The 230686-nt window shown below is 33.3% G+C and carries 193 protein-coding genes, 2 tRNA genes, 1 pseudogene and 1 riboswitch (2 of these 197 cut by a window edge); of the genes and pseudogenes, 125 read left to right on the top strand and 71 right to left on the bottom strand.

Going from position 1 to position 230686, the window contains the following annotated elements:
* The 11 genes from DFQ02_RS01580 to DFQ02_RS01530 all read left to right on the top strand — a co-directional run.
* On the top strand, nucleotides 1–235 hold the 3' portion of the coding sequence (locus tag DFQ02_RS01580; protein ID WP_116039228.1) for a HEPN domain-containing protein. Its footprint begins 1874 nt before the window's first position; only the last 235 of its 2109 coding nucleotides appear in the window; its start codon lies beyond the left edge, outside the window; the stop codon is at nucleotides 233–235.
* A gap of 11 nt (nucleotides 236–246) precedes the next feature.
* A complete protein-coding gene (gene cobA / locus DFQ02_RS01575) occupies nucleotides 247–1011 on the top strand; it encodes a uroporphyrinogen-III C-methyltransferase (RefSeq protein ID WP_116039227.1) in 765 nt (254 codons plus the stop codon).
* An 8-nt stretch (nucleotides 1012–1019) separates the two neighbouring features.
* On the top strand, nucleotides 1020–1607 hold the full coding sequence (locus DFQ02_RS01570; protein WP_116039226.1) for a precorrin-2 dehydrogenase/sirohydrochlorin ferrochelatase family protein: 588 nt from the start codon (nucleotides 1020–1022) through the stop codon (nucleotides 1605–1607).
* On the top strand, nucleotides 1604–2659 hold the full coding sequence (locus DFQ02_RS01565; protein ID WP_116039225.1) for an NAD(P)/FAD-dependent oxidoreductase: 1056 nt from the start codon (nucleotides 1604–1606) through the stop codon (nucleotides 2657–2659). Before DFQ02_RS01570 ends, DFQ02_RS01565 begins: the two co-directional genes overlap by 4 nt.
* A gap of 129 nt (nucleotides 2660–2788) precedes the next feature.
* On the top strand, nucleotides 2789–3529 hold the full coding sequence (gene epsC, locus DFQ02_RS01560) for a serine O-acetyltransferase EpsC (protein ID WP_116039224.1): 741 nt from the start codon (nucleotides 2789–2791) through the stop codon (nucleotides 3527–3529).
* Nucleotides 3516–4406, top strand: a complete 891-nt coding sequence (cysM, locus tag DFQ02_RS01555; RefSeq protein ID WP_116039223.1) for a cysteine synthase CysM — start codon at nucleotides 3516–3518, stop codon at nucleotides 4404–4406. Before epsC ends, cysM begins: the two co-directional genes overlap by 14 nt.
* Before the next feature lie 88 nt (nucleotides 4407–4494).
* A riboswitch (SAM riboswitch) is annotated at nucleotides 4495–4599 on the top strand.
* A gap of 126 nt (nucleotides 4600–4725) precedes the next feature.
* The gene (locus DFQ02_RS01550; protein WP_116039659.1) at nucleotides 4726–5727 is read left to right on the top strand and encodes a homocysteine S-methyltransferase family protein; all 1002 of its coding nucleotides are present in this window, start codon (nucleotides 4726–4728) and stop codon (nucleotides 5725–5727) included.
* A 21-nt stretch (nucleotides 5728–5748) separates the two neighbouring features.
* Nucleotides 5749–8421 (top strand): methionine synthase, encoded by a 2673-nt coding sequence (metH, locus tag DFQ02_RS01545; protein ID WP_116039222.1) that lies wholly within the window; start codon nucleotides 5749–5751, stop codon nucleotides 8419–8421.
* 120 nt (nucleotides 8422–8541) lie between these two features.
* Complete coding sequence (gene metF, locus DFQ02_RS01540; RefSeq protein WP_116039221.1) at nucleotides 8542–9498, top strand: methylenetetrahydrofolate reductase [NAD(P)H]; 957 nt, start codon at nucleotides 8542–8544, stop codon at nucleotides 9496–9498.
* 36 nt (nucleotides 9499–9534) lie between these two features.
* A complete protein-coding gene (locus DFQ02_RS01535; protein ID WP_116039220.1) occupies nucleotides 9535–10632 on the top strand; it encodes an acyloxyacyl hydrolase in 1098 nt (365 codons plus the stop codon).
* Entirely contained in the window at nucleotides 10629–11372 is a 744-nt protein-coding gene (locus DFQ02_RS01530) for a head GIN domain-containing protein (RefSeq protein ID WP_116039219.1), read from the top strand. The genes DFQ02_RS01535 and DFQ02_RS01530 overlap by 4 nt, the downstream gene beginning before the upstream one ends.
* On the opposite strand, the gene DFQ02_RS01525 is transcribed toward DFQ02_RS01530, so the two are convergent.
* The 3 genes from DFQ02_RS01525 to gldA form a co-directional block, all read right to left on the bottom strand.
* Nucleotides 11343–12545, bottom strand: a complete 1203-nt coding sequence (locus DFQ02_RS01525) for an acetate/propionate family kinase (RefSeq protein WP_116039218.1) — start codon at nucleotides 12543–12545, stop codon at nucleotides 11343–11345. The genes DFQ02_RS01530 and DFQ02_RS01525 overlap by 30 nt on opposite strands.
* A 2-nt stretch (nucleotides 12546–12547) precedes the next feature.
* Entirely contained in the window at nucleotides 12548–14638 is a 2091-nt protein-coding gene (gene pta, locus DFQ02_RS01520) for a phosphate acetyltransferase (protein ID WP_116039217.1), read from the bottom strand.
* Between the two features lie 216 nt (nucleotides 14639–14854).
* Nucleotides 14855–15751: a gliding motility-associated ABC transporter ATP-binding subunit GldA gene (gene gldA / locus DFQ02_RS01515; protein ID WP_116039216.1), complete on the bottom strand. Its 897-nt coding sequence runs from the start codon at nucleotides 15749–15751 to the stop codon at nucleotides 14855–14857.
* Between the two features lie 279 nt (nucleotides 15752–16030).
* Here gldA and DFQ02_RS01510 point away from each other — a divergent pair, with 279 nt between their 5' ends.
* The 4 genes from DFQ02_RS01510 to DFQ02_RS01495 all read left to right on the top strand — a co-directional run bounded on the left by DFQ02_RS01510 (nucleotide 16031) and on the right by DFQ02_RS01495 (nucleotide 20029).
* Nucleotides 16031–16858, top strand: a complete 828-nt coding sequence (locus DFQ02_RS01510; RefSeq protein WP_116039215.1) for a prephenate dehydratase — start codon at nucleotides 16031–16033, stop codon at nucleotides 16856–16858.
* Nucleotides 16855–18003 carry a pyridoxal phosphate-dependent aminotransferase gene (locus DFQ02_RS01505; RefSeq protein ID WP_116039214.1) on the top strand — a complete coding sequence of 383 codons (1149 nt, stop codon included), beginning with the start codon at nucleotides 16855–16857 and terminating at the stop codon, nucleotides 18001–18003. Before DFQ02_RS01510 ends, DFQ02_RS01505 begins: the two co-directional genes overlap by 4 nt.
* Nucleotide 18004: 1 nt before the next feature.
* Complete coding sequence (locus tag DFQ02_RS01500) at nucleotides 18005–18856, top strand: prephenate dehydrogenase (RefSeq protein WP_116039213.1); 852 nt, start codon at nucleotides 18005–18007, stop codon at nucleotides 18854–18856.
* 90 nt (nucleotides 18857–18946) lie between these two features.
* Nucleotides 18947–20029, top strand: coding sequence for a bifunctional 3-deoxy-7-phosphoheptulonate synthase/chorismate mutase type II (locus DFQ02_RS01495; protein ID WP_116039212.1), 1083 nt, complete (start codon nucleotides 18947–18949; stop codon nucleotides 20027–20029).
* A 56-nt stretch (nucleotides 20030–20085) separates the two neighbouring features.
* Here the strand turns inward: DFQ02_RS01495 and DFQ02_RS01490 are convergent, their stop codons facing one another.
* Nucleotides 20086–20736 (bottom strand): hypothetical protein, encoded by a 651-nt coding sequence (locus DFQ02_RS01490; RefSeq protein WP_116039658.1) that lies wholly within the window; start codon nucleotides 20734–20736, stop codon nucleotides 20086–20088.
* A gap of 89 nt (nucleotides 20737–20825) precedes the next feature.
* Here DFQ02_RS01490 and rsgA point away from each other — a divergent pair, with 89 nt between their 5' ends.
* The 11 genes from rsgA to DFQ02_RS01435 all read left to right on the top strand — a co-directional run bounded on the left by rsgA (nucleotide 20826) and on the right by DFQ02_RS01435 (nucleotide 34064).
* On the top strand, nucleotides 20826–21776 hold the full coding sequence (rsgA, locus tag DFQ02_RS01485) for a ribosome small subunit-dependent GTPase A (RefSeq protein WP_116039211.1): 951 nt from the start codon (nucleotides 20826–20828) through the stop codon (nucleotides 21774–21776).
* On the top strand, nucleotides 21773–22225 hold the full coding sequence (gene dtd, locus DFQ02_RS01480; protein ID WP_116039210.1) for a D-aminoacyl-tRNA deacylase: 453 nt from the start codon (nucleotides 21773–21775) through the stop codon (nucleotides 22223–22225). The genes rsgA and dtd overlap by 4 nt, the downstream gene beginning before the upstream one ends.
* A 247-nt stretch (nucleotides 22226–22472) precedes the next feature.
* Complete coding sequence (locus DFQ02_RS01475) at nucleotides 22473–24371, top strand: DUF3857 domain-containing protein (RefSeq protein WP_116039209.1); 1899 nt, start codon at nucleotides 22473–22475, stop codon at nucleotides 24369–24371.
* Between the two features lie 6 nt (nucleotides 24372–24377).
* Nucleotides 24378–26402: a DUF3857 domain-containing protein gene (locus tag DFQ02_RS01470; protein WP_116039208.1), complete on the top strand. Its 2025-nt coding sequence runs from the start codon at nucleotides 24378–24380 to the stop codon at nucleotides 26400–26402.
* Complete coding sequence (locus DFQ02_RS01465) at nucleotides 26403–28415, top strand: transglutaminase domain-containing protein (protein ID WP_116039207.1); 2013 nt, start codon at nucleotides 26403–26405, stop codon at nucleotides 28413–28415. It begins immediately after the preceding gene.
* Nucleotides 28415–28741 (top strand): nucleotide pyrophosphohydrolase, encoded by a 327-nt coding sequence (locus tag DFQ02_RS01460; RefSeq protein WP_116039206.1) that lies wholly within the window; start codon nucleotides 28415–28417, stop codon nucleotides 28739–28741. The genes DFQ02_RS01465 and DFQ02_RS01460 overlap by 1 nt, the downstream gene beginning before the upstream one ends.
* Nucleotides 28742–28847: 106 nt before the next feature.
* On the top strand, nucleotides 28848–30071 hold the full coding sequence (locus tag DFQ02_RS01455; protein WP_116039205.1) for a 3-phosphoshikimate 1-carboxyvinyltransferase: 1224 nt from the start codon (nucleotides 28848–28850) through the stop codon (nucleotides 30069–30071).
* A gap of 138 nt (nucleotides 30072–30209) precedes the next feature.
* Nucleotides 30210–31259: a tRNA preQ1(34) S-adenosylmethionine ribosyltransferase-isomerase QueA gene (gene queA / locus DFQ02_RS01450; protein ID WP_116039204.1), complete on the top strand. Its 1050-nt coding sequence runs from the start codon at nucleotides 30210–30212 to the stop codon at nucleotides 31257–31259.
* 303 nt (nucleotides 31260–31562) lie between these two features.
* Nucleotides 31563–32603, top strand: coding sequence for a 23S rRNA (adenine(2503)-C(2))-methyltransferase RlmN (gene rlmN, locus DFQ02_RS01445; protein WP_116039203.1), 1041 nt, complete (start codon nucleotides 31563–31565; stop codon nucleotides 32601–32603).
* A 20-nt stretch (nucleotides 32604–32623) separates the two neighbouring features.
* Nucleotides 32624–32995: a gamma-glutamylcyclotransferase family protein gene (locus DFQ02_RS01440; RefSeq protein ID WP_116039202.1), complete on the top strand. Its 372-nt coding sequence runs from the start codon at nucleotides 32624–32626 to the stop codon at nucleotides 32993–32995.
* 91 nt (nucleotides 32996–33086) lie between these two features.
* Nucleotides 33087–34064 carry a polyprenyl synthetase family protein gene (locus DFQ02_RS01435; protein ID WP_116039201.1) on the top strand — a complete coding sequence of 326 codons (978 nt, stop codon included), beginning with the start codon at nucleotides 33087–33089 and terminating at the stop codon, nucleotides 34062–34064.
* Between the two features lie 7 nt (nucleotides 34065–34071).
* On the opposite strand, the gene DFQ02_RS01430 is transcribed toward DFQ02_RS01435, so the two are convergent.
* The 4 genes from DFQ02_RS01430 to metK form a co-directional block, all read right to left on the bottom strand.
* Complete coding sequence (locus DFQ02_RS01430; protein WP_116039200.1) at nucleotides 34072–35040, bottom strand: transglutaminase family protein; 969 nt, start codon at nucleotides 35038–35040, stop codon at nucleotides 34072–34074.
* Nucleotides 35041–35046: 6 nt separating this feature from the next.
* Nucleotides 35047–35973 carry an alpha-E domain-containing protein gene (locus DFQ02_RS01425; protein ID WP_116039199.1) on the bottom strand — a complete coding sequence of 309 codons (927 nt, stop codon included), beginning with the start codon at nucleotides 35971–35973 and terminating at the stop codon, nucleotides 35047–35049.
* A 5-nt stretch (nucleotides 35974–35978) separates the two neighbouring features.
* Entirely contained in the window at nucleotides 35979–37421 is a 1443-nt protein-coding gene (locus DFQ02_RS01420; RefSeq protein WP_116039198.1) for a circularly permuted type 2 ATP-grasp protein, read from the bottom strand.
* Between the two features lie 497 nt (nucleotides 37422–37918).
* Nucleotides 37919–39172: a methionine adenosyltransferase gene (gene metK / locus DFQ02_RS01415; RefSeq protein ID WP_116039197.1), complete on the bottom strand. Its 1254-nt coding sequence runs from the start codon at nucleotides 39170–39172 to the stop codon at nucleotides 37919–37921.
* A 623-nt stretch (nucleotides 39173–39795) separates the two neighbouring features.
* Here metK and ilvD point away from each other — a divergent pair.
* From ilvD to DFQ02_RS01385, 6 genes are all read left to right on the top strand, one after another.
* Nucleotides 39796–41478: a dihydroxy-acid dehydratase gene (gene ilvD / locus DFQ02_RS01410; RefSeq protein WP_116039196.1), complete on the top strand. Its 1683-nt coding sequence runs from the start codon at nucleotides 39796–39798 to the stop codon at nucleotides 41476–41478.
* Between the two features lie 64 nt (nucleotides 41479–41542).
* Entirely contained in the window at nucleotides 41543–43261 is a 1719-nt protein-coding gene (gene ilvB, locus DFQ02_RS01405) for a biosynthetic-type acetolactate synthase large subunit (protein WP_394342989.1), read from the top strand.
* Nucleotides 43262–43350: 89 nt separating this feature from the next.
* Nucleotides 43351–43881, top strand: coding sequence for an acetolactate synthase small subunit (ilvN, locus tag DFQ02_RS01400; RefSeq protein ID WP_116039195.1), 531 nt, complete (start codon nucleotides 43351–43353; stop codon nucleotides 43879–43881).
* Between the two features lie 61 nt (nucleotides 43882–43942).
* Complete coding sequence (ilvC, locus tag DFQ02_RS01395) at nucleotides 43943–45418, top strand: ketol-acid reductoisomerase (protein WP_116039194.1); 1476 nt, start codon at nucleotides 43943–43945, stop codon at nucleotides 45416–45418.
* Nucleotides 45419–45626: 208 nt separating this feature from the next.
* The gene (gene ilvA / locus DFQ02_RS01390) at nucleotides 45627–46877 is read left to right on the top strand and encodes a threonine ammonia-lyase IlvA (RefSeq protein ID WP_116039193.1); all 1251 of its coding nucleotides are present in this window, start codon (nucleotides 45627–45629) and stop codon (nucleotides 46875–46877) included.
* A gap of 43 nt (nucleotides 46878–46920) precedes the next feature.
* A complete protein-coding gene (locus DFQ02_RS01385; RefSeq protein WP_116039192.1) occupies nucleotides 46921–47436 on the top strand; it encodes a plastocyanin/azurin family copper-binding protein in 516 nt (171 codons plus the stop codon).
* A gap of 57 nt (nucleotides 47437–47493) precedes the next feature.
* Here DFQ02_RS01385 and DFQ02_RS01380 read toward each other — a convergent pair whose 3' ends face one another.
* From DFQ02_RS01380 to DFQ02_RS01365, 4 genes are read right to left on the bottom strand one after another with little or no spacing between them, the layout of a single operon-like run.
* Nucleotides 47494–48291, bottom strand: coding sequence for a 3-keto-disaccharide hydrolase (locus DFQ02_RS01380; protein ID WP_116039191.1), 798 nt, complete (start codon nucleotides 48289–48291; stop codon nucleotides 47494–47496).
* Between the two features lie 29 nt (nucleotides 48292–48320).
* On the bottom strand, nucleotides 48321–48908 hold the full coding sequence (locus tag DFQ02_RS01375; RefSeq protein WP_116039190.1) for a gluconate 2-dehydrogenase subunit 3 family protein: 588 nt from the start codon (nucleotides 48906–48908) through the stop codon (nucleotides 48321–48323).
* On the bottom strand, nucleotides 48905–50590 hold the full coding sequence (locus DFQ02_RS01370; protein ID WP_116039189.1) for a GMC oxidoreductase: 1686 nt from the start codon (nucleotides 50588–50590) through the stop codon (nucleotides 48905–48907). The genes DFQ02_RS01375 and DFQ02_RS01370 overlap by 4 nt, the downstream gene beginning before the upstream one ends.
* 19 nt (nucleotides 50591–50609) lie before the next feature.
* Nucleotides 50610–52319, bottom strand: a complete 1710-nt coding sequence (locus DFQ02_RS01365) for a GMC oxidoreductase (protein WP_116039188.1) — start codon at nucleotides 52317–52319, stop codon at nucleotides 50610–50612.
* A gap of 154 nt (nucleotides 52320–52473) precedes the next feature.
* Here DFQ02_RS01365 and DFQ02_RS01360 point away from each other — a divergent pair, with 154 nt between their 5' ends.
* From DFQ02_RS01360 to DFQ02_RS01260, 21 genes are all read left to right on the top strand, one after another.
* Complete coding sequence (locus DFQ02_RS01360; protein WP_116039187.1) at nucleotides 52474–53517, top strand: helix-turn-helix transcriptional regulator; 1044 nt, start codon at nucleotides 52474–52476, stop codon at nucleotides 53515–53517.
* 100 nt (nucleotides 53518–53617) lie between these two features.
* Nucleotides 53618–54580: a sugar phosphate isomerase/epimerase family protein gene (locus DFQ02_RS01355; RefSeq protein WP_116039186.1), complete on the top strand. Its 963-nt coding sequence runs from the start codon at nucleotides 53618–53620 to the stop codon at nucleotides 54578–54580.
* A 24-nt stretch (nucleotides 54581–54604) separates the two neighbouring features.
* Nucleotides 54605–55777, top strand: a complete 1173-nt coding sequence (locus DFQ02_RS01350; RefSeq protein WP_116039185.1) for an MFS transporter — start codon at nucleotides 54605–54607, stop codon at nucleotides 55775–55777.
* 7 nt (nucleotides 55778–55784) lie between these two features.
* On the top strand, nucleotides 55785–56930 hold the full coding sequence (locus DFQ02_RS01345) for a Gfo/Idh/MocA family protein (protein ID WP_181896328.1): 1146 nt from the start codon (nucleotides 55785–55787) through the stop codon (nucleotides 56928–56930).
* A gap of 51 nt (nucleotides 56931–56981) precedes the next feature.
* Nucleotides 56982–58034 (top strand): sugar phosphate isomerase/epimerase family protein, encoded by a 1053-nt coding sequence (locus DFQ02_RS01340; RefSeq protein WP_116039656.1) that lies wholly within the window; start codon nucleotides 56982–56984, stop codon nucleotides 58032–58034.
* 3 nt (nucleotides 58035–58037) lie between these two features.
* The gene (locus DFQ02_RS01335) at nucleotides 58038–58790 is read left to right on the top strand and encodes a 3-keto-disaccharide hydrolase (RefSeq protein ID WP_116039183.1); all 753 of its coding nucleotides are present in this window, start codon (nucleotides 58038–58040) and stop codon (nucleotides 58788–58790) included.
* Between the two features lie 521 nt (nucleotides 58791–59311).
* Nucleotides 59312–59932 (top strand): GNAT family N-acetyltransferase, encoded by a 621-nt coding sequence (locus DFQ02_RS01330; RefSeq protein ID WP_116039655.1) that lies wholly within the window; start codon nucleotides 59312–59314, stop codon nucleotides 59930–59932.
* 95 nt (nucleotides 59933–60027) lie between these two features.
* Nucleotides 60028–61203: an argininosuccinate synthase gene (locus DFQ02_RS01325; protein ID WP_116039182.1), complete on the top strand. Its 1176-nt coding sequence runs from the start codon at nucleotides 60028–60030 to the stop codon at nucleotides 61201–61203.
* A gap of 74 nt (nucleotides 61204–61277) precedes the next feature.
* A complete protein-coding gene (gene argC, locus DFQ02_RS01320) occupies nucleotides 61278–62261 on the top strand; it encodes an N-acetyl-gamma-glutamyl-phosphate reductase (RefSeq protein WP_116039181.1) in 984 nt (327 codons plus the stop codon).
* A 90-nt stretch (nucleotides 62262–62351) separates the two neighbouring features.
* A complete protein-coding gene (proC, locus tag DFQ02_RS01315) occupies nucleotides 62352–63146 on the top strand; it encodes a pyrroline-5-carboxylate reductase (RefSeq protein ID WP_116039180.1) in 795 nt (264 codons plus the stop codon).
* Nucleotides 63147–63148: 2 nt separating this feature from the next.
* Nucleotides 63149–64297 (top strand): aspartate aminotransferase family protein, encoded by a 1149-nt coding sequence (locus tag DFQ02_RS01310; RefSeq protein ID WP_116039179.1) that lies wholly within the window; start codon nucleotides 63149–63151, stop codon nucleotides 64295–64297.
* A 32-nt stretch (nucleotides 64298–64329) separates the two neighbouring features.
* Nucleotides 64330–65526 (top strand): glutamate-5-semialdehyde dehydrogenase, encoded by a 1197-nt coding sequence (locus DFQ02_RS01305; RefSeq protein ID WP_116039654.1) that lies wholly within the window; start codon nucleotides 64330–64332, stop codon nucleotides 65524–65526.
* A gap of 1 nt (nucleotide 65527) precedes the next feature.
* Complete coding sequence (proB, locus tag DFQ02_RS01300) at nucleotides 65528–66292, top strand: glutamate 5-kinase (protein WP_116039178.1); 765 nt, start codon at nucleotides 65528–65530, stop codon at nucleotides 66290–66292.
* Nucleotides 66293–66341: 49 nt separating this feature from the next.
* Entirely contained in the window at nucleotides 66342–67280 is a 939-nt protein-coding gene (locus DFQ02_RS01295) for an N-acetylornithine carbamoyltransferase (RefSeq protein WP_116039653.1), read from the top strand.
* Nucleotides 67273–68055, top strand: coding sequence for an acetylglutamate kinase (argB, locus tag DFQ02_RS01290; RefSeq protein WP_116039177.1), 783 nt, complete (start codon nucleotides 67273–67275; stop codon nucleotides 68053–68055). The genes DFQ02_RS01295 and argB overlap by 8 nt, the downstream gene beginning before the upstream one ends.
* A 2-nt stretch (nucleotides 68056–68057) precedes the next feature.
* Nucleotides 68058–69122, top strand: a complete 1065-nt coding sequence (locus DFQ02_RS01285) for a M20 family metallo-hydrolase (RefSeq protein ID WP_116039176.1) — start codon at nucleotides 68058–68060, stop codon at nucleotides 69120–69122.
* A gap of 34 nt (nucleotides 69123–69156) precedes the next feature.
* Entirely contained in the window at nucleotides 69157–70431 is a 1275-nt protein-coding gene (argH, locus tag DFQ02_RS01280; RefSeq protein ID WP_116039175.1) for an argininosuccinate lyase, read from the top strand.
* A 17-nt stretch (nucleotides 70432–70448) separates the two neighbouring features.
* The gene (locus DFQ02_RS01275) at nucleotides 70449–71882 is read left to right on the top strand and encodes a sialate O-acetylesterase (protein WP_116039174.1); all 1434 of its coding nucleotides are present in this window, start codon (nucleotides 70449–70451) and stop codon (nucleotides 71880–71882) included.
* Nucleotides 71883–71941: 59 nt separating this feature from the next.
* Complete coding sequence (locus DFQ02_RS01270) at nucleotides 71942–73042, top strand: NAD(P) transhydrogenase subunit alpha (protein WP_116039173.1); 1101 nt, start codon at nucleotides 71942–71944, stop codon at nucleotides 73040–73042.
* A gap of 10 nt (nucleotides 73043–73052) precedes the next feature.
* Nucleotides 73053–73361, top strand: coding sequence for an NAD(P) transhydrogenase subunit alpha (locus tag DFQ02_RS01265; protein WP_116039172.1), 309 nt, complete (start codon nucleotides 73053–73055; stop codon nucleotides 73359–73361).
* Nucleotides 73361–74749, top strand: coding sequence for an NAD(P)(+) transhydrogenase (Re/Si-specific) subunit beta (locus DFQ02_RS01260; protein WP_116039171.1), 1389 nt, complete (start codon nucleotides 73361–73363; stop codon nucleotides 74747–74749). Before DFQ02_RS01265 ends, DFQ02_RS01260 begins: the two co-directional genes overlap by 1 nt.
* Nucleotides 74750–74813: 64 nt before the next feature.
* Here the strand turns inward: DFQ02_RS01260 and DFQ02_RS01255 are convergent, their stop codons facing one another.
* From DFQ02_RS01255 to DFQ02_RS01240, 4 genes are all read right to left on the bottom strand, one after another.
* A complete protein-coding gene (locus DFQ02_RS01255) occupies nucleotides 74814–76301 on the bottom strand; it encodes a cellulose synthase family protein (RefSeq protein ID WP_116039170.1) in 1488 nt (495 codons plus the stop codon).
* Entirely contained in the window at nucleotides 76301–76990 is a 690-nt protein-coding gene (locus DFQ02_RS01250; protein ID WP_116039169.1) for a glycosyltransferase family 2 protein, read from the bottom strand. Before DFQ02_RS01250 ends, DFQ02_RS01255 begins: the two co-directional genes overlap by 1 nt.
* Nucleotides 76991–77070: 80 nt before the next feature.
* Entirely contained in the window at nucleotides 77071–78663 is a 1593-nt protein-coding gene (locus DFQ02_RS01245; protein WP_116039168.1) for a 4Fe-4S binding protein, read from the bottom strand.
* Between the two features lies 1 nt (nucleotide 78664).
* Nucleotides 78665–79963, bottom strand: coding sequence for an NAD(P)/FAD-dependent oxidoreductase (locus DFQ02_RS01240; RefSeq protein WP_116039167.1), 1299 nt, complete (start codon nucleotides 79961–79963; stop codon nucleotides 78665–78667).
* Nucleotides 79964–80167: 204 nt separating this feature from the next.
* On the opposite strand from DFQ02_RS01240, the gene DFQ02_RS01235 reads away from it, so the two are divergent.
* The 6 genes from DFQ02_RS01235 to DFQ02_RS01210 all read left to right on the top strand — a co-directional run bounded on the left by DFQ02_RS01235 (nucleotide 80168) and on the right by DFQ02_RS01210 (nucleotide 85668).
* Nucleotides 80168–80881 carry a DUF547 domain-containing protein gene (locus DFQ02_RS01235; RefSeq protein ID WP_116039166.1) on the top strand — a complete coding sequence of 238 codons (714 nt, stop codon included), beginning with the start codon at nucleotides 80168–80170 and terminating at the stop codon, nucleotides 80879–80881.
* A 44-nt stretch (nucleotides 80882–80925) separates the two neighbouring features.
* Entirely contained in the window at nucleotides 80926–81831 is a 906-nt protein-coding gene (locus DFQ02_RS01230) for a hypothetical protein (RefSeq protein WP_116039165.1), read from the top strand.
* Between the two features lie 40 nt (nucleotides 81832–81871).
* The gene (locus tag DFQ02_RS01225) at nucleotides 81872–82879 is read left to right on the top strand and encodes a glycoside hydrolase family 113 (RefSeq protein WP_116039164.1); all 1008 of its coding nucleotides are present in this window, start codon (nucleotides 81872–81874) and stop codon (nucleotides 82877–82879) included.
* Entirely contained in the window at nucleotides 82876–83610 is a 735-nt protein-coding gene (locus DFQ02_RS01220; RefSeq protein WP_147297717.1) for a hypothetical protein, read from the top strand. The genes DFQ02_RS01225 and DFQ02_RS01220 overlap by 4 nt, the downstream gene beginning before the upstream one ends.
* On the top strand, nucleotides 83607–84866 hold the full coding sequence (locus DFQ02_RS01215) for a POTRA domain-containing protein (protein WP_317124686.1): 1260 nt from the start codon (nucleotides 83607–83609) through the stop codon (nucleotides 84864–84866). Before DFQ02_RS01220 ends, DFQ02_RS01215 begins: the two co-directional genes overlap by 4 nt.
* Before the next feature lie 70 nt (nucleotides 84867–84936).
* A complete protein-coding gene (locus DFQ02_RS01210) occupies nucleotides 84937–85668 on the top strand; it encodes a metallophosphoesterase family protein (RefSeq protein ID WP_116039161.1) in 732 nt (243 codons plus the stop codon).
* Here the strand turns inward: DFQ02_RS01210 and DFQ02_RS01205 are convergent, their stop codons facing one another.
* From DFQ02_RS01205 to DFQ02_RS01150, 12 genes are all read right to left on the bottom strand, one after another.
* Nucleotides 85669–87198 carry a carboxypeptidase-like regulatory domain-containing protein gene (locus DFQ02_RS01205; protein WP_116039160.1) on the bottom strand — a complete coding sequence of 510 codons (1530 nt, stop codon included), beginning with the start codon at nucleotides 87196–87198 and terminating at the stop codon, nucleotides 85669–85671.
* Nucleotides 87199–87272: 74 nt separating this feature from the next.
* On the bottom strand, nucleotides 87273–87992 hold the full coding sequence (locus tag DFQ02_RS01200) for a TIGR04283 family arsenosugar biosynthesis glycosyltransferase (RefSeq protein WP_116039159.1): 720 nt from the start codon (nucleotides 87990–87992) through the stop codon (nucleotides 87273–87275).
* Complete coding sequence (locus DFQ02_RS01195; protein WP_116039158.1) at nucleotides 87985–88830, bottom strand: DUF547 domain-containing protein; 846 nt, start codon at nucleotides 88828–88830, stop codon at nucleotides 87985–87987. The genes DFQ02_RS01200 and DFQ02_RS01195 overlap by 8 nt, the downstream gene beginning before the upstream one ends.
* 13 nt (nucleotides 88831–88843) lie before the next feature.
* Nucleotides 88844–89815, bottom strand: coding sequence for an arsenosugar biosynthesis arsenite methyltransferase ArsM (arsM, locus tag DFQ02_RS01190; RefSeq protein ID WP_116039157.1), 972 nt, complete (start codon nucleotides 89813–89815; stop codon nucleotides 88844–88846).
* Between the two features lie 2 nt (nucleotides 89816–89817).
* Entirely contained in the window at nucleotides 89818–90630 is an 813-nt protein-coding gene (locus DFQ02_RS01185; RefSeq protein ID WP_116039156.1) for a purine-nucleoside phosphorylase, read from the bottom strand.
* Nucleotides 90623–91303, bottom strand: coding sequence for a TIGR04282 family arsenosugar biosynthesis glycosyltransferase (locus DFQ02_RS01180; protein ID WP_116039155.1), 681 nt, complete (start codon nucleotides 91301–91303; stop codon nucleotides 90623–90625). The genes DFQ02_RS01185 and DFQ02_RS01180 overlap by 8 nt, the downstream gene beginning before the upstream one ends.
* Entirely contained in the window at nucleotides 91245–91739 is a 495-nt protein-coding gene (locus DFQ02_RS01175) for a rhodanese-like domain-containing protein (RefSeq protein ID WP_116039154.1), read from the bottom strand. Before DFQ02_RS01175 ends, DFQ02_RS01180 begins: the two co-directional genes overlap by 59 nt.
* A gap of 9 nt (nucleotides 91740–91748) precedes the next feature.
* Complete coding sequence (arsS, locus tag DFQ02_RS01170; RefSeq protein ID WP_116039153.1) at nucleotides 91749–92804, bottom strand: arsenosugar biosynthesis radical SAM (seleno)protein ArsS; 1056 nt, start codon at nucleotides 92802–92804, stop codon at nucleotides 91749–91751.
* Between the two features lie 3 nt (nucleotides 92805–92807).
* The gene (locus tag DFQ02_RS01165; RefSeq protein WP_116039152.1) at nucleotides 92808–93143 is read right to left on the bottom strand and encodes an arsenosugar biosynthesis-associated peroxidase-like protein; all 336 of its coding nucleotides are present in this window, start codon (nucleotides 93141–93143) and stop codon (nucleotides 92808–92810) included.
* Between the two features lie 141 nt (nucleotides 93144–93284).
* Nucleotides 93285–95213 carry an acetate--CoA ligase gene (acs, locus tag DFQ02_RS01160; protein WP_116039151.1) on the bottom strand — a complete coding sequence of 643 codons (1929 nt, stop codon included), beginning with the start codon at nucleotides 95211–95213 and terminating at the stop codon, nucleotides 93285–93287.
* Nucleotides 95214–95223: 10 nt separating this feature from the next.
* Complete coding sequence (locus DFQ02_RS01155; RefSeq protein ID WP_116039150.1) at nucleotides 95224–97035, bottom strand: sodium:solute symporter family protein; 1812 nt, start codon at nucleotides 97033–97035, stop codon at nucleotides 95224–95226.
* Between the two features lie 189 nt (nucleotides 97036–97224).
* Nucleotides 97225–97297: transfer RNA gene (locus tag DFQ02_RS01150), tRNA-Phe, on the bottom strand.
* A 171-nt stretch (nucleotides 97298–97468) separates the two neighbouring features.
* On the opposite strand from DFQ02_RS01150, the gene DFQ02_RS01145 reads away from it, so the two are divergent.
* From DFQ02_RS01145 to DFQ02_RS01115, 7 genes are all read left to right on the top strand, one after another.
* The gene (locus DFQ02_RS01145; protein WP_116039149.1) at nucleotides 97469–98200 is read left to right on the top strand and encodes a type III pantothenate kinase; all 732 of its coding nucleotides are present in this window, start codon (nucleotides 97469–97471) and stop codon (nucleotides 98198–98200) included.
* Nucleotides 98197–99501, top strand: a complete 1305-nt coding sequence (locus DFQ02_RS01140) for a hypothetical protein (RefSeq protein ID WP_116039148.1) — start codon at nucleotides 98197–98199, stop codon at nucleotides 99499–99501. The genes DFQ02_RS01145 and DFQ02_RS01140 overlap by 4 nt, the downstream gene beginning before the upstream one ends.
* Nucleotides 99502–99525: 24 nt before the next feature.
* Nucleotides 99526–100908 (top strand): tetratricopeptide repeat protein, encoded by a 1383-nt coding sequence (locus tag DFQ02_RS01135; protein ID WP_116039147.1) that lies wholly within the window; start codon nucleotides 99526–99528, stop codon nucleotides 100906–100908.
* 39 nt (nucleotides 100909–100947) lie between these two features.
* The gene (gene lptC, locus DFQ02_RS01130; protein ID WP_116039146.1) at nucleotides 100948–101499 is read left to right on the top strand and encodes an LPS export ABC transporter periplasmic protein LptC; all 552 of its coding nucleotides are present in this window, start codon (nucleotides 100948–100950) and stop codon (nucleotides 101497–101499) included.
* 146 nt (nucleotides 101500–101645) lie between these two features.
* On the top strand, nucleotides 101646–101840 hold the full coding sequence (locus DFQ02_RS01125) for an LPXTG cell wall anchor domain-containing protein (protein ID WP_116039652.1): 195 nt from the start codon (nucleotides 101646–101648) through the stop codon (nucleotides 101838–101840).
* A gap of 3 nt (nucleotides 101841–101843) precedes the next feature.
* Entirely contained in the window at nucleotides 101844–103133 is a 1290-nt protein-coding gene (locus tag DFQ02_RS01120; RefSeq protein ID WP_116039145.1) for a hemolysin family protein, read from the top strand.
* Nucleotides 103134–103270: 137 nt separating this feature from the next.
* Nucleotides 103271–105421, top strand: a complete 2151-nt coding sequence (locus DFQ02_RS01115; RefSeq protein ID WP_116039144.1) for a SurA N-terminal domain-containing protein — start codon at nucleotides 103271–103273, stop codon at nucleotides 105419–105421.
* Nucleotides 105422–105489: 68 nt separating this feature from the next.
* Here the strand turns inward: DFQ02_RS01115 and DFQ02_RS01110 are convergent, their stop codons facing one another.
* Nucleotides 105490–106398 (bottom strand): GYDIA family GHMP kinase, encoded by a 909-nt coding sequence (locus DFQ02_RS01110; RefSeq protein ID WP_116039143.1) that lies wholly within the window; start codon nucleotides 106396–106398, stop codon nucleotides 105490–105492.
* Nucleotides 106398–107720 carry a hydroxymethylglutaryl-CoA reductase, degradative gene (locus DFQ02_RS01105; protein ID WP_116039142.1) on the bottom strand — a complete coding sequence of 441 codons (1323 nt, stop codon included), beginning with the start codon at nucleotides 107718–107720 and terminating at the stop codon, nucleotides 106398–106400. The genes DFQ02_RS01110 and DFQ02_RS01105 overlap by 1 nt, the downstream gene beginning before the upstream one ends.
* 238 nt (nucleotides 107721–107958) lie before the next feature.
* On the opposite strand from DFQ02_RS01105, the gene DFQ02_RS01100 reads away from it, so the two are divergent.
* From DFQ02_RS01100 to DFQ02_RS01080, 5 genes are all read left to right on the top strand, one after another.
* Entirely contained in the window at nucleotides 107959–110154 is a 2196-nt protein-coding gene (locus tag DFQ02_RS01100) for a S9 family peptidase (protein WP_116039141.1), read from the top strand.
* A 59-nt stretch (nucleotides 110155–110213) separates the two neighbouring features.
* Nucleotides 110214–111743 carry a peptide MFS transporter gene (locus tag DFQ02_RS01095; RefSeq protein WP_116039140.1) on the top strand — a complete coding sequence of 510 codons (1530 nt, stop codon included), beginning with the start codon at nucleotides 110214–110216 and terminating at the stop codon, nucleotides 111741–111743.
* Nucleotides 111744–111790: 47 nt separating this feature from the next.
* The gene (locus tag DFQ02_RS01090) at nucleotides 111791–113566 is read left to right on the top strand and encodes a peptide MFS transporter (RefSeq protein ID WP_116039139.1); all 1776 of its coding nucleotides are present in this window, start codon (nucleotides 111791–111793) and stop codon (nucleotides 113564–113566) included.
* Between the two features lie 144 nt (nucleotides 113567–113710).
* Nucleotides 113711–114259, top strand: coding sequence for a thioredoxin family protein (locus tag DFQ02_RS01085; RefSeq protein WP_116039138.1), 549 nt, complete (start codon nucleotides 113711–113713; stop codon nucleotides 114257–114259).
* A gap of 36 nt (nucleotides 114260–114295) precedes the next feature.
* Nucleotides 114296–114766 carry a thioredoxin family protein gene (locus DFQ02_RS01080; protein ID WP_116039651.1) on the top strand — a complete coding sequence of 157 codons (471 nt, stop codon included), beginning with the start codon at nucleotides 114296–114298 and terminating at the stop codon, nucleotides 114764–114766.
* A gap of 4 nt (nucleotides 114767–114770) precedes the next feature.
* On the opposite strand, the gene DFQ02_RS01075 is transcribed toward DFQ02_RS01080, so the two are convergent.
* The 5 genes from DFQ02_RS01075 to surE are packed head-to-tail and all read right to left on the bottom strand — an operon-like array spanning nucleotide 114771 to nucleotide 119560.
* Entirely contained in the window at nucleotides 114771–116810 is a 2040-nt protein-coding gene (locus tag DFQ02_RS01075) for a ComEC/Rec2 family competence protein (protein WP_116039137.1), read from the bottom strand.
* Between the two features lie 22 nt (nucleotides 116811–116832).
* The gene (locus DFQ02_RS01070) at nucleotides 116833–117381 is read right to left on the bottom strand and encodes a C40 family peptidase (RefSeq protein ID WP_116039136.1); all 549 of its coding nucleotides are present in this window, start codon (nucleotides 117379–117381) and stop codon (nucleotides 116833–116835) included.
* Entirely contained in the window at nucleotides 117381–118496 is a 1116-nt protein-coding gene (lpxB, locus tag DFQ02_RS01065; protein WP_116039135.1) for a lipid-A-disaccharide synthase, read from the bottom strand. The genes DFQ02_RS01070 and lpxB overlap by 1 nt, the downstream gene beginning before the upstream one ends.
* 9 nt (nucleotides 118497–118505) lie before the next feature.
* Complete coding sequence (locus tag DFQ02_RS01060; RefSeq protein WP_116039134.1) at nucleotides 118506–118787, bottom strand: hypothetical protein; 282 nt, start codon at nucleotides 118785–118787, stop codon at nucleotides 118506–118508.
* Nucleotides 118784–119560, bottom strand: coding sequence for a 5'/3'-nucleotidase SurE (surE, locus tag DFQ02_RS01055; RefSeq protein WP_116039650.1), 777 nt, complete (start codon nucleotides 119558–119560; stop codon nucleotides 118784–118786). The genes DFQ02_RS01060 and surE overlap by 4 nt, the downstream gene beginning before the upstream one ends.
* 178 nt (nucleotides 119561–119738) lie before the next feature.
* Here surE and DFQ02_RS01050 point away from each other — a divergent pair, with 178 nt between their 5' ends.
* Together DFQ02_RS01050 and DFQ02_RS01045 are read left to right on the top strand one after the other, a co-directional pair.
* Nucleotides 119739–121901 (top strand): carboxy terminal-processing peptidase, encoded by a 2163-nt coding sequence (locus tag DFQ02_RS01050; protein WP_116039649.1) that lies wholly within the window; start codon nucleotides 119739–119741, stop codon nucleotides 121899–121901.
* 12 nt (nucleotides 121902–121913) lie between these two features.
* Nucleotides 121914–123008 carry an ABC transporter permease gene (locus DFQ02_RS01045; protein WP_116039133.1) on the top strand — a complete coding sequence of 365 codons (1095 nt, stop codon included), beginning with the start codon at nucleotides 121914–121916 and terminating at the stop codon, nucleotides 123006–123008.
* 69 nt (nucleotides 123009–123077) lie between these two features.
* Here DFQ02_RS01045 and DFQ02_RS01040 read toward each other — a convergent pair whose 3' ends face one another.
* The 3 genes from DFQ02_RS01040 to DFQ02_RS01030 form a co-directional block, all read right to left on the bottom strand.
* On the bottom strand, nucleotides 123078–124070 hold the full coding sequence (locus DFQ02_RS01040; protein ID WP_116039132.1) for a Gfo/Idh/MocA family protein: 993 nt from the start codon (nucleotides 124068–124070) through the stop codon (nucleotides 123078–123080).
* A gap of 5 nt (nucleotides 124071–124075) precedes the next feature.
* Entirely contained in the window at nucleotides 124076–124690 is a 615-nt protein-coding gene (yihA, locus tag DFQ02_RS01035) for a ribosome biogenesis GTP-binding protein YihA/YsxC (protein WP_116039131.1), read from the bottom strand.
* Nucleotides 124691–124751: 61 nt separating this feature from the next.
* Entirely contained in the window at nucleotides 124752–125516 is a 765-nt protein-coding gene (locus DFQ02_RS01030; RefSeq protein ID WP_116039130.1) for an alpha/beta fold hydrolase, read from the bottom strand.
* A 293-nt stretch (nucleotides 125517–125809) separates the two neighbouring features.
* On the opposite strand from DFQ02_RS01030, the gene mraZ reads away from it, so the two are divergent.
* From mraZ to DFQ02_RS00940, 18 genes are all read left to right on the top strand, one after another.
* A complete protein-coding gene (mraZ, locus tag DFQ02_RS01025) occupies nucleotides 125810–126280 on the top strand; it encodes a division/cell wall cluster transcriptional repressor MraZ (RefSeq protein WP_116039129.1) in 471 nt (156 codons plus the stop codon).
* A complete protein-coding gene (gene rsmH, locus DFQ02_RS01020; RefSeq protein ID WP_116039648.1) occupies nucleotides 126267–127163 on the top strand; it encodes a 16S rRNA (cytosine(1402)-N(4))-methyltransferase RsmH in 897 nt (298 codons plus the stop codon). Before mraZ ends, rsmH begins: the two co-directional genes overlap by 14 nt.
* A complete protein-coding gene (locus DFQ02_RS01015) occupies nucleotides 127164–127481 on the top strand; it encodes an FtsL-like putative cell division protein (RefSeq protein ID WP_116039128.1) in 318 nt (105 codons plus the stop codon).
* A 63-nt stretch (nucleotides 127482–127544) separates the two neighbouring features.
* Nucleotides 127545–129515 (top strand): penicillin-binding protein, encoded by a 1971-nt coding sequence (locus DFQ02_RS01010; RefSeq protein WP_116039127.1) that lies wholly within the window; start codon nucleotides 127545–127547, stop codon nucleotides 129513–129515.
* Nucleotides 129512–130975, top strand: coding sequence for a UDP-N-acetylmuramoyl-L-alanyl-D-glutamate--2,6-diaminopimelate ligase (locus DFQ02_RS01005; protein WP_116039126.1), 1464 nt, complete (start codon nucleotides 129512–129514; stop codon nucleotides 130973–130975). Before DFQ02_RS01010 ends, DFQ02_RS01005 begins: the two co-directional genes overlap by 4 nt.
* 42 nt (nucleotides 130976–131017) lie before the next feature.
* Nucleotides 131018–132259: a phospho-N-acetylmuramoyl-pentapeptide-transferase gene (gene mraY / locus DFQ02_RS01000; protein ID WP_116039125.1), complete on the top strand. Its 1242-nt coding sequence runs from the start codon at nucleotides 131018–131020 to the stop codon at nucleotides 132257–132259.
* Nucleotides 132260–133591, top strand: coding sequence for a UDP-N-acetylmuramoyl-L-alanine--D-glutamate ligase (murD, locus tag DFQ02_RS00995; protein WP_116039124.1), 1332 nt, complete (start codon nucleotides 132260–132262; stop codon nucleotides 133589–133591).
* A gap of 4 nt (nucleotides 133592–133595) precedes the next feature.
* A complete protein-coding gene (locus tag DFQ02_RS00990; RefSeq protein ID WP_116039123.1) occupies nucleotides 133596–134789 on the top strand; it encodes an FtsW/RodA/SpoVE family cell cycle protein in 1194 nt (397 codons plus the stop codon).
* Nucleotides 134789–135886: an undecaprenyldiphospho-muramoylpentapeptide beta-N-acetylglucosaminyltransferase gene (gene murG, locus DFQ02_RS00985; RefSeq protein ID WP_116039122.1), complete on the top strand. Its 1098-nt coding sequence runs from the start codon at nucleotides 134789–134791 to the stop codon at nucleotides 135884–135886. The genes DFQ02_RS00990 and murG overlap by 1 nt, the downstream gene beginning before the upstream one ends.
* Nucleotides 135883–137235 carry a UDP-N-acetylmuramate--L-alanine ligase gene (murC, locus tag DFQ02_RS00980; RefSeq protein WP_116039121.1) on the top strand — a complete coding sequence of 451 codons (1353 nt, stop codon included), beginning with the start codon at nucleotides 135883–135885 and terminating at the stop codon, nucleotides 137233–137235. Before murG ends, murC begins: the two co-directional genes overlap by 4 nt.
* Nucleotides 137236–137251: 16 nt before the next feature.
* Nucleotides 137252–137941 carry a cell division protein FtsQ/DivIB gene (locus DFQ02_RS00975; RefSeq protein ID WP_317124685.1) on the top strand — a complete coding sequence of 230 codons (690 nt, stop codon included), beginning with the start codon at nucleotides 137252–137254 and terminating at the stop codon, nucleotides 137939–137941.
* A 95-nt stretch (nucleotides 137942–138036) separates the two neighbouring features.
* On the top strand, nucleotides 138037–139341 hold the full coding sequence (gene ftsA, locus DFQ02_RS00970) for a cell division protein FtsA (RefSeq protein WP_116039120.1): 1305 nt from the start codon (nucleotides 138037–138039) through the stop codon (nucleotides 139339–139341).
* Nucleotides 139342–139391: 50 nt separating this feature from the next.
* Nucleotides 139392–141332 carry a cell division protein FtsZ gene (gene ftsZ / locus DFQ02_RS00965; RefSeq protein ID WP_116039119.1) on the top strand — a complete coding sequence of 647 codons (1941 nt, stop codon included), beginning with the start codon at nucleotides 139392–139394 and terminating at the stop codon, nucleotides 141330–141332.
* A gap of 112 nt (nucleotides 141333–141444) precedes the next feature.
* Nucleotides 141445–141894 (top strand): GatB/YqeY domain-containing protein, encoded by a 450-nt coding sequence (locus DFQ02_RS00960; protein WP_116039118.1) that lies wholly within the window; start codon nucleotides 141445–141447, stop codon nucleotides 141892–141894.
* A gap of 28 nt (nucleotides 141895–141922) precedes the next feature.
* Nucleotides 141923–141996, top strand: a tRNA-Arg gene (locus DFQ02_RS00955).
* A gap of 125 nt (nucleotides 141997–142121) precedes the next feature.
* Nucleotides 142122–142958: a zinc-dependent peptidase gene (locus DFQ02_RS00950; protein WP_245940187.1), complete on the top strand. Its 837-nt coding sequence runs from the start codon at nucleotides 142122–142124 to the stop codon at nucleotides 142956–142958.
* A gap of 80 nt (nucleotides 142959–143038) precedes the next feature.
* A complete protein-coding gene (locus tag DFQ02_RS00945) occupies nucleotides 143039–143458 on the top strand; it encodes a CBS domain-containing protein (protein ID WP_116039116.1) in 420 nt (139 codons plus the stop codon).
* Nucleotides 143459–143503: 45 nt separating this feature from the next.
* Nucleotides 143504–143923: a CBS domain-containing protein gene (locus DFQ02_RS00940; protein WP_116039115.1), complete on the top strand. Its 420-nt coding sequence runs from the start codon at nucleotides 143504–143506 to the stop codon at nucleotides 143921–143923.
* Here the strand turns inward: DFQ02_RS00940 and rpe are convergent.
* From rpe to DFQ02_RS00920, 4 genes are all read right to left on the bottom strand, one after another.
* Nucleotides 143920–144579: a ribulose-phosphate 3-epimerase gene (rpe, locus tag DFQ02_RS00935; RefSeq protein WP_116039114.1), complete on the bottom strand. Its 660-nt coding sequence runs from the start codon at nucleotides 144577–144579 to the stop codon at nucleotides 143920–143922. The two genes, DFQ02_RS00940 and rpe, sit on opposite strands and share 4 nt — an antisense overlap.
* 177 nt (nucleotides 144580–144756) lie before the next feature.
* A complete protein-coding gene (locus DFQ02_RS00930; protein ID WP_027137161.1) occupies nucleotides 144757–145620 on the bottom strand; it encodes a sigma-70 family RNA polymerase sigma factor in 864 nt (287 codons plus the stop codon).
* A 172-nt stretch (nucleotides 145621–145792) separates the two neighbouring features.
* Nucleotides 145793–146167 carry a hypothetical protein gene (locus DFQ02_RS00925; RefSeq protein WP_116039646.1) on the bottom strand — a complete coding sequence of 125 codons (375 nt, stop codon included), beginning with the start codon at nucleotides 146165–146167 and terminating at the stop codon, nucleotides 145793–145795.
* Between the two features lie 65 nt (nucleotides 146168–146232).
* Complete coding sequence (locus DFQ02_RS00920; protein WP_116039113.1) at nucleotides 146233–147231, bottom strand: hypothetical protein; 999 nt, start codon at nucleotides 147229–147231, stop codon at nucleotides 146233–146235.
* A gap of 137 nt (nucleotides 147232–147368) precedes the next feature.
* On the opposite strand from DFQ02_RS00920, the gene DFQ02_RS00915 reads away from it, so the two are divergent.
* The 19 genes from DFQ02_RS00915 to DFQ02_RS00825 all read left to right on the top strand — a co-directional run bounded on the left by DFQ02_RS00915 (nucleotide 147369) and on the right by DFQ02_RS00825 (nucleotide 165847).
* Nucleotides 147369–147647: a hypothetical protein gene (locus DFQ02_RS00915; protein ID WP_116039112.1), complete on the top strand. Its 279-nt coding sequence runs from the start codon at nucleotides 147369–147371 to the stop codon at nucleotides 147645–147647.
* Between the two features lie 333 nt (nucleotides 147648–147980).
* Nucleotides 147981–149126: a helix-turn-helix domain-containing protein gene (locus DFQ02_RS00910; protein WP_116039111.1), complete on the top strand. Its 1146-nt coding sequence runs from the start codon at nucleotides 147981–147983 to the stop codon at nucleotides 149124–149126.
* A 119-nt stretch (nucleotides 149127–149245) separates the two neighbouring features.
* A complete protein-coding gene (locus DFQ02_RS00905) occupies nucleotides 149246–149932 on the top strand; it encodes a DUF6134 family protein (RefSeq protein ID WP_116039110.1) in 687 nt (228 codons plus the stop codon).
* 18 nt (nucleotides 149933–149950) lie between these two features.
* Nucleotides 149951–150865: a sterol desaturase family protein gene (locus tag DFQ02_RS00900; RefSeq protein ID WP_116039109.1), complete on the top strand. Its 915-nt coding sequence runs from the start codon at nucleotides 149951–149953 to the stop codon at nucleotides 150863–150865.
* Between the two features lie 12 nt (nucleotides 150866–150877).
* Nucleotides 150878–151681: an SDR family NAD(P)-dependent oxidoreductase gene (locus DFQ02_RS00895; protein WP_116039108.1), complete on the top strand. Its 804-nt coding sequence runs from the start codon at nucleotides 150878–150880 to the stop codon at nucleotides 151679–151681.
* 540 nt (nucleotides 151682–152221) lie between these two features.
* The gene (locus tag DFQ02_RS00890; protein WP_116039107.1) at nucleotides 152222–152383 is read left to right on the top strand and encodes an AraC family transcriptional regulator; all 162 of its coding nucleotides are present in this window, start codon (nucleotides 152222–152224) and stop codon (nucleotides 152381–152383) included.
* Between the two features lie 112 nt (nucleotides 152384–152495).
* Complete coding sequence (locus tag DFQ02_RS00885; protein ID WP_116039106.1) at nucleotides 152496–153197, top strand: DUF6134 family protein; 702 nt, start codon at nucleotides 152496–152498, stop codon at nucleotides 153195–153197.
* The gene (locus DFQ02_RS00880) at nucleotides 153184–153849 is read left to right on the top strand and encodes a CPBP family intramembrane glutamic endopeptidase (protein ID WP_116039105.1); all 666 of its coding nucleotides are present in this window, start codon (nucleotides 153184–153186) and stop codon (nucleotides 153847–153849) included. The genes DFQ02_RS00885 and DFQ02_RS00880 overlap by 14 nt, the downstream gene beginning before the upstream one ends.
* Complete coding sequence (locus DFQ02_RS00875; RefSeq protein WP_116039104.1) at nucleotides 153846–154832, top strand: NAD-dependent epimerase/dehydratase family protein; 987 nt, start codon at nucleotides 153846–153848, stop codon at nucleotides 154830–154832. The genes DFQ02_RS00880 and DFQ02_RS00875 overlap by 4 nt, the downstream gene beginning before the upstream one ends.
* Nucleotides 154829–155623 (top strand): SDR family NAD(P)-dependent oxidoreductase, encoded by a 795-nt coding sequence (locus tag DFQ02_RS00870; protein WP_116039103.1) that lies wholly within the window; start codon nucleotides 154829–154831, stop codon nucleotides 155621–155623. The genes DFQ02_RS00875 and DFQ02_RS00870 overlap by 4 nt, the downstream gene beginning before the upstream one ends.
* 4 nt (nucleotides 155624–155627) lie before the next feature.
* Nucleotides 155628–156605: an NAD-dependent epimerase/dehydratase family protein gene (locus DFQ02_RS00865; protein WP_181896327.1), complete on the top strand. Its 978-nt coding sequence runs from the start codon at nucleotides 155628–155630 to the stop codon at nucleotides 156603–156605.
* A 103-nt stretch (nucleotides 156606–156708) separates the two neighbouring features.
* Complete coding sequence (locus DFQ02_RS00860; protein WP_116039101.1) at nucleotides 156709–157146, top strand: putative Ig domain-containing protein; 438 nt, start codon at nucleotides 156709–156711, stop codon at nucleotides 157144–157146.
* Between the two features lie 240 nt (nucleotides 157147–157386).
* The gene (locus DFQ02_RS00855) at nucleotides 157387–158406 is read left to right on the top strand and encodes a thiamine-phosphate kinase (RefSeq protein WP_116039100.1); all 1020 of its coding nucleotides are present in this window, start codon (nucleotides 157387–157389) and stop codon (nucleotides 158404–158406) included.
* Nucleotides 158403–159683, top strand: a complete 1281-nt coding sequence (locus DFQ02_RS00850; RefSeq protein ID WP_116039099.1) for an aminotransferase class I/II-fold pyridoxal phosphate-dependent enzyme — start codon at nucleotides 158403–158405, stop codon at nucleotides 159681–159683. Before DFQ02_RS00855 ends, DFQ02_RS00850 begins: the two co-directional genes overlap by 4 nt.
* A 1-nt stretch (nucleotide 159684) precedes the next feature.
* The gene (locus tag DFQ02_RS00845; RefSeq protein WP_181896326.1) at nucleotides 159685–160734 is read left to right on the top strand and encodes a DUF3419 family protein; all 1050 of its coding nucleotides are present in this window, start codon (nucleotides 159685–159687) and stop codon (nucleotides 160732–160734) included.
* A complete protein-coding gene (locus DFQ02_RS00840) occupies nucleotides 160731–161672 on the top strand; it encodes a GNAT family N-acetyltransferase (RefSeq protein ID WP_116039097.1) in 942 nt (313 codons plus the stop codon). The genes DFQ02_RS00845 and DFQ02_RS00840 overlap by 4 nt, the downstream gene beginning before the upstream one ends.
* Nucleotides 161673–161746: 74 nt before the next feature.
* Nucleotides 161747–163915 carry an efflux RND transporter permease subunit gene (locus DFQ02_RS00835; RefSeq protein WP_181896325.1) on the top strand — a complete coding sequence of 723 codons (2169 nt, stop codon included), beginning with the start codon at nucleotides 161747–161749 and terminating at the stop codon, nucleotides 163913–163915.
* Nucleotides 163915–164859, top strand: coding sequence for a diacylglycerol/lipid kinase family protein (locus DFQ02_RS00830; RefSeq protein ID WP_116039095.1), 945 nt, complete (start codon nucleotides 163915–163917; stop codon nucleotides 164857–164859). The genes DFQ02_RS00835 and DFQ02_RS00830 overlap by 1 nt, the downstream gene beginning before the upstream one ends.
* A gap of 10 nt (nucleotides 164860–164869) precedes the next feature.
* Nucleotides 164870–165847: a UbiA family prenyltransferase gene (locus DFQ02_RS00825; RefSeq protein WP_116039094.1), complete on the top strand. Its 978-nt coding sequence runs from the start codon at nucleotides 164870–164872 to the stop codon at nucleotides 165845–165847.
* An 88-nt stretch (nucleotides 165848–165935) separates the two neighbouring features.
* Here the strand turns inward: DFQ02_RS00825 and DFQ02_RS00820 are convergent, their stop codons facing one another.
* Nucleotides 165936–166247 carry a hypothetical protein gene (locus tag DFQ02_RS00820; protein WP_245940186.1) on the bottom strand — a complete coding sequence of 104 codons (312 nt, stop codon included), beginning with the start codon at nucleotides 166245–166247 and terminating at the stop codon, nucleotides 165936–165938.
* Between the two features lie 18 nt (nucleotides 166248–166265).
* Nucleotides 166266–167234, bottom strand: coding sequence for a sodium-dependent bicarbonate transport family permease (locus tag DFQ02_RS00815; RefSeq protein WP_116039093.1), 969 nt, complete (start codon nucleotides 167232–167234; stop codon nucleotides 166266–166268).
* A gap of 300 nt (nucleotides 167235–167534) precedes the next feature.
* Here DFQ02_RS00815 and DFQ02_RS00805 point away from each other — a divergent pair, with 300 nt between their 5' ends.
* Nucleotides 167535–168458, top strand: a complete 924-nt coding sequence (locus tag DFQ02_RS00805) for a LysR family transcriptional regulator (protein ID WP_116039091.1) — start codon at nucleotides 167535–167537, stop codon at nucleotides 168456–168458.
* 57 nt (nucleotides 168459–168515) lie between these two features.
* On the opposite strand, the gene DFQ02_RS00800 is transcribed toward DFQ02_RS00805, so the two are convergent.
* The 5 genes from DFQ02_RS00800 to tamL form a co-directional block, all read right to left on the bottom strand.
* Nucleotides 168516–170765 carry a polyribonucleotide nucleotidyltransferase gene (locus tag DFQ02_RS00800; protein WP_116039644.1) on the bottom strand — a complete coding sequence of 750 codons (2250 nt, stop codon included), beginning with the start codon at nucleotides 170763–170765 and terminating at the stop codon, nucleotides 168516–168518.
* A gap of 278 nt (nucleotides 170766–171043) precedes the next feature.
* Complete coding sequence (gene rpsO, locus DFQ02_RS00795) at nucleotides 171044–171313, bottom strand: 30S ribosomal protein S15 (protein WP_116039090.1); 270 nt, start codon at nucleotides 171311–171313, stop codon at nucleotides 171044–171046.
* A 127-nt stretch (nucleotides 171314–171440) separates the two neighbouring features.
* Nucleotides 171441–172301, bottom strand: coding sequence for an acetyl-CoA carboxylase, carboxyltransferase subunit beta (gene accD, locus DFQ02_RS00790; protein ID WP_116039089.1), 861 nt, complete (start codon nucleotides 172299–172301; stop codon nucleotides 171441–171443).
* Nucleotides 172302–172560: 259 nt separating this feature from the next.
* Nucleotides 172561–173628 carry a class II fructose-bisphosphate aldolase gene (gene fbaA, locus DFQ02_RS00785; protein WP_116039088.1) on the bottom strand — a complete coding sequence of 356 codons (1068 nt, stop codon included), beginning with the start codon at nucleotides 173626–173628 and terminating at the stop codon, nucleotides 172561–172563.
* A 124-nt stretch (nucleotides 173629–173752) separates the two neighbouring features.
* Nucleotides 173753–176281 carry a translocation and assembly module lipoprotein TamL gene (tamL, locus tag DFQ02_RS00780; RefSeq protein WP_116039087.1) on the bottom strand — a complete coding sequence of 843 codons (2529 nt, stop codon included), beginning with the start codon at nucleotides 176279–176281 and terminating at the stop codon, nucleotides 173753–173755.
* 240 nt (nucleotides 176282–176521) lie between these two features.
* Here tamL and DFQ02_RS00775 point away from each other — a divergent pair, with 240 nt between their 5' ends.
* Entirely contained in the window at nucleotides 176522–177241 is a 720-nt protein-coding gene (locus DFQ02_RS00775; protein ID WP_116039086.1) for a TrmH family RNA methyltransferase, read from the top strand.
* 47 nt (nucleotides 177242–177288) lie between these two features.
* Here DFQ02_RS00775 and porT read toward each other — a convergent pair whose 3' ends face one another.
* Complete coding sequence (gene porT / locus DFQ02_RS00770; protein ID WP_116039085.1) at nucleotides 177289–178014, bottom strand: type IX secretion/gliding motility protein PorT/SprT; 726 nt, start codon at nucleotides 178012–178014, stop codon at nucleotides 177289–177291.
* Between the two features lie 4 nt (nucleotides 178015–178018).
* Nucleotides 178019–178744 (bottom strand): bifunctional demethylmenaquinone methyltransferase/2-methoxy-6-polyprenyl-1,4-benzoquinol methylase UbiE, encoded by a 726-nt coding sequence (ubiE, locus tag DFQ02_RS00765; protein WP_181896324.1) that lies wholly within the window; start codon nucleotides 178742–178744, stop codon nucleotides 178019–178021.
* 274 nt (nucleotides 178745–179018) lie between these two features.
* On the opposite strand from ubiE, the gene trkA reads away from it, so the two are divergent.
* Both trkA and DFQ02_RS00755 read left to right on the top strand, forming a co-directional pair.
* Nucleotides 179019–180368, top strand: coding sequence for a Trk system potassium transporter TrkA (trkA, locus tag DFQ02_RS00760; RefSeq protein ID WP_116039084.1), 1350 nt, complete (start codon nucleotides 179019–179021; stop codon nucleotides 180366–180368).
* A gap of 9 nt (nucleotides 180369–180377) precedes the next feature.
* Nucleotides 180378–181871, top strand: coding sequence for a TrkH family potassium uptake protein (locus DFQ02_RS00755; protein WP_116039083.1), 1494 nt, complete (start codon nucleotides 180378–180380; stop codon nucleotides 181869–181871).
* A gap of 725 nt (nucleotides 181872–182596) precedes the next feature.
* Here the strand turns inward: DFQ02_RS00755 and DFQ02_RS00750 are convergent.
* Nucleotides 182597–183781, bottom strand: coding sequence for a pyridoxal phosphate-dependent aminotransferase (locus DFQ02_RS00750; RefSeq protein ID WP_116039082.1), 1185 nt, complete (start codon nucleotides 183779–183781; stop codon nucleotides 182597–182599).
* A 33-nt stretch (nucleotides 183782–183814) separates the two neighbouring features.
* On the bottom strand, nucleotides 183815–184909 hold the full coding sequence (locus DFQ02_RS00745; RefSeq protein WP_116039081.1) for a fatty acid desaturase family protein: 1095 nt from the start codon (nucleotides 184907–184909) through the stop codon (nucleotides 183815–183817).
* Nucleotides 184910–185047: 138 nt separating this feature from the next.
* Here DFQ02_RS00745 and rsmG point away from each other — a divergent pair, with 138 nt between their 5' ends.
* The gene (rsmG, locus tag DFQ02_RS00740; RefSeq protein WP_116039080.1) at nucleotides 185048–185677 is read left to right on the top strand and encodes a 16S rRNA (guanine(527)-N(7))-methyltransferase RsmG; all 630 of its coding nucleotides are present in this window, start codon (nucleotides 185048–185050) and stop codon (nucleotides 185675–185677) included.
* 161 nt (nucleotides 185678–185838) lie between these two features.
* Here the strand turns inward: rsmG and DFQ02_RS00735 are convergent, their stop codons facing one another.
* From DFQ02_RS00735 to DFQ02_RS00720, 4 genes are read right to left on the bottom strand one after another with little or no spacing between them, the layout of a single operon-like run.
* Complete coding sequence (locus DFQ02_RS00735) at nucleotides 185839–186687, bottom strand: fumarylacetoacetate hydrolase family protein (RefSeq protein WP_116039079.1); 849 nt, start codon at nucleotides 186685–186687, stop codon at nucleotides 185839–185841.
* A 53-nt stretch (nucleotides 186688–186740) separates the two neighbouring features.
* Nucleotides 186741–187520, bottom strand: a complete 780-nt coding sequence (locus DFQ02_RS00730; protein ID WP_116039078.1) for an SDR family NAD(P)-dependent oxidoreductase — start codon at nucleotides 187518–187520, stop codon at nucleotides 186741–186743.
* A 54-nt stretch (nucleotides 187521–187574) separates the two neighbouring features.
* Nucleotides 187575–189242 carry a TIM barrel protein gene (locus tag DFQ02_RS00725; protein WP_116039077.1) on the bottom strand — a complete coding sequence of 556 codons (1668 nt, stop codon included), beginning with the start codon at nucleotides 189240–189242 and terminating at the stop codon, nucleotides 187575–187577.
* A 28-nt stretch (nucleotides 189243–189270) separates the two neighbouring features.
* Nucleotides 189271–190701, bottom strand: coding sequence for a sulfatase family protein (locus DFQ02_RS00720; RefSeq protein ID WP_116039076.1), 1431 nt, complete (start codon nucleotides 190699–190701; stop codon nucleotides 189271–189273).
* Nucleotides 190702–190949: 248 nt separating this feature from the next.
* Here DFQ02_RS00720 and DFQ02_RS00715 point away from each other — a divergent pair, with 248 nt between their 5' ends.
* The 3 genes from DFQ02_RS00715 to DFQ02_RS00705 are packed head-to-tail and all read left to right on the top strand — an operon-like array spanning nucleotide 190950 to nucleotide 196516.
* Complete coding sequence (locus DFQ02_RS00715) at nucleotides 190950–193073, top strand: DUF5722 domain-containing protein (RefSeq protein WP_147297716.1); 2124 nt, start codon at nucleotides 190950–190952, stop codon at nucleotides 193071–193073.
* A gap of 25 nt (nucleotides 193074–193098) precedes the next feature.
* Nucleotides 193099–194802 carry a sulfatase gene (locus DFQ02_RS00710; protein WP_116039074.1) on the top strand — a complete coding sequence of 568 codons (1704 nt, stop codon included), beginning with the start codon at nucleotides 193099–193101 and terminating at the stop codon, nucleotides 194800–194802.
* A 28-nt stretch (nucleotides 194803–194830) separates the two neighbouring features.
* The gene (locus tag DFQ02_RS00705; protein WP_116039073.1) at nucleotides 194831–196516 is read left to right on the top strand and encodes an arylsulfatase; all 1686 of its coding nucleotides are present in this window, start codon (nucleotides 194831–194833) and stop codon (nucleotides 196514–196516) included.
* Nucleotides 196517–196770: 254 nt separating this feature from the next.
* On the opposite strand, the gene DFQ02_RS00700 is transcribed toward DFQ02_RS00705, so the two are convergent.
* From DFQ02_RS00700 to DFQ02_RS00655, 10 genes and pseudogenes are all read right to left on the bottom strand, one after another.
* Entirely contained in the window at nucleotides 196771–199530 is a 2760-nt protein-coding gene (locus DFQ02_RS00700) for an alpha-L-rhamnosidase (protein WP_116039072.1), read from the bottom strand.
* A gap of 79 nt (nucleotides 199531–199609) precedes the next feature.
* Entirely contained in the window at nucleotides 199610–201106 is a 1497-nt protein-coding gene (locus DFQ02_RS00695) for a RagB/SusD family nutrient uptake outer membrane protein (protein ID WP_116039071.1), read from the bottom strand.
* Nucleotides 201107–201133: 27 nt separating this feature from the next.
* On the bottom strand, nucleotides 201134–204262 hold the full coding sequence (locus DFQ02_RS00690; protein WP_116039070.1) for a SusC/RagA family TonB-linked outer membrane protein: 3129 nt from the start codon (nucleotides 204260–204262) through the stop codon (nucleotides 201134–201136).
* A 137-nt stretch (nucleotides 204263–204399) separates the two neighbouring features.
* Nucleotides 204400–205278 (bottom strand): annotated as a pseudogene (locus tag DFQ02_RS00685) (IS982 family transposase).
* A gap of 356 nt (nucleotides 205279–205634) precedes the next feature.
* Nucleotides 205635–207032, bottom strand: coding sequence for an FAD-binding oxidoreductase (locus DFQ02_RS00680; protein ID WP_116039069.1), 1398 nt, complete (start codon nucleotides 207030–207032; stop codon nucleotides 205635–205637).
* 21 nt (nucleotides 207033–207053) lie between these two features.
* Nucleotides 207054–207899, bottom strand: a complete 846-nt coding sequence (locus tag DFQ02_RS00675) for an SDR family oxidoreductase (RefSeq protein WP_116039068.1) — start codon at nucleotides 207897–207899, stop codon at nucleotides 207054–207056.
* A gap of 12 nt (nucleotides 207900–207911) precedes the next feature.
* The gene (locus DFQ02_RS00670; protein WP_181896323.1) at nucleotides 207912–208763 is read right to left on the bottom strand and encodes an amidohydrolase family protein; all 852 of its coding nucleotides are present in this window, start codon (nucleotides 208761–208763) and stop codon (nucleotides 207912–207914) included.
* Nucleotides 208764–208786: 23 nt separating this feature from the next.
* On the bottom strand, nucleotides 208787–209824 hold the full coding sequence (locus tag DFQ02_RS00665; RefSeq protein WP_181896322.1) for an L-rhamnose/proton symporter RhaT: 1038 nt from the start codon (nucleotides 209822–209824) through the stop codon (nucleotides 208787–208789).
* Between the two features lie 70 nt (nucleotides 209825–209894).
* Complete coding sequence (locus DFQ02_RS00660; protein WP_220340178.1) at nucleotides 209895–211562, bottom strand: PQQ-dependent sugar dehydrogenase; 1668 nt, start codon at nucleotides 211560–211562, stop codon at nucleotides 209895–209897.
* 62 nt (nucleotides 211563–211624) lie between these two features.
* On the bottom strand, nucleotides 211625–214456 hold the full coding sequence (locus DFQ02_RS00655) for an alpha-L-rhamnosidase (protein ID WP_116039065.1): 2832 nt from the start codon (nucleotides 214454–214456) through the stop codon (nucleotides 211625–211627).
* Between the two features lie 457 nt (nucleotides 214457–214913).
* On the opposite strand from DFQ02_RS00655, the gene DFQ02_RS00650 reads away from it, so the two are divergent.
* The 4 genes from DFQ02_RS00650 to DFQ02_RS00635 all read left to right on the top strand — a co-directional run bounded on the left by DFQ02_RS00650 (nucleotide 214914) and on the right by DFQ02_RS00635 (nucleotide 223399).
* The gene (locus tag DFQ02_RS00650) at nucleotides 214914–216446 is read left to right on the top strand and encodes a sulfatase (RefSeq protein WP_116039641.1); all 1533 of its coding nucleotides are present in this window, start codon (nucleotides 214914–214916) and stop codon (nucleotides 216444–216446) included.
* 91 nt (nucleotides 216447–216537) lie between these two features.
* Nucleotides 216538–217416, top strand: a complete 879-nt coding sequence (locus DFQ02_RS00645) for an IS982 family transposase (RefSeq protein ID WP_116039064.1) — start codon at nucleotides 216538–216540, stop codon at nucleotides 217414–217416.
* A 376-nt stretch (nucleotides 217417–217792) separates the two neighbouring features.
* A complete protein-coding gene (locus DFQ02_RS00640; protein ID WP_181896321.1) occupies nucleotides 217793–218839 on the top strand; it encodes a GntR family transcriptional regulator in 1047 nt (348 codons plus the stop codon).
* Nucleotides 218840–219142: 303 nt separating this feature from the next.
* Nucleotides 219143–223399, top strand: coding sequence for a hybrid sensor histidine kinase/response regulator transcription factor (locus DFQ02_RS00635; protein WP_116039063.1), 4257 nt, complete (start codon nucleotides 219143–219145; stop codon nucleotides 223397–223399).
* A gap of 104 nt (nucleotides 223400–223503) precedes the next feature.
* On the opposite strand, the gene DFQ02_RS00630 is transcribed toward DFQ02_RS00635, so the two are convergent.
* Nucleotides 223504–224469: a tetratricopeptide repeat protein gene (locus DFQ02_RS00630; RefSeq protein ID WP_116039062.1), complete on the bottom strand. Its 966-nt coding sequence runs from the start codon at nucleotides 224467–224469 to the stop codon at nucleotides 223504–223506.
* 129 nt (nucleotides 224470–224598) lie between these two features.
* Entirely contained in the window at nucleotides 224599–226224 is a 1626-nt protein-coding gene (gene pruA, locus DFQ02_RS00625; protein ID WP_116039061.1) for an L-glutamate gamma-semialdehyde dehydrogenase, read from the bottom strand.
* Between the two features lie 140 nt (nucleotides 226225–226364).
* Between pruA and DFQ02_RS00620 the strand changes: the two genes are divergently transcribed.
* Both DFQ02_RS00620 and DFQ02_RS00615 read left to right on the top strand, forming a co-directional pair.
* Nucleotides 226365–227090 carry an NRDE family protein gene (locus DFQ02_RS00620; protein WP_116039060.1) on the top strand — a complete coding sequence of 242 codons (726 nt, stop codon included), beginning with the start codon at nucleotides 226365–226367 and terminating at the stop codon, nucleotides 227088–227090.
* Complete coding sequence (locus tag DFQ02_RS00615; RefSeq protein ID WP_116039059.1) at nucleotides 227083–228075, top strand: DUF6695 family protein; 993 nt, start codon at nucleotides 227083–227085, stop codon at nucleotides 228073–228075. The genes DFQ02_RS00620 and DFQ02_RS00615 overlap by 8 nt, the downstream gene beginning before the upstream one ends.
* Here DFQ02_RS00615 and apaG read toward each other — a convergent pair.
* Nucleotides 228072–228458: a Co2+/Mg2+ efflux protein ApaG gene (gene apaG, locus DFQ02_RS00610; RefSeq protein WP_116039058.1), complete on the bottom strand. Its 387-nt coding sequence runs from the start codon at nucleotides 228456–228458 to the stop codon at nucleotides 228072–228074. The genes DFQ02_RS00615 and apaG overlap by 4 nt on opposite strands.
* 85 nt (nucleotides 228459–228543) lie before the next feature.
* Nucleotides 228544–229794: a type IX secretion system plug protein gene (locus DFQ02_RS00605; RefSeq protein WP_116039057.1), complete on the bottom strand. Its 1251-nt coding sequence runs from the start codon at nucleotides 229792–229794 to the stop codon at nucleotides 228544–228546.
* A 155-nt stretch (nucleotides 229795–229949) separates the two neighbouring features.
* Here DFQ02_RS00605 and DFQ02_RS00600 point away from each other — a divergent pair, with 155 nt between their 5' ends.
* Nucleotides 229950–230686, top strand: partial view of a Na(+)-translocating NADH-quinone reductase subunit A gene (locus DFQ02_RS00600; protein ID WP_116039056.1) — the 5' portion only. 619 nt of this gene lie beyond the right edge of the window; the window shows 737 of its 1356 coding nt (coding positions 1–737); its start codon is at nucleotides 229950–229952; its stop codon lies beyond the right edge, outside the window.

Here is a 230686-nt window from a genome sequence, read left to right as displayed (position 1 = left end):
AAATAAAAAGACCAATACCCACGCTGGTATTATCAAACAGTTTGATGAATTGTTTATTGAAAGCAAAAAAATAAGTTTAGATGGTTCTTTTGCTGAAGTAGTTTATCAAATCAATAAATTTGCACCTTCACAAGAGTTTGCTTCAAAGTACATAGAAAGTGCTGAAGATTTTCTTTCAAAAGTAAGAGCTTATAGAGAAGCGGAATTAGGAGCAGTTCAAAAACAAGCTGTTTAAAGATAAAAACAATGAGCAACACATCCCCAAAATTAACAGTAGTAGGAGCAGGTCCTGGAGACGAAGATTTAATTACTCTCAAAGCTATTAAGGCTATTAAATCTGCTAACGTTATCCTTTATGATGCCCTTATAAATGAAAGTTTACTCAATTATGCGGCAACTGATACAGAATTTATCTTTGTTGGAAAACGCAAAGGGTGTTATGCTTTTCAGCAAGAGCAAATAAATGAATTAATTGTTACTAAAGCTCATGAGAAAGGACATGTTGTTAGATTGAAGGGGGGAGATCCGTTTGTTTTTGGAAGAGGTGCCGAAGAGATAGATTACGTCAAAGGATTTGGATTAGAGGTAGCCGTTGTACCAGGAATTTCATCAGTAATTGGTGTACCTGCCTATCAAGGTATTCCTTTAACAAGGCGAGGGGCATCAGAAAGTTTTTGGGTAATTACAGGAACCACAAAAAATCATCAGTTATCAAACGATGTATTGTTGGCAGCAAAATCGACAGCTACCGTAGTTGTTTTGATGGGAATGCATAAACTTGGTGAGATTGTAGAAGCTTTTTCTAACGAAAACAAACAAGATACACCCGTAGCTATCATTCAAAACGGGACTCGAGATAATGAAAAAATAGGGATTGGAACTATTGCTACTATTGAAAGAGTGGTTTTCAAAAATCAGTTATCTTCTCCTGCTATTATTGTTATTGGCGAGGTTGTAGAAAAGCGTGTGCAACTATCATCTGTTATAAAAAGTATTGAGGAGCAAACATAATTGCTGATATGGAACGTAATAATCTTTACCCCATTTTTCTTAAGGTAAAACAACTGAATATCCTAATAATTGGAGGAGGTTTTGTTGCTGAGGAAAAACTCACGTTTTTACTAAAATCCAGTCCAGATGCTCGGGTAACCATGGTAGCGCCAATGTTTAGAGAGGGTACGATTGCCTTAGCTAAAAAAGGAGATGTAACCCTAGTGAAATCAAAGTATAAAAAACGATTTCTAAGGAGAAGGCACATAGTTATAGCTACAACTGATAGACCTGAGGTGAATGAAAGGATTTATAAGCATTGTAGAAACAGAAGTATCTTAGTAAACGTTGCTGATAATCCACCTTTATGCGATTTTTATATGGGAGGTATCGTTACCAAAGGCAATGTGAAAGTTGCAATCAGTACCAACGGAAAATCACCAACAACAGCCAAACGATTAAGACAGTTTTTTGAGGAAGTCATTCCCGAAAATGTTGATGATTTAGTTAAAAATTTAAACGAATATAGGAAAACTCTAAAGGGTGATTTTGAGGAAAAGGTGGAAACGCTTAACGAAGTCACAAAAAAATTAATAGAAAAAAGAAAAACGAAATGATTAAGACTGATATAATTATTATTGGTGCAGGCCCCACTGGTTTATTTACGGTTTTTGAAGCAGGATTGTTAAAACTAAAGTGTCATTTAATTGATGCTTTACCTCAACCAGGAGGTCAGTGCTCTGAATTGTACCCCAAAAAGCCTATTTACGATATTCCTGGATTTCCTGAAATTTTAGCAGGAGATTTAACTAAAAATTTACTAGAACAAGGGAAGCAGTTTGAACCAGGTTTTACCCTAGGCGAACGTGCAGAAACTATAGAAAAACAAGAGGATGGATCGTTTATTGTAACTACCAATAAAGGAACAAAGCATCAAGCGCCTGTTGTTGCCATAGCAAGTGGTTTAGGAAGTTTTGAACCTAGAAAACCTCAAATAGAAAACCTACTTGATTATGAAGATAAAGGCGTTGAGTATATGATTAAAGAACCAGAAATGTACCGCAATAAAAACGTTGTAATTGCTGGTGGTGGAGACTCGGCCTTAGATTGGTCTATTTATTTATCAGATGTTGCTAAAAGTGTAACACTTGTGCACAGGCGTAATGAGTTTAGGGGACATTTAGATTCTGTTGAAAAAGTTCAAGAATTAAAGAATGAGGGTAAAATTAATCTTATTACTCCAGCAGAAGTAACTAATATCTTTGGTAATGGAAAAGTTGAAGCCATTGAAATTACAAAAAGCGGAGAAGCACCAGCTATTGTTGAGACAGATCATTTTATACCATTATTTGGTTTATCACCCAAATTAGGCCCTATAGCTAATTGGGGTCTAGAAATTGAGAAAAATGCTATTAAAGTAAATAATGCATTAGATTATCAAACCAACATTCCCGGTATATTCGCCATTGGTGATGGTAATTACTATCCAGGTAAATTAAAGCTAATTCTTTGTGGGTTCCATGAAGCAACCATAATGTGTCAAGCGGCATATAAAATCATTAATCCTGGTAAGAAATTTGTTTTGAAATATACAACAGTAAGTGGGATTGATGGATTTGATGGTACAAGAAAAGAAGCTCCAAAAGCGGTTGTACAGGCTATAAATTAATTTATTGCAATTACTATAGAACAATCCCGCGAAGTTTCTTTTAAACACGCGGGATTTAATGTTTAATATAGTTAGATTATTCGGGTTTTAATTTTATTTTTATCGAGTAAAAGACTAAAGAGGCAACTTATGAAAAGCTATAATGTTTGTTTAAAAGATACAGTCAAAATCTTTACCAAAAAATTGTTTTATTCTTTGTTTGATTGCGAGCAAGAAGAAGAGCACAGCATGTTTTTAGAACAGACTTTCATTAAAATTTTGTCGGTTTTAAAAATTGATGATGCTGAAAATATTTGGAAAAGCTTTAAAGCCGAGTTACCAGAAATTAGAGCAAAACTAGATTTGGATGCTGTTGCCTTCGAGAAAAATGACCCTGCATCACATTGTTTAGAAGAAATTTATTTGGCATATCCGGGATTTCATGCTATTTCAATTTATCGATTAAGTAATGCATTGTATAAGAGAGGTGTATATATTTTACCAAGGATGATGAGTGAATATATTCATGGTATTACAGGTATTGACATTCATCCAGGAGCTACAATAGGCGATTCATTTTATATAGACCATGGTACAGGAATTGTAATTGGAGAGACATCTATCATTGGTAAAGAAGTTAAAATATATCAAGGAGTTACTTTAGGAGGTATTTCGGTGTCAAAAAACTTGGCCAAAGTAAAACGTCACCCAACAATTGAAGACGGAGTGTGTATTTATGCCAATGCCACTATTTTAGGAGGTGATATAGTCATCGGTAAAAATAGTATTATTGGTGCTAATGTTTGGATAACCCAGTCAGTACCCGAAAATTCATTAGTGACCTATCAAACCGAAATAAAAATTAGACCCAAAAAAAATGGCATACGATAAAACAGTTTTAGATTACATAGGTAACACACCTTTGGTTGATGCGAGTCATTTAGTGAACAAAAAAGGTGTTAAGCTATTTTTAAAACTTGAAGGTAATAACCCTGGTGGTAGCGTAAAAGATAGACCTGCTTTTAACATGATTAATGAAGCGCTTAAGCGGGGTGATGTTAAAAAAGGAGGCACTTTAGTAGAAGCAACAAGTGGTAATACAGGTATTGCTTTAGCCTTAATAGCGAATCTTTTAGGTGTGAATATGGTGTTAATTATGCCTGAAAACTCAACAGAAGAACGGGTTAAAACGATGCGTGCTTATGGTGCTGAAGTGATTTTAACACCTGCTGATATTGGTATTGAAGGGTCAAGAGATTTAGCTTTTAAATTACGAGATGAAAAGGGATATGTGTTGTTAAATCAATTTGGGAATGATGATAATTGGAAAGCCCATTATAAAACCACTGGGCCTGAAATTTGGAAAGATACCACCGGAAGGATAACCCATTTTGTATCTGCCATGGGAACAACAGGCACCATTATGGGGGTTTCAACTTATTTAAAGGAAAAAAATGGAGATGTTACAATAGTTGGTGCTCAACCCGATGATAACTCAAGGATACCTGGTATTAGAAAATGGCCAGAGGAATATATTCCAAAATTCTTTGATAGAAGTAAAGTAGATCAAGTAATTGAAGTAACCGAAGCAGATGCCAAAGCAACCACCCAACGTTTGGCCAAAGAGGCAGGTGTTTTTGCAGGAATGAGTAGTGGTGGATCGGTATTTTGTGCGCTAAAACTAGCTGAATCTATTGATGCAGGAGTTATCGTCGCTATAATTTGTGATAGAGGTGATCGATACTTATCATCAACATTGTTTGAGTAACCACGGGAATTTTTAAAAATGATAGTGTAAAACAAAAATATAGTCATTATTTTTGTGCGCCAAAAGCTATAAGTTCATAAACGTAATAGTGTTATCAAGAAAGGTAGAGGGATTAGACCCAATGAAACCTTGGCAACCCTTTAACTTGTAAAGAAGGTGCTACGTTCTACCGCCTCTTCTGAATTTATAAAGCTGATTGTTTTCAGAATAATTTAGAAACTAAGCGGACAGATAACGAATAGTATTTTTACTTTTCTTGATGACATTTGTATATCCTGTAAGATTTCTGAGAATCTTGTAGGTGATTAATAAAGAGAAAATGTCAAAGATAAAACAAGCTTTAAAAGACCGTATTTTAGTGTTGGATGGTGCCATGGGTACCATGTTGCAAGCCTATAAATTTACGGAAGAAGATTTTAGAGGTGAACGCTTTAAGGACTATCCAATTCCACTTCAAGGGAATAACGACTTGTTATCTATAACACAGCCTGAAGCTATTAAAACAATTCACTCGAAATATTTTGAAGCTGGAGCAGATATTGTGGAAACCAATACATTTTCTGGTACAACTATAGCCATGGCTGATTACCAAATGGAAGATTTGGTTTATGAACTTAATTATGTGTCTGCTAAAATAGCTAAAGAGGTTGCAGAAGCGTTTACTAAAAAAGAGCCGAATAAACCACGGTTTGTAGCTGGCTCCATGGGACCCACGAACCGTACGGCAAGCATGTCTCCTGATGTGAATGATCCAGGATACAGAGCAGTAACTTTTGATGAATTACGAATAGCCTATAAACTACAAGCCGAGGCGCTAATTGATGGAGGAGCAGATTTATTATTGGTAGAAACAGTGTTTGATACTTTAAATGCCAAGGCAGCATTATTTGCTATTGAAGAGGTTAAAGAGGAAAGACATATTGAAATACCAGTAATGTTAAGTGGTACCATTACTGATGCCAGCGGGCGCACACTTTCAGGTCAAACGGCAGAGGCATTTTTAATTTCAGTATCACATATTCCATTATTATCGGTTGGGTTTAATTGTGCTTTAGGAGCTAATTTATTACAACCACATTTAGAGGCTATTGCTGGAAAAACAGATTTTGCGGTATCGGCACACCCAAATGCAGGTTTGCCAAATGCTTTTGGAGAATACGATGAAACACCAGAAGAAATGGGTGCGCAGATAGAAGAATATTTAAAAAAGAATTTAATCAATATAATTGGCGGTTGTTGTGGTACAACCCCAGCACATATCAAAGTGATTGCTGATATCGCTGCTAAATATAAACCGCGTCGTCATGCTGAACTTATTTGAGCATCACATTAAGATTTATTTATGAAAGTAAACCAAAGCAAATATATGAAGTTGTCTGGTTTAGAACCTTTGGTTTTAAACGAGAATAGCAATTTTATAAACATTGGCGAGCGTACTAATGTAGCTGGTTCTCGTAAATTTCTTCGATTGATTAAAGAAGAAAAATTTGATGAAGCCCTAGATATTGCACGTCACCAAGTAGATGGTGGTGCACAGATTATCGATATTAATATGGACGACGGACTTATTGATGGAAAAGAAGCTATGGTTAAGTTTTTAAACCTCATAGCTGCTGAACCTGACATTTGTAGAGTCCCAATTATGATTGATAGTTCTAAGTGGGAAATTATTGAGGCAGGACTTCAGGTTATTCAAGGCAAAGGGGTTGTGAATTCTATTTCGCTTAAAGAAGGAAAAGATAAATTTATTTGGGAAGCTACCCAAATAAAACGCTATGGAGCAGCAGTCATTGTGATGGCATTTGATGAGGTAGGGCAGGCTGATAACTATGAGCGTAGAATTGAAATTGCAGAACGTTCATATAGCATATTAGTTGATGAAGTTGGCTTTCCTTCAGAAGATATTATTTTCGATTTAAATGTGTTTCCTGTGGCTACAGGAATGGAAGAACATCGAAAAAATGCAATTGATTTTATTGAAGCTACCCGTTGGGTACGTCAAAATTTAGAAAATGCTAGTGTAAGCGGTGGTGTTAGTAATGTGTCCTTTTCTTTTAGAGGAAACAATATTGTAAGAGAAGCTATGCACTCTGTATTTTTATATCATGCTATTCAAGCAGGTATGAATATGGGTATTGTAAATCCGACCATGTTGGAGGTTTATGATGATATTCCCAAGGATTTATTAGAGCATGTTGAGGATGTTATTTTAGACAGACGTGATGATGCTACCGAACGCTTATTAGAATTTGCCGAAACCGTAAAAGGTACTAAAGTAGAAAAGGCAGCAGATTTATCTTGGAGAGAAAATTCATTACAGGATAGAATTACACATGCTTTAGTAAAGGGAATAGATGCATTTATAATTGAAGATGTTGAGGAAGCAAGACAAGCAGCTAATAGACCTTTAAATGTTATTGAAGGGCACTTAATGATAGGGATGAATGTAGTAGGTGATTTGTTTGGTGAAGGAAAAATGTTTTTACCACAAGTAGTAAAATCGGCTCGTGTAATGAAAAAGGCGGTAGCTTATTTAAATCCCTTTATAGAAGCTGGAAAATCTGAAGAGCAAAAGGCTTTAGGTAAAATATTAATGGCAACAGTAAAAGGTGATGTACACGATATTGGTAAAAATATTGTGAGTGTTGTTTTAGGCTGTAACAACTACGAAATTGTTGATTTAGGGGTGATGGTGCCACCGGAAAAAATTATTGAGACTGCCAAAAAAGAGAATGTTGATGCTATTGGTTTATCTGGTTTAATTACACCATCATTAGATGAAATGGTGTATTTGGCTAAGGAAATGGAACGCGAAAACATGCATATTCCATTACTAATTGGTGGGGCTACAACATCAAAAGCCCATACAGCTGTTAAGATTGATACGCAGTATAAAAATGCGGTAGTGCATGTAAATGATGCATCACGTGCTGTAACTGTTGTAGGAGATTTGTTAAATAAGCAAACTGCTAATGAATATGTAGCGAGGCTAAAGAAAGATTATGATGAATTTAGAACCAAGTTTTTGAAAAGGGGCAAAGAGAAATCATATATTTCTATTGAAGAAGCCAGAGAGCGAAAGTTTAAAATTGATTGGGGCAATGCCGACATTGTGAAGCCCAAGGAAATGGGGGTTCAAATGCTCAAGCAATTAAGCTTGAAAGAACTGTTGCCGTACATAGATTGGAGTCCGTTTTTTAGAAGTTGGGATTTACATGGAAGGTATCCTGATATTTTAGATGATGAGGTCGTTGGTGAACAGGCTAAACAATTATTTAATGATGCTCAAACAATGATTCATGATATCATTGCGAAACAATTATTAAAACCAAAAGCTGTTTTTGGATTGTTTGAAGCTAACAGTATAAATGACGACGATATTTCTGTAAAGAAAAAGGGTGAAGAAATAGCCGTATTTAGAACTTTACGTCAACAATTAAAAAAGCGCGAGGGACTACCTAACCTTGCCTTGGCAGATTTTATTGCACCTGAAAGTGAAGGAAAAAAGGATTATATTGGAGTATTTTGTGTAGCCATTTTTGGCGCTCAAGAATTAGCGGAAGACTATAAAAATAAAGATGATGATTACAGTGCTATTATGGCACAAGCTATTGCAGATAGGTTTGCAGAAGCCTTTGCAGAATATTTACATAAACAGGTAAGAACCAAACATTGGGGTTATGCCGAGGGTGAAGATTTAACTAATGATGAATTAATAAAGGAAACTTATAAAGGTATCCGTCCGGCGCCTGGTTATCCAGCATGTCCAGATCATTTAGAGAAAGAAACTATTTGGGAATTGCTTGAAGTTGAAAAAATTATTGGTGTAACGCTAACCGAGAGTTTAGCCATGTGGCCAGCAGCAGCGGTTTCAGGATATTACTTTGCTAATCCAGAAGCTAAATATTTTGGTTTAGGTAAAATTACCGATGACCAAGTAACCGATTATGCCCAAAGAAAAGGCATAACAAAAGATAAAGCAAGAAAGTGGTTACACCCTAATTTGGTAGAATAACCTGCGTTAGCGATTGGAGCAAACTACCGCGTAGTGCGAAAAGCGCGACCCACAGGGGAACGCCCAAATAAAAAATAATAAAAAAGATTCCTGCTTTTGCGGGAATGACAAAAGCCAGTTATGAAAGTAACAGACCATATAAAAGAAGCAAAGGGAAAAACATTGTTTTCGTTTGAGGTAATTCCACCTAAGAAGGGGAAAAATATTCAGGATTTATACAATAATATAGACCCATTAATGGAGTTTAATCCACCGTTTATAGATGTAACCACTTCTAGAGAGGAGTATGTTTATATTGATAAAGGCAACGGACTTTTAGATAAACGTATTACGCGTATGCGTCCTGGTACGGTGGGTATTTGTGCCTCTATTATGCACAAGTATCAAGTAGATGCTATCCCGCATTTGCTTTGCGGTGGTTTTACTAAAGAGGAAACCGAATATGTACTGGTAGATTGTCATTATTTAGGTCTAGACAATGTGATGGCTTTACGAGGAGATTCTATGAAAGATGAACCGTATTTTAAACCTGTAAAGGGAGGTCATGCTTATGCTTGTGACTTGGTGGAGCAAATAGCTAACTTAAATAGAGGTAAGTACCTTCATGATGATGTTGAAGTAGAGCATTATTCTGATTTTTGTATAGGTGTGGCGGGGTATCCGGAAAAACATATGGAAGCACCATCATTACAAACCGACTTGAAACGCTTGAAGCAAAAGGTTGATGCAGGAGCAGATTATGTGGTAACACAGATGTTCTTCGATAATCAGAAATATTTTGAGTTTGTTGAGAAAGCACGGAACATGGGAATAACAATCCCAATTATTCCAGGTATTAAACCAATTGCGGTTAAGCGTCATTTACAATTACTACCACAGGTATTTAAAATAGATTTACCTCAGGACCTAATCGATTCTGTAGAGGCTTGTAAAGATAATCAAGCGGTAAGGCAAGTAGGTATTGAATTTGCTATTCAACAATCTAAAGAGTTAAAAGAGGCTGGCGTACCGGTATTACACTATTACTCCATGGGTAAAAGCGATAATATAAAGGCAATAGCTTCCGCATTGTTTTAAATATTGTGTTACATTTGCGCTATAAGCAACCCATTAATGAGGCTTTTTTTAACCTGCTCTTTTATTGTTTGTTCTTCTGTTTCTTTTGCACAGGAAAATAAATATTCCTCTTATTTTGATGTTAATTACTTTAAGGGTAATATAGCACTTCATAACAACGATATTCTACACTTAATTCAAGGGCATCCCGAAGGTGTTATTTTAAGTTGGAATAAAAAAACCTTTGGTTATCAGGCGTGGGAGCAACGTTATAACTATCCAGATTATGGTCTTTCTTTTGCATACCAAAATTTAAAGAACAGTGTGCTAGGAAATAACTACTCAATTTATGCACATTATAATTTTTATTTTTTTAAAAGAAACTTGATGATGCGTGTTGGTCAGGGGTTAGCCTACACTACAAATCCCTATAATAGAGAAACTAATTTTAGAAATATTGCTTTTGGAACTAGGCTTATGAGTAGCACCTATGTCATGTTGAATTATAAGAAGGAACACCTTTTTGATAGATTTGGTTTGCAGGGAGGATTGTCTCTTATACATTATTCTAATGCTAATGTAAAGGCTCCAAACACGAGTATAAATTCGATGACTTTGAATTTGGGAATAACCTATAGTTTAGATAATGAGGATCCTGAATATCAGAGTTCTTTACAAGAGAATGATAATAAATTTGCAGAACCTCTAAAATACAATTTGGTTTTCCGTAGCGGGGTCAATGAAAGCGATATTGTAGGGAGTGGGCAGTTTCCATTTTATGTTTTTTCTGCTTATGCAGATAAACGAATTAATATTAAAAGTGCTTTGCAATTTGGTGCCGATGTGTTCTTTTCCAATTTCCTAAAGGAATATATTAAGTATAGGAGTGTTGCTTTTCCAAATGATAATTTGTCTGGTGACGAAGATTATAAACGTATTGGTATTTTTGCAGGTCATGAATTATTTGTAAATAAATTAAGTTTAATTACCCAACTGGGATACTATGTGTATTATCCGTTTGATTTTGAAGGGCAGACCTATGTTAGGGTTGGAATAAAGCGATATTTTGGCAGTAAGTGGTTTGGGGCATTGACACTAAAATCTCATGGTTTTAAAGCCGAAGCTGTGGAATTGGGAATAGGAATACGATTGTGAAAAAGTTACCATATATATTATTAATCGTTTTAATTTTTGCTTGTGATAGTGAGAATGCAAGTGATTGTTTTCAAAAAACAGGAAAGATTATTCAAGATGAAGTAGCGCTTGGTATCTTCAATAAAATTTTGGTTAATAGAGATATTGAACTAATTGTTAAAGAAGGCGCTCAAAAGGTTGTTATAGAAACAGGAGAAAATCTTATAAATGATATTACAGCTGTTGTAGTTGATAATCAATTGATATTAACAGACAATAACACTTGTAATTATGTTCGTAATTATGGTGTTACCAAAGTATATGTTACAGTCCCCAATATTAGTGAAATACGAAGTTCTACGCAGTACGATATTAGTTCTGAAGGTGTTTTAACGTATCCAGATTTAACTATCTTGTCTGAAGATTTTGGTGCTCCAGGTACTATTACAAACGGTAATTTTAGGCTGCAAATAGACAATAATAGCTTTAGATTAGTGTTTAATAACTTATCTAACTGTTTCGTTTCTGGTAACACTAATAATCTTCATGTTACCTTTGCATCAGGAAATGGACGTTTTGAAGGTGAAAATCTAAATGCACAAAACATTCAGATTTGGCATAGAGGAACTAATGACATGATTGTTAACCCAATGCAGCGTATTCAAGGAATAATTAGCAGTGTGGGTAATGTAATTTCTAAAAACAGACCTAACACAGTTATTGTGGAGGAACTATATAAGGGCCGATTGATTTTTGAATAAGGCTACAGATTGTTTTGCAATTTCCAACTCTTCATTGGTGGGGATTACCAGTATTTTAGTTAACCCAGTGTCTTTATTGATAGCTCTAATTTCATCAGAACGCACCTGATTTTTTTTGGTGTCTAATTCAATGCCTAAATAATCCAAATCTTTACAAACACGTTCCCGCATATCAGCAGAATTTTCTCCAATGCCAGCGGTAAATATAATGGCATCTAGTCCGTTCATAATGGCGGCATAACTACCAATATATTTTTTAATTCGGTAGGCGTTCATCTCTAAGGCTAGTATGCAATTTTTATTACCTTTTTCTGCCTCCTTTTGAATTTCACGTAAGTCACTATAACCAGTAAGACCAAGCATGCCACTTTGTTTTTGAAGCATGTTATTGATGTCTTTTAACTCAAACCCATGACGTTCGGCTAAATGAAAGATAACAGAGGGATCAATATCTCCAGAGCGAGTTCCCATAATAAGACCATTTACAGGTGAGAATCCTAATGAGTGATCAATACTTTTACCATTTTTAATAGCAGTCATACTACAACCATTACCTAAGTGAATTGAAATGATTTTTGAATCTTTTTTTCCGAGAAACTCAATAGCCTTTTCAGAAACGTACTTATGGCTTGTACCATGAAATCCGTAGAGGCGAATGTGATGTTTTTCTAAATATTCATTTGGAATAGCGTATTTATAAGCTTTTTCTGGAATAGACTGATGAAAAGCTGTATCAAAAACTGCTACCTGCTTAGCGTTTTTAAAGACTTCCTCAGCTACTTCAATACCTTCTAAATTTGCTGGATTGTGTAGGGGAGCTAAAGAGGATAATGCTTTAATTTTTTCTTTAACCTCATTAGTAATTACTGTGGTTTCACTAAAGTGTTTTCCACCATGAACCACTCTATGTCCCACAATAGTAATATCATCGGGAGATTGAATAACGCCAGTTTTATGGTCTAAAAGTTGTTCAGCAACTAGTTTTAATCCTTGTTTATGATTTTTAACCGGAGTTACTTTTTCTATGGTGTTACTATTTGTTTTAAATTTAAAAATGGCATCTTCAAAACCAATGCGTTCTATTTGTCCTGAACAAATAATACGTTCTTCTGGCATTGAGAATAATTGAAATTTCAATGATGAACTCCCGGAGTTTAATACTAATACTTCCATAGTTATAGATCTTGAGCTTGAATGGCTGTTATTATTACGGTGCTATAAATATCATCTGATGTACAGCCTCTACTTAAATCGTTAACAGGTTTGTTTAAACCTTGTAACATAGGACCAATTGCTAACGCACCTGTTTCTCGTTGTACTGCTTTATAAGTATTGTTTCCTGTATTTAAATCTGGGAAAATCAATACACTGGCTTCACCAGCCACTTCAGAATCTGGTAATTTGCTTTTTCCAATGCGCTTATCAACCGCAGCATCATATTGAATAGGACCTTCAATTTTTAATTCAGGGGCAATAGACTTGGCAATTTCTGTTGCTTTTCTAACTTTATCAACATCTTCACCTTTTCCAGAAGCTCCAGAGGAGTAAGACAACATGGCCACCTTAGGTTCAATACCAAAATCTAAAGCAGTTTTTGCAGATGAAATAGCTATTTCTGCTAATTGTTCAGCGTTTGGGTTTGGATTGATAGCACAGTCACCAAATATAGAAACACGATCTTCTAAACACATAAAAAACACCGATGATACAATGTTAACACCTGGTTTTGTTTTAATGAATTGAAGCGCGGGGCGCAATGTGTGTTGTGTGGTATGTGCAGCTCCAGAGACCATACCATCGGCATGACCTTTATGAATCATCATAGTTCCAAAGTATGATACGTCTTCCATCATATCTTGAGCCATTTGTCTATTTACGCCTTTGTGTTTTCTTAGTTCATAAAGGGTGTCTACGTAATCGTCAAAATGTTCTGATTGATTGGGGAATACTACGTTAACATCGTTTAAATCAAGTGGGATGTCATACTCTTCAATAAGCGATTGTATTTTTTCCTGTTCACCAATCAAGGTAATATCAACTACACGGGTATTTACTAATCTAGCCGTGGCCCTAAGTACGCGTTCGTCATAACCTTCTGGAAGTACAATGTGCTTTTTGTCTCTGAGTGCACTTTGTAATAAATTATATTGGAACATTCTTGGAGTGAATATATCCGATTTGAAAGTAATTAAACGTTCTGCCAACTTATCTGTATCAACATGATTTTCAAATGTTGAGATTGAAGTTCTAATTTTTTCAGAATTCTCAGCGTAAATTCTAGACTTCACTTTTCCAATGTCGTTGGCAACAGAGAATGTGCCTCCAGGAACACTAATAACAGGAACAACACTTGAAAGACCTTCAATGAGTTTTAGTATAGATTCTTCAGGAAGTAAACCACCTGTTAATACAATTCCTGAAATTTTTGGGTAATTTTTAGAGGCGTGCGCTTGTAAGGCACCTAGAATAATATCTGCCCTGTCACCTGAAGTTATAACAAGAGAACCATCTTTTAATTTGGTTAGATAATTTCTTAACTGCATGGTGCCAACCCCAAAATTTTCTACTTGGTTGTTAAGCATATCTTTTCCAAATAAAACTTTAGCATCTAATGCTTTAACAATTTCTTTCATGGTTGGGCTAGCTAAACTTCTAATTTTTGGAATAACCCTAATATCAGTTCCATTATGAATGCGTTCAGCTAGTTTAGACTTAAGTTCTTCAATATCTTCTTTGTTAATCTTATTAGCCATAATTGATAGCACATCTACCTCTTCTTTAAAGGTGTCATGAGCTAATTGAGCACTATCAACAATATCTTTCATGCTTTTACCATCACCATGTAAAACAATAATGACAGGTAATCCGAGGTTTTTAGATATTAACATGTTGATATCTAACTCTAAACTAGAGTTTTCATGAGAGAAGTCTGTTCCTTCTACCAGAACCAAATCAAAACGATCTTCCAATCGTTTGTATTTTTTAATAATCTCATCAATAACATCTCCAGATTTACCCTGATTGTAAAGGTCTAAAACTTCACTTCGGGTAAATGCGAATGTTTTTTTGTAGTTGATATCTATATCGAAATGAGAAATCACAGTGTTGATGTGATTGTCCATTTCTCCAACTTCAACATCTTCAATAATTGGCCTGAAGTAACCTACTTTTGCAGTCTTTCCTAAGAGCATACGCATGAGACCTAAGACTACAACCGATTTGCCACTATTAGACTCTATAGTGGCTACATAAATTCCTTTGCTCATTATACCTGTTTGTTGTTTACAAAGATACCTTATTAAATCCTGATTAATGAAGTACCCTTCCCTGTTTTACTTTGTTTTTAATACGGTACAAAATTAAAGCCTCAATATTGTTGTAAAGATGATTTTTGTCATGATTTTTAATAAAAACTAGATTGATTTTTTGGATTTGCTTTAGTATCAATAATCTAACTAATGTGTGAAAGAAGGTTTTTTTGTTTAAGACTGTGTTAGTTCTCTAAACAAACTTTCTAAACTTGCATTTTTTTGATTTAACTGAAGAATTTTTAGCTGGTTATCATGAGCAAAATCAAAAACATGAGAGCGCATGTCTTTTGAGGTAGAAAATGTAATTTCATAGACAAAATCATAAGTATTAATTACTTTTTTAACGTTTGGAAGTTGTTTTAAAAAGGCATCTTCTACTCTATAGTCAAACTCCACAATAACAGTTTGTTCTTTTTGCTTACGTAATTCAGATAATTTTTTGTCGGCAACCATGTTACCTTTATTAATAATGATAACGCGGTCACACATGGCCTCTACTTCTTGCATGATATGTGTAGAAAGAAAGACTGTTTTTTTCTGTCCAATGGTTTTAATAAGGTTTCTAATGTCAACCAGTTGGTTAGGGTCTAAACCCGTGGTAGGCTCATCTAAAATTAAAACATCAGGATTATGTAAAAGTGCTGTTGCTAATCCTATACGCTGGCGATACCCTTTAGAAAGTTGCCCTATTCTTTTATGAACTTCTGGGGTTAACCCTGTGAGTTCTATAACTTCATTGATACGCTCTTTAGGTACTTTGTAAATACCAGCATTGAACGAGAGGTACTCTTTAATATACATTTCTAAGTATAAAGGGTTGTGTTCTGGTAAGTAACCTACACTTAGTTGCACGTTTTCGGTTTCATTATGTATATCGTATTCATTAACTTTTGCGTTTCCAACGTCTGGTTTTACATAAGTGGTTAAAATTTTCATCATGGTAGATTTACCAGCGCCATTGGGGCCTAAAAAACCAACAATTTCGGGGTTGTCAACCTTAAAAGAAATGTTGTTTAAGGCTTTTTGATTACCGTAAAATTTAGAAATATTTTCAACCTTAATAGACATAATAAAAATTTCAGACAAAATTAAATGATTATCTAATGTAACCTAAGTTTTGCTATAAAATCACTAAAACTTCAAAAAAAACGATAAAAAATTAATTCTACAATTTTGATTTCTTAAAATATTAACTACTTTAGCCGCTGTAATTATGAGAACAACAGCAGTTTATACATATTTTGGCTTTTATTACTTCTTTTTTAGTTAAAGGAACGAGGCGTTATATGTATAAATTAAAACAATAAATTTAAATATAAGTCTCGGTGAAAATCGAGACTTTTTTTTATGATTAAAACGGTTGCCATACAAGGAGTAAAGGGGTCATTTCATCATATTGTGTCACAACAATTTTTTGATAAAACAGTTCATAATATTGAATGTTTAACTTTTGATGAGGTGGTTGATTCTTTAATTTCTGAAGAATCTGATGCAGCAATTATGGCCTTAGAAAATTCCATAGCTGGGTCTATTATTCCTAATTATGCATTAATTGATAAATATAATTTGCATATAGTAGGAGAACATTATGTTGATGTGCAGCATAATTTAATGGCCTTGTCTGGGCAAACTATTGAAGATATTAAAGAGGTGTATTCTCATCCTATGGCATTGTTGCAGTGTAAAGAATTCTTTAAACAATACCCACATATTAAGTTAGTAGAAGATAAGGATACTGCTGAGGTAGCTCAAAGAATTCAAGAAGGACAATTAAAAGGTATTGGTGCTATTGCTAGTGTTTTGGCAGCTGAGATTTTTGAACTGGATATTTTAGGAAAGAGCATTCAAACTATTAAACATAATGAAACACGCTTTGTAATTGTAAAGCGCACAAATTCTGAAGTACTTGAAAACGAAATTAATAAGGCATCTATTAAGTTTGAGGCAAATCATAAAAGAGGTAGTTTGGCAACTATTTTAAATGTGATGAGCGATTGTAAATTGAATTTAACTAAAATACAGTCGTTACCAATTATTGAAACACCTTGGAAATATGCCTTTTTTGTTGACGTTACTTTTAATGAATACGGTGATTTTAAAAAGGCAAAATCATTGATAGAAATAATGGCCGAAGGCCTTAAAGTGTTGGGTGAATATAAAAATGCCAAGTTATGATTGAAGTAGCAAACAGGTTGCATACCGTAGAAGAATACTACTTCTCAAGAAAACTTAGGGAGGTAAACCAAATGATAGCCAGTGGTAAGCAGGTCATTAATTTAGGTATAGGAAGCCCTGATATGCAACCGCCACAAAAGGTCATTGAAGCTATATCAAACAGCTTGAAAGATGCTAGTGCTCATAAATACCAGAGTTATCAAGGGTTGCCAGAACTAAGAGAAGCCATGGCAACATTTTATAAAGAACATTTTGCGGTAAGCTTAAATCCTAATTCTGAGATTCTTCCATTAATGGGTAGTAAAGAAGGGATTATGCATATCTCTATGGCTTTCTTAAATGAAGGTGATGAAGTTTTAATTCCAAATCCCGGTTATCCAACATATCAATCAGTTACTAGGTTGGTGGGAGCTAAAACAGTATTTTATAATTTAGATGCTTCTAATAACTGGCTGCCGGATATTGATGCGCTTCAAAGTTTAGATTTGAGCAAAGTAAAGCTAATGTGGATTAATTACCCACATATGCCAACTGGGGCACAGCCTTCAAAAATAGCTTTTAAGAGTTTAGTGGCTTTCGCAAAGCAGCATAATATCTTAATTGTTAACGACAATCCTTACAGTTTTGTGCTTAATGATAACCCCATGAGCATCCTTAATATAGAAGGTGCTAAAGAGGTTTGTTTGGAGTTGAATTCATTGAGTAAAACTTTTAATATGGCAGGATGGCGTGTAGGCATGGTTCTAGGACATAGTGAGCTTATAAGTAATGTGCTTAAGGTTAAAAGTAATATGGATTCTGGTATGTTTTACGGTATTCAAAAAGGTGCTATTCAAGCATTGAAATGCTCTAAAATGTGGTATGTTACTTTGAATAGTGTTTATAAAAAGCGCCGTGATTTAATCTGGAAACTAGCCGATGCACTTCATTGTACATACGATAAAAATGCAACGGGTATGTTTGTTTGGGCTAAATTGTCAGCAAACCAGAAGTCTGAGGAATTTATAGATACGGTGTTGAAAAACAATCATATTTTTATTACACCAGGCACTATTTTTGGTAGTCAAGGTGAAGGTTACATTAGGTTTTCGCTTTGTGCGTCTCTAGAAGATATTGAGGAATGTATAGCAAGAATTACTAAGTAGCATGAAGAATATTTACTTTATAGGCATAGGGTTAATAGGAGGTAGTCTTGCTAAAGATATCAAGCAGCAAAACCCTAATGTGGTTATCCATGGTATTAGTAGAAAGGATTCAACATTAGAGGAGGCATTAGATTTAGGGCTGATTGATAAGAAAGCAACTTTAGATGATATTGTCAAGGCAGATTTGGTTATTGTATCCATTCCTGTTGATGCTACTGTAAAATTATTGCCAGCCATTTTAGATAAGATTTCTGATAACGCATTGGTAATAGATGCTGGTTCCACTAAGCAAGCTATTTGTAAAGTGGTTGAAAACCATCCCAAGCGAAGAAATTTTTTAGCGGCACATCCCATTGCGGGTACTGAGCACTCTGGCCCAAGTGCTGCTATTAGTGGATTATTTGAAGGTAAAACCAACATCATTTGTGAGGTAGAGAAAACGGCGTTCAAACTTCAGGAAAAAGCACTAGAGATTTTTAAATCTCTGGGAATGCGCATTCGATATATGAATCCTGAAGCACATGACAAACATATTGCTTATGTGTCACATTTATCACATATAAGCTCTTTCATGTTAGGGAAGACAGTTATTGAAAAAGAAAAAAATGAGCGTGATATCTTTGATATGGCCGGTAGTGGATTTGCTTCAACAGTAAGGCTTGCTAAAAGTTCGCCAGAAATGTGGACGCCCATTTTTAAACAGAATAAAGACAATGTTATAGAAACATTAAACGAGTATATAAATAACCTTACTCATTTTAAAGAGTTGATGAAAAAAGATGATTTTGAAGCTATTTATAATGAGATGAAGGATACCAATCATATTAAAGACATATTAAACGGAATTAATTAACACAAAAAACAATAATAAAATCCCAAATTCCAAAAAGCATTTTAAGGTATTGGATTTTGGAATTTAAAGCTTGAAATTTTATCAAAAATTATGGAAAACAACAAAGAAATGAGAGCATGGTTAGATGATTTGAAGTTAAACCATCCACTAGTAATTGCAGGCCCTTGTAGTGCCGAGACCGAAGAACAGGTTTTAAAAATAGCTCACGAGCTTAAAGATACTGATGTAAATTATTTTAGAGCAGGTATTTGGAAACCAAGAACAAGACCTGGTATGTTTGAAGGTGTTGGTGCACTAGGTTTAAAGTGGTTACAAAAAGTAAAGGCCGAAACGGGTATGAAGGTATGTACAGAGGTAGCCAATGCAGCACATGTAAAATTAGCTTTAGAGCATGATATTGATATGCTTTGGATTGGGGCGCGTTCTACAGTGTCTCCATTTATAATGCAGGAAATTGCAGATGCACTAGAAGGAACAGAAAAACCAGTTTTAATCAAAAACCCTGTAAACCCAGATTTAGCATTATGGTTAGGAGGTATTGAAAGAATTTATAGTTCTGGTGTTAAAAACATTGGAGCTATCCATAGAGGTTTTTCTACCTATGAGAAAACCAAATTCAGAAACAATCCAGAATGGCAAATGGCTATTGAGTTTCAAAATAAATTTCCAGACATCCCGTTAATTAATGACCCATCGCATATTACAGGAAAAAGAGATATGGTTTTTGATATCTCTCAAATTGCTTTAGATCTTAATTTTGATGGTTTAATGATTGAAACACATCACGATCCTGAAAATGCATGGAGTGACGCCTCTCAACAAGTCACTCCAAATATGTTAATACAAATGATGCGCGATTTAAAAGTGAAAAAGGAAGCAGATCCTGAAGCAGAATACAATAGTAAATTAGATAATCTGAGAGCGCAAATTGATGTTATTGATAATCAAATTATTGATATGCTTGGTAAGCGTATGCAAGCTTCAGATGGCATTGGTAAACTTAAAAAAGAGAAAAATGTTGCGGTATTACAAAGTAAACGTTGGAACGAAATTTTAGGTAGAATGGTACTGGAAGGTCAAGATCATGGTTTAAGTGAAGAGTTTGTTTTGAAAATGTTTAAAGCTATTCACCAAGAATCTATCAATCATCAAGAGAAGATCATAAACGGATAATTATTTTACATATAAACAGAAAGAAAAGCCTCACTTAAGTGAGGCTTTTTGTTATTCTAATCGTTTTTTGTGTAGGATAATCTTCTCGAAGCTTTTCTCATTAAAATATTTATTAAATCTTCTGGACTACTACCAATTGAACCTCTAACTTTTTTATTGTAATTCCACAATAAAACGCCATCCTCAGCATTGTGTACACTCATGTTAATAATGGCACTATTGGTACTTCCCCAAAATCCAACAAGTAAACCAAGTGCAACTGATGCTCCTTCTGACATTGGTTTGTTAGTTTCATATTCTCCCGAGATTACGGCATCAACTTTAAGTATTGTGGCTAATTCTTGAGGAGTGAACTCTGTAATATTAGCATAACTAATATCATTTCTTTTCAGTAAAGCTGTTGTGACTTTTGGATCTTGAACTTCTAAAGTTTGAAGTTTTCCTCTTTTCTTTCTTTTTAAAAACCAAGAATACATTGCTGTTTGGATACTTTCTCCTTCAGATTTTTCAATTCTAAATAGCTTTTCATCCGTAATATCCTTCATTTGCTTCGGTCTTAGTTTTACTTGTGTTTTAAAAGGTATTACAGCAATGATTTTATGTGACTTAGCTATCTTGTCAAATTCGGGGTTTTCATAAAGGTTGGTTTGAGATTTAACATTTAATGAAATGGTAAATAACAGAATTAAGAATAATAATTTTTTCATGTTGGTGTTTTTTTTAAAAAATTCAAACACCAATATAAACTTATTCTTACTAAAAAAAACGGATAATTTAATTTATTTTTGAATTGAATATGACAGGACTTGTTTATAAATCTACAGGAAGTTGGTACACTGTAAGAACACAGTTAGGAGACACTTACCAATGCCGTATTAAAGGTAAATTCAGAATTAAAGGTATTAAAAGTACTAATCCCATTGCTGTTGGAGATATAGTAGATTTTGAATTAGAAAAAGTAAATGATGTTGAGTCTGGAATTATACACAACATTCACGATAGAAAAAATTACATAGTCCGTAAATCTGTAAACCTGTCAAAACAAACGCATATCATTGCGGCAAACTTGGATCAGGTTTTTTTAATGATAACCATTAACAACCCGCCAACCTTAACCAGTTTTATAGATCGGTTTTTGGTAACTGCCGAAGCCTATTCCATAAAAACCGTTTTACTGTTTAATAAAATTGATACTTATGATGAGGAAAGCCTTTTAGAGGTGAAATATTTAGCACATGTTTACCGAAAAATAGGGTATGAATGTATTGGTGTGTCAGCTAAAACAGGAAAAAATATTGATAAGGTAAAAGCCTTAATGAAAGACAAAGTAAGTATGTTTTCTGGTCATTCAGGAGTTGGTAAATCAACTTTGGTAAATGCCATTCAACCAGATTTGAATTTAAAGACAAAAGAGATTTCAACCTTGCATATGCAAGGGCAACATACTACAACATTTGCTGAAATGTATGATCTTGATGCTAATGCAAAAATTATAGACACACCTGGTATTAAAGGTTTTGGAGTGGTAGATATGGATAAAGAAGAAGTAGGAGACTATTTTCCTGAAATATTTGCCCTAAAACAAGATTGTAAATTTAATAATTGTTTACACATACAAGAACCCAAGTGTGCCGTAAAAAAAGCACTTGATAAGGAGGAAATAGCTTTTTCTAGATACCGCAGTTATTTGCAAATTCTACAAGGAGATGATGACAATTATAGAACCGATAATTGGGAGGTAGAATGAAGGTAGTATTACAAAGGGTATCTAAAGCCAGTGTAACCATAGGAAAAGAAATTCCTGCTGTTATTGGGCATGGTCTTTTAATTTTATTGGGGATAGTAGAAGATGATACTCAAGAGGATATAAATTGGCTAACAAACAAAATTGTAAACCTTCGCATTTTTGGTGACAACAATGGACTTATGAATAGGTCTGTTAAAGATGTGAGTGGAGATATTATCGTTGTGAGTCAATTTACCCTACATGCACTTACCAAAAAGGGAAACAGGCCAAGCTATATTAAAGCAGCCAAACCAGATATTGCAGTACCATTGTATGAAAACTTTATCAAGCAATTAGAAACAGATTTGGGAAAAAAAGTACAGACTGGTCAATTTGGAGCTATGATGGAAGTAGGTTTGGTTAATGATGGGCCAGTAACCATTATTATTGATTCTAAAGATAGAGAATAGATGGAGATACTTACCGCATTAATTCCTAGATTTTCAATTTGTTAACTATTTTGAATTATACTTTTCTAATACCATTATTACAATCAATCAAACAGATCTTTTGTTTTCATTTTATTTTCTTATATATTGTGTAGGATTTTTAGTTTAACACTAAAGATCTAATGCTAACTAACAAACCTGATTTTTCTCATGATTTTTTGAGAATTATTATAATACATTTAACCAACAAAAACTATCAACTTACTTTATGAGAGTTAAATTATTTACAAGTGTTTTGCTTGTAACACTAAGCGTTTTTTCACAAAAAAATATCAGCTTAACCATTCCCAATAATCTTAAGGAAAATGCCAATGCTGTAGTCAGAGAACAAAGTGTTGATATAACTTTAAGGTCTTCAAGTGAAATGCATGTCATTCAAAAACGTGTAGTTACAGTGCTTAACAAACAAGGAAATGATAATGTAGATGCTTATTTATATTATGATGATAATAAGAGAATCATTAGTCTAGAAGCTTTAGTTTTTGATGCTTTTGGTAGGCAAACTAAAAAGATAAAGAAGAAAGATTTTAAAGATGTTAGTGCTGTGGATGGTGGAACTTTGTACTCAGATTCAAGATTGAAATATTTAGAATATACACCCATAAGTTATCCTTATACCATAGAGGTTTCATGTGAGTATGTAGATGAAAATACGGCATTTATTGAATCTTTTTACCCACTTAATGATTATTATTTAAGTGTAGAGAAAAGCTCATATAGTATAAGTTATCCTTCAGATATTCAAGTTAGGACTAAAGAATTAAACCTCAATGATATAAACTTAGAAAAAGTTGAACTGGATAATTACTTGTCATTTAAGGTAAAGGATATAGAGGCTATTAAACCCGAAGATTTTAGTCCGTCACTTTCTGCAATATTACCAAGGATTTTAGTGGCGTCCAATGATTTTACTTTAGAGGGTGTAAGTGCCCATGTAGAAAATTGGGAAGATTTTGGAAAGTGGATGTACCATGACTTAATAAAAGATACTCAGGATTTGCCACAAAGTACATTAGAAGAAATACAAAGTCTGGTTGTTGAAGCTAAAAGTGATGTTGAGAAAGCAAAAATAGTATATCAATATGTTCAAGATAAGGTGCGCTACATTAGTGTGCAAGTGGGTATTGGTGGTTGGAAACCTTTTAATGTTTCGAAAGTAGATGAACTTGGTTATGGAGACTGTAAAGCGTTAACCAATTACACCATGGCGCTTTTAAAAGCCGTAGGGGTAGACTCATATTTCACCGTTTTGTATGCTAGAAGTTCGCAAAGAAGTATGGAGAGTGACTTTGCTTCTATGCAAGGAAATCATGCCATACTAAACATACCTCAAGAAAACGGCGAAGATATATGGCTAGAGTGTACCAGCCAGAAATTACCATTTGGTTTTATTGGTGATTTTACTGACGATAGAGATGTACTTGTAATTACCCCCGACGGTGGTAAAATTGAACATACAACAAAATACGAAGTGGATGAAAGTCTTCAAACCATAAAAGGCCTATGTAATATTTCAAATGAAGGTTCAATAGAAGCTAAGGTAACAGTGGTTTCAAGAGGCATTCAATATGATGATAAATATTTATTGGAAACTGAAACGAGTAGAGATTTAGATACGCATTACAAAAAACATTGGGGTTATATTAACGGGCTTAGTATTGACAATATTGAGATTAATAATGACAGAAATAATATTGAGTTTATTGAAGATATAAGCTTTAGTGCATCAAACTATTCCAAAATTGTAGGAGACCGGATGCTTTTAACCCTAAATGCCTTAAACAGAAATAGACATATTCCAGATAGATATAGATCCAGAAAATTGCCACTTCACATAAAAAGGGGTTTTAAAGATGTTGACACAGTAGAGATTAAACTACCAAGTGATTATAAAATTGAATCTCAGCCAGAAAATGTTTTGATAGAAAATAAATATGGTAGTTACAAAATGGAATTAAATGTTAAGGATGAAAACACTTTAATATACAACAGGGAGTTTACCATCGCAGATGGATATTTTCCAAAAGAAGATTATAAAGCCTTTAGAGACTTTTATAAAGAGGTTTCAAAACAAGACAACGCCAAAATAGCATTAATTAAAAAATAATATACCATGAGAGTTTTACTAATTGTATTTGTTCTATGTTTTACAAACTTGATATTTTCACAAGACTATAAATTTGGAAAAGTTTCAAAAGAAGAGCTTAAAGAAACGGTTTGTTCTCTAGACTCAACAGCAAACGCCGCTTATTTATATAAATACAGACGAAGCTATTACGTGTATATCAAGGATGAAGGATTTGTATTAAAAACAGATATACATGAGCGTATAAAAATCTATAATCAGGATGGGTTTGACTATGCAACAAAGCAGATTCGACTTTATCAAGGAGGTAGTGGAGAAGAAAAAATTTCTAATTTAAAAGCTTATACATACAATATAGAAAAAAACAAAGTTTTAGCTGAAAAGTTAAGTAAAGATGGCATTTTTAAATCTGAAGCAAGTAAATACTCTAATAAAGTAAAGTTTACCATGCCTAATATAAAACCAGGATCTGTTATTGAATATAAGTACCAGATAACATCGCCATATTGGTCTAATGTTGATGAGTTTATTTTTCAGTATGATATACCAATTAAAAAATTAGAAGCAGAATTTGATGTTCCTGAATATTATAATTTTAAAGTAAATACAAAAGGGTTTTTATCTGTTGCGCCTACAGTAGAAAGTAAAACAGATGTTATTAGATTTGTAGATAAAGCAAGGTCTCTAGCAGGAGGTGGATATAATGGTGCGGTAACAACATCGTTTAATAGCTCAGAAATAACATATTATACTCAAATCAATAAATACAATCTTACTGACATTCCAGCACTAAAAGAAGAGCCTTTTGTTAATAGTATTAATAACTACAGGGCATCGGCAAAATATGAACTTTCTTATACCAAGTTTCCAAATTCAACGGTAAAGACGTACTCAACTACTTGGGAAGATGTTGTAGATAGGGTTTATAAAAGTTCAAGTTTTGGCGATGAACTTAAAAGAACAGGTTATTTTCAGAATGATATTGATGCACTCGTAGGTTCGGTATCGGGGGCAGAAGAAAAAATGATGATGATTTTTGATTATGTGAAATCTCAGGTTAAATGGAATGGTTATTATGGCTTTTATGCCGATGATGTTAAAAAAGCATACAAGAACCATGCAGGTAGTAGTGGTGATATTAATTTAATGCTCACCGCTATGTTGCGATATGCTGGGTTAAATGCAAATCCTGTTTTAGTAAGTACAAGAACGCATGGAGTGCCTCTATTTCCAACAAGGGAAGGTTATAACTATGTAGTGTCTTGGGTAAAACTACCTGATGGTACTGAGGTCTTATTAGACGGAACTGACAAATATTCGGTTCCAAATATTCTACCATTAAGAGCTTTAAATTGGCAAGGAAGAATTGTAGCTGAAAACGGTGGCTATGGGGTTATTGATTTATATCCTAAAAGTCTATCAGAGAATAACGTTATTATGATGGCTAAAATAGATGAGGAAGGAGCTTTAGAGGGCAGTTACAGAAGTATAAAAACAAACCACAGGGCTTTGTCTTTTAGAAATAGTTATAACGAAGCAGATAAAGATGATTACTTAGAAAAATTGGAAAACAGGTATAATGGCATAGAGATTTCTGATTATAATGTTAAAAATGATACGGATTTATCTAAACCAATACAAGAGTCCTATAAATTCAATAAGGAAAGTCAAGTTGATATCATAGGAGATAAAATGTATTTTTCACCGCTATTTCATTTAAGAACAAAAGAAAACCCTTTTAAGTTAGAAAAAAGAGAATTTCCTGTAGATTTTGGCTATCCATCAGTGACTTCCTATAGAGTAATTTTAAATATTCCAGAAGGATACAAAATAGAAAGTACACCAGAGTCTGTAGCCTTAGCGTTACCAGATAATCTAGGGTCTTTTAGTTACATGGTGAAGGGTAGTGGGCGCAACATTCAAATAATGGTAGAGACACAAATAAATGAGTCTATTATATCACCAATATATTATGAGGTCTTAAAAGAGTACTTTAATTCATTTATTCAAAAGGAAGCAGAACAAGTGGTGCTAAACAAAAAACAAATATAGATGAGGGGATTAAGTTTTATTTGTTTATTTCTTTTCGCGCTTATTTGTGAAGGCCAGAATTATAAATTTGGTAAAGTTTCAAAAGAGGAATTAGAAGAAAAAGTTTGTTCTATTGATTCTTCTGCAAGTGCCGCTTATTTGTTTAAAAAAAGGCATACCTATTTTAGTTATCATAGATCAGATGGTTTTAAACTTCATACGGAAATGCACGCACGTATTAAAATCTATAATCAAGATGGGTTTGATTACGCAACAAAGGAGATGAATTTATACAAAGATGGTGTATTAGAAGATAAAATGACTGAATTTAAAGCGTACACCTTTAATGTTGAAAACGGTAAAGTTATTCAGAATAAATTAGAGAAAAACGAGGTGTATAAATCAGATGTGAGCAAATACTTAAATGAAGTGAAATTTACAATGCCTAATATAAAGTCTGGTAGTGTAGTAGAATATAAATATATTATAGTCTCCCCGTTTTGGTCTAATGTAGATGAGTTTATTTTTCAGCACAGTATTCCAACAAAAAGGGTAGAAGCTATTTTTGAGGTGCCAGAGTACTTCAGTTTTAAGCCAAGAACTAAAGGGTATTTGGTGTTTCAGCCTATCCAGGAAGAAAAGAGAGATAAACTTTTCTATAAAACTGAGGTTCCCATAACTGAAAACACCAAGTTGGATACAAAAAGCCTTTACAGAACAGGAGAGATTGAATATAAAAAAGATATCTATACATATGATCTCGAGAATATTGCGGCTATTAATGATGAGCCTTACGTAAATAATATAAATAATTATAGGGCATCTGTTAAGTATGAGCTGTCCTATACTAAGTTTCCTCACTCAGCAATAGAATATTTTTCTACTACTTGGCAGGATGTTGTAGAAAGAATTTACAAGAGTGCCAGTTTTGGTGACGAACTTAAAAAAACTGCTTATTTTAAGAATGATATAGATGCGTTGTTGGCTTCGGTTTCAGACCCTGTAAAAAAGGCTGCTTTGATTTTTAATTTTGTTAAGTCACAGGTAAAGTGGAATGGTTATTATGGCTTTTATTCAGAGGATATAAAAAAGGCTTACAAAGACCATGTAGGTAATTCTGGTGACATAAACTTAATGTTAACCGCTATGCTTCGGTATGCAGGTTTAAATGCGAATCCTGTTTTAGTGAGTACTAGAAATCATGGAGTACCATTGTTTCCAACCAGAGAAGGCTATAATTATGTGGTAACCTGGGTAAAACTACCTGATGGTTCTGAAGCTTTGTTGGACGCAACTGAAGAATATTCTATTCCAAATATTTTACCATTAAGAGTTTTGAATTGGCAGGGGAGAATAGCGGCAGAAAATGGAGGTTCTGGTTTAATTGATTTGTATCCTAGGACAAAATCAAAGAATTTAATTTCTATGATGTTGAAGATTGATGAAGAAGGAACAATTCATGGAAATTATAGAAGTACTAAAACTAATCATAAGGCACTAGCTTTTAGAAATGAATACATAAGAGCAGATAAAAGTGATTTTTTAGAAAGACTAGAGAATACTTATGATGGTATTAAAATTGAAAATTATGTGGTTAAGAACGATACAGATTTATCAAAACCAGTTACAGAATCTTATAAGTTTTTAAAAGAAAATCAAGCTGACATTATTGGAGATAAAATGTATTTTTCACCGCTATTCCATTTTAGAACAGTTGAGAATCCTTTTAAGTTAGAAAAAAGAGAGTTTCCAGTAGATTTTGGGTATCCATCTGTATCTTCATATAAGATATTGATTAATATTCCTGAGGGATACATAATAGAAAGTATTCCAGAGTCTGTTTCTCTTGCTTTGCCAGATAGCCTAGGGTCTTTTAGCTACAATGTTATGGGTAATGGTAGTACTATTCAAGTAGCTGTTGAGACACAAATTAATCAATCTATTTTGTCTCCAATTTATTATGAGGCATTAAAGGAATATTTTAATACATTTATACAAAAAGAAGCAGAACAAATAGTTTTATCAAAAGTATAATGGATATAAAAAACGCTCAAAAGGTTGTAGATGAATGGATAAATGAACATGGTGTACGCTATTTTAATGAGCTTACTAATATGGCGCAACTCACCGAAGAGGTTGGAGAAGTTGCACGTATTATAGCACGACGCTACGGAGAACAAAGCGAAAAGGAAAGTGATAAGGATAAAGATCTCGGCGAAGAGTTAGCCGATGTACTTTTTGTGTTATTGTGTTTGGCTAATCAAACGGGTACCGATTTACAGCAAGCTTTTGATAAAAGAATGGAAAAAAAAGCCAAACGAGACCATGATAGGCATCATAATAATGAAAAATTGAAATAATATTTTATTCAAGAAAAGAGGTCATAAAAAAAATCAATAAGTTTCATAGTATTAATCTCTATTATCCAGTAAATTTGCAGCTTGTTTATAACAGGTATTCATAGTTATGCAAATTACACTTCATAAATCTGAGATAGCACAAAAGTCTTCAGTTCAAATAACAGGGTCGAAAAGTGAATCTAATAGGCTATTACTATTAAAAGCATTATACCCCGTATTTACACTTAAAAACGTATCTAACTCAGATGATAGTAACTTAATGACAAGCGCATTGAGTTCGAATTCTGAAATAGTTGATATCCATCATGCTGGTACTGCCATGCGATTTCTTACTGCTTTTTTTGCAATTCAAGAAGGAAGAACAGTTACACTTACGGGTTCTAAACGTATGAAAGAACGGCCTATAAAAATTCTAGTAGAGGCCTTAAAAGCGTTAGGAGCTGATATTGAATACGAATTAAACGAGGGGTTTCCACCCATAAAAATAACAGGTAAAAAACTCACCAGACATAAAGTGTCATTGGCAGCTAATGTAAGTAGTCAATATATTTCGGCGTTATTACTCATTGCTTCAAAATTAGAAAACGGACTAGAATTAACGCTTGAAGGAGAAATCACGTCGGTACCATATATAAAAATGACCTTAAGCTTATTAGATGAAATTGGGATAGAAACATCTTTTGAAGATAATGTCATTACTGTTAAGCCCAATACAAAAAACCCAATGCCTAAAACCTTAGTAGTAGAATCAGATTGGTCTTCAGCATCATACTATTTCAGTATAGTAGCCATAAGTAAAGTTGGTACAGAGATTTGCTTATCATCATACAAAAAAAACTCATTACAAGGCGATTCTGTTTTAGTTGATATTTACAAGTATTTTGGAGTTGAAACTATTTTTAAAGACCATACAATCACCTTAAAGAAAATATCTTCTGAAGTACAGCCGTTAGAGCTAGATTTAAAAAATGCTCCGGATATTGCGCAAACCATTGCAGTGACATGTTTTACTTTAGGGATTCCTTGTGATTTATTCGGTCTTCATACACTAAAAATAAAGGAAACCGACAGATTGGTGGCTTTAAAAACCGAAATAGAAAAATTAGGAGGAGATGTTGAGATTACAGATAAATCTTTACACTTAAAGGCCTCAAAGAATATCAAGGAATTTGTATCTATTGCAACCTATAACGACCACAGAATGGCTATGGCATTTGCACCTATTGCTTTAAAGTCACCCATTGTGATAGAGGATGCTATGGTGGTTTCAAAATCATATCCAACCTTCTGGGACGATTTAAAATCTATTGGTTTTAAAATATCTCAATAATAATTAGGTAATTACTTGACAACCCCTATTTACAGATTGTATATTTGCAACTTTGTAAAAATATCTGTAGAAAAAGATATAGATTATTTATTAGGATAGATATCAGCTTTTACATCAAACTATTTTAAAAAAGAGTACATGAAATTATCAAACTTTGGCTTTAATTTACCTCAAGAACTTTTAGCAGAATACCCATCAGAAAACAGAGACGAATCACGCTTAATGGTTTTAAATAGAAAAGAACAAACCATTGAACACAAACTGTTTAAAGATATCATTAATTATTTTGATCAAGATGATGTGTTAATACTAAACAACACAAAAGTATTTCCTGCAAGATTATACGGTAATAAAGAAAAGACTGGTGCTAGGATAGAAGTGTTCTTGTTGAGAGAACTTAATGAAGAACAACGCCTTTGGGATGTTTTGGTAGACCCCGCTAGAAAAATTAGAATTGGTAATAAACTTTACTTTGGTGATGATGAAACTTTAGTAGCAGAGGTTATTGATAATACTACTTCAAGAGGAAGAACACTACGTTTTTTATATGATGGTTCCTATTCTGATTTTCGTAGAAAACTACAAGAATTAGGTGAAACACCATTGCCTAAATACATTAAAAGAGATGTTGAACCAGAGGATGAAGACCGTTACCAAACTATTTATGCAAAAAATGAAGGAGCAGTTGCAGCTCCTACAGCAGGACTTCATTTTTCTAAGCACTTATTAAAGCGCTTAGAGATCAAAGGTGTTAATTTTGCCGAAGTAACCTTACATGTTGGCTTGGGTACTTTCAACCCTGTTGAGGTAGAAGATCTTTCTAAACATAAAATGGATAGTGAAGAAATTTCTATAAATAGTTTAGCAGTAGAAACTGTAAACAAGGCTATTCAAAATAAAAAACGAGTGTGTGCTGTAGGTACTACAGCTATGAGAACTATTGAAAGTTCTGTGTCTTCAAACGGTTTACTTAATGAAATGGAAGGTTGGACTAATAAATTTATATTTCCACCATACGATTTTAGTATTGCCAACTGTATGATAACTAATTTTCATACACCAAAATCAACATTATTAATGATGGTATCAGCATTTGCTGGTCATGATTTTATTATGAAGGCTTACGAAGAAGCAGTTAAGGAAAAGTATAGATTTTACAGTTACGGAGATGCTATGTTAATCATATAATAAAGTATCAAGTGTCATACATTAAGCCCCTTTTATTGGGGCTTTTTTGTTTTACATATAGCTATGTGCTTATTAAACTATATAGTAGTGACATTTAGGACTTGAGCTTTACTCATTGTTTAATGTTTTAGGTTGTTGTATTCGTGAATATAAATATTTAGGCCGATGCTTTTTTGTTTTGCATAAGTAGAACAACTCAAAAAGAGTTCCAATAATACCTCAATTTCTAATGCAAGATTAAAATCGTAATTCCTAAATCAAAAATCGTATATCGCATTTGCTTTCGTTATTTTTGCAAGACTTATGGCAATTACAAAAAAAGACATCAGAGCATTAACCAAAAACCAACTTAGAGAATTCTTTGTACAGGAAGGTGATCAAGCATTTCGTGGTAATCAAGTCTATGAATGGTTGTGGCAGAAATCTGCACATAGTTTTGATGCTATGACCAACCTATCAAAAAGTACGCGCCAAATGCTTGAGGATAATTTTGTAATTAACCACATTAAGGTGGATACCATGCAGCGTAGTAGTGATGGTACGGTTAAAAATGCGGTGAGATTACATGATGGGTTAGTAGTAGAATCGGTTTTAATTCCAACCAAATCTAGAACTACGGCCTGTGTATCAAGTCAGGTGGGTTGCAGTTTAGATTGCAGGTTTTGTGCAACAGCACGCTTAAAGCGTATGCGTAACCTAAACCCTGATGAAATTTATGATCAAGTAGTTACCATAGACCAAGAAAGTAGATTGTATCATAATAGGCCGCTAAGCAATATTGTGTTTATGGGTATGGGAGAACCACTCATGAACTATAATAATGTACTAAAGGCCATTGATAAGATTACTTCACCAGAAGGATTAGGGATGTCTCCAAAACGTATTGTGGTTTCAACCTCCGGAGTTCCAAAAATGATAAAGAAAATGGCTGATGATGGCGTAAAGTTCAAGTTGGCGGTATCTTTACATTCGGCTATAGATGAAGTGCGTGATACCATTATGCCATTTAATAAAACCTTTCCGCTTAAAGATTTAAGGGAAGCATTACAATATTGGTATGCAAAAACCAAGAACAGAATTACTTATGAATACGTAGTTTGGAGAGGTATAAATGATAAGAGAAAAGACGTAGATGCTTTAGTTAGTTTTTGCAAGTTTGCACCAAGCAAAGTAAACCTCATTGAGTATAACCCTATCGATGATGGTGAGTTTCAACAGGCAAATCTAGAAGCCATAGATATGTATCAAAAAGTTCTGGAAGCTAATGATATTATAGTAACTATCCGTAGGAGTAGAGGAAAAGATATTGATGCTGCCTGTGGGCAATTAGCCAATAAAAACTAGTCTATTGTATTATTTAAACTATGAATAAGCAGTATTATTTTGTTTATGGAACACTAAAAAAAGGGTATTGTAACCATAAACTATTGAGAGATTCTAAAAAAATACGAGACTATATAACAAGACCAGAATACAGCATGGTTAATTTACAGTCATTTCCCGGGGTTGTAAAAAATGGTAATACTGCAATTCACGGAGAAATTTATGAAGTTGTTGATGAGATGATAGAGAAAAGTTTAGATAAACTTGAAGGTTATTATAAACCAAATAATAAAGAAAACCTTTTTAACAAAGAGTATTTTGACATTGAGGGAGAAAAAGTGTTTATCTATATTTTAAACACATCTAAAGTAGCTATAGAAAAATACCAAATAATACCTACCGGCAAATGGTAATCAAAGTTGCCTGATAAAAAAACAGTAATTTCATAAAGCTGAATTTCAATAAAACAATTAATATTATATTTGAACTTTCTAAAAATTAAAATTGAAAATAGTTGAACAGATAAAGCAACCTATAGCCTTTGAAATGGAGCTTTTCGAACAAAAGTTTCAATTGTCAATGTCAAGCAAAGTAGCTTTGTTGAATAGAATTACCCACTACATAGTAAATAGTAAAGGAAAGCAAATGCGCCCCATGTTTGTGTTTTTAGTAGCCAAAATGGTGTCTAATGGCGAGGTGAGGGAACGCACTTATAGAGGCGCTTCGGTAATAGAGTTAATACATACTGCAACGTTGGTTCATGACGATGTAGTTGACGATAGTAATAGACGTCGAGGTTTTTTCTCTGTAAATGCCCTATGGAAAAACAAGATAGCTGTTTTGATTGGCGATTTTTTATTATCTAAGGGCTTGTTGTTGTCTATAGATAATAATGATTTTGATTTACTAAAAATTATCTCGGTAGCAGTAAGAGAAATGAGTGAGGGAGAGTTGCTTCAAATTGAAAAGGCTAGAAAATTAGATATCACCGAGGAGGTGTATTATGAAATCATTCGTCAAAAAACAGCAACGTTAATAGCTGCCTGCTGTAGCTTGGGAGCAGCTTCAGTAAAACCGGATTCCGAGCATGTTGAAAAAATGCGAAAATTTGGAGAACTTATTGGTATGGCATTTCAAATAAAAGATGACTTATTTGATTATGGAGACACGGCCATTGGAAAACCAACTGGAATTGATATCAAGGAGCAAAAAATGACCTTACCTTTAATATATGTTCTTAATAATTCAAGTAAAAAAGATAAGAATTGGCTTATTAATTCGGTGAAAAATCATAATAAAGATAAAAGGCGAGTGAAAGAAGTCATTAACTTTGTGAAAGACAATGGTGGACTGGATTATGCTGTAACTAAAATGAAAGCCTTCCAAGAAGAGGCAATAAAAATGCTTAATGATTATCCGGAATCTGAGTTTAAAAGCTCTTTAGAGCTTATGGTTAATTATGTGATTGATAGGAAGAAGTGATTTTTTATTACTGTTGCTGCTGCTGTTGGGTAAATTCTAAATTTTGCCGGTAGCTATTTTTAGGGATACTATTTTTAGAAGTATCAGATCTTTCTGAATCAGATTCATCTATGCTAATATCATTATGGTTTTTTGTTGTGCTAACATGTACTTTTACAAATAAACTATCTTTTACTTGGCCTCTATAAACCCCTTTAACAGGAGTACAATCATTATAATTTCTACCAACAGCAACTTTCACATGATGTTCAGAGGCTACAAGATTGTTAGTAGGATCTAAACCTAACCACCCATAAAAAGGAATATAGACTTCTATCCACGCATGTGTAGCGCCTTCACCTCTAGTTTTGGAGTCTCCAGGACAAATGTAACCACTAACATAACGAGCTGGTATACCCATCATGCGTACCATTTGTAATAAAATGTTAGTAAAGTCTTGACAAACGCCAGCTTTAAGTTCCCAAACTTGGTCTAATTTAGAATCTACATTAGTAATGCCTTGAATATATTTAAAGTTGTTATAAATAAACTCGCAGAACTCTAAAGCTACTTTATAAGGAGTTATGAGAGATTTATTTTTTGAAGCAATCATTTTTCTAATATCAGGAGTGCCATCAAAAGTGATAAATTTTAAATAGTCCATAAACAGGATATCCTCTTTCAAAGATTCTAAGAGCTGCCATTGCTCTTCAGGTTTAGCTTTGTCTTCTGGAAAGACAACAGGTTGGGTATTAACTTCAATATCAGACTCAATTGATAAAAAATTGTGAGGAGTAATTAACATAAACGTACCAACAATATTGTGATAAAAATCTTGGTAAGTGGTAACGCTTGGGTTTCCGTTTATTGTTATCTTTTGCGATACTACTTTTTGAAATTCATTATTGAAGGGGTATAAACGTATTTGATTGGCTCCATCAATCACATTACCGCTATATGTGTATTTTGTCATATGTTTTATGTAGTACAAAGCCATAATAACCTAACTTTGGTTTGAAAAATACACATTATTGATGCTTAAGGAAATATTTGTGATATCGTTTTTTATACTAGCAATAAAATTAGTTAATCCTTGCTCATTAATGCTTTCTATGGTTGTGTATTGAATGGTGCTTTGTAACTTTCCTAAAAGGAATTCTAAATCGTTATTGACCAATTCATTGGTTTGTATAAGCTGATTGATATGTCTGCTTAATTTGTTAACACAATAATATAAGGATTTTGGGAATAATTGTTCTTGAAATATTAACTTTATTATAAAATCCTCTTGAAATGTAGACTTATATTTCTTTAAATAGAGCTGGTAGGCACCAATGGATAGTAAAAAATTTTTCCAAAGAAAACTTCGTTCTAAGGCATCAGATGTTTTTGCTATTTCCTTCAATTTCATGGAAGCAAGATCTGAGATTTGAATAACGCGTTCCAAAAATTTGCCAATATCCATAAAGTAGTAAGCAGAACCTCGTTCTTGAGTAATGTCAATCTTTCCGTAATATAGTAATTGGTGGTTTAATAGTCTGTCTAAAAAAACTACAGGGTCTTCTTGGTATAGTTTGTTTGGTAGTTCTGGCTTTGTCAGATAAAGATAGTAACTATTAATACCAAGCCATAGCTCTCTTGGAATGTGCTCTTGAACACTTCTTGCGTTTTCACGCGATCTTGTAACTAAATTAATTATAGAATTTTGATTATCTAAATTAAAAATCATGTGATTAATACACTCAATTGAATTTTCTGAAGAAAAACCACTGTCAGATCCACAATAGTTGTTAATTATAGGAGTCCATGGGAAAAGATCAGGAGAATCTTGATGGGCAGAGTAATTCACTTTTAATAAATTCAATACGCTATAACCGCGTTCCATATAGCGGTTCATCCAAATTAAGTTATTTGCTACTCTACTAAGCATTTTAATTATTTAATTACCCAAGTATCTTTACTGCCACCACCTTGTGAACTATTCACAACCAGAGAGCCCTTTTTAAGAGCTACACGAGTTAAACCTCCTGGGCAAATATCAATGCCATCAGGGCCATATAATGCAAAAGGCCTTAAATCTACACATCTAGGTGATAGTTTACCATCTATATAACATGGTGCTGTGGATAGTTTTAAAATAGGTTGTGCAATATATGCTGCAGGGTTTTTATTAACAACTTTAAAATAGTCATCGATTTCCTCATTACTTGCTTCATGCCCCATCAACATACCGTAACCACCACTACCATCAGTTTTTTTAATTACCATTTTGTTGATATTTTTTTTCACATAAGCAAAATCCTCAGGTTTACCAAGTTGATAGGTTTCAATATTTTTTAATATAGGTTCTTCGTTTAAGTAGTATCTAATCATATCCGGAACAAAGGTGTAAACAGCTTTGTCATCTGCTATTCCAGTGCCTGGAGCATTAACTATAGTAACGTTGCCTTTACGATATGCAGACATAATACCCGCTACACCTAAAACGCTTTTTGAATTAAATTCCATAGGATCAAGAAAATCATCATCAACTCTACGGTAAATGACATCAACTCGTTTTAGTCCAAAAGTAGTTTTCATATAAACCACATGATCCTTTACTACTAAATCAGAGCCTTCAACGAGCTCAATTCCCATTAAACGCGCTAGAGTGGTATGTTCGTAATATGCAGAATTATATATACCTGGAGTTAGTAAAACTACATTGGGATTGTCTTGAGTACTGCATTGGCGTAGCTTTTTGTAAAGAATATCAGGATAACTAGAAACCGAAAGTACATTGCATTTGGGTAATATACCTGGAAAAATACGCTTAGATATTTCTCTATTCTCGAGCATGTAACTAACACCAGAAGGCGTTCTTAGATTATCTTCTAACACATAAAATTCTCCGTCATTGTTTCTTATTAAATCTACTCCTGTAATATGAACATAAATGTCAAAAGGTGGCGTGACACCTTTCATTTCTCTTAAAAAATAAGGGCAATCATATATTAAATTTGCAGGAACAACTTTGTCTTTAAAAATAAATTGCTCGTTATAAATATCTTTTATGAAGAGGTTTAAAGCTGTGATGCGTTGCTTAATGCCATTTTCAATTTTTTCCCATTCTTTAGAAGTAATTATTCTTGGTAAGATATCAAATGGAAAAATTTTCTCAATACCTTTTTCGTCATTGTAAACGGTAAAGGTAACCCCCTGATGCATAAACAATTGTTTGGAAAGTTCTTCTTTTTTCGAAAGTTCTTCCGGTGAGGTGTACTGTAAATAATTGCTTATAATTTCATACTGCTTTCGCAATGCATCATTATTTGAAAACATCTCGTCCCAAGTGTCTTTTAAAAAATCATAAGAAGAAAAAAGAGTTGAATTTTGCATATTCAGTACTATGAGAGTTGTTTTATCAAATTTAATAAAAATTGAATGATTATCATGTATTTTAATAAATGTCAATAAATAAATTATCAAAACCTTTATTTTGATAAATAATAAATAGATATTTAACAATATAAACATGTTTTGTTATTATTCTTTTAATATCATTTAATAGATGAATTAACCTTTAGGCAACCACTAGTATAAAAATTACGTTTGTATAGACAGAAAGTAAAATGAGCTAGAATTCACAAAAGGGCTAAAAAAACAATAGGAAAGTTTAACACGAGTTGTTTGAATTGCACACGCCTAAAATACTATGTGTATGGAGGTGTTGTGTTATGTGCTAAATACAATTTGCCTCCAATTTTCAAAAATAAGCAAATAGATCAATGCAATTTATCAATAGGCGTATACTTTGATATGTACTAAATTATAATTTTTGAACAAGTTAAAAAGCTTCCAATATTTGGAAGCTTTTTAAGAATTTTTTAAGTTTTTTATAGGCCAAACGCCTGTTTTACTTTATCTACATAATCTAGTTTTTCCCAAGTAAATAATTCAACATCTAATGTAATACTTTCTCCGCTCGGTTGTGAAAATGTTTTTGTAACCGTTCTATTGGTTCGTCCCATGTGTCCGTATGCTGCCGTTTCACTATACATAGGTGAACGTAATTTTAAACGTTCTTCAATGGCATAAGGGCGCATATCAAATATTTTAGATACCTTTTTAGCAATATCTCCATCGCTCAAATTAACCTTTGATGTTCCATAGGTATCAATAAAAATACCCATAGGTTCCACAACACCAATAGCATAACTAACTTGTACCAAAACTTCATCTGAAACCCCAGCGGCTACTAGGTTTTTAGCAATATGTCTAGTAGCATAAGCGGCACTTCTATCAACTTTACTTGGATCCTTTCCTGAAAAAGCACCACCACCATGAGCGCCTTTTCCACCGTAGGTGTCTACAATAATTTTACGTCCTGTTAAGCCTGTATCACCATGTGGTCCACCAATAACAAATTTTCCTGTAGGATTAATGTGATATTTAATATTGTCATTAAATAAATTTTGAGTAGCCTCTGGTAATTTAGCTACAACTCTAGGAATCAGTATCTCAACAATATCTTTTCTAATTTGGGCCAACATGGTCTCGTCATCATCAAAATCATCGTGTTGTGTAGATATTACAATAGCGTCAATACGTTGCGGTACATTGTCATCGCTATATTCAATGGTCACCTGACTTTTAGAATCTGGTCTTAAATAAGTAATATCTTTATTCTCTCTGCGTAGTGCTGCAAGTTCAATTAAGATTCTATGAGATAAATCAAGAGCTATAGGCATGTAGTTTTCGGTTTCATTGGTAGCATAGCCAAACATCATTCCTTGGTCACCTGCACCTTGTTCTTGCTTAGTGCCACGGTCTACTCCTTGATTGATGTCTGGAGATTGAGGGTGGATAGCCGAAAACACACCACAAGAATTTCCATCGAACATGTATTCGCCTTTGGTATAACCTATTTTGTTGATGGTGTCTCTTGCTATTTTTTGAACATCTAAATAAGTGGTAGATTTGACCTCACCAGCTAACACCACTTGTCCGGTAGTTACTAAGGTTTCGCAGGCTACTTTAGAATCTATATCAAAAGCTAGAAAATTATCAATAAGGGCATCACTAATCTGGTCTGCAACTTTATCTGGGTGCCCTTCAGAAACACTTTCCGAAGTGAATAAATAAGACATTTTTTGTAATTTACTGAGTAAGATTTGACGGAAAACGTCAAGGAAGCAAACACTGCCTTTAGCATTTTTTATTTCCAATTTATTTCAGAATCTTTTTATTAAGTGAAATAAACTAGAAGAGGTTGCAATCAGTCAAATCTTTCCTCTATTAATACGAGAGCAAAAATATAAAATTTAATAGAAACACTATTCAATTTTTATTTTTTTAACCAAAATTTTAGTTGGTAGATTTTAATTGTAAACATTTGTTGCGTTCAAGATGAAAAGTTTATATTCTAACATCATTCCTTTCAGTGGCATTCTGGTTATTTCACATGGATAGAAAATGTTATTTGATAAAAGTAAAATACAACTCAAGCCTTCCTATTATTAAGGAAGGTTTTTTTGTGATTTTTTTCAAGTATTGGGCATCATAAAAAAATAAAGTTAAAACATTGTTAATCAGAGATGTATTATGTTTTTCTGTGCTATGAATTTAACCTTGTTTTATATAAATAAAAACCCGAAAATGGTTAAAGGTTTATTTTCGTTGATTATAAATTAACATTTTTTGTTAAAACTCTTAAAATCGTTGAATTATCAACATACATACTGAATAAGATTTAAAATTATTGATAAAGAACATGAGCGAACTTAATAAATATAGTAAAACAGTTACTCAAAATCCATCACAACCAGCATCGCAAGCAATGTTATACGCTGCTGGTTTAACAGAAGAAGATTTAAAGAAGCCTCAAATTGCTATAGGAAGTACGGGATATGACGGAAACCCTTGTAACATGCATTTGAATAATATAGCTGCTGAAATTAAAAAACGTATAAACGAAACGGGTCAAGTAGGATTAGTATTTGGGACCATTGGTGTTTCAGATGGGATTTCTATGGGTACTCCTGGAATGAAATATTCATTAGCTTCTAGAGATATCATAGCAGACTCAATGGAGACTGTAGTAAATGGTATGGCTTACGATGGATTAATTGGTGTAGTTGGTTGTGATAAAAATATGCCAGGTGCTATTATTGCCATGTTAAGGTTGAACAGACCATCTATTATGGTTTATGGAGGAAGTGTTGCTTCAGGTAAATATAAAGGTCGCAAATTAAATATTGTGTCTGCTTTTGAGGCGTTGGGTCAAAAAATTGCTGGTGAAATTGATGATGCAGAATATAAGGAAATAATTAAAAAATCTATTCCAGGAGCTGGTGCGTGTGGAGGGATGTATACTGCTAATACTATGGCGTCTTCTATAGAATGCATGGGAATGGCGTTACCATATAACTCATCTATTCCAGCGGTGAACCCAAGCAAACTTACAGAAGCTGAACGTACAGCAAAGGCTATGAAAAATCTTTTGGAATTAGATTTAAAACCAAAAGATATTGTTACTAAGAAGTCTATTGAGAACGCCATTACTTTAGTAAATGCCTTGGGAGGATCTACCAATGCGGTATTACATTACTTGGCAATTGCATATGCTGCCGATATAGAGTTTAGTTTAGAAGATTTTCAAAAAATTAGCGATAGAACACCACTCATTGGAGATTTAAAACCATCAGGTAAATATTTAATGGAAGATGTTCATGGTATTGGAGGGACACCTAAAATCATGAAATATTTGTTAGAAAAAGGACTTTTACATGGTGAATGTATGACGGTAACAGGTAAAACACTAGCCGAAAATCTTGCTGATGTTGAAGCCATGGAGTTTGAAGAGCAAGATGTTGTTTACAGTACCGATAAGGCTTTAAAATCTTCTGGAAACCTGCAAATATTAAGAGGGAACTTAGCCGAAGAAGGTGCGGTTGCTAAAATATCAGGAAAAGAAGGATTGAAATTTGAAGGAAAAGCAGTGGTTTACAACAGTGAACCTGAAGCGAATGATGGGATTTCTAATGGAGAAGTAGAAAAAGGAAATGTTGTCGTCATTCGTTACGTAGGACCAAAAGGAGGACCTGGAATGCCAGAAATGCTAAAACCTACATCGATGATTATGGGAGCAGGTTTGGGTAAATCGGTGGCCCTAATTACAGATGGTCGTTTCTCTGGAGGAACCCATGGGTTTGTTGTGGGTCATGTAACACCAGAGGCACAAGTTGGCGGTACTATTGCTCTTGTTGAAACAGGAGATACCATTACGATTAATGCCGAGGATAACACAATTACCCTAAATATTTCAGATGAGGAAATGGCAAGTCGAAAAGCTAAATGGCAAGCACCTCCATTAAAGCATACTAAAGGGATATTGTACAAATATGCACGTTCTGTAGCTTCGGCTTCAGAAGGGTGTGTTACTGATAAATATTAAAAAAATAAAATAATACCTAATGCGAATGCAAAAGGTGAAAAGTTATAAAATGAATACTGAAACCATGGAAACCAATAAAACGGCAGCTACCAAAACGGAGCGTATCACCGGATGTGAAGCTATTATAAGATGTTTGATTGAGGAAGGGGTTGATATATTATATGGCTACCCAGGTGGTGCTATTATGCCGGTTTACGATGAATTGTTCAAATATCAAGGAAAAATTCATCATGTATTAACACGTCATGAACAAGGGGCAGCACATGCAGCTCAGGGATACGCTCGTATTTCTGGAAAAGTAGGGGTTGCCATGGCGACGTCTGGTCCAGGAGCAACAAATTTAGTTACTGGTATTGCAGATGCTCAAATAGATTCTACGCCGCTAGTATGTATTACGGGGCAAGTGCCTTCGCATTTGTTAGGTAGCGATGCCTTTCAAGAAACTGATATTGTTGGTATTTCTACACCTGTTACCAAATGGAATCATCAAGTTACGAAGGCCGAGGATATTCCTGTGGTTTTGGCTAAAGCATTTTATATAGCAAGAAGTGGAAGACCAGGGCCTGTTTTAATAGATATTACAAAAGATGCGCAGTTTCAGGAATTTGATTTTTCGTACAAAAAGTGTACTGGAATAAGAAGTTATACACCTGCTCCAAAGGTTAATATTGAGTCTTTGAAGACTGCCGCAGAATTAATCAATAATGCTAAAAAACCACTAATTGTTTGGGGTCAAGGTGTTATTTTAGGTGAAGCAGAAGAAGAGTTAAAAGCGGTAATTGAAAAATCTGGAGTGCCAGCAGCATGGACTATTTTAGGAGCTTCAGCTATTCCAACATCACATCCATTAAACGTTGGTATGGTGGGCATGCACGGTAATTATGCACCTAATAAACTAACCAATGAATGTGATGTTTTAATTGCTATTGGAATGCGTTTTGACGACCGTGTTACAGGAGATTTAAATACTTATGCTAAACAAGCCAAGGTCATTCATTTTGATATAGATCCGGCTGAGATAGATAAGAATGTAAAAACAGATGTTGCTGTTTTAGGAGATTGTAAAGAAAGTTTAGGACTTTTATTAAAGGAACTTAATGCAAATTCACATGAGGATTGGCATCAGGAATTTAAGGACTTATATGAAATTGAATATGAAAAAGTAATCAAGTCTGATTTGCTTCCAGAAAAAGAGGGCTTAACCATGGGAGAAGTTCTTAAGGAAATAAATATACAAACAAAAGGAAATGCAGCTATTGTTTCCGATGTAGGACAGCATCAAATGATTGCTTGCAGATATGCGGAGTTTAATAAAACAAAAAGTAATATTACTTCTGGAGGTTTAGGTACCATGGGGTTTGCCTTACCAGCTGCTATTGGAGCTAAAATGGCAAAACCAGAGCGCGAAGTTGTTGCTATTATTGGAGATGGAGGATACCAGATGAATATTCAAGAATTAGGTACTATTTTCCAACAAGAAGTACCCGTAAAAATTGTAGTTTTGAACAATGAATTTTTAGGAATGGTACGCCAGTGGCAACAATTGTTTTTTGATAAACGCTATGCCTCTACAGAAATGACAAATCCTGATTTTGTAACTATAGCAAAAGGTTATCATATTGATGCAAAAAGAGTTGTAAAACGTGAAGAGTTAGCAGATGCTGTTCAGGAAATGATCGCTTCAAAATCATCTTACTTCCTTGAAGTATGTGTAGAGAAGGAAGATAATGTGTTTCCAATGATTCCTTCAGGTGCTTCGGTATCTGATATTAGATTAAGTTAAAAAGTATAAAGAACCATATAAAAAGAATAAAGAGTTTTAGATAATTACATGTCTTTCTCTTTTTTCTTTTTTCTCATATCTCTTATAAAATGAGTGAAGAAATAAAAACACTTACCATTTCGGTTTATACTGAAAACAATATTGGTCTGTTAAATCGTATATCGGCAATTTTTCAGCGTAGACATATCAATATTGAGAGTTTAACAACATCGCAATCTGAGATTGAAAATGTAAATCGATTCGTTATTGTAGTCAATATAACAGAAATACAAGCTAAAAAAATAGTTGGGCAGATAGAGAAGCAAGTCGAGGTAATCAAGGCTTATTATCATGATGATCATGAAACTATTTATACAGAATCTTGTATGTTCAAGATAAAATCTGACTTGTTGTTTGATGAACCTCAAATTCAAAATATTATAAAGGAAAGTAACACAAGGATTGTAACAGTGAACAGAGAATTTTTTGTTTTAGAAAAATCGGGTAGGCGCCATGAAATTGAAGCCTTGAGAAAAGAATTGAATGTTTTTGGTATCATGCAATTTGTGCGTTCGGGCAGAATAGCAGTTACAAAAGATGAAATGAAAATTACTGAGTTATTAGCACAAATTAAAAATTAACATATAATTAAAGGCCCTTTCTTTTTAGGGTGAAACAAGTATTAAAAACAAGAATATTAAAATGGGAAATTATTTTAACACTTTAACGCTAAGAGACAAATTAGATCAATTATCAAAGTGTAGGTTTATGGATTCTTCAGAGTTTGAAGATGGGGTAAATGCTTTAAAAGGAAAGAAAATTGTAATTGTAGGTTGTGGAGCTCAAGGGCTTAATCAAGGATTGAACATGAGAGATTCTGGTCTTGATATTTCTTATACGTTACGTGAAGCGGCTATCAAGGAAAAAAGAGCTTCTTATGTGAATGCAACAGAGAATGGCTTTAATGTGGGGACTTACGAAGAACTAATTCCAACGGCAGATTTAGTTTTAAATCTTACTCCAGACAAGCAACATACCAGTGTTGTTAACGCGGTAATGCCCTTAATGAAAAAAGGAGCAACATTATCTTATTCTCACGGTTTTAATATTGTTGAAGAAGGCATGCAAATTCGTGAAGATTTAACAGTAATAATGGTAGCACCAAAATGTCCTGGTTCAGAAGTTAGAGAGGAATATAAAAGAGGATTTGGTGTGCCTACACTAATAGCTGTTCATCCTGAAAACGACCCAGAAGGAAAAGGTTGGGCGCAAGCGAAGGCTTACGCTGTAGCAACTGGTGGAGATAGAGCAGGTGTATTGGCATCGTCTTTTGTTGCCGAGGTTAAATCTGATTTGATGGGTGAACAAACCATTTTGTGTGGTTTATTACAAACGGGTTCTATTTTATGTTTCGATAAAATGGTTGAAAAAGGAATTGAACCTGGATATGCTTCTAAGTTAATTCAATATGGATGGGAAACAATCACTGAAGGTCTTAAATATGGTGGAATAACCAATATGATGGATAGATTGTCTAATCCAGCAAAAATTAAAGCTTTTGAATTATCTGAAGAGTTAAAAGATATTATGCGTCCACTATTCCAAAAACACATGGACGATATTATGGAAGGACGTTTCTCTAGTGGAATGATGGCTGATTGGGCTAATGGAGATGCAGACCTTTTAGGTTGGAGAGCAGCTACTGCAGAAACTAATTTTGAAAAAACTCCTGCAGGTGATGTTGAAATTTCAGAACAAGAATATTATGATAATGGGGTTTTAATGGTTGCTTTAGTAAGAGCAGGGGTAGAATTAGCATTCGAGGCAATGACTGAATCAGGAATTATTGATGCATCTGCTTATTATGAGTCTTTACATGAAACTCCTTTAATTGCTAATACTATTGCTAGAAAGAAATTATATGAAATGAACCGTGTGATTTCTGATACGGCTGAGTATGGTTGTTATTTATTCGACCACGCATGTAAGCCTTTATTAGCAGATTTTATGAAAACTATTGATACCAATGTGATTGGTAAAGCATATGCTAAAGATAATGGTGATAGCGTTGATAATGCTAGATTAATTGAGGTTAATGCAGCGTTAAGAGCACATCCAGTAGAAAAAATTGGAACGTTCCTTAGAGCGTCTATGACTGCCATGAAGCCTATTGTTTAAGAATAAATTTAAAAAATCCTCTGCGTTTTAGGTTGAGGGTTTCTTTGAAATTGTCATTCTCAGGAAAATGGGAAGCTAAATATTAAAACCTCATAGTTATAAGACCTATGAGGTTTTTTGTTTTTTATTCCATTTTATGAAAATGCAAATACTTAAATTGCATAATAATTAGTTTTCAATTTCACAGAAGAATAACTTTAGAGGTAACATGACTTACTTTCCAGATATAAATGATGTTAGAGAGGCTGCAGAAACTATCAAAAATGTATCGGCAGTCACACCATTAAGCTATGGATTAAGATATTCCAATAAGTATAATGCTAATATTTATTTTAAAAGGGAAGATCTACAGCAGGTCCGTTCATACAAAATAAGAGGAGCTTATAATAAAATAAGTTCTTTGTCTGAAACCGAAGCTAAAAATGGGGTTGTTTGTGCCAGTGCAGGGAATCATGCACAAGGAGTAGCTTTATCATGTAAGTTGCTAGAAATAAAAGGAACTATTTATATGCCAACACCAACCCCTAACCAAAAGATAGAACAAGTAAAAATGTTTGGTGGGGGGTTTATTGAAATAAAATTAGTGGGAGACACTTTTGATGATGCGTATTATGCAACTGTTTTAGAAGGAAACGAAACGGGCAAAATTTTTATACACCCTTTTGATGATAAAAAGGTTATTGAAGGACAAGCAACTATTGGGTTAGAAATAATTAAACAAGCCAAAGAACCCATTGACTATATTTTTATTCCTGTAGGTGGAGGTGGTTTGGCTGCTGGGTTATCGTCAGTTTTCAAAGTTTTATCTCCAAATACAAAAATTATAGGTGTAGAGCCTGAAGGAGCTCCATCCATGACTGTTTCAATAAAGAATAAAAAAAACACTGAGCTTAAGCACATCGAAAAGTTTGTTGATGGAGCCGCTGTGAAGCGTGTAGGTGATTTAACCTTTCCCATATGCCAACAGAATTTAGATGATATGATTACTGTTCCAGAGGGGAAGATTTGTGAAACTATTTTAGAGCTATATAATAAAGATGCCATTGTAGTTGAGCCAGCAGGTGCTTTAAGTATTGCTGCACTAGATTTTTATGCTGAAAAGATTAAAAATAAAAATATAGTTTGCTTAATAAGTGGAAGTAATAATGATATAACAAGAACCTCAGAAATACAGGAACGTGCTTTACTCTATGCAAATTTGAAGCACTATTTTATTGTTAAATTTCCGCAACGTGCTGGTGCCTTAAAAGAGTTTGTGGTTGATATTTTGGGTAAAGATGACGATATTACTTATTTTGAATATGCAAAAAAAACCAACCGAGAAAATGGTACGGCAGTTGTTGGAATACAATTAAAGTCTTCTGAAGATCTTGAGCCGCTAATTGAAAAAATGAAAAAACATAATTTTTATGGTGATTATCTAAATGATAAGCCAGATTTATTTCAATTTTTAGTTTAATTTAGGCAACCTTTAGAAAAAAGTATTAAACATTTAAAACAAAATGAGAATAGTTAAAGGCGTATTTACATTATTTATCGCAGTTTCACTTTTAGTTAGCTGCGGAGGTGAAAACAAAAAAGATAAAGAAAATTTTTCATATGAAAGTAAATCAACAACCTCAGAGAAAGAGACAGACGACCCTAATGTGGCTAATATCGTTTTAGTGGGAGATGATTTAATGAAATTTGATAAAACTGAAATTAAAGCAAAGTCAGGTCAGAAAGTAAAACTAACCTTGCGACACAAAGGAAAAATGGATGTTCATGTTATGGGGCATAATGTAGTGATACTAAAAAAAGGTGTAGATATTACAACTTTTGCTGGTAAAGCAGCATTAGCAAGAGATAACAATTATATTCCTGTTAATTCACAAGACATTATTGCATTTACTAAAACTATAGGTGGTGGGCAAATCACCTCAATTGAATTTGTTGCTCCTGCTTCTGGGGCTTATGATTTTATTTGTAGTTTCCCAGGGCATTATGCTTTAATGAAAGGGAAGTTTATTGTGGAGTAAAAGTATATAAATATTTAAAAAATTATGCGCTCAGTTTAAAGTTAAACTGAGCGTATTTTATTTTAATTCCATTAATTTAATATTCTTAAATTCTACAGGGTGACTTTCACTTTGCAATGAAATATAGCCGCTTTTTAATGGTTCATTTTCTTTAGGGCTCCATTTATCACCAGTGTTTACCGCTCCGCCTCCAATATGAGGTTTGTTATATGCTAATACTTCTTCTCCATTTATGAAATGCTTTATAATGGAGTCGTTTCTCACTTCAATTTCTACATTTACCCATTGGTCACCATGATAGGTTTTTGAAGAAGATTTTATAATATGCTGTGTCACCAAAGTGTCGTTATAAAATACATTTGTACCAGGGGTACATAAATTTCCTGTAGAGCGTTCATCTATACCATTACCCCCAAGTAATTGTACTTCTATACAAACAGGGAAATTTTGGTTTAGCTCCATGCCTTTTGGGTCTTCACAATGAATCATAATACCACTATTTCTTAGAGCCCAAGCTTTTCCACCTGCAACTTGTTCTCCTAAAAAGCGATAATCCATTTTAAACCTGTAATTACTATATGGTGTTTTGTAAAATAAGTGGCCAAAGGCATTATTAAAGGAATCATAAGCTTTATAAGATACCTTCAACAAGCCATCTTCAACAATAAAGGTGTTTTTGTAATTATTCCCATACTCAAACCCCATTATTTTTGGCGTCCATCCTTCTAAATCCTTACCATTAAAAATTGATTTCCATTCAGTTTTAGTATTCGGGTTTTCTGGTTTTTTTTTACATGAAAGTGTAAATGAAAATATCAATAGAATACATATAATTTTGATTAAATTAGATTTCATATATATGGTTTGTTTAAAGTTCAAATGTTTTATAATGACCAAGCTTTTCCTCCTGTAGCTTCTTCAATTGGAATACACCCTTTTTGAACAGTTGGTATAGGGTCATAAGCTAATACTTCTTCTCCTATTGTTTTACTAGTTTTATAAGCCCAAACAGCTTGATCTCTTAAATTTAAAAGAGATTCGTAGACAAGGTTCTTTTCTTGTTTATATAAGATTTCTTCTTCATTAGTGGGCCTTAAATATTTGTCTAACAAGTTAGTATAGTCTTCGGTTTTTAAATATTGCGCTCCAGATTCAGGAATGGCTAGTGCTTCTATGATGCTCTTTATGCCTTTGCTGTATTTTTCTTTAGCTTCAGTGTCGTAAGCTTTAGAGGCATATAAGTCTAAAAATTCGGGAACATTAACATCTAAGGCTCCAGGCGTAGCTTCAGTTTTTGGTAAAATTAAATCTACCAATTTGGTCATCACTAAACCTTCTTCTTGAGTAAAGAAAAGTGGAACCCATTTTTCTTTTTCAGTAGTACAACTTTGTAATATGCTTAAAGCACTTGGTGCAATAGCAGAATAGCCAATTGTTAATCCAATATTTTTTAATGCTTCTCTACGTTTCATGAATTTTTTGTTTTAAATTGTTTAACGGCATGGTTTGCAGCTCGGGCGGTTAGTGCCATGTAGGTTAAAGATGGATTCTGGCACCCTGCTGAGGTCATACAAGCGCCATCAGTCACATACACATTTGGAACGCTATGAATTTGATTATATTTGTTTAGTACAGATGTTTTAGGGTCTCTTCCCATTCTTGCTGTACCCATTTCATGAATACCTATACCTGGGGCTGCAGGTCTGTCAAACGTGTTTATATTTTTAAATCCAGCTTTATCTAACATCTCAACAGCTTGCTCAATGATGTCTTTTCGCATGTTAAGTTCATTCTCTTTCCATTCTGCATCAAAAGTAATGGTTGGTAATCCCCATTGATCTAATTTTTCATAATCTAAAGTCATTTTATTGTCGTGGTATGGTAAGCATTCTCCAAAGCCACCAAGCCCCATGCGCCATGGTCCAGGTTCTAGTAATTTTTCTTTAAATTCTGCTCCGTAACCTAATTCTGCTACATGCTCAAAAATACCACGTCTTCCAGCGCCCCCTTGGTAACCATAACCTCTTAAAAACGATTTTTGTTCACTGGCCTTGTCTCCTAAGTTTCGAAAACGAGGAATGTAAATACCATTGGGTCTTCTTCCTTTATAATATTTATCATCAAAACCATCAATTGTTCCAGAAGCTCCTGAGCCCAAATGATGATCCATAATATTATGTCCTAATTCTCCAGAATCATTGCCTAAACCGTTTGGAAATCTAGTTGATTTAGATTGCATTAAGATTGATGCGGATGCCATCGCAGAGGCACAACAAAAAATAATATCTGCTTCAAATTCTATTTTTTCCTTGGTTTCAGTATCTATAATTTTTACTCCTATAGCTTTTTTTAAAGTGTCATCATAAACAATTTCATAGGCAATTGAATTTGGCCTTAAAGTCATATTTCCGGTCCGTGCTGCTGCCGGAAGTGTTGAGGCATTACTGCTAAAATAACCGCCATAAGGGCAGCCTCGTCTACACCTAGCCCTGAATTGGCATTTACCACGCCCTTCCCTTGGAGTATTTCCTGTATCATTGGCAACTCTTCCAATGGTTAGAACACGTCCTTGGTTTTTTGCCATTTCTGTTTTAAGATGTTCTTCTACACAGTTGAGTTCCATAGGTGGTTCAAAAACACTGTCTGGCAGATGAGGTAAGCCGAGTGCTTCACCACTTATTCCAACAAAACGTTCCACATAACTATACCAAGGCTCGATGTCTTTGTAACGAATAGGCCAATCTACACCATATCCATCTTTTATATTAGCTTCAAAATCTAAATCACTTAATCTATAAGATTGTCTACCCCACATGATAGAACGACCCCCAACATGATATCCTCTTAGCCAATCGAATCTTTTTTTCTCATTGTAAGGATGTTCAAAATCATTTACAAACCAATGTCTGGAATCTTTTTTTACAATGTAACCAGTTCTAGCTTGCTTGTACTGTTGAGAAAGTTCTTCGGGTGTAGGTTCTCCTCTGAGCTCCATGTCCCATGGGTCTAAATTCATGGTTGGATAGTCCTTTATGTGTTCTACCATTCTGCCACGTTCAAGAACCAAGGTCTTTAATCCACCCTCACATAATTCCTTGGCGGCCCATCCTCCAGTAATTCCTGTTCCAATGACAATAGCATCATATTTTTCCATTATTTCCTAACTCTTTTCATTATAGTTTTGTTTTAAATACTTTGGCTGCATAATTAGCTGCTCTAGCGGTAATAGCCATGTAGGTTAAAGACGGATTTTGACACCCCGCTGAGGTCATACATGCACCGTCTGTAACAAATACATTTTGAACACTATGAATCTGATTATACTCGTTCAAAATTGATGTTTCTGGGTTCCTTCCCATTCTGGCAGTTCCCATCTCATGTATTGCCACTCCAGGTGCGACAGGTCGATCAAAAGGCTCAATATTTTTAAATCCAGCCTTTGTTAACATATCTACTGCCTGTTCAACAATATCTTTACGCATATTAAGTTCATTCTCTTTCCATTCAGCATTAAAGGTAACGGTTGGTAATCCCCATTGATCTAGTTTATTATAATTCAACGTCATTTTATTGTCATGGTAAGGTAAGCATTCTCCAAAACCGCCAAGATGCATCCGCCAAGAACCAGGTTTTAATATTTCTTCTTTAAACTCAGCTCCATATCCTAACTCTTTTATGTGTTCTGTAATGCCGTGTCTGCCGGCGCCTCCTTGATAACCATAGCCTCTTAAAAATGATTTTTGTTTAGTTTCTTTATCTCCAAGATTTCTAAAACGAGGAATGTAAATGCCATTTGGTCGTCTTCCTTTATAATACTTGTTACTATAACCATCAATGGTTCCTGATGCTCCAGAACCTACGTGATGATCCATGAGGTTGTGTCCTAATTCTCCAGAATCATTTCCAAGGCCATTTGGAAATCTTTCTGATTTAGATTGCATTAATATGGAAGTTGATGCAATAGCAGAGGCACAACAAAAAATGATGTCTGCATCAAACTCAAGTTTTTCCTTAGTTTTGGCATCAATAATTCTAACACCTGTAGCTTTTTTTAAATTATCATTATAAACTATTTCATAGGCAATTGAATGTGGTCTAAGGGTCATGTTGCCACTACGTTGGGCAGCAGGTAATGTGGAAGCGTTGCTGCTAAAATAGCTTCCATAGGGACAGCCTCTCCTACATCTATTTCTAAATTGGCATTTGCCTCTACCTTCATGTGGTTGGTCTCCTGTAATGTGTGCAACTCTTCCAATGGTTAAAACACGTCTATGATTTTGTGCCATCTGTTCTTTCAGGTGTTGCTCTACACAATTTAATTCCATAGGTGGTTCAAAAATACTATCTGGTAATTGAGGCAGTCCCAATGCTTCTCCACTAACGCCTATATAACGTTCTACATAACTATACCAAGGTTCTAAATCTTTGTACCTTATAGGCCAATCAACACCATGACCATCTTTTTTGTTAGCTTCAAAATCTAAATCACTAAGTCTGTAGCTTTGTTTTCCCCATGTTATAGATCTTCCACCTACATGATAGCCCCGAATCCAATCAAATCTTTTTTCTTCATTATAAGGATGATCAATATCATCTACAAACCAATGGTACGAACCATTTTTTAAAAAAGAACTCACTCGATGTTGTTTATGTTGTCTTGCTTTTTGTTTAGCAGTTGGTTCACCTCTAAGTTCCATGTCCCAAGGGTCTAAATTCATGGTGGGATAGTCCAAAACATGCTCAACCATTCTACCACGTTCTAAGACTAAAGTTTTAAGTCCGTTTTCGCATAATTCCTTGGCAGCCCACCCTCCTGATATACCAGTTCCAATGACAATGGCATCATATTTACCGGATTTTTTTATGATATCCTTAATGCTCATGAATTCTTTTTTTTCAAAATAAAATGAGTTCGTTTTTTAATATATGCGTGATAAATGTATGTTAAAACCTAAGAATTATTATTAAACTCTTAGGTTCTTTATAATATTTGGAAAAATAGTTAATTTGCATGGGTTAATTGTTTAAAATATTTCAGTGAAAGTAAACGTACATGAAATTGAACCCTATGAAGCTAACGGTGTGGTGTATCATGCTGATACTTGTTTGCCGTTAATTGACGCCTTTAACAGAAAGAAACTGAAATTTAAGGCATTAGCTAGACATACTTATCCAGGGGAGCGATTAGATGAAAATACTTTGGGTTTGAACAGTATTGGTTATTGGGACGCCAATGAACCACAAGATTGGGGTTTAGATTGGCATCGAAATGAGGGTATAGAATTTCATTTTTTAGAATCAGGTACCATGCCATATGCTCAAGAAGGGAAAGAAGTGTTGTTAACTCCTAATCACCTGACCATCACACGTCCGTGGGAGGCTCATAAAGTTGGGAACCCCAATATTGGTATGGGAAAATTTTATTGGGTGATTATTGATTTGGGTGTTCGTAGACCCCACCAAGAATGGGTATGGCCAGATTGGATTACTTTAACAAATGATGATTTATTACAATTAACAACTATTTTAAGGCATAATGAACAATCAATTTTAAAGGCAAATCAAAGGGTTCGAGATTGTTTTAAGCGTATAAATATAGCAGTAAATACAGATGAAAATGGAAGTAATGCCTCTAGAATTAGGTTGTTAATAAATTATTTGTTGATTCTAATTTTAGATCTGTTAAAAACCGAAAATATTGTGCTTAACGAGTCTTTAACTGATAGTTCTAGGAGCGTACAATATTTTTTAAAAGAGCTAGATAAGAATTTATCTGAAAACTGGACCATTGAGGAAATGGCTAAATCTTCAGGAGTTGGATTAACGCGCTTTACGCACCATTGTAAGCAATTAACCAATTTAACACCTATGCGGTATTTGAATATACGTCGTTTAGAAATGGCTAAAAATATTTTAAAAGATAATCCTCATTTAACCGTTGGAGAAGTAGCTAACATGTGTGGTTTTACTACAAGTCAATACTTTTCTACTGTATTTAAAAAACATGAAAAGTGCTCTCCAAAAGCCTTTAGAAGCAGGTATCAATTGAGTGAAAAGTTAAGTGCATACCCTGAGATTTAAAGTTGTTTAAATTTTTTCACTGAATAAAAATAGACAGCTGTTGACATTTATTTCTATAACTTCACACTTCTTCAAATTAATTTATATACTAACAAAATACATGAAACGTCGCGATTTTATTTTGAAAACATCTCAAACAGGTATAGCAATTTCAGCACTTGGACTTTATGCTTGTAAGAATTCAAAAGAAAAGAAAATAATTGATGAAACTAAGGAAATAGACAATTCAGAAGAATTGTTTTTTAAGATGTCTTTAGCACAATGGTCTTACCATAGATCACTCAAAAGTGGTGCAATTGATCATTTAGACTTTGCAGCAAAATCAAGAAGTTTTGGGTTTGAAGGGATAGAATATGTAAATAGTTTCTTTAAGAATAAGGCACAAGATATGAGCTATTTAAAAGAAATGAATTCTAGAGCTGATGCCGAAGGCCAAAAAAGTGTGCTCATCATGGTGGATGGAGAAGGCGCATTGGCAGATGCCGATACTAAAAAACGTTTAAAAGCTATTGAAAATCATTACAAATGGGTTGAAGCAGCACATTTTTTAGGTTGTCATGCAATTAGAGTAAATTTGGCTGGAGGTATTGATGAAGAAGAAGCTGCAAAAGCAGGGATTGATTCTTTAACGCAACTTTCCGATTTTGCCAGAGGGTCAAATATTAATGTTCTAGTAGAAAATCATGGTGGGTTTTCTTCAAATGGTGCGTGGATGTCAAGGGTGTTTTCTCAAATAAAGAATGAAAATTGTGGTACTCTACCAGACTTTGGGAATTTTTGCATTAAAAAGGATGAAGAAAGGAATTGTTTAGAAGCCTATGATAGATACAAAGGAATGAAGGAAGTATTACCATTTGCAAAAGCAGTTAGTGCGAAATCATATGAGTTTGATAATCAAGGTAATGAAACCACAATTGATTACAAGCGCGTTATGAAAATGGTAAAGGATTCAGGTTACACGGGCTTTGTAGGAGTGGAGTTTGAAGGTAAAACTATTTCAGAAGAAGCAGGCATACAGGCCACTCGCGATTTGCTCATTAAAGTTGGTAAACAACTTGCTTAAAAAGCTAATCAAACTAAATAAATTATGGAAAATATTAATAAAAACAGGTTGTTTTTGGGAAGCTGTTTGGCTTTAATTACAACAGCCATGACTTTTGCTATTCGTGCACGTTTAGAAACGGTTTTTGGGCCACATGGCGTGGGTTTAACCATGGAGCAAATAGGATATGCTTTTGCACCCGCATTTTTTGGATTTACAATTGCTATGATTATTGGTGGGCCATTAGTAGACTTACTGGGGATAAAAAAAATAACGTGGATGGCATTTATAACCCATGCTATTGGGATAGTACTAACCCTAATGGCAGACTCCATGACATCACTATTTATTGCAACCCTATTTATTGGTATTGGAAATGGCTTTGTTGAGGCAGCGCTGAACCCCATGGTGGCTTCCATGTATCCTGATGAAAAAACTAAAATGTTAAACAGGTTTCATGTATGGTTTCCTGGAGGTATCGTTATTGGAGCTTTAGTAGGTTGGTTGGTTATGGATGTTTTAGGCTTGAGTTGGCAAGTTATGGTAGCTACGTTGTTTATTCCTTTGGTGATTTATGGATTATTATTTTGGGGGCAAAAAATACCCGTTACAGAGCGTGTTCAAATGGGAGTGAGCAATAAAAAAATGTTTTCTAGTGTTTTAAAACCTCTGTTTTTGTTCATGGTAGCCTGTATGTTTTTAACGGCAGCTTCAGAATTAGGAACCACACAAAGAATTGAATCGTTGTTAAAAGAATCGGTAACTGCACCGTTATTGGTATTAGCATTTATTAATGGTATTATGGCTTTAGGTAGACTGTTTGCAGGACAGGTAGTACATAAATTAAGTCCGTCGGGAATGTTGTTGTATTCTGCAATTTTCACATTTATTGGGTTATGGTTATTAACGGTTTCAAATGGTGGGATGACCTTTGTAGCAGCTGCGGTTTTTGCCATTGGGGTTACATTCTTTTGGCCAACCATGTTAGGTTTTGTGGCAGAATATTTACCAGAAACAGGCGCGTTAGGACTTTCCATCATGGGAGGTGCCGGCATGTTTTCGGTATCTATAGTTTTACCTGTTATGGGAAAACTTATGGATGATGCTAATGCTGCTGAGGCATTACAAACCATGTCTATTTTACCAGCTATCTTAATTGTGGCATTTTTGGGATTGCATATTTATATGAGAAAAAAATATCAAACTTCAGAAGTATAAATTATTTATGAGTAAAAAATTAAGAATGGGAATGGTTGGCGGTGGCATAGGTTCTTTTATAGGAGATGTGCACCGAAAAGCAGCTGGTATTGATGGTATGATAGAACTTGTTTGTGGTGCGTTTAGTAGTACTACAGAAAAATCAATAGCATCAGGGAAGGCACTTGGACTAGCTGAAAGCCGATGTTATGGTACTTTTGAAGAAATGATTCAAAAGGAAAAAACATTACCAGAGGATGTGAGAATGGATTTTGTAGCGATTGTTACACCAAACCATATGCATTTTCCACCTGCTAAGATGGCTTTAGAGTATGGGTTTCATGTGGTTTCTGATAAACCTGTGACGCTGACTTTAGAAGAAGCAGAAGCATTGCAGAGTATGGTAGCTAAAAGCGGAAAACTATTTGCCTTGACTCACAATTACACGGGTAATTCTATGGTAAAGCAAGCTAAAGCTATGGTGGCTAAAGGTGAATTGGGAGCCATAAGAAAAATACAAGCACAGTATTTACAAGGGTGGTTATCTACATCTTTGGAGAAAACCGAACAAAAACAAGCGGCTTGGAGGGTTGATCCAAAACGTTCTGGCATTGGTGGAGCTTTAGGAGATATTGGCACGCACGCTGAAAACTTAATTGAATACATAACAGGGCTGAAAATTAAAGAAATTGCAGCTGATTTGGGAAGGTTTGGAGAAGGGCGCATTTTAGATGATGATGGTAATATGCTGATACGAATGGAGAATGGCGCCAAAGGCACAATTTCTATTTCTCAAATTGCCTTGGGTGAAGAAAACAATTTAGGCATTAAAGTTTACGGTACAAAAGGAAGTTTGGAATGGTATCAAGAAAATCCAAACGAATTGATTACGCGTTGGCTCGATGAACCGAAAAAAATATATACGCCTAATGGTAATGGACTACATGATGAAGCTTTAGAAGTTTGTAGAATCCCGGCAGGACATCCAGAGGGCTATTTGGAGGCGTTTGCAACTATATATAAGAATTTTGCGTTGCATTTGATAGCTATAAACGATGGGAAAGTCATTGAAAAACCAGATTATCCCATCATTGAAGATGGTGTACGCGGTATGAAATTTATTTATGCGGCAGTAGAAAGTGATAAGAACAATGCTGCGTGGACTGAAATTTAATTTGTCATTCTCGTGAAGGCGGGAATCCACATGAAAAATTTAAATATAAAAATGAAAACAATAAAAGGACCAGCCGTTTTTTTGGCACAGTTTGCGGGAAGTGAAGCACCATTTAATAGTTTAGATGGCATGTGCCAGTGGGCGGCTGATTTGGGCTATAAAGGTATACAAATTCCAACTTGGGAGTCGAACCTAATTGATATTGAAAAAGCAGCCGAAAGTCAAACCTATTGCGACGAGCTTAAGGGTAAGGTGCAATCCTATGGGTTGGAAATCACAGAATTATCTACTCATTTGCAGGGACAGTTAGTGGCTGTGAATCCTGCTTATGATACTATGTTTGATGGTTTTGCACCAGAAGCTCTGAGAGGAAACCCCAAAGCAAGAACTGAGTGGGCTATTGATTTTGTTAAAAAATGTGGAACGGTGAGTAAACGTTTGGGGTTAAAATCGCACGCCTCTTTTTCGGGAGCATTAATGTGGCATACGGTCTATCCTTGGCCACAGCGACCTACTGGTTTGGTAGATATGGGATTCAAGGAGTTAGCTAACAGGTGGTTGCCTATTTTAAATCATTTTGATGACTGTGGTGTAGATATATGTTATGAAATTCATCCAGGAGAGGATTTGCACGATGGGATTTCGTATGAGCGTTTTTTGGAGGCTACAGGAAATCACAATCGTGCTAATTTATTGTACGATCCAAGTCATTTTGTATTACAACAATTAGACTATTTAGAGTTTATCGATATATATCATGAACGTATTCGAGCATTTCATGTGAAGGATGCTGAATTTAACCCAACTGGTAGACAAGGTGTATATGGTGGTTACGCTGATTGGAAGGATAGAGCAGGACGTTTCAGAAGTTTAGGTGATGGTCAAGTAGATTTTAGTGCGATATTTTCAAAATTGACCAAATATGGACTGGATTTATGGGCGGTCATGGAATGGGAATGCTGTATTAAATCATCGGAACAAGGTGCCAGAGAAGGGGCGCCGTTTATTAAAAAACACATTATAGAGGCAGCAACCCGTAGTTTTGATGATTTCGCTGGTGGTGATATTGATGAGGATTATTTGAAAAGTATTTTAGGAATTTAAAGAATGGTATTCATAAAAATATTTCCAGTACTATTTGTAGTCCTCGTTTTTTTTGGTTGCAGGGATAACTCACAATCAGATGCCAAAAAAATAAATCAAACTAATAAAAATAATTCTAAAAAGGAAGTCCAAACTTCAGAATGGATAAACCTTTTCGACGGAAGTTCATTAAATCAATGGAGAGGGTATTTAATGGATGATATGCCCAATGAATGGACTATACAAGATAATGTATTAGTTTTTATACCAAGTGAAGAAGGTGGTAAAAGCATTATTACAAAGGATAAGTTCAATAATTTTATATTGTCTATAGAATGGAAAATATCCAAAGGCGGTAATAGCGGTATTTTTTGGGGTGTTTATGAAGATGAAGAATTTAGCGAAGCATACCATACGGGACCTGAAATTCAAATTTTAGATAACGCCTCACATCCAGATGCCAAGATAAATCCAAAATTTCATCAAGCAGGAGCGCTTTACGATCTAGTACAACCAAAGCATGATGTTTGCAAGCCAGCAGGTGAATGGAACCTGTGTGAACTTGAAGTCAATCATGAAACAAACAAAGGCTCAGTGGCTTTAAACGGGGTGCAAATTGTTTCTTTTTCTCTGTCAGGATCAGAATGGGAGGAAATGATTAAAAAATCAAAATTCAAGGATTGGGATGGATTTGGTAAATACCACTCTGGGCATATAGGGTTACAAGATCATGGCGATAAGGTTTGGTTTAAAAACATTAAAATTAAAAGGCTTTAAAATTAGTTTTTACATGCCTACAACGTTTACTCTTGATTGTCTAAAATATAAAAAGTTATATTTTTTAAATACCCAGAGTTTTTTGTTGTTACTTTTTTTTAGAAAAAAATAGTCAAAAAGGCTATATTAAAAAGTGATATCTAATAAAAAGCTAGTTATTTATGAAATTTATTAAAAACGCAGTCATTGTTAGGCGTTTATGAAATAATGTATTAGATTTACACCATGAAAAATTTTAAAAACAAAATACGTTGTACTACTCCCGGTTTACCCATGCGTCGTCGTCGCTGCATATAATATGCTCCAAGAAGTAAACTCAATAACGTAATTTAAATTTTTTCAAAAGTGTCCAATTTTTTTTCAATAGCAATTATAATTAAAGTTAATTTCATGATAATTAACAATAACTTTGTACGTCGCTTTTTCCCGCGTCGCCCGTAAGGGTATGTATTGTAATTTTGAATTAGGTGCGTCCAATTCAGCTTAAAAATAGTTTATTTAGACATTTAATTAAAGGGAAAATGAAGGTTGTAATAGCCGATATAACACATATAAAATACGCCGAAGAAATTTGCGAAACTATAGCAGAATCTGCAGCTGTAAGAGGAACAGGTATTGCAAGGCGAACACCTGAGTATATTGCAAAAAAAATGGAAAACGGTAATGCCGTAATTGCATTAGACGGAGATAAGTTTGCCGGTTTTTGCTACATAGAAAAGTGGGGACATGGAAAATTTGTAGCAAATTCTGGACTCATTGTTCATCCAGATTATAGAGGTGGCGGTCTAGCAAAAAAAATTAAATTGAAGGTATTTGCGCATTCTAGAGAAAAATTTCCAGATGCAAAGGTGTTTAGTATCACCACGGGTCTAGCGGTTATGAAAATGAATAGTGATTTAGGATATAAACCTGTGCCATTTTCAGAATTAACAGATGACCCTACCTTTTGGGATGGTTGCCAAACCTGTAAAAATTATGATGTGTTAACACGTACTAATAGAAAAATGTGTTTGTGTACAGGGATGCTCTATGACCCTGAAAAAGTGAAGAAAGAGAAAAAAACTGTGATTAAAGAGAAAACATTTAATAGACTAAAACGAATTAAAGAAGCGCTGTTTCTTAAAAAAGACAAAAATAAATAGACATGAAATGAGCCATGATGACTATCAAATAATACCTTTCGATATATTTAATGGCGAATTATATCTGACCAAAAAAAACAATAAAATTAGAACAGATGAAAAAATTAGTAATAGCATATAGTGGCGGTTTAGATACATCATATTGTGCGGTAAGTTTGTCAAAAGAATTTGAAGTTCATGCTGTGAGTGTTAATACCGGTGGATTCACAAAAGATGAAATCAACCATATTGAAAGTAATGCCTATAAAATGGGTGTTGCTACCTACAAAAACATTGATGCAGTAGCTACATTTTACCAAAAAGTGGTTAAATATTTAATTTTTGGAAATGTATTAAAGAATAACACTTATCCTTTATCAGTAAGTGCTGAAAGAATTATTCAAGCCATTGAAATTGTTGAGTATGCAAAAAGTATAGGGGCAGGTTACATTGCTCATGGTAGCACAGGTGCTGGTAATGACCAAGTAAGGTTTGATATGATTTTTCAAACCTTAGCGCCAGAGATAGAAATTATCACACCTATTAGAGACGAACAGTTAACCAGACAGCAAGAAATAGATTATTTAAAAGCTAATGGTATTGATATGTCTTGGGAAAAAGCCAAGTATTCTATCAATAAAGGCCTATGGGGAACCAGTGTTGGGGGTGCAGAGACTTTAACCTCAGACCAACCGCTACCAGAGCATGCTTATCCGTCACAAGTAAAGCACTCTGAGCCAGAAAAAGTAAAATTGACTTTTGAAAAAGGGGAGTTGGTTGCTGTAAATGGTGTTGAAAATGCTCCTGAGATTAACATAGAAGTCTTAAACAATTTAGCATCTGCTTACGGAATTGGGAGAGACATACACGTAGGTGATACCATTGTAGGGATTAAAGGTAGGGTTGGTTTTGAAGCTGCTGCAGCTTTAATTACTATCAAGGCACATCATTTATTAGAAAAGCACACCTTAACAAAATGGCAATTACAGCATAAAGAATATTTATCTAGTTTCTATGGTATGCATTTACATGAAGGACAGTATTTAGATCCTGTAATGAGAGATATTGAAGCTTTTTTAACAAGTTCTCAAGATAAAGTTAGTGGTAATGTTGTTGTGACGTTACTACCTTATCATTTTTCGTTAGATGGTATTAGTTCGGAGCATGATTTAATGAGTGCTAAATTTGGTAGCTATGGAGAGGAAAACAAGGGATGGACAGCAGATGATGCTAAAGGGTTCATTAAAATTCTTGGAAACCAAAATAAAATATATCAACACGTAAATTCTTAAATTCTAATGTTATTCTGAGCGTGTCACACTGAGCGGAGTCGAAGTGTCGAGAAGAATCGCAAAAAAGAAATAAAATGAAAAGTATTAAAGTAGGAATCATAGGAGGTGCAGGTTATACGGCAGGTGAGTTAATCCGATTATTAATTGCTCATCCTGAAGCTGATATAGACTTTGTATTTAGTACCAGTAATGCGGGTAACCAAATAAGTAAAGTGCATCAGGATTTGGTGGGCTCTTTAGATAAAACCTTTACTGATACTGTGAATCCTGATGTTGATGTCTTGTTTTTATGCTTAGGTCATGGGAATTCGGTGAAGTTTTTAGAGGCCAATACATTTTCTAAAAGCACTAAAATTATTGATTTAGGAAATGATTTCAGGTTAGAAGCCGATAAAGTATTTGATGGAAAGACTTTTGTTTATGGTTTACCAGAGTTACAAAAAAAAGCTATTGAAAGTGCAAACTATATAGCCAATCCAGGCTGTTTTGCAACAACCATTCAATTAGGTTTGTTGCCGTTGGCAAATGCAGGTTTGCTAAATCAAGATGTGCATATCAATGCGGTAACAGGAGCGACTGGTGCAGGAACTTCACTATCAGCTACAACACACTTTACTTGGCGAGATAATAACTTTTCGTATTACAAACCATTTACCCATCAGCATTTGGGAGAAATAAATCAATCGGTTAAACATTTACAGAATAATTTCGACTCAGATATTCTCTTTATGCCCAATAGAGGAAATTTTTCAAGAGGAATTTTTGCCACTATTTACACCGATTTTGAAGGAACGCTTCAGGAAGCAAAAGATATTTATAAATCATTTTACAAAGAGGCTGCTTTCACTTTTTTGAGTGATGACCAATTACATTTAAAACAAGTAGTGAATACCAATAAATGTTTAATTCATTTACACAAGCATCAAGGTAAATTATTGGTAACCAGCATTATAGATAATTTATTGAAAGGAGCCTCAGGACAGGCTGTTCAAAATATGAATTTAATGTTCGGGTTAGAAGAAACAACCGGGTTGCAATTAAAAGCCACATACTTTTAAAAAATCAGCAGTCATTCCTGCGCAGTCAGGAATACATAAGATATAAAAAAAGATTCTCTAATTCTAGGGAATGACAAAAAATAAAGAATTATGAAAATAGCTATCATAGGAACTGGAAATTTGGGAAGTTCAATAGCCAAAGGCTTAATCAAAAATAAAACGTTTACCTCTTTATATTTGAGTGACAAGAATACATCTGCGGTTTCTGAGTTTGAAGATGAAGAAAATGTCATCATTACCAACGATAATAGAGAGGCGGTTCTGAATTCTGATTTAGTGATTTTCGCTTTGCAACCAAGGCATGTAGAATTTGTTTTAAAAGAAGTAGCCACAGAGATTACTAAGAAACATTTAATTATGTCGGTAGCCGCTGGATTTGCTATTTCAAAAATTGAAAGTGTTATTGGTACAGATAAGCATATTATTCGCGTCATGCCAAATACAGCTATTTCCATAGGGAAATCCATGACCTGTTTATCGGCTAATGAAATTGGTGAAGAAAAAATTGAATTGGCTAAAACCATTTTTAACCAATTAGGAACTACTATGGTAATTCCTGAAGAACAAATTCAAGCAGCCACAGTAATTTGTGCCAGCGGTATTGCTTTTTGGATGCGTTTGGTACGTGCCACTACCCAAGGTGCTATTCAATTAGGGTTTGAAGCCGAAGAAGCACATCAATTAGCGTTGCAAACCTGTTATGGGGCGGCTAGTTTGTTGAAAGAATCTGGTAGACACCCAGAAGCAGAGATTGATAGAGTAACAACTCCTAGTGGTTGCACTATTGAGGGATTAAATGAAATGGAGCATCAAGGATTGAGTTCTTCTTTAATCAAAGGAATCAATGCTTCATTCGAAAAAATTAATCAAATTAAAAATAGTTAAACATGCCATTATTTGACGTTTATCCATTATATGATGTAACACCGGTTTCAGGAAAAGGAATTCATATTTATGATGACAAAGGGGCTGAATATTTGGACCTTTACGGAGGACATGCTGTGATTTCTATTGGGCATGCGCATCCAAATTATATAAAGGCGGTTACAGAACAAGTGAATGCATTGGGATTTTATTCTAATGCCATTCAAAACCCACTACAGCAGGAGTTAGCAAGTAAATTGGAACAACTTTCTGGATGTGATGGTTATCAGTTGTTTTTGGTGAATTCTGGAGCTGAAGCTAATGAGAATGCACTAAAAATGGCATCTTTTAAAACTAGAAAGAAACGTGTAGTAGCTTTTAAAAAAGGCTTTCATGGACGTACATCTGCCGCTGTGGCAGCAACTGATAATCCAAATATCGTAGCACCAATCAATGCACAACAGGATGTAACTATTTTAGAATTGAATGATATTGATGCTGTTAAAACCGAATTAGAGAGAGATGACGTATGTGCGGTAATTGTAGAATTTATTCAAGGTGTTGGAGGTTTAGACCAAGGAACTGCTGAGTTCTTTGAACAAGTGGATGCACTTTGTAAAGCTAATAACACCATGTTTATTGCTGATGAAGTGCAATCTGGTTATGGGCGTTCAGGTAAGTTTTTCGCATTTCAGTACTATAATGTAACACCAGACATTATTTCAATAGCTAAAGGTATGGGGAATGGATTCCCTATTGGAGGAATTTTAATTCACCCTAACATCGAAGCCCAATATGGTATGTTGGGAACCACATTTGGAGGCAATCATTTAGCATGTGCAGCGGGTTTGTCGGTTCTAAATACCATTGAATCTGAAAATTTATTAGAGAATGTAAATGAAGTAGGGACCTATTTTGTTGAAAAGGCTAAAGACATTCCGCAGATAAAAAAAATAAAAGGAAGGGGCTTAATGCTCGGGCTAGAATTTGATTTTGAAGTTGGGGCGCTTAGAAAAGAATTAATTTATAATCATAAGGTATTCACTGGTGGTGCTGCCAACAAAAAATTATTACGCATTTTACCACCTTTGAATATTGAAAAGGTTCATGTAGATGAGTTCTTTGATATTTTGAATGTAGCCCTCAAGAAAATAACAGAAACTGTAAAATAGATAATAGATAAATGAACACTGAAAAAAAGAAAATGAACACATTATTATCCATAGAAACAAGAAATGCGGTATTGCTTAAAATGGCAATGCTTTTAGAGCAAGAACGTCAAGCAATAATTGATATAAATAAAGTAGATTTAGAATCATACAATGGCGAAGACATCTCAATGTATGACCGTTTAAAAGTTGACGATTCTAAAGTTGATGAAATGATTAAAGCCGTAACACATTTAGCTTCTCAGGAAGACCCAGTAGGGGTAGAACGTTTTAGTTTTAAGCACGATAACGGTATGCAGGTTTACAATAAAACCGCATCGTTTGGTACGGTACTTATTATTTATGAATCAAGACCAGACGTAACAGTAGAAGCTGCTGGAATTGCCTTTAAATCTGGAAACAAAATTTTATTAAAAGGAGGTAAAGAATCGTTGCGTTCTAATTTAAAAATTGTGGAATTGTGGCACCAAGTGTTAAAAGAAGAGGGAGCATCTAAAGATTGGGTTGAGTATTTGCAATTTGATAGAACAGAAACACAAGCATTTCTAGAAAAGCCAACACAGCCAGTAGATTTAATAGTGCCTCGTGGTGGTGAGCGTTTAATTGCTTTTGTAAAAGAGCATGCGGCGTGTCCGGTAATCGTAAGTGGTCGTGGAAACAATTTTGTTTATGTGCATAAAGATGCTAATAAATCTATTGCCTTAGATGTAATTATTAATGGAAAGACAGCTAAAATTTCGGCATGTAATGCTGTTGATAAAGTGCTTGTTGATTCTAATTTACCTGATAAAGAACGTTTTATGAAAACCTTAATTTCAAAATTAAAAGAGTTTAATGTTGAGATTTTAGGAGATGCACAAACATCTAAGTTTGAAGAAATTAATAGTTTTGAATCTGATGATATTTGGTATGAAGAATTTTTAGATTATAAAATAGTTATTGGTGAAATAGACTCTAATGCTAATGCCATTGCTAAAATCAACAAATATTCTGGAGGACATTCGTCATCCATCATAACAAACGATGAAGCCGAAGCTAAAACCTTCATGGAAAATGTAGATACTGCGGCAGTCTATCATAATGCCTCAACCAGATTTACTGATGGCGGACAATTAGGTTTAGGTGGCGAGTTGGCTATAAGTACAGATAAATTACACCAAAGAGGACCAATTGGTCTGCAACATTTGGTAACTAATAAATGGTATGTTCATGGTAACGGACAAATAAGATAGAATGCCAAAAAAGAAACGCATATTACTAAAAATAGGCTCCAATACCTTAACCAAGGAAACGAATAATATTTCCAGAGGAAAGATTGAGGACATCGCCAATCAAATTGCTAAACTTCAAGATACCTGTGAGTTTATTATAGTAAGCTCTGGGGCTATAGCTGTTGCAAAGCAATTTGTAAAACTGGAAAGTAAACGTAAGGAGCTTTTTGTTAAACAAGCCTTAGCTTCCATAGGGCAGCCTCATTTAATTAGAATCTATCAGGAAATTTTTAGGGAATATGGGTTGTTGAGTTCTCAGTGTTTATTATCTTATTCAGATTTTGAAAAAGAGGAAAGTAAAGTCAATATTACAAATACTATCAACGTGTTGGTAAATAACAATTATATTCCAATCATTAATGAGAATGATACCGTAGCTACTGATGAAATTAAATTTGGAGATAATGATAAATTAGGCGCTTTGACCGCTTCTTTAGTTAATGCAGATTTGTTTATTATAGCAACAAATACCAACGGAATATATACTAAAAGTTCAATGCAGAATGGCATGCCAGAAACTATAAAGGAAGTAACCGATTTTAAGGAGCTTGCTGATGAAGTAGTAAGTTCAAAATCATCGCACGGTAGTGGTGGTATGCAAAGTAAAATTCAAGCTGCTGAGGTCACAAAAAGAGCAAAAATAGAAACATGGATAGTAAACGGTTTAGAGGATAATTTTATTCTGAATGCTATGGAAAATAACGTGCCGTTTACCAAGATAAAATGACGTTATGCTGAATCTGTTTCAGCATTACATTATAAATAAAAGAGAAATAATGAAACATTACACTTCCATAAATGATATAGACAATATAGATGACTGGATTAAGGAAGCAAAAGAATTAAAAGCGAATCCGCTTAAATATAGAGACTTAGGAAAAGATAAAACATTAGGGTTGCTCTTTTTTAATTCTAGTTTACGCACACGCTTAAGTACTCAAAAGGCTGCTTTGAATTTAGGAATGAATCCTATAGTTATGAATGTATCAGGCGATGCATGGGGATTGGAGTTTGAAGATGGCACTGTAATGAATGGAAATATGGCTGAGCATATCAGAGAAGCTGCAGCGGTAGTATCTCAATATTGTGATATCATAGCAGTACGTGCATTTCCTACATTAACCGATAAAGAAAAAGATGAAAGTGAGCAGGTTATGAATGCTTTTATGAAATATGCTTCAGTACCAATTGTGAATATGGAAAGTGCAACAGGACATCCACTACAAGGATTTACAGATGCTTTAACTATTTCAGAATACAAAAAAGTTTCTAAACCTAAAGTGGTATTGAGTTGGGCGCCACATATAAAGGCGCTACCGCATGCCGTAGCCAATAGTTTTACCCAAGCCATGCAGAAAATGGATGTGGAGTTTGTGATAGCCAATCCTGAGGGGTATGATTTAAATCCTGAAATAACTGGAGACACCCCTGTTTATCACAATCAAAAAGAAGCGTTTGAAGATGCCGATTTTGTATACACGAAAAACTGGAGCTCTTATGAACATTACGGAAAAGTAGTGAATACAGACCCAGATTGGATGATTACAAAAGAAAAAATTGGCAATGCCAAGTTTATGCATTGTTTACCGGTAAGAAGAAATGTGGTGGTTAAAGATGCCGTATTAGATAGTGACAGTTCAATTGTAATTGAACAAGCCAATAACAGAACCTATGCAGCACAATTAGTGCTAAAAAAAATATTGGAAAATGGTTAAAGAAAAATTATCCATTGTAAAAATAGGAGGGAATATTATTGAAGACTCCAAATCCTTGGATGCTTTTTTACAATTATTTTCAAAATTAGAAGGTAAAAAAATACTAGTCCATGGTGGCGGTAAGCGTGCTACTAGTGTGGCTGCAAAATTAGGTATAAAGTCAAAAATGGTTGATGGTAGACGTATTACTGATGCAGAAACATTAGAGGTTATTACGATGGTTTATGGTGGTTTAGTAAACAAGAATATTGTTGCTAAACTACAAGCACTAAGTATTGATGCTATTGGATTAACCGGAGCGGATGTAAATAGTATCACATCATACAAAAGACCCGTAAAAGATATCGACTTTGGCTTTGTGGGTGATATAAAGAAAGTTGCTCACCAATCCATTGATAAACTAATTAAAGCAGATTTTACGCCGGTTTTTTGTGCCATAACACATGATGGTGATGGGCAATTGTTAAATACAAACGCCGATACTATTACATCTCAGGTTGCCGTTGGTATGAGCGAAGTCTATGAAACCTCGGTTTACTATTGTTTTGAATTGAATGGCGTATTAGAAGATATTAATGATAGGAACTCAGTAATTAAACATATCGATTCAAAAATATATAATGAATTGTTGAAAAAAGGTATTATAGCTGATGGCATGCTACCAAAACTAGAGAATTGTTTTGACGCTTTGAATAATGGTGTTAATACTATTAATATGGGAAATACATCTATGTTAACACAAGAAAATGATAATTTTACAATGATAACCTTGTAACGATGATTCAAGAATTAACCCAAGATGCTATCGCATTATTAAAGCAGTTAATTGAGACGCAATCATTTTCTTCAGAAGAAGACCAAACCGCATCTCATATCGAAGCTTGGTTTAAGCGTTATGATATTGAATACAAAAGAACCAAAAATAACGTTTGGGCAGTTAATAAATATTTTGAAGAAGGTAATCCAACGTTACTACTCAATTCCCATCACGATACCGTAAGACCTAATTCAGCATATACTAAAGACCCTTTTAAAGCCATTGTTGAAGATGGAAAATTATATGGTTTAGGAAGTAATGATGCGGGTGGTTGCTTGGTGTCTCTACTGGCAACTTTCACCTATTATTACCATCATAAAAAGCTAAAATATAATTTGGTGATTGTAGCTTCTGCAGAAGAAGAAAGTAGTGGCCCCAATGGTTTAAACAGTATGTTATCTGTGATTCCAAAAATTGATGTAGCCATTGTGGGAGAGCCAACCTTGATGAATTTAGCTATCGCAGAAAAAGGGCTAGTAGTTTTTGATGCAGTTATAACCGGTACACCAAGTCATGCAGCACACCCAAATGATGACAATGTGATTTATAAAGCTATTGATGTATTGCAGTGGTTTAAAGATTTTAAGTTTGAAAAGGGTTCTGAAGCTTTAGGTGATGTAAAATTAACAGTGAGCCAAATCAATGCAGGAAAACAACACAATGCGGTTCCAGCAGATTTGAATTTGGTAATTGATGTTAGGGTAAATGATGCTTATACTAATGCTGAAATAGACAAAATATTACAAGATAATGCGCCAGTAACCAGCATCACACCACGTAGTTTACGATTAAATTCATCGTCAATACCAACAGACCATGCTTTAGTTAAAGCAGGTATTGACATGGGACGAAGCACTTATGGGTCGCCAACCTTATCAGATCAAGCGGTTTTATCTTGTCCTAGTTTAAAACTAGGACCTGGAGATAGTACACGTTCGCATTCGGCAGATGAATTTATTTATTTAAACGAAATCGAAGAAGGTATTAAAATTTATGTTGAATTGTTGAATCGGGTAATCGTTTAAACGAATCAATATCTAAACGAATAAACAAGAAAAAATGAAACTCTGGGACAAAGGGATATCAATAGACAATAAAATAGAACAATTCACGGTAGGTAACGACCGAGAAATTGATATTCATATAGCAAAGTATGATGTTATTGCATCAAAAGCACACGCAAAAATGCTACAAAGTATTGGTGTTTTATCAGCCAAAGAATTAGAACAGCTTTTAGTAGGTCTGGAGGTTTTAGCTAAACAAATTGAGGAAGGAGTTTTTGTTATTGATGAACAATTTGAAGATGTACATTCTAAAATTGAATTTGAGTTAACGAAATCTTTGGGAGATGTTGGTAAAAAAATACACACAGCACGTTCAAGAAATGACCAAGTTTTAGTGGCATGTCATCTTTATTATAAAGAGAATTTAAAATTAATTAAAACCAAAGTAAAAACATTGTTTGATACACTTTTAGATTTGGCAGAAACGCATAAGGATAAACTTTTACCTGGTTATACGCACTTGCAAGTTGCTATGCCATCATCATTTGGGTTATGGTTTTCGGCTTATGCAGAGTTGATGATTGATGATGTGTTTTTATTAAATGCCGCTTTAAAAACGGTAGATCAAAATCCCTTAGGATCTGCCGCGGGCTATGGTAGTTCTTTTCCAATCGACAGAGAATTAACAACCCAAGAAATGGAATTTTCAACCTTAAAATATAATGTAGTTGCAGCACAAATGGGACGAGGAAAAAATGAACGCACTATTTCTGCAGCCTTAGGAAGTTTGGCAAACACCCTTTCAAGATTTGCTATGGATGTATGTTTATATATGAGTCAGAATTTCGGATTTGTAACCTTTCCAGATGAGTTAACCACAGGTAGTAGTATCATGCCTCATAAAAAGAATCCAGATGTATTTGAGTTGATTAGGGGAAAATCTAACAAGATTCAAGCGCTTCAAACAGAAATGGTATTAATCACCAATAACTTACCAAGTGGTTACCATAGAGATTTTCAGTTGTTAAAGGAAAATATGATTGCTGCTTTTGAAGATCTAAAAGATATTCTGGATATTTTCAACTATGCCATTCAGCAAGTAATTGTAAAAGATGTTGATTTGAATGATGATAAATACAAATATCTTTTTACTGTAGACAATATCAATACGCTTGTTGTTGAAGGGCAAAGCTTTAGAGAAGCTTATCAAAAAATTGGAGGAGAAGTACAAGACGGTACTTATATTCCAGATACTTCTAAACAACATACCCATGTAGGAAGTATTCACAATTTATCTCTAGATAAAATAAAGGCAAAATTTCCTCAGTAATTTAAAAATCAATTAAAATGAAAGCAAAGAAACTACATTTACTAGCTATCTTATTTTTTTCCTTAATGGTACAATTGGTTAGAGCTGAAGTTAAACTTCCAGCCATAGTTTCTTCAAATATGGTGTTACAGAGAGATACAACAGTTGAATTATGGGGATGGGCAGATGCTAACGAAAAATTTTCCATTAAATCGAGTTGGCTAACAGAGGAGCTAAAAATAAAAGCAGATGATTATGGAAATTGGCGTATTTCAGTAAATACAAATGATAGTAAAGCGCCTCAAACAATAGAAATAAAAACGCAAACTTCCACCATTATTTTAGATAATATCCTATTTGGTGAAGTATGGCTGTGTTCAGGTCAGTCCAATATGTTTCAACCATTAAGAGGGTATAATGGTCAGCCAACATTTGGAGGGAATAAAGCCATAATGCTTTCAAAAAATGCGAATTTGCGTTTGTTTACAGCAAATAAAAAAACCTCTGAAACACCTTTACAAGACTTGAGAGATTTTAATAGTTGGACGCATGCATCACCTGAAACTGTTTCAGAGTTTAGTGCTGTCGCCTATTTTTTTGGAAAACAATTACAAGAAATTTTAGACGTTCCGGTGGGTCTTATTCATTCGTCATGGGGTGGTAGTAAGATAGAAGCATGGATGAGTGCTGAGGTTTTAGAAAACTTGCAGGAGGAAGGAGTAAGTATGGCACCTGCAAGTAAAAGCCCGCAACGCTCCCCAACCATACTTTTTAACGCTATGATAAATCCATTAATACCCTATAAGATAAAAGGTGTGTTATGGTATCAAGGAGAGGCTAATAGACAAGATCCTAATTCTTATAAAATTTTATTTCCAGCAATGGTAAAAGATTGGCGAGAGCGCTGGGGAGGAGAAGAATTTCCCATCTATTATGCTCAAATAGCTCCATATATATACAGTGGAGATGAGGAATATAAAAAGAAAACGGATAATACAGCATATATACGGGAAGCCCAATTAGAATGTTTGAATTTAATTCCAAATTCTGGAATAGCTATTACTCTAGATATAGGCGAAGAAAAATTTATCCATCCACCCAAAAAGAAAGAAGTTGCAGATAGGTTGTTATTTAATGCTTTAAATCAAACTTATGGCTATACTGCAATAGATTATGCGTCACCAACCTACAAATCCTATATGGTTAAAAATGGAACAATTATTTTAGAGTTTAACAATGTAAATGGTGGTTTGTATAATAAAAAAGGGCTATCTGATTTTGAAATTGCAGGAGACGATAAGGTGTTTTATCCAGCGGAAGCTCAAATTATTGAAGGTAATAAGGTATTGGTGCACAATAATAAAGTAACAGAGCCAAAAGCTGTACGTTATGCCTGGAAAAATTGGGTAAGAGGAACGTTGTTTGATACAAGCTTATTACCGGTTTCATCTTTCAGAACAGACAATTGGTGATATAACTATTAATTCTAATCATAAAATACTAACCAAAAACTAGACTAATTAATAACAAAATGAAAATAGGAGTTTTAAAGGAATCTCAAAATGGTGAAAAGCGCGTTGCTTTATCCCCTTTTATAACTAAGAAATTGGTTGAAAAAGGATTTGAGATTTTTGTTGAAAAAAGTGCTGGAGAAAATTCTTTATATAGAGATTCTGATTATAAAGAAGCAGGAGCGTCTTTATCTACCAAAGAAGACGTTTTTAAGTCAGCACAGGTACTAATTAAAATTAATCCATTTGATGATGAAGATTTAAAGCTAGTACAAAGCCATCATATTTTGATGAGTCAACTTTATCACAAATCAAATCCAGAATTAATCAAAGCTATTTCAGAAAAAGGGGCAACTGCCTTCTCACTTGATGCTATGCCACGTATTTCTAGAGCACAAGATATGGATGTTTTAAGTTCGCAAAATAACTTAGCGGGTTATAAGGCAGTCATTTTAGGAGCTTACGAAATGACAAAAATTTTCCCTTTAATGATGACAGCTGCAGGAACTATTACACCATCAAGAGTCTTGATTTACGGTGTTGGCGTTGCAGGTTTACAAGCAATTGCTACTGCTAAACGTTTAGGGGCAGTTGTTGAAGCAACTGATATTAGATCTGAAACCAAGGAACAAGCAGAGTCCTTAGGTGCAAAATTTATTTCAGTTGATAATACTGGAGAGGCGTCTGAAGGAGGTTATGCCAAAGAAGCTTCAGAAGATTATCAAAAAAGGCAAAAAGAAGCAGTGAATGAATCTTTATTCAAAGCAGATTTGGTAATTACAACGGCTAATGTTCCTGGTAGAAAAGCACCAGTTTTAATTACTGAAGAACAAGTAAAACAAATGAAGAATGGTGCTGTAATAATTGATTTAGCAGCGGCACAAGGTGGAAACTGTGAGGTAAGTAAACTCAATGAAAAGGTAATTGTTAGCGGTGTTAAAGTTATTGGAACTAGTGTTGCGCCAGAGAGTGTTTCTACTAATGCCAGTGAGCTATATGCTAAAAATATATATAACTTTATTGTACACTTAACAGAAAACTTGAAATTTAAATGGGATTTAGAGGAAGAGATTACCAATGAAACCCTTATTGTTCAAGACGGAGTTCAACGTAAAAAATAACTAACCAAAAATGGAAAATTTAATAGAATTTATTAGTAGCAATTTACAGATTGTTTACATCATTATTTTAGCAACCTTTGTTGGAGTAGAGCTAATTAAGAGTATCCCCGCTGTTTTACATACACCATTAATGTCTGGAGCCAATGCCTTGAGTGGTGTGGTCATCGTTGGGGCTATTTTGGTAATGTTGCATTCAGACCCTACAGATTATTTGGCTTTATCGCTTGGGTTTGTAGCGGTTGTATTAGGAATTTTAAATGTTGTTGGTGGTTTTGCCGTTACCAACAGAATGTTAGAAATGTTTAAAAAGAAGAAATAATGAGTGTAACATTAAGTATAATTTATCTAATCGCAACGGTAACATTTGTATTTGGATTAAAGCGATTAGGACACCCAGATACAGCCAAATCAGGAAATTTAATTGCAGCTGCAGGTATGGGTATAGCCATTATTGGAACCATTTTTATTCACGATTTGGAGGTGCCAACTATTATTTATGTTTTAATAGGTATTGCCATTTTAGTAGGAACTATTATTGGATGGCTAATTGCTATTAAGGTTGAAATGACCAAAATGCCAGAGTTAGTATCTTTATTTAACGGTTTTGGTGGTGCCAGTGCTGCTTTAATTGGTATTGTAGAGTTTGGTAATGCTGATATTTCTGCAACAAGTGCCTCTGTGGTGGCTACTATTTTAGCTGCTATTATTATTGGTGCAATTACCTTTTCAGGAAGTTTAATGGCCTTTGGGAAGTTGAATGGTTCTGTAAAGAGTGTCATCAAGATTCCTCAATATAATATAGTAAACAACCTATTCATTGTTGGTGTGGTTGTTTTAGCTGTTTATATGGTTGCGGGTGGTATTGACAGCTCACTATTATTATATGCTTTATTAGCTGGCGGATTGGTTTATGGTATCTTATTTGTTATGCCTATTGGAGGAGCTGATATGCCTGTGGTAATCTCATTATTGAACTCCTTAACTGGTATTGCCGCTGCTATTACTGGAGTCTTGTATGATAATATGGTCATGTTAGTTGGAGGTATTTTGGTAGGTTCTGCAGGAATCATTTTAACGGTGGCTATGTGTGTAGCTATGAATAGAACCTTAGCATCTGTTATATTTGGTTCATTCACTGCCACTGCAGGACCAGAAGGAGTCAATAAAACCATGGGTTCTATTAAGAGCACAACTGCTAGTGATACGGCTATTATGATGAACTATGCAACTAATGTAATTATTGTTCCTGGTTATGGATTAGCTGTAGCTCAAGCGCAGCATGTTATTCATGAGTTAGAAGAACTTCTGACAAAAAAAGGTGTTAATGTTAAGTATGCTATTCACCCTGTAGCGGGACGCATGCCTGGTCATATGAATGTACTTTTGGCAGAATCTAATGTTGAGTATGATATGCTTGTTGAAATGGAAGATATTAATCCCCAGTTCAACAATACTGATGTGGTTTTAGTTGTTGGTGCCAATGATGTTGTTAATCCTGCAGCGCATAATGATCCATCAAGTCCTATTTATGGTATGCCTATTTTGGATGTTGAAAACTCAAAGCATATTGTTGTAAATAAGCGAAGTATGAATGTAGGTTATGCAGGAATTGACAATGAATTATTCTATAACGCTAAAACTGCTATGTTATTTGGTGATGCCAAAAAAGTATTAACAGATTTGGTTTCAGAGTTGAAGAATATGTAAATAAAAGATGGTTTAAAATCAAGGCTTTTTGTTTGATACAAAAGGCCTTTTTTTATTCACTTTCTTAAACTTTAGATGCTAGCGATTTAATAAACACGTACCCAAAACCAATAAAGAGCATCAAGTGAAATGGAAAAAGACCAAAGTCACCACCTTGGTCACCTACTACAAAAGCACTATACATACCAAATCCAAAATAAAGCATCAAAGCACCTTCAAAAATCACATGTACAGAAACTGTTTTTTTGATGTATTTATTATTTTTCCAGTTGTCTTTAAACTTACTAATATTAAATTTAGGCGTACGTACAAATTCACTTTTCTTTCCTAAATGACCTTCTAGAACAGCAATAGAATTATGCAGAGAAAACCCCATAGCTATGGAAAAGAAGACAAAGAACATACCAATGTAGCCCACAAAGTTTTTGAGGCCTTTACCATATATGTTTTTGTACATAATCCAGTAGCATATAAAGAAAATAACTGTACTAAGTACAAAGAAACTCATTACCAAAAAATAGGTTTTTAAATGTGCATATTCGTTCTTTATGTAGAGCATAGGAATACTTAAAACTGCCACTATAAGAATGTTTAAAAACATGGTGCTGTTTAGTAGATGTAATAACCCGTGAACCTTGGTTTTGGCAGAAATATTTTGACTCTTTATAACACGCCACATCATTTTTCTAAAGTTTTCAGCCCCTCCTTTATTCCATCTAAATTGTTGTGAACGCGCAGCACTTATAACCACAGGTAGTTCCGCAGGTGTTTCAACATCTTCAAGGTATTTAAATTTCCAGTTTCTTAATTGTGCACGGTAACTAAGATCAAGGTCTTCGGTTAAGGTATCGCCTTCCCAATTTCCGGCATCAATGATACACTGTTTACGCCAAATACCAGCTGTTCCATTAAAGTTAATAAAATGCCCCTTGCTGTTTCTTCCAACTTGTTCTAAGGTAAAATGAGCATCTAATGCAAAAGCTTGAATTTTGGTTAGTAAAGAATAATTTCGGTTTATGTGTCCCCAACGGGTTTGAACTACACCAATGTCTTCGTTTTTAAAATAAGGTACCGTGCGTTTTAACCAATCTGATTTCGGTAAAAAATCAGAGTCGAAGATGGCAATAAATTCGCCTTTGGCAATTTCTAATCCTTCTTTTAGGGCACCAGCCTTGAACCCAACACGATTAGTTCTCGTAATATGCTTAATATCTAATCCGGTTTGCTGAAGTTTTTCTATCTGTTCCGCTGTACTATTAACGGTTTCATCAGTAGAATCATCTAATACTTGAATTTCCAATTTATCATGTGGATAATCAATTTTAGCAATATTATCCAACAAACGTTCCATGACATACATTTCGTTATATACCGGAAGTTGTATAGTGACATAAGGGACTTCATCAGGATTTGATAAATCAAACTTAGGTGAATCACCTTTTTGCTTTGCAGAAACGTAATTGAATAATAAATTTAATTGAGCCAAAGCATACATGAAAATGAGTAATATAGCAATGGTATATATAAGAATAACGATGGTTTCTATAATCATTATTTAAAACTGTATTTAAATATCCAACCTAATATTTTTATGCCTGCAAATATAGCACCTTTTACAGTACCTGAAACTTTTGATACTCCTATTCTATTTCTATACCTCACTGGGATTTCAATATAACTAAGCTTTTGTTTCAAGACCTTAAGTTGCATTTCTACTGTCCAGCCATAGGTCTTATCTTCCATTTTAAGTGCTAATAATGTATCAAATTTAATAGCTCTAAAGGGACCTAAGTCAGTAAATTTAGATCTAAACATTAGTTTCATTAAAAAAGTAGCCAACCAATTACCAAATATCTGCGGAAAAGTCATAGAACCAGATTCTCTAAGTTCTTTTACTCTTGCCCCAATCACAAAATCTAAATTATCATTAATAATAGGATTAACTATTTTAGTTAGTTCTTCGGGGTAATCGGAGTAATCACCATCTAAGAAAACGATAATATCAGGTTTGTTGGGTTTATTGTTCACATAATCTATTCCCTTTAAGCAGGCATAACCGTAACCTTTTCTGTTTTCTAGTAAAACAGTGGCTCCCGTATTACGTGCATAAATCTCGGTATCATCAGTTGAATTATTACTAACAACAATTATTTCATCAACTATCTCAGGAATATCATTTATTACGTTAGCAATAGAATCAGCTTCATTATGAGCAGGAATGATAACCTTAATTACGGGCATAAATTGTTATTAAGTGGCAAAAATACAATAAGCGATTTAGGTGGTCAAATTATAGGACAACAACTTGATTATAAATAAGTTTAAGATTTATTTACTAAATCCATCAAATCTACATCATTCCCCAACAATACTTCGGTTGGGTTAATACGTCCTTTTTGAGGGCCATTCTCTAGTTTTAAAACACCTCTTGGGCAAACAGCAGAACAAATACCGCAACCTACGCAACTGGCACGTACAATATTTTCACCTTTTTGCGCGTAAGAACGTACATCTATGCCCATTTCGCAATACGTGGAGCAGTTACCGCATGAAATACATTGCCCGCCATTGGTGGTTATTCTAAATTTTGAGAATAAGCGTTGTTGTAATCCTAAAATACCAGCCATAGGGCAACCCATGCGGCACCAAACACGGTTACCTAGCAAAGGATAAAAGCCTGTTCCAATAACTCCAGAGAATATAGAGCCGATTAAAAATCCATAGAAGCTTCTTAAATCTCCTGATTCAAAAATAAATACTTTATTGTTTTGTGTGCCAGAAAAGTAATGTATTCCTATAAGGGCAAGTACAATTACTAAATATCCTATAGCACCATAACGCGCATCCTTTTTTAGCTCTTCTTTTTTAAAGTACCAAATTACTGCGAATAACAGCCCCAAAAATACAGCAACACTAATTAAAAAGATATCTTTTGTTAACCAGTATTTTTCAGAATCGTAACCAAGATAAGTACTGATTACAGCAGTGGTCATAACAACTGAAAACGCTAATACAGAATGAATTACCCAACGTTCTACTTTCCAAGCAAACATGCTCTTGTCACTTAACTGTCTAAAAGAGTCTCCTGCTGTTTCAGCTAAACCACCGCATCCGCACACCCAAGAACAGTACCAACGTTTACCGTACTTGTATGTTAAAAATGGGGAGATAACAAACACAGAGAGTATTCCAAAAATTAAAAAAGCCAAACCTATATTACCTGCATTTATAAACTGATCTACACGCCAACCATCAAAAGCATAATAGTTTAGTGGCCACATATTCTTCAAATCGTTGTAAGGTAAAGAAAAGCTATCGCTATTTAGTCGTGCCATTAATTCTGGAATAATAAAAGCGAAGGCGGTTTGAAAAAACATAACGCTTATAGTTCTTAATTGTTCGTAGCGATTGTGTTTGTATTTCCAGATAAATTTGATACCAAATGCCAGTATAGCAACCGTATAAAGTGTGCCATAAACAAACCATTGGCTCGCAGGGTTACCACTTAAGAATTTACTTAAGGGATCAAAAAGAGCTATTAATCCTGTATTGCCATCAGGGTTTGCTCCCAAGAGACCTTCATAAAAGTAGAGTATTACATAAAAACCTGTTAATGTAATGCCTGCTAACCATCCCCAAAAACCTCTGCTTGAGATGCTTTTAAACCAAACACCGTGGTTTTTTATACCTTTTAGTTTATCGTTATACAAACCTTTTGAAAATAAAAGAATACCCCCAGCAAGAGCAATTAGGGCTATGGTAAGCCAAAGGGCTTTATCTTCTATATCACCAAAAAGTGAATACATTAATATTACTAAACCACCAAAGCCTATTATTGTACCTGTTTTTTGTAAAGGATTTAGGTGGTCTGAGACATCTCCCGTAAGAGACATGTTACGTTGTATAGTTGCCATGTTATGTTGTAATAAGATTGTTTTTAAAAGCGTTAAAAATGTCTGTTTCGTAGTGCTTGAAAAACTCAGGGTCAAAATTAGCCTTTGATAAGTTTTTCATTACAAAATCTACATCGCGTTCTTCATTAAGCCAAGTATTAAAAACTTCATGCCGCATGCGTATGCCAAAAGTGTTAATGCCAAGAAATTTATTAGTGTTGGTATCATAACACACCGTAATACACTTGGTGTCGTCTTTATGTATCCAGTGAAAATGTGCTTCGTTTTCTCTAGGCTTAGAGAACACCCATCCGTAGGTTTGATATTCTATGTCAAAAAATTTGGCCGAATTAAACCAGTGCCCTGGGTTGTATGGAATGCGATTACCGCAAATGGTTCGTGCCACGGTTTCGCCCATCATTCTGCCAGTGTACCAAACGGCTTCGATGGGTCTGCGTTGGTCTATACTTTCATATTGTTCGGCACAATCGCCTATAGCATAAATATCTGTAATGTTGGTTTCTAAATATCTGTTTACCTTTACGCCACGACCAGTTTCAATTTTAGAACCTTTTATAAAATCAATATTAGGAGATACGCCTGCGGTTAATCCTACTACATCACAAGCTATTTCTTCACCTGTTTCTGCAATGACTACAGATTTCGCTTTACCATTTTCATCAGCTTTAATTTCTTTAAGATTTGCACCTAAACGTAAATCAATATGATGATTTTTTATATGTCTGTTTATCATGGCGCTTTCGCCTTCGGGTAAAACACCGTTCCAAAAACTACTTTCACGTACTAAAAAGGTAACAGGTATGTCTCTAGAGCTTAGCATTTCGGCTAATTCAATACCAATTAAGCCGCCACCAACTATAACCCCTCTTTTACAAACCTTATTGTTGGGAGCATACTTTTCGAGATTTTCTAAATCTTGTTTGTGGTACATGCCCATAACACCATCTAAATCTTGCCCAGGCCATCCAAACTTATTGGGTTTACTACCAGTAGCAATAATTAATTTGTCATAGCTCAAAGTTTCACCATTAGAAAAATGAAGAAGCTTATTTTTACTTTCAATAGACTTTACATACCCCTTTTTTAAGTCGATTTTATTTTTCTTCCAGAACCATTTTTCGTAGGGTTGGGTGTGCTCAAATTTCATATGCCCCATGTAAACGTACATTAACGCAGTTCGGGAGAAGAAATAATCAGTTTCAGAAGAAACAATAGTAATTTTTTTATTGGAAAGTTTTCTAATGTGTCTGGCTGCAGTAACGCCAGAAATACCATTTCCTATAATAACGATGTGTTCCATAATTTTTGGATGTTATGTGCTATTAGGTCGCACTTAAATATAAGAACTTAAAAAGCTAATATAATTTAGAACAAGTTTAAATTGTAAGGGAGCTGTAAGGATTATTGACGTTTAAAGACGCGAGAAATTTGCAAATTTTTTTGAAAGTTTCATTAAGTAAGGAAGACTTAAGGTTCAGAAAATTAAAATTTAAATCTCTTATAAATGAAATCAAATATTTTATTCATAACCTTTTTAACCGTTGTGGTATCAGTAAAAGCTCAAGACTTAAATACGTTTTTCAACAAAGCTGATATTTTTTTAAAGGCAAACGTAGCAAATGGCAGAGTAGCATATGGGAACATAGCTAAAGACCCCTCTAAATTAAATGAAATTTTAAAAATTGCAGAAGGTATTTCGGTATCTAAAAGTGATGCTGAAAATTATCAAGCGTTTTGGATTAATGCTTATAATTTATCTGTAATAAAAGGACTAATCGATAACTATCCAATCAACTCACCACTTGATAAAACAGGGTTTTTCGATAAAACCACCTACAGTTTAGCCGGTAAAGATATTACCCTTAATGATATTGAACACAAACTTTTGAGAGCACAGTTTAATGATGCGCGTTTTCATTTTGTTTTAGTATGTGGTGCTATTGGGTGTCCACCATTAATAAGCGAAGCATATTTGCCTAATAACTTGGAACAGCAATTGGATTCTCAAACTAAAAAGGCTATAAATGGGAATTTTATTCAGGTGAATACCAAGAAAAATCGTGTGCAAGTATCGCAAATTATGGAATGGTATAAAGATGATTTTATAGGTAATGGTATGGATGAAATTGATTTTATTAACAAACATAGAAGCGAAAAATTAGAAGGTAAATGGAAGCTTAGTTACTTTCCTTACAATTGGACAATTAATAAACAATAACATCAAATTTTTAAAAACGAAATAATAAACCAAAAATCAAAACAATGAAAAAAATAATAGTAATAGTGTTGGCATTAGTAGCGATATCCTTTAATGGATTTTCGCAAGAAGAAGCACAAGAGGAACGTAGTGTAATTCAAACCTATACCCCATCAATTCTTCTTAAAAAAGGGCAATGGGATATAAAATGGTTTAACAATTTGTATACGGAAACAAAAGATTTGTTTGGGAATTCAGAGGGGACACAAAAACGAGATATTCCTAGAAATACATTTTTCACATCAAGTGTTGATATTTTTACAGGAGTGTCTAGTAACAATAGTTTTAACGTTGGTCTGTTATTTGAAGTGCGTTCAAACGCTATAGGGGGTAGAAATACTCTAGATGTCTTTTCTTTTGATGGAGAAACGGGTACGGCGCGTTCCGGTTTAACATCATTTGCTCCCGCAATTAAGTTTAACCCAATAAAAAGTCTTGGTAATTTTACTATTCAAACCGCCTTTCATATTCCACTAATAGACAATGAATCTGAAGATGGTGTGTTTTTAGATCAAGACGGTTTCATTTTTCAAAATAGATTTTTTTATGATTATAGTTTTTCGGGAGGCGATTGGCAATTATTCACAGAGTTGAACACAGAGTATAACTTTGGGGAGCAATCTAGTTTTGCATACAATAGTTTACGCCTAACTCCTGGTGTGTTTTTAAGCTATTTCCCTAGTTCTAAATTCACAGTATTAGGTTTAGTGCAACATTTGCAATTGATTTCCTTTGGAGGTAACGACCAAGGAGAGAATGATTTTAGTCAAAATGCCTCCATACTTGGTGGAGGTGCTAAATATCAGTTAACAAAAGAACTGAATATTGAGTTTTTATACTCCAATTTCTTTAGAGGTAAGAATTCAGGTTTGGGTCAGACATTTAACATTGGTTTAAGAGCGTTGTTTTAATTCTTAAGTAGTAAATTAGGGATTTGCAAATCATCAAATAATGAAAAGATTAAAATCCCTAATAGTTCTAGTACTAAGCTTGCTTTTAAATTCCTGTGCTGCACAGTTAGAGAAAATAAATGGTGTAAGCTTTGTTGCTTCTAGGGACAGAATTTATGAATATCACGTAAAACCTGTAGTGCAGGTCAACGCAAATTATGCTTCGGTTATGCCATTTGGGTTTCTCAGAACTATTAATAGTCCTAATGTAATTTATAATACCGAGCGCCAATGGTTTGGTGAAACTAAAGAAGGGGCTAAGCAATATATTAATGAACTCAGAAAACAAAATATTAAAATTATGCTCAAACCTCAAATTTGGGTTTGGCGAGGTGAGTTTACGGGTTATATTAAAATGAATAGTGATGATGATTGGAAAATCTTAGAGGATAGCTATTCAAAATTCATTTTGGATTACGCGCAATTAGCTGAAGAATTAAAAGTTGAAATTTTTTGTATGGGTACAGAGCTTGAAGCTTTTATTGATAATAGACCTAACTATTGGTTTGATTTAATAAAAAAAGTAAAAAAAGTTTATAGAGGTAATATCACTTATGCAGCCAATTGGGATGAATTTAAGCGAACACCATTTTGGAGCAAATTAGATTTTATAGGTATTGATGCTTATTTTCCTTTGAGTAAAAATAAAACGCCATCTGTTAAAGATTGTTTAGAAGGATGGCAAAATCACTTACCTGAAATAGAGAAAAAACAAGAAATTTTTAATAAACCTATTTTATTCACTGAGTTTGGTTACAGGAGTGTGGATTTTTCAGTTAAAGAGCCTTGGAAAAGTGATAGAGAAATGAATCAGGTTAATTTAGAGGCTCAGACCAACGCAACCAAAGCACTGTTTCAAACTTTTTGGGATAAAGAATGGTTTTCTGGGGGTTTTCTCTGGAAATGGTATCACAACCATGAAAAGGCAGGAGGCTTGAACAATTCTAGATTTACACCACAAAATAAACCCGCAGAAGCCATAATTAAATTACATTACAGTAAGTTATGAAGCGATTAATTTACTACATACCTTTATTTCTATTAATGACGTGTTTAGAAGACGATAGTGTTCCTTTAGTAAATGATAATGAAACCATTTTATCGAACTTTTTAATAGATAAAACATTTCTAAATGATCAAGTAATAGCTTGTGCAGCAAGTGATAATGGTATTCCAGACATTAACAATATATATTTTTATCCGGAAGATGGTTCATCAGACTTTAGGCTCTACCAATCTTGGGCTGAAGATGGAAAGGACTTTTCAAAATATCAGTTTGTGCCACAAAAATCAGAACCTTTTTTTCAAGGTGCTTTAAGAGTATTTAAACTACGGTCTGATTGTAAATGGACTCTAGTAGTTTTTGAAAAGGAAGGCAAAACTGAAATTTCAACTCCTATTAGAATGAAGTTAAGTTTTCAACCAACAGTTTGGAGTACAGATATAATGGTTGATCAATCTAGTTCTTTAATGCCTCATTTTTCTTGGTCAACACTATCTGAAGAAAACAATGTTATTTTTTTTCAAGTGTTGTCTACAGAAGCATTGGAGTTATTGTCAGGTACTTATACAAAAGAGAATCATTTTCAATATTATAATTTAAAAAATGTTGTTTTAAATGTAACCCGAAATGAACCACCTAATTTAATTTCAGGAGAAACTTATATATTTACAGTTATGGATGTGAGCATAGATAATTGGGTAAACCATGTTATAATGTCACCTTTTACTGTTGAATGATGAATATTAAACTTTTGTTGTGTGTACTCTTATGTGTTTCTTTTTTTGCAAATGCACAGGATAAGTTAATTTCAGATATCAAAATTCAAGGAAATAAAAAGATAAAGTCATCATTTATCAAAAAAATAGCATCTGTAAAACCTGGTGATGTATTAGATTCATTGAAAATTGAGGAAGATATAAAGCTTATTAAGCGATTACCTTCGGTGTCGCATGCCTCATATCAAGTTTTTATCTCTAAGAGTAATGAGTACAACGTTTTTTATAATATTGAGGAAAACTTCACTTTAATTCCTAGTGTGAACTTTTACACTACCGATGATGATGAATTTGCATATAGAATTGGGGTTTATGAATTTAATGTGTTCGGAAGAAATATCATTTTTGGAGGGTTTTATCAGAAGGATGTTTACGATTCTCATGCCATAAATTTTAGAGCGCCTTTTTTGTTTTCTAGCCATTGGGGGTTAGCGGTTAATTATCAAGATTTAACAACTTTAGAACCCGTTTTTTTTGCAGATGAAACAGCTCAATATAGATACAACAATAAAAGCTATGAAATCTTAGGTTTGTATCGTTTTGATTTTAATAATAGGTTGGAATTTGGAATTAACTACTTTAAAGAGGATTATAGGTTTAGGGGTGAGAATGTTAATGATAGACCAGAGTTGAATGTAAAAAAATGGCTAGCTAAGGGAGTTTACGAGTTCAATGACCTTAACTATGATTATCAGTACGTTTCTGGTTTTAGAAATATATTTAATTTTCAGTATGTAACTTCAACTAATGATATGCTTCCTGATTTTTTTATTGGCTGGAACGATTTTTTTTATTTCAAGAAAATAGGAGATAAAGGCAATTGGGCCAGTAGAATGAGGTTGGGGCTATCTTCAAATGATGAAACGCCTTTTGCCCCTTTTTCGGTTGATAATAATTTAAATGTTAGGGGTGTAGGAAATACTATTGATAGAGGAACGGGTGTTATTGTCTTGAACTCAGAATATAGGCACACTGTTTATGAAAAAAACTGGTTTGTTTTACAAAGTAATATTTTTGTAGATGCTGGGACATGGCGTAATCCAGGGGGAGATTTTGGAGACTTTAGCAAATCTGATAATGTAAAAGTATACCCTGGTTTAGGGCTTCGTTTTATTCATAAAAAAATATACAACGCTATTTTTAGAATTGATTATGGTTATGGTATTTCAGAAAATGCTACCAAAGGTTTTGTATTTGGTATTGGGCAATATTTTTAATGCTAACTTAACCTCATTAGTCTTCAGAATTACAATATTAAATTCTAGTTTTACTGAAAATTATTATTAGATGGAGCGCGTAATAGCAATTGGAGACATACATGGAGGCTTAAAGGCTTTAATTCAGGTTTTAAATAAAGTTGAGTTAAAAGACGAAGACCATTTAATTTTTGTTGGTGATTATGTTGATGGATGGAGTGAATCTGCACAAGTTATACAGTTTTTAATAGATCTTTCTAAAACCATTAATTGCATTTTTATAAAAGGAAATCATGATGTATGGGCAGAAGAATGGTTAAGAAGTGGTGAGGTAAACCCTACTTGGTATATGCACGGTGGAAAAGAAACCATGGAAAGTTATGAGGGGTTTTTGGAGGACGAGAAATCTAAACATTTACACTTCTTTGAAAATATGAAAATGTATCATATAGACTCAGAAAACCGTTTGTTTTTGCATGCTGGTTTTACGTCTATGCATGGTGTAGAAAAAGAAGTGTTTCAACAAACACTATATTTTGACAGAACACTTTGGGAAATGGCCTTGACTATGGATAAACGACTTGAAAAGCATTCTGAGTTATATCCAAAACGATTAAAGCTCTATCATGAAATTTACATTGGGCATACTCCTACTATTCATTTTAATTCTGATGTACCCATCCAAGCCATGAATGTTTGGAATATTGATACAGGTGCTGCATTTACGGGAAAAATATCTGCTATGGACATTGATACTAAAGCTTTTTGGCAGAGTGATGATTTACCCATCCTTTACCCAAATGAAAAGGGTAGAAATAAGTAATCAATCAATACTCTTAAAATCCTTAATAGCTTGATTAGGTTCTATTACATTGTAGCCTTCCCAAAAGACTGGGTCGTAAGCCGATAAATAGGTTGGGGTTACATTAGGTTTTTCCTCAAAGACATCATAAACCGTTTTATTGATAGTTTTGCTTTCAAAAACTACTAATTCTTTTTTTGTGCTGTTTGATATAGTAAAGTGAAGGTCTGTTGAGAGTTCATTCTGCTTTCTTCTACCTTTTACATTTTTGTTCTTCTCAATAATTTTCAACGGACGCTTAATGCCGAAGTTATTTCCAGTTTCAGACTCAGCATATTTTAAAGTGTACGTATCCACATCATTTTTAGCATAGATTAATGTGCCTCGATGTAGTTCTTCTTGATACGAAATACCTAAGAGCTTAAAATTTCTCAAGGATTTTACGTTCTCATAGTCTACTCTTATTATGGCAAAATCATCTGTGTTTATATATAACAGACCTTTATAGTCGGCATTACGCTTAGGCTGGAAACTTATTTTATAAACAAATTCTCCATTTAAAAAGATATAGTCCAATAACTCAAACATGTACTTTTTGGGCTTTTCTAGAAAGTTTAAATGAGAGTCTTCAAATACAAAGCTGCTACGTTCTAAATTAGAAATGGTGTTTTTTCTGTGTTTTAAGAAGTTTTTTTTACGTTGTTGTTCCTTCTTTTTCTGCTCTTCAATAAACGCATCGGTTTTTTCTTTTTCCTTTTGTTTTTCCGCATCAGCACTGTCAAAGAAAGAGGAATCTATTGCTTCCTTGGTGCCAAAAATCCCAGACTTAATTTTAAAATATGAATCACGCTTAATATGCTTTTTAAAGATGTCGTTAAACCGTTTTTCAAGTCCGTTAAATGATACTTCCTTCTTTTTGTCGTAGAGATGAGATGCTTTAATAATATCTAATTTTTTAGATTCTTCTGGATAGGTTTTTGTGTATAAATCGGCTAGTATTTCAGTGTAATCATCAGATTCTTTAGGCATAATAGACATAATACTGTCTATAAAATGTTGATTAAATTCGGGAATGGTAGATTCTTTTACTTTAATACTGTTTTTAATAATATGGTTAAAATAAGATTCTCTGTAAAACAACCTACTTCGGTTATATTCAAAGTCATAATTATTACCTAGGTTTTCATAAGTCTTTTTAATAATGTCATCTACAGAATAGTTTTTGTTTGATACCAAAACTTCATCTAACTCAATAGATTTTTGACTTAATAAAATAACTTGATTTGTAAAGTTTAAAGCAGGAAATTTTTTGGTCTTGTACCCTAAACAACTAATAAAAACAGAATCAAATTTTGAAAGCTTTGTTTTAAAGTGAATTTGAAAATTGCCATCACTATTACTAATAACGCCAGACTTTTTTCCGTAGCTAATGGTAGCAAAAGGAATAGGTTTTTGGGTAGTAGAATCAATTAATCTGGCACTTATAGATTCTTGAGAAAATAAAAGCGTAAATGATATAAAACAAAATAAACTTGCTAAACAGTATTTCATTGATCTTGATTTTGCTATGAAATTAAGTTATTACAAAAACACGACCACCTAATTAACTTTTTGTTACATGAGTTTTATGATTTTTTAAGAATAATATGCTTTAAATAATATTTATTTAAAGTTTGAGCATCTGCACCCAACCATTTTTTTATGTGAATAGTGCAATAATGATATTGTAATTTCCACATGCCATTGGTTTTATAACGTCTAGATGATGTTACCAACCATTCTTGAATTACCACAAACTGTTTGTGTTTATAAAGCTTGCTTATTAAATCATTGTCTTCATATATGGTATAACTTTCATCATAACCACCAATCTTATAAAATAAAGATTTGGTAATGAATAGGCTTTGGTCTCCTCCTCTACATGCTCTCCAATTAAATTGAGTGAACCAACCAGCCAATTTAAGCCACCAGTGGCTACTATCAAATTGCATTCTAAAACAACCAGCATTATTGCCTTTTTTTATTTCATTTAAAATATAATTGTCGAAGTTTTTTGGAGGAAAGGAATCGGCATGTAAAAAATATAATATATTGCCAGTAGCATATTTAGCACCATTATTCATTTGTTTGGCTCTTCCTTTTTTAGAAGTTATTAATTGAACATAGGCATCATATTTAGTGGCAAAATAGTCAACCACTTTTTTTGTTCCATCAAAACTCCCTCCATCTACGACAATAATTTCTGAAATATTGGTTTTCGAAGAGTTTTCAATAAGGTATGAAAGTAGCGACTTTATATTAGAAACTTCGTTTAAAACAGGTATGATGATAGAGATTTTATTCATTGAGATTCCAACTGTAATCTTTATAACTAATTTTGGCTTTTTCTGAAATGCTTACGTCAGTATACACGTTCAAATAATCAATTAAAGAACCATTATTAAAATCTTTGGAAAACCACTGAAATATTTTAGATAGTTTCAATTCGTTTTCTGAAATTTCATTACGTTCAGTATCGCTTAAAAACTCTTTGGTTGCATTTCTTAATTGAGTTTCTAAATTGAAAGTGGTAAAAGCCTCATTTTGAAGTTTTGGGCAAGAGTAAGACGCACAAACTATTGCAAAATGAATACGTGGTTCGTTCATTTTTCGTAAAATCTGATGCTCTATTTCATCTAAATTGTACCATTTATCTTCTAATTTCCAGAGTCGTTGCTTCCATGGTTTATTGATTTCTTTAATGCTTTTAATAGGATAATGTCTTAAAATTAAATCAACAGTAAATGCATTATAGGCATTAATCCAGTAAGCTAACTTGTAGTTTTTAGAACTTTCTTTTTTGGGTAGAGAATTTTGGAGAACTGTAATATATTCTTCAAGTTTAATGTAATCTTTTTTAAAACCTTGATAATCTACTAACCCATCATTTGAAACATATTTTTCTAAAAGATTATTCCATAATTGATGCTCAGTGGAAACGTTAGCAGTTACTTTATCTAACCTATCTTCAAATACAATATTGCTAATATCGGGTCTAGTTTCAATAGTGTCAACTGTAGTTGTGATACTTTTATTGACACTCTTTTCTTGTGGTCTTTCAGATATTTCAATTGTCTTTTTTGTTCCTCTACAGGATACCAACAAGAAAACACAAAAAGTAAGGCATAAAAAATTGCGCATCATAAAAAATTAACAACTAGCAACAGCCACCGCCGTCATAATGATAGGTAGATTCACTTATGAAAATATCATCTCTGTTTAATGCTGCTAAATTATCTGCCGTTTTATCACAAACCGCCAAAGGTTGATTTTTTATTAAAATATGTCCCGCATTATCATCAAAAAAATCATCATCTCCAAAATAGATCGCTGCTTTACCAGTAAATATACAAGGGCCATCAGCAGGCATGGGGTCTTTTATGGCTGCTACTTCAATAGATTCTATATATATCAATTCATCGGTTTCGTAGTGTTTCGGACTTAAAATACGGTAGGGTTTTCTGGCTCTAATTTCAATGGTTCCAAAACCGGCATCGGTGAGCATTGTTACATAGTCTTTTATGGGTAAACTTCCACTAAGACATAAAGCACGTAAACGGTCATCATTTCTAAGTGACTCACTCATTGGTTGTTCGCAAGTAGGATCGCTCATTACCAATCGTCCATGAGGTTTTAATACGCGAAACATTTCGGCAATGGCCTTTTTTAAATCCTCTTCTTTAAAAATATTGAATAAACAATTTTGAGCCGCTACATCTATACTGTTATCTTGAACGGGAAGATTAAGCGCATCTCCTTTTCGTAAATCAACAAATTCACTTTTAAACCAAGGGTTTAATGTCTCAGCTTCCTTAAAGTTTTTTCTAGAGGCTTCCAGCATTTCGTCAACTACGTCAATACCTACCACACCATCCTTTTCCCTATTAAAATAGGAGAACTGTAAAAGTTCCATGCCTCCGCCAACTCCAACATACAGCATTTTTGGGTTGTTGCTTAAATCTCTGGCATGAACTGTAGAACCACAACCATAATTCATCTCTTGCATGATTTTCGGTATTTTTAATCCTGGTAGTTCCCATATGGGATTTGTAGTGCAACACAGTCCAACATCGGGAGTTAAAGCAGCTTGTTTATAAACATCGTGTGTGGTATCTAGATAATTGCTCATAATTATAAGGTCTTAATCAATTCTTTAAATAAGGTTATCATATCAGGTTCTGCTTTAGAAGCGTTGGCTATAATATCCTCAATATTTATAGGTTCTAAGTTATCTGGGTCGCACTCATCCGTTAAAACTGACACAGCTGCTACTTTAAGTTTAAGGTGATTGGCAACTATAATTTCTGGAACAGTACTCATCCCCACAGCATCGGCTCCAATAAGTTTTAACATACGATATTCTGCCCGAGTTTCCAGTTGGGGACCAACAACAGATGCGTATACACCTTTGTGTAAAACGATATTATTTTTTTTAGCAATGGATTGGAATGTTCTGTTAGTTTCTTCATCATAGGGCATACTCATATCTGTGAAACGTTCTCCTAGGAGTTCCACACCTCTAAAAGCTAATGGAGAGCTACCTTGAAGATTAATATGATCATCTATAAGCATTAATTCACCCTTTTTAAAGTTTAAATTGATAGCGCCTGCGGCATTAGAAACTAAAAGTGCTTTAATACCCAGTTTCTCCATAATACGCACAGGATATGTTACATCTTGTAATGTATAGCCTTCGTAAACGTGAAAACGACCTTGCATAACAACCACCTTTTTACCTTCAAGAATGCCATAAATAAGTTTGCCTTTATGAAACTCGACGGTGGCCGTTGGAAAGTTGGGAATATGATTGTAGCTTGCTTCCTTGATAATCTCAATTTCGTTAATTAATTGCCCTAAACCAGTACCTAAAATGATGCCTAATTCTGGGTTTTCAAATCCTTTTTCAAGTAAATAATTTACTGTTTCTTCAATATACTTAATCATGTAACTGTTTAATTTTTTCTTGTAACTCTATATTCGATTGATAAAATTTTGATGCAATCAAATCTTCAAAAGTATCAATGTCATTCAAAAGCTCTAAAGTAGTAAATGTTATGTTATGAAATTCTAACTCGTTTATTGTTTCTTTTAATAAATTTGATTGACTCCAAGGTTTATTGTTAAATAACATTTCATGCATTTTACGCATTCCAATAAGATAATAACCACCATCTTCTGCTGGACCAAAAACCACGTCGTTTTTAATTAAAGCAGATAGGCCATTTTCAAGGTGTTTCGCTTTTATGTCTGGTAAATCAGAGCCTATTAAAACAATTCTGTTGTATCCGTCATGAAAACCATCTAAAAAAGCACTTTTCATTCGTTCACCTAAGTCAGCTCCTTTTTGAACGGTTTTATAGAGTCCTTCCCATTTAGAATTCACAACGGTATCTGAGAAATAAATACGTTTATCAATACTTAGATTTTCAAGTGCTCTTTCGGTAATTTTCACCAACTCACTATAAACTTCAAAAGCGCCTTGGTCTCCAATGGTTTTGGCAAGACGTGTTTTTACTTTACCAAGTTTGATGTTTTTAACAAAAACAATAATCAATGCCTTATTCATAAACTTTAATACCTTTTTGTAACCATTTGCTCCAATCTTTACTAAAGGCATGTACGCTATCGGTTTCTTGCTCTTTTAAATTGTAAACTTTTTGTTGATTATTTTTCCATTCAAAAATTCCACCGTATAAATTGAAAACGTTTTTATATCCCGATTTTTTAAGTTTTTCGGCAACATCTTCAGAACGAATACCCAAAGAGCAGTACACCACAATTTTAGAATTTTTGTTTGGTATTTTTTGAGAGGTAGAATCAATATTAAAGAAATCATACCCAACAGCAATAGCATCTTTTAAATGACTAGTTGCATATTCTCTTTGTTCTCTGGCATCCAAAAGAATAATGTTGTCTGGGTATGATTTCAATTCATCTACATGAATATACGGAATATTTCCCGAATTATATCTCTTAAGTAATTGATCTAAGTTCTTTTGAGAATAACCTAAGGTAGAAATTAAAAAAATAAAACAAAAGAAAGTTTTTTGCATAACTAATATTTAAGCTACAGTACCTTGACAGCTACTGCCCGCACCAGCAGTACAACCATAACAGTGTTGTGAGATTACTATAGGTCTGCCTTCTAAAAGATCCTCATTATATTCTGATATATGCTTCACTTTACTATTCACAGGTAATTCCAACATTTGGTTAAAATCGCAATCATATAAGTAGCCATCCCAACTCACGGAGAGCGTATTGGTACACATCACATTAGCTACAGCCATTGGGTTATATGCTTCCACTAAATTGTACATATAGTCTTCGTAATTATCAGAGGCTATTAGGTAATCTAAAAACCTACTAATTGGTAAATTAGTAATAGCGAATAGGTTATGAAAATAAATCCCGAAATCTTCAAGCAAAGCTTTTTTGAAATCTCTTTCCATAGAGGCTTGATTGCTAGGTAGAAATGCCCCTGAAGGGTTATAAACCAAATCTAGTCTTAAATTACTATTGGGCATACCATAGCCTACAGCATTCAATTCTTTTAGAGCATCAATGGATTTGTCAAAAACCCCATAACCACGTTGTTTGTCAGTTTTTCCGCGTGTCCAATGTGGCATAGAGCTAACAACATGTACGTTATGCTTTTTGAAGAATTCTGGTAAATCAGCATATTTTTTGTTAGCCTTAATGATAGTAAGGTTTGAGCGAACTATAAAATCTTTAACACCTGCTTTAGAAGCTTCTTCTACAAACCACCTGAAGTTGGGGTTCATTTCTGGTGCTCCGCCTGTTAAATCTAGGGTATGAGCTCCAGTATTTTTAATAACCTCCAAACATTGCTGCATGGTGTCTTGGCTCATGATTTCCTTGCGGTCTGGACCAGCATCAACATGGCAATGTTCACAAACCTGATTGCACATGTACCCCACATTAATTTGTAGAATTTCTAGTTTTTTTGCTTTAAGTGGGAATTGATTACTCTCGGCTATTTTATCTTTGAAAGTGGGTAATTCACCATTTTGAAAAATACCATTTGATAGAATTTCGAGTTGCCGTTTACTGTTTGCTAATTGACTTTCGCTTTTATGAAGTGACTTTGTAGCCATTAATTACATATCTAATTTATTAACTTTATTCATCATTTGAACGCCATGTACTAAAGTTGCTCCACTTTTTATAGCGGCACCAACATGAACAGCCTCTATCATTTCTTCTTTAGTAATGCCGCGTTGTAAGCCATCTTTGGTGTAGGCGTCAATGCAGTAGGGGCATTGTTCTGTATGCGCTACCGCCAAAGCAATTAATGATTTTTCTCTGGCAGTAAGTGCACCGTCCTCAAAAACTTTTCCGTAATAATCAAAGAATTTGTTACCTAGTTCCTCGCTCCATTCTGTGATTTTTCCAAATTTTCTTAGGTCTGCGGGGTCGTAATATGTTTTACTCATCTTTTATGTTTTGGTCTAAAATATGAAAATATAAAATCTTAAGTCGATAATAATTTCTCTACATAACAGAGTGTTGTAAATATTTTTGAGAACGACAAGGATGTCACTTATATGAGAGTCTTTTTTCTTTTGAAAAGAACTTTACCAGTTGGTGTTTTTAGAGTCCTTAGCTCCATCAATAATACTCTGGACAATCTCAGGATTTAGTAATGTACTGGTATCCCCTAAGTTTGATGTATCATTACAGGCAATTTTTCTAAGAATACGTCTCATAATTTTACCCGAACGTGTCTTTGGCAATCCTTGGGTAAATTGAATTTTATCTAGTTTAGCTATAGGGCCAATGTGTTCTGTTATTATTTGATTAATCTCTTTTCGAAGATTAGTATGATCTCTACTTTCACCTGTATCTTTCAGTATTACAAATCCATAAAGAGCATTTCCTTTTATATCATGTGGAAAACCAACGATAGCCGACTCTGCAACTGCTGGATGTTCATTTACAGCATCTTCAATAGGGGCGGTTCCTAAATTATGTCCTGATACAATAATAACATCATCAACTCTTCCAGTAATTCGATAATATCCAACCTCATCGCGCAAAGCACCGTCACCAGTAAAGTACTTGTTTTCAAAAGCCGAAAAATATGTGTCTTTATATCTTTGATGATTTCCCCAAATGGTGCGAGCCATACTTGGCCAAGGGAATTTTATACATAGGCGCCCATCAACTTGATTACCTTTAATTTCATATCCGTTTTCATCCATCAAGGCTGGCTGAATTCCTATAAAAGGTAGTGTGGCATAGGTTGGTTTTGTAGGTGTTACAAATGGGATGGGGGTAATCATAATACCACCAGTTTCAGTTTGCCACCAGGTATCTACTATAGGACTTTTCTTTTTACCAATATTATCGTTGTACCAATGCCAGGCTTCTTCATTTATGGGTTCTCCAACCGAACCTAGAGTTTTTAATGAGGATAAATCATACTTTTCAACCACTTCTAACCCTTGTTTAGCCAGAGCTCTAATGGCTGTTGGGGCTGTGTAGAACTGATTAATTTTGTGTTTTTCAACAATTTCCCAAAAGCGACCATAATCAGGGTAACTTGGAACACCTTCAAACATAACAGTTGTAGCTCCATTTGCCAGGGGTCCGTATACGATGTAACTATGTCCTGTTATCCAGCCAATATCGGCAGTACACCAATAAATATCATCTTCTCTATATTGGAATACATTTTTAAAAGTATAAGCAGTATATACCATATAGCCTGCCGTTGTGTGTACCATGCCTTTGGGCATACCGGTTGAACCTGATGTATATAAAATAAACAAGGCGTCTTCAGCATTCATTACTTCAGCTGCACAAACGGAAGAAGCCTCATCTAATAAAGGTTGTAGCCATTTGTCTCTTCCAATTTTCATGTTAATGTCTGACAAAATACGTCTAGCTACTAAGACGGTCTCTACGCAAGGGCAATCGTTAAGAGCTTCGTCTACAATGCCCTTGAGGTCTATAGTTTTAGCTCCTCGATAAGAACCATCGCTGGTAATTACCATTTTACATTGAGAATCATTAATTCTAGTGGATAGAGCCGTTGATGAAAAACCTGCAAAAACAACTGAATGAATGGCTCCTATTCTGGCACAAGCTAAAACCGAAACTGCTAATTCAGGGATCATGGGAAGATAGATGCACACTCGGTCTCCTTTTTCTATTCCATGGTCTTTTAAAACGTTTGCAAATTTGTTGACACGTTCTGAAAGTTCTCTATAGCTAATAGAAACAGAAGCTTCTTTAGGGTTGTTCGGTTCAAAAAGAATAGCGGTTTTATCACCTCTTGTTGCTAAATGTCTGTCAATGCAATTTTCGGTGATGTTTAATTGTGCGCCTTCAAACCATTTTACTTCGGGTTTAGAAAAATCCCAGCTTAAAACAGTATCCCATTTTTTTCGCCACATAAAATGCTCTTCAGCAACTTCTTCCCAGAAATTTTCTGGTTCTCTAACCGATTTTCTATATACCTGATAGTATTCTTCTAAATGTTTTATGTGGTAATTGCTCATAATTTTTTTATTACAGAACGTTTTCTTTTATTTTTTTCCACGTATTCTTGAGTAAATAAGCTGAAATTATTGCAATAGCACCAAGCAATACAGAATTAATGTACTTGCCATATATATAATAGCCAGTAGCAAACATGCAAGAATATATTAGAATGCAACCAAGTAGTATAGCTAAAATTCCTGAAGGAACACTCCATTTTTTCGAATCTTCAATATCTATACCCTCTGCTTTAGCCTCAGAAACAATTTTTTTCCACCCAGGGCCTCCTGGTTGGATTTTCTTATAAAAACTTTGCATGGTTTCTTTGTTTTCTGGTTTAGTTGTAAAAGTAGCAGTTATCCATATAACAGTGGTTATAAGTACGCTTATAGGATATTCATAGTAATCATGAAAAATTCCATTGTCATGATTAAAAAGATAATCACCTATATATGTGAATTTGAATAATATGGTAACAATTCCAGAGGCAAACATTGCAGTTATTTCACTCCATGCGTTTATTCGCCACCAAAACCATCTTAAAATAAAAATTAAACCGGTTCCAGCTCCAAACATTAAAAGAGCATCAAATAATTGTAGTGCATTTTGTAATAATAAAGCTAAAAGCGCACTTAGTATCATAAGTGAAATAGTTGATAGTCTTCCTATTGCTACTAATTTTTTTTCTGAAGCATTTGGGTTAACTTGCTGCTTATAGAAGTCATAGACTATATAAGAAGAACCCCAATTTAGTTGTGTTGAAATGGTGCTCATGTAAGCAGCAACTAATGAAGCAAGCACCAAGCCTAATAATCCACTTGGTAACTTTGTTAGCATTGCTGAATAGGCAAGATCATGACCAAGTTTATCTGCAGATATATTAGGAAAAGCTTCTTGGATACTTGATAGATCGGGAAAAACGACTAGTGAAGCTAATGCCACCAAAATCCACGGCCAAGGACGCAAAGCATAATGCATAATATTAAAGAAAAATGTAGCACCTATAGCATGGTTTTCATCTTTTGCTGCAAGCATACGCTGTGCTATATATCCACCACCTCCAGGTTCTGCTCCAGGGTACCATGAACTCCACCATTGTACTGCTAAAGGAATAACTAGTAAGGTTATAATAGCTTTATTATCGTTAAAATCTGGTAGAATATTAAGTTTGCTAGATACATTTTCATTAACCATAAGGGCATCAATACCACCCACTTCTGGAATGTTAATTAAATAATAAGCAGCGCCAATTGCTCCAGCCATTGCTGTAAAAAATAATATGAAATCGGTATATACAACTCCTTTGAAACCACCTAAAGCACTGAATATGACTGTAATTAGTCCAGCACTTATAACCGTCTCCCAAGGTTCAAGTCCTAACATAATGCCTCCAATTTTAATCGCAGCAAGTGTTACCGACGACATCGTGATTACATTAAAAATGACTCCTAGATATAGGGCTCTAAATTTTCTTAAGAAAGAAGCAGCTTTTCCACTGTAACGAAATTCATAAAATTCAATATCAGTATTCACATTAGATTTACGCCAAAGTTTAGCATAAACAAAAACTGTAAGTAACCCAGTTATTAAAAAAGCCCACCAAACCCAATTCCCAGACACGCCATTGGATCTAACTATGTCTGTAACTAAATTAGGAGTGTCAGTAGAAAACGTTGTGGCAACCATAGAAATACCCAATAACCACCATGGCATTGTGCGACCTGATAAGAAATATTCAGATGAGTTTTTTCCAGATTTTTTTGAGACCAATAATCCTATGGAAAGTGTGATTGTAAAAAAAATAATTATTAAAAAATAGTCTAAAGAACTTAATTCTACCATCCAATCAAATTTAGTGTCAAATATTACAAAGTTTTATCACAAGCTAAAAGTATAGATAAAAATAATTTATAACAAAAAGAATTTTTAGACTAAGATTTATATTGTGTGTGTGAAATTTTTAATTGTTAGAAGAATAAATGTTATTATAACAAAAAACCCTGTAAACATTGCTGTTTCAGGGTTTTTAAGTGGTACCTCCAGGAATCGAACCAGGGACACAAGGATTTTCAGTCCTTTGCTCTACCAACTGAGCTAAGGTACCTCGCTAAAGCGGTTGCAAATATAAATTCTATTTTATTATTCGCCAAAATAAAAATACAAAAAAAATCATTAACATATTTTAAGGGTTAGCAGCTTCTTTGAAGTTAATATTATCAAATAATTAAGAATATAATTATTTGCGTTTTGTAATTTTAACCCTTTTACCAGACTTATGAATTTAATTGTTGATGTAGGAAATTCTTTTGTTAAACTTGCTGTTTTCAGTAAAACTATTTTAAAACACAAACAGACTATAGAATGTGATGCACTATTTGAGAATGTTAAGTTGTTAGTTAAAAGATTTAAATCAATAAAGCAAGGGATTATTTCTTCCGTGGGAACATTGAATAATGAAGACATATCAGAAATAAATGAATTTGTCAGACTTTTAATATTAAATTCAGAAACTAGACTTCCTTTTAAAAACGAATACAAGACACCAAGAACCTTGGGGGTAGATAGAATAGCATTAGTAAGTGCAGCGGTGAGACTGTACCCTAATAAAGATGTCTTGGTTATTGATGCGGGCACATGTATTACTTATGATTTTATAAACTCAAGAAATGAATACTTAGGAGGTGCTATTTCGCCTGGGTTGCGTACCCGCTATAAGTCATTAAATAATTTAACTGCTAACTTACCGTTATTAGAGACAGAACAACCTAAAGATATTATTGGAGTATCTACCAAAGAATCCATGCATGCGGGTGTTATATTTGGAGCTTTAAATGAGATTGATGGTATGATTGATAGTTATAAACTTAAATATCCTGATTTAACAGTTATTTTAACAGGAGGAGATGCTAATTTCTTGTCTAAACAATTAAAAAATAGCATATTTGCCAATTCAAATTTTCTTTTAGAAGGTTTAAACTACATTTTACAATATAATTCAAACGAATGATTAAAAAACTTGTATTAGTTTTTACTGTTTTTATAGCCATTTATGGTTATGCTCAAGAAGGTACAGCATCTCCGTACTCTTTTTATGGCATAGGAAGTCTTAAATTTAAGGGTACAGTTGAAAACAGAAGCATGGGGGGTATTGGTGTTTACATAGATAGTATTCATGTTAATTTACGTAATCCTGCATCGTATGCCACTGATAATTTATCATACCTTAACGATGAGAATAGACCGGTAAAGTTTACAGTTGGAGGAAGTCATTCTAGTATTAATTTAGAGGGAGCCTCAGAGAGTGATAAAACAAGTTCAACCACCTTTGATTATGTAGCGCTTACTGTACCTATGGGTGAATTTGGTTTTGGTTTTGGGTTATTACCTTATACATCTGTTGGGTATAAACTAGAGTCTTTAAATGACGATAATAATATAGAAAATAGATTTACAGGAGAAGGGGGCTTAAATAAAGCTTTTTTTGGGTTAGGTTATAGAGTTGCAAAAGGTTTAAGCATAGGTATTGATGCACAATATAACTTTGGTAGTGTAAGAAATAGTACGGTGGAATATTTATATGATGATGGTATACCAACACAATTTCAATCAAGAGAAAATAATCGTTCAGATTTAAGTGGTTTAAATTTTAATATTGGATTATCTTATGGTACTTTAATAACTGAAAGTTTAGAGTTAGCTACCACTTTCACATACACACCAGAGAGTACATTAGTGTCTAAAAACGAACGATCTATTGCTACTATTACTACGAACGCTAATACGGGACGTGAGTTTGTAAATGATTTAATTGATATTGATTTGGAGGCTTTAGGTTTATTAGAGACAGATTTGGTATTGCCATCCAAAATATCGTTTGGGTTAGGAATAGGAAAACCTAGAAATTGGTTTGTTGGAGGTGAATACACATTACAAAAGACCAGTCAATTTTCCAATCCGCTTTACAGTAGTGCTAGTACGAGTTACGAAGATGCTTCTACAATTTCCTTTGGAGGTTTTTATATCCCAGATTACAATTCACTCAATAACTATTTGAAAAGAACTATTTACAGAGCAGGAGTTCGATATGAAAAAACGGGACTTAATCTAAATACAGAATCAATTGATGAGTTTGGCATATCTTTTGGTGTAGGATTACCATTAAGAGGAGGGTTATCTAGTGCCAATGTAGGTTTAGAGCTTGGTAAAAGAGGAACAACTAATAGTAATTTAATACAAGAGAATTTTATTAATCTCCAATTAAGCTTATCTTTGGGCGACATTTGGTTCCAGAAAAGAAAATATAACTAACAAAACACGAGTAAATTAATTACCATGAAGACGAAAATAACTTTTTTACTAACCTTATTAATAGGATTGAGTTTTGGTTTTGCACAACAGGACGAAGAGTGCATGACCAAGCTATCTATATTTCATGAATATGTCAAAGCAAAAAATTTTGATGCTGCTTATGAACCTTGGTCGGCTGTAAGAAATAAATGCCCAAAGTTTAATAATGCCATTTATGTTGATGGAGAAAAAATATTAGAACATAAAATTGAGAATTCATCTGGAGCCGATAAATTTGGGTATATAAATGATTTAATTAAACTTTATGAACAAAGAGCTGAAAATTTCCCTAGTAAGACACCAAGAGGAAAGTATGGAGCCATGGCATGTCAATTGATGTATGATTATAGAAATGAGCTCAATAAGACACCACAAGAACTTTACGAATGTTTTGATGCTGTTTACAATGAAGATAAAGAGAACTTTACCAATCCAAAAAGTCTATATACGTATTTTTCTTTAATGGTAGAATTGTTTGATTCTGGTAAAAAACCGGCTCAGGCTCTGTTTAACAAGTATGATGACGTTGTTGCTAAAATTGAAGACGAGGTTAAAAATTATTCTAATAAGCTTAATAAATTAATAGCCAAAGAAGACACTGGAGTAGCACTAACAAAAAAGGAAGGTAGTTATAAAAGATTTTATGAAAGTTATTTAAAGGCCTATGATCAAATTTCATCAGGTGTTGATAGTCAACTAGGTACAAGGGCTAATTGTGAGAATTTAATACCTTTATACCAAAAGAATTTTGATGAGAATAAGAATGATACGGCTTGGTTACAAAGTGCTATGAACTTAATGTTTCAGAAAGAATGTACAGATGATCCTATGTTCGTGAAAATAGTTGAGCAAAAAAACGCCTTATCGCCAGATGCTAATACAGCATTTTATGTAGGGTTACTTAAAGATAAAGAAGGTAAAACCAGCGAAGCGATTAGTTTTTATGAACAAGCAATTAATTTAGAAACCGACGATTTTAAAAAGTCTAAGTTGTATTACAAGATAGCAACAAAACTCAAAGCTAAAGGTGACTATAGTGCTGCTAGAAATTATTACAGACAAGCATTAAAACTTAATCCATCTAACGGACGCCCATACTTAGCCATTGCGGCCATGTATGCAGCTAGCGCTAATAATTGTGGTGATACTAACTTTAATAAAAGAGCCGTGTATTGGTATGCTGCTGACGAAGCAAAAAAAGCAGCAAGGGTAGACCCAACGCTTAGTAAAGCGGCTAGTCAATCTGTTGCTAATTACAAAGCAAAAGCACCATCAAAAGCTGAGATTTTTAGTTGTGCTTGTTCAGGACAGGTGATAAAGTTCAATTGTTGGATAGGAGGTTCTGTAACAGTACCTGCAATAAAATAATTGATTTTCAGTTTGGGTGATTAATACTCAACACCATACATGAAACAATTAATTACATATTATATACCATGCATAGTCACAGTTTTTACTGTGACTATGTTTTTTTCGTGTAAGGACAACTATAATGAAGTCCAAAAAATTGGTGTTTCTGAAAATGAACCTATAGGAGAAGCAGAGAATTTCAATCTTAAATATACCGATTCTGGAAAGGTTACAAGGCATTTAATAGGAAAAAAAATGTTTGATTATACCAACAGAGATTTTCCTTATTACGAATTTACCGATGGTGTTATACTTAATATTTTTGACAAAGATAAAAAGAGTACTGTAGTATCAGATTATGCCGTTGTGTATGATAAAACAAGTATTATAGATTTACAAGGTAATGTCGTCATAACGACACATGATAATAGAATTTTAAAGTCTGATCAATTGTATTTTGACCGAAAAAAAGAGTGGTTGTTTACCAATCAGCCCGTTACATTTACTTCAGGGCAAGATATTATACATGGTAATGGTTTTGATTCTAATGGAGAATTTTCTAATGCCGAAGTGTTAGAGGTTACAGGTATTTTTACAGTTGAAGAATAATTGGTTTCAGTCTATATCTTTCCTAAATTATTTATCTTTACATTAAATTAAAACAATGAAACATCCATGTCTAATTTTTAGACACACAGTGAAATAGGATTATTTGGATGTTACACGTAACCCTTGAGAAAAAAATAAATAAACACATGAAATATTCAAGTATCTTTCAATACGCCTATTTAGTTTTTGCTGTTCTATTTACCTATGATGGTATTTCAAAATGGGGCGATGGTAGTAATGGCGCATACATATCACTAGGTTTGGCAGCTTTAGCTGTTTTCATGTTTTACTTCAGAAGAAGGTTTAATAAAAAATTCCAGAATAGGAATAACCAGTCTTAGTAAATGACAATTTATGTTGTTATTATAGTAGTTTCCTTAATGCTTTCAGCATTTTTCTCGGGTATGGAGATAGCCTATGTGTCTTCAAATAAAATTCATATTGAAATTGAGAAAAAGCAAGAGGGTATACTTGCCAAAGTTTTAAGTAAGCTTACTGCAAAACCATCAAAGTTTATTACTACCATGCTTATAGGAAACAATATTGCTTTGGTAATCTATGGGTTTTTTATGGGTGATTTATTGGTTGATTGGTTCCAATCTTTATTACATACAGAAAGCAGCTTTTTAAATTATTTACTAACAGATTTAAGCCTGCTGTCACAAACAGTCATTTCAACATTTGTAATTTTAATTACTGCCGAATTTTTACCTAAGGTGTTTTTTCAAATTTATGCCAATACGCTTATAAAAGTACTAGCAATACCAGCATATATTTTTTATGTTTTATTTAGTTTCATATCGGGTTTTGTCATCTGGATATCAGATATGGTATTAAAAACATTTTTTAAAACCGAAGGAGACCAAATTCAATTAGCGTTTACAAAAGTAGAACTGGGGCATTACATAAGTGAGCAAATGGAATCTGTTGAGGAACATGATGAAGTAGATTCTGAAATACAGATATTTCAAAATGCCTTAGAGTTTTCCGAAGTAAAAGCTCGCGAAGTGATGGTGCCTAGAACGGAGATTATTGCGGTTGAAATTGGCGAGTCTATAAAAACACTCAACACACTTTTTACTGAAACTGGGAGAACAAAAATTTTAGTTTATAAAGACACTATAGATGATATTTTAGGATACGTGCATTCTTTTGAACTTTTTAAAAAGCATAAAGACATTAAGTCTATGATGCTTCCGGTTGAGTTTGTACCTGAAACGGTTCTCATAAAAGATGTTTTAAGTGTATTAACAAAAAAAAGGCGTAGTATGGCAGTGGTAATAGATGAGTATGGAGGAACATCTGGGATTATGACCGTTGAGGATATTGTTGAAGAGTTATTTGGTGAGATTGAAGACGAGCATGACACTGTAGATTTAATTGAAGAAAAAATAGATGAAGTCACTTATAGTTTTTCAGCGAGATTAGAAGTAGATTATATAAACGAAACATACAAAATTAATCTTCCTGAAAGCGAAAACTATGAAACTCTTGGTGGTTTAATAGTAAACCATACCGAAGAAATACCTCCTAAGGATGAAGTTGTGAAAATTGAGAATTTTCAGTTTACCATTATAGAAGTCTCTAATACCAAAATTGATTTAGTGAAACTAAAGGTGTTAGAAGATAATTAATGGCTGTTTCTGCTTTTATTATTAAATAGAAAATGTTATTTTCGCGCACGATATTTTCGTCAATCATGTTAATTTGATTGGAAATCCAACTATTAAATAAAAAATCCTAAACGGATTATAAAAATCAAATATAAAAAATGGCAATTTTAAATAAGATTAGGCAAAAAACTTTAGTATTAATTCTCGTTATTGCTATGGCACTTTTTGCTTTTGTATTATCTGGTCTTTTTGATGGAAGCGCTAGCTTCTCAGATAAATCACAAAGTGTTGTTGGATCTGTTAATGGAAAAGACATAACACGCGAGGATTTTCAGCAAAAAACTGAAACGATGCAAAGACAAATGGGACCCAATGCAACCAATACTCAGGTTATGAACCGAGTTTGGGATCAAGAAGTAAGAACAGCAGTTCTTGAAACTCAATTTGAAGCCTTAGGTATTTCTGTTGAAAAAGATCAAATGAGAGATTTAATTAAGAATGCTATGGCTAGCAACCCTCAGTTTTTAAATGAGGCAGGGTTATTTGATGAAGACAAATTAAACGAGTTTATTGCTAACCTCAAAGATATTGCTCCTAATCCTGGTTTTATAGGTGGCCAGCCACTTACATACTCAGATTGGATTAATTTTGAGCAAAATTTGGCATCAAACGGATTACAACAAAACTATTTTAATTTGGTAAGAGCGGGCCTAACAGGAACTTTAGCAGAAGGTGAGTTAGAGCATAAATTAGAAGGGAATAAAATAGATATTAAGTTTGTTCAAGTGCCTTACACTTCAATTCCAGATAGTATTGTAAAAGTGTCAAAATCTGAAATTTCAAAATATATCAACAATCATAAAAAGGATTTTGAAGTTGAGGAATCTAGAGATATTAAATTTGTGCAATTCAATGAAGTTGCTTCTTTAGAAGATGAAAATGCTATCAAGGAAGGGTTAAATACCCTTTTAAATGGAAGATTTGTTGATGAAACTGGTAGAAAAGATACTATTATAGCTTTTTCAAAAGTTAAAAACAACGCAGAATACATCAACTTAAATTCTGATATTAAGTTTAATGACCGCTTTTTATTTAAATCTGGATTAGCTTCTGAAGTAGCAGATAGTTTGTTTAATTTAAAAGTTGGAGAAACTTATGGGCCATACAAAGAAGCCGGTCATTTTAAAATTTCAAAATTAATTGCAGAAAAAAATATTCCAGACTCAGCAAAAGTAAGACACATCTTAATTCCGTTTATAGGTTCACAAAGTGCCGCTCCAGATGTAACTTTAACAGAAGAACAAGCAGAAGAAAGAGCCGATAGTTTATTAAAGGTAATTAGAAGTAATCGCTCTAAGTTTCCAGAGTTGGTAAAGGAGTTTTCATCAGATCAGGGAAGTGTTGAGAACGAAGGACGTTATGATTGGCATCCATACAACACGATGGTTCCAGAGTTTAATGACTTTGAATTTGAAGGTAAAGTTGGGGACTTAGGGGTTGTCAAAACTGTTTTTGGTTTCCACATTATTGAAATTGAAGGGCAGAAGGATAAGAAGAGAGCTGTTCAAATAGGAACTATCGCTAGAAAAATAGAGCCATCTGAAACTACTACTGCTAAAATTTTCAGGGATGCCTCTAAATTTGAAATTGATGCTGCAACAAAAGGATTTGAGGAATTAGCAGAAGAAAATAAATATACGGTTAGACCTTTAGAAGGTATTAAAGCCTTAGACGAAAGTATTCCAGGTGTTGGTAACCAAAGACAAATTGTTCGTTGGACTTTTGAGGATGATGCTAAAGTTGGAGATATTAAACGTTTTAATATTCCAGGTGGTTATATAGTAGCGCAATTAGTGGCTAAAAATGAAGCCGGTTTAATGTCGGTTGATGATGCTACAGCTACGGTTTTGCCAATTATTAGAAAAGAGAAGAAAGCAGAATTAATCAAGGAAAGAATATCTGCTACTACATTAGAAGATTTAGCAACAGCAGAAAATACCACTGCCAGAAGTGCCTCTGCAATCAATATGAAAAACCCAACCATTTCTGGTGCTGGTAGAGAGCCTCTAGTTGTTGGAACTGCTTTTGGTTTAAATGAAGGAGAAACTTCTGGGCTTATCGTAGGAGAAAAAGGCGTATATATGCTACAGGTTACCAAAGTGACCCCAGCGGTAGAGCTGGATAATTATCAAGCTGCAGCTAATAGAGTTGAGCAGCAAAAATCTACTATAGTAAATAGTAAATTATATAATGCATTAAAAGCTGCAGCAGACATCGAAGATAATAGAGCAGCGTCTCAAATACAGTAAAAAAATAAGGGATTTAAAAGAAAGCCTCGTTATTTAACGAGGCTTTCTTTTTATATGTCATTTTATGTTTATAAAATCATATCAGCGTATGAGATAATAGTTTCATAACCTTTGCTCTTAAAATAGATGGTGGGGTTTTGATCAGATGCTGCCAAAACAAAATCACCTCCCCAAGCACCAAGACTTTTTAGGCTTCCATCAAAATCATTAAAGAGTAATTCTTTAACTGTTTTTTGATTAGTAAAATCAGAAATGATATTTTCATGTTGATTCATTAATCTTTTAAACTCCTCAAAAGAATCACAAGTAATCATTTTTAAAGTGATATTATTAACTTCTTTAATGGTTTCATTAATATTTACTTTATCCTGAGCTCTATAATGTGCAATACCTTCTCTACTATTCTGTTTTTTATTAAGGTGAATAAAATAAAGGTGTTCTTCAAACGAAGGTTTAAAACTTACTTGATTAATTATTGGAGTTTTATAATCTAGTTTATAAGTAATAGGTGTATTATTTTGAGAGCAAGCAATATCGTAACCACTACCTTTAAAGGTTTCTTCCAAAAGCTTAAAAGCATCAATGTTTGCCCATTGTGCTATATTGTTGATTAAGGTTGAGGAGGTTCCCAACCCCCAATTTTTAGGAAAATCTAAAACGGTTGATATGTTGTACCCTTCGCCAGCATTTAAAAAACTTGGATTTATTTTTTTAACAGCTTTAAATATTTGAAGTAGTCTTTTAGAAATGTCATCATTCTGAGCTTGTTTTAGTATCTCACCATGCCATTCAAATTGATTTTCAAACCAAATGTTACCATTTTCATCAATACTTTTCCAGTGTAAAATAGACTCTGGAATGCTTTCAATTTTAAGACTTTGTCCAAATTTTGTTGGTACAGCTAAGGAGATGGCACCATCTAGAACCACATACTCACCTGTAATCAAAAGCTTGCCGTTGCTGTAAAAATTTTGCATTAATTATTGGCTCTTAAATATTGAATGGCTTCAACTACGGCACTATGCGTCACGGTGTTCTTTTTGAAATATTCAACAAGTTTTTCTTTTTCTATAGCAGTAGCATCAAACTGATTTAAGATATTCATCAAATGCATTTTCATATGCCCCTGTTGAATGCCCGTAGTTGTGAGCGATCTTAAGGCGGCAAAATTTTGTGCTAAACCTGCTACAGCAACAATTTGCATGAGTTCTTTAGCTGACGGTTTATGTAACATCTCTAAAGCTAATTTAACGAGTGGATGTAAACTAGTAAGTCCGCCAACAGTGCCTAAAGCTAATGGAATTTCAATCCAAAACTTAAAAATATCATTATCTATTTTAGCATGTGTTAGGCTGCCATATTGACCTTTTCTTGCAGCATAGGCATGAACACAGGCTTCAATAGCTCTAAAATCGTTACCAGTCGCTAAAACCACCGCATCAATACCGTTCATGATACCTTTGTTGTGGGTTACAGCGCGGTAAGGTTCTATTTCAGCTATATTCACCGCCTGAACAAATTTTTCAGCAAATGCCCTTCCAGAAACCACTTTGTTGTCTGATAATTCATCAATATGACAACTTACTTCGGCTCTTACTAAACATTCAGGGACATAATTAGACAGTATACTCATAATAATATCAATTTGCTTTTCATCTTCAGAAAACAAATCGAAATTTAAAGCTTCTTCTCTAAACGTTTTTGCAAACTGTTCTAAACAAGAATTGATAAAATTGGCACCCATAGCATCTAGCGTTTCAAAAGAGGTATGAAGTTGATAATAACCTTTTATAGCCTCGGTTTTACTTCGCAATTCAATATCAATAATACCACCACCACGTTTTTCCATATTAGAAGTGATATGTTTTGTGGTACTAATGAGTTTGGGTTTTACAGTATTGAAAAAAGTTTGTAGCTTATCAAAATTACCTTTATAGATAAAGTGTACTTGTCCAATTTTAGTGGTAGAAATCACCTTTGTTTTAAATCCACCTCTCTCTAGCCAAAATTTAGCAGCCTTACTTGCTGCGGCCACAACAGAGCTTTCTTCAATAGCCATGGGTATAGTGTATAGCGTATCATTTATCAAAAAATTTGGAGCAACTCCAAGTGGTAAATAATAGTTAGTTATAGTGTTTTCAATAAATTCATCGTGAAGCTGTTGTAGTTTTTCGTTGGTATTCCAATATTGCTTTATAATATTTTTAGCACTTTCGGCATTTGAAAAATAAGTATCTACAATCCAGTCAATTTTTTTTGACTTAGAAAGCTTTGAAAAACCAGCAATAGACTTACTCATATAAAATTGTTTAGAAAGGCAAAGATACTACTCTTGGTATGAATATTGAATATCTTAATATTTATGGCGTAATAAAGTGTTAATAAGTGTTAGGTTTTGAATAATTTTTAGTAAAATTGACATCATTTTGTTTTAAAATAAGTTCTTTTTAAGAAACATCTATTATTTTTTATTATAAATTGTAAGGTAATTGTATAGGTGAAGCGTCTTATTAAGTACAAGTATATAAATTATTTTAATGAGATATTTTAAATTTTCTATTTGCGTTTATTTTATTTTAACTTCATTATTAAGCGCTCAAAATCAATTAATTAGTTTAGAGGAAATATGGGGTGGTGTTTTTAGAACCGAAAGCATGGATGTATTGCATTCTATGGAAAATGGGAAGCAGTACTCGGTTTTGAATTTTGATAGAAATACAGGTTCCACGTCTATTGATATTTATGATTATCAAACTTTAGAAAAGGTACAAACGTTGGTATCTTCAACTAATATTCCACAGTTAAGATATTTTGTAGATTATACCTTTAGTAATGATGAACAGAAAGTGTTATTGGCAACAGAGGTAGAGCAGATATATAGACACTCTAGTAGAGCTATTTATTTTGTGTATGATATAAATACCGAAGAGGTTGTTAAGTTACATGATGAAAAGGTTCAAGAACCAACGTTTTCTCCTGATGGAAGCAAAGTTGCTTTCGCCTTAGATAACAATTTATATATAAAAGATTTACTATCTGGCAATACTACGCAAATAACCTCAGATGGTAAAAAAAACAGTATAATTAACGGTGTTACAGACTGGGTTTATGAGGAAGAGTTTGCGTTTGTAAAAGCTTTTGATTGGAATACTGATAGTAACAAAATAGCCTTTATAAGATTTGATGAAACTGATGTGCCTGAGTTTTCTATGGATGTTTACGGAACCGCACTTTACCCACAGCAATATGTGTTTAAATATCCGAAGGCAGGAGAAAATAATTCAAAGGTTTCAATTCATATGTATGATTTAGAAACAAATAAATCCCATGAAATTAAAGTTAAAAATACCTTTGATGATTTTTATATACCTAAACTTAAATGGACAAATAGTGCAAATAATTTGTGTGCTATATATTTAAATCGGCATCAAAATGAAGCGCATATTTGGTTAATCAATACAGTTACAAAACAATCCGAAATTATTTTAACCGAAAAAGATGAAGCTTATATAGAAGAAGGCTACCCCATACATTTTTTAAAAGACAATACTTTTCTTTGGATTAGCGAGACAGATGGATATAATCATATTTATCATTATTCAGAAAAAGGTAAATTGATAAATCAAGTAACCATGGGCAGTTGGGAAGTCACAGAATATTACGGTTTTGATGAAAAGACCCAACGAATTTTTTATCAATCGGTTGAAAACGGTTCCATTAATAGGGATGTTTATTCGGTAAAGTTAAATGGAAGAAACAAAAAAAGGCTCACCAAAAATGAAGGTACAAACAGTGCTTCATTTAGTGCAGATTTCTCTTATTTTATAAATGCATTTTCAAATGCAACCACCCCACCTAAGTACACTTTAAACAGTGCTGATTCGGGTAATCTCATCAAAGGTATTAAGGATAACGATAGGTTATTACAAGAACTTTCAAATTATAAAATTTCTAAGAAGGAATTCAGTACCATTAACGTAAATGGTAATGATTTGAATATGTGGATGATAAAACCAGCTAATTTTGATGATTCTAAGCAATATCCTTTGTTGATGTATCAATATTCTGGCCCCGGATCACAGTCAGCTGCGAATAGTTGGCACAGTTATAATGATTATTGGTATCAACATTTAGCGCAACAAGGTTATATCATAGCTTGTGTAGATGGTAGGGGTACTGGGTTTAAAGGAGCCGATTTTAAAAAAGTTACGTATTTGAATTTGGTAAAATATGAGACCGAAGACCAGATAGAAGTGGCTAAGAAATTAGGTGAATTACCTTATGTAGATGCTGATAGAATTGGAATATGGGGGTGGAGTTATGGAGGGCACATGTCTACCAATTGTCTACTAAAAGGGAATGATGTATTTAAAATGGCCATTGCTGTTGCACCCGTTACAAGTTGGCGCTTCTATGACACAATTTATACCGAGCGTTTTATGAGAACCCCTCAAGAAAACCCTGATGGATATGATGATAATTCTCCTTTTAATTATCCAGAAATGTTAAAAGGCGACTATTTGCTAGTGCATGGTTCTGGCGATGATAATGTGCATGTGCAACATACAATGAGAATGGTTGAAGCTTTAATACAAGCTAATAAAGATTTTGATTGGGCCATATACCCTGATAAAAATCATGGTATTTATGGTGGTAACACCAGACTACATTTGTTTAGAAAAATGACCAATTTTATTCACGAAAATTTAGGTGATAAAAGAGAATTTGAATAAAATTCAAAATAGAATGAACTGAAATAAAAGGATAGAATACTAACTAACATTAAAATATTATGGCAAATCCTGTAACATTAAAGCAAAAAGAGTTATTTGGTCACCCAATTGGGCTTTATATACTGTTCTTAACAGAAATGTGGGAGCGTTTTTCATATTATGGAATGCGTGCAATATTAGTGCTTTATTTAGTTGCCGAAACAGCTACCAATAATCCAGGTTTAGGTTGGACAAATGATAATGCTATAGCTCTTTACGGATGGTATACCATGTTTGTTTATGTTATGTCCATACCAGGAGGAATAATAGCAGATAAAATTTTAGGCCAACGAAAATCTGTTTTTGTAGGAGGACTCTTATTAGTGGCTGGTCATAGTGTTTTAGCAATAGAACAAATGTGGGCGTTTTACACTGGTTTGATACTTATAGTATTGGGTGTGGGAATGCTAAAACCAAATATCTCAACAATGGTAGGAGGATTGTACCCTAAAAACGAACAAAATAAAAGGGATGTTGGCTTCTATATCTTTTATATGGGAATAAATTTAGGAGCTGCAGCTGCAGCTCTAATAGTTGGATACGTAGGAGAGAATATTGGTTGGCATTATGGTTTTGGTCTTGCAGGAATTGGTATGGCTTTAGGGCAGGTTATTTATATTATTGGACAAAGGCATTTAAAGCATGTTGGTAACTTAGTTATTGATGATAGAGATGAAGATGAAAAAGGCGATAGTAAGAATCTTTTAACTGCTATTTTCAAACATACCAATTCTATAATTGGATTTGCTATAACGGTCACTCTAGGTCTAATAATTTGGTTTGGAGGTTCTTGGTCTTACGGTTTGTTAGTTATTGGTTTGGCTTTTGCCGTTGGTGTTGGTATAGTTGTATATAATGATGGTAATAAAGTTGAAAAAGATAGAATACTTGTAACTTACCTATCTTTTTTAATAATAATTATTTTTTGGGGTTCTTTTGAACAGGCTGGTGGATTACTAAATGTCTATGCCAAACAAAAAACAGATTTATCATTAGGTTTATTTGATGTCCCTGCAAGTTGGTTTCAATCTGTAAATGCCATTTTTATTTTAGTTTTTGCAACTATAGTTGCTAGCTTTTGGGTTTGGTGGAAGAATAGAAAAAAAGAGTCTTCTTCATTATTTAAGATGGCAATCGGTGTAATTATAATGGGTTGGGGTTTTTTCTTCATGTCAATTGCTAGTCAAGAAGTTGGATATAATGCCGCAGGAGAGGTAACAGCCAAATCTGGAATGCAATGGCTAGTTTTAGCTTATTTATTTCATACTTTAGGGGAACTATGTGCTTCACCAGTAGCGTTATCATTTATTACAAAGTTAGCTCCTGAAAGGTGGATGGCTTTTATGATGGGAGCTTATTTTGCTGCTACAGGTCTGGGTAATAAAGTGGCTGGATTGCTTGGGGAGTCTGCATCAGAGTTTGGTGAATTTACCATATTCACTGGAATTGCCGTTTTTTGTACTATTTTTGGGTTTTTAGTGATTGCAATTCTCAAACCTTTAAAAAGACTTACACATGGAGCTGAAGAGCTAGAAAGTGCTGTAAAATAAATAAACTTAAATTGTACCTCTAGTCTATAATTAAAATAAATTTCTCTATGGAAACTAACTCAACCGATCAATTTTTTAAAAATACTGTTCTAGGACATCCTTCTGGATTGTTTGTACTCTTTTTTACAGAAATGTGGGAGCGTTTTTCGTATTACGGAATGCGTGCTATTTTAGTGATTTTTCTAACTGGAGTTATAACAGGTGACAACCCCGGTTGGGGATGGGATAAACCAGCTGCTTTATCTCTTTTGGGAACTTATGCCATGTTTGTTTATCTAACACCAATTGTTGGTGGTTGGCTTGCTGATAATAAAATAGGCTACAGGCTTGCGGTGGTTATTGGGGCTTTATTAATGACTTTGGGTCATGCTGCCATGGCTGTAGAAACACCAACTTTTTTATATATTGGGATTACCCTTCTTATTCTAGGAAATGGTTTTTTTAAACCAAACATGACGTCTATAATTTCAAAAATGTATGAAGGAAGAAATGAAAAGAAAGATGGGGCATATAATATTTTCTATATGGGTGTTAATGCTGGGGCTTTTTTAGGGATTATGTTATGTGGATGGATTGGTGAAAACATTAGTTGGAGTTACGGTTTTGGTCTTGCTGGAATTTTTATGTTTTTAGGTATGCTTCAGTTTTATTATGCGCAGCCTCTTTTTGGTAATATTGGAGCCAAACCTAAGAATGAGAATAGAGATTTAATAGATGAATTAGTTGATACTTCTGATAAGGACAAAAGTAAAAAAGAGAACTTAAACCCTTTTTTGTCTATTGATTATTTATTGGTTGGTGTTTTTATTATTTCTGCTTTAATATTCATTATTAACGACCCACTTAGTAAAATTGGTAACATTAACGTTCTTAATATTACTATTGCAGGCATGACAGATTCTTTATTCTTTGCATTGCTAGCAGCAATTATATTTATCATAATTTTAGCCGTAAGAATCCCAAGGTATGAGAGCGTGGTTAGAGATAGAATGATTGCCTTTACTATTTTCTGTATTTTCACAATTTTCTTTTGGGCAGCTTTTGAACAAGCTGCTGGTTCGCTGCCACTTTATACAAGAGATTTTACTAATAGAGTACTCGAGGGTAATGCTTCTTTAATTTTTAAGATTATTGATGCCATTGTTACTGTTGTTCCCATTGGAATAATCACCTATGTTCTTATTAGTTTGTTTAGAAAAACGTTCAGTAAAATTAGTTTGTCAAATATTATTTTAGCTATAAGTTTTTTGATAATTTGGGCGTTGGTGATTTATAAGCTTTATATCAATTTTAGTGCAGAAGCAAAAGAGGTAGAAATAACGTGGTTTGCTATTCTTAACTCATTATTTATTATAATATTTGCACCTTTATTTACTAAATGGTGGGATAGTAAATATAATCCTCCAGCATCTGTTAAATATGGTCTGGGCTTAATAATTATGGCTATTGGTTTTGGTTTGTTAGCTTTTGCAGCAAGAAATGTTCCTCTAGGAGCCGAAACTGCTAAATTGAGTATGATATGGTTAGTGTTTGCATATTTGTTCCATACACTTGGAGAATTGTGTTTATCCCCAATGGGATTATCTTATTTAAGTAAATTGGTTCCGCCTAGAATGGTAGCCTTTATGTTTGGTGTTTATTATTTGGCAATAGCTATAGGGAACAAGATGGCTCATTATGTAGGTGGAGATATTGAAAAGATAACAGAGGAGAGTGGCTTATCTCATTTTTTTCTAATATTCACTGTAGTACCTATATTGTTAGGTCTGGTTTCATTCGCTTTACATCCATTAATTAAAAAACTAATGCACGGGGTTCGTTAATCGAAAAAATCGTTAAAAAACATTCAAAATGCTCCTATTTAGGAGCATTTTTTGTAAGTTCGGAATACATTTTGAAACTAATAGTCCATGATTTAAAATGTTGTGACCTTTCGAAATGATTAAAAAATTATTCTTGAATTACATATGAAAAAGATATTGTTTATAATGATGCTCTCCGTGCTTATTAATAAAATCGGAGTAGCGCAGGAGATTAATTGGGTGACTTTTAATGAGGCATTGGAGCTTCAAAAAAAAACACCAAAAAAAATCATGATGGATGTGTATACCAATTGGTGTGGCCCTTGTAAAATGCTTGATAGAAATACATTTCATAATAAAGATGTGGTAGAATATGTGAATGAGCATTATTACGCTGTAAAGTTTAATGCCGAAGGAAATGAAGAGGTATCCTATGATGGTAAAACCTTTTCAAACCCTAATTATAACCCAGACTTAACAAATAGAAGAAACTCACCTCATGAATTGTCCAGATACTTTCAGGTACAGGCTTACCCAACTATAGTTTTTATTGATGAGAAGGGTAAACTTATTTTTCCTTTAAGAGGGTACAAAACACCAACACAGCTGGAGTTGTATTTGAAGATGTTTAAAAATGATGATCATAAAGGTATGGACACTCAGGAAAAATTTAATGAGTATTACAAGGCATTCCAATATGAGTTCGAAGGATAAATTTATAGTTATAGTGTGTCATAAAACAAAATGAAAATGAAAAAAGTGTTTTTTTTAATATTTTTTGTAACTCTAAGTTCTAGTAAAACTTTCTCGCAACAAAGAGTACAATGGCATACTGATTTAAATCTAGCTCTAAATGAAGCTTCTAAAGAAAATAAAAAGATATTGTTGTTCTTCACTGGGTCTGATTGGTGTGGATGGTGTAAAAGACTTCAAAATGAAGTGTTTAAAACTTCCGATTTTGAAGAGTGGTCAAATAGTTTAGTGTTAGTTGAATTAGATTTTCCAAGAAGAACACCTCAAGATCAAAAGATAAAAAACCAGAACCTGCAGTTACAAAGTATGTTTCAAGTGAGAGGTTATCCAACGGTTCATTTTGTGATTCCAGAAAAGATGAATGATGGTAGAACTAATCTTAAAAGTTTAGGAAAAACAGGTTATGTTAGAGGAGGTCCAACGGCTTGGTTAAATGTAGCCAATAATATAATTAACAAGACACTATAATACTTTAATAGTTTATTATAAAAGCTCCTTTTTTACTGGTTTGGTGAAAAGGGAGTTTTCGTTTTACACAAATACGTTCCCAATTTTCTATATAAGATTTATAGTTGCTGCCATCGGCAATGATGTATTTAGGTTTAATGGAGTCAATCAATCTGCTTAGGTTTATTTTTGGTGATTGCCTTAACAAAATATAGTCGGGCTTTATAGACTTTACATTGTATATGCCAAGGCTATCTACCAACAAAACTTTTTTGTTATTCAATAAATAAGCCTCTTTTATTGTAGTGTTTTCTATATGGCTTATATGGTTTCCTACTGTGTAATCTTTTATAATTTTGTTTTGTAATTGTGTTATGCTATCAAAATTATGAGCTACTGTAATTTTGTTTTTGGTAACATTACCAATTAAACTATGTCTGCTTTTGTGAAATATGATGAATTGATTTTTTGGTGTTTGATATTTGGTGTAGATAACCGATACTTGAAAAATCAAGACTGAAATTAAAAAAAATCTAACCGCTTTATAATTCTTTTTAATGAATAACCTAACTACTGAGGTAATAAGAATATATGATGCAATTAGGTATAAAATGCCAAAGGGAATATCCCTAAATAGAAAGGTTTCCTGATTTGATATCCAAGCAACAACGTTATTCATGCAACTAATAACATAACCAAAACCTGAGGCTACAAATTGAGGTAATATATTTAAAACTGCTAGTAGTAAAACTAAAATGCCAAACCCTAAAATAATTCCGAGAAGAGGTACGATAACCAAATTTGAAATAAAGAATAATCCTGGAAATTGATGAAAATAATATAGGCTCACCGGGATAATTCCAATTTGTGCTGCGATAGTGATGGTAAGTGTATGCCAGTATTTATCTAAAAGCCAATTTTTAGGTTTCCAAATATTGTACAACAGTGGATCCATTATAACTATGGCAAAAACGGCTAAGTAGCTTAACTGAAAACCAACATCAAAGACAAATAAAGGTTTTAATAACAAGATAATAAACATTGAAATAGCCAATGTGTTAAAAATGTTAGTAGGTCGTTTCAAATTCATGGCTATAGCTACAATACTGAACATGGTGACTGCTCTTGTTACAGAGGCAGATAAACCTGCAATTATTGCAAAACTCCAAAGAATAGATATTAGTAGGATAGTTTTTAATAGATAGCCTCTTTTTAAACGTTCTATTGGTTTTAAAATAAAATTCAGAATGAGTAAAATAATACCAACATGTAACCCTGAGACTGCCAAAATATGAATGGCACCAGCATTTGTGTAGTTGGAATAAACCTCTTCACTAATATCCTGTCTTTGACCTAAAAAGAGAGCATTAATTATAGCTAATTCATTAGGTTCAAAATAATAGGGTTGTAATTTTATATTGATATACTCTCTTATATTGTTAGCAAGACCTAATAAGGTGTGCACGTTGGAACTTACTTTAAGAAGCGATTGGTTTTTAATAAACAACTGATGGTATATGTATTTTTTTTCTAAGTACTTTTTGTAGTCAAATTGATTGGGATTTAGCGGATGAATTAAATTCTTAAAATCAGTTTTAGTAATATAGATTTCATCTACTTTTAAAGTTGGTTTTAAAGTGTCTTTTTCAATGTTTAAAAGCAATTTCCCTTTTACTTCTGTATCATTAATTTTTAAAATATCAATGACATATTTATTGTAGTAATCACTAGGTTTTAAAACTTCTCTTATTCTAAGTGAAATCAATTTAAGAGAATCCTTGGAGTCTAGAGTATGGTACGAATAATGATTTGAAAAGTTCTTTTCATTATGAATATTTGTGGTTAAAACTCCAATAGAAATCATGGTTAAGAAACTTAAAACTCCAAACCAAATGGTTTTCATTAATTGTTTTTTGGCTACAATAAAAGCAATGATTAGAATGAAGAATAAAGAGCATGTGATATATAAAGAGATTTGCAGTGAAATACTAACAAAGTAGCCGGTGATTATTCCAATTATAAGGCAAATGGTGAGTTTAATGACGGTAAAATTAAGTAGCTGCATATAGCCGAAAGATATAAAAATCTTACAAAATCCTTCGTGCCTCTACAAAAGATTTATACCAATAATCTTCAGAGAGTTGTGAGATAATAACACCTTTTTTAGTAGTGGCATGAATAAACTCCAAAACCTTGTTTGTAGATTTTGTAACTAATCCCACATGGTTAATGGTGTTTCTCCGGTTTTTAGTTTTAAAGAAAAGTAAATCACCTTCTTGAACTTCCTTAAGTTTTATTTTTTTCCCTTTTTTGGCCATGTCTCTGGAAATTCTGGGTAAATAGATATGGTGTGCTCTAAATGACTCATAAACCAATCCAGAGCAATCCATTCCAGTTTTAGTAGTGCCTCCCCATTTATATCTAACGCCTTTAAACTGTATGGCAAATTTAACAATGTCTTCAGCTTTCGTAGTTGATGTTTTTGCTTCAGTATCATAAATGCTATCAGAACTATTAGTCTCTGATTTTTTTGTAGTTACTTCAATATTTGAATCCTTTATGTTTTTTGTTTTTTTTGCAGATTTGCAGCTTCCAAGGGTTACAACTAAAACCAATAAGAAAAAGACCTTTTTCATTATTTAGGTTTTATGTATTGGTAAATCAACTTAGCTGTTTTTTCGCTTGCACCTTTACCTCCTAAAGCTTTTTCTAATTCATAGTAGTCTTCAAAAATTCGTTTTCGGTTTTCGGTATTTAGAATATTAGTCAACTCCTTTTTTAGTCGTTTTTTATTGAAGTCGTGTTGAATTAGCTCAGTGACCACTTCTTTATCCATCACTAAATTTACTAGGGAGATAAATTTCAATGTAATGATTCGTTTTGCAATATGATACGAAATGGCACTACCCTTATAGCAAACCACTTGAGGAACTTTAAATAATGCGGTTTCTAGAGTTGCGGTACCAGAGGTTACCAAAGCAGCATGGGAAACACTCAATAAATCGTAAGTTTTGTTGGTGATAAACTTAACATTACTTGTTTTAATAAACTGCTCATAAAAACTGTATTCTTGACTTGGAGCACCACCAATCACAAACTGATATTCTTTAAAATCGTCTACCAAACTTAGCATGACTGAAAGCATTTTTTTAATTTCCTGTTTTCTGCTTCCAGGGAGTAAGGCAATAATTGGTTTGTTGTTTAGGTTATACTCTTTTTTAAATTTTGTTATGTCTGTTTGTTTTCGTTGAGCAATAGCATCTATTAGTGGGTGTCCCACAAAATGAACCTTATAGTCATGCTTTTCATAGAAAGGTTTTACAAAAGGAAGGATGACATACATAGCATCTATATCACGTTTTATAGAAGCCACCCTGCTGGCTCTTGAAGCCCAAACTTGCGGAGATATGTAATAATTAGTTCTAAAACCTTGGGCTTTGGCCCATTTTGCAATACGCAAATTAAAACCAGAATTATCAATAAAAATAATGACATCTGGATTAAACTTTTTAATATCCTCCTTACAGAAAGCAATGAGTTTGAATATTTTTGAGAGATTCATGATAACTTCAATAAACCCCATAAAAGCACGTTCTTTATAATGCTTCACAAGTGTGCCACCAACAGCTTGCATAAGTTCGCCACCCCAAAAGCGGATATTGGCTTGTGCATCTTTTTTAAGCAATGCCTTCATGAGATTAGATCCATGTAAATCTCCCGATGCTTCTCCTGCAAGGATATAGTATTTCATTTATAGCATTTAGAAAAGTTTAAAAACAAAAGTAAAAACTGCTATAAAAACAGTAATTAAAAGAACGCCTCTAGCTCTGTAATCTTGTCTTTTCTTTAAAAATAGAAAAAAGGCAATTAAGTTTAAAATAGCTCCTAGGCTAATGAGTTTCCCTAAAAAACCTTCATTTGCTGCAGCTTTAATTACATTCGTGAAATCATCGCCATTTCCTAATATAGTAGCGGTAATAATTAAGCCAATACTATTAGCAATTAACCCCACAACCATGCCTATAATGATCTCTTTTTTCATCTATTTAAATTCCAAGTGTTTAATTCTTTTAAAAATGTATGTGCTGTTAAATCAAATTGTGTTGGTACTACAGAAATATAACCGTTTTCCAAAGCATATTCATCCGTATCTGTTCCGCTATCTAAATTAACAAACTCGCCAGAGAGCCAATAATAATCTTTGCCAGACGGATTTTGACGTTTATCAAAAGCTTCTACCCAATTTCCTTTAGCTTGTCTACAAACCTTTATGCCTTTTATGTCTTTCTGAGGAAGGTTTGGGATATTTACGTTTAACACAACACCATCAGGTAATTTGTTTTTTAACACCTCTTTAGTGATGTTTTTTACAAAAATTTTTGAAGCTTCAAAATTAGCATCCCAAGCATAGTTTAGTAATGAAAATCCAATAGCAGGAATCCCTTCAATACCAGCTTCAACAGCAGCACTCATAGTTCCAGAATAGATGACATTAATGGATGCATTTGAACCATGATTTATACCCGAAACGCATAAGTCTGGTTTTCTGTTTAGTAACTCCCTAATGGCTAGTTTAACACAATCGGCTGGTGTGCCAGAGCATCGGTATTCTATCTGGGGACCATTATCAACTTTAATTTTATTTACGTAAAGTGTAGCATCAACAGTAATAGCATGTCCCATGCCGCTTTGTGGGCTATCTGGAGCTACAACCACAACTTCTCCAATAGTATTCATTATGCTAATGAGCGTTCTAATTCCTGGAGCATTAATACCATCGTCGTTAGTAACTAAAATAAGCGGTTTTTCTGTCATCAGATTCTTAATAAAATCATCGCTAAAATACATAATTTCATTAGTAAACACCTATTTTCTTTGGTTTAACAAAAAATTAGAGGTATTTGCCACTATTGGCATAGTTTTTTCTTTATTTTAGTGAAAAATTACTATTGTTTTTAATAGAACTCAAAAAAACATTCGGATGAAAAAAATTATGAAAAGGAATTATAAAGTTCTATCCCTACTGTTGTTACTTGCTTTTGCCTCATGCAGTTTTACAACAAAAACATTTGATAACCCTGATAAAGATAAGTTATTGGTTCAGATAATTACCTTTGTTTTAGAACGAGGTCATTTTGACCCGATAGCTATGGACGATGCATTTTCTGAGGAATTATTCAATGATTACATCGAAACTTTAGATCCATTTAAACGATATTTTTACGAGTCTGATATAAAGGATTTTGAAAAATACAAATTTCAGTTGGATGACCAGATTAAGGCAACAGATGTTACTTTCTTCAATATAACTCATGAAAGATTGTTACAGCGAATTGCAGAAGCAAAAGAAGTATACAAAGATATTTTAGGAAAGCCATTTGATTATACCATTGACGAAACGTTTGATACCGATTACGACACCTATGAATTTGTTAAAAATAAAAAGCAGTTAAAGGAGCGTTGGAGAAAACAACTTAAATTCTCTACGCTTTCTAATTATGATGATATTCAAATTCAAGAAGAACAATCAAAAGAACGTGATGCTGCTTATGAGATGAAAGATAAAGTAGCAATTGAAAAAGAAGCACGTGAGGCAACTTTAAAGTCTATTGATATTTATTTTAATGACAACATTGATGATCTGAAACGGGAAGACTGGTTTGCTATTTATGTAAATACCCTTGTTGAAGAATTTGATCCTCATACGTATTATTTACCACCTAGAAGCAAGGAAGCATTTGATATGGATATGTCTGGTAAGTTGGAGGGCATTGGTGCAAGACTCCAAAAGCGTATGGATTATATTAAGATCGTGGAATTAATCTCTGGTGGACCTGCTTGGAGAAGTCAAGAGCTTGATGTTGAGGATATTATATTAAAGGTAAAGCAAGAAGACGAAGAGTTTCCTATTGATATCGTTGGCATGCGAATTAATGACGCTATAAAATACATCAAAGGACCAAAAGGAACTAAAGTTACCTTGACTATTAAAAAAGTTGATGGTACCATAAAAGATGTTACTATAACAAGAGATGTTGTAGAGTTAGGTGAGACTTATGCCAAATCATCTGTGGTTGAGAAAGATGGAAAAACTTTCGGAATTATCAATTTACCCAAGTTTTACGTAGATTTTAATGATTACAAAAATATCAATGCAGCTCAGGATGTTAAGAAGGAAATTGAGCGATTAAAAGCGGAAGGAATGGAAGGCTTAGTGCTAGATTTGAGAAACAATGGTGGTGGTTCTTTACCAACAGTTGTTGAAATGGCAGGTTTATTTATTAAAGAGGGACCTGTTGTTCAGGTACGTTCTACTGGTTCAAATAAGGAAGTTTTAAAGGATAGAGACAAATCTATAGCTTGGGATGGACCATTGGTTATTTTAGTAAATGAATTGTCGGCTTCAGCTTCTGAAATTATGGCAGCAGCCATGCAAGATTATAAACGCGCTATTGTCATTGGTAGCAAACAAACCTATGGTAAAGGAACGGTTCAAAACGTTTATAATTTAAATGATTTGGTAAGAAGTAATACCAGTGGAGATCTAGGGGCGCTCGCTTTTACAACCCAGAAATATTATAGGATAAACGGTGGCTCGGTACAATTAGAAGGTGTTCAAAGTGATGTGGAAGTGCCTGGACGCTTCAGTTTTATTGAGGTGGGCGAAAAGGAGAAAGACAATCCGTTACCTTATGACGAGATAACCGCGGCTGATTTTACACCATGGGAGTATTATTATGATTATAATACAACTATCAGCAGAAGTAAAAAACGTATGAGTAATAATGAGCAGTTAAATCTTATAGAAGAAAATGCAAGGTGGGTTAAAAGTAAGATTGACGAGACAGTTGTGTCTCTAAATTATGAAAAGTATAGAGCACAGATTGAAAGTGAAAAAGAAGAGGGTAAAAAGTTTGATGCCATATCACAATACCAAACTAATTTAACATTTAAATCACATGCTTTTGAACAATCGCTTTTTGAACAAGATACAACAGATTTAAAAGAAAAGCGTGAGCGTTGGCATAAAAGTTTGTCTAAAGATGTATATGTTGAAGAAGCGCTAAACGTATTAGAAGACTTAAAATTATCATATCCAATAAAAAACGTTATCGCAGCTAAAACGCAAACAGAAACAAAATCTGTAAAACAATAGGAATATTGGTTTATGAGTAAGAAATCAAACTCATTAAAACAATTAGCGCTCCAGAAGTTTAAAAAGAACTTTTGGGGCGTTTTTAGTTTCTACTTTTTAATAGTTGTTGGTTTGATTTCTGTGTTTGCTTATATGATTGCTCCTGATAATTCAAAGTATGCTAATCAAATGCACTTATCTATCCATTCTAAAAAACCTGGATTTAAAGTAACTATGTTAACCATTCCCTCTCAATTCAAAACAGAGCAAAGTATGTTTAATAGGTTCTTTTTCGGAAATAAAAATGCAAATACTGAAGCCCCAATTTTAAGATATACTATAGAAGATGAAACTATAACTTATGTTGAATATGCATCTGACGGTCTTGAAGGTGTTGAAAAACAAATGAGTTTAAAGGCTTTTCCTAAAGGAGATATAAGTGATTATATTAAAGAACAAACGTTTTTTTTCGGAACTGATAAGTATGGAAGGGATTTGTTGAGTAGAGTTTTGGTAGGAGCAAGAATATCTTTCTTTATTGGTTTTGTGGCTGTATTTATTTCGCTAATTATTGGTGTTTTAATGGGTAGTTTAGCTGGTTATTTTGGAGGTAAAGTAGATGCTGTTATCATGTGGCTTATAAACGTTACATGGTCTATTCCTACATTATTATTGGTAATAGCTATAACGTTAGCTTTAGGTAAAGGTTTTTGGCAAGTTTTTATTGCTGTCGGACTTACTATGTGGGTTGAGGTTGCTAGAGTAGTGCGCGGACAAATAATCAGCACTAAAGAAATGCAATATGTTACGGCGGCAAGAGCTCTTGGTTTTAGTGATTTTAGAATTATAACAAAACATATTCTGCCTAATATTATGGCTCCAGTTATTGTGATTTCTGCAGCTAATTTTGCTGCAGCTATTTTAATTGAAAGTGGTCTTAGTTTTTTAGGTATTGGGGCTCAACCACCCATGGCCAGTTGGGGAGCCATGATTAAAGATCATTATAATTATATTATTCTTGGAAAACCATATTTGGCCATTATTCCAGGGTTATGTATTATGAGTTTGGTTATGGCTTTTATGCTTATTGGTAATGCTTTACGCGATGCTTTAGATGTTAAAAGTTAACCACATCATTTTCGTTTTAAGGTTTTGTTTGTGGTTTAAACTTTTAAGAACTGTTGGTTAAAACTTTATTTAAAACTGACTATCATAGATTTCTAATATAATTTCTGAGGCTTTTTTAGCGTCTTCTCCATTTATCAGAGGTTCTTTTCCGGTATTAATTGATTTTATAAAATCATTAATCAAAAACTCATGATTTGTTGTGTCTTCTACTAATGCAGTTGCTGCACCGGTGTGAGTATTACCAGTTTCAGATTGTGTAGTTGGATTTTCAAGATCTTCCATATCCCAATGAGTAATCATATCATTCTCCATAATTAAATAGCCTTTGCTGGTATAAATTTCTAATTTGGCAGGAAATCCTGGTTTACAAACTGTAGAGGCTGTTATGGTGCTAATCATACCTGAATCGTGTGTGCAAATGGCTGCACCATGATCTTCAACTTCAATATTATGCGCAAAGGTGTTTAGCTTACTAACAATTTTAGAAGGCTTGCCAAAATACCAATTGTACAAATCAATATAATGAGAAGCCTGTTGAACAAAAGGACCTCCACCATCAATATCTTTTGTGCCTCTGTATGGTGCTGAATTATAGTAGTTGTCGTCTCTGTAATTTTTCACAGATAAGTCAACTGAAAAGATTTTTCCTAATTTATTTTCATGAAGAAGCTTTTTTATAACAGGGTTGTCAGAGCTGTAACGTCGTTGGTAGGCTACTCCTAAAAGCACGTTATTTTTTTTACATGCAGTTATCATATCGTCCATTGCGCTTAAGGTAACATCCAATGGTTTTTCGCAAAAAACATGTTTGTTTAAACTAGCAGCTTCAATGGCATTAAGATGATGTAACCCAGGAGGAGTGCAAATAATAACAGCATCAAAATCAATATTTACCTCACTTAAAGAGGCGAATGCTGGTAAATCCTTTTGCTTGGTAGGTGCTTTTAATCGTTTTGAAATAGCAGCCACAATTTTGGCATTATCAATATTTTGAATAGCCGAAACGTAAGTGTTTGCAATATTACCACTTCCTACAATTACAAACTTTATTTTTCTATTCATGCTTTTTAAGTAAATGTGTTTGAATTAATATTACTATTTAATTCATCAATAAATCCTAAAACATCATCTTTTCCAATGTTTTTAGAGGAAGATGTTATGAAATAGTTAGGTACTTCTTCCCATGTTTCTAAAAGAATATTTTTATAGGCTTCAACATGGTTTTCAATAGCTTTGGGTTTTAATTTATCGGCCTTTGTGAAGATAATACCAAACGGAATGCCATTTTCTCCAAGCCACTGCATGAATTCTAAGTCGATAGGTTGTGGATTGTGTCTTATGTCTACCAATACAAAACCACATACTAATTGTTCTCTATTTTTAAAGTATTGTGTGATGAATCTTTGAAATACCTTTTTTGACGATTTAGAAACTTGTGCATAACCATAGCCGGGTAAATCTACTAAATGCCAATTTTTATTAATTAAAAAATGATTTATTAATTGGGTTTTTCCTGGTTTTCCAGAGGTTTTTGCTAAACTTTTTCTGCCTGTTAGCATGTTTATAAGCGAAGATTTACCAACGTTACTTCTGCCTATAAAGGCATATTCAGGGAGCATGCTTTTGGGGCATTTAGCAACGTCAGAATTACTCATTACAAATTCTGAAGATTTAATTTCCATGGTATTATATTTTCAATACTTAGACTAAGCGAAGTCTTTATAAAAGCGCGGATATCTTAAGTTAAAAACCTCTTTTAGTTAACCACTTTTCCATGATGATATTAAATTCATCTGGATGTTCCATCATGGCGGCGTGTCCACATTTATCAATCCAAAATAAATCAGAATCAGGGAGTAATTCATGAAATTCTTCAGCAACTTCTGGAGGTGTTACATTATCATTTTTTCCCCAAATGATACAGGTGGGAGTATACATTTTTGGTAAATCTTTAGCCATGTTATGTCTTATGGCACTTTTAGCAATGGCTAGAGTTTTTATAAGTTTATTTCGGTCGTTTACTGTAGCATAAACTTCGTCAACAATTTCTTTAGTAGCTATCTTAGGGTCATAAAAAACTTCTTGAGCTTTTTTCTTTATAACCTCATAATCGCTGCGTTTTGTATAACCACCACCCATGGCACTTTCATAAAGTCCGGAACTACCAGTAATAATTAAAGCTTTTACTTTTTCGGTATATAATTTTGTGTGGTATAAACCAATATGACCTCCAAGTGAATTTCCTAGTAGTATAACGTTATCAAAACCTTTGAATTTAATAAACTCATTCAAATAGGTAGCAAAACTTTTTACATTAGTTTTTAATAAAGACATGGCGTAAATAGGAAGTTCCGGTATGATGACCTGATAACCCTTTTTGCTAAAAAAATTTATGACAGAGTCAAAATTACTTAATCCGCCCATAAGACCATGGAGCACTATAATTGGTGTGCCTTCGCCTGCCTCTATATAGTTGTAGTTACCTTCTTTTTTTAAACGATGCGTCATTAATCAGTTGTCGTTTCATTAAAAACAAATATAGGTATTTCATTCATATTTCAATGATTTTAATTCATTCATAAAAATAAATGAGGAAAGTAAAGATGTTAATAATATTCTTGTGATACTATTCTTTGTTTGTAATTCTTTGACTGCTAGGGTTTATCTGGGGTGTTTGGTTTGTAGTTCTTCTTAAAACGGTGTTTAATCGAAAAATTATTAACAATGTGGTAAAATGTGGTAAAATGTGGTAAATTTTTCAATATATTTGAATTCTATATAGCATAACCAACAATCCATAATTGAGTTTTTTAACCGGAACATACGAATGTAAAGTAGATGCAAAGGGCAGGTTAATGATGCCAGCGCCTTTGAAAAAGCAGATGGCTTCTGTGTTGGCAGACGGTTTTGTGTTACGTCGCTCGGTGTTTCAAAAATGCCTTGAGTTGTATCCTATGGCAGAGTGGCAGGTCCTAATGCAGAAAATGAATAAACTTAATCGGTTTAAAAAGAAGAATAACGATTTTATTAGAAGATTTACTGCAGGTGTTAAAATGGTGGAGGTTGATGTGAATGGACGTTTATTGATTCCTAAGGACCTAACAGTTTTTGCTAGTATTTCAAAAAACATTGTGATTACTGCTGCTGTTAATATTATTGAAATTTGGGATAAAGACTTATATGAACAGGCTATAGACGATGCGGCATTAGATTTTGCAGATTTGGCTGAAGAAGTAATGGGACATGATGATGATGACCATGGAATATCATAACCCGGTTTTGTTAAAGGAAACGGTTGATGGTTTAAATGTTAAACCAGATGGGATTTATGTTGATGTGACATTTGGTGGTGGTGGTCATAGCAGGGAGATATTAAAGCGACTTGGTGATAATGGTAGGTTGTTTGCTTTTGATCACGATGAAGACGCTCTTAAAAACACAATTAATGATTTGCGGTTTACATTAATCAATGAAAACTTTAGATATATAAAGCGGTTTTTAAGACTTTATGGTATAAGGCAAGTTGATGGCGTTTTAGCAGATTTTGGAGTATCGTCTCATCAGTTTGATGTTCCAGGGCGTGGTTTCTCTACCCGTTTTGAAGCTAATTTAGATATGAGGATGAATCAGCGTAGTAAGCTGTCTGCCTTTCATGTGGTAAATGACTATGATGAAGAGCAATTAAGACAGGTTTTTGCTCAATATGGTGAGTTGAGGGCGGCTCCAGCTATGGCAAGATTAATTGTTGATAAAAGGCAGGAGGCGCCAATAGTAACAAGTGAACAATTAAAATTGGTTTTGAAAAAGTTTCTGCCGTCTCGTCATGAAAATAAAGTTTTGGCTCAGATATATCAGGCTATTAGAATAGAGGTGAATCAAGAGATTGAAGTGCTGAAGGAGTTTTTATTACAAACCCCCGAACTTTTAGTTAAAGGGGGTAGGTTGAGTTTTATTTCATATCACTCTTTAGAGGATAGATTAGTGAAGCGATTTATAAGAAATGGCATGTTTGAAGGGGAACCAGAGCGTGATATGTTTGGGAATTTTGAAGTGCCTTTAAAAAAAGTGGGTGGACTCATAACGCCTTCTGAGGAAGAAGTAAAAACAAATAATAGGGCTCGAAGTGCAAAACTGCGAATAGCAGAAAAACTATAAGTGAAGAAGCGTATATATAGCATACTGAAAGGAACCTTTTTGGTGAGCGATGATTCTTTTAAGAATTGGCGATTTATCATTTTTATTTCGTTGCTGGCTATAATAATGATTGCAAGCTCGCATAGTGCAGATAAAAAAGTGTACGAAATAGCAAGATTGAAGAATGAGGTGAAAGAGATTAGATCAACATTTTTAGAAGGTCGTACTAAATTAATGCGGCTTAAGATGGAATCGAATGTAATAAGTGTTATGAAAGAAAAAGGAATTAACCCTTCGGTGATTCCTCCAAAAAAAATAAAAGTAAAAACTAAAAACTAAAAACAAGCATTGGCAGTTAACGAGAAAAGCATATTAAACCGACTCTACTTTATTTCAGGCTGTATGTTTGTCTTCGGTCTTGCGGTAATGTTTAAACTTTTTAGTATTCAATTTGTTGATGGAGAAAAGTATAAAGCGCTTGCAGAAAAGCGTGTTGTAAAAGATGTTATTATTCCAGCAAATAGAGGTAATGTTTATTCAGTAAATGGTAATTTGCTAGCTACCTCAATACCTAAATACGATATAAGAATTGATGCTCTTACTTCGTCTTCTAAGAATTTTAAGGAGTACCTAAAGCCCTTATCAGATTCGCTTGCTAAGTTTACTGGAAAGTCATCAGCTTACTATCAAAAAGAATTGCAAAAAGCAAGAAATAACAAGAATAGGTACTATTTGTTAGCTAGAAATATTGGCTATTCTGACTATGTGAGAATTCGAAATTTTCCATTGTTAAATCTTGGAGCTTTTAAAGGGGGTTTGATAGTTGAACAAACCGAAAAGAGAGAGCGTCCCATGGGTGGGATAGCACAAAGAACTATTGGGTATGAGCGAGAGGATGAACATGGCAACGTTACTCGTCCAGGAATTGATGGTGCCTTTGGGGTAAAGTATTTACAGGGTGTGGATGGTAAAAGAAAAATGCAACGTATTGGAAAGGGGCAGTGGAAGCCATTGAGTGATGCTAATGAAATTGAACCAAAAGATGGTTTTGATATTTATACCACTATTGATGTAAATATTCAGGATATAGCCCATCATGCCCTTTTAAAACAGTTGGAAACTTATAAGGCGGAACATGGCTGTGTGGTTGTAATGGAAGTTGAAACGGGTGAGATACGAGCTATTTCAAATTTAGGTAGAACAAGTAAAGGGACTTATTACGAAAAGTTAAACTATGCGGTAGGAGAAAGTCATGAGCCTGGTTCTACATTTAAACTAATGGCTGTGGCTGCGGCGCTTGAAGACAAAGTAATAGATACCAGTGATGTTGTAGATACTGAAAAAGGTGTATTAACTTTTTATGGAAAGAAGGTTAGAGACTCAAAATGGGGTGGTTATGGTAAAATTTCTGTTTCAGAGGCTTTTGAGGTGTCGTCAAACACTGGTATTGTAAAAGCAATTCATAATGCATACAAAGACAAACCTGAAAAGTTTGTAGATAGGTTGTATGCCATGAATTTAGATGATACACTTCAAATTCCAATCATTGGAGAGGGGAAACCTGTTATTCCAGATCCTAGAATTAAGAATGGTAAATGGAGTGGTATTGCGTTGCAGTGGATGTCTTATGGCTATAATGTTAGGTTAACACCATTGCAATCACTTACTTTTTATAATGCTATTGCTAATGATGGTGAAATGGTAAGGCCACGTTTTTTAAAAGAAGTTAAAGAGTTTGGTAAAACAATAGAAATCTTTGATAAAGAAATTATTAATAAGCAAGTGTGTTCAAAAGAAACCATCAAAAAGTTACAGCAATTGCTTAAAAACGTTGTGGAAAAGAAACATGGTACAGGTCATAGACTATATTCTGAAAACTTTTCTATGGCAGGTAAAACAGGAACGGCTCAAACTGAGTATTGGATGGAGGATTGGAGTGAAAATAAACGTTACATATCCTCTTTTACTGGCTATTTTCCAGCCGATGAACCAAAGTACTCCTGTATAGTGGTTATACATAAGCCAGATATAAGTGTGGGATACTATGGGGCAGATGTGTCCGGTCCGGTATTTAAAAGAATTGCTCAAAAAATATTTACAGACACACCATTAGTTGATGAAGTAAAAGCCTTGGAAATTAAAAAAGCTTCCGTAGAAAAGGAGTATAATGGTTATTATAGTTTAGCTCAAACTTATAAAACTATTATGCCCAATGTAGTTGGGTTGCCAGCAATGGATGCGGTGGCGCTTTTAGAAAATATGGATGTAAAGTTAAAGGTGAAACTGAACGGTAGCGGCACTATAATAAAGCAATCCATTGACAAAAGTGTAAAACTAAAAAATAATCAAACCGTCGTTTTAAACGCTTCATGAAAGTATTAAAAGACATATTATATAAAGTTTCTATCAATGCAGTGGTAGGTAATACAAATATTGGTATAAATGCAATTCATTTTGATTCTAGGAGGGTTGAGGAAAATGATTTGTTTGTAGCTATTAGTGGAACTGTAGTTGATGGACATGATTATATTAAAAATGCTATTGAGCAGAAAGCTATAGCTATTATTTGTGAAGAACTTCCGCAGGTTTTAGCTGAAGGAGTGACTTATGTTGAGGTTGATAACTCAAATAGAGCCTTAGCCTTTTTAGCGTCTAATTTTTATGGGGCGCCATCTGAAAATTTAAGACTTGTTGGTGTTACCGGAACTAATGGAAAGACCACTGTTACAAGTTTGTTGTATCAGTTGTTTAAGAATGCCGGATACAAAGTAGGTTTACTGTCAACAGTGAAAATTTTAGTAAATGACAAAGAGTACAAAGCAACACATACTACTCCAGATTCATTAACAATCAATAAATATTTAAAGGAAATGAATGATGAAGGTGTTGAGTTTTGTTTTATGGAGGCAAGCTCTCACGGAATACATCAATTTAGAACCGAAGGTCTTTATTTCGAAGGCGGAGTTTTTACCAACTTATCACATGATCATTTAGATTATCACAACACATTTGCAGAGTATAGAGATGTAAAGAAGTCATTTTTTGATAATCTTCCAAAAAAGGCTTTTGCGCTTGTAAATATTGATGATAAAAATGGCTTGGTGATGTTGCAAAATACCCAAGCAAGAAAATTTACTTACGCACTAAAAAGTTATGCTGATTATAAAGTTCAAATTCTAGAAAACCAATTTGGAGGTCTATTGCTCAAAGTGGGTGATAACGAAGTCTGGACTAAGTTAATAGGGAATTTTAATGCTTATAATGTATTAGCAATTTATGCCACAGCAGAATTGTTAGGGCTTGAAACGTTTGAAATTTTAAGGTTAATTTCTGGCTTGGAAAGTGTTACTGGTCGATTTCAATATTTAATTTCAGATGAAAAAATTACGGCCATTGTGGATTATGCTCATACGCCAGATGCTCTTAAAAACGTATTGGAAACTATCAATAGTATCCGTACTAAGAATGAGGAACTAATCACCGTGGTGGGTTGTGGTGGCGATAGGGATAAAACAAAACGTCCTAAAATGGGTCATATAGCAACTGAGTTAAGTACGAAGGTAATTTTTACAAGCGATAACCCTAGAAGCGAAGAGCCAGAAGCCATTTTAAAAGATATTGAAGCTGGTGTAGAGCCTCAAAATTTTAAAAAATCATTAACCATTGTAGATAGAGCACAGGCTATTAAAACCGCTTGCCAGTTAGCGCAGCCAAACGATATTATTTTAATAGCAGGCAAGGGTCATGAAACCTATCAAGAAATAAAAGGAGAGCGCTTTGATTTTGATGATTATAAAATCGTTCAAGAGTATTTAAAACAATTACAAAAATAAAAATGTTGTCCTGAGCACTGTCCAAGGACTAAGAATTAAGATATGCTGTATTACCTATTTGAATATTTAGAAAAACAATTTCAATTTCCGGGAGCAACCCTGTTTGGTTATATCACATTTAGGGCTGCCTTTGCAATGATTTTGTCGCTTCTAATTTCTACAATTTATGGTAAAAGAATTATTCGTTTTTTACAAAGAAAACAGTTAGGTGAGACTATTAGAGATTTAGGTTTAGAAGGTCAAGCGGAAAAAGCGGGAACACCAACTATGGGAGGTGTTATTATAATTCTTTCAACGTTAATACCGGTTCTTTTACTTTCAAAATTAGAGAATATATACATCATTCTTTTAATAATTACAACTCTTTGGATGGGTGTTATTGGTTTTGTTGATGATTATATTAAGAAATTTAAGAATAATAAAGAGGGCTTAAAGGGCCGCTTTAAAGTTATTGGTCAGGTAGGTTTAGGATTAATTGTTGGGCTTACATTATATTTTCATCAAGATGTTGTAATAAAGGAAAAATTACCTGCTGCAGAACAACAACAAATTCTAGAAGCTAATCCTGATGCTAAAGAATCGGCATTTTTCAAGCCCGAGGAAAAATCTACTAAAACTACCATTCCTTTTGTAAAAAAGAATGAGTTTGATTATGCCGATTTAATTACTTGGATTCATCCAGAGTTACAAAATTATGCTTGGGTCATTTTCATCCTTATTGCTATAATTATTATAACTGCGGTTTCAAATGGAGCGAATCTCACCGATGGCATTGATGGTTTAGCAGCTGGGACATCGGCAATAATTGTACTCACCTTAGGGATTTTTGCTTGGGTATCTGGTAATATTATTTTTTCAGATTATTTGAATATCATGTATATCCCAAGAGTTGAGGAAATTACTATTTATATAGCTGCTTTTGTTGGGGCACTCATTGGTTTTTTGTGGTACAATGCCTACCCAGCACAAGTATTTATGGGTGATACGGGGAGCTTAACTATTGGAGGAATTATAGCAGTAATTGCTATTGCGGTTCGTAAAGAATGGTTGATTCCGGTATTGTGCGGCATCTTTTTAGCCGAAAATTTATCTGTGATTATGCAGGTAAGTTGGTTTAAATACACCAAGAAAAAATATGGTGAGGGAAGAAGGATTTTTAAAATGTCTCCTTTACATCATCACTATCAAAAATTAGGATATCACGAAAGCAAAATAGTAACCCGTTTTTGGATTATTGGAATACTACTAGCAATTCTATCGATAGTAACATTGAAGATTAGATAGATGAAAAAGTTAGTTGTTCTTGGTGGTGGCGAAAGTGGAGTTGGAACAGCACTTTTAGGCAAAGAAAAAGGGTATAGTGTTTTTGTATCAGATAAAGGAACAATAAAAGAAAAATACAAACAGGTTCTTATACATAATGAGATTGAATGGGAGGATGAAACACATACAGTAGATAAAATTCTTGAAGCAGACTTGGTTATGAAAAGTCCGGGTATCCCTGATAAGGTGGTATTGGTAAACAAAATAAGGAAAAAAGGAATTCAGGTGGTTTCAGAAATTGAATTTGCTTCTATGTATACTAATGCTACCATTGTAGGAATTACTGGGAGTAATGGCAAAACTACCACAGCGAGTTTAACACATCACATATTAGAACAGGAGTTAGAGGTTGGTCTTGCGGGTAATATTGGAGACAGTTTTGCTAAACAGGTTTTAGAAGAAAATCATCCAAATTATGTTTTGGAGATAAGTAGTTTTCAATTGGATGATATTATGAAGTTCAAACCTCATATAGCCGTCATTACTAACATAACACCAGATCATTTAGATAGATATGATTATAAATTTGAGAATTATATCAAATCTAAATTTAGAATTGCAGAAAATCAAACGAAGGAAGATTATTTGATTTACGATGCTGATAACGAAGTGATTGTAAATCATTTAAAACGTAGCCCAGTTCAATCAACATTATTGCCGTTTTCAATAGAAAAAAAGATTGAAAATGGAGCCTATTTAGATAACGATAATATAATACTAACAGTAGATAACAAACAATTTATTATGCCAACAGCAAATTTAGCATTAGAAGGAAAACACAACATTAAAAACGCTATGGCTGCTTCAACAGTAGCACATTTATTAAAAATAAGAAAACAGACCATTAGAGAAAGTCTAGAGAATTTTCAAGGGGTTGAACATCGTTTAGAAAATGTTCTAAAAATTAATAAAGTACAATATATAAATGACTCTAAGGCAACTAATGTAAATGCAACATATTATGCTTTGGAGAGTATGGATGCACCTACAGTTTGGATTGTTGGCGGGGTTGATAAAGGTAATAGCTATGAAGAGTTATTCCCGTTTGTAAATGAAAAGGTAAAAGCTATCATTTGTTTAGGTGTTGATAATGAAAAACTCATAAAAACTTTTGGGAATATGGTAGATATTATTGTTGAAACTCAGTTTATGAGTGAAGCGGTTAAAATAGCATATAAAATAGCAGATTCTGGTGATAATGTGTTGCTGTCTCCAGCGTGTGCAAGTTTTGATTTGTTTGAGAATTATGAAGATAGAGGACGCCAATTTAAAAATGCAGTACGAAACTTATAATTAAGTGCAAACACTATTCAAAAACATAAAGGGTGATCGTTTAATATGGGCTATAGTTGCGTTGTTGGCAATACTATCTTTTTTGCCTGTGTATAGTGCTGCCAGTAATTTAGCTTACAAGGGTGGTGGTAGCAATACCTTTGCGTTTTTTGTCAAGCATTTTATGCACTTGATTTTAGGGTTTGCCATTATGTATGGTGTACATAAAATTCCATACCGGTATTTTAGAGGTTTGTCACTCATTATGATTCCAGTTGTTTTGGTTTTATTGGGTGTAACTATGTTACAAGGTACTGTTGTAGAGGGGGCTAATGCAAGCAGATGGATTCAAATACCCTTTGTAGGCATGTCTTTTCAAACATCAACTTTAGCATCTGTGGTTTTAATGGTATATGTAGCAAGATATTTGTCAAAAATAAAGGATAAAAAAATAACGTTTAAAGAATCTATTTTGCCACTTTGGATTCCTGTTTTTTTAGTGTTAGGAATGATTTTACCTTCAAACTTTTCAACAACTGCCATCATTTTTTTAATGGTAGTTATTTTAGCTTTTTTAGGTGGATATCCAATTCGGTATTTAGTTGCTATAACAGGTTCAGGTCTATTAATGTTAGCTTTGTTTGTATTATTAGCTAAGGCTTTCCCGGAGTTCATGCCAAATAGAGTAGATACTTGGATGAGCAGAATTGAAAGCTTTTCAAATGGTGAAGATACCGAGGCTGATTATCAAATAGAAAAGGCAAAGGTTGCTATAGCATCTGGAGAAATATGGGGTTTAGGCCCTGGAAAGAGTAGGCAAAAAAACTTTTTACCACAATCGTCCTCAGATTTCATTTTTGCAATCATCATTGAAGAATATGGATTGTTAGGCGGAGTTACTATCATGTTTTTGTACATGTGGTTGTTATTTAGAATTGTGATAGCGGCACAAAAATCAGATACCGTTTTTGGAAAGTTGTTGGTTCTAGGGGTTGGTTTGCCAATTGTATTTCAAGCATTAATAAATATGGCTGTAGCAGTTGAGTTGTTTCCTGTTACAGGGCAAACACTACCACTAATTAGTAGTGGTGGTACATCTATATGGATGACCTGTTTGGCTATTGGAATTATTTTAAGTGTTAGTGCTAAAAGAGAAGAAATAAAAGAACAAGAAAATATAGAAGAGAATCCGTTGGAAATTCTATCAGAAACAATTTAATGAGTCATTATAAGATCATATTGTCAGGTGGTGGTACAGGGGGGCATATTTACCCTGCTATTGCCATTGCTAACGAGTTAAAATTGCGTTACCCTGATGCTGAATTTTTATTCGTGGGTGCTAAAGATAGAATGGAAATGGAAAAGGTGCCCCAAGCTGGATATGATATTGAAGGACTCTGGATTTCAGGAATTCAACGTAGTTTAGCATTAAAGAATCTATCATTTCCTTTTAAAGTAATTAGTAGCCTTTGGAAAGCTCGTAAAATCATAAAATCGTTTAATCCTGATATTGCCATAGGAACAGGTGGTTTTGCGAGTGGTCCATTGTTATACGTAGCTGCTTCAAAAAAAATCCCAACCCTAATACAAGAGCAAAATTCTTATCCAGGAATCACTAATAAGTTATTGGCTAGAAAAGCCAAAAAGATATGTGTGGCTTATGATGATTTGGAGCGATTTTTTCCAAAGAAAAAAATTATCAAAACAGGTAACCCAGTGCGTCAAGACTTGTTGAATGTAGAGGCTAAAATAGTTGAGGCAAAGAATTATTTCAATTTAAAACACGGAAAATATACCTTGTTAGTAATAGGGGGGAGTTTAGGGGCTAGAAGGATTAATGAACTTATCGAGAAAGAACTTGATTTCTTTGATACTCAAAATGTTCAAATTATATGGCAATGTGGTAAACTCTACTACCAACAATACAAAATTTACAACCACACAAATAACGTTCAAGTTTATGAGTTTTTAAATGATATGGGGTCTGCCTATGCAGCAGCAGATATAATTATTTCAAGAGCTGGAGCGAGTTCAGTGTCTGAACTATGTATAGTAGGTAAGCCAGTTATTTTTATACCTTCTCCAAATGTTGCAGAAGACCATCAAACCAAAAATGCCATGGCAATTGTTAATGCAAATGCGGCTATGATTATTAAAGAAGAAGATTTAGAAGTAGATTTTGAAAACAAGTTTTCGCAATTAATAGCATCACAGGAAAAGCAAAAAGAATTGGGAAAGAATATAAAAAAATTGGCCTTGGTTAATGCAACAAAAGATATTGCAGACGAAGTAGAAAAGCTATTAAAACGGAAATGAATTTAGAACATATACATAAAATCTATTTTGTTGGTATAGGAGGTATTGGTATGAGTGCTTTGGCTAGGTATTTTAATGCAAACAAGAAACTAGTGGTTGGGTATGATAAAACCTCAACTGAAATTACTGATGCTTTAATTGATTTGGGTATTGATATTAATTTTAATGATTCTATAGAAAATATACCAGTGGCATTTTTAAAACCTGAAAATACTTTGGTAGTTTATACACCCGCTATTCCTCAAAGTCATTCACAATTGACCTATTTTAAAAACAATCAATTCATAGTATTAAAACGATCTCAGGTTTTAGGCTTGATTACAGATAATACGTTTTGTTTAGCAGTAGCAGGAACACATGGTAAAACTACAACATCGAGTATTTTGGGTCATTTGTTATATGAGTGTGGTGTTGAGGTTACTGCATTTTTAGGAGGTGTTACAGAGAATTATAATTCTAATTTGATTTTAAAAGGAGGTGAAGTATCTGTAGTTGAGGCTGATGAATTTGACAGGTCGTTTTTAAAGCTGTCACCAGATATAGCTTGTATTACCTCTATGGATGCTGATCATTTAGATATTTATGGAGAAGCAAGTGCTTTAAGGGATTCTTTTATCGCGTTTACAAAAAGAATTAAACCAAAAGGGAAATTGTTTGTTAAAAACGGATTACCTGTAGAGGGCATTACCTATGGTCTTGAAGATGATTCCAATTATTCTGCTCAAAATATAAAAATAGAAAATGGCACCTATGTTTTTGATATAAAAACACCAAAAACAGTGTTGAAAAATATACACTTTAACCTACCCGGTAGACATAATTTGTCGAATGCATTAATAGCCTTGGCGATGGCTGTGGAGTATGGTTGCCCTCACCAACAGCTCGCTAAGGCTTTAGCATCTTTTAAAGGGGTTAAAAGACGATTTACATATCAAATAAAAACAGAGAATTTAGTTTTTATTGATGATTATGCGCACCATCCAGAAGAAATTAATTCTGTACATCAAGCTGTGCGTGAAATGTATCCAAACAAACAAGTGTTGGCTATTTTTCAGCCACATTTATTTAGTAGAACAAGAGATTTTGTAGATGAATTTGCCCAAAGCCTATCGCAGTTTGATGAGTTGTTGTTATTAGATATATATCCAGCTAGAGAGTTACCGATTGAAGGGGTTAATTCTGCATGGTTATTGGGTAAAGTAAAGAACAAAAACAAAGGTTTAGTTAGTAAAGATTTACTTCTAAAAAAAATACGCCAGAGTAATGCTCAGGTTATACTCACCATAGGGGCAGGCGATATTGGAGAGGAAGTGAAAAAAATAAAAAAAGAATTGAGTGTTGCGAGTTAACTGGAACTACATAAAAATGCTAGTTTTATCCGTTGTGGTAATCTTTTTGTATGCCTTTTCAACTCATAGAAATGATGGTAGAAAAGTTTCAGAACCACAAGTAGAGTTTGTTGGTGAAAATAGCTTGTTTTTAACCCATGAGAATGTTAGTAAATTGTTAATACAAAATCGGAAAAGCCTTAAAAATGTGCCAAAAGAAGCTTTAGATTTGAATGAATTAGAGAAAGCCCTGAAATCTAATCCAATGATTAAATCTGCTGAGGTGTATGTGGCTGTGAATGGCACATTTAATGCCAAAGTTGAACAAAAAACACCCATAGCACGAGTGAATACAAACGCATCATATTATATTGATGATGAGGGTTCTTTTATGCCTTTGTCAAGTAATTATTCTGCTAGAGTGCCACTAGTTACTGGTTATGTTGATAAAAATAATCTAAAAAATGTCTTTACAATCGCCAAGAAAATTCAAAATGATGAGTTTTTAAAAAAGCATGTTATTGAGATTTATCAGAGCTTAGATAAAGATGTTTTTTTGAAGCTCAGACAATGTAGGTTTCTTGTGCAATTAGGAGATGTAAAGTTGTTGGATAAAAAAATTAATAATCTAAAGGCGTTTTATTTAAAGAGTACAAAAGAAGGTACGCTTAATGAGTATAGGAATGTCAATTTACGGTTTGATAACCAAGTAGTTTGTAGTAGATAAAATAAAGATGTTTTAAGAACATGTTAAAGTGTCTAGAGCAAGAATTGAAAGAATATTGAAGTATGAAATCTCAATTATTGAGTAAAAAGTAAACTATGGAACATAATTTATCAGTAGGATTAGACATAGGAACAACGAAGATTGTGGCCATGATTGGTCGTAAAAACGAGTATGGTAAACTTGAGATTTTAGGAATTGGTAAATCTAAGAGTTTAGGTGTACATCGTGGGGTGGTTAATAATATAACACAAACTATTCAGTCTATTCAACAGGCGGTACAAGAAGCTGAAGCTGCTGCCGATATTAAGATTGAAGATGTGACTGTTGGGATAGCAGGTCAACACATTCGTAGTTTACAACATAGTGATTACATAACCAGACCAAATTCAGAAACCGTCATTGATGAAGATGATATTGATAGATTAATTAATCAAGTACACAAGCTTGTTATGTTGCCAGGTGAAGAGATTATTCACGTGTTGCCACAGGAATATAAGGTAGATGGGCAAGCAGAAATAAAAGAGCCTATTGGGATGTATGGTGGAAGATTAGAGGCCAACTTTCATGTAGTGGTTGGTCAAGTGTCTTCAATCCGAAATATTGGTAGATGTGTTCAAAGTGCTGGATTAAATTTAGAAGGTATTACTCTAGAACCATTAGCCTCTGCAAATGCCGTTTTAAGTCAAGAAGAGAAAGAGGCTGGAGTGGCGTTGATTGATATAGGTGGCGGAACTACCGATTTGGCTATTTTTAGAGATGGTATCATTCGTCATACGGCGGTAATTCCATTTGGAGGAAACGTCATTACAGAAGATATAAAAGAAGGTTGTTCTATTATAGAAAAACAGGCTGAACTTCTTAAGATAAAATTTGGATCCGCATGGCCAGGAGAAAATAAGGATAATGAAATTGTATCCATTCCAGGGTTACGTGGTAGAGAGCCAAAAGAGATAACCCTTAAAAATCTTTCAAAAATAATTCATGCCCGTGTTGTGGAAATTATTGAACAGGTTTATGTGGAAATTAAAAACTACGGACACGAAGAACAAAAGAAAAAGCTCATTGCAGGTATTGTTTTAACTGGAGGTGGCAGCCAATTAAAGCATTTAAAGCAGCTGGTAGAATATATCACTGGAATGGATACTAGAATAGGATATCCTAATGAGCATTTAGCAGGTGATAGTGATGATGATATCACAAGCCCATTATTTGCAACAGCTGTTGGTTTGGTTCTAGATGGTTTAAAACGTCAGGAGCGAAAAAAAATTGAGGCTCAAACTGAACAAGTAATTGAAGAAAACCAGCCTGAGGAAATTAATGAAGAACCAAAAAAGGAACGTAGATCGTTTTTAGATAAATTAACCGATAGGGTTAAAGATTTTCTAGATAATGCAGAATAACATATTTCATTGAATAAAATTAGTACAAAAACCCCAGAAAAATAGAATTTATGAGCAGCAACAAAGAATTCGAAAGCATCACATTTGATTTACCCAAAAACCAATCAAATGTTATTAAGGTCATCGGTGTTGGCGGCGGAGGAAGTAATGCAATAAACCATATGTTTCAGCAAGGCATAAAAGGTGTAGATTTTTATGTATGTAATACCGATGCTCAAGCACTTCAAAACAGTGGTGTGCCTAATAAAATACAACTAGGTGTTAATCTTACCGAAGGTTTAGGTGCTGGTGCCAACCCTGATGTAGGAGAGCAGGCAGCAGTTGAAAGTTTTGAGGAGATTTCCAGAATGTTGGATTCTAACACTAAAATGGTATTTATCACAGCTGGAATGGGCGGTGGTACAGGTACAGGGGCTGCACCAATTATTGCTAAAATGGCTAAAGATTTAGATATTTTAACAGTTGGTATTGTTACTATGCCATTTCAGTTTGAAGGTAGAATGCGTTTGGAACAGTCTCAAAAAGGGATTGAAAAAATAAGAAATGTTGTAGATTCTTTGATAGTGATAAATAATAACAAGCTTCGTGAAGTGTATGGAAATCTTGGTTTTAAAGCAGGTTTCTCTAAGGCAGACGAGGTTTTATCTACTGCTGCTCGTGGTATCGCTGAAGTTATTACACATCACTATACACAAAATATAGATTTACGTGATGCTAAAACTGTGTTAAGCAATAGTGGAACCGCTATCATGGGTTCTGCAGTAGCATCAGGGCAAAATAGAGCACACGATGCTATAAGAAAAGCTTTAGATTCGCCATTATTGAACGATAATAAAATCACTGGGGCTAAAAATGTACTATTGTTAATAGTTTCTGGTTCGCATGAAATTACTATTGATGAAATTGGAGAAATTAATGACCATATTCAGGATGAAGCTGGTCATGGAGCAAACATTATCATGGGGGTTGGAGAAGATGGATCTTTAGAAGAGTCTATTGCAGTAACAATAATAGCCACAGGTTTTAATATTGAGCAACAAGATGAGATTTCTAATACAGAAACAAAAAAGGTCATTCACTCATTAACATCAGAAGATCAGGATTTAAGTGCTCAGAAAAAAGAGCCTGTAATAATTACTCCTGTAATTGAATTAGAAAAAAAGCAAGAACCCCCAATTGTTCGTCATACTTTAGAATTGGACAACGAAGAGGAGGAGTCACATGTGGTTAAAAGTTTATCCAAAGATGACGATTTAATTTCTACTACAGAGGTTGTTAAAAATATCAATGTGATATATGATGAGGTTAAGGCAAATACTGAAGAGCAAGAAGATTTTATCATAAAACCAGTGACAAGAATGGTGGCTGATGTTGAAGAACCATCAGATAATGAGGATGAGAAACAAATTACATTAACGTTTGATTTGCCAATTCCAAATGTAGATAAAGAAAACATCAATGAAACGAAAGAAGAGGTTGTTTCATATGATTTAAATGATGATGTAAAAGAAATTCCAGTAAAAGATTATATAGAGTTAATTACAGTTACAGAAGCCAATGAGGAAGGAGAAGTACGCTACGCTTTAGATGATTACATAGAATTAGAGTCTGCAATGAATGCTAAGAAAAACGATTTAGAAGTTTTAGAAGACCTAGATAACGAAGTTGTTTTTGAAAAGAAGGTTGTTCAGGAAGAACAAGTTGAAGATGTAGCTGAAGAAATTGACCCGATGAATAGCCCTATTTCAGAATTATTAAAAGAACGTGCAGAGGAGCGAAGACGTAAAATGAAAGACTTTAACTATAAATTTAATAATGCTAAAATAGATGACATAGAAAAAGTGCCAGCATATAAGCGTCAAGGTGTAGATTTAACAGATGCTAAGCATTCATCTGAAACAGATATATCCAGAACTAGTGTAGGTTTGGATGATAATGACGATATTCAACTTAGAAGTAATAACTCTTTTCTGCACGATAATGTAGATTGATGAGCAGACTAACTCACTTTTTAAACCCGAAAAGACACAAAATCTTTTCGGGTTTTTAATTTCAATTAAGGAGGTTCTTTTTTTATCTTCGCAATCTATAAATTTAGATAAAATGAGCTTACAACAAGATCTAATGGCAGCTTTAAAAGATGCTATGAAAGCAAAAGATCAAACAGCTTTAGCAGCATTACGTGCTGTTAAATCTGCAATTTTACTAGCGAAAACAGAAGCTGGTGCTGGAGATGAATTAACTCAAGAGCAAGAACTGAAGATACTTCAAAAACAGGTTAAACAGCGTAAAGATAGTGCTGCGGTATACTTGGATCAGGGAAGAGGGGATTTGGCAGTTCCAGAACTTGCAGAAGCTGAAATTATTAGTCAGTTTTTACCAGAGGCTTTATCTGAAGCAGAAATTGAGAAAGTAGTAGTGGCTGTTATAGAACAGGTTGGGGCAGAAGGTATGAAAGATATGGGTAAAGTCATGGGGGTTGTTAGTAAGCAATTAGCAGGAAAAGCTGATGGAAAAACCATTTCCAATATCGTTAAAGCTAAACTCTCTTAAAATATAGGATTCCTTTTTAGGAAAAAATGGCTGCGTAGTTCAACTGGATAGAATATCAGATTTCGGCTCTGAGGGTTGGGGGTTCGAATCCCTCCGCGGTCACAGATTTTAAAAAAGCAAGCTACTAAAGCTTGCTTTTTTGTTTCTGATTTTATGAAAGGCCGATTAATTTAAGTATGTGGTAATTTCATGCATACATTTACGTTATAATCTAAAAAATAAATTTGGTGCTAGAAAAGTATTCTATTGGAAGTAAAATCATTTTGCTAACTCTCTTTGCAGTTTTGTTCTTCATGGTGTTGCGTTATGTTACTAAGCTATTTGAAATGGCTTATGTTATAAAGCATAAGAGACCACTCTATACGCATTTTTATATTTTTAAAAGAAAACTTAGTTTATCTCAAAAGTCGATTTTAAAAAAGAAGTTTACATTTTATAATAAATTACCTTTTCAATATCAAGTTTACTTTGAACATAGGTTAGCATCATTCATAAAAGATAAGGATTTTTTAGGAAGGCAGGGTGTGATAGTTACAGAAGAAATGAAAGTACTAATTTCTGCTACCGCAGTTATGTTAACCTTTGGGTTTCGAGACTTTTATATTGGTTTAATTTCTAAAATTGTTATTTATCCTAAGGAGTTCTATTCTAAATCTAATAATGCTTACCATAAAGGAGAGTTTAATCCTAAGTTTAGGGCATTAGTGCTGTCATGGAAGGATTTTGAAAAAGGTTTTGAAGATGGAAAAGACAATCTAAACCTTGGTATTCATGAGTTTACGCATGCCATTCACCTAAATAGCATAAAAGAACGAGATGTTAGTTCCACCATTTTTAGTGATTCATTCAAAGAGCTATCAGAAATACTATCAAGGCATGAGTATTTGCGGGAGGCATTGATTTCTTCAGAATATTTTAGAAGATACGCTTTTACTAATCAGTTTGAATTTTTAGCTGTAGCTATTGAAAGTTTTATAGAAACTCCCCATGAGTTTAAAAGTCAGTTTCCTAGGGTTTATAATAAGGTAAAGCAGATGTTAAACTTCAATTTTGCGGGCTACTAGTAATCTACATGATTTTTGTCATAATTTAGGAAACAGTTCTTTAATAACTTTAGAGATAACTAAACTAAAATATAAATGTCATGATTAGAAAAGCGCCTATTTCAATGATAATGACCGAGCGAGTTATTACATTGAATAAAACAGATTCCTTAGAAAAAGCAGAATACTTATTTAAACATCATAATATTAGGCACATTCCCGTAGTAGATGGTGAGGTGGTGGTTGGTATGTTAAGTTATACAGACTTAATGCGTTTAAGTTTTGCAGATATTACTAACGAAGATGAAGGAGATACTGATGCTTTGGTATACAGTATGTTTACTATTAATCAAGTCATGAAGAAAAAAGTAGTATGTGTGTCACCTTCAAACTCCATAAAAGAAGTAGCTGAAATATTAGCAACTAAGGAGTTTCATGCACTACCTGTGGTAGATAACAATAGGTTAATAGGAATAGTAACTACTACAGATTTGATAAAATACCTTTTAAAGCAATTCTAACTTAAGTCTTTTCATGACATTTATATTTTGCTAAAATCTTAAGTTATGAGACATCATGAACCAGTTTCTAACATCATGACCAAAAAAGTGTTTGCTATTACGCGTTCTGATAATTTGCAGAGTGCTGAGATGCTATTTAAAAGATATAAAATTAAACATATTCCAGTAGTGTCCAAGGAAACTGTAATTGGTATGCTTAGTTATACCGATTTAATGAGGATAAGTTATGCTGAAGCTGCAGAAGACAATAGTTATTCTGTTGATTCTGTAGTTTATAATATGTTTACAATTGAACAGGTAATGGTAAAAGATGTTGTTACAGTTAATAGTCAAACTTCTATAAAGCAAGTAGCTAAAATATTAGCCGATAAAGATTTTCATGCGTTGCCAGTTGTAGACGGTAGTACTCTTGTTGGTATAGTAACAACTACAGATTTGCTTAATTATTTCATAAAGGAACTTTAGGAATTGGCTAGCTCTTTTAAGTCTCTTATAGTTTCAATTTGGTTGCTACTTCTAAAAATATAGCTTCCAGCAACAAAGGTGTCTGCGCCTGCTTCAACAAGGGCTTTAATATTTTTATTAGAAACACCTCCATCTATTTCTATGCGGGTACTTAAGCCTTGATCATTAATCATTTTTCTAAGTTTCTTTACTCTGTTGTAAGTGATATCTTCAAATTTTTGTCCACCAAAACCAGGATTAATAGACATTAATAACACCATGTAGCATTTAGGTAAAATATCTTCTAAAACCGATATGGGTGTGGTTAAATTTAACACTACGCCAGCCTTACAACCAGTGGCTTCAATTTGAGTAAGTGTTCTATGTAAATGAACCGTAGATTCGTAATGAACAGTTATAATATCGGCACCTATTTTTGCAAACTCTTCAATATAGCGTTCTGGTTTTTCAATCATTAAATGAACATCAAGCGGTTTTTTTGCATGTTTTTTTATAGCTTGAATAACTGGCATGCCATATGAAATGTTTGGAACAAAATGACCATCCATAACATCAATATGAAACCAATCTGCATCACTATTATTTACCATTTCTATATCACGCTGAAGATTTCCAAAATCTGCTGCTAAAATTGAAGGTGCAATAAGTTTGTCCATGCAATAAAAGTTTGATACAAATATAGAAACTCTTTTTTGAAGTCACTCTCCTTTGTGAAGGATTTAAAGTAGAACAAAAAACAAACCCCCGGTAATCAGCCGGGGGTTCTTTCATCAATCAAAAAACGAACAGTTATGTGTAACTGTTGTTGCCGAAATTTAGGGGTAATTTGATAATTATCCTAAATAAGTTTTTAATATTTTACTTCTAGAAGTATGTTTTAATCTTCTAATAGCTTTTTCTTTAATTTGTCTTACACGCTCGCGGGTTAAATCAAAGGTTTCTCCTATTTCTTCTAAGGTCATTGGGTGTTGATTACCTAAACCAAAGTACAATCTAATAACATCAGCTTCACGAGGTGTTAAAGTTTCTAATGCTCTTTCTATTTCTGTACGAAGAGATTCATGCAATAACTCTTTATCTGGATTAGGTGATTCACCACTATTTAAAACATCGTATAAATTAGAGTCTTCGCCTTCAACTAAAGGAGCATCCATACTTACATGGCGACCAGAGTTTTTCATAGACTCTTTAACATCGTTAATAGTCATATCTAACTCTTTAGCAATTTCCTCTGCACTTGGTGGACGCTCATGACTTTGCTCTAAAAAAGCAAAAGTCTTATTAATCTTATTAATGGAACCAATCTTGTTTAATGGTAAACGTACAATTCTAGATTGTTCAGCTAAAGCTTGTAAGATAGACTGACGGATCCACCAAACAGCATAAGAGATAAACTTAAAACCACGTGTTTCATCAAATCGTTGTGCCGCTTTTATTAGACCTAAGTTACCTTCATTGATTAGGTCGGGTAGAGTAAGGCCTTGATTTTGATATTGTTTTGCTACCGATACTACAAAACGAAGGTTAGCCTTTGTTAACTTCTCTAAAGCTACTTGATCACCAGCTTTGATACGTTGTGCTAACTCTACTTCTTCATCAGCGGTAATTAAATCTACCTTGCCAATTTCTTGCAAATATTTGTCTAACGATGCAGTTTCTCTATTAGTAACCTGCTTCGTAATTTTAAGTTGTCTCATCTAAAAATTTCCTGTAATTTAATTGTGAATAATCGAGCGTTTAGTAGTTATACGTAAACAAACCAGATAATGTTACAAAAAGTATTAAAATATTTGTTTCTTTTATACTTTTGAATACTTAAAAGCACATAAAGCTGCTATTTTGTCTGAATAATGCAATGAATAATTTAAGTTAAATACGAATAAGTTTTTTATCACCTAAATTAATATCCTGTAACATTTCTTTTGAAAATTGAATATGTCCTCTAGTGGTAATTAATTTAAATCTGCGGGATTTAAGATTACTTAGTGTATTTAAAAATAACCATTTTGATTTCAAGAGTTTTGGTTTTTCAGATTTTAAACTAATGTCAAAATAGTAGGTCCTACCTTCTTTAGTGGCCACCACATCAGGAGTTATTGAGATGTTACTACCTGCTTTAGTAAATGATTTTGGTGTTTCATATCCTTCCAAATCTGCTTTGATGTTTTCAAAGTTATGGTTTTCCAAATACGTTATGGAGTCTTCTAAAATGTCTGTGTACTTTTCTTTGTCTTCTTTAATCATAGTCATTAACATAATGAAAATACATTAAAAAGCAAGTTTTTAACAAGATTTAACAAATGGAGTTTTTACAGAAAAGCCATTTTATAATCTAAGTTTATACGTTCTTTGGCAATGGAAATCTTTTGGTGAATCATTTTAAAAAAAAGAGTCCTGTCACGTTCTCCAGAGGTAGCTAGCAATTTGGAGTTGGACATTTGTTTGTTTAAAAAATCATTCATCATTTCACAGGTATCTTGGTGTTCAATTTTAAAATAGCTTAACACTGTAAATGGTGAATAGAAAACCTTTTGATGAGGTGTCCTAACCATTATGGTGTTGTTTAGCATGTGTAAGTCACATTTATAAAGATGAAAAAACTTTTTGTTATTGGGAGTTCCAATACTTTGTTCAATAGTTTGCTTTTCGGTATCATTAATCACCTCATGTACATCGTCACAAATTTTAAGCGCTACATCTTTAGAAACTAAGCCAGCTTCAAAGTAGTATAGAATTTGTTGTAGCGTACCAGTTACAGTGTTGTCATTCCACAACTCTGTAATACTTATATTTTTGTATATGCTACCTAAGGCGAAAGCACTTTCTAATAGAGAGTTTGGTATGGTTTTCATCCATTCATCGAAAGAAATTTGGCTTTTCGCCATGTCTATATTTAAATCTTTTAACCAAACATACATTTTGTATCGGGTAAGAAGAGAGTCGTTTAAGGTGTGAAATAAAGGGATATCTTTTGCTGAGTAAAATATTTCAGCACCTTTTAATTTAGATAAAACCTGAACATTTTGGAGAGAAACTTTTAACCAGTGTTCTAAAGCCACTTCATTTTTAGGCTCAGGAGGAAGTTCTACAACTATGGTATTTTGATTACCAATTTCAAAAAGTTTATTTAATGATACTTTAAAATGTCGTGCCAAAATGACGCCCTCTTCTAAAGAGAGATTGGTTTTTAAATTTATACGTCTGTAGGCTGCATCGTAACCAATGTCTAGAACCGATGCTATTTCTTCAACAAAAGAAGTACTGTCAGATGTTTTAGATTTTAAAAGTGTAATGAATTGTTCTTGCATTTTTTGAAAATTATAGGTAGGAAGTCAGTAGTTATTGTGAAAATTACAAAAAGTTATTTAATATTTTATGGTTTTGGTCTAATCATTATCAATATTCGCAAACTAAATTTGTACTGTAATCAATTATATGTCAATAAATGAAATCAAAAAATAACATAAAAACATCAGGGATCTTCCTTTTTTGGTCTTTACCAAGTGTTTCTATGGTAAAGGCATATAAGCAAAAATGTAACCAATTAAATCAAGCCATTAAAAAAATGAGTTGTGTTGAAATCATAACCATTGAAAACGAGATTTTAAAGCTAATGGAAATAGGAATTGAATCTGGTAGCTATTTTGGCTTGAAAAACATAAAAGGACAGATAGAGAAAATATTATTAAATGTTAATCATATAAAACATATTGTTTTACTTTAAAATATATTAAAAATGATTGGAGCAATACAAAATGAAATTAAAAAACAGTGTAAATATGTAATAGAGATGATAGATAGCTACCTGTTCTATTTTATCATAAACAAGGAATATAAAGAGAAAATTAAAAATACTAACTTGAGTATTGGCAAATAATATTTTGTTTGCTTTAATATAATTTTTCTTTATTACAAATTTAACACCTACCTATATTTTCTTGCTATAGTACTTATTATTAAGTTTTTATTATCTTAGCGTATGTTGTTTGATGGTTTTTCTGTCAGATAATGGTTAATATCTATACTTTTTTTCCTAATTTACGGTCATTAGGTAGTTATGAGTATTGTTTCAATTGTTAATTTTTTACTAATAGCAGGTGTTGTACAAGGTTTTGGGTTTAATCTTGTAACCGTATTTATTAGAAAAAAGTTTAATAAAACAATTCTTTTTCTCAATCTAATTATTCTTTTTATTTCATTAAATAATCTACAGCGCTGGCTTATTGAGCAAGGTCATATTTCAGATTTATTTGTAATTCAGCAATTGGAAGTGCCTTGGTATATACTTACTATACCTATGTTTTATGCTTTTACAACGCATTTTTTAAAAGTTGAAAATAAGGTTCGTGGTTTTATAAAGTTGTCACTTATTATTTTCACTATAGAATTAATTTTACGTTTATGTTTAATTTCTTATGTATATCATGAAGTTCCAGATAGAGACCCTCACATAATAAAAACCTATACCCTAGCAGAGGATGTTTTCAATTTAGTTTACATGATATATTTATTTGTAAATGCTTGTGTCATAATTTTTAGAAGGCATCACTTAACAGAATATATTTTATCTTTTGATGATTTAAACTGGATGAAATGGTTTATTAGACTGGGAACCATTGTTCTAGGGTTATGGGCTGTAGCCTTAACTATAACCATATTTACAGGCAATGAAGACGCTTATTTATTTCTTAGATTAGGTACTTCAATTCTGCTTTATTGGTTAGGTTATCAAGGATTTTACAGATATAGTGTTGTACAAGATAGAATATTGTTAAGAAACTCTATTGAATCAGATCAAGTATTAATCAGTTCAAGTAAAATTGCTTATGATCCCAAAAAGGAGGATGATTATATAAATGAAAGGCATAAACGGGATTTTGAAAAAATTAGGAGTCATATTGTTGATAACAAACTATATCTAGATCCACTTTTGAGTATGGAATCTATTGCTTCTGAAATGGGAATGAGTAAAAGTTATTTTTCTAGACTAATAAACACCTATAGTGACTTTAATTTTTCAGATTTTATTAATTCTTTAAGGGTTGAACAAGCTAAAAAATTTCTATCTAATGATGAATTTAGTGAATATACCATTGTTGCCATAGGCCTTGAATGTGGTTTTAATTCTAAATCTACATTCTATACGGCTTTTAAAAAGTTCACTTCTGAAACGCCAACTGCTTTTAGAGCAAATTTTGATTGATTTATAGTCCGAGATTATCGTTGGACATCCTAATTCTTACTTCATAGACCTTATAGGATACTTACATGGTGTCATGCTTATAATTTTATGATTGTTATTAATCGTAAAAACAAAGCGTCATGATACCAATGTTAATAATGTATGTTTTAAGAAGATCAAAATATGGAAGTATTATTGTTAAAAAAATTGAGAGTAACAAACGTGTTTTTTTAAGATTTATAATGCTTCTTGCTATTCTATTAGTTACCAAGGTTCAAGCTAATACGGGAGGCCAATCTTTAAGATATAGCGTTGTAAAGAACAACAAAGTAATAGGGTCTATTGCTATAAATAAATCTGAGGGCAATAATACCATTACCTATACTCTAAAAAGTGAGATTAACGCTAAATATATCATAAGATTTAATATAGAGGGAAGTGAAAGGTCAGTTTATAAAAATGGTAAACTCATCTTTTCATCTGTTCTCAGAAAAGTTAATAACAAGGTTAAATCTAATCATTCCATAAGTTTTCATAAAGGTTACTATAATTTAAAGACTTCAGAAAGTGAAGAGCGTTTGAATTTCAGAGCTATAGCTCAAAACTTGATTATTCTTTACTTCAACGAGCCTTTAGGCGTAAGAGAGGTTTATTGTGATAATCAAAGAAAAATGGCAAAAATTAACCGGCTTTCCAATGGAAGCTATAAGGTGAATATTTCAAAAGATAAGTATAATATTTTTCATTATGAAAGAGGAAGATGTGTAAAGGTTGAAGCGTTTAGTTCTATATTCAAAGTTATTTTAATTCCTGATAATAATGCTTAATTCAATAAATAATTAGTTATGGAAACTATTTCATTAAATCCAATTGTTTTTGCTGCCCCACTTTTAATAGCCCTTATTATAGGTGAAATCATCTACAGTAAATTAAAAGGTCATACTAAACTCTATTATTGGAAAGACTTTTTGGCAAGCGCCGGATCTGGTTTAGCAACATTGTTATTAAATCCAGTAGCTAAATTTATATTTTCTGCCATCTTATTTTATGGTGTTTATAATCTTTTTAACCCAATTGTTGAAGGTGTTCGTATAAACCTATTAGGTTATGAAGCTTTTGGTTGGGCTTGGTATACCTGGATTCTAGCTTTATTTCTTAATGATTTTAGTCACTATTGGGTACATAGATGTAATCACACCGTTAGAATTATGTGGGCAGCACATATGGTGCATCATTCTTCAGAGCATTACAATTATGGTACCGCATTACGGTTAAGTTGTATTGCCATTTTCTACAAACCCCTATTTTATTTATGGTTGCCTGCTATTGGATTTCACCCTGAAATGATTATAGTGTGTATGGGGGTTGAGTCTGTTTGGCAATTTTTGTTGCATACCTCCTATTGTCCAAAGCTTGGGTGGCTTGAATTTTTATTGATTACACCTAAGCAACATCAAGTACATCATGCAACCAACCTGCAATATCTTGATAAAAACCATGGTGCTATTTTTAGCATCTTTGATCGTTTATTTGGAACATGGAAAGAGTTTCAGGAAGAAGATGATATTAATTATGGAGTACTGCATGGACCAAACTCATATAATCCAATAAAAATTACAACCTACGAATTTAAAGCCATTTGGTTAGATGTAAAAAATGCAAAAAGTCTTAAAGAAGTATTTATGTATGTGTTTGGTCCGCCAGGATGGAGTCCAGACGGATCATCCCTTACCGTTAAGCAACTTCAACAAAAATTATAAAATAATATTATAATGAAAAGAACTGAGTATAAAACAGCTTTAGTAACTGGAGCAGCTTCTGGATTGGGATGGGAATTCTCAAAAATATTGGCTAAAAACAATTTTAACCTTGTTTTAATTGACATTAATATTCATAAACTACACGAAGCTAAGAAACTTATTGAAAGAAAACATACTGTAAAAGTAATAACCTTGGTTAAAGATCTAAGTCGGCCTAATATATCTGAAGAAATATTTAAAGATATAAATACAATTGATATATTAATTAATAATGCTGGTTTTGGTGTTTTTGGTCATTTTGTAAATACAAGTTGGAAAAGTGAATCTAAAATGTTGGATCTACATATTAAGACTACCACTGAGCTAACGAAGAAGGCTTTAGAGATAATGACAGAACAAGGATATGGAAAGATATTAAATGTAGCCTCAATGGCTGCTTTCCAGCCAGGTCCTTTAATGTCAATTTACTATGCTTCAAAGGCTTATATATTATCATTTTCTTTGGCTATTGCTAATGAACTTAAAGGGACTGGAGTCACAGTTACAGCTTTGTGTCCGGGTCAAACAAAAACTAATTTTCAAAAAGTGGTATCAGCATCATCTTCACCAAATAAAATTAAATTTAATATGTCAGATGCCAAAACAGTTGCTTCATATGGTTATGCTGCTTTGATTAAAGGAAAGGCTATTGCTATACCCGGGTTTCTTAATAGGTTTTTGGCATTATTGACAAGGTTTATTCCCAGAAATACAGTTACGGCCATAGTGAGAAAGATTCAAGAGAAAAATAGGAGTAAAATTATTCTACAAAAGTAATATTAAAACAAATAGAGATTTATTAACATTATCCCATTCGGAATTGTAATATAAGTGAGTATTTGTCAGCTTGAAATTTTATGTTGTCAAAGAAAAATCTATTATCTTATAATTATAAGAGATTTATTTACAGGTATTTCCGGTTATATTTTATATGAATTAGCACTTGCTTTGGCTTCAAAGAATATCATAATCCATATATCGGTAAGAGATTCAAAGTCTGCAAAAGTGCCACAGCAAAAAAAATGTAGTTTTATGCAAAGGAGACATATGAAATTATGAATCTATTGAAAAAGATCAAATACTCATTGGCTCAAGTAAGGAAACGAATGATGTTAAGAAGGAAGATGATTTTATAAACGAAAAACATTTTAAGTATTTTGAAAATATTAAAAGCCATATTTTTAACAATAACTACATTTAGATTCTTTGATTAGTATGGAGTTTCTAGCTTCAGATATGAGAATAAGTAAAAGCTATTTTTTAAACTTATAAACTCCTTATAGTATTTGTAATTTTTCAGATTTTATTAATTCATTATTGGTAGAACAAGCTAAAAAGTTTTTATCTAATGATGAGTTTAGTGAATATGCAAATGTTGCTATAGGTCTGGAATGTGGGTTTAATTTTAAGTCTATATTCTATGCGGCTTTTAAAAAGTTTACTTCAAAAACTCCTATTGTTTTTAGGGAGGAATATTAGTCCGAGATTATCGTTGGACATCCTAATTATTACTTCATAGACCTTATAGGATACTTACATGGTGTCATGCATGTAATTTTATGATTGTTATTAATCGTATAATGAAATTGCCATGACATCAATGTTAATTGTTTACCTCTTCAAAAGATTTAAAAGTAACCCTTACTTTATTAAAGTATCACTCCATTTTAAAAAAGCAGCCTTAAAACTAAAGCTTTTAATGTTCCTTTTAACTGTAACTACTTCATACGCGAATGATGAAGGCTCACCAAATCAACATACAAAATACCATATTATTAAAGATAATGTTGTCATTGGTTATATTAATATAGGTCATAGTACAATCAAAAACTCTCTTACTTATTCTTTAGAAAGTGATATTAAGACTAAATTTCTTTTTAAATTTAAAATCACAGGTAAGGAAATATCAGCGTTTGAAAATAGTGTTTTAACCTATTCTTCTGTTTTTAGAAAAGTAAACTATAAGGTAAAAGTTAATCATAGTGTAGTTTTTAAAGATAACCAATACTGTTTAAATTGCACTGAGAAAATAGAAAGTCTCCATTGTAAAAAGATAGATAGAAATTTAGTGACTTTTTACTTCAAGGAGCCAAAAAATGTGACTAATGTTTTCTGTGACAATTTAAAACGATTAGCCCCAGTTGAGAAAGTTGGAAAGAATAAATATAAGGTTCAGTTTTCAAAAGCAAAATATAGTGTGTTTCACTATGAAAATATTAGATGCGTAAAGACTGAAGCCTATAGTACCTTGTTTGATGTAAACCTAATTCTAGTTAGTCATGATAGCAAATAATTGGGTTTTAATAGGAGTGGTCTTTCTAACTTATTTCATTGTGAGTTGGGTGTATAAAAGGGTAGATGTTACAAATCTTGAAAAAGCATTACCTGTTAGAAATGGTATTAGATTTTTAAATTTAAAGCATGGTTTAGGTATTGTTCTTTTTGGGATTCTTTTTTATGTTATATTTCCAAGTTACAGGTACCTGATTTGTGAATTTGAAATTGCTAAACTTGAAATATTAATTCCATTCTTTATTCTAACTTTTTTAAGTGCTGGCATTTCAAATATGACAGCCAAAGGTAATTTGGGAGATAAAATAGGATTTAGTAACCATAGCTTTTCTGAAGCTATGGTGTACTTCACAATCAGGTTTATTTTTTTATTGTGTTATGAGTTCTTTTTTAGAGGCGTTCTATTTTTTATGTTTTTAGACCATTTCAGTCTATTTATCGCAATTACCTTAAGTACGATACTATATTTTATAAGTCATTTATTTGATTCCAAAAAAGAATTGATTAGAACCATACCATTTGGAGTTTTACTTTGTATTCTTACGTATTACACTTCTAGTATTTGGTATGCTTTTATTGTGCATTTGGCACTTTCTGCAACTTATGAAATTTCAATTTTTTACTATAAAACTATAAAAACCTTTAAATCATGAAAGTATTATTAACAGGAGCAACCGGGTATATTGGCCATGAATTAGCACTTGCTTTGGCTTCAAAGGGCATAATAGTCCATGCATTGGTAAGAGATATTGAATCTGAAAGGGTACCAAAGCATAAAAATATAGTTTTATTCAAAGGAGATATTTGTAACCATGAATCTATTGAAAAAGCTATTGATAATTGTGACTATGTGTTTCATACTGCAGCATATACCAATTTAAAAGACTCTAGAATAGATAGTTTTTATAATACTAATGTTTTAGGTACCGAAAATATTCTAAATGCTTCACTAAAATTTGATGTTAAAAAAGTAATCTATACAAGTACGCTTTCGGTTTTTGGACCTTCATATAAAGATGTATTTATTTCAGAAAATCAGCCTAGAATTGTGTCTTATGCTAATGATTATGAGCTTACAAAAGGCATGTCTGAAGAGCGAGTAAATGAATACAGGAAAAAGGGACTTTCTTCAATCATATTAAATGTTTCTAAAGTTTATGGACCAGGTCCTGGAACCTATTCAAACGGTGTTAATCGTTTAATTTCTATGTTTCTCAAAAAGGATGTTTTAATAGTCCCAAATAAATTAGAGTCAGAATCTAATTATGTATTTATTAAGGATGTAGTGAATGCACACATACTTGCTATGGAGAGTGATATTTCTAATGGTAAATACATTATTGGTGGTGAAAACATTAGTTATAATAGACTTTTTAATACCATAAAAACTTTAACTAAGAGTAAAATTAGAGTGGTGAAAATAAATTATGATTTAGTAAAAGTGTGTGTGTTTATTTTAAACCTATTGAAGGTAGTTAGTAGGAGTAATCCAGTTGTAACTCCAAAAGTTATAGACTCGTTATTTGTAAATCGATTGTCAACCTCAGAAAAGGCAAAAAAAGAGTTGCATTATAAAACCACATCTTTTGGGGTTGGCCTTAAAGAAACTATTCAATATTTAAACAAAGTATCATGAAGCCATACGCAGTAATAACGGGAGCAAGCTCTGGACTTGGTAAGTCGATTGCATTAGAATTGGCACATAGAAATATCAATTTAGTTTTAATAGCGTTACCATATTCTGGGTTGCCAGAACTGTCAGATTTTATTAGAACCAATATTCAGGTTGATGTACACTATTTGGAGCTAGATTTAAGTGATACAAAGAGTACTTATCAAATTTCTGATTATGTAAATAATAAGAAACTTCATATAAAATATTTAGTAAACAATGCGGGTGTTTTAAGCAAAGGCTTTTTTACTGATTTAAGCGATAGGTTTATTTTAAGTCAAATTGCTGTAAACATAACAACACCAACACTTTTAACTAAGTTATTATTAGATAACTTAAAAGCATCTGCCCCAGCATCTATTCTAAATATTAGCAGTATGGCAAGTTTTTTTGCTTTACCCAAAAAGCAAGTATATGGAGCCACAAAAGCATATTTAACATCTCTTTCTCATAGTTTAAATAAAGAATTGAAGCGGGATAATATTTCCGTTACAGCTATATGTCCCGGCGGATTAAATACGACCTCTTGGTTGTGTTATCAAAATCGGTGTATGGGATGGCTAATAAGAAAAACTATCCTTAACCCCGAAGATGCCTCAAGAATAGCTGTTAACGCTATGTTTAAAAAAGAAAAGCTTGTTGTTCCGGGGGTTGTGAATAGGTGTTTGATGTTTGTAGATAAGATTCTACCTGATTTTATAAAAGATTATTTAACTAATAGAGAGCTAAAAAAACTAAATGTTTCAAAAACTTGAATTTATGATTAGTGAAAGAGTTTTAGTTACTGGAGCTAATGGTTTACTTGGAACCAACACGGTTATAGAGTTACTCAATCAAAATTATTTGGTGAGAGGTCTAGTGCGGGATACTAATAAATATAAGGGGCCAAATCATTCTAATTTAGAACTATTTCAAGGAGATATTCTAAATATTTCAGATTTAAAAAAAGCAACTTTAAATTGCCAATATGTAATTAATTGTGCTGCTATAACAGATCAGAGTGAATTTGATTATAGGATGTACCATTCGGTAAATGTTCAAGGAGTAAAAAATATATTGAGTGTAGCAGTTAGAAATAATGTAAAAAAGATTATTCAGGTTGGTACTGCTAACGAGTTTGGTTATGGTGGACTGAATGATTTAGGGGATGAAACTAAGAAAATGAAACCACCATACAAAAAGTCACTTTATGCAAGAAGTAAGAAAAATGCCTACCATTTTTTGAAATCAAAAACCGATGATATCGATATAGTATTTATAAACCCTACATTTATGATAGGTTCTTATGATAGCAAACCAAGTTCGGGAAGAATTATATTAATGGGGCTTAAAAAAAAGCTAGTTTTTTGTCCTCCTGGAGGTAAAAGTTTTGTTTGTGTTAAGGATGTTGCAAGGGGAGTAGTTTCAGCATTAAAGTGTGGAGATAATAAGGCCTCCTATTTAATGGCTCATGAGAATTTGAGTTTCCTAGAATTTTTAAAGATAATGAGAAATCAGACGAAAGGTAGATTTCGAATAATTTTAATACCAAAGTGGGTTTTGATATGTCTAGGTTGTTTTGGCAGTTTGTTACGTTTTTTCAGAATTAAAACGAATCTATCAATGGAAAACATGAAATCACTTTCAATAAATAGCTTTTATTCCAATCGAAAATCCTGTGAGCAACTTTATATAAATTATACACCAATAAAAGAAGGGATTAAAGATTGTGTTAAATGGTTTGAAGTTCAGACTTAAGGAGCTATAAAAATTGTCCAGAATTATCGCTGAACAGAAATCTTGGATATTAAATATTTAAATCCAACATAAATTTGAATATAACGGTCAAAGTATAAGAGTTATGAAAGCTATCATAAATAAAGGAAGGTTAATTAGTTTCTATTGCTTTGTAATAACGATGATTGTAAGTTTAACTCTTTTCTCATGTGAAGAGGTTCTTGATACCGTAAAGGATTGTGTTATACCAAATCCTGAGCTTCCAGATAAACAACTAAAGACAGCCAAATTAGGAGAACCATATTCGGAAGAAATAAAGGCTTATTTAAAAAATGAGCCTAATGTTGATGGTTATATATATAGCTTCAATATTAAAGGACAGTTGCCAGAAGGTATAACAGTTAATCGATTTCATAGAACTCTGTTTTTTGAAGGAATCCCTACGGAAACAGGTGCTTTTAGTATTAATATAACTGTTGAGGTACACGAATCAATTCAAGCTATTGATATATGCGTCAAGAAAGCCACTAGAGAATATACTTTAGTTGTTTCGAATCAATAAACTTAAAAAATGAATTTTAATAATAGAATCATGAGAAATATAATAAAATTTATTACAGTAATATTTTTTTGTTTCGTTACATGTTTAGGATGCTCTAAAGATTCAGATATAACTTGTGGACAATAACAGATATAACATGGTCTGTCTTTTATAAATTTAAGTTGAAATAGAGTAAATTTAATGATAGTGCATTTTTATTAATTACCTTATCATGGTTTAAAAAATTTAACGTTTAGGGTTTTGAGTGATAATAAAATTATAGAAAATGAAAATATAAAATCAATTGCAGGTACTTTTTCTAGAGCACCATTTCAACTAAACGCGCTTTTAGAATCTGATGCTGAATTGATTCAATTTGATTCTGAAAACATTCTGGCAATGACTTATGATGCTATTGTTGAAGAAATAGAGGAAGGGCTTTATACTGATAACTATCAAATAGGATGGATGGCAGTAACAACAAGTGTAAGCGATTTGGCGGCGGTAGGAGCTAAGGTCTTAGGGTTGTTATTGGATTTAAAAATTCCAAAAGAATTTAGAAATACTGATTTAAGTGAATTACAAAGGGGAATAAATGATGCCTGTAAATTTTACGGATGTCATATTTTGGGTGGTGATACAAATGCTAATAAAACCCTACAAATAGGGTCTACAGCAATAGGTTTTTGTAAAAATAAACTTATGAGAACAGGAATGCAGACATCAGATATTTTATATACATCTGGTAAAATGGGCTTAGGTTCATCATATGCATATTCTCGGTTTATGGGAGACGCTAAAATCGAATATTTGCCAAAAGCAAAAATTAAAGAAGGGCAATTACTAAGTAAATTTGCCAGTAGTTGCATTGATACGAGTGATGGATTGTTTCCAGCAATTTGCCAACTTATGGAATTAAATAACCTAGGGATTAATCTTACAACTCCTTTAAATGACATTCTTCATAAAACATGTTTGAAAATTTCTGAAGAGAAACAACTTCCAAATTGGATTTTTATGTGTGGTCCACATGGTGAATATGAATTATTATTCACTATTCCCTCAGACAAGATTAAAAAGTTTGAAACCGAGGCTAAACGAATAAATTGGAATCCAACTAAGATAGGAGATGTAGATAATAAATCAAAACTGTTTACCAATGTTGACGGTTTTTCAATAAATATTTTTGATACAACTAATCTTTACAATAAGAATAATATTAAAAGTCCGCAACAATATATGGTGGAGTTATTGAAATTAGATAAAGACTTGAGATTATGAGAAATTTGTTGAATGAATTAACTGCAGAAAAAAATGATCTATATCATTTTGAAAAAGCAAATAGGAATAAATCATTGAAGGATAAAAGTTCTTGTTTCAATGCTATGCTTAATAGATTAGAGGTAAATAGGGAGTTTACGTATAGAAGAATGATTGTTTCTGCAACAGGAAGAACGGTATCTGTATTTGATAATGCACTTAAAAAAGAACGCGAAATGTTAATGTTTGCTTCTAATAATTATCTCGGTTTTGCCAATCACCCTTACATAAAAGAAAAAATAGACGCTGTAATACAAAAATTTGGGATTGGTATAGGAGGACCACCATTATTGAATGGATATACCTTACTAATGAATGAACTAGAAGATAGACTGTCAAGTTTGAAAAAGAAAGAAGATACTCTCATTTTTCCATCAGGATATATGGCTAATTTAGGATTGGCTTCAGCCATATCTAATACCCAAAATAATTTTGTCTTAGATAAATACAGTCATGCATCTTTATACGATGGCATAAAATTAAATAATGCTAATTTCAAGACTTTTAGACACAATGATATAGGTTCCTTAGAGAAAGTTTTGGTTGAATTAGACCAAAAAAAATATAAAGAAACATTTGTTTGTGTTGAAGGGGTTTATTCAATGGATGGTGATTTAGCAAAATTGCCTAAAATAGCTGAAGTATGTAAAAAACTTGGTGTTCTACTTATTCTGGATGATGCACATGGTACAGGTGTTTTAGGAGATAAAGGAGGTGGAACTGCTGAACATTTTCAATTAGAGAAAGACGTAGATATTTCCATGGGTACATTTAGTAAAGCATTTGCACTTACAGGAGGTTTTTTATCGGCTGATAAAGATATAATAGAGTATTTTAGATATTATTCGAGGCCTTACGTTTTTTCGGCAGCACTTCCGCCAGTTACAATAGTTTCTGTATTAGCAGGACTAGACCTTTTAGAGCATGAGCCGTGGAGGCGTAAAAAGGTTCTGGAAAACACAAAATATGCAGTTAGTAAGCTAAGAGGTTTTGAGTTAACAGCTGAGCCAGAGGCTGCGATTATTTCGGTTAAAGTACCAACATGGATAAATATTCGTAATGCAAACATGCAACTAGATAAGATGGGAATATTTATCAATTCTATCGAGTTTCCGGCGGTGTCTCAAAACGATCAACGATTTAGGATAAGTATTTCCGCAGAACATAATCAACAAGATATTGATAAATTGGTTGATTGTTTAGAAGAAGTTTGGCATGATTCAGCTAAAAATTCTTAATATGATATGGTATTCTCATGTTAATGAAGATTCCTCTCCCGAAATAGCTTTCAGCAAAGGATACTATTCAGTGATTTCTGTTATTGGTAGTGGTGAACGCCTTATAGCCTTACTAAGTAATACTCATCTAAAACAAGTCTTTGCGGTAGATACAAATTCTGATGCTATTGAATTATTGAAATTAAAATTATTAGCATTAACTGAACTTGATGTTGAGGGCTATTTGAGGTTTACGGGTGCTTCTGAAATGTCTGCGAATGAAAGGATGATGTATTTTATGAAACTCCAAAATAAATTAGAAGCCTCTACAAGGAATTATTGGAACAAAAATCATCGTATTATAAAAAAAGGAATACTAAATATTGGTCAATATGAAAAATTTTTATCTAAGGCTAGACCATTATTAAATGTATTTTTAGGAGTTTCATTTTTAAAAATGTTTAATCAAGATTATAATAGTTATTCAAAATTTAGATGGAAAATTGTAAAAAATATATTCTCAAAAAAAACAAGTTATTTGCTACTGGGGAATAAGGATCCTGCATTTATTGGCAAAGGTGTGGATGCTTCAATAATTACTAAAGGCTTTCAAGAATTGATAGATAAAAAAGAAATTCACAAATCTTTTATGGCCTATTTAGTTTTCTTTGGGTCTTTAAAAAAAATGGATGTAGAGTTTTTACCAACATCCCAAAATCCTGAAACTTTAAAAAAAATTCAAGATAGGTTAAGGAAAAAAAAAATTGAAATACAATTTATAAATAATGACGTGTTAAACTTTCTAGAAAGTAATGCTTTTAAATCATATAATTCTAATGTTTTTTTATCGATGTCTGATATTTTAAGTTTTCATAAAACAGACTATGTTATAAAATGCATAAAAGCTTTGAAAGTATCTGACAAATGTGCCTTTGTGTTTAGATCTTACTTAAGAAATCATATTGATACTAATATTATCAAAAAAATTAAAGCATTGGGATATAAGGTTAAAGATGTTTCAAATATGGAGAGCACTAAAATGTACAAAGTTCATTTAGTAGAAAAGTTATGAACAGTTTTCAATATGAAATAATTCCATACTCAGAAAAGTATGAAGCTGCTTTACTTGCTTTGGAAAAGAATGCACTTCAAGGAAAATGGATTCAACTTGAAATGGTTAAAACATCTTTTGTTAGGCGCTCGGAGAATTTTGAAAAGTATCAAATATATCTTGCAGTTGATTTTAATGGTGAATTATTAGGTGTTTTGGCTGCCTCAATTGTGTCAATTGTCATTAATAATACAAAAAGGAATCTTGGTTATTGTTATGATGTAAGGGTAGCAAAGCATGCAAGGGGAGAAGGTTTAACAAAGAAAATGGGGATGTATGCTTATAAGAATTTTTATTTACCTAACAACGTCTCAAATGTCTTTCTAACAATGAAAAAAGGTAACAAAGCAGTACGTAAATCTGCCGGAATTCTAGGTCTAAAACTCTATAAATACCCTTTTTCGTATCTCACAATTCCAACCAACAGAAGATTGAAAAGAAGCTACAACCAATCTATTTCTGAAAAATTAACTGTATATGCTCCAATAAATAAACAAAAAGTAAAGTCTTTTTTTTACTTTATCAACGGAAAACCAAAAGTTTGGAAAACAAACCTTATATATCATTTAAAAATTAGAAAACTTCACTTTTTAATTAAGTTAATCAATTATATTTTAACCTTCTTTCAAGCATATAGTAAACAACTCCCTAAAGAAGGAGATGAACTAAACTTTGGTATCTTAGTTTATGATAATATACCTTCAAAAGACGAAGTAAACTCCATTTTAGATTTTCTCGAAAAGCAAAATATTAAATACCTTTTAGTAGCTTGTACTAAAAGCTCAGGCTTATATTCGGTTTTAAAACCTATTTCAATTAATTCTTATGCTTATCAGATATGTAGCACTTTCCCTGTAGATCAAAATGATTTTATAAGTTTAGATGTTAGGTGTTTATGATAAAGCAATGGATTAAATATCGTTATGTTTTACTAGTAATTGTAATTGTGTTTACTGTTTATTCTATATCAATATTGAATCGAATAAAGTATAACACAGATTTTTATCAGTTTTTCCCTGAAAACGACCCAGAGTATACCTTTTATAAACAAGTGAATTCTCAATTTAAAGATTATAGTAATATTCTTGTAATAGCTTTAGAGAATCCGAAGTATTCTTTTGACCAAAGCTTTTTAGATACCTCTAAAATTTTCATAGATAGTCTAAAGAGGTTTGCTGAAATAAGAAGAGTTAGTTCATTAATTGATCTATCCTACCCGTATAATACGTTTCTTGGTTTAACGCAATTACATTATTTGAATAAAGATGATAGTTCCAACATAGCCATAGATCTTAAAAAAGTTTTTAAAGATTATGAATGGACACAATACTTCATTAATAAAGAAAGTAATGCTTTATTTGTTTGGATTGAGATTGAAGATAATTTAGATAATAGCGATACAGTATTATTATTAAATAAACTAGAAAAATTAAGAAATAGTTTAACAATAAACTCTTATATAATTGGTGATAAGTACCTTGAAACTTCCTTCAAGGATTTGCTCTCTCTTGAAATAAAAGATTTTACACTTTGGTTTTTTGTTTTTTTAATAGTCACACTTGTCTTAATATTTAGAAAATTTATTGCAATTATATTTCCATTGATTGTCGTTTTTGTTTCACTTGTTATTTTTTTAGGAGGTATGGCTTACTTTAATAAGCCATTGGGTATTATGGCTAATTTATTTCCAGTAATAATATTAATAATTGGAATTTCAGATGTCATCCATTTGTCATACAAATACAATTCGTTGAGAGTAAATGAGGTTTGCAAAAAAAAAGCACTTTATGTTACGTTAAAAGAAGTTGGTAAAACAACATTTGTAACCTCTTTTACAACAGCTATTGGTTTTTTTGTTATGTATATTTCTCCAATGCCAGCAATTAGAGAGTTTGGTTTGGAGGCTGGATTGTCAATACTTTTAGTTTATTTAATAACCGTTTCTCTTACTCCTGTATTTTTCTTAATGACTAAAAATAAAATCACTTTTTCATCAAGTAATTTTTTTGAAAACTTGTCAAAAGTGATTATTAAGAAAGCTCAGTGGTTTAATGGTCAACCTAAAAGTGTTTTGGTGACATATATAAGCATATCAATTTTTTCTGTTATTTCGATTTTTTTTATTAATGTGAATAACTATAAATTGTCTAATGTGCCAAGTAATAGTGAACTTTCTAATAATTACTCTTTTTTTGAAAAAAACTTTGGTGGCGCAAGAGATTTTGAATTGCTTTTAATAGCAAAAAAAGGTGTTAAATTAAATGAACCCGATATATTAGAAATGGGTTTGAATATTCAAAATTTCCTCGATAGTTTAGATTACGTAAATTCAATTAAGTCACCAATTTTGTTTTATAAATTATTTCATAGAGCCTACAAGCCCTTTTCGTTCAAAGCGAACCCTATTCCAAGTGATGAAAAAAGTATTTCAAAATATGATAAGCATATAGGTGTATTTAACAATGGAAACTATTTATTTAATAAGGAACATAGTATTTATAAATTTTCGGGAAGAATGAAGGACATAGGAAGGTTGAATATTAATGAAAAAAATAATGAAATATTAGGTTATATAAACACATTAATTGATACCACAAAAGTTCAAGCAAGAATAACTGGAAAAGATTATTTGGTTGATAGAGCACATAAAGTACGTATAGACAATATGATTTATGGGTTAATAATAGCAATTATTTCTGTAGCAATAACCTTAGGTTGTATATATAAAAAAGTAGCATTAGTTTTTTTGACCCTAATTTTAAACCTTGTGCCAATTTTAATTGTTGCAGGTATAATGGGGCTTACAGGTATAGAGTTAAGAGGAGCAACCTCTATTATTTTCACTATAGGATTTGTAATAGCTATTGATGATACCATACATTTCCTGAGTAGTTTTCAATTAGAAAGAAAAAAAGGTAGTAGTTTGAAACATTCAATTTTAAAAGCTTTGGAAGAATGCGGCAAAGCAATACTAGGTACTAGTTTTATTTTATTAGGTGGATTTAGCGTATTAATTTGTTCTGGATTTATGGAAGTATTTACTCTTGGAATTCTCATAGGAATAACGGTATTCATAACACTAACAGTGGATTTAATTTTGGCTCCCGTACTAATGTTAACCTGGTTTAAAAAATATATTTAATGAAACCTAAAAAACTAGTAATATTAGTCAATCTAAATGCAAGACAAGGAAAGTCTGCTAACAAGTGGAAAGAAATATGTTCAAGTATACTTGATATTTTTCCTGAGGAAACAGAAATCGTTACATATATGCCTCCGTGTGATTTTAATGGGATGATAAAGAGTTTGTATCATGAAAAAAAAATTGATGGGTTTGTTAGTGCAGGTGGTGATGGAAGCCTGAATTATATGCTTAATGTTCTATTAAATATCGAAAAAAGTGATTCTAGGCAAGTATATATTGGAGGTATAGGTTTGGGTTCCAGCAACGACTTTCATAAACCTTTTAATAAATATGTGAAGAATGTGCCTGTGAAAATTAATTGGAAGATTTGTCAATTATATGATGTAGGGAAAATTACATACGAAGATATTAATGAGCAATTCCATACAAGATATTTCATAATAAATGCAAGCATGGGTATTACTGCTGAAGCTAATTATAGGTTCAATCATCCAAAGTTTTTTCTTAAATTTCTTAAAAGATATTGGGTGGATGCTGCTATTTTTTTTACTGCTGTAAAAACTATTTTTTTATATAGGAATTATAACGCAGAACTATTAATAGATGATAAGATTAACGAAACTATTACTTTGTCTAATTTATCAGTAATTAAAAACCCAAATATTTCAGGTAGTTTTAGGTATGAACAAAATATATCTTTTAATGATAATGTTTTAGGGTTGAACTACTGTGATAGAATGAATAAGGTTGAGCTTTTGAGAACTTTAATTGCTCTTATTAAGGGTAAATTTAGTACTAATTCTAAAAGAAAAACATATAAACTAAAGAGTTTAAATGTATTCATCGGTAAGCCTATGCCTATTGAGGCAGATGGAGAGGTTTTTATAGGAAAAAATTGTAGGTTTTCAGTTGTTCCTAATGCAATATATATAATGAATTAATGTATTAAAAATGAACAGAAAAAACTCTAAAATGAAAAATACCTATCCCATTTTTAATTTTAAATTCTTCAAAGCTTATTTAATTCAGTGTCGGCCATATTTATTGTTTCTATCAGGAATTGTAGGATTGAGTGGAATAGCTATTGCTGTAACAGAAAATATCAGTACAAACTTATGGTCAATATATTTGGCTTTTGTTCCGCTGTTTTTAGGTTATGGTTTTGGGCAAGCACTTACAGATACATGGCAGATTGATACTGATTCTATATCGGCTCCTTATCGACCATTATCAAAAGGTGTAATTTCAATCAAATCAGTTAGAATAGTTAGTATACTCGGTCTTGTTTTAAGTGTGATCATTTTAGTTTACTTGAATTTTTGGAATATTATCTTAGGGGCTTTAAGTGTTTTTGGATTAATAACATATTCATATTTTAAAAAGAATTTTTGGTTTGTTGGACCATTTTATAATGCTTGGATTGTGGCTCTATTACCGTTAATGGGATACATTTCTATTGTAGATTCTAAGTCATTTTCTAGTAAATTATTGATGCTGGTTTTATTAAGTTTCATGTCTTATACCAATTTCGTGTTAATGGGATATTTAAAAGATATATCGGCAGATAGAGAAACTGGATATAAAACTTTTCCGGTTGTTTTTGGTTGGAACAGAACGGTGTGGATTGGAGATATTATTGTTTTATTAAGTACAGTTCTAGTTTTGTTAACAGTAGAAACAGGGATTGGAATAGGCATAGCATCAATAGCTACAATATTAACTATTTATGGTCAGATATATGCACATTTAGCAAAGGTCAAGGAAGAATCATATGCCTCAATTCCAGTTGAAATGACAGTTAGGAGCTTTATATTATGGCAAATCGCAGTGATTTTAGATATCCATCCTAATTGGTTAGTAGTTATTATAATATTCTATCTTTTTTTTGAGGTATTTTTGTTTTTTAGACCTGAAAAATCGCAAATATGAAAACGATAATAATTTAGGAAAAAATATAACCCCATCAATATTATGAAGGGGTTATAAACTTAAATTATTATATGACAAATAAAATTTACTATGCTTCTTCAATACTTATTATACCGTTAATCTTTAACTTTTTACCAGATTGTCTTAATTCGTTAAAGAAAATCCTAGTATCTTCTTTAGCTTTTATAAGTTCATCAATTCTTGCATTATCATATTCACACAAATCATTAATATTACCTTCTGTTCTAGATAGTCTTTTTAACTTGTGGTAGTTAATTTTCACATCAAGTACACTATTAATAATGTCGGCTGCATCAGATACGTTAAAAACACCATCTATAAGATCAATGCTTTTATTTTTTGCTCTAGTCATGGTTTTTTGTGTTATTGATTTTTTCATAATTTTTGAGTTTTTAAATTAAAATGTATTTTGAATAATATATAAGTATAGTGGCATTCCCAAGGTTATATTAAAAGGGAATGTTATGGCTAAGGCCATTGGTATGTATAAGCTTGGGCTTGCTTTTGGTACCGCAATTTTCATGGCTGCGGGTACTGCTATGTAGGATGCGCTGGCTGCTAAAATGGCAAATAAAAGCCTGTTTCCTGTTCCTGTAATAAAGCTTCCGGTAGAGAAAGCTACAATGCATCCGTTAACAATAGGTACTATGATTGCAAATATTAATGCGAACTTTCCTTTTTTGACAAATTCATTTAGTTTTTTACCACTGGTTATTCCCATATCTAATAAGAATACCGCAAGAAACCCTTTAAAAATATCTGTTGTGAAGGGTTTAATACCTTCTGCTTGAGCATCATTAGCCAAAAATCCTATGACTAAACTCCCCAGAATTAGTAACACACTTCCATTAAAAAGGGCATGCTGTAAAACGTTTTTCATAGGTATGTTGGTTTTTTCCTTTCCACCTTTAAAAAGCATAATTAACAAAAGACCAATCATAATAGAAGGAGCTTCCATTAATGCCATAACGGCAACCATATGGCCACTAAAAGCTATTTGTTCTAGTTCTAAAAATGATATGGCTGTAACGAAAGTAACGGCACTAACTGATCCGTAAGAGGCAGCTATGGCTCCTGCATTTTCAACACTAAATTTTCTCCGTAGTATAAAATATGCATAAACAGGAACTGCTACAGCCAAAAAAATACCAAAAAGAAGAGACCATAAAATTTCTAAACTAAACTCACTGTGTGCCAATTCTTGACCACCTTTAAAACCTATGGCCAATAGAAGGTACAAGGAAATAAATTTTGATGAGTTCTCAGGTATTCTTAAGTCACTTTTAAGTTGTACGGCAATAACACCTAAAAAGAAAAATAAAAGCGCAGGGTTAGATAGGTTGTCTACTAGTAAATGTAAATCCATTTGGTTATTTTAAATTTTTTAACTTTTGTTTTTAGTTCGTGCGCTCATCAATGCAAAAATGATTATGAGCCCACACAAGGCTAGTTCTTTTAAAAAAAGTTTGTTGTTTAATATTGATAATGATAAAAAAGTAAAGTAGGTCGTTACTAAAATTATTTCTTCTAAAGTGCTTGGTTTTTCTTTTAGTTTTTTTAAACCGTTGTTAATTGCTTCTCTCATGTAATTTATTTTTTGCAAAGGTTATTATTTTTGTTTATATATTTTTATTTATATTTATTATGAAATATATAAACTCTATTTATGAATTATACTTTGCATCAGCTTGAGATATTTCTTAAAATAACTCAATTACAGAGTGTTACGAAAGCTTCGGAAGCGCTTTATTTAACCCAGCCAGCTGTTTCAATTCAGTTAAAAAAATTTCAAGAACAGTTTAAAACACCTCTTTTTGAAATTGTTGGCAGGAAAATTTACATAACAGAATTTGGTGAGGAAATTGCTAAGGCTGCCGAAAATATTTTGAATGAAGTGCAGGCTATTAATTATAAAGCGCTTTCATTTCAAGGGGAGCTGGCAGGAAAACTTAAAATAGCCATCGTGTCAACGGCTAAGTATGTGATGCCTTATTTTTTATCTGATTTTATGAATCAGAATAAGGGTGTAGACTTAATTATGGATGTAACCAACAAGGCAGAAGTGGTTAGAGCATTAGAAAATAATGAAGTTGATTTTGCTATGGTATCTACCATTCCAGGTCACTTAAAGATTAATAGAATAGAGTTGATGGAAAACAAATTATTTATGGTTGCCGGTAAAGATTATAAACTTAAGGGCAAATATCTGTCTTATTCAGAATTTCAAAAATTACCCTTAATATATAGAGAGCAGGGATCGGCAACGCGTTTGGCTATGGAAAAATTTATTGATTCTAGAAAAATTTCAACTTATAAAAAGATAGAATTAAAATCAAATGAAGCACTCAAACAGGCTGTAATATCTGGTTTAGGCTGTTCTATCATGCCATTAATTGGGATTAAAAATGCTATTGCAAATGGTGAATTACAGATAATTCCAGTGCAACAATTACCTATTACAACCAATTGGAATTTAATTTGGCTTAGTTCAAAAAATCTAACCAATATTGCCAAAGCTTTAATTGACTATATTGAGGGAAATAAGGCGTCTATAATTAAAAAACATTTTAATTGGTTAGATAAATATTAAAATAAACAAGCCTTTCAAAACAGAAAGGCTTGTTGTTTTATTGTTAAAAGAAAGAAATTAATCTTCTTTGTTGTCGTCTCTAGGTCTTCTATCGTCTCTGCTGCGGTTATCTCTACCTCGATTATCACGTCCACGATTGTCTCTACCTCTGTTATTGTTGTTCTCTCTTGGAGGTCTTGGTTGCCAACCTTCAGGCTTTGGTAAAATAGCTTTTCTGGAAACCTTTTCACGTTTAGTTTTAGGGTCAAAACCCAAGTATTTTACATCAATAGTGTCCCCAACATTAACAACATCGGTAACGTTATTAGTACGTTCCCAGGCTAACTCAGATATATGAATTAATGTATCATTACCTGGCGCTTCAACATATTCTACAACAGCTCCAAAATCTAAAATTTTGGTAACCTTCATTTCGTATACACTTCCAACTTCAGGTTTAAACGTTAAAGAATCTATTTTAGCCAAAACAGCATCTATGCCAGATTGATCTGTACCTAAAATTTCAACAATACCTTCTCCGGTTACAGGGTCTTCGTTTATAACAATGGTTGTTCCAGTTTCTTTTTGTAATTCTTGAATTACTTTTCCACCAGGACCAATGAAGGCTCCAATTAAATCATTTGGTAATTTAGCTGTTACCATTTTTGGTGCATGCGCTTTTACATCCGTGTTTGGTGCAGCAATGGTTTCGGTTAATTTACCAAGGATGTGCATTCTACCTTCTTTAGCTTGCTGTAAAGCATTTACTAAAATCTCATAGCTTAATCCTTTAATCTTAATATCCATTTGACAAGCTGTGATACCATCTTCAGTACCAGTAACTTTAAAGTCCATGTCACCTAAGTGATCCTCATCTCCAAGAATATCAGAAAGCACTGCATAACGCTCACCATCAGAAATTAACCCCATAGCAATACCAGATACTGGTTTTTTCATTTGCACTCCTGCATCCATCATAGCCATAGTACCAGCACAAACGGTTGCCATAGATGATGAGCCGTTAGATTCCAGTACTTCAGAGACAATACGCACCGTGTAAGGACAATCTGCAGGTACCATACGTTTTAACGCACGTTGTGCTAAGTTACCGTGTCCAATTTCTCTTCTTGAAGTTCCTCTTAAAGGTCTTGCTTCACCAGTTGAGAAAGGAGGGAAGTTGTAGTGTAAATAGAAACGTTCTTCGCCTTCTAATGATGGATTATCTATCATATTGGCTTCACGCGACGTTCCCAAAGTCACAGTAGCTAATGCCTGGGTCTCACCACGTGTGAATATAGACGACCCGTGTGTTGATGGTAGATAATCAACCTCACACCATATTGGTCTTACTTCTGTTGTTTTACGACCATCTAGACGAATACCCTCTTCTAATACTAAATTGCGTACCGCTTCTTTTTGAATTTTACTAAAATATTTAGAAACTAATCCGCCTACTTCTTCTAATTCTTCTTCAGTATATTCAGCTTTTAAAGCATCTTTTAATTCAGAAAAAGCTAAACCTCTATCACTTTTAGACGATGCGCTTTTAGCAATTTCGTAACACTTATCGTAAGCAAAGGCTTTTACCTTTTTAAGAACGGATTCGTCTTCAGCTTCAGGTTCATACGCTCTAGTTTCTTTTGCGCCCACTTGAGCCACTAAACGCTTTTGAGCTTCAATTTGAACTTTAATAGCCTCATGAGCTACTTTAATGGCTTCAACCATTTCTTCTTCAGAAATCTCACTCATTTCACCTTCAACCATCATCACAGAGTCTTCTGAGGCTCCAATCACCATATCAATATCAGACTGATCTAACTGAGATAAACTAGGGTTAATAATAAACTCACCGTTGATTCGTCCCACACGAACTTCAGAAATTGGAGTTTCAAAAGGAATGTCTGATAACTGAATAGCGGCAGAAGCGGCTAAACCAGCTAAAGCATCTGGCATAACTTCCTTGTCTAAAGACATTAATTGAATCATTACCTGGGTTTCAGCGTGGTAATCTTTTGGGAATAATGGACGTAATACACGGTCCACAATACGCATTACTAGAATTTCTTCAGTGCTTGGTCTTGCTTCACGTTTGAAAAAGCCACCAGGGTAACGACCCGCAGCAGCAAATTTTTCACGATAATCTACTGTTAATGGTAAAAAATCAACATCAGCAGCATCGTAATTAGATACTACCGTACATAGCAACATCGTTTCGCCAGATTGCACCACAACGCTACCATGAGCTTGTTTAGCTAGTTTTCCGGTTTCAATAGAAATTTCTCTACCGTCACCAAGGTCTATGACCTCTTTAAATACATTTGGAATCATAAAATTTTCTTCTTGTTCAAGCAAACTAAACTTATAGCCTGAACTATGTTAAACAATGGTCGTTGTGTTGTTGTAGTTGTTGTGTGTGGCATGAATGCCCTGACCAATGAAAAACTATAATTAGCTTCTTCTAATTTTTGTCATTGCGAATCACGTTTTTGGCGTGATGTGGCAATCTGTTTTTTTAAAATTTTAAGATTACCACGTCGTTACACTCCTCATAATGACTATGTAACTTTATATTTAAACAAAAAAGAGGCTGTTAAAGCCTCTTTTTATTATTTTCTTAATCCTAATTCTTTAACTATGGCACGATATCTTAAAATATCTTTCTTCGTTAAATAATCTAGTAACGCTCTACGCTTACCAACTAATTTCACTAATGAACGTTCTGTGTTAAAGTCCTTTCTGTTGTTCTTTAAGTGTTCTGTTAAGTGGTTAATTCTGTGAGTGAATAACGCAATTTGAGCTTCCGCAGTTCCAGAATCATTCTTTCCCTTTCCGTGTTTTGCGAAAATTTCTTCTTTAATTTCTTTTGTTAAATACATGCTAATATTATTGTAAATGATTTTTATGTATTCGAAAGTCTTTCTTTCGAGCGGCAAATATACGCTTTTTTATTGATTTGCAAGAGAATATATCAAAAAGTAAGAGCGACCATTTTGGTCGCTCTTTTTAAGCTCTCAAAGGTTGATTCAGTATTAAGTCTAAATACTGATTTACTTTCTTTTTTAATTCTTTTCTAATAGTTATAAAGTCTAAAAAACCGTGTTCTAGTAAGAATTCTGATGTTTGGAAACCTTCAGGTAAATCTTGTCCCGTGGTGTCTTTAACTACACGTGGTCCTGCAAAACCAATTAAGGCTCCCGGTTCACTAATATTGATATCACCTAACATAGCAAAAGAAGCCGTAGTTCCTCCCGTAGTTGGGTCTGTACATAATGATATGTAAGGAAGTTTTGCTTCTGCCAATTGGGCTAGTTTAACAGAAGTTTTTGCCAATTGCATTAGAGATAGCGCAGCTTCCATCATTCTGGCTCCACCTGATTTTGAGATCACCATTAATGGCAGTTTGTTTTGTAATGCATAATCTGCTGCTCTAGCAATTTTTTCTCCAACAACGCTACCCATAGAACCACCAATAAAACTAAAATCCATACACGCAACAACTAAATCCTTTCCTTTAGATTTGCCAACTGCGGTACGAACGGCATCCTTCAGTTTGGTTTTATCTTGTGCTGCTTTTAGCCTATCGGGGTATTTTTTAGTATCTTCAAACTTTAGAGGGTCTTTAGATTCTAAACCAGCATCTAACTCTTTAAACTTATTATTGTCAAAGAGTATTTCAAAATATTCTTTACTTCCTATACGTACATGATACCCATCTTCTGGACTAACATAATAATTTTTTTCTAACTCTTCGGTATCTACTATTTTTCCAGTAGGTGTTTTATACCACAGTCCTTTAGGAGTGTCTTTTTTCTCCTCAGTAGAGGTGGTTATTCCTTTTGTTTTTCTTTTAAACCAAGATGACATACTTGTTGTTTTTTAGTTCTACAATGATAAAAAATAATTAATTTATCATTGATTTCTTTTTAATGAGGCATTTGCTAATCCTTATTGATTTGAATTTTAGGAAACATTAAAAGCCTGAGGACAAAATTAAACCTTTTTTTAGTTTTGGAGTGCAAGGAAGTACTTTATTATAATGCATGCATATTACTTCTGAGGATACACTTCATAAAAAAGACCCCTATAAGAGGAGTCTTTTTTATGAATTTATTTAAAGTTTTTACTACAAGGTATTTACATTGTTTAAGTCTTCAAAAGCTTTCTTTAATCTCTCAACGAATGATTTTTCACCCTCACGCAACCAAACACGTGGGTCATAGTATTTTTTATTGGGGACATCATCACCTTCAGGGTTTCCAATTTGAGACCCTAAATAAGCTTCTTTGTTTTTCATGTAATTGCGAATACCACTCATGAAAGCATATTGTAAATCGGTGTCAATATTCATTTTAATAACGCCGTAACTAATACCTTCTCTAATTTCTTCTACTGTAGAACCAGAACCACCGTGGAAAACAAAGTCTATATGATTGTGCCCAACACCATACTTTTCAGAAATGTATTCTTGAGAATTTTTTAAAATCTTCGGTGTTAATTTAACATTACCTGGTTTGTAAACACCATGAACATTTCCAAAAGCAGCTGCAATTGTAAACTGATCACTTACTTTACTTAATTCTTCGTAAGCATAAGCAACTTCTTCAGGTTGAGTATATAATTTAGAATCATCAACATCAGTATTATCAACACCATCTTCTTCACCTCCGGTAATACCTAACTCGATTTCAAGCGTCATATTCATTTTGCTCATGCGCTCTAAATATTTTTTACAAAGTTCTATGTTTTCTTCAATGGGTTCTTCAGAAAGATCAATCATATGAGAACTGAATAATGATTTTCCAGTTTCAGCAAAATGCTCTTCACTGGCTTCTAATAGACCATCTATCCATGGTAATAGTTTTTTTGCACAGTGGTCTGTATGTAATATTACAGGAACTCCATATTCTAATGCTAATTTTTGAACATGTTTTGCTCCAGCAACAGCACCTGCTATGGCAGCTTTTTGTCCATCATTACTTAGACCTTTACCAGCGTTAAATTGTGCACCACCATTTGAAAATTGAATAATTACAGGGGCATTTAAGTCTCTAGCTGTTTCTAATACACCGTTAATGGTATTAGATCCTATTACATTTACAGCGGGTAGAGCAAATCCTTTTTCTTTTGCTAATTTAAATATTTCCTGTACCTCATATCCTGTAGCTACACCTGGTTTTATGTTGTGTCCCATTTTCTTTAAAATTTGATTACTATAGGCATCAAAAGTAATTAAATTTTAGAGAATTACAGCTTGTTTTTGAGACTGAAAACGATAAATACGCACTAAAACGTTATAGGTAAAAATATTATTAATACTAAAAAGGATAGTTTATACCAATATTATAAACGGCATTTGAGAAGTTATAATCGTTAAACCACCTATTTTCTTCAGGATAGATAGGGTTATAGGTTTTAAAACCAATATCAAAACGGAAGACAAAAAAGCTAAAGTCATAGCGCAAACCAAAACCGGAACCAATAGCGATATTCTTTAAGGAACTTAAATTGGTAAAGGTAGCTCTGGGATTTTCAACATCGTCTAGAGCATTCCAGATATTTCCGGCATCAACAAAAATAGCTCCATTTAAATTTTCAAAAATATTAAAGCGCTGTTCTAAATTAAAGGCTAGTTTTAGATTGGCTTCGTTGAACTCGTTAGCTGATTCCAAACTCCCAGGACCTAAGCGATAAGCAGACCAAGCTCTGTTATCATTTGGTCCACCAGCAAAAAAACTTTTTGAGAAGGGTATGTTGCTGGAGTTTCCGTAGGGAATGGCAAAACCGAAGAAACTTCTCATAGCAAGCACATTTTTCCTTCCCAAATCCCAATGTCTGGTAAATTCTAACTCTGTTTTAGCATATTGAGAGAAGGCTACATTAAATAGTTCATACCTGTCATCAGCGTCTTTTTTAAGACCCAGTAATTTTGAAGTATTGGCAAGTAGATTTCCAGCAAACTCTATTTTAAACCTAAAAATGGAGAAGTTTTCGTCAAATAGATTGGTTCTGCCATCATTAACAAAACTGAAACTAGAGGAAAGAATAAGGTTGTCTTCTGTTAATCGTTGCTTTCTTTCATTAATGTTAATGATATCGCTTAACTGCTGATCTGATATTTCGGTAGGTGTGTTGTCATTCAAAGCATAATCTATGAAAGCATTGGCTTCAGTAGGAATAAGCAAATCGGTTCCTGGTGCTACAAAATTAACGTCTTGTGCTATTTTGTTTAGTAAACTAAATGAATTTTGATAAACATCAAAATAGTTATCAATATTTAAGTTTCTTACATATTGGACATTGAATAAATCTAGTTTGTTTGTTTTTTTACTGTTAGGAAGCCAATTGTAATTTATGGTACCTCGTAAAGAGGTTTTGTCTAAACCAATATTGGTTTGACTAGAAGTTGATAATCCTATTCTTGTGTTGGGCGACATATGCTTTGGTATAATCCGCTCCGTATAAAAAGGGGATAGTATCCTAGGAATTGTGAGTTTTAAGTCCAAGCCGTATTCAATGATGTCAAAAAATGGATCGGCTTCATTTTTATTGGCATCTACCGATGCTCCTATGGCACCAAGAGCAGAAACATCTAAAGTTTCTGCACCCCTAAAAACATTTCTAATTTTAAGACTAGGATTTACTGATAGGCCAACTTTTTGGATATTACTTGTAGAAACATCAGTACCTAAGCTAAGACTAAACTTTTTTAGTGGCGATAATCTAATGGTACTTGATAATGAGTTGTCAAGGTTTTCGGTATATTCAATATTAGGGTATTTAAATGTTCGTAACTGGTTAATATGCCTGTAGGTTAAGGTGCGATCTCTGTCTTTAAAAATATCTCCAGGGGTTATGAAAATAGCATCGGTTAAAGCCCTTGGTTTATAACGCATTTTACCATAGCTATAAAATGTATAGCCACCAAATTTAATAGTGTCTTGTGGGATTTGGTTTCTTTTGTTAAAAGAGTAATCTGTATAAATATTTACTTCTCTAATATCATAGATATTAAATGGTTCTCTAGTAATAGAGTCTGGAGTTACAATAGCTCTGTCTGAGATGTCTATATCAACATCTACATTTTCATTTTCATCGTTGTAAATAACATCAAAACTTATGTTTTCTTGAGTAAAGTGATATACGCCAGAGTTTCTAAAAGCATGGCTTAGTCTGTCTCTTTCGTTTACAAAATTGGCATCTCTGTATTGATCACCTTTTATTAAGAGGCTTTTTTCTTTAGATATTTTGTATAATGAGTCAATTACAGGTGAGCTAATTGATGAATAAATCGAATCTAAGATTTTAGGCTTGCCAGTAGTAATATTGTAGGTCACACTAGCTCTTTTCTTGTCGGTTTTATTTAATTGGTAAGACACTTCATTTTTAAACCACCCATTAGCTTTGTAATATAATTCTAATCTTTTCTTTGTTTTTTCTGTTTTTAAATCATCTAAGATAACTGGAGCTTCTCCAGTAGTTTTAAGCCAATTGTTAAATCCAACTGAAGAGGTTTTCAGTTTATTAAGTTGTTTTTTTGAGAGTTTTTTGGTTAACCGTTCCCTCCGTTTTGGTTTTTTATTTAACCAAACTTCAAATAATGAGTCTTTGTTTTTACGTGCTAAATTGTAGATGTGAAGCCTTAGAGGTATTCCTAAAATTTTTCTGTTAGGACTTTGAACAATTAAATTATTAATGGTTTCAGAGCTTTCTTTTTTGTCGTTTACTAGTACAGTGTTATCAGTAAGTAAAAATTCGTCTTCAGCAACTCTTTTGGTAGCTTCACAACCCGTAAAAAGGGGAGTAATTAATAAGGAAACCAATATTTTTAGGTGAAGCTTTTTCAAATGAAATTACAATTATTCTGGTTGGGATATATAAATTAAAAATTAGACATAAATATAGCTAGTAAGCCGCTCAAAAATACATTATTTCATTTGTTTAATTTTTTTTGATTTCTGAAAATTTTCAAAAAAATGTACACATTCAGAAATTTATACTCATTTTGTCCACTTGAATAAATAATTCAGGTCTATAGTATTCTTAACCAGATATTTTCTTTTTCTTTATAAAATAAAACTGATTATATGTTATCTAAAAATCAGATAAAATTAATAACGAGTTTAAAGCAAAAAAAACATAGACACCAACATGGTTTATTTGTTGTTGAGGGTCTTAAAACAATTAATGAATTGTTGCAATCTAATTTACAACTTCATTCACTATATACGACTGGAACCTTCAATATTGATGCCAAAAGCGAATTTTTAATTTCTGAGATTGAACTCAGAAAAATTAGTTTTTTAAAAACACCAAACATGGCTTTGGCTATTTTTTATATTCCGGAGTCAAAACCAATTGATAATTCGCAATTAGTTGTGGCTTTAGATGATATAAGAGACCCAGGAAATTTAGGAACTATTATTAGACTTTGTGACTGGTTTGGAGTAAAAGATTTGGTATGCAGTAAGGAAACGGTAGATTGTTTTAACCCAAAAGTAGTTCAAGCCACAATGGGTTCTATAACCAGAGTAAATATTAGTTATATTGATTTGATTGAGTTTTTAAGTAATTCTGAACTAACTGCTTTTGGATCCTTTATGGATGGCAATAGTATTTATAAAACCAAAATGCCTAATACTGGGGTTTTAGTTATGGGCAATGAAGCAAATGGGATATCAAAAGGGGTTGAAGGTCTAGTAAAACAAAAAATTTCAATTCCAAGATTTGGTGAGCTTCAAGAAACCGAAAGTTTAAATGTTGCCACGGCCACAGCTATTTTATTAAGTGAGTTTAGAAGAGGTTAGTTCTTAGATTTTAGAATATGACTTAAAGATTTGAGTGATTCCTGACCTTATTGAAACGTAAAATTAATAAAAACCGCTCTGGTTTGCATACTATGTATGTTGCTAGTCCATGGGCTCAAAGGATCTTTGTCTCTAACCAATTCGTCGTTTAAACCAAATACTCCACGTATTGAAGGCGTAAACTTGAAGTTGTATAAGTAAAAGTCAATACCAAAGCCTAATTCATAGAATAGGTTGTTTTTTGTAGTTCTAAATTGTCCGTTGCTATTATCATTAGGGTTTTTTTCGTTACTAGATAAGTTAAGTGCAGTTGAAAATCCACCTACAATAAAAGGTTTAAAGTTATTAATTCGCTTTGTGGAAATCTTCAATAATAAAGGAATGTGAATGTATGTAGACTTTACTTCTCTGGTTAAATCATTATCTGAAACAGTTTCCTTAAAATAACTATCACTGTAATTTAATTCTCTGCTAGTAATCATTAAACCAGGTTCTAAACGTAAATCTAAAAAGGTGTTAATACGAAGATTTCCAATTAAACCAACATTGAAACCTGGACTTTTTTGTGTATAAATATCACGTAAATCTTGATTGTAATCAAAATTAAAATCATAGTTGCTAATACCTAAGAAATAACCCCACCTTAATAAATCATTGTCAGTAGACCGTCTTCCTTGGTTAGCATCGTATTGTACTTTTTTCTTTGTGAAAAGCTGAGCATAAGATGTCTGGGTTATGAATAAGAATGATATTAAAACAAAAAAATATTTCATAGTATCATTTAGACGATTTATAAATTGTAGCCACCCCAAAGGTTTGCGGAAAATGTTCAACATTAATAAACCCAATTTTGCGCAAAATATTGTTTAATACTTCTCCATAAGGAAAAACAGATGCAGATTCACTTAAATATTTATACGCACTCTTATCTCTGGAAAAAACTTTTCCTATTAAGGGTAATATTTTTTTGGTGTAAAATTTATAACCTTGCTTGTAAACTGTTTTTGTTGGAACAGAGGTTTCTAAAATAACAAAGGTGCCATTTGGCTTTAATACACGCAGAATATCTTTAAGTCCATTCTCTAAGTTTTCAAAATTTCTGACGCCAAATGCCACTGTAATAGCATCAAAGGTGTTGTCATCAAAGGGCATTTTTTCACTATCTCCCAATACCATTTCAATTCTATCTGCTAGGCCTTTACTAGTTACTTTTTGTTTGCCAATTTCAAGCATACCACTGCTAATATCTAAGCCTATAATTTTAGAAGCCTTTGTTTGTGCTAGATTTATGGCTAAATCACCAGTGCCAGTGGCAATATCTAGAATAGTTTTAGGATTGGTTTTATTGACAAGTTTTACTACTTTTTTACGCCATTTAACATCAATTCCAAAAGAAATAACACGGTTTAAACCGTCATAATCTCCAGAAATATTATCAAACATTTTGGTAACCTGTTCCTTTTTGCCTAAAGTGCTGTCTTTGTAAGGTTTTATTTTTGACAAATCAATAATTTTTGGCAAACCTACATAATAATTCCTAGTTTAAAAAGGCAATATTCAACACTTTAATAAATTTTACAATGTCTGTTTTATGTTTTTATGTTACTTTAGTTATATGTCTTTTTTTGAAACTAAACTATGTTTACAATAAATCACAAAATTTAGTCTAGCTGTTTGCGGTATTTTACTAATACATCAGTATTCTCATTTGTTATTGGTCAATCTTTAAATGAAAAAATTAATGTACTTTTGTTCTACTTTTTATGATTAAATCAACATGAAAATAATTATTGCTGGAGCTGGTGAAGTTGGATTTCATTTGGCAAAATTGTTGTCTTACGAGTCTCAAGAAATTACCTTAATAGACCCAAATAAAAAGAGTTTAGCATACGCAGATTCTCAGTTAGATATTAGGGTGGTACGTGGAGATGCTACCTCTATAGCTATTTTAAAAGAAGCTCGTATACAAAATGCAGATTTGTTTATAGCGGTTACATCTAGTGAAACAACAAATATTACGGTGTGTGTTTTAGCAAAACAATTGGGAGCCCAAAAAACCATTGCTAGAATTACAAATACAGAGTTTATTCACTACAAGGATGAGGTTGGTTTTACAAAGTTTGGTATTGATGAGCTTATTTCACCAGAGGCTTTGGCTGCTGCCGAAATAGAACTATCATTAAAACAATCGTCCTTCAATGAAAATTATGAGTTTGAGGATGGCGCTCTAACCATGGCGGGTTTAACGCTTTCTAGAAGTGCTTCTTTTGTTGGGAAAACAGTAAAGGAAGCTGCTCAAATATTTCCTGAGATTCATTTTGTTCCCATAGCAATCCAGCGTTTTGGTACTCAGTATACTATTATTCCTAGAGGTGATACTAAATTTAAGAGAGGTGATAATGTTGTCTTTATCACTTCTGAAGGTGGTGCCGATGAACTTTGTAGGCTTACAGGAAAAGTGAACAGGGAAATTAAGAATGTTATGATTCTTGGTGGTACTCAAATAGCTTACAAGACGGCTAGGGATTTGAGCGAAAAAGGTTTAAATGTAAAACTTTTTGAAGGTAATAGAGATATGGCTTTTGAAGTAGCCGAGGAGCTTACTAAAGTGTTGGTCATTAACAGCGATGGGCGTAATGTTGACATGCTTGATGAAGAAAATATTGGAGATATGGATGCCTTTATAGCGGTAGGGCCAAACTCTGAAACTAATATTATGTCCTGTTTGGTTGCAAAGTCTAAAGAGGTTAAAAAAACCATTGCTTTGGTTGAAAACATGGATTATTTTGATTTATCACACTCCATCGGTATTGATACGCTCATAAATAAAAAACTGTTAGCTGCCAATAATATTTTTAGGTATATACGTAGAGGTGAAGTGGTGGCTATGACCAAGTTGAGTAATCTTAATGCTGAATTATTAGAGTTTGTAGTTAAGAAAACATCAGAAGTCTGTAATAAAGCAATTAAATCGATTGATTTTCCTAGAACGGCTATTATTGGTGGTGTCATAAGAGACGGGGTTGGTATGATTGCTCTAGGTAGTTTCGTTATTAGAGAAGGAGACAGGGTTGTAGTGTGTTGTTTACTGAAATCTATAAAACGTGTTGAAAAGTTATTCCTTTAAGAGCGGTTTATGAAGCTTAACTACAAAATCATTTTACACTTCTTAGGACTGCTACTTTTGTTTAATGGTGGTTTTATGTTGCTGTCGGCGTTAGTAAGTCTGCTTTACAAAGATGGGGTTACCTCACAAATATTTTATGCTGGAATCATTACTTTAGTTATGGGGCTTTTGGGAATGTTTTTTACAAGAAAGCATAAAAAGGAAATCAATAAACGTGATGGATATGTAGTGGTGACGTTTGGTTGGATAATCATGTCCTTATCAGGTACACTACCTTATGTGTTTACTCAAAGTATTCCTGAGTTTACAAACGCTTTTTTTGAAACCATGTCTGGCTACACAACCACCGGAGCTTCTATTTTAAATGATATTGAAGCTATGCCCAAAGGTGTCTTGTTTTGGCGTAGTTTAACGCATTGGATAGGAGGTATGGGAATCATTGTATTGGCTATTGCTATTTTACCATTATTGGGCATTGGAGGTATGCAGCTTTTCGCTGCCGAAGCTCCAGGCCCCAGTGGTGATAAATTGCATCCAAGAATAACAGATACAGCCAAACGTTTGTGGCTTATTTATTTTGGGTATACAGCTGCAGAAACTATATTGTTGCAACTGGCTGGTATGTCTTTTTTTGATGCTATCAATCATGCCCTGTGTACCTTATCAACAGGAGGTTTTTCAACAAAAAATGCTAGTGTAGCATATTGGAATGGGCAGCCTCTAATTCAATATATTATTATATTATTCATGTTTCTAGCTGGAACAAACTTTGTATTGAGTTATTTTGCTTTTAAAGGACGCGTTCAAAAAATTATTCAAGACGAAGAGTTCAAACTTTACTTCAAGTTTATTGCAGTTTTCACCATTATTGCAGCTGTAATAATTTATTTTAGGGCAGATGTTAGCGCCTCTTCTGTTAATCACCCCATGGTGTTAGGTGAAGCCGAAAGTGCTTTTAGGCATTCATTGTTTCAGGTTTTAGCCATTATTACAACTACGGGTTTTGTAACTGCAGATTATACCATGTGGACACCTTTCTTGGTGGTTTTCTTTTTTGGACTTATGTTTTTAGGTGGTTCTGCAGGAAGTACTTCAGGAGGCGTAAAAGTTGTACGCCATTTAATCTTGATAAAAAATGGGTTTTTAGAATTTAAACGCACATTACATCCCAACGCTATTGTACCTGTACGTTATAATAAAAAGGCTATTAACAGATTTATTGTTTTTAATGTTCTAGCATTTTTTATTCTTTATATGCTATCATTTATTATTGGTGGCTTAGTGTTCTCAATGTTTGATATTGATTTTAAATCTGCTATTGGTTTATCAGCTTCAACCTTAGGTAATGTAGGGCCTGCATTGGGTGATTTTGGACCAGTAAATAACTATGCCCCATTGCCCCCATTAGCCAAATGGTGGGCATCCTTTTTAATGCTCATTGGGCGACTAGAACTATTTACAGTCCTTATTTTATTTACACCTTTCTTTTGGCGTAATAGGTGATTTTTAATGCTTTATTCTGCACTGCATTGAGCAAGAATTTAGCATGTAACATTTCTTGATTTTTTTAATACTTATAGATTATAGTTTCTTTTATAAGAGTGAATTAAAATTATAAAGTATATAGTTGGAGAAGGTTATACAACTTCTGCTAGCACTTCGTTAAAGAATAACAGAAGTCTATTGAAAAAGAGAAAATGGAAATTGCCTTAGGATGAAGTTATGCCAATGTGGAATTAAAATAATTTACAAAGGTAACCGATTCACAATTGATAGAAATAAAAAAGCAAATTCAAGAACAAAATAAAAAACCACTGTAAGGCATATTATACTTTTCATCATTTTATTTGTAACGTTATTATCTGGATTTCTATATTTATTTGATTAAAACTATTAATAAATGCCTTTGCCTGAATCTATGTTGAGTACTCTAAGAAGTAATAAGAATATGATGCTCGATAAATCCATTCGGTTCAGATAAACCATAGGCCGAAATAAATGGTCCAACGTTAAACTTTCCAAATTTCCAAAGGCAACAGAGAAGGAATTAGAACAAGTTAGGCTTAGTATTCAAAAGGAAATAGGAGGAAGTGTATAAAGCAATGGTGTTTCTTTTCAATTATATTAATAACCTTGACTTTAGTTGTTTTTTACTAACGAAATATAAACTAAAAAGCCACCGTATCATTTAATCAGTGGCTTTTTAAAATATATATCCGTTTAGTTTTTTAGCTTACAGCTTCTTTAATTCTTTTTACTGCTTCAATTATTTGTTCTTGTGAAGCTGCATAAGAAATTCTAATACAATCAGGGTTTCCAAAAGCGTCACCTGTTACGGTAGCTACCAAAGCTTCTTCTAACAAATAAAGTGAAAAATCAGATGCATTGTTAATGGTTTTTCCTCTTAGTGTTTTTCCAAAAAAATGAGAAACATTTGGGAAAACGTAAAATGCGCCTTCTGGAGTATTGGTTTTAAAACCTTCAATATCAGCTAATAAATTTAAAATTAAATCTCTACGTACATTAAATTCATCAATCATATATTGAATACGAGATGGTGGTTCATTTAATGCAGTGATTACAGCACGTTGTGCAATACAGTTAGCCCCACTAGTGGTTTGACCTTGTAATTTATTGCATGCTCGGGCAATTTTTTCAGGAGCACCAATGTATCCAATACGCCACCCAGTCATAGCATAGGCCTTAGAAACACCGTTTACCGTAATGGTACGATCATGTAATTCTTCAAATTCAGCAATACTGGTGTGTCCTTCTCCGTAGTTAATATGTTCATAAATTTCATCAGAAACCACATAAATATCAGGATGTTTTGCTAATACATTAACTAAGGCTTCTAGTTCCTTTTTACTGTAAACAGAACCACTTGGGTTACAAGGAGAACTAAACCACATCATTTTGGTTTTAGGTGTAATGGCTGCCTCTAATTGTTCCGCCGTCATTTTAAAGTCTGTATTAATAGAGGTTTTAACTTCTACAGGAACACCACCAAATAATTTTACAATATCTGCATAACTTACCCAGTAAGGACAAGGTAAAATAACCTCGTCACCATCATTTAACATTACACCTGCAATATTAAATAATGCTTGTTTAGCACCCGTTGAAACTACTATTTGAGATGGAGTATATGTTAGATTATTATCTCTTTTGAATTTTGTAATGATGGCTTCTTTTAGGTCGCCATAACCATCAACAGGCGTATATGAATTATACCCTTCATTGATAGCATCAATGGCCGCTTCTTTTACAAAATCAGGTACTTTAAAATCGGGTTCTCCAAGACTTAATCCAATAATATCTTTACCTTCCCCCCTTAGTTCGCGTGCTTTAGCCGCCATAGCCAAAGTTGCAGATGTTGACATACTTAAAATTCTGTCAGATAATAAGTTCATCCTTTTTATTTATTTATTGGTGATTAATAGGTTTTAAGCAAAACTGGGTTTTTGACCTAGTTCTTTTAATTGGTTATAGTGTTCTGCAACAGCTCCCCAAAACGTTTTATATTCATTGTATGGAAGGCTAAATTCTTTTGCGGTTTCCTTTACTATTTTTGCTATTTTTCTGTAGTGAATATGGCTAATATTAGCAAATAGATGGTGTTCAACTTGCCTGTTTAAACCTCCAGTATAAAACTCAACCAACCAACTTTTTGGTGAAAAGTTGGAGGTGGTGAACAATTGATGGATAGCCCAGGTGTTTTTCATATTACCTTCATTATCAGGCAGCGGCATTTCAGTATTTGGCATTACATGAGCCAATTGAAAAATGACACTTAAAATAATACCTGCCGTATAATGCATTACAAAAAAGCCTATTAAAACCTTCCACCAAACAATTCCTAGAGAAAGAGGTAATACAATCCAAATGGCATAATACACAATTTTTCCTATAATAAGTTTTGTCCATTGAGTGGCAGGGTTAGGAAATTTGCCATAAGATAGTTTTCTCTTGAGGTAATTGTAAGATTGAATAAAATCTGTTACAATAGCCCAATTAGCCGTTAGTAAACCATATAAAAAAAATGCATAAAACTTTTGGTATTTATGAAATTTATACCATTTAGCGTGCTTAGAAAATCTAATAATTCTCCCGGCATCAATATCTTCATCATGGCCTTGAATGTTTGTATATGTATGGTGTAGCACATTGTGCTGAACTTTCCAGTTGTAATCGTTTCCAGCTAAAATGTAAATACTACTACCCATAAGTTTGTTAACCCATTTTTTGCTAGAAAAAGAACCGTGGTTGGCGTCGTGCATCACATTCATACCAACACCAGCCATTCCTATCCCAACAATAACCATGCATAAAATTTGTAGCCAACCTGGTAATTCATAAGATAATACAAAAATCACAGGAACAATTAGTAATGAGAACATTACTATAGCCTTAACATACAGTTTCCAGTTACCTGTTTTTTTTAGGTTATTTTCTTTGAAGTAAGAGTTAACACGTTTGTTTAACGTTTTAAAAAACTTTGCGGAGTCATTTCTTGAAAAAGACAGAGCTTGTTTTGACATACTATTAATTTATTCAGTTTTGTAGTGATGGTATTTTTATTACCGGGTGCAAAGATAGGTATAAACCCATTTATGTAATAACGTTTTTTATTAAAAATATGCACATAAAAAGTATATTTTTGTTGAAAATTTAACAGAATGGACCTCATATTAAAGTATTTTCCTAATCTTTCCGAAGACCAAATTATAAAGTTTAAAAAGTTAGAAATGCTTTATCAAGACTGGAATTTAAAGATAAACGTTGTGTCTAGAAAGGATATAGATGAACTTTACTTGAGACATGTGCTGCACTCCTTGGCAATATCAAAATTGATAAATTTTAAAGCAGGTACAAAAATAATGGATGTTGGCACCGGCGGTGGTTTCCCTGGAATTCCATTAGCTATTATGTTTCCTGAGTGTTCATTCCATTTGGTTGATAGTATCGCCAAAAAGCTAAAGGTAGTAAATGAAGTAGTTGATGGTTTAGAATTAACCAACGTGAAGACCACTCACAGTAGGGTTGAAGATATAAATGATACTTATGATTTTATTGTGAGTAGAGCTGTAGCTGCTATGCCTACTTTTGTAAATTGGGTAAAAGGTAAAATAGCAAAAAAGCAAAACAACAATTTAAAGAATGGCATTCTGTATTTAAAAGGAGGAGACTTAACCGAAGAGCTTAAAGATTATACAACAGCTAAAATTTATAACCTTTCAGATTTTTACACTGAAGATTTTTTTGAAACTAAGAAATTAGTGCATTTACCTCAAAAGTTTAAAGTCTAATTATTTATTTTTTTTGTTTGGGCATTATTTATTCGTCGATTCGAAATAAAGCCGATAGGTCTTTTAGACTTTTACACTATCGGCCTTGTTTACAATATTAAGTTATATTTTGTTGAAAAAGGTGTTTTGCAACACTGCATAAAATTTTCTGAAAGTTTTTTCTAGGCTTTTACACAAACCTGTTTCTGGCTCCCTAGTCCTTCAATTTCAAGTTCTACAATGTCGCCTTCCTTTAGGTATTGTGGTGGATTAAAACCTAGGCCAACCCCTGGAGGTGTGCCGGTGTTTATAATATCTCCTGCTTCTAAAGTCATAAATTGAGATAAATGATGAATGACCTGATATACATCAAAAATCATAAAACTGGTATTGCCTTTTTGTTTTTGAATACCATTAACTGTTAATGTCATTTTCAGGTTTTGAATATCATCTATCTCATCAGGTGTCACTAAATATGGCCCTAAAGGATTGAAATTATCGCAAGATTTACCCTTGGTCCACTGGCCACCTCGTTCTAGTTGAAATGCTCTTTCCGAAACATCATGAGAAGTACAATATCCTGCAATACAGTCTTTGGCGTCTTCAATGGAGTTTAGATATCTGGTATCTTTTTTAATAACCACACCTAATTCTACTTCCCAATCTGTTTTTTCAGAATTTCTAGGAATAATAATATCATCATAAGGACCAACTACGGTATTAGAACCTTTCTGAAATATGATAGGTTCTTCAGGAATAGCCATTCCAGATTCCTCAGCGTGATCAGAATAATTAAGCCCAATGCATATTACCTTACCTGGACGCGCTACACAAGCTCCCCAACGTTCTGAATCATTTACATTGGGATAAATCGATATGTTTTTCAGACATTCATCCAACTTTTTAAGTCCTTCATTATTAAAAAAATCATTATCCCAATCATTGAATACTGAAGATAAATCTTTACGCAGACCATTTATTAACAGACCAGGTTTTTCTTGCCCCAACGCTCCAAAACGAATTAATTTCATTATTTTATTTTTAAAATTTGTAGATTAATTATCTGCCATACAAGGCTAAATTCTCAATTATTTAAACGGCTAAAACCTCCATCAATAGCGTAATCACTGCCTGTAATAAATGAAGCTTCATCAGAACATAAATAGAGCACTAGGTTTGCTACTTCTTTTGGTCGTCCCATTCTACCAATTGGCTGAGATTTTGATAATTTTTCAAACATGTCCATTTCTTGACCAGGGTAGTTTTTCTTTAAAAATCCTTTTACAAATGGTGTATGTACTCTGCCCGGAGAAATACAATTGCATCGAATATTATAGTCTAAGTAGTCTTTTGCAACAGAAAGGGTCATGCCGACTACAGCGCTTTTTGTCATGCTATAGGCAAACCTGTCCTTTATTCCAACGGACGCGGCTATTGAAGCCATATTGATTATGACACCGCCATTAGTTTTTAAAAATGGAATGGCGGATTTCATTACATAAAAAACACCTTTTACATTTACAGAAAATAGCTTATTAAAATCTTCAGCTAATGTTTTTTCTATATTTCCTATATGAGCGATACCCGCATTATTAATAATGATATCTAGCTTTTTTTCAGAACCAGCGGCAGACTTAATTGCATCATCAACCTCTTTCTTAATAGAGATGTCACATTTCTTAAAAACTCCATTTCCGCCATTTTTTTGAATACTTGTGATGGTCTCATTAGCACCTTTTTCGTCCATATCTAAAATATAAACTAGGGCTCCTTGTTTCGCTAAAACGATACTAATAGCTCTTCCAATACCACTACTCCCACCAGTAACAATAGCTTTTTTATTTTTTAAACTAAATATGTTCATTTTACATCAACAAGCTATTATATTTACGGTTTTGCTCTTTTTAAGAACAGTACTTTACAGAGATTTTAGATTGAAAAAAATAAATCGATTTTTACTCATTTCAGGAATCATGATTATTCCTTTTTTCGGATTAATACCTAAATCGGCAAATTGCGAAAAGCCAGAAATCACTTCTTCTACATTTCCGTCTTCACTAATTTTTAACAGCCTTCCTCCAGTCCAATCTGTTCCATAATAGAAATTTCCATACTTTATAACACCATCAAAGTTTGCTATAGGCAAGCCTTTGCCTACCGGCTTTATCTCTTTTGTTTTTAGATTAATTCTCATTAACGTGCCTTTTCTGCTGGTTTCAAAAGTGGCACGGTTGGTCATTGGTCCCCATGTAGCAACTATTAAATGTTGCCCATCTATCCATAAGCCATTTGGACACTCTAACACATCATCCTTAATAAAAACCTCTACATTTTTATTTTTCCGTAGTTTGTAAATGGTATTTGTAAATGTGTCTGACACATAAATGTCTCCGTTAGGTGTGGACGCAACATCATTTGCGAACTCAGAATTTGGTAAATTTATTTTTCTGATAATTTTCCCTTTGGATATGTCTATTTCTACTAAAACACCCCTATCTGCCACATACAATAGGTTTTTATAGGATGCCATTCCTGTTGGGGCATCTAAACCTTCAATCCATCTGTTTGAGATAACATTTCCGTTTTCGTTCAGGCGGGTAAGCCATCCATAACCATCTTTTTCAATCGTTACTTTTTCTCCTCCAAGACTAGAAATGAACCAGGTTTTTGAAACGTCATCCCAATACGCATTTTCTGGATTGTCTAGAATGTTATTTAGATTATTATTTAAAGTTTCGTAGGTAGCATCAACCAGAGTGTTCCATTTCTTAATAGAACGAGACAAGTGCTCTTTAGGAGCTTCTTCAATTCCAAAAGTATGCAACATAGTTTTGCCTTGAAACTTAATTTTTTGCAACACAGATACAAATTTTGACACATCATAATCGCCCTTATCCAAAGGTTTTATGGCGTCGGACCAGTTTCCTTTGTCATTATTAAACATCGTTACATTTGAACCTGAAATAGAAGCAAACTTTAAATAAGGAGCTGATTTTATTGCGACATCCAATAAACGGTTTCCATTACCTGCTCTTAATTCATGGCACAGGTGTAATGTTAGATAGAGGTTTGGCGCTTTCAATTCTTCAATGTAAGGAATGGCTTCTTCAGCTGATTCTATAAAGCAATTATCGTGCGGATAGATAACAATATTCTTGTTTAACTTTTGCGCTTCAGTTGTCATGTTTTCCAAAAGCGCCAAAGTTTTTTCCCTTGTAGCATCTTTTTTCAAGATGATAACCCATAAATCTGTTCCTTCTGGCAATGCTGCCAATGTTTTACGCCATAATTTATTTTCATTTTCAGAATTTTTTGAAAAATCAAAAGAAAAATAAACGACAGGTATAGATAATTTTCCTGCAGTAAACGCTTTAGTTTTTAGATATTCTTGTAGTTTTTCTCTTTGCTTATCTGTTTTTACAATAAATGTAGTGCCACTATAACCCAGTTCAGAAAACAATTCTGAACGCTCGTCAATAGACATATTATCCATTTTAAAATCGAAAGCATATAGTGATTTATCTATGCCTTGAGTATTGGCAACTATTGAAATAGTAAAACAGAATACTTGTAATATTTTTTCCATAATATATATTCTATCGTTTTTACTTGTTTTATAATTTTAAATAATAATTTCTAAAGACTGCATCTTGGGCGTTAAAATCTTTTACTGGTATTCCAGAATTTTTAAGTTCTCTACTCCATTGTTGCAATCTTTTTTTCAACACTTTTGCTTTTTTAGGATACTCATCAATTAGGTTTTTATTTTCATGCTCTAGCGAAGTTACATCAAATAAATACTCGTATTGTCCAGACTGTAAAAACTTATAATCACCCATTCTTATCGCTGATTGCCCCCAGAATCTCCAGAAAAGCGCTTCATGAGGAGCGCCTTTTTTTACATTATTTAGATAAGGAATAAGGTTTGTACCATCTAATTCTTCAGTATCTTGTAATCCAGCCAAAGCATTACAGGTTGCCGCTACATCAAGCGAAATTACAGGCTTATCGTAGACAAGCCCTTTTGGTAAACCTGCGGGCCAATTCATAATAAAAGGAACTCTAATACCTCCTTCAGAAATCATACCTTTTTCACCAACCCATGGTGTGTTTTTCGATCCATCCCAACCAACACCAACGCCTGGTTTATCTTCCATATGAAGCTTTAAAGGCGCGCCGTTATCACTTATAAAAAAGATAACTGTATTATCTTCAATACCCTCTTTTTTAAGTGTTTCTTTAATTTTACCAACACCATCATCAATGGCAGACATCATTGCCAAACAATAGCGTCTCCGTTGCGGCATATCTTCTGGAAAACGATCTAAATATTTTTTCGTAGCACCCAAAGGAACATGTGGTGCAAAATAAGAGGTATAGTAAAAAAATGGCTTATCACTATTGTTTTCTATAAATTTAACTGTAGCATTAGTTTGAATATCTAATCGATAACCATCCTGTATAATCCACTGCGCTTCCATATCCTCTTTTCCATCTAAACTATAATTTGCCCAATAGTTCTGAACATATCCTTGAAACGTTTTGTCGAAGCCTCTATTAGAACTCATATATGGCTCTTTTTTTTCGAAAGGAATATCTGATGGTTTAAATTTTTCACCTTTTAATTCTGGCATGTTTTTATTTATCCATAGTTTCTGTTGGTGATTGGGTTCTAAATGCCATTTTCCAGTCATACCTGTAACATAGCCTGCCTTTTTCATTCGTTGCGATATCAATACTTCATCTAGAGGTAAAGGTATAGTGCCATTATGATCCAAACCAAAACGCTGCTGATACCTACCTGTTAATAAACCCGACCTAGATGGAATGCATTGAGGAGCAGTAACATAGCCTGAAGTCATCCTAACTCCATTTTTTGCTAATAAATCTATATTTGGTGTTTTAATGTCATCTACTTGTCCATTTATTCCGATGTCAGCATAACCTTGGTCATCTGTAAAAATAACAATAATGTTAGGTTTGTTTTGAGTAAATGATTCTACATGTAACATTAAAAAAAGAACTAAAAAAAATATTTTATTCATAGCATTATTTTTTATTATTTATAGTATTGTAAGTTAGATTACTTAACTAAAAGATTGAATTATTAAAGAAAAGTAGAGTTTTTGTTTACCCTTGTCTTCTTGCACACCTTTAAATAGGCAACCAATTTATCGATAAAGATTAAAAAAACAATCATGCCCCTTCTGTGGAGCAACCATATTCGGCAGGATGGTTTTTTGGGATAGGTAACATAATTTTATATGATATAAATTACCTTCAGAATATTATTATGCACAAGTATTTTTTGTTTTTTTTATTATATCCTATTGTATTTTTTGCTCAGGATTCTAAAACTACTTTGAGGGTAAATACTAAAGTGTATAATCAGATAGCATTAAGCGTTTTAGAAGGGGATATATATGATATTAAGACCTTAGGAAAAGACCCTTACCTGTTTTTTAATCCTTTGGAAGAAGATTTAGATAAGAAGAACAACCATTTAGTATTTGAATATTTTTGTCCTACGGGATTAGATTTTTTAGAAATTCATTTTTATCCTCAAAACAATGACTTAAAGCCGAAAATAATTAGAGATATAGGTTCCACGGAAGGATGGGTTACGTTTAGCATCGATTTGTCTGAAGCATTAAAAACTTGGGGTAAAAAAGGAGATTATTTAAGATTAGATTTAGGCCCAGCACCTGCTCTAAGCATACAGTTAAAGCATTTAGCCTTAAGACAGCAAACAAAACGAGAACTAGAAATTGCCAAAAACAAAGCACTCAAAAAGAAACAAGAAGTTATACTTGAGCGTAATTTAGTTACTTATTTAGATAAGGACTTTCCTAATCAAATTTCAAATGTATTGGTAACTGATGAAATCGTAAGATTAGAAGGTAAAGTATCGGATGACAAAAATTTACATTTGGCAGAAGTAGGTGTTTATGAAGATGCAACAGAGCTTAAAGATTTTAGTTTTTTAGAAGTTATTGAGCCTAAGGATAAAACCTTCAATATTACTCTTGATCGTTTTAAAACACAGCACGGTTATAAACAAGATAGGTTACTTTCAAAATGGATAATTGTAGAAAAAAAAGAAGACAAATATAAAGTAGCTTCTCATGCACGCTACGCAGATTCTATAGTCCCAAAATACAATTATCCATTTAAAAAACCATCCACAAAAAAAGGGTTGGGAGGTTACAGTATTAATAGGGAAGCCCCATATACAGATTTGGATAGCTTGGGTATTACCAGCGCAACTGTTAATATTTGGATTTCTAAATTTTTTCGCTCAAACCCCTCTCCTGAAGACATGCCTTTTGAGTATATGGGAGACACCTATTATGTAAACAAAAAACAAATTAAAAATCTTGATAATACGTTTTTAAGTACCTCAGAAAGAAATATTGAGGTATCAGCTATTTTGCTTGTAGATAAAGCTTCAAAAACTCCTGATAAAAAAATAGGGCATATCCTTGAACATCCAGATTGCGACCCTTCAGGTATTTATAGTATGCCTAATTTAACAACTCCAAAAGGAGTTCAATATTATTCTGCCATTCTTGATTTTTTAGCAAATAGGTATAGTAGACCAGACAAAAAATTTGGACGCATTCATCATTGGATTATTCACAATGAAGTAGATGCTGGTTGGGTATGGACTAATGCCGGAGAAAAGACAGCACTTGTATTTATGGATATTTATCATAAATCTATGCGGATGTCTCATAATATAGCTAGAAAATATAACCCTAATTCAAAAGTATTTATTACTCTGACGCATTTTTGGGATTGGACATCGAATCCACACTTTTATCATTCCACAGAATTGTTGGAGTTTTTATTGAAGTTTTCAAAAACAGAAGGCGATTTTGAATGGGCAATAGCCTATCATCCCTATCCAGAGTCTTTACGAGAACCCAAGACATGGTTAGATAAAAAAGTAAGTTTTAGTTTTGACTCACAACTTATTACATTTAAAAATATTGAAGTATTGGACGCTTGGGTAAAGCAACCAAAAGTATTTTTTAAAGGAAAAACCAAGCGACTGGTTTATTTATCTGAAAACGGTACTAACTCCCCAACCTATAGCGAGCAGGATTTGAAAGAACAAGCGGCAGGCATGGCTTATGCCATGAAAAAAATCAAATATTTAGATGGTATTGATGGGTTTCAATATCATAATTGGCAAGACAATAGGAATGAAGGTGGCTTGCGTATAGGTCTAAGACGTTTTCCTGACGACAAAGATAACCCCGGAGGTATTAAGCCTGTTTGGAAGGTATATCAAGCTTTCGGAACAGAAATGGAAGACAAAGTTTACGACCAATACAAAACAATGATAGGCATAAATAGTTGGGATGAAATTCGTTATAAAGGTCCTATTAATGAAACACGAAACCAAAACTAAACATAAACTAATTACACCTTAATCAATGAAATATTTAAAATTAAGCAGTATTTGTCTTTTTGCGTTATTCTTTACAGGATGCGAAACGAAAGCCAATAAGAAAAATACAGAAGATAAAAATACATCCCGCCCTAATATTATTTTTATACTTGCCGACGATTATGGTATTATGGATAGTCAAGCTTATGCTAATAAATTTACGGGCACACATCCAGACGAAATGTTTTATGAAACACCAAATATTGATAAATTGGTAAGTGAAGGAACATCCTTTTCGCAAGCTTATGCAAATCAGTTATGCTCGCCTACAAGAGCAAGTATATTAACAGGTAAATATGCAGGGAGACTGGGTTTTACTACAGCAATGCCACCAAGAGCAACGTATTATAATCAAAATGAAGAAGTCCCTAAAGGCTATTACATACATGATGTTTATGAGCACAAAGACCCTATAAAGATTGAGCAAGCAATCACTAACGGAATTTCTAATTCTGCCATTCCAACAGGCAGTGCACTTGATGGAGGAAGAGACGAACTTTCCATTGCCGAAGCCCTTAAAGACTATCATTCAGGCTTCATTGGAAAATGGCACCTTGGGGGCTTTGGAGCTAAAGGATATCAACCCAAAAACCAAGGTTTTGAGCCTTTAGCTTGGTTTGATGCAGGAGGGTCTACCTATTATAATTGGAGAAAAATATGGAATGATAGAACTAATAAAGCATTTCCAAAAGTTGCTCCAGAAGCTCTAGAAATAGGTGGCTCAGGAAAAGAAACTAATGAAACGTATTTAACCGACGACCTTACTGTGCAAGCGTTGCAGTTTATAGAAGACAGAGCCAAAATCAAGGATAAACCTTTTTTCTTATACTTTTCTCATTTTGCTATACATACACCTTATCAAGGTAAAGCAGACGAAATAGCTCATTTTGAAAATAAAGAAAATAAAGGCTGGAATGGGCACGACGATCCAGTTTACGCTTCAATGATTAAAAGCTTAGACCGCTCCGTTGGAGATATTTTAAATAAACTAAAAGAGCTTAACATTGAAGATAACACACTTGTTGTTTTCATGTCTGATAACGGGGGTATTGATGCCGAAGTTACCCCAAATAATAAAGGCACTAACAACGATCCTTTTTTAGGTGGTAAAGCTTGTGTAACAGAAGGCGGCATTCGAGTACCTTTGGTTTTTAAATGGAAAGGTAAAGTTCAAAAAGGGAAATGGGTAGACGTTCCTGTAGACTGCACAGATATTTATCCCTCTTTATTGGATGCGGCAGGTTATAACGCTAGAGACATTGTATCTAAAAATAATCTTGATGGTGAAAGCTTAATACCAGTGCTTTCTGATATTAAAAATAAGAAAAATAGTTATACTAAAACAACTCATTATTGGCATTACCCTTTTAATGTTATTTATAATAGTCCTTTTGAACCTTTTGCACTTACACCTCATTCTGCAATTCGAGACGGCGATTACAAGCTAATTTTCGATTGGTATGGGAGGTTGTATCTATATAATATAGAGAAAGACCCCTATGAGAAAAACAACTTAATAACGGAAAACCCAGAACTTAAAGATACAATGTTTAACAAATTGATGAGTTGGTTAAAACTGAATGTAGATATACGTTATTGGCCAACGGTTAATGAAAATTATAACCCTAAAAAAGAAGTTAGAGATACACCATTTGTAGATATGTTTTCATCATTAAAAGCAGACATCTAATTCTAATATTTTCACAAATAAACTACCAATGAAAAAAAATTGCCCGTTCTATACCCATTATTCTAAAAATACATCTTTTAATATTAGATATTTTTTACTTTTTATTGCTATTTGTTTTACGGTAAGCTGTAAAACTGAAATAACAAAAGAAACAGAGTCACCAAATATTATTGTAATTATGGCAGACGATTTGGGTTATAGCGATTTAGGGTGCTATGGTGGAGAAATAAGTACGCCATCTCTAGACAACATGGCTAGTGAAGGGATTCGTCTTCCTAATGTTTTCAATGCTGGCATGTGTGTAGCTTCAAGAAGTGCAATGCTAACGGGTAAATGGTGGCCAAGAGCTGGTTTTGGCGCCCAAAACGGACCCAATATTGCCCAAGAACTAAAGAAAGAAGGCTACAGAACAGGTTTAATAGGAAAATGGCATTTAGATGGCACACCAAATGAAAAAGGATTTGATTACTTCTTTGGTTTTTTAGGAGGTTATTCTTCTTATTTTAAAGGAGGTAAAGACTATAGGATTAATGAAGAAAAATATGAAGACTTTGGTAACGCTTTCTATTCTACAGATGCTTTTTCTGAGAGTGCCGTTCAATTTGTGAAATCTCATAATGAACAAAATAAAGAGCCTTTTTTTTTGTATTTAAGTTATCAATCACCTCACAATCCATTGCAAGCCCCTAAAGAAGATATTATGAAATATCGCGGTTCTTATTTAAAAGGTTGGCAATCTATTAGAGAACGGCGTATAGAAAAACAAAAATCTTTAGGACTAATACCTGATGATGTAACTCTTCCTGAGTATCCTCAAAACTTACCAGAATGGAGTACTTTAACAGAAGCGCAAAAGGATTTGGAAGATTTAAGAATGTCTGTTTATGCCGCTATGGTAGAACGTATGGATAAAGGTATTGGGCTATTAATGGATGCTTTAAAAGTAACTAACCAAGATAAAAATACATTAATACTATTTTTAAGTGATAATGGTACAGATTCTTTTTCGGTGCTTGATGAAGTTCTGTTAAAAAAGAATCTTTTGCCTGGAGATATAGGTTCCAACTATCAAATGGGTACAGGTTGGGCATATGCAAGTGTTAGTCCTTTTAGGCTTTATAAAATTAGCCAACACTCTGGAGGTGTAAAAACTGCTGCAATCGTAAGGTGGCCAGAATCTATAGAAAATCCTAATTCTATAAACACTGAAGCTATTAACTTAGTAGACTTTATGCCAACATTTTTAGAGGCTGCAAAATCAGTTTCAGTATCAGAAAATAACACATTTTCAGGACAATCTTTTCTACCAATGTTAAAGGGGGAATCATGGAAACGAGAGACTCCAATGTACTTTCAGTTTATGGATAATCGCGCTATGCGCACTTCGGAATGGAGTTTAATTGAAGTAGATGGTAGTGGTTGGGAGTTATACAATACCATAAAAGACCCGTTAGAGACTAATGATGTATCTAACATTTATAAAGACAAAGTAGTAGAAATGGAAAAAAAGTGGCTTAATTGGTGGACAGCCGAAAGCGGAGCGTCTGATTATCAACCTAAAAGCACAGAGGAAAGCCCTCACTATAAACCACAGGGCGATCGTGGAACTGGTGTTATGTACTCCCCTTCAGCAATGCCTGAAAAATTGAGCAAAAAATATAGTATAAAAGGGTGGCAGGAAATAAAAAAGGGCGAAAAAAAAATTTCGCCCTAAAAAAACTACCAACTAATTAAAAACTAAATATCAGTATTAAAAACACTCAAAAGTAAAATCAAGATATCTTTTCTCTGTTGTTAAGAAAGAATTAAATGGGTTTCTAACATATATACCTGCCTACTATTGTAACATTACTTACTTACCTCATTTTTTGTCCAACGCGGTCTTCATCAAAAATAAAATTGATGGGATTTGGTCCTGATTTGAATGGAGGCAACTTGTCAAATAGATGAACAAAGAAAATAGGATGATTAGGTTTTTATTTTGAATGCATATTTACCAGAACCAACTTTAAGTATTGTAAATTCTTCTTCAGACTGTAAAACCTTAATATCTGGGTTTTTATTTAAAGGCATATTACTTTCTTTGATTTTAGAAACTTCAGATGTTGGAATATATACTTTAGCACTTGTATTTGTTGGTACTTCAATATCCATATTTAAATGATTTTTTCCCCAATTCCAAGCTGATGATATGGTGCCGTTAATACTCTTATAACTCCCTTTTATAAAGTTCATCTCTTTGCTTATGGCAGGCTTTATAATTATGTTTCTGTAACCAGAATCTTCAGTGTCTATACCTACAGCATTAATGAACATCCATTCTGCTACAGACCCAAAGGCATAATGGCTAAATGAGTTCATTTTACTATTAATATCTGAATTTGACAATTCATCTTTGGTATAACTATTCCATCGTTCCCAAATAGAGGTGCTACCATTTACAACAGAATATCCCCAACTTGGGTATTCGGTTTGCTTAAATAGTTTGTAAGCGATATCATAATATCCGTATTTTGATAATGCGAGCATAACATGTTTTGTTCCTAGAAAACCAGAAGAAAACTTAAAGCCATTATTTTCAATTTTTTCTGCTAATCTAGAAGCTCCCTTTTTTGCAAGGTGCTCTGGAAATAAATCAAAATATAAAGCTAAAGCGTAGGTGGTTTGCGTATCTTCAGAAGTGTGTCCGTTTTCTTGTATGTATTTTTTAGCAAAAGCAGTTTTTATGTTTTGGAATAACGTTTTATACTTTTCAGCATCAGCGGTTTTTCCTAACGCTTCTGCCACTTCAGCCATTAGTTTAGCATCATAACCATAATAAGAAGCTCCAATAAAATCATGACTTGTTGTTTCGTTTACCGATAGCCAATCGCCCCAATTATTTCCACCACCTGGTCTCAGAAAATCAGTGCTTGCATCAGCTTGAAATTCCATAAACTTTTCCATACCTACATACATGTATTCTAAAATTCGAGTGTCGTTGTACACTTTGTACATGTTATACGGAATAATAATACCCGCATCCATCCAAGCTGGAGCGTACTGGTTTGGTCTTGAATATGGAAATGGTGCAAAATTAGGATAGGCACCATACCAGCGTTGGGCATCGTCTACATCAATCAAAAATTTTGACATAAAAGAAGCGACATCGGCATTTAAAGATGCAGAACGCATAAAGGTTTGCGCATCTCCAAGCCAGCCTAAACGCTCATCTCTTTGAGGGCAATCGGTTGGAATGTCAAAAAAATTAGCTTCTTGAGTCGTTTTAATATTTTCATAAAGCTTATTATTCATTTCATTAGATGAACTGAAAGTACTTGCATCAGTTTGAATAGAACTTAGCACTAAACCGGTAATAGCATCTAATGTTGGTTTACCGGGAAACCCCGTAAGTTCTATATATTGAAAGCCATGATAAGTGAATTTTGGTTGCCAAACTTCCTCTCCATCTCCTTTTAGAATATATGTATCCGTTGCTCTTGCTAAACGAAGGTTTTCTGTTAAAATGTTTCCATCTCTTTTTAAAATCTCTCCAAACCTAAGTGTGATTTTAGTGCCTTTTAGGCCTTTTACTTTTAACTCTGCTATACCAGCAATGTTTTTGCCCATATCAAAAACATAAGTTCCAGGTTTTGGTTCAGTTATTTTAATAGGACGAATACGTTCTGTGTTTTTTACTAGGTTACCAGGGTGTACTTGTAATTTTCCATTAGGGTAGGTGTATACTTTAGGTGTTTCCCAAGATTTATCATCATAATTTGGACTATCCCAACCTGTGTTTTCCATAGTAGCATCATAAGTTTCTCCCATTAAAATATCAGCCTCACAAATAGCACCTTGGCTAGATTTCCAAGTTGTATCAGTTGGAATAATTTCTATACTACCATCTTCATATTCTAAATGTATTTGTCCCATGAATGATGGATTAACTCCATAATATTCACGCACTTTATCTAAACGAACCAATAAGCCATAGCCAATGTATCCAGCATACCACCCATCAGCAATAATAGCTCCTATAACATTTTCTCCTTCGTTAATATGCTCGGTAATATCATACGTTTGGTAATACAAACGCTTGTTATAGTCTGTCCATCCAGGAGCAAAATAATCATCACCTACTTTATTTCCGTTTAGTCTTAGTTCATATAAACCTAACGCAGTAGTATATGCTATTGCTTTTTTTATCTTTTTTTTAGGGGTAAATGACTTACGAAGGTATCTTGCGGGAGGTAGGTATAAACTATCATATTTATCTGTTTTATCGTATCCAACGTCATGACTAATAAAAAGTCCTTTCCAATTTGAAAATTTTAATAATCCCATAGACCAGTGAGCCGTTTCGCTCCAACTGGATTCAGTATTGGATTCATCCCAAACCTTTACTTTCCAATAGTATGTTGTATGAGACCTTAATGAAACGCCTCCGTATTCAACTTGATTAGTATCACTAGAAGTAATTTTTCCACTATCCCATATGTCTCCTTCATTTTGATTTAATTTTTCTTGAGAGGAGGATACGAGTATTCTATATGCTGTTTGGTACCTGTTTCTTCCCTCTGCTTCTAAAACCCAGCTAAATCTAGGTTTTAAAACATCCATCCCTATAGGGTTTGTAAGGTATTCTATTTTTAATGTATCAATGTTTAGGGGTGTTTTGTTAACTAATACATTATAGATACTAGTAAAATGAGTGATTAGTAAAAAAACGATAACTTTAATTTTCATAGTGCACAATATTTTTTGTTAAACTGAAAAAAAGGCTACCGTAAAGTAGCCTTTAAAAACTAAAACTAACTCAAAAAAATTACCAACCAGGGTTATTTTCAGTGATTTGAGGATTATTATTAACTTCACTTACAGGTATAGGCCACAAATTGAAATTTGGGCTATATGCTGTGTTTGTTGGAGACCATGTTATATTCTCAGGATGTTGTGATAAAGCTTCTTCTACTTTACCTAACCTTCTAATGTCATAGATTTCTTGAAATTCAAAAGAAAGCTCTTTATAACGTTCTTCATATACATATTCAGCAAATTCTTCTTGCGTCATGCCATCTGGAGCATTAGTTGCTAGTGCTCTTGACCTTACTCTGTTTAAATAACCATAGGCTGTAGCTGTTGGACCATTTAAACTATTCTCAATTTCAGCAGCCATGAGTAGTGCATCAGAATATCTATAAACAATCATATCTGGATCACCATTAACTGCTTCTTGATCAATATCTATATACTTGTTTTGGTATATACCGTTACGCTCGGGATAATTATCATCCTTATAGGTTCTAGTGACTCCATCTCTATCAACATAAGAGTATGACATAGTAACGTCTCTTCTGGTGTCGGTAGCATCAAAAGAATTGTAAAAGTCCTCTGTAAATCCACCATGAGTTTGACCAAGACCTGGGTTGTTAAGTCTATTTGCAGAACCCCAAACATGTCCAAAAGCCGTACCTTGACTTGCGGTAGATTGTGTTTGTTGAATAGCAAATATGCGTTCATCGTTATTGTCTATACGAATAGCATCGTCATAGCTTGCTAATAATTTATAACCTTGAGCTGTGTCTTCTAAATCAATAACTTCTTGTAATTTAGCTTTAGCTAATGACATAGCACTTGCATCTTGCAATGGAAGTCCTGCCATAGTTAAGTAAACTTTGGCTAGGAGAAACTTAGCGGTGGCCTGAATAGGTCTTCCTATTTGAGTTGCACTTCTTTTATCGCTTGGCAAGTTGGTTTCGGCTTCTTGTAAATCTAAAATAATTTGCTGGTATACATCTGCTATTGGTGTTCTGGGAAGTTGAGCTTCTTCAGCTGTAATAGCGGGCTTTAAAGGCATTGGAACGTCTCCAAAAAGTTGAACTAGATTGAAGTAAGACCATGATCTTAAAAATTTAGCCTCAGCAATTATTTCTTTTCGTGCTATTTCTTCTTCGCTGTCAAATTCTCTTCCTTCTAATTCTGCAATAAGGACATTAGATCTAAAAATACCTTGATAAAAGGGGTTCCAAACACGAGGTAAAGAAATAGCCTCAGTAGCATCAGCAGTATAGTTAGCCCACATTCTTCTCCACCACACCCTAGATTGTATTTTTGGTGAAGGGACCACAGTTAATGATGACAAACCAAAGTCATAGAGGCTAACAGCTCTGTTAAATGAATTATAAATTGAGGTCACTGCCACTTCCGCCTCAGCTACGTTTTGATAAAAGTTTGATGGGCTGATTTCTGAATACACTTCTTCTTCTAAATCAGAACAAGCTACGAGACCGGCCAGTAGAATTATATATTTTAATTTTTTCATTATTGTTTTATTTAAATTAAACTATTATTAGAAACCAATATTTATACCTAAAGTAAAAGTTTGCGCTCTTGGATAGGTTGCGAAATCTATACCTTGTGCAAGATTATTGCCACCGCGAATATTTACCTCTGGGTCAAAGCCTGAATAGTCTGTAAAGGTTAGTAGGTTGGTTCCTGTTACATAAACTCTTGCAGATGCTATTGCCTTAATTTTTTCAACAGGAACATTATATCCTACACTAAGATTTTTTAACCTAATATATGACGCATCTTCTATAGTAGCAGAGTTTGGTGCAAAAAAACCTCCATTACCTCCAGTATAATTAGGATATCGAGTATTGTTTGTAGGGTTTTCAGGTGTCCATCGGTTTTCGTACCAATCTTTAAAAGCATTATTCACAATTCTACCTGTGCCCATAAAAGAGTTATTGAGATTCATGACATCATTTCCAATAGATCCTTGAAAAAATACACTTAAAGTGAAATTTTTATATGAAAAATCGTTATTCCAACCAAAAATATAATCTGGATTTGGATCACCTATAATACCTCGATCTAAACCACTTATTATGCCATCTGGAACTCCATTAGGACCGCTTATATCTTGGAATTTATAATGGCCGGGAGCTTGATTACCAAGTGTTGGAACTGTAGATGTTCCAGAAGCGTCAAAATCACTTTCTTGGAGTATACCTATTACTTTATACCCATATAAAGCACCAAAAGCTTCACCTACTCGCATAACGTTTGTAGGGTCTGTTACAATATTTGTGGCAGGTCCAGGACCAAAAATATCGGCATCATTGTCTCCAAGGCTAATAACAGTTGCTTTATTATTACTCCAGTTAAAATTGGTGTTCCACTTAAAGTCTTTTTTATCTATTATATATCCTCCCAATACAATTTCAAAACCTTTGTTTTCAATACTACCTGCATTGGCAGTAAGAGAGTTAATTCCAGCAGAATTTGGAAGTGGGAAATTTAATAATAAATCGTCTGTCGTTTTTTTGTAATAATCTATAGAAGCATTAAATCTATTTTTTAGAAACCCTGCATCTAATCCAATGTTAAACTGCTTTGTTTTTTCCCATTCTAAATCTGGGTTTCCAATTCTTACAGGTGCTAAACCAGAATATAGAATATCACCATATACAGCATTCGCAGTACCTAAAAGGGTTAAAGACTGCAAAGGCGCTATGGATTGAGAACCTGTAATACCATAACTAGCTCTAAACTTCAAGTTAGATACCGTTTCTGATTCTTTTAGAAAGTCTTCATTTGATACAGTCCAACCCAGACCTACTGAAGGGAAATATCCCCACTTTTTGTTTTCGGCAAAAACGCTGGAGCCATCTGCACGAGCTGTTAATGATAAGTAATATTTTTTATCGTAGTTATAGTTAAGTCTTGCGTAGTAAGAAGATAAAATTCTTTCAACCCTAGAACTTGTTGGTATTATAGGGTTTAAACCTAGGCCAACATTATCGGTTTCTAAGTTGTCAACTGGAAAATCATCTACGACAGTATTTAAACGACGTATGTTATCAATTTGATAAGAATACCCTCCAGTTACATCTAAATTACTTTTCTCAAAGGCCTTGTTATAGGATAAATAAGATTCAATTAAATAATTACTATTACTACTAACGTTGTAAACAGCTCTAGAATTACGTAATCGTCCTTGTCTAGTTGTTTTAGGGAAATAAACTTCTCTTCTGCTGTTTGAGCTATTCGTACCAGTTGAAAGGTTAAAAGTTAAATTTTCTGTTATTTTATACTTTGTTAAGATGCTAAGGATTAAATTCTCGTTATAGGTTTCATTCCTTGTGTCTCTTAGTTCTACCAAAGGGTCCGTAAAAAAATTGCTCGTACCGTCACCTTCGTCGATAGGGTCATCAGGAGTTGCTGTTGGAGCGTTTTTGTAAGCTGAAAAAACAGACCCTGAATTTATAATGGAACCAGACCCTTCTCCAGATCTATTATTTTGTGAGCGCACATAGTTTACAGATGTGCTAGTTGTTAAACGGTCGGTAAGGTTATTATCTACATTTAACCTGATATTACCTCTAGAAAAATCTGTAAATTTTACAATTCCTTCATTTTTCAAGTAATTAGCCGATAAGAAATATCTTGATTTATTTCCGCCTCCAGATATAGTAAGTTGATATCTGTTGGTCATCGCTGTTCTTAAAATTCTATCCAACCAATCTGTGGTCGTTGCGTTTTCAGGCAAGGGCCTATCAACCCCGTCAAACAGTATAGGTGTATTGTTTATAGTAGCTACTTCATTTCTCCATTCAGCATACGTTGGTCCATCTAAAACTTCTGGAAAATCTTTAATATCGCTAAATCCAGTTTCAGCTGTTAAATTAATTTGAGTAGCCTGCTCGTAATTCCCTTTTTTCGTAGTAACAATTATTACACCATTTGCACCTCTCGACCCATAAATAGCTGTTGACGACGCATCTTTAAGAACCTCAACAGATTCTATTTCTGCAGGGTTCAAAAAACTTAAAAGGTTAGAGGAGGTTTGGTTGCCATCTCCCGCTCCCCTTGCACTAGCTTCGTTTCCTGTAGGCATTGGATAACCATCTATTACAATTAGAGGTGAATTGTCTCCTAATATGGAGTTGTTACCTCTAATTCTAATGGTAACTTCTCCACCAGGTTCACTAGATGTATTAACAATGTTTAATCCAGCTGTACGACCTTGAAGCGCCATATCAAAAGTTGGAACTGGCATTTTAGCAATATCATCTCCTTTAACGGATCCTACGGAACCAACTAAATCAGCCCTAGTTTGGGAACCATATCCTACCACAACAACCTCGTCAAGACTTTCCGAATCTTCTGATAAAATAACACTAATAGTGGATTGACTTGCTACCTCAACCTCTTTAGTGGTAAAACCTAAATAAGAGAACACGAGTGCTTGAGGACCAGGCACTAACTTTATTGTGAAATTACCGTCAAAATCCGTTACCTGGCCGTTTTTCGTCCCTTTTTGGACAATATTTACACCTGTTAATGGCATCCCATCTTCAGAAGTAACGTTACCAGTTACGGTACGCTCCTGCGAATACATTCCAAGAGATACTAAAATAAAGCACAAAAACAGTGCTTTTTTGAGAGTTTTCTTAAGTTGTTTTTTCATCATTTACTTGAGTTTGGTTAATTTAAATTAGTTTATTTGTTTGGAGCTATTATCAATCAGATGCTGTAAAACTATATTATTTCAAAGAAAATTCCATCCTGCCGAATCTGTAGAATTTATAATATTAACCCATTGTGCATTTAAGCAATATTGATTTTTAGGTTATTGATATTTCGGTTGAATTCAAACATGTTTATATATTGAATAACCGTCATAGCTGTAATTTTAGATAAGATCCTGTTTTTGAATCCTTCAAAAGATTTAGCATAATTTCTTCGAATCATAAATTGATCACAAAGTTGAGAAAACAACGTTTCAATACGTTTTCTGGATTTCTTGAAAATAAACGGTTACTCTTTATAATTATGTTGATTTTTTCTCATAGGAGTTTCTAGTCTAATATTATGAGATTCAAATAGATTTAATTGATATTCCGCCGACAAATACCCTCTGTCACCTAGCAATACACAATTACTTAGTTGATGCTTTATATCCTTTAAATAATTGATGTCGTGTACAGAAGCAGGACTAATATCCATGCTCTCTATAACACCTTGTGCAGAACAGACTGCATGCAGTTTATATCCATAATAATGATTTGATTGACTCGCACAATATCCCTTTTCGGGCAGACTGTAGTTTTGTTCTTTACATATTTTGCTTCTAGAGCTTCTTGATAGTTTACAGACCTCTAAAGGCATGCTGTCAACGATATAACAATGCTCAGATTTATTCAGCTTCTTTACTAAGGCTTTGCGAAGTGATTCTCTAAATGAAAACAACTTACGCTTTCTTCTATTGTAAACACTGCACTCTATTTTACAGGATAAATCAATAGGTAAAATCCGAAAAAGTTGACATTCACTATCAATACTCATAAACTCTGATGTTAAATCAATAGCTATGAGTTCTTTATCCCTTAATTTAGGTTTGCGTATTTGATGTAAATAATCCATTTTACAATCTAATTCTTTTAAAACCTTGAGTATTTTGTCGTAATTTGTTTGAAAGTTGTGCATAAAAATTATAGTGTGGTAACTACAATTTACTGCCTTTTAGCAGTTTGCACAACTTTTTCTAAATGCACAACGGGTATATTTTTATATTTGAAGGGGTAACATGTTTTTTTAAAAACATTTTTTGTTTTAAGTTTCTGAAATTTAATGTTTTAATTAATGCTTTAGTGGTTGTTTTTATTTAAAAGAAATATTTTTCTAATTAATGTTGAATTTGAAAGGGTAGAGAACTTTTTAAGGCTAAATTAAAATTTATGTTGTGTGATTTATGACTTATAAAAAGTATTGCCTTAAACTCAAAATAAACTTTATCAAAAAATAATCTGATTGCCTATTAGATATAGCTTTTATGTATTTTATTACTTGAAATGGTCAAGTATTTTATTTCGATTTAGAATGCCTCTTGAATCCATTGTGGTTTTAAGCAATTGCATCAATTGTATTTCTGCAATTGAACGACAAAATTTTAGGTAAGGTTTTTTATGAATCCCTATACCATGCTCTGCAGAGACCGATCCTCCAAGACCAGTTAAGGGAGTATATATAATATTATTAATTTTATCTATGAGTTCAGTCGAATTATTGCTTTTACTTATTAAAAAGTGAATATTTCCATCGGCTACATGGCCATGAGCAAAAAAGTTGTCTATTTCTGGTATTTTATTTAAAATATTAAAAATAGCGTCAACGTAGGTGCCTATTTCTGAAACAGGAAGACTTACATCAAAATTCTGTACATTATTGCATTGGGAAACAAGAATATCTACATCTTCTCTAATTCTCCAAAACAACTCTGTATGTTGCACTGATTGCGGCAAAGCAGCATCCAAAATAAGCTCGTCCATTAAAGCTTCTTCTAGTAATGATTCTAATCTTTGCTGGTCTTGTAAATAATCACTACCCAAACTTTCTATTAGGACGTAGTATTTATATCCATAAGGTAAAGGCTTTGAAATATTTGTAGAAGGATTGGTCATAGCTTTAAAATTACGTTCCCATAATAACTCATAACCACTTAGGGTACCTGCCAAGCCTGAGTCTATAAATTTTAAGAATGCTATTACCTTATTAAAATCGTTTATAGCTACAAATGCACTATTTCTACTTTTGGGTTTTTGTTGTAGCCTTAATACGGCTTTAGTGATTACTCCTAAAGTGCCTTCAGAGCCAATAAAAAATTGTTTTAAATCATAACCTGAATTATCTTTTATAATTTTTTTCATAGAGGAGATAATGGTTCCATCAGCCATAACCACTTCTAGCCCCAAAACCAAATTTCTGGTCATTCCATAGCGAAGAACACGAAGTCCACCAGCATTTGTAGCAATTACACCTCCTATTTGAGCAGACCCTTCAGCACCAAAGTTAATAGGGAAGAGTAAGTCTTCTTTTTCTACCTCTTGATGTATGGATTCTAGGATTACTCCAGATTGTACGGTTATTGTTCGGCTGGAAACATCCAATTCTTCAATGACATTCATTTTTTCCATACAAATGACTAATTCATCAGCATTGGTTTCTGTACTCCCAGTAAGATTTGTTAATCCTCCATGTACTACAATGGGCTGGTGGTATTTATGACAAATAGTTAGGATATCTGAGACATCCTGAGTTGTTGACGGAAATACTACAGCTTTGGCACACAAAGGCTTGTCCATTTCCCATATATGCTCATATCTCTCTTTAACTTTTTCTCCTATAAGAACTTTGTTAACTCCAAGTTTTTGTTCAATTTGTTTAATATGTTCTTCAATCATAATCTTAAACTTAATTCTGAATTATTGAGATCCTGCATTAATAGTGTTTTCTCCTAAGCCTTCGGGACCTATTGAGAGGTAGCCTCCATCAACTGCTAGATTAGTGCCCGTAATAAAAGAGGCGTCATTGCTTAGTAAAAAGAGTACGGGTCTTGCCACTTCTACAGCTTTACCCATACGTCTTAACATATGAAAACGTCCCCAGATAGGATCCCATTTTTCTCGACCGCCTCCATCTAGATTAGCAGCTTTATCTGTTTCATGAGTCCATATCCAACCAGGATCTATACTGTTTACTCGTATGTTATGAGGAGCAAAATCTAGAGCTTGGCATTTAGTTAATTGGTTTACAGCTCCTTTTGATGCATTATAAGTCCACCTATCTTTTTGAGCAATATGAGCAGAAATGCTTGAAATATTTACAATAGCACCTCCACCAGATTTTTTCATATAGGGGTAAACCTCTTGTGCCATTTTTGCATAGGCTAAAGGGCCTACTTTAAAACTTCGCATCCAATCTTTAGTTTCGGCATTGATGCCTGCTGCAGTAAAAGAGAAAGCATTATTTATTAAATAGTCAATTCTTCCATATTTTTTTATGGTTTCATCTATAGTGGATTTGCAAAAATCTTCATCTCCCATATCTCCCATTAAAAATGTGGTGTCGTAGTTGTTTTCAATGTCATTCTCTTGTTTTATTTTACCTAAATCGTTTATGTCAGTAAATAAAACTTTACCACCTTCTTTACATAATTCTTCTGTAATAGCTCTTCCTAAACCAGAAGCGCCACCAGTAACAATAGCAACTTTACCTTCAAACCTTTGTGGAACAAATTCATGGTTGCTTTTATATAATCTATTGCTCATACCAGTATTATTTTATAGGTTATAAAAACGAATTGCATTTGTTTTAAAAACTTTATCACGCTCTTCTTCACTTAAACTTTCTGTTAACGAAACTGCTGTTTTAAACCATTTGGACCAAGAAGAGGCACGAAGTACGTGAGGCCAATCGCTACCCCATATTAATTTTTCCGGACCAAAAACATCAATCACTATATCTGAATACGGTCTCAAATCATCAATATCCCAGAGATCTAAATTGGCATTACAGACTAGGTTTGAAAATTTACAGTAGTGTGGTCCAGAATTAGCAAAGGCTTTTAGGTGTTGTCTCCAAGGATATAATTGCTTGTTAACTATACTTGGATTACCTATGTGGTTTAATATAAATATTGTGTCATGACACTTTTCTACAAGTTTTAAAACAGCAGGAAAGTGTTTTGGATCTGTAGTTAATTCAAAGTGTAGATTGTTTTTTCCTAAGAGTTTAACGGCTTCAATAAAATCGGGACTTATACAAAAATTTAAATCTTCTTCTGGTTGTATTAACTGTCTAACTCCTTTTATTTTTGGGTTTTCTGCAAATTTTTCTAATACTTCCGCTACTGCGTTTCCTATATGTAAAGGTGCCCAAGGTATTATTGCAGACAGTCTCTCGTCCTTTTCTGAAAGTGCTTGAACCCATTCCACTTCTTTTAAAAATTGAGAAGGTTTGCATTCAGCTTGAACAAAAATCATTTTTTCAATAGATTGTTCTGCTGTAGCCTTATTATAATCTGATAAGGAAAAAGTTCTATTGATTTTAGGAAATTGATTTAACCAAGGATAGTCTAAATGCTTTACATCCCATAGATGAATATGTGCATCAATTATTGATGAATTTTTCATAGTCATATTTTCATATTAAACTGTTATCCATTCATCACATAAGTTGAATATCCCAGTAGGGAAAAGGCTAAACACAATACCAAAATTCCTGTTATCATAATTCGGCGAGGTGCTACTCCAGTGTTTTTCCATTCGCCACCTAAAGCACCTGCTAAATTCCCTGCTAGAATAGATGCCAATATCATCATTGGAAAGCCTGCATAAGCGCCATAAGGTCCCATGGCATTTGCGCCAATACCATAAATAATAATACCTCCAGGCCATGCTAAACCCATAAAAACTGCACCTATCCACTCTCTAGAAAAACTGCCTTTAGATAAGTTTTTTAATGTGCCTTTTTTTAGCATCGTATAAAAACCATAAATAACATTGATTGAAAAATTAGCTGTAAAAACGAGGCTCCAAATAGCAAAACTAGTAGCATAATCATGTACCCGCATTTTTGAAGCTTCCTCAGTTATTGGAGCACCAATAATAAATGCAAAATTAACTGCAGAAGAAAGAATGCCAGAAATTAAGCAAAAGATCAAACCCAAACGAAATATTCCTGTTTTTTTATTTTCAACTACTTTACTCTCTCGTATTACTAAAGCCTGCTCTTTCTTTTTACCAGCAATTGATATTATAATTATCCCTACAATCATTATAAGAACAGCTAAAATTAAAATACCACCACCTAGAGTAAATATTTTGTTAGGCTCAAAAACAGACAGAGGTACAATTGAACCGAAAACATTAATGAGTCCCATAAGTATAGAAACACCCAGAGCCATCCCTAATGTTGCAATTGCACGCCCCCAATAAATACCTCCTATTCCCCAAGCAAAACCGCATAACACAATGCTTATTAAAATTGAATTAGGTATGGATGCGTATAATTGAGACAAGTCTTCTACGAAAAAATAAGATAAAGGCCAGGGTAATAACAAAAGTGCAATAAGCGACCCAACCCCCCATATATTCTCAAACTCCCATGTCTTTACTTTAGTAACTGGTATTGAAAAAAGACCTTCTAAAATTCCTCCCAATGCTACGAGTAATACACCTACTAAAAATGCCATATCCATATACTTGATTATTATATTGTATTTATATTACAAAGTGGTTTTGACGGCGCGTATAAATTCATCACTATTCATTAATCATTCTATAAATCTTCCCATCTGCTTTGGTAAACATATACATGTTTCCATCACAATCTTGACCTAACCTAAGGTCTATACGACGTTTATTGGTAAGCTGTCCAAAATCTGTTTGCTTTCCTTTAAAAACTATATTCAACTTTTTAATATTCCTTTTGTCAGTGTTGGCTTCTGAAAGATCTGCTATATAAACAGTACCCTCTGGAATATCTCCAAAAATGTATTTCCCCTTAAATGTAGCTGTATTAGAAAAGAACCCTCCGCTAATAGCTGAACCATCATCATGATCATATTGAATTACAGGATATGTAACACCAAAATCGGCATCGTTATCTGGTAAAGGATACGCTAAACTTTGATTTCCATTAGGGTCTACTAAAAACCTACCTTCTCTAATAGGCCAGCCATAAAACTTACCTGGTTCTATAATGTTTACTTCCTCCGCTATATTATGCCCAATATCGCTGGCATACATTTGTCCTTCTGTATTCCAGCAAATTCTATTAGGGTTTCTTAGTCCATAAACCCAAACTTCCCTTTTTTTATTATTTGCATTTACAAAGGGATTATCTTTTGGAATGCCATATTTACCATTATCACTATTACTACCACTAGGATCTATTCTCAAAATTGTTCCCCAAACTTGAGCCCCACCATGCAACGCTATTTTTGGAAAACCATAAGCAACACTGCCTCCATCTCCAACACCAATGTATAGCATCCCATAATCTGAATCATTTTTAGAACTATGTGGATTAAAGGTAATTTCCTGAATACCATGCATTACAGTAACAAAATCAATACGCAAAAGCTCTCGAGTTGAACCTTCAAAGACTTTGCTTTTGGGGTCTTTACTTTTCCATTCTTTAATAACCCATTGTAGTTTTACGGGAATACTGTCTGGAAGTAAAAAATCAGCCTTCGTTTTATGCAATTTTTCAGAATGCGCAGTATAAAATAATCCGTTTTCTGAAAAGTTTGGATGAAAAGTAAAACTTCCAAACCCAGTGCCTAGTCCTGGTTCAGACATAAAACTATCGTGATATTTAGAGATTGAAGCATATAACTTCGGCTTATTATCTTTCAATTCATAAAGCATTCCTCTTAAATCGTTGATAAAAACCCGCCCAGAATTAGTAGTACATGCCATCTTATTTATTCGAGCTAAAGGACCGTTTTTCGAAGAAGCAGGTACTTGAGCTACAAACTCTATATGTGCGTTATCTTCAGAATACACAAGTGTGTCTTTAATTGGATTATCTATAACGTCTTCTAAATTTTTATTACCAGACGCTTCCTTCTTTAAATAAGAATTCATGTAACTTAGAAGTTCGTTAAATTCCTTTTCGGATAAATATGAAAACTCCGGCATAAATGTTTTATATTTTTGATGTAAGGCTTTTGCTCTGGGATCCTTTTGAGATATCATCTTAAATGGATTCTTAATAAATTCTTTTATCCACGCTTCACTAACCTCTTTTGTAATCCCACTAAGATTAGGCCCTATTGCGTCCTTTTTAAAATTATGGCAGTGACTACATTTTTGCTCAAAAATTAATTTTCCATTTTGTATATCCTCAGTGTTGATACTTATTGTACTACCATATTCATGCTTTGGCTCCGATTTACAGTTGCTAAGCACTACTGCTAATAGCAAAATGTAGAAGAATTTTGTTTTAAACAGTATCTTAATGCTATTCAACCTCTTAGGAATAAAAATTATATTTCAGATTGAAACTTGTAGCTTCCTGACCCAATTTCATAAACCTTATAGTCCCCTTCATGTTTTACAAACTTTATAAGTTTTGAATCGATTTCACTACCAGATTCTAATACAACACCTCCTTCTTTAAAAGGTATATATACAGAAGCTTTAGTATTTACAGGTATTTCTACTTCTAAATTAAAATTGGAATCGTCAATTGACCAAGAAGAAACAATATCCCCATTGATAGAAGCGTATTTTGCATTAACATCAGTCAATGCCTTATTACCTAATTTTGGTTTAATTACTATATTTTTAAAACCCGCATCCTTGGTTTTAATGCCTGCTATATCACTAAATAGGAATTGAGAAAATGCACCAAAGGCATAGTGGTTAAAAGAGTTCATTTTGGCATTCATCTCTCCATTAAAACCATCTTCCGGTGTGTAACTATTCCATCGTTCCCAAATTGTTGTAGCACCGTTTTTTACTTGGAAACCCCAACTAGGATAATCCTTTTTTAATAAAATTTCGTAAGCTAAATCAGAGCGTCCAATAGAAGATAATGCTGGTAGTAACTGCCTGATTCCCAGAATTCCTGAAGATGGTAAATTATTATTTTCAGCTAATAAATCTACAAGATGTTTTCCTGCTTTTTCTTTTAGTTCTGGAGGTAATAAATCAAAATAAATAGCTGTTGCATACGCTGATTGTGTATGACCTGTAAAGCCTCTTTCTCCTTCAAAATAGCCTTTCGCTTTTCCGTAAACAGCTTCATCGATTTGAAACTTTCCATCTTCATCTATATAGTGCTTTATAAATGCGCTAACCGATTCGTTATATAAGGCCTCATAATAGTTTGCCTTTTCTTGCTTGCCAATAGCACCACTCATTTCAGACATAATCTTTAACGCATATTGATAATGCATAGATGCAAGTATATCATGTGAAAGGTGCTTGTCCGTCATAGACAACCAATCTCCAAAACCACCTTCAGGTTTTGCGTCTGCCCAAGAATGCTCTGGGTAAAACTTATGCGCTTTACTTTTTTCTATGTGATAGTCCATGAATCGGGTCATAGATTCATAATGACTTTCTATAATTTTTGTGTCATTGTAGAATTTATAGGTGTTGTAAGGCACCATTACACCAGCTTCCATCCACCCTGGAGAATACCAAACCAACTTAGGGTATGGTCGAGGAGCAAAAACAGCATAAGGCCCATTATCATACTGCGCGTCACGAACATCTGCAAACCATTTTGTATTAAACGCACCTATGTTAGCATTGTAAAGTGCAGACCTAGAGAAGATTTGTACGTCTCCGAGCCACCCCAAACGCTCATCGCGTTGCGGACTATCTGTAGGTACTTCCATAAAATTAGAATGTTGTGTCCATACCACATTTTGATACATTTTATTTAAAACCTCATCAGAAGAAGTGAACGAACTTTCAAAAGGGATTGATGACCCAAAAGGGATACCTGTAATTGTTTTTTTACTAGGTTTTGTTTTAAGACCTGTAACTTCAACATATTGAAATCCATGATATGTAAATTTAGGCTCCCAAACTTCAGTGCCTTCGCCTTTTAAAATATAGGTGTCTGTAGCGCGCGCAAACCTTAAATTTTCGGTCATTAATCTACCATCATCATGTAACCTTTCTCCAAAACGGATAACTATGGTATCGTTTTTGTTTCCTTTAACTTGTAGTCTTGCATGTCCTGCAAAGTTTTGACCTAAATTAAAAATGTACGTGTCTTTTTTAGGCTCGGTAATTTCAATGGGTTCAATCTCATCATATACTTGTATGCTGTTCCCTGGGTAGGCCTGAATAACACCTTCTGTGCCTTTGTGGATGAACACAGGTTTCCAATCTTTATCATCGTAATTGGTAGTATTCCAATTTGGAAGTTCTGAATTAGCGTTATAGGCTACCCCCATAAGTAAATCGGCATAAATGAGAGGCCCTTCATTAGCTTTCCAACTTTCATCAGAAGTTATAATATCTTTTTCGCCATTATCGTATTCAATTTCTAGTTGTGAAAGCAATCCAGGATGCAAACCATATAACTCTCTGTTTCTAGGTTTAGATAATACTTTTGGACCTACATAACCAGCATACCAAGCATCTCCTAATATAGCACCTATGGTATTTTCTCCTTCGTTTAAATGAGAAGTTACGTTGTAAGTTTTATAATAAATACGTTTATTGTAGTCACTCCAACCAGGTGTTAAAAAATCTTCACCTATTTTTTTACCATTCAAAGACATCTCAAAAGCACCAAGTGCCGTTACGTAAAGCGTAGCATTTTTTACGTTGGCTTTGGTGGTAAATGATTTTCGTAAATATGGCGGAGGCGGTAAATGTAAAGTGTCTTTTTTGTTTTTATCAGTTGTTTTATAACCAATCCATTTTGCTTTCCAATCAGACTTATTTAGTAATCCCATGGTCCACATACTTACTTCACTCCAAGATGAAGCAACATCATTTTCATCCCAAATTCTAACTTTAAAATAGCAATGTTGTCCAGATTGCAATTCTTTACCTGCATAGCGTACTTGTGAATTTTGTGCTGACACTAATTTCCCAGTATCCCAGAGTGTGTTGTCGTCAGTATTTAATGATTCCTTTAAACTTGCTACTTTAATTTGGTAGGCAGTTTGTTTTTTGTTTCTTCCGTTAGATGACATTGTCCAACTAATACTTGGATTTGGATCATCAATACCTATTGGACTTTCAAAATAATTAACAGTTATTTTGCTTATTGAAATGTTATCCTCTGCTTCTTTTGAACAAGAATGAAGCAGAATTATTGATAGAAATATGAGTGTGATTTTTTTCATTTATCTTTTTTAACTAATTACTAAAGAATTATTAAGAAATGATTTTAGTTCAACAAACTTATTACTAAAAATAGATTTTTGCATCCTGTCGTTTCTGTTGGAAATTCATATAAATAGGCGCTTTTTGATGCTAGGAGAAAGAAATTTCATTTCTATAAAACCTACAGAAAATAGATACTTTACAAAATATACACTAAAGATGAAATGGGATATATCACTAAATTAAACTCAACAGGGATATCTATAAGTACTTTGTGAAACACTTAAGTTTTGATGTCAGTAAAAATCATGATTTAAGATTTCAAGATTAAATCTTTACCTAAACCAAAAAATAAAAAGACATGTTCTTCTCACAGAAGCAACAGGATGCTTTTTCATTTCATTTATATTAATATTGTTACAGCTAAATTATAAAGATTAATGAATGGATTTAGTTGAGATTTTTAAAAATGACATAATGAAAAAACTATTTTTTTTACTTTTTGTATTCATCTTAACTGTAAATTCTAATGCACAAGATAAACCAAATGTTGTATTTATTTTAGCCGATGATTTAGGGTGGAGCGATGTAACCTTATACGGAAATACTAAATTCTACGAAACGCCAAATTTAGAACGATTAGCAGCAAGAGGCGTAACGTATACTAATGCCTATGCCGCAAGCCCTTTGTGTTCTCCAACTAGGTCTAGTATTTTAACAGGGCAAACACCTTTACGAACAGGTATTACCGCGCCAACAGCACACCTAGAAAAAGAATTGCTTAAGGCATCGCTTGAAGAAAACCCAAATAGTGAGAATAAGGCAGTAAATTGTATTTCGGTATCGCGATTAGATAATAAACTCCCCACTTTAGTAAAGCAATTTAAAAAGGCAGGCTATTCTACGGCACATTTTGGAAAGTGGCATTTAGGAAGAGAACCGTATTCTCCGTTGCAACATGGTTTTGATATTGATATACCGCATTGGCCAGGTCCTGGGCCTGCAGAGAGTTTTGTGGCTCCTTGGAAATACCCTAGTTTTAAAGAAAAATATGCCCAAGAACATATAGAGGATAGAATGGCAGAGGAAGCTGTTTCTTGGTTAAGAAATGTAGATAAGTCTAAACCTTTTTTTATGAACTACTGGCAATTTTCTGTACATGCCCCTTTTGATGCCAAAGAAACCTTAAAAAAATATTATAGTTCTAAAGTAGACCTAACAGATTTGCAACATTCTTCTACATATGCAGCTATGATACATTCTTTAGACCAAGCAGTAGGGAGATTGTTAGATGAGATTGACAGATTAGGTCTTGCAGATAATACCATTATTGTTTTTACAAGTGACAACGGTGGAAACATGTATAATGGCATCATTGATTTTTTACCCTCAGGAGAAAAATATATTACTCCACCAACAAGTAATAGACCTCTGCGAGGGGGGAAAGCAACCTTGTATGAGGGCGGTATTAGAGTACCAACTATAATATCTTGTCCAGGTGTAGCAACTCCTAGAACAAAATCAGATCAAATAATCCAATCTATAGATTTTTATCCAACACTTTTAAATCTAACAAATATACCTCTGCCCAAAGATCATATTGTTGATGGTATGGATATAACACCTACGTTAAAAGGAGAAACCATTGAAAGAGATGGGATTATTACATTTTTTCCTCATCAACCAAAGGTACCAGATTGGTTGCCGGCTTCAATTTCTGTTCGTTCAGGAGATTGGAAATTAATTCGAATCTTTCACTTAGGTAAAGATTTTAAACACGGTTATCGACTTTATAACTTAAAATGGGATATTGGCGAACACAATGACCTTTCTGAGGTATACCCTGAAAAAATAATCGAACTAGATAAAATAATTGAAAATCGTATAGCTGAATCTAATGCTGTAATACCTATACCAAATAAGACATTTGACCCTTCCAAATTCGCTCCAGAAAGTATTGGTGTACAAGCAGGGGGTTATAAAGGTGTAAAAAAGATAGAACTTAATTAAAACATAACCCGTTGTGCATTATGATTTAAAACAAAAAAGTTGTTCATCTTACTGATAATCAGTAAATTGTTTTAGCTATAAAACATCAACAATGAACAACTTAAACGCAATTTACGAAAGAATATTGGAAGTTTTACAAAACATATCAGAACAACAGTTGATAGCATGTCAAAGGCGTCAGCCTAAAATGACCGATTTAGAGTTAGTTAGCCTTAGTTTAACCTCTGAATATTTAGGTATTGATAGTGAAAATGACTTGTTTAGAAAGTTGCCAAAAACACTGCTCGCCAAAATTGAGCGTAGCGTTTACAACAGGAGAAGGAGGAGGTTGGCTTGCCATATCGAAGATATTCGCTCAAGGTTAGCTTTTGATTTCAATGAGTTTGAGGATGTTTTCATTGTAGATAGTATGCCTTTGGAGGTTTGCAAACTCTCAAGAAGTGGGCGTTCAACAATATGCAGAGAAAATCAGTACTCGCAACCCGATAAAGGGTATTGCGCAGCCCAAAGCTCGACATACTATGGTTATAAATTGCACGCGGTATGCTCGGTCAGAGGCGTATCCCATAGCATCGACCTATCACCAGCATCGGTGCACGACATTAATTACCTAAAAGACATTAAAGCACAACTAAATGACTGTACATTAATTGGGGACAAAGGCTATTTATCGGCAAAAGTACAACTCAATCTTTTTCAAAGCTGCAACATAAAACTCTCAACCCCAATGAGAACAAACCAATACGACCACAAAAGGCAGCCTTTTGTTTTTAGAAAATCGAGGAAACGAATTGAAACGCTCTTCTCACAACTTTGCGACCAGTTTATGATAAGGCGCAACTATGCCAAGTCTTTTGAAGGCTTCAAGACCAGAATACTATCCAAGATAACAGCCTTAACTGTGGTGCAATACATAAACAGGTTTATCTTTGAAAGAAATATTAACAATATTAAAATCAGCATTGTTTAAAATGCACAACGGGTTAAAACATACTCTTTTTTAATCTATTTATTAGACTAATAAATAAACACTTAAGATTATTTAGATACTACAAACAACTAGCATTTCAGTCGTTACTTAAAGTCATAGAGAGAGATATTAGTTTCTTTATAAACCCTTCTAGATAGTTGATTTCTTAACCATAAAGGTTGCTAGACTTACACATTTACCCCCTAAATTAAAAACATATACCCCTGTAAAAGTAGCCTTTTACCCCCTTGTCAAAAACATATCTCCTTAAGGAAACAGCAAGAACATTATAATATTGTAGTAAACATTTTTCACTAGAACGCAACATGTTTACCAACTAAATATTCTAACACTCTAACTTTTAAACTTTAATAAAATGGAAATAACAGAATTTATTAAAATCGATGACCAATCAAGAGAATCTAAATATGAGCAAATTGTTAAATCTATAATTCATAATATTTCCGTTGGAAATTTAGTTATGGATCAAAAAATTCCATCAATCAATAGTTTTAGCGAAAATTTATTTGTGTCTCGTGACACCGTTGAAAAAGCATATAATATTTTAAAAGAGCGCAATGTCATTTCTTCTATAAGGGGCAAAGGTTTTTACATAGCAAGAACAGAACTTATATCTAAGATTAATATTTTATTTTTAATTAATAAGTTGAGTGCTTATAAAATGAAAATATATAATGCCTTTGCTGATTCTATTGGAGAAAATGCACATACAGATATCCATATTTATAATGGAGATGAAACACTATTTTTAAACCTACTGGACAAGCACAAATTGTCTTATGATTATTATGTGATTATGCCTCATTTTAAAACAGAGAATTTGGAGCACACTAGCATGACTCCAAAAGTTTCTAATGCTTTAAAGAAAATACCAGAGAACAAACTCATTTTAATGGATAATGCGTTAGAATCAAATCAAAACCAGATTATAACAGTGTATCAAGATTTCGAGAAGGATATATACGGTGCATTGACAGAAGGGCTACACATATTAAAAAAATACCAAAAAATAATATTGGTATATCCCCAAGAATCAATTTACCCATATCCTAGAAGAATTTTTTATGGCTTTAGAAGGTTTTGTGACACACATCAATTTGATTTTGAGATAATAGACGAAGTATCTCTTGACATGAACATAAATAAAGGAGATTTATACATTATTATCGAAGAGTCGGAATTGGTTACTTTTGTAGAACAAGCGAGAGAGAAAGAATTTAAACTTGGAGAAGACATTGGTGTTATTTCTTATAACGATACACCTCTTAAAAATCTTTTTGGAATTTCAGTAGTATCTACAGACTTTAATGTTATGGGAGATATGGCGGCCAAAATGATTTTAAACAAGGAAAGAGGAAAATATAAAGTACCTTTCAATTTTATCCATAGAGCATCTGCATAAAATAGTTGTTTCAAATTTTTACTAAAAGATAAAACTTACTTATCATACTTTAATTGGGCATTAGGTTAGTTCTATTCTTTTACTTTTTAAAATCACAACTTAAGTTGTTTTTTGGAGCATTAACTTAAATCTAAATATATAGTTTTAGACACACGAATGATTGTTTTATGATTTTAGTTTATAAGCTCAGATTCAATATTTCAAATTAAAACGACTTGATAGAATTTGTGTTTTATCAAGGTAAATTAGAAATTGTTTATACTTATATTTAGCAAAGTATTTAACAAAGGTTTTAAACTATAAATGATTTTATCCATAAGAAAGTTTTACTTTACGGTCTTTTTTTTACTCATTTATACCTCTATGTTTTCGCAATGGCGGTTACATCAAACGGGTGCAGAAGAAGGGTTATCCCATAATAGGGTTACTAGCATTATTCAAGACAAGAACGGTTACTTGTGGTTTGCTACTTTAAATGGAGTTAATAAGTACGATGGCTATTCCATGAAGTTATATAACTATGGTGTAGACGATAAGGGTTTAAGTAGTAGTGTTATACTTAAGCTGTTTGAAGATAAAGATGGCTATATATGGGTAGGAACCATAGCGGGTCTTAATAGAATAAATCCAGATACAGGAATTATTAATACTTATTTTGAGACAGGTGCTAACCCTGTATTTACTGGTAAAAACAGTATATATCAGTCTGAATCGGGAATTTTCTTTATTGATTCTCTAGATGGTATAAAGCTTTTTGAAATTGATAATCAAGGTAAATTAAAATATGAGTTTTTCTTGAATAAATATGGTGGGTTTAAACTAGATATTAAAAACATTAAACCATCTGCAAATGGTAAATTTTGGTTTTTAACACCATCTAAGACTGTTAAGCTACATCAAATTGACATTGTAAGAGATGGGACAACCCCAAAACTATCTATTGATGCTACAGATTATACAGAATCATTGTTTGATAGTGAACGTACTGCTCTTGATATCTTAGAATATCCGAATAATACGTTATGGATTGTAAATGAAGACCTTGAGTTGTTAAAAATAAAATTAAACGACAATTTAAAAGTTATTGAATCCAAAACAATAAATCTTAAAAACAGTATAGCTCTTAACCAATTAAAAGAGCAACGGCTTGTTAATATGTCTGGTGATAAAGAAGGTAGAATATGGATAGCAGGAAACGGATTGCTTTTAAACTATAATGATGAATCTGGAGAAATTCAAAATTTATCAAAAAACAAACAATTAAAAAACCTAATAGATAATCAAGATATTCAAAAAATCTTCATTGACAACTCCAATGTGTTGTGGTTGTGTGCTTTAACTAATGGTTTGTTTAAAATGGATTTAGAAAGTCATTCTTTTTACAATTCAACCGAGTATTTAAGTACTGAGTATTCATCACAGTTATTTAAATCTCAAATAGTTACCCTCTGCGAAGATAAAAAGGGTAATTTTTGGTTTGGAACACAGAAAGGAATTATTGCAGGTCTAGATAAAAACATATTCAGAAATAATGTTTCCAGTACATCTGTTTCCCCAATAATATATTTAGATTCAATTAGTGACATAAAAAAAAATAAAGCCACATTTTTCCCAGAAGTAAAACGCTTAATAAGTGATAGAGAAGGTGCTATATGGGTGGGCGCTTTAAATGGTTTATTTAAAATAGATTACAATGAGACATCTAAAACATATAACATTAAAGAAATTGATGGTGTAAAAGATTATTTAGGAAATAAAATAGATAGTCGGGTTTTTGCTATTGAGGAAGACAGAAAAGGAAATATCTGGTTTGGACCTTGGGAAAAAGGTTTAATAAAAATGAGTTTTAATAAGGAAACCAACTCCTACTACACCACTAATTACAATGCATCTTTAAGAGATTCTACAAGCTTGTCTAGCAATAACATAAGGGATATTTTAGAAGACCAACAAGGTAATATTTGGGTGGGAACAGTTGACGGCTTAAATAAATTAAACCGCTCCTCTACAGGGGAAGTAACTTTTGAAAAATTTTATAGCAACCCTGAGAATCAAAATACCTTAAGTAGTAGCCATATACTAGATATTCATCAAGCTAAAAATGGTGATTTATATTTTGGTACTTACGGGGGTGGGTTAAATTGCTTAAGTTATTCAAATAAAAATGATTTTAAATTTACAAATTATACAGTTGAAAATGGTTTGCCGAGTAATGTTGTCACTCAAGTAAAAGAAGATTTTAAAGGCAACATATGGTCGATTCATACAAGACAAATTTCTAAGTTAAACCCTAGTACTGGAAAAATAATATATTTTGAAAAAGAAGATGGGTTTGATGTGGATCAATTTGTAGATAATGCCATGGAATTCACAAAATCAGGAATGATGATATGTGGTGGTGTAGGTGGATTTACATTTTTTTACCCTAATAATTTAACTGTTAATTCTCAAAAGCCGCAGGTTACACTTACAGATTTCAAACTATTTAATAAACCTGTAGGGGTTAATGAAGAAGTAGATGGTAAAATCATATTAAATAAAGGGTTAAATGAAACAGAAAAAATTGTATTACCACATCATTTAAATTCTTTTGAATTTGAATTTTCAAGCATGCACTTTTCTAACCCCAAAAAAAACAGGTACAAATTTGTTTTAGAAGGTTTTGAGGAAAATTCGCACAATACAATAGGTCAAGAGCGTAAATTTGCATCTTATACAAACGTACCTCCCGGAGATTATATTTTTAAAGTATATGGTTCTAATAGTTCTTCTGTTTGGAGTGATGTTCCTAAGGAAATAATGATAACAATTACACCACCTTGGTACCTAACAACTACTGCAATTGTATTTTTTGTTTTGCTTTTAGGAGTCATTGGTTTTATAGTAAATAGAGTAAGATGGAATCAAATAAAGCTAAAGAATCAAATAAAATTGGAAAGTGCCTTACATGAAAAGTCTGAAGAGATGAATCAGATGAAATTAAGGTTTTTTACAAATATTTCTCATGAATTAAGAACACCATTAACCCTTATAATAGGACCTCTACAGCAGATTATGGAGGGAAGTAATGATACAAAATATCTACAGCGCTTAAATGCTATAATGTATAAAAATTCAACACGTCTATTAAAGCTAATTAATCAATTATTAGACTTCAGAAGTGCTGAGTCTGGTAATGTAAATTTAATAGTGGAAGAAGGTAATCTTGTAAGTTTTCTAACTGAAATTTATAACGCCTTTAAGGAAATCGCTGCCGAAAGACAAATAAATTTCAAATTCAAGTCAACTAAAAACTCTATTCAGGCATGGTTTGACAATGATAAAATTGAAAAAGTGGTATACAATTTATTATCCAACGCTTTCAAGTTTACATCTCCTGGTAAAAGCATTACATTAATTTTAGATAAAGAAAGTATTGATGGTAAAGAATGTGCCATTATAAAAGTTGTTGATGAAGGGATTGGTATAGCTAGTGATGATTTATCAAGTGTATTTGAAAGGTTTTATCAAATTAAAAAAGAAAGTAATAGTATACAAACTGGTTCTGGTTTAGGCTTGGCCTATACAAAACGACTGATTGAAATTCATAAAGGCAATATTTTCATGGATAGCACTGTAGGCAAAGGAACTACCTGTACCGTCTCATTTCCTATATCTAAGGGAGAATATGAAGATGATGCCATGCTTGAAATTCATCCAAAACAGTATAATTTTAGTTTCGTTAAAAAAGAAGTAAAAGATTTTAAAAGCGACTTAATAGAGCCTCCTAAAGCCAAAATAAAAGTTGAATACACTAAGGAAACTCCAACATTATTAATAGTTGAAGATAACACAGATTTAAGAGAGTATTTATCAAATTATTTTGAAAACTATTACAAAGTTATAAGTGCTAAAAACGGACAAGAAGGTTTAGACTTCGCGTTAAAAATGGGGCCAGATATTATTATTTCGGATTTAATGATGCCTATAATGAATGGTGTAGAAATGTGTAAAATAATTAAAAATGATATCAATACAAGCCATATTCCTGTAATAATTCTTACTGCAAAATTAGGGATTGAAAACGAGAAGGAAGGTTTAGAAGCAGGAGCAGATGAATTTGTGTTAAAGCCTTTCAATATGGAGATTCTGAGGCTTAGAGTCAATAATATCTTAAAAACCAAACAGCAATGGGCCGAAAAATTCAAGACAAAATCTACACCCTCTAGTTGGAAAGAATTATCCAGTAAATTAGATAAAAACTTTTTAAAGAAATCTTTTAAATTTATTGATAAAAACATTGATAATTCTGATTATTCAGTAGAAAAATTTTCATTAGATATTGGTATGAGTCGTTCTGCACTTCACAAAAAAATAAAGTCTATTACTGGTCAATCTACTTCAGAATTTATTAGAACTATCCGAATAAAAAGAGCAGCTACACTTATTCGATCTGGTCAATATTCAATAACGGAAGTTGTTTTTATGGTTGGTTTTTCAGATACCAAGTATTTTAGAACCTGTTTTAAAAAACAATTTGGACAAACACCTAGTGAGTATGTAAAGAGTTTTAAATTATAGTCCTATGGTTGTAGTTGTCAACAATATATTATTTTGCATATGAATTTAAGCAGAGAATTTTTTGAAACCAAAAAATTGGTTCACTTGCCGCAAAAATTCAAAAACTAGTTTTCGAGATTTTTTTCTAAGGCATTTAAATTGTTAAGGAAAAAGTGGTGTTGGTTTTGAAACCAATAGGTGTTTTCATATTGTTCAGTTGAAATAACATCATCTTCTACGCTTAAAATACTATTGGCCTTTTTTAAATTAAGTTTAGCGTTAGAAATATCATTTATTTTATAATAAGTAAGGGCTAAACCTAAAAGGGCATCAAAATCCATAGAGTCAATTGCTAAAGCGTTGGTGAAATCTTCAATAGCTTTATCGTGTTTTCCTGAAATAAGATGTGCGGCGCCTCGGTAAAAGTGGGCAAAGGTGTTATTATTATTATAACGAAGAGACCTAGTTAAGTCTTTAATAGCTTTTGAATAATTATTTATTTCTAGATAAAATACACCGCGGTTGTAATAGGTGTTAGCGTTAGGAGAAATATAGATGGCTAACATATAATCTTTTAAGGCCGTTTTTGGCATATCTAGGGCTTTGTAAGAGGCTGCTCTTAGCATATAAACTTCTGGAAAGTTAGGAGCTATTTTTAAAATTTTGTTAAAATCTTTGATTGCCTCTTTGTATTCTTGAAGGTCATATTTAACACAAGCTAAACTATACAGGGCATCAATAAAATTGGGGTCAAGTTCATAGGCCTTGGCATAATCATTTTTAGCCCCAATAAAATCTTTTAAACTAAATCTAGAATTTCCTCTATTAAAGTAACTATCAGGATCAGGTTTGTTTAGTATTATTTTAGAGTAATCTATAATGGCACCACTAAAATCACCTAAATCATTTTTAGCTAAGGCTCTTTGAAAATAGGCATCAAGATGGCTAGGGTCTAAAGAGATAGCCTCATCAAGTAGTTTTATTTTTTCTTCTGAATCAATGGTTCTAAGTGCTTTCCTGTAGAATTTATTTGCTTGTCCAAAAGATAGTGTTGGAAATGTAATTAGTATAATAAGTAGGATTCTTTTCATATACCAGTTAAAGCATCAAATAATATGCCGCAATTTTATTGGAAATATAGTTAAATTTTCATTCAAAAAAACAGAAAAGCAATCAGAAAAATCTGGTTACTTATTAATATAATTAAACAAAGTCTATTACTAACCTAAAAAAGGATACCTGTAGTCTTCAGGTGTAATGAATGTTTCTTTTATCAATCGTGGAGACACCCAACGCATTAAATTTTGAGCACTTCCTGCTTTATCATTGGTTCCGGATGCTCTGGCTCCACCAAATGGTTGTTGACCAACAACGGCTCCGGTTGGTTTGTCATTAATATAGAAATTACCAGCGCTATTCTGTAAAGCAATTGTAGCTTCATCAATAGCATACCTATCTGTAGACAAAATAGCGCCTGTTAAAGCATACTCACTAGTTTCATCTACAAGCTTTAAAGTCTGAGCAAAATCATCATCTTTATAAACATAGATAGTAATTACAGGGCCAAACAATTCTGTGCACATAGTGGTATATTTGGGGTTGGAAGTTACAATTACTGTTGGTTCAATAAAGTAACCTTTACTTTTGTCAAACCCACCACCTACAATAATTTCAGCATCACTATCAGTTTTAGCTTGGTTTATATATTTTGCAAGTTTATCAAAAGACCCCTCGTGAATTACCGCCGTAATGAAATTACTCATATCCTCTGGAGACCCCATTTTAAAAGAATTTACGTCTTCAATTACATAGTTTTTTACATCCTCCCATAAACTTTCTGGTATATATGCTCTTGAAGCGGCACTACATTTTTGTCCCTGAAATTCAAAGGCACCCCTAGAAATAGCGGTTGCCACTTGTTTTGCATTTGCAGATTTATGTGCTACTATAAAGTCTTTTCCTCCAGTTTCGCCAACAATTCTAGGGTAGGTCTTATAGTTATGAATGTTATTTCCTATTTGTTTCCAGAGTTCTCTAAATATGAAGGTAGAACCCGTGAAATGTAATCCGGAAAAGTCTGGATTCGCTAAAACGGTGTTGGTAATCATTACTGGGTCTCCAAAAACAACATTGATGACCCCAGCAGGAACACCAGCTTCCTTAAACACATCCATTATAACTTTAGCAGAATAAATTTGGCTGTCACTAGGTTTCCAAACTACTACATTACCCATAAGTGCCATGCAAGCCGGTAGATTTCCAGCAATAGCTGTAAAGTTAAAAGGCGTAACCGCATAAGTAAATCCTTCTAGAGGTCTATATTCCACTCGGTTCCAAGCCTCACTTGTACTTTCCGGTTGTTCTCTGTAAATATCGATCATGAATTGCACATTAAATCTTAAGAAATCTATTAATTCACATGCAGAATCAATTTCTGCCTGATGGATTGTTTTTGATTGTGCAATCATAGTTGCTGCATTTATTTTGGCTCTGTAAGGACCTGCAATTAATTCAGCCGCACGTAAAAAGATAGCTGCACGTTGTTCCCAAGGCATTTGAGACCAAGTTTTTCTTGCTTCCAATGCAGAGGTAATAGCTTCTTCAATATGAGATTGTTGAGCTAAATGATATGTGCCTACAATATGTTGATGATCATGTGGGGGAGACATGGTTCTGGTATTTCCAGTTTCAACATCTTTTCCGTTTATATATAAGGGTACATCAATTTTGCTATGAAACATCTCTTTGTAGGTATTTAAAACAGCATCACGCTCTGGAGAACCTGGAGCATAGCTTTTTACTGTTTCGTTGACAGCAATTGGTACGTTGAAAAATCCTTTTCCCATAATTAATCTATTTCTGTTAAAAATAATTCAGTGAATTACCTACAAATTTACGAATAATTAAATTGCTTATTAAAGAGAGCGCTTCTTAAATTCAAGTTAATTTTTGTAAGTTGCTACACAGTATTTAGACTACAAATTTTATGTGTACGGTTACTATTATTCCTCAAGGAACAAATAATTTTATTTTAACTTCTAATAGAGACGAAGCCCCAAATAGAGTTTCTTCATCACCCGATTTTTATCAATTTGAAGGTATAAAAATGTTATTTCCAAAAGATGAGTTATCAACAGGAACTTGGATTGGAGTAAGCGAAAAAAAACGATTGGTTTGTATGTTGAATGGAGGTTTTGAAATTCATGAACGTAAAGCTAGCTACCGAAAAAGTAGAGGATTAGTAGCTAAAGATTTTATGATTGCAGAAAAGATAATTTCTACGGTTGAGACTTACAATATGAATGATGTAGAACCATTCACTATGGTCTTAGTTGATTGGAATCAAAAGTTGAAATTTATGGAACTGGTTTGGGACGGTGAAAAAAAACATTTTAGAGAGTTGCCAATAGCTACTAAATTGTGGTCATCTTCAACATTGTATTCCGAAGAAATGAAACAAGAACGTCAACAGTGGTTTAAAGAGTTTAGGGCTAAAAATGATCTGAATGCTGAATCTATTTTAAGGTTTCATAACAAGGCAGGAAGAGATAACAAGGATTATGGTGTTGTGATGGATAGGGGGTTTGTTAAAACAACCAGTATAACCCAAGTAATAAAGCAAGGTGATACCATTGAAATGTCTTATGAGAATCTACAAGATGGAACCATTGCAATCAAAACCTTTAATTTACCACAAATAGTCAATGAATAATACTGGAATCATTTTAACATTGGCTTATCCAGAAACTATTGTTATGGTTTCAGAGGAGTGGTTTTCACCCTATTTACGCTATTTAGGCGTTGGTAAGAAAAACTATTTAAGAGCAGGTCATGCTGCATTGGTATTAATTGATAAGGCTAAAGGTATACTAGAGTATCATGATTTTGGAAGATACATTACACCAGAACCTACAGGGCGTGTACGTGGTAGAGATACAGATAATGAACTTCACTTTCCTTTAAAGGCCCAGATTGAAAACAATCAAATAATAAACTTAAATGCCATTTTGAAGTTTCTGGGTACTAATCCCAGGCTTACTCATGGTGATGGTAAATTAGTAGCTTCGGTTTGTACTGCAGTGGATTACAAAAAGGCAAGAGCACATATTAACAATATGCAGGAAAAACATTTTATACGTTATGCTGCATTTATAAAAGAGGCTTGTAATTGTGCGCGTTTTGTCACCGATAGTTTGATTGCAGGGGTTACTGATAGTGTCATTAAAAAACGACTCTTAAAATCAAAATGGTTCACTCCAAGTACTGTAGGTAATGTGATGCTGGCAGATACCGAAAATCATGTTTACGAAGTTTCTGAAACCGGAATAATTTCTGATTTTAAGGGGTCTCAAACTAGTGAAAACCTACGTTGTTTTTTAGATAAACTCAAGGATCATCAAGTAGATTTAGTGGGGACTTTAAAGCCAAAACATCATGACGAAGTTCATGAAAATGGGCAGTGGCTTTCTGGTATTGCTGCTGGTGCTTGGTTTGAGCTTTACCAAACTGAAAAGGCGTTGGAATATCGTTTCAGAAGACTATCACCTTATGGACATATTGATATAGATGCCCTTTTTAAAGTTGAAGATAATAGGTTCTCCTATCGAGAAAACTTTGAGTTTGTGCATTACTCCAATTGTAAATTCTTCCATGTAAGACAGCATGGTTGTGTGTATAGGTTTGTAAGGATTCCCTAATTTATGGCAAAAGGAGCACTTAACTTAAAAGTTGGAATGTTAACTTGAAACTTTTTGGTGGTGGTAAAGTTTACCATCGTGTAATATCCCTGCATCGCACCAAAAGGGGAGGTTAATAAACAGCCAGATGTATAAGTGTGGGATTCTCCTGGTTTTAAAACAGGTTTCTTGCCAATAACACCTTCGCCGTCAACAATTTCCTCATTATTAAGGGCGTCTAAAATTTCCCAATGTCGTGCTTGTAATTGAACAGAGTCTTTTCCTTGGTTTTCAATAGTTATTTTGTATCCAAAAGCATACTGTATTTTATAGTTTTTATAAAATGAGCCTTCAAAAGTAGTTTCAACAGAAATTTTAATGCCTTTGGTTACTTGCTGTACCATATTACATATTGATATACAATAGTTTTAACCACAAAAATAATATTTTTTAAATCTTGAAATCAAAAAAATAGTTAAAATACCCGTTTTAGTTGCTTATGTTAATTGAACTTGCTTCTCCTAAACCAATAATCTTATCATAACGTCCACCTAAATCTCTGTAATAAACAAGTACTTTATAATTGTTCTCGGTTTGATAAAAATTACCACTTATACTACCCTCGTTTAAAACATCGTTTTCTAGAGTTACATACTTGTAGTTATAAAATCCCTGCTTTAATAAAATAGCACCTGTATAGATACCTCTATTAGAATCAAAACTCATTTTATTACTCTCATTAAGGGCGTAGTTGTTAAAATTACCGTAGATAAACACCGATTTACTTGTATCGAATTCAGGATTGGTTTTTAATGAGAAATGTATCCAAACATAATCTGATTCTATACTTGGGTCACCTCCATCCACATTAGTGATGAGATAAGTACCATTTATATCTGGATTGTATGTATATGGATTATTACTACGTTGAATGTTGGTAAATAAATAACCGTGGTAGAGGTCTTGCAAATCTATATTTTGTACACCGTTGGATGCGGCTCTAACATCTTTGTTTTCAAAATAAAAATACTCATTGCCTCCCCAAAAACTAGCTTGGGAATCATATTTAAAAATAAGTTGATTTCCAACAGTGTATTGAGGCTTTAAATTAGAAATTGCTGTATGTAAATTATTATTTTGCACAATAAGTGTTTTAACCGTTTGAATGGGGTTATTTAGCTGTATGTTTTTTGGTACAATTATTATTTCAACACGTTGTTTTTCTTCTAAGTATTGAATATCCATAGAACGTTTTATGTTTAAACCAACATTGGCTTTATCTTCATAAATCATAAACTTTCTGGAAAACACTAATTCGTCATAGCTGTTATAAATACCAATTACATAGTTGCCAGACTTTTTTAATCTAGTTGTGAATTGATTGGGGATGGTTAACTTGTAATTGGAATAAATTTGAAGCGTATTGAAAGAGTTTTCATAGTTTCTAATACGTTGGTTGTCAAAACCATCTAAATATTCAGTTTTTGCTAAGATAGAAGGTGTCCAGTCAAAATTACAATGTTGAATTTTATAGTAAAAATCATCTTCATTTCCGTTGAGCGCATCAAATTCAAGTGTTAGTTGATCTCCTAATTTTAAAACTGGTAATTGTACTTCTGGAGTATTACCTTTAAAGTTGATGGTTTTGATATAATCTGGGGGGGTGGCCTCTTTTAATTGACAAAAACCATGATAATAAATGAAGAAAAAAAGGAAAAGTCCTTTAAGTTTTAAATGCATGAATGTATATGATTTATGTAAAGGTAAACAAATTTTATGCCCAAAATAGGTTTTATTAATAAGTTCATAAAATTCTATTTATTTTTTATGATAACTGTATTTTAAATTCGTATTTTTGCCCCGATTTTTAGACAACTAATTTCAATAAAAAAAATATGTCAAACGACATTCGCATCAAAAAAGGTCTAGACATTAAACTTAAAGGTGCTGCCGAAAAAACTCTAGACTCGGCAATTGTGAGCAATACTTGTACCATTAGACCTGAAGATTTTCACAGCGTTATTCCTAAATTGATTTTAAAAGTTGGAGCTAAAGTAAAAGCGGGTGAACCTGTGTTTTATGACAAGTCTAACGAAAATGTAAAATTTGTTTCTCCAGTTTCTGGCGAAATATCGGAAATTATACGCGGTGCCAAAAGAAGAATTTTAGCTATTAAAATTCAGGTAGATAAAACTCAAACCTATAAAGACCACGGCAAACTTGACGTTGATGCTGCAACCCAAGAAGAGGTTTTAGGTAAACTACTAAACTCAGGATGTTGGCCGTTTATAAAGCAGCGTCCTTATGATGTTATTGCTAATCCAGATAAAGCACCTAAGGCAATTTTTGTATCGGGTTATGCTAGTGCACCTTTAGCAGCTGATTTAGATTTTACACTACAAGGAAAGGAAGCAGAATTACAAGCGGCAGTTACCGCACTAGGCAAGCTTACCGAAGGTGCAGTTCACATATCAGTAGGTAAAAATTCAAATTCTCCTCTAGCATCTGTTTCAGGAGCAAGCATTCATAAAGTGTCTGGTCCACATCCTTCAGGAAATGTAGGAACTTTAATAAACAAAGTAGATCCTATTAACAAAGGAGAAATAGTTTGGACGGTTAGTGCGCAAGATTT

The sequence above is a fragment of the Seonamhaeicola aphaedonensis genome (genome assembly GCF_003386195.1).
GTDB lineage: Bacteria > Bacteroidota > Bacteroidia > Flavobacteriales > Flavobacteriaceae > Seonamhaeicola > Seonamhaeicola aphaedonensis.
The sequence above is the reverse complement of the archived record's forward strand: the minus strand, read 5'-3'. Positions and strand labels throughout refer to the sequence as shown.

Excerpts from the sequence above, each read along its gene's own strand:
- cobA (WP_116039227.1), top strand. The coding sequence starts at position 247 with ATGAGCAACACATCCCCAAAATTAACAGTAGTAGGAGCAGGTCCTGGA.
- DFQ02_RS01570 (WP_116039226.1), top strand. The coding sequence starts at position 1,020 with ATGGAACGTAATAATCTTTACCCCATTTTTCTTAAGGTAAAACAACTG.
- DFQ02_RS01565 (WP_116039225.1), top strand. The coding sequence starts at position 1,604 with ATGATTAAGACTGATATAATTATTATTGGTGCAGGCCCCACTGGTTTA.
- epsC (WP_116039224.1), top strand. The coding sequence starts at position 2,789 with ATGAAAAGCTATAATGTTTGTTTAAAAGATACAGTCAAAATCTTTACC.
- cysM (WP_116039223.1), top strand. The coding sequence starts at position 3,516 with ATGGCATACGATAAAACAGTTTTAGATTACATAGGTAACACACCTTTG.
- DFQ02_RS01550 (WP_116039659.1), top strand. The coding sequence starts at position 4,726 with ATGTCAAAGATAAAACAAGCTTTAAAAGACCGTATTTTAGTGTTGGAT.
- metH (WP_116039222.1), top strand. The coding sequence starts at position 5,749 with ATGAAAGTAAACCAAAGCAAATATATGAAGTTGTCTGGTTTAGAACCT.
- metF (WP_116039221.1), top strand. The coding sequence starts at position 8,542 with ATGAAAGTAACAGACCATATAAAAGAAGCAAAGGGAAAAACATTGTTT.
- DFQ02_RS01535 (WP_116039220.1), top strand. The coding sequence starts at position 9,535 with ATGAGGCTTTTTTTAACCTGCTCTTTTATTGTTTGTTCTTCTGTTTCT.
- DFQ02_RS01525 (WP_116039218.1), bottom strand. The coding sequence starts at position 12,545 with ATGGAAGTATTAGTATTAAACTCCGGGAGTTCATCATTGAAATTTCAA.
- pta (WP_116039217.1), bottom strand. The coding sequence starts at position 14,638 with ATGAGCAAAGGAATTTATGTAGCCACTATAGAGTCTAATAGTGGCAAA.
- gldA (WP_116039216.1), bottom strand. The coding sequence starts at position 15,751 with ATGTCTATTAAGGTTGAAAATATTTCTAAATTTTACGGTAATCAAAAA.
- DFQ02_RS01510 (WP_116039215.1), top strand. The coding sequence starts at position 16,031 with ATGATTAAAACGGTTGCCATACAAGGAGTAAAGGGGTCATTTCATCAT.
- DFQ02_RS01505 (WP_116039214.1), top strand. The coding sequence starts at position 16,855 with ATGATTGAAGTAGCAAACAGGTTGCATACCGTAGAAGAATACTACTTC.
- DFQ02_RS01500 (WP_116039213.1), top strand. The coding sequence starts at position 18,005 with ATGAAGAATATTTACTTTATAGGCATAGGGTTAATAGGAGGTAGTCTT.
- DFQ02_RS01495 (WP_116039212.1), top strand. The coding sequence starts at position 18,947 with ATGGAAAACAACAAAGAAATGAGAGCATGGTTAGATGATTTGAAGTTA.
- DFQ02_RS01490 (WP_116039658.1), bottom strand. The coding sequence starts at position 20,736 with ATGAAAAAATTATTATTCTTAATTCTGTTATTTACCATTTCATTAAAT.
- rsgA (WP_116039211.1), top strand. The coding sequence starts at position 20,826 with ATGACAGGACTTGTTTATAAATCTACAGGAAGTTGGTACACTGTAAGA.
- dtd (WP_116039210.1), top strand. The coding sequence starts at position 21,773 with ATGAAGGTAGTATTACAAAGGGTATCTAAAGCCAGTGTAACCATAGGA.
- DFQ02_RS01475 (WP_116039209.1), top strand. The coding sequence starts at position 22,473 with ATGAGAGTTAAATTATTTACAAGTGTTTTGCTTGTAACACTAAGCGTT.
- DFQ02_RS01470 (WP_116039208.1), top strand. The coding sequence starts at position 24,378 with ATGAGAGTTTTACTAATTGTATTTGTTCTATGTTTTACAAACTTGATA.
- DFQ02_RS01465 (WP_116039207.1), top strand. The coding sequence starts at position 26,403 with ATGAGGGGATTAAGTTTTATTTGTTTATTTCTTTTCGCGCTTATTTGT.
- DFQ02_RS01460 (WP_116039206.1), top strand. The coding sequence starts at position 28,415 with ATGGATATAAAAAACGCTCAAAAGGTTGTAGATGAATGGATAAATGAA.
- DFQ02_RS01455 (WP_116039205.1), top strand. The coding sequence starts at position 28,848 with ATGCAAATTACACTTCATAAATCTGAGATAGCACAAAAGTCTTCAGTT.
- queA (WP_116039204.1), top strand. The coding sequence starts at position 30,210 with ATGAAATTATCAAACTTTGGCTTTAATTTACCTCAAGAACTTTTAGCA.
- rlmN (WP_116039203.1), top strand. The coding sequence starts at position 31,563 with ATGGCAATTACAAAAAAAGACATCAGAGCATTAACCAAAAACCAACTT.
- DFQ02_RS01440 (WP_116039202.1), top strand. The coding sequence starts at position 32,624 with ATGAATAAGCAGTATTATTTTGTTTATGGAACACTAAAAAAAGGGTAT.
- DFQ02_RS01430 (WP_116039200.1), bottom strand. The coding sequence starts at position 35,040 with ATGGCTTTGTACTACATAAAACATATGACAAAATACACATATAGCGGT.
- DFQ02_RS01425 (WP_116039199.1), bottom strand. The coding sequence starts at position 35,973 with ATGCTTAGTAGAGTAGCAAATAACTTAATTTGGATGAACCGCTATATG.
- DFQ02_RS01420 (WP_116039198.1), bottom strand. The coding sequence starts at position 37,421 with ATGCAAAATTCAACTCTTTTTTCTTCTTATGATTTTTTAAAAGACACT.
- metK (WP_116039197.1), bottom strand. The coding sequence starts at position 39,172 with ATGTCTTATTTATTCACTTCGGAAAGTGTTTCTGAAGGGCACCCAGAT.
- ilvD (WP_116039196.1), top strand. The coding sequence starts at position 39,796 with ATGAGCGAACTTAATAAATATAGTAAAACAGTTACTCAAAATCCATCA.
- ilvB (WP_394342989.1), top strand. The coding sequence starts at position 41,543 with ATGGAAACCAATAAAACGGCAGCTACCAAAACGGAGCGTATCACCGGA.
- ilvN (WP_116039195.1), top strand. The coding sequence starts at position 43,351 with ATGAGTGAAGAAATAAAAACACTTACCATTTCGGTTTATACTGAAAAC.
- ilvC (WP_116039194.1), top strand. The coding sequence starts at position 43,943 with ATGGGAAATTATTTTAACACTTTAACGCTAAGAGACAAATTAGATCAA.
- ilvA (WP_116039193.1), top strand. The coding sequence starts at position 45,627 with ATGACTTACTTTCCAGATATAAATGATGTTAGAGAGGCTGCAGAAACT.
- DFQ02_RS01385 (WP_116039192.1), top strand. The coding sequence starts at position 46,921 with ATGAGAATAGTTAAAGGCGTATTTACATTATTTATCGCAGTTTCACTT.
- DFQ02_RS01380 (WP_116039191.1), bottom strand. The coding sequence starts at position 48,291 with ATGAAATCTAATTTAATCAAAATTATATGTATTCTATTGATATTTTCA.
- DFQ02_RS01375 (WP_116039190.1), bottom strand. The coding sequence starts at position 48,908 with ATGAAACGTAGAGAAGCATTAAAAAATATTGGATTAACAATTGGCTAT.
- DFQ02_RS01370 (WP_116039189.1), bottom strand. The coding sequence starts at position 50,590 with ATGGAAAAATATGATGCTATTGTCATTGGAACAGGAATTACTGGAGGA.
- DFQ02_RS01365 (WP_116039188.1), bottom strand. The coding sequence starts at position 52,319 with ATGAGCATTAAGGATATCATAAAAAAATCCGGTAAATATGATGCCATT.
- DFQ02_RS01355 (WP_116039186.1), top strand. The coding sequence starts at position 53,618 with ATGAAACGTCGCGATTTTATTTTGAAAACATCTCAAACAGGTATAGCA.
- DFQ02_RS01350 (WP_116039185.1), top strand. The coding sequence starts at position 54,605 with ATGGAAAATATTAATAAAAACAGGTTGTTTTTGGGAAGCTGTTTGGCT.
- DFQ02_RS01345 (WP_181896328.1), top strand. The coding sequence starts at position 55,785 with ATGAGTAAAAAATTAAGAATGGGAATGGTTGGCGGTGGCATAGGTTCT.
- DFQ02_RS01340 (WP_116039656.1), top strand. The coding sequence starts at position 56,982 with ATGAAAACAATAAAAGGACCAGCCGTTTTTTTGGCACAGTTTGCGGGA.
- DFQ02_RS01335 (WP_116039183.1), top strand. The coding sequence starts at position 58,038 with ATGGTATTCATAAAAATATTTCCAGTACTATTTGTAGTCCTCGTTTTT.
- DFQ02_RS01330 (WP_116039655.1), top strand. The coding sequence starts at position 59,312 with ATGAAGGTTGTAATAGCCGATATAACACATATAAAATACGCCGAAGAA.
- DFQ02_RS01325 (WP_116039182.1), top strand. The coding sequence starts at position 60,028 with ATGAAAAAATTAGTAATAGCATATAGTGGCGGTTTAGATACATCATAT.
- argC (WP_116039181.1), top strand. The coding sequence starts at position 61,278 with ATGAAAAGTATTAAAGTAGGAATCATAGGAGGTGCAGGTTATACGGCA.
- proC (WP_116039180.1), top strand. The coding sequence starts at position 62,352 with ATGAAAATAGCTATCATAGGAACTGGAAATTTGGGAAGTTCAATAGCC.
- DFQ02_RS01310 (WP_116039179.1), top strand. The coding sequence starts at position 63,149 with ATGCCATTATTTGACGTTTATCCATTATATGATGTAACACCGGTTTCA.
- DFQ02_RS01305 (WP_116039654.1), top strand. The coding sequence starts at position 64,330 with ATGAACACATTATTATCCATAGAAACAAGAAATGCGGTATTGCTTAAA.
- proB (WP_116039178.1), top strand. The coding sequence starts at position 65,528 with ATGCCAAAAAAGAAACGCATATTACTAAAAATAGGCTCCAATACCTTA.
- DFQ02_RS01295 (WP_116039653.1), top strand. The coding sequence starts at position 66,342 with ATGAAACATTACACTTCCATAAATGATATAGACAATATAGATGACTGG.
- argB (WP_116039177.1), top strand. The coding sequence starts at position 67,273 with ATGGTTAAAGAAAAATTATCCATTGTAAAAATAGGAGGGAATATTATT.
- DFQ02_RS01285 (WP_116039176.1), top strand. The coding sequence starts at position 68,058 with ATGATTCAAGAATTAACCCAAGATGCTATCGCATTATTAAAGCAGTTA.
- argH (WP_116039175.1), top strand. The coding sequence starts at position 69,157 with ATGAAACTCTGGGACAAAGGGATATCAATAGACAATAAAATAGAACAA.
- DFQ02_RS01275 (WP_116039174.1), top strand. The coding sequence starts at position 70,449 with ATGAAAGCAAAGAAACTACATTTACTAGCTATCTTATTTTTTTCCTTA.
- DFQ02_RS01270 (WP_116039173.1), top strand. The coding sequence starts at position 71,942 with ATGAAAATAGGAGTTTTAAAGGAATCTCAAAATGGTGAAAAGCGCGTT.
- DFQ02_RS01265 (WP_116039172.1), top strand. The coding sequence starts at position 73,053 with ATGGAAAATTTAATAGAATTTATTAGTAGCAATTTACAGATTGTTTAC.
- DFQ02_RS01260 (WP_116039171.1), top strand. The coding sequence starts at position 73,361 with ATGAGTGTAACATTAAGTATAATTTATCTAATCGCAACGGTAACATTT.
- DFQ02_RS01255 (WP_116039170.1), bottom strand. The coding sequence starts at position 76,301 with ATGATTATAGAAACCATCGTTATTCTTATATATACCATTGCTATATTA.
- DFQ02_RS01250 (WP_116039169.1), bottom strand. The coding sequence starts at position 76,990 with ATGCCCGTAATTAAGGTTATCATTCCTGCTCATAATGAAGCTGATTCT.
- DFQ02_RS01245 (WP_116039168.1), bottom strand. The coding sequence starts at position 78,663 with ATGGCAACTATACAACGTAACATGTCTCTTACGGGAGATGTCTCAGAC.
- DFQ02_RS01240 (WP_116039167.1), bottom strand. The coding sequence starts at position 79,963 with ATGGAACACATCGTTATTATAGGAAATGGTATTTCTGGCGTTACTGCA.
- DFQ02_RS01235 (WP_116039166.1), top strand. The coding sequence starts at position 80,168 with ATGAAATCAAATATTTTATTCATAACCTTTTTAACCGTTGTGGTATCA.
- DFQ02_RS01230 (WP_116039165.1), top strand. The coding sequence starts at position 80,926 with ATGAAAAAAATAATAGTAATAGTGTTGGCATTAGTAGCGATATCCTTT.
- DFQ02_RS01225 (WP_116039164.1), top strand. The coding sequence starts at position 81,872 with ATGAAAAGATTAAAATCCCTAATAGTTCTAGTACTAAGCTTGCTTTTA.
- DFQ02_RS01220 (WP_147297717.1), top strand. The coding sequence starts at position 82,876 with ATGAAGCGATTAATTTACTACATACCTTTATTTCTATTAATGACGTGT.
- DFQ02_RS01215 (WP_317124686.1), top strand. The coding sequence starts at position 83,607 with ATGATGAATATTAAACTTTTGTTGTGTGTACTCTTATGTGTTTCTTTT.
- DFQ02_RS01210 (WP_116039161.1), top strand. The coding sequence starts at position 84,937 with ATGGAGCGCGTAATAGCAATTGGAGACATACATGGAGGCTTAAAGGCT.
- DFQ02_RS01205 (WP_116039160.1), bottom strand. The coding sequence starts at position 87,198 with ATGAAATACTGTTTAGCAAGTTTATTTTGTTTTATATCATTTACGCTT.
- DFQ02_RS01200 (WP_116039159.1), bottom strand. The coding sequence starts at position 87,992 with ATGAATAAAATCTCTATCATCATACCTGTTTTAAACGAAGTTTCTAAT.
- DFQ02_RS01195 (WP_116039158.1), bottom strand. The coding sequence starts at position 88,830 with ATGATGCGCAATTTTTTATGCCTTACTTTTTGTGTTTTCTTGTTGGTA.
- arsM (WP_116039157.1), bottom strand. The coding sequence starts at position 89,815 with ATGAGCAATTATCTAGATACCACACACGATGTTTATAAACAAGCTGCT.
- DFQ02_RS01185 (WP_116039156.1), bottom strand. The coding sequence starts at position 90,630 with ATGATTAAGTATATTGAAGAAACAGTAAATTATTTACTTGAAAAAGGA.
- DFQ02_RS01180 (WP_116039155.1), bottom strand. The coding sequence starts at position 91,303 with ATGCCTTTAGTAAAGATTGGAGCAAATGGTTACAAAAAGGTATTAAAG.
- DFQ02_RS01175 (WP_116039154.1), bottom strand. The coding sequence starts at position 91,739 with ATGCAAAAAACTTTCTTTTGTTTTATTTTTTTAATTTCTACCTTAGGT.
- arsS (WP_116039153.1), bottom strand. The coding sequence starts at position 92,804 with ATGGCTACAAAGTCACTTCATAAAAGCGAAAGTCAATTAGCAAACAGT.
- DFQ02_RS01165 (WP_116039152.1), bottom strand. The coding sequence starts at position 93,143 with ATGAGTAAAACATATTACGACCCCGCAGACCTAAGAAAATTTGGAAAA.
- acs (WP_116039151.1), bottom strand. The coding sequence starts at position 95,213 with ATGAGCAATTACCACATAAAACATTTAGAAGAATACTATCAGGTATAT.
- DFQ02_RS01155 (WP_116039150.1), bottom strand. The coding sequence starts at position 97,035 with ATGGTAGAATTAAGTTCTTTAGACTATTTTTTAATAATTATTTTTTTT.
- DFQ02_RS01145 (WP_116039149.1), top strand. The coding sequence starts at position 97,469 with ATGAATTTAATTGTTGATGTAGGAAATTCTTTTGTTAAACTTGCTGTT.
- DFQ02_RS01140 (WP_116039148.1), top strand. The coding sequence starts at position 98,197 with ATGATTAAAAAACTTGTATTAGTTTTTACTGTTTTTATAGCCATTTAT.
- DFQ02_RS01135 (WP_116039147.1), top strand. The coding sequence starts at position 99,526 with ATGAAGACGAAAATAACTTTTTTACTAACCTTATTAATAGGATTGAGT.
- lptC (WP_116039146.1), top strand. The coding sequence starts at position 100,948 with ATGAAACAATTAATTACATATTATATACCATGCATAGTCACAGTTTTT.
- DFQ02_RS01125 (WP_116039652.1), top strand. The coding sequence starts at position 101,646 with ATGAAATATTCAAGTATCTTTCAATACGCCTATTTAGTTTTTGCTGTT.
- DFQ02_RS01120 (WP_116039145.1), top strand. The coding sequence starts at position 101,844 with ATGACAATTTATGTTGTTATTATAGTAGTTTCCTTAATGCTTTCAGCA.
- DFQ02_RS01115 (WP_116039144.1), top strand. The coding sequence starts at position 103,271 with ATGGCAATTTTAAATAAGATTAGGCAAAAAACTTTAGTATTAATTCTC.
- DFQ02_RS01110 (WP_116039143.1), bottom strand. The coding sequence starts at position 106,398 with ATGCAAAATTTTTACAGCAACGGCAAGCTTTTGATTACAGGTGAGTAT.
- DFQ02_RS01105 (WP_116039142.1), bottom strand. The coding sequence starts at position 107,720 with ATGAGTAAGTCTATTGCTGGTTTTTCAAAGCTTTCTAAGTCAAAAAAA.
- DFQ02_RS01100 (WP_116039141.1), top strand. The coding sequence starts at position 107,959 with ATGAGATATTTTAAATTTTCTATTTGCGTTTATTTTATTTTAACTTCA.
- DFQ02_RS01095 (WP_116039140.1), top strand. The coding sequence starts at position 110,214 with ATGGCAAATCCTGTAACATTAAAGCAAAAAGAGTTATTTGGTCACCCA.
- DFQ02_RS01090 (WP_116039139.1), top strand. The coding sequence starts at position 111,791 with ATGGAAACTAACTCAACCGATCAATTTTTTAAAAATACTGTTCTAGGA.
- DFQ02_RS01085 (WP_116039138.1), top strand. The coding sequence starts at position 113,711 with ATGAAAAAGATATTGTTTATAATGATGCTCTCCGTGCTTATTAATAAA.
- DFQ02_RS01080 (WP_116039651.1), top strand. The coding sequence starts at position 114,296 with ATGAAAAAAGTGTTTTTTTTAATATTTTTTGTAACTCTAAGTTCTAGT.
- DFQ02_RS01075 (WP_116039137.1), bottom strand. The coding sequence starts at position 116,810 with ATGCAGCTACTTAATTTTACCGTCATTAAACTCACCATTTGCCTTATA.
- DFQ02_RS01070 (WP_116039136.1), bottom strand. The coding sequence starts at position 117,381 with ATGAAAAAGGTCTTTTTCTTATTGGTTTTAGTTGTAACCCTTGGAAGC.
- lpxB (WP_116039135.1), bottom strand. The coding sequence starts at position 118,496 with ATGAAATACTATATCCTTGCAGGAGAAGCATCGGGAGATTTACATGGA.
- DFQ02_RS01060 (WP_116039134.1), bottom strand. The coding sequence starts at position 118,787 with ATGAAAAAAGAGATCATTATAGGCATGGTTGTGGGGTTAATTGCTAAT.
- surE (WP_116039650.1), bottom strand. The coding sequence starts at position 119,560 with ATGACAGAAAAACCGCTTATTTTAGTTACTAACGACGATGGTATTAAT.
- DFQ02_RS01050 (WP_116039649.1), top strand. The coding sequence starts at position 119,739 with ATGAAAAGGAATTATAAAGTTCTATCCCTACTGTTGTTACTTGCTTTT.
- DFQ02_RS01045 (WP_116039133.1), top strand. The coding sequence starts at position 121,914 with ATGAGTAAGAAATCAAACTCATTAAAACAATTAGCGCTCCAGAAGTTT.
- DFQ02_RS01040 (WP_116039132.1), bottom strand. The coding sequence starts at position 124,070 with ATGAATAGAAAAATAAAGTTTGTAATTGTAGGAAGTGGTAATATTGCA.
- yihA (WP_116039131.1), bottom strand. The coding sequence starts at position 124,690 with ATGGAAATTAAATCTTCAGAATTTGTAATGAGTAATTCTGACGTTGCT.
- DFQ02_RS01030 (WP_116039130.1), bottom strand. The coding sequence starts at position 125,516 with ATGACGCATCGTTTAAAAAAAGAAGGTAACTACAACTATATAGAGGCA.
- rsmH (WP_116039648.1), top strand. The coding sequence starts at position 126,267 with ATGGAATATCATAACCCGGTTTTGTTAAAGGAAACGGTTGATGGTTTA.
- DFQ02_RS01010 (WP_116039127.1), top strand. The coding sequence starts at position 127,545 with ATGTTTGTCTTCGGTCTTGCGGTAATGTTTAAACTTTTTAGTATTCAA.
- DFQ02_RS01005 (WP_116039126.1), top strand. The coding sequence starts at position 129,512 with ATGAAAGTATTAAAAGACATATTATATAAAGTTTCTATCAATGCAGTG.
- mraY (WP_116039125.1), top strand. The coding sequence starts at position 131,018 with ATGCTGTATTACCTATTTGAATATTTAGAAAAACAATTTCAATTTCCG.
- murD (WP_116039124.1), top strand. The coding sequence starts at position 132,260 with ATGAAAAAGTTAGTTGTTCTTGGTGGTGGCGAAAGTGGAGTTGGAACA.
- murG (WP_116039122.1), top strand. The coding sequence starts at position 134,789 with ATGAGTCATTATAAGATCATATTGTCAGGTGGTGGTACAGGGGGGCAT.
- murC (WP_116039121.1), top strand. The coding sequence starts at position 135,883 with ATGAATTTAGAACATATACATAAAATCTATTTTGTTGGTATAGGAGGT.
- DFQ02_RS00975 (WP_317124685.1), top strand. The coding sequence starts at position 137,252 with ATGCTAGTTTTATCCGTTGTGGTAATCTTTTTGTATGCCTTTTCAACT.
- ftsA (WP_116039120.1), top strand. The coding sequence starts at position 138,037 with ATGGAACATAATTTATCAGTAGGATTAGACATAGGAACAACGAAGATT.
- ftsZ (WP_116039119.1), top strand. The coding sequence starts at position 139,392 with ATGAGCAGCAACAAAGAATTCGAAAGCATCACATTTGATTTACCCAAA.
- DFQ02_RS00960 (WP_116039118.1), top strand. The coding sequence starts at position 141,445 with ATGAGCTTACAACAAGATCTAATGGCAGCTTTAAAAGATGCTATGAAA.
- DFQ02_RS00945 (WP_116039116.1), top strand. The coding sequence starts at position 143,039 with ATGATTAGAAAAGCGCCTATTTCAATGATAATGACCGAGCGAGTTATT.
- DFQ02_RS00940 (WP_116039115.1), top strand. The coding sequence starts at position 143,504 with ATGAGACATCATGAACCAGTTTCTAACATCATGACCAAAAAAGTGTTT.
- rpe (WP_116039114.1), bottom strand. The coding sequence starts at position 144,579 with ATGGACAAACTTATTGCACCTTCAATTTTAGCAGCAGATTTTGGAAAT.
- DFQ02_RS00930 (WP_027137161.1), bottom strand. The coding sequence starts at position 145,620 with ATGAGACAACTTAAAATTACGAAGCAGGTTACTAATAGAGAAACTGCA.
- DFQ02_RS00925 (WP_116039646.1), bottom strand. The coding sequence starts at position 146,167 with ATGATTAAAGAAGACAAAGAAAAGTACACAGACATTTTAGAAGACTCC.
- DFQ02_RS00920 (WP_116039113.1), bottom strand. The coding sequence starts at position 147,231 with ATGCAAGAACAATTCATTACACTTTTAAAATCTAAAACATCTGACAGT.
- DFQ02_RS00915 (WP_116039112.1), top strand. The coding sequence starts at position 147,369 with ATGAAATCAAAAAATAACATAAAAACATCAGGGATCTTCCTTTTTTGG.
- DFQ02_RS00910 (WP_116039111.1), top strand. The coding sequence starts at position 147,981 with ATGAGTATTGTTTCAATTGTTAATTTTTTACTAATAGCAGGTGTTGTA.
- DFQ02_RS00905 (WP_116039110.1), top strand. The coding sequence starts at position 149,246 with ATGATACCAATGTTAATAATGTATGTTTTAAGAAGATCAAAATATGGA.
- DFQ02_RS00900 (WP_116039109.1), top strand. The coding sequence starts at position 149,951 with ATGGAAACTATTTCATTAAATCCAATTGTTTTTGCTGCCCCACTTTTA.
- DFQ02_RS00895 (WP_116039108.1), top strand. The coding sequence starts at position 150,878 with ATGAAAAGAACTGAGTATAAAACAGCTTTAGTAACTGGAGCAGCTTCT.
- DFQ02_RS00885 (WP_116039106.1), top strand. The coding sequence starts at position 152,496 with ATGACATCAATGTTAATTGTTTACCTCTTCAAAAGATTTAAAAGTAAC.
- DFQ02_RS00880 (WP_116039105.1), top strand. The coding sequence starts at position 153,184 with ATGATAGCAAATAATTGGGTTTTAATAGGAGTGGTCTTTCTAACTTAT.
- DFQ02_RS00875 (WP_116039104.1), top strand. The coding sequence starts at position 153,846 with ATGAAAGTATTATTAACAGGAGCAACCGGGTATATTGGCCATGAATTA.
- DFQ02_RS00870 (WP_116039103.1), top strand. The coding sequence starts at position 154,829 with ATGAAGCCATACGCAGTAATAACGGGAGCAAGCTCTGGACTTGGTAAG.
- DFQ02_RS00865 (WP_181896327.1), top strand. The coding sequence starts at position 155,628 with ATGATTAGTGAAAGAGTTTTAGTTACTGGAGCTAATGGTTTACTTGGA.
- DFQ02_RS00860 (WP_116039101.1), top strand. The coding sequence starts at position 156,709 with ATGAAAGCTATCATAAATAAAGGAAGGTTAATTAGTTTCTATTGCTTT.
- DFQ02_RS00850 (WP_116039099.1), top strand. The coding sequence starts at position 158,403 with ATGAGAAATTTGTTGAATGAATTAACTGCAGAAAAAAATGATCTATAT.
- DFQ02_RS00845 (WP_181896326.1), top strand. The coding sequence starts at position 159,685 with ATGATATGGTATTCTCATGTTAATGAAGATTCCTCTCCCGAAATAGCT.
- DFQ02_RS00840 (WP_116039097.1), top strand. The coding sequence starts at position 160,731 with ATGAACAGTTTTCAATATGAAATAATTCCATACTCAGAAAAGTATGAA.
- DFQ02_RS00830 (WP_116039095.1), top strand. The coding sequence starts at position 163,915 with ATGAAACCTAAAAAACTAGTAATATTAGTCAATCTAAATGCAAGACAA.
- DFQ02_RS00825 (WP_116039094.1), top strand. The coding sequence starts at position 164,870 with ATGAACAGAAAAAACTCTAAAATGAAAAATACCTATCCCATTTTTAAT.
- DFQ02_RS00820 (WP_245940186.1), bottom strand. The coding sequence starts at position 166,247 with ATGAAAAAATCAATAACACAAAAAACCATGACTAGAGCAAAAAATAAA.
- DFQ02_RS00815 (WP_116039093.1), bottom strand. The coding sequence starts at position 167,234 with ATGGATTTACATTTACTAGTAGACAACCTATCTAACCCTGCGCTTTTA.
- DFQ02_RS00805 (WP_116039091.1), top strand. The coding sequence starts at position 167,535 with ATGAATTATACTTTGCATCAGCTTGAGATATTTCTTAAAATAACTCAA.
- DFQ02_RS00800 (WP_116039644.1), bottom strand. The coding sequence starts at position 170,765 with ATGATTCCAAATGTATTTAAAGAGGTCATAGACCTTGGTGACGGTAGA.
- rpsO (WP_116039090.1), bottom strand. The coding sequence starts at position 171,313 with ATGTATTTAACAAAAGAAATTAAAGAAGAAATTTTCGCAAAACACGGA.
- accD (WP_116039089.1), bottom strand. The coding sequence starts at position 172,301 with ATGTCATCTTGGTTTAAAAGAAAAACAAAAGGAATAACCACCTCTACT.
- fbaA (WP_116039088.1), bottom strand. The coding sequence starts at position 173,628 with ATGGGACACAACATAAAACCAGGTGTAGCTACAGGATATGAGGTACAG.
- DFQ02_RS00775 (WP_116039086.1), top strand. The coding sequence starts at position 176,522 with ATGTTATCTAAAAATCAGATAAAATTAATAACGAGTTTAAAGCAAAAA.
- porT (WP_116039085.1), bottom strand. The coding sequence starts at position 178,014 with ATGAAATATTTTTTTGTTTTAATATCATTCTTATTCATAACCCAGACA.
- trkA (WP_116039084.1), top strand. The coding sequence starts at position 179,019 with ATGAAAATAATTATTGCTGGAGCTGGTGAAGTTGGATTTCATTTGGCA.
- DFQ02_RS00755 (WP_116039083.1), top strand. The coding sequence starts at position 180,378 with ATGAAGCTTAACTACAAAATCATTTTACACTTCTTAGGACTGCTACTT.
- DFQ02_RS00750 (WP_116039082.1), bottom strand. The coding sequence starts at position 183,781 with ATGAACTTATTATCTGACAGAATTTTAAGTATGTCAACATCTGCAACT.
- DFQ02_RS00745 (WP_116039081.1), bottom strand. The coding sequence starts at position 184,909 with ATGTCAAAACAAGCTCTGTCTTTTTCAAGAAATGACTCCGCAAAGTTT.
- rsmG (WP_116039080.1), top strand. The coding sequence starts at position 185,048 with ATGGACCTCATATTAAAGTATTTTCCTAATCTTTCCGAAGACCAAATT.
- DFQ02_RS00735 (WP_116039079.1), bottom strand. The coding sequence starts at position 186,687 with ATGAAATTAATTCGTTTTGGAGCGTTGGGGCAAGAAAAACCTGGTCTG.
- DFQ02_RS00730 (WP_116039078.1), bottom strand. The coding sequence starts at position 187,520 with ATGAACATATTTAGTTTAAAAAATAAAAAAGCTATTGTTACTGGTGGG.
- DFQ02_RS00725 (WP_116039077.1), bottom strand. The coding sequence starts at position 189,242 with ATGGAAAAAATATTACAAGTATTCTGTTTTACTATTTCAATAGTTGCC.
- DFQ02_RS00720 (WP_116039076.1), bottom strand. The coding sequence starts at position 190,701 with ATGAATAAAATATTTTTTTTAGTTCTTTTTTTAATGTTACATGTAGAA.
- DFQ02_RS00715 (WP_147297716.1), top strand. The coding sequence starts at position 190,950 with ATGCACAAGTATTTTTTGTTTTTTTTATTATATCCTATTGTATTTTTT.
- DFQ02_RS00710 (WP_116039074.1), top strand. The coding sequence starts at position 193,099 with ATGAAATATTTAAAATTAAGCAGTATTTGTCTTTTTGCGTTATTCTTT.
- DFQ02_RS00705 (WP_116039073.1), top strand. The coding sequence starts at position 194,831 with ATGAAAAAAAATTGCCCGTTCTATACCCATTATTCTAAAAATACATCT.
- DFQ02_RS00700 (WP_116039072.1), bottom strand. The coding sequence starts at position 199,530 with ATGAAAATTAAAGTTATCGTTTTTTTACTAATCACTCATTTTACTAGT.
- DFQ02_RS00695 (WP_116039071.1), bottom strand. The coding sequence starts at position 201,106 with ATGAAAAAATTAAAATATATAATTCTACTGGCCGGTCTCGTAGCTTGT.
- DFQ02_RS00690 (WP_116039070.1), bottom strand. The coding sequence starts at position 204,262 with ATGATGAAAAAACAACTTAAGAAAACTCTCAAAAAAGCACTGTTTTTG.
- DFQ02_RS00680 (WP_116039069.1), bottom strand. The coding sequence starts at position 207,032 with ATGATTGAAGAACATATTAAACAAATTGAACAAAAACTTGGAGTTAAC.
- DFQ02_RS00675 (WP_116039068.1), bottom strand. The coding sequence starts at position 207,899 with ATGAGCAATAGATTATATAAAAGCAACCATGAATTTGTTCCACAAAGG.
- DFQ02_RS00670 (WP_181896323.1), bottom strand. The coding sequence starts at position 208,763 with ATGAAAAATTCATCAATAATTGATGCACATATTCATCTATGGGATGTA.
- DFQ02_RS00665 (WP_181896322.1), bottom strand. The coding sequence starts at position 209,824 with ATGGCATTTTTAGTAGGTGTATTACTCGTAGCATTGGGAGGAATTTTA.
- DFQ02_RS00655 (WP_116039065.1), bottom strand. The coding sequence starts at position 214,456 with ATGAAAAAAATCACACTCATATTTCTATCAATAATTCTGCTTCATTCT.
- DFQ02_RS00650 (WP_116039641.1), top strand. The coding sequence starts at position 214,914 with ATGAAAAAACTATTTTTTTTACTTTTTGTATTCATCTTAACTGTAAAT.
- DFQ02_RS00645 (WP_116039064.1), top strand. The coding sequence starts at position 216,538 with ATGAACAACTTAAACGCAATTTACGAAAGAATATTGGAAGTTTTACAA.
- DFQ02_RS00640 (WP_181896321.1), top strand. The coding sequence starts at position 217,793 with ATGGAAATAACAGAATTTATTAAAATCGATGACCAATCAAGAGAATCT.
- DFQ02_RS00635 (WP_116039063.1), top strand. The coding sequence starts at position 219,143 with ATGATTTTATCCATAAGAAAGTTTTACTTTACGGTCTTTTTTTTACTC.
- DFQ02_RS00630 (WP_116039062.1), bottom strand. The coding sequence starts at position 224,469 with ATGAAAAGAATCCTACTTATTATACTAATTACATTTCCAACACTATCT.
- pruA (WP_116039061.1), bottom strand. The coding sequence starts at position 226,224 with ATGGGAAAAGGATTTTTCAACGTACCAATTGCTGTCAACGAAACAGTA.
- DFQ02_RS00620 (WP_116039060.1), top strand. The coding sequence starts at position 226,365 with ATGTGTACGGTTACTATTATTCCTCAAGGAACAAATAATTTTATTTTA.
- DFQ02_RS00615 (WP_116039059.1), top strand. The coding sequence starts at position 227,083 with ATGAATAATACTGGAATCATTTTAACATTGGCTTATCCAGAAACTATT.
- apaG (WP_116039058.1), bottom strand. The coding sequence starts at position 228,458 with ATGGTACAGCAAGTAACCAAAGGCATTAAAATTTCTGTTGAAACTACT.
- DFQ02_RS00605 (WP_116039057.1), bottom strand. The coding sequence starts at position 229,794 with ATGCATTTAAAACTTAAAGGACTTTTCCTTTTTTTCTTCATTTATTAT.